Source organism: Rhodanobacter sp. B04 (assembly GCF_002001125.1).
GTDB lineage: Bacteria > Pseudomonadota > Gammaproteobacteria > Xanthomonadales > Rhodanobacteraceae > Rhodanobacter.
In genome coordinates this window covers 171,005-400,520 of sequence record NZ_MUNV01000007.1, presented here as the reverse complement: position 1 = coordinate 400,520, position 229,516 = coordinate 171,005, and the positions used below count along the sequence as shown (strand labels likewise).

Annotated in this window: 201 protein-coding genes and 3 tRNA genes (2 of these 204 cut by a window edge); 116 read left to right on the top strand and 88 right to left on the bottom strand. The window is 65.5% G+C overall.

All coding sequences use genetic code 11. The annotated features are described in order from the left end of the window. A protein-coding gene (locus B0E46_RS06510) for an ATP-binding protein (RefSeq protein WP_077554954.1) crosses the window boundary here: on the top strand, positions 1-117 show its 3' end. 1,281 nt of this gene lie to the left of the window's left edge; the window shows 117 of its 1,398 coding nt (coding positions 1,282-1,398); its start codon lies off the left edge, out of view; its stop codon occupies positions 115-117. Positions 118-160: 43 nt separating this feature from the next. Here B0E46_RS06510 and B0E46_RS06505 read toward each other — a convergent pair whose 3' ends face one another. Next, positions 161-1,195 carry a PQQ-binding-like beta-propeller repeat protein gene (locus B0E46_RS06505; protein ID WP_077554953.1) on the bottom strand — a complete coding sequence of 345 codons (1,035 nt, stop codon included), beginning with the start codon at positions 1,193-1,195 and terminating at the stop codon, positions 161-163. Positions 1,196-1,454: 259 nt separating this feature from the next. Here B0E46_RS06505 and B0E46_RS06500 point away from each other — a divergent pair, with 259 nt between their 5' ends. The 5 genes from B0E46_RS06500 to B0E46_RS06480 all read left to right on the top strand — a co-directional run bounded on the left by B0E46_RS06500 (position 1,455) and on the right by B0E46_RS06480 (position 9,246). Then, the gene (locus B0E46_RS06500; protein WP_168171146.1) at positions 1,455-2,840 is read left to right on the top strand and encodes a TolC family protein; all 1,386 of its coding nucleotides are present in this window, start codon (positions 1,455-1,457) and stop codon (positions 2,838-2,840) included. Further along, positions 2,837-3,892, top strand: coding sequence for an efflux RND transporter periplasmic adaptor subunit (locus B0E46_RS06495; protein ID WP_077554951.1), 1,056 nt, complete (start codon positions 2,837-2,839; stop codon positions 3,890-3,892). The genes B0E46_RS06500 and B0E46_RS06495 overlap by 4 nt, the downstream gene beginning before the upstream one ends. Then, entirely contained in the window at positions 3,889-6,939 is a 3,051-nt protein-coding gene (locus B0E46_RS06490) for an efflux RND transporter permease subunit (protein WP_077554950.1), read from the top strand. The genes B0E46_RS06495 and B0E46_RS06490 overlap by 4 nt, the downstream gene beginning before the upstream one ends. 148 nt (positions 6,940-7,087) lie before the next feature. After that, positions 7,088-7,789, top strand: a complete 702-nt coding sequence (locus B0E46_RS06485) for an MtnX-like HAD-IB family phosphatase (protein ID WP_077554949.1) — start codon at positions 7,088-7,090, stop codon at positions 7,787-7,789. Between the two features lie 56 nt (positions 7,790-7,845). After that, a complete protein-coding gene (locus B0E46_RS06480; protein ID WP_077554948.1) occupies positions 7,846-9,246 on the top strand; it encodes an aminotransferase class III-fold pyridoxal phosphate-dependent enzyme in 1,401 nt (466 codons plus the stop codon). Positions 9,247-9,332: 86 nt separating this feature from the next. On the opposite strand, the gene B0E46_RS06475 is transcribed toward B0E46_RS06480, so the two are convergent. Further along, positions 9,333-10,565 carry a beta-ketoacyl-[acyl-carrier-protein] synthase family protein gene (locus B0E46_RS06475; RefSeq protein ID WP_077554947.1) on the bottom strand — a complete coding sequence of 411 codons (1,233 nt, stop codon included), beginning with the start codon at positions 10,563-10,565 and terminating at the stop codon, positions 9,333-9,335. After that, positions 10,565-10,837, bottom strand: a complete 273-nt coding sequence (locus B0E46_RS06470) for a phosphopantetheine-binding protein (protein WP_077444582.1) — start codon at positions 10,835-10,837, stop codon at positions 10,565-10,567. The genes B0E46_RS06475 and B0E46_RS06470 overlap by 1 nt, the downstream gene beginning before the upstream one ends. Before the next feature lie 65 nt (positions 10,838-10,902). On the opposite strand from B0E46_RS06470, the gene B0E46_RS06465 reads away from it, so the two are divergent. Together B0E46_RS06465 and B0E46_RS06460 are read left to right on the top strand one after the other, a co-directional pair. Further along, the gene (locus B0E46_RS06465; protein ID WP_077554946.1) at positions 10,903-11,973 is read left to right on the top strand and encodes a GNAT family N-acetyltransferase; all 1,071 of its coding nucleotides are present in this window, start codon (positions 10,903-10,905) and stop codon (positions 11,971-11,973) included. Then, positions 11,966-12,847, top strand: coding sequence for an arginase family protein (locus tag B0E46_RS06460; RefSeq protein ID WP_077554945.1), 882 nt, complete (start codon positions 11,966-11,968; stop codon positions 12,845-12,847). The genes B0E46_RS06465 and B0E46_RS06460 overlap by 8 nt, the downstream gene beginning before the upstream one ends. A 1-nt stretch (position 12,848) precedes the next feature. Here the strand turns inward: B0E46_RS06460 and B0E46_RS06455 are convergent, their stop codons facing one another. The 13 genes from B0E46_RS06455 to B0E46_RS06395 all read right to left on the bottom strand — a co-directional run bounded on the left by B0E46_RS06455 (position 12,849) and on the right by B0E46_RS06395 (position 24,061). Next, positions 12,849-14,057: a DegT/DnrJ/EryC1/StrS family aminotransferase gene (locus B0E46_RS06455; protein WP_077554944.1), complete on the bottom strand. Its 1,209-nt coding sequence runs from the start codon at positions 14,055-14,057 to the stop codon at positions 12,849-12,851. Between the two features lie 20 nt (positions 14,058-14,077). Beyond that, positions 14,078-14,473 (bottom strand): EamA family transporter, encoded by a 396-nt coding sequence (locus tag B0E46_RS06450; RefSeq protein ID WP_077554943.1) that lies wholly within the window; start codon positions 14,471-14,473, stop codon positions 14,078-14,080. After that, positions 14,470-14,850 (bottom strand): EamA family transporter, encoded by a 381-nt coding sequence (locus B0E46_RS06445; protein WP_077554942.1) that lies wholly within the window; start codon positions 14,848-14,850, stop codon positions 14,470-14,472. Before B0E46_RS06445 ends, B0E46_RS06450 begins: the two co-directional genes overlap by 4 nt. Then, positions 14,850-15,686, bottom strand: a complete 837-nt coding sequence (locus tag B0E46_RS06440) for an alpha/beta fold hydrolase (protein ID WP_077554941.1) — start codon at positions 15,684-15,686, stop codon at positions 14,850-14,852. Before B0E46_RS06440 ends, B0E46_RS06445 begins: the two co-directional genes overlap by 1 nt. Before the next feature lie 84 nt (positions 15,687-15,770). Further along, a complete protein-coding gene (locus tag B0E46_RS06435) occupies positions 15,771-16,694 on the bottom strand; it encodes a biotin/lipoyl-binding protein (RefSeq protein WP_254425064.1) in 924 nt (307 codons plus the stop codon). 74 nt (positions 16,695-16,768) lie between these two features. Beyond that, positions 16,769-17,521 carry an ABC transporter ATP-binding protein gene (locus tag B0E46_RS06430; RefSeq protein ID WP_077554939.1) on the bottom strand — a complete coding sequence of 251 codons (753 nt, stop codon included), beginning with the start codon at positions 17,519-17,521 and terminating at the stop codon, positions 16,769-16,771. Between the two features lie 5 nt (positions 17,522-17,526). After that, positions 17,527-18,657, bottom strand: a complete 1,131-nt coding sequence (locus B0E46_RS06425; RefSeq protein WP_077554938.1) for an ABC transporter permease — start codon at positions 18,655-18,657, stop codon at positions 17,527-17,529. Further along, complete coding sequence (locus B0E46_RS06420; protein WP_077554937.1) at positions 18,657-20,132, bottom strand: efflux transporter outer membrane subunit; 1,476 nt, start codon at positions 20,130-20,132, stop codon at positions 18,657-18,659. The genes B0E46_RS06425 and B0E46_RS06420 overlap by 1 nt, the downstream gene beginning before the upstream one ends. A 172-nt stretch (positions 20,133-20,304) precedes the next feature. After that, entirely contained in the window at positions 20,305-21,705 is a 1,401-nt protein-coding gene (locus B0E46_RS06415) for a sensor histidine kinase (protein ID WP_077554936.1), read from the bottom strand. After that, positions 21,702-22,391 (bottom strand): response regulator, encoded by a 690-nt coding sequence (locus tag B0E46_RS06410; protein WP_077554935.1) that lies wholly within the window; start codon positions 22,389-22,391, stop codon positions 21,702-21,704. Before B0E46_RS06410 ends, B0E46_RS06415 begins: the two co-directional genes overlap by 4 nt. Positions 22,392-22,576: 185 nt before the next feature. Next, a complete protein-coding gene (locus tag B0E46_RS06405; RefSeq protein WP_077554934.1) occupies positions 22,577-23,116 on the bottom strand; it encodes a GNAT family N-acetyltransferase in 540 nt (179 codons plus the stop codon). 5 nt (positions 23,117-23,121) lie between these two features. Next, the gene (locus tag B0E46_RS06400) at positions 23,122-23,595 is read right to left on the bottom strand and encodes an SET domain-containing protein (RefSeq protein ID WP_077554933.1); all 474 of its coding nucleotides are present in this window, start codon (positions 23,593-23,595) and stop codon (positions 23,122-23,124) included. Positions 23,596-23,695: 100 nt separating this feature from the next. Further along, the gene (locus B0E46_RS06395) at positions 23,696-24,061 is read right to left on the bottom strand and encodes a helix-hairpin-helix domain-containing protein (protein ID WP_077554932.1); all 366 of its coding nucleotides are present in this window, start codon (positions 24,059-24,061) and stop codon (positions 23,696-23,698) included. Between the two features lie 213 nt (positions 24,062-24,274). Here B0E46_RS06395 and B0E46_RS06390 point away from each other — a divergent pair, with 213 nt between their 5' ends. The 5 genes from B0E46_RS06390 to B0E46_RS06370 all read left to right on the top strand — a co-directional run bounded on the left by B0E46_RS06390 (position 24,275) and on the right by B0E46_RS06370 (position 29,795). Further along, complete coding sequence (locus B0E46_RS06390) at positions 24,275-25,699, top strand: M20 family metallopeptidase (protein WP_077554931.1); 1,425 nt, start codon at positions 24,275-24,277, stop codon at positions 25,697-25,699. A gap of 16 nt (positions 25,700-25,715) precedes the next feature. Beyond that, positions 25,716-26,426, top strand: a complete 711-nt coding sequence (locus B0E46_RS06385) for a YggS family pyridoxal phosphate-dependent enzyme (protein ID WP_077554930.1) — start codon at positions 25,716-25,718, stop codon at positions 26,424-26,426. 485 nt (positions 26,427-26,911) lie between these two features. Further along, positions 26,912-27,598 (top strand): C40 family peptidase, encoded by a 687-nt coding sequence (locus B0E46_RS06380; protein ID WP_139350451.1) that lies wholly within the window; start codon positions 26,912-26,914, stop codon positions 27,596-27,598. A gap of 185 nt (positions 27,599-27,783) precedes the next feature. After that, entirely contained in the window at positions 27,784-28,401 is a 618-nt protein-coding gene (locus B0E46_RS06375) for a rhomboid family intramembrane serine protease (protein WP_077554928.1), read from the top strand. A gap of 26 nt (positions 28,402-28,427) precedes the next feature. Further along, the gene (locus tag B0E46_RS06370; RefSeq protein WP_077554927.1) at positions 28,428-29,795 is read left to right on the top strand and encodes an amino acid permease; all 1,368 of its coding nucleotides are present in this window, start codon (positions 28,428-28,430) and stop codon (positions 29,793-29,795) included. A 53-nt stretch (positions 29,796-29,848) separates the two neighbouring features. On the opposite strand, the gene rapA is transcribed toward B0E46_RS06370, so the two are convergent. The 6 genes from rapA to B0E46_RS06340 all read right to left on the bottom strand — a co-directional run bounded on the left by rapA (position 29,849) and on the right by B0E46_RS06340 (position 41,170). After that, positions 29,849-32,704, bottom strand: coding sequence for an RNA polymerase-associated protein RapA (gene rapA, locus B0E46_RS06365; protein ID WP_077554926.1), 2,856 nt, complete (start codon positions 32,702-32,704; stop codon positions 29,849-29,851). 122 nt (positions 32,705-32,826) lie between these two features. Beyond that, the gene (locus tag B0E46_RS06360; RefSeq protein WP_077554925.1) at positions 32,827-33,507 is read right to left on the bottom strand and encodes a Fe2+-dependent dioxygenase; all 681 of its coding nucleotides are present in this window, start codon (positions 33,505-33,507) and stop codon (positions 32,827-32,829) included. Positions 33,508-33,660: 153 nt separating this feature from the next. After that, positions 33,661-36,000 (bottom strand): catecholate siderophore receptor Fiu, encoded by a 2,340-nt coding sequence (locus tag B0E46_RS06355; protein WP_077554924.1) that lies wholly within the window; start codon positions 35,998-36,000, stop codon positions 33,661-33,663. A 382-nt stretch (positions 36,001-36,382) separates the two neighbouring features. Beyond that, positions 36,383-38,527: a M13 family metallopeptidase gene (locus B0E46_RS06350; RefSeq protein ID WP_077554923.1), complete on the bottom strand. Its 2,145-nt coding sequence runs from the start codon at positions 38,525-38,527 to the stop codon at positions 36,383-36,385. A 142-nt stretch (positions 38,528-38,669) separates the two neighbouring features. Continuing rightward, positions 38,670-40,490 (bottom strand): M14 family metallopeptidase, encoded by a 1,821-nt coding sequence (locus B0E46_RS06345; protein ID WP_077554922.1) that lies wholly within the window; start codon positions 40,488-40,490, stop codon positions 38,670-38,672. Between the two features lie 2 nt (positions 40,491-40,492). Next, a complete protein-coding gene (locus tag B0E46_RS06340) occupies positions 40,493-41,170 on the bottom strand; it encodes a DUF502 domain-containing protein (RefSeq protein ID WP_077554921.1) in 678 nt (225 codons plus the stop codon). A gap of 267 nt (positions 41,171-41,437) precedes the next feature. Between B0E46_RS06340 and B0E46_RS06335 the strand changes: the two genes are divergently transcribed. Next, positions 41,438-41,965 carry a sigma-70 family RNA polymerase sigma factor gene (locus tag B0E46_RS06335; RefSeq protein ID WP_077554920.1) on the top strand — a complete coding sequence of 176 codons (528 nt, stop codon included), beginning with the start codon at positions 41,438-41,440 and terminating at the stop codon, positions 41,963-41,965. Continuing rightward, positions 41,962-42,633 (top strand): hypothetical protein, encoded by a 672-nt coding sequence (locus B0E46_RS06330; RefSeq protein WP_077554919.1) that lies wholly within the window; start codon positions 41,962-41,964, stop codon positions 42,631-42,633. Before B0E46_RS06335 ends, B0E46_RS06330 begins: the two co-directional genes overlap by 4 nt. A 6-nt stretch (positions 42,634-42,639) precedes the next feature. Here B0E46_RS06330 and B0E46_RS06325 read toward each other — a convergent pair whose 3' ends face one another. Further along, positions 42,640-43,092, bottom strand: a complete 453-nt coding sequence (locus tag B0E46_RS06325) for a DUF4442 domain-containing protein (protein ID WP_077554918.1) — start codon at positions 43,090-43,092, stop codon at positions 42,640-42,642. A gap of 13 nt (positions 43,093-43,105) precedes the next feature. Further along, the gene (gene trxA, locus B0E46_RS06320; RefSeq protein WP_077554917.1) at positions 43,106-43,972 is read right to left on the bottom strand and encodes a thioredoxin; all 867 of its coding nucleotides are present in this window, start codon (positions 43,970-43,972) and stop codon (positions 43,106-43,108) included. A gap of 123 nt (positions 43,973-44,095) precedes the next feature. On the opposite strand from trxA, the gene B0E46_RS06315 reads away from it, so the two are divergent. The 8 genes from B0E46_RS06315 to nadD all read left to right on the top strand — a co-directional run bounded on the left by B0E46_RS06315 (position 44,096) and on the right by nadD (position 52,633). Next, complete coding sequence (locus B0E46_RS06315; RefSeq protein WP_077554916.1) at positions 44,096-44,713, top strand: paraquat-inducible protein A; 618 nt, start codon at positions 44,096-44,098, stop codon at positions 44,711-44,713. Further along, complete coding sequence (locus B0E46_RS06310) at positions 44,710-45,348, top strand: paraquat-inducible protein A (RefSeq protein WP_077554915.1); 639 nt, start codon at positions 44,710-44,712, stop codon at positions 45,346-45,348. The genes B0E46_RS06315 and B0E46_RS06310 overlap by 4 nt, the downstream gene beginning before the upstream one ends. Beyond that, the gene (locus B0E46_RS06305; RefSeq protein ID WP_077554914.1) at positions 45,341-47,047 is read left to right on the top strand and encodes an MlaD family protein; all 1,707 of its coding nucleotides are present in this window, start codon (positions 45,341-45,343) and stop codon (positions 47,045-47,047) included. Before B0E46_RS06310 ends, B0E46_RS06305 begins: the two co-directional genes overlap by 8 nt. Then, the gene (locus tag B0E46_RS06300) at positions 47,044-47,670 is read left to right on the top strand and encodes a PqiC family protein (RefSeq protein WP_077554913.1); all 627 of its coding nucleotides are present in this window, start codon (positions 47,044-47,046) and stop codon (positions 47,668-47,670) included. The genes B0E46_RS06305 and B0E46_RS06300 overlap by 4 nt, the downstream gene beginning before the upstream one ends. A gap of 103 nt (positions 47,671-47,773) precedes the next feature. After that, the gene (leuS, locus tag B0E46_RS06295) at positions 47,774-50,428 is read left to right on the top strand and encodes a leucine--tRNA ligase (RefSeq protein WP_077554912.1); all 2,655 of its coding nucleotides are present in this window, start codon (positions 47,774-47,776) and stop codon (positions 50,426-50,428) included. A 5-nt stretch (positions 50,429-50,433) separates the two neighbouring features. Then, on the top strand, positions 50,434-50,988 hold the full coding sequence (lptE, locus tag B0E46_RS06290; RefSeq protein WP_077554911.1) for an LPS assembly lipoprotein LptE: 555 nt from the start codon (positions 50,434-50,436) through the stop codon (positions 50,986-50,988). Beyond that, on the top strand, positions 50,988-51,998 hold the full coding sequence (gene holA, locus B0E46_RS06285) for a DNA polymerase III subunit delta (RefSeq protein WP_084776525.1): 1,011 nt from the start codon (positions 50,988-50,990) through the stop codon (positions 51,996-51,998). Before lptE ends, holA begins: the two co-directional genes overlap by 1 nt. Continuing rightward, positions 51,995-52,633 (top strand): nicotinate-nucleotide adenylyltransferase, encoded by a 639-nt coding sequence (nadD, locus tag B0E46_RS06280; RefSeq protein ID WP_084776524.1) that lies wholly within the window; start codon positions 51,995-51,997, stop codon positions 52,631-52,633. Before holA ends, nadD begins: the two co-directional genes overlap by 4 nt. On the opposite strand, the gene B0E46_RS06275 is transcribed toward nadD, so the two are convergent. From B0E46_RS06275 to B0E46_RS06265, 3 genes are all read right to left on the bottom strand, one after another. After that, positions 52,567-54,144: an FAD-dependent monooxygenase gene (locus B0E46_RS06275; RefSeq protein WP_077555000.1), complete on the bottom strand. Its 1,578-nt coding sequence runs from the start codon at positions 54,142-54,144 to the stop codon at positions 52,567-52,569. The two genes, nadD and B0E46_RS06275, sit on opposite strands and share 67 nt — an antisense overlap. Positions 54,145-54,199: 55 nt before the next feature. Then, a complete protein-coding gene (locus B0E46_RS06270; RefSeq protein WP_217316321.1) occupies positions 54,200-56,071 on the bottom strand; it encodes a 3'-5' exonuclease in 1,872 nt (623 codons plus the stop codon). A 112-nt stretch (positions 56,072-56,183) separates the two neighbouring features. After that, on the bottom strand, positions 56,184-57,128 hold the full coding sequence (locus tag B0E46_RS06265; protein ID WP_077554908.1) for an oxygenase MpaB family protein: 945 nt from the start codon (positions 57,126-57,128) through the stop codon (positions 56,184-56,186). A gap of 148 nt (positions 57,129-57,276) precedes the next feature. Here B0E46_RS06265 and B0E46_RS06260 point away from each other — a divergent pair, with 148 nt between their 5' ends. From B0E46_RS06260 to B0E46_RS06225, 8 genes are all read left to right on the top strand, one after another. After that, positions 57,277-57,552, top strand: a complete 276-nt coding sequence (locus tag B0E46_RS06260) for a GNAT family N-acetyltransferase (protein ID WP_077554907.1) — start codon at positions 57,277-57,279, stop codon at positions 57,550-57,552. Between the two features lie 130 nt (positions 57,553-57,682). Beyond that, positions 57,683-58,393, top strand: a complete 711-nt coding sequence (locus tag B0E46_RS06255) for a DUF1345 domain-containing protein (RefSeq protein ID WP_077554906.1) — start codon at positions 57,683-57,685, stop codon at positions 58,391-58,393. A 118-nt stretch (positions 58,394-58,511) separates the two neighbouring features. Further along, on the top strand, positions 58,512-59,597 hold the full coding sequence (locus B0E46_RS06250; RefSeq protein WP_077554905.1) for a nitronate monooxygenase: 1,086 nt from the start codon (positions 58,512-58,514) through the stop codon (positions 59,595-59,597). 112 nt (positions 59,598-59,709) lie between these two features. Beyond that, positions 59,710-62,022: an LTA synthase family protein gene (locus B0E46_RS06245; RefSeq protein ID WP_168171145.1), complete on the top strand. Its 2,313-nt coding sequence runs from the start codon at positions 59,710-59,712 to the stop codon at positions 62,020-62,022. A 101-nt stretch (positions 62,023-62,123) separates the two neighbouring features. Further along, positions 62,124-62,510: a ribosome silencing factor gene (rsfS, locus tag B0E46_RS06240; RefSeq protein WP_077554903.1), complete on the top strand. Its 387-nt coding sequence runs from the start codon at positions 62,124-62,126 to the stop codon at positions 62,508-62,510. 14 nt (positions 62,511-62,524) lie between these two features. Beyond that, positions 62,525-62,995: a 23S rRNA (pseudouridine(1915)-N(3))-methyltransferase RlmH gene (gene rlmH / locus B0E46_RS06235; protein ID WP_077554902.1), complete on the top strand. Its 471-nt coding sequence runs from the start codon at positions 62,525-62,527 to the stop codon at positions 62,993-62,995. A 30-nt stretch (positions 62,996-63,025) separates the two neighbouring features. Continuing rightward, positions 63,026-63,475: a GNAT family N-acetyltransferase gene (locus B0E46_RS06230; RefSeq protein WP_077554901.1), complete on the top strand. Its 450-nt coding sequence runs from the start codon at positions 63,026-63,028 to the stop codon at positions 63,473-63,475. 42 nt (positions 63,476-63,517) lie between these two features. Beyond that, positions 63,518-64,105 (top strand): Maf family protein, encoded by a 588-nt coding sequence (locus B0E46_RS06225; RefSeq protein WP_077554900.1) that lies wholly within the window; start codon positions 63,518-63,520, stop codon positions 64,103-64,105. Here the strand turns inward: B0E46_RS06225 and B0E46_RS06220 are convergent. Then, positions 64,094-64,876 (bottom strand): CPBP family intramembrane glutamic endopeptidase, encoded by a 783-nt coding sequence (locus tag B0E46_RS06220; RefSeq protein WP_254425063.1) that lies wholly within the window; start codon positions 64,874-64,876, stop codon positions 64,094-64,096. The genes B0E46_RS06225 and B0E46_RS06220 overlap by 12 nt on opposite strands. Before the next feature lie 786 nt (positions 64,877-65,662). Beyond that, positions 65,663-66,055, bottom strand: a complete 393-nt coding sequence (locus tag B0E46_RS06215; RefSeq protein ID WP_077554899.1) for an MAPEG family protein — start codon at positions 66,053-66,055, stop codon at positions 65,663-65,665. Positions 66,056-66,173: 118 nt separating this feature from the next. Between B0E46_RS06215 and B0E46_RS06210 the strand changes: the two genes are divergently transcribed. Both B0E46_RS06210 and B0E46_RS06205 read left to right on the top strand, forming a co-directional pair. Further along, the gene (locus tag B0E46_RS06210) at positions 66,174-67,037 is read left to right on the top strand and encodes a neutral zinc metallopeptidase (protein ID WP_077554898.1); all 864 of its coding nucleotides are present in this window, start codon (positions 66,174-66,176) and stop codon (positions 67,035-67,037) included. Between the two features lie 99 nt (positions 67,038-67,136). Next, positions 67,137-67,520, top strand: coding sequence for a YkgJ family cysteine cluster protein (locus B0E46_RS06205; protein ID WP_077554897.1), 384 nt, complete (start codon positions 67,137-67,139; stop codon positions 67,518-67,520). A 32-nt stretch (positions 67,521-67,552) separates the two neighbouring features. On the opposite strand, the gene B0E46_RS06200 is transcribed toward B0E46_RS06205, so the two are convergent. From B0E46_RS06200 to B0E46_RS06190, 3 genes are all read right to left on the bottom strand, one after another. Beyond that, positions 67,553-68,335: a class III extradiol ring-cleavage dioxygenase gene (locus B0E46_RS06200; RefSeq protein ID WP_077554998.1), complete on the bottom strand. Its 783-nt coding sequence runs from the start codon at positions 68,333-68,335 to the stop codon at positions 67,553-67,555. A 109-nt stretch (positions 68,336-68,444) separates the two neighbouring features. Next, on the bottom strand, positions 68,445-70,058 hold the full coding sequence (locus B0E46_RS06195) for a sulfotransferase (RefSeq protein WP_077554896.1): 1,614 nt from the start codon (positions 70,056-70,058) through the stop codon (positions 68,445-68,447). Positions 70,059-70,195: 137 nt separating this feature from the next. After that, positions 70,196-72,127 (bottom strand): DEAD/DEAH box helicase, encoded by a 1,932-nt coding sequence (locus tag B0E46_RS06190; protein WP_077554895.1) that lies wholly within the window; start codon positions 72,125-72,127, stop codon positions 70,196-70,198. A 136-nt stretch (positions 72,128-72,263) separates the two neighbouring features. Here B0E46_RS06190 and fghA point away from each other — a divergent pair, with 136 nt between their 5' ends. Then, positions 72,264-73,112 (top strand): S-formylglutathione hydrolase, encoded by an 849-nt coding sequence (gene fghA, locus B0E46_RS06185; protein WP_077554894.1) that lies wholly within the window; start codon positions 72,264-72,266, stop codon positions 73,110-73,112. A 57-nt stretch (positions 73,113-73,169) separates the two neighbouring features. Here the strand turns inward: fghA and B0E46_RS06180 are convergent, their stop codons facing one another. Both B0E46_RS06180 and B0E46_RS06175 read right to left on the bottom strand, forming a co-directional pair. Then, positions 73,170-74,504 carry a DEAD/DEAH box helicase gene (locus B0E46_RS06180; RefSeq protein WP_077554893.1) on the bottom strand — a complete coding sequence of 445 codons (1,335 nt, stop codon included), beginning with the start codon at positions 74,502-74,504 and terminating at the stop codon, positions 73,170-73,172. A 178-nt stretch (positions 74,505-74,682) separates the two neighbouring features. Continuing rightward, on the bottom strand, positions 74,683-75,339 hold the full coding sequence (locus B0E46_RS06175; protein ID WP_077554892.1) for a class I SAM-dependent methyltransferase: 657 nt from the start codon (positions 75,337-75,339) through the stop codon (positions 74,683-74,685). Positions 75,340-75,471: 132 nt separating this feature from the next. Here B0E46_RS06175 and B0E46_RS06170 point away from each other — a divergent pair, with 132 nt between their 5' ends. Both B0E46_RS06170 and B0E46_RS06165 read left to right on the top strand, forming a co-directional pair. Beyond that, positions 75,472-76,704, top strand: coding sequence for an MFS transporter (locus B0E46_RS06170; RefSeq protein ID WP_077554891.1), 1,233 nt, complete (start codon positions 75,472-75,474; stop codon positions 76,702-76,704). 50 nt (positions 76,705-76,754) lie between these two features. Continuing rightward, positions 76,755-77,240, top strand: a complete 486-nt coding sequence (locus tag B0E46_RS06165) for a peptidylprolyl isomerase (RefSeq protein ID WP_077554890.1) — start codon at positions 76,755-76,757, stop codon at positions 77,238-77,240. A gap of 152 nt (positions 77,241-77,392) precedes the next feature. On the opposite strand, the gene B0E46_RS06160 is transcribed toward B0E46_RS06165, so the two are convergent. The 3 genes from B0E46_RS06160 to B0E46_RS06150 form a co-directional block, all read right to left on the bottom strand. Continuing rightward, positions 77,393-77,905, bottom strand: coding sequence for a C40 family peptidase (locus B0E46_RS06160; RefSeq protein WP_139350441.1), 513 nt, complete (start codon positions 77,903-77,905; stop codon positions 77,393-77,395). A gap of 141 nt (positions 77,906-78,046) precedes the next feature. Next, a complete protein-coding gene (locus B0E46_RS06155; RefSeq protein ID WP_077554888.1) occupies positions 78,047-79,279 on the bottom strand; it encodes a M56 family metallopeptidase in 1,233 nt (410 codons plus the stop codon). Positions 79,280-79,281: 2 nt separating this feature from the next. After that, positions 79,282-79,668 carry a BlaI/MecI/CopY family transcriptional regulator gene (locus tag B0E46_RS06150; RefSeq protein ID WP_077554887.1) on the bottom strand — a complete coding sequence of 129 codons (387 nt, stop codon included), beginning with the start codon at positions 79,666-79,668 and terminating at the stop codon, positions 79,282-79,284. Positions 79,669-79,777: 109 nt separating this feature from the next. Between B0E46_RS06150 and B0E46_RS06145 the strand changes: the two genes are divergently transcribed. From B0E46_RS06145 to B0E46_RS06135, 3 genes are all read left to right on the top strand, one after another. Then, on the top strand, positions 79,778-81,037 hold the full coding sequence (locus tag B0E46_RS06145) for an FAD-dependent oxidoreductase (RefSeq protein ID WP_077554886.1): 1,260 nt from the start codon (positions 79,778-79,780) through the stop codon (positions 81,035-81,037). A gap of 11 nt (positions 81,038-81,048) precedes the next feature. Next, positions 81,049-81,834 (top strand): N-formylglutamate deformylase, encoded by a 786-nt coding sequence (hutG, locus tag B0E46_RS06140; protein WP_077554885.1) that lies wholly within the window; start codon positions 81,049-81,051, stop codon positions 81,832-81,834. A gap of 188 nt (positions 81,835-82,022) precedes the next feature. Next, positions 82,023-82,244, top strand: a complete 222-nt coding sequence (locus B0E46_RS06135; RefSeq protein ID WP_217316320.1) for a hypothetical protein — start codon at positions 82,023-82,025, stop codon at positions 82,242-82,244. A gap of 95 nt (positions 82,245-82,339) precedes the next feature. On the opposite strand, the gene B0E46_RS06130 is transcribed toward B0E46_RS06135, so the two are convergent. From B0E46_RS06130 to asnS, 7 genes are all read right to left on the bottom strand, one after another. Further along, positions 82,340-82,759: a Rid family hydrolase gene (locus B0E46_RS06130; RefSeq protein ID WP_077554884.1), complete on the bottom strand. Its 420-nt coding sequence runs from the start codon at positions 82,757-82,759 to the stop codon at positions 82,340-82,342. Continuing rightward, entirely contained in the window at positions 82,756-83,427 is a 672-nt protein-coding gene (gene can / locus B0E46_RS06125; protein WP_077554883.1) for a carbonate dehydratase, read from the bottom strand. Before can ends, B0E46_RS06130 begins: the two co-directional genes overlap by 4 nt. Before the next feature lie 42 nt (positions 83,428-83,469). Further along, positions 83,470-84,936, bottom strand: coding sequence for an aldehyde dehydrogenase (locus B0E46_RS06120; protein ID WP_077554882.1), 1,467 nt, complete (start codon positions 84,934-84,936; stop codon positions 83,470-83,472). 78 nt (positions 84,937-85,014) lie between these two features. Beyond that, the gene (locus tag B0E46_RS06115; RefSeq protein ID WP_077554881.1) at positions 85,015-85,806 is read right to left on the bottom strand and encodes an SDR family oxidoreductase; all 792 of its coding nucleotides are present in this window, start codon (positions 85,804-85,806) and stop codon (positions 85,015-85,017) included. A gap of 19 nt (positions 85,807-85,825) precedes the next feature. Beyond that, entirely contained in the window at positions 85,826-86,140 is a 315-nt protein-coding gene (locus tag B0E46_RS06110) for a hypothetical protein (protein WP_077554880.1), read from the bottom strand. Further along, positions 86,140-87,009 (bottom strand): MalM family protein, encoded by an 870-nt coding sequence (locus B0E46_RS06105; protein WP_077554879.1) that lies wholly within the window; start codon positions 87,007-87,009, stop codon positions 86,140-86,142. Before B0E46_RS06105 ends, B0E46_RS06110 begins: the two co-directional genes overlap by 1 nt. Positions 87,010-87,023: 14 nt before the next feature. Continuing rightward, positions 87,024-88,424: an asparagine--tRNA ligase gene (asnS, locus tag B0E46_RS06100; RefSeq protein WP_077554878.1), complete on the bottom strand. Its 1,401-nt coding sequence runs from the start codon at positions 88,422-88,424 to the stop codon at positions 87,024-87,026. A 157-nt stretch (positions 88,425-88,581) separates the two neighbouring features. On the opposite strand from asnS, the gene B0E46_RS06095 reads away from it, so the two are divergent. The 7 genes from B0E46_RS06095 (at position 88,582) to radA (ending at position 94,688) form a co-directional block, all read left to right on the top strand. After that, complete coding sequence (locus B0E46_RS06095; protein ID WP_077554877.1) at positions 88,582-88,908, top strand: iron-sulfur cluster assembly accessory protein; 327 nt, start codon at positions 88,582-88,584, stop codon at positions 88,906-88,908. A 153-nt stretch (positions 88,909-89,061) separates the two neighbouring features. After that, on the top strand, positions 89,062-89,493 hold the full coding sequence (gene rpsF / locus B0E46_RS06090; protein ID WP_077554876.1) for a 30S ribosomal protein S6: 432 nt from the start codon (positions 89,062-89,064) through the stop codon (positions 89,491-89,493). 14 nt (positions 89,494-89,507) lie between these two features. Beyond that, complete coding sequence (rpsR, locus tag B0E46_RS06085; protein ID WP_007081973.1) at positions 89,508-89,738, top strand: 30S ribosomal protein S18; 231 nt, start codon at positions 89,508-89,510, stop codon at positions 89,736-89,738. Between the two features lie 133 nt (positions 89,739-89,871). After that, on the top strand, positions 89,872-90,321 hold the full coding sequence (gene rplI / locus B0E46_RS06080) for a 50S ribosomal protein L9 (RefSeq protein WP_077554875.1): 450 nt from the start codon (positions 89,872-89,874) through the stop codon (positions 90,319-90,321). Between the two features lie 258 nt (positions 90,322-90,579). Beyond that, positions 90,580-91,974, top strand: coding sequence for a replicative DNA helicase (locus B0E46_RS06075; RefSeq protein ID WP_077554874.1), 1,395 nt, complete (start codon positions 90,580-90,582; stop codon positions 91,972-91,974). Between the two features lie 154 nt (positions 91,975-92,128). After that, entirely contained in the window at positions 92,129-93,217 is a 1,089-nt protein-coding gene (alr, locus tag B0E46_RS06070) for an alanine racemase (protein ID WP_077554873.1), read from the top strand. A gap of 85 nt (positions 93,218-93,302) precedes the next feature. Further along, the gene (gene radA / locus B0E46_RS06065; RefSeq protein WP_077554872.1) at positions 93,303-94,688 is read left to right on the top strand and encodes a DNA repair protein RadA; all 1,386 of its coding nucleotides are present in this window, start codon (positions 93,303-93,305) and stop codon (positions 94,686-94,688) included. Between the two features lie 14 nt (positions 94,689-94,702). Here radA and ccsA read toward each other — a convergent pair whose 3' ends face one another. Then, positions 94,703-95,503, bottom strand: coding sequence for a cytochrome c biogenesis protein CcsA (gene ccsA / locus B0E46_RS06060; RefSeq protein WP_077554871.1), 801 nt, complete (start codon positions 95,501-95,503; stop codon positions 94,703-94,705). Positions 95,504-95,599: 96 nt separating this feature from the next. On the opposite strand from ccsA, the gene ffh reads away from it, so the two are divergent. From ffh to rplS, 5 genes are all read left to right on the top strand, one after another. After that, entirely contained in the window at positions 95,600-96,979 is a 1,380-nt protein-coding gene (gene ffh / locus B0E46_RS06055) for a signal recognition particle protein (RefSeq protein WP_077554870.1), read from the top strand. A 184-nt stretch (positions 96,980-97,163) separates the two neighbouring features. Beyond that, complete coding sequence (gene rpsP / locus B0E46_RS06050; protein ID WP_077554996.1) at positions 97,164-97,418, top strand: 30S ribosomal protein S16; 255 nt, start codon at positions 97,164-97,166, stop codon at positions 97,416-97,418. Positions 97,419-97,420: 2 nt separating this feature from the next. Next, positions 97,421-97,936 (top strand): ribosome maturation factor RimM, encoded by a 516-nt coding sequence (rimM, locus tag B0E46_RS06045; protein ID WP_077554869.1) that lies wholly within the window; start codon positions 97,421-97,423, stop codon positions 97,934-97,936. Between the two features lie 35 nt (positions 97,937-97,971). Beyond that, on the top strand, positions 97,972-98,745 hold the full coding sequence (trmD, locus tag B0E46_RS06040) for a tRNA (guanosine(37)-N1)-methyltransferase TrmD (protein ID WP_077554868.1): 774 nt from the start codon (positions 97,972-97,974) through the stop codon (positions 98,743-98,745). Positions 98,746-98,796: 51 nt separating this feature from the next. Next, positions 98,797-99,192: a 50S ribosomal protein L19 gene (gene rplS / locus B0E46_RS06035; protein WP_077554867.1), complete on the top strand. Its 396-nt coding sequence runs from the start codon at positions 98,797-98,799 to the stop codon at positions 99,190-99,192. Positions 99,193-99,291: 99 nt separating this feature from the next. On the opposite strand, the gene B0E46_RS06030 is transcribed toward rplS, so the two are convergent. Next, a complete protein-coding gene (locus tag B0E46_RS06030) occupies positions 99,292-101,334 on the bottom strand; it encodes a GGDEF domain-containing phosphodiesterase (protein ID WP_077554866.1) in 2,043 nt (680 codons plus the stop codon). Positions 101,335-101,466: 132 nt separating this feature from the next. After that, complete coding sequence (epmB, locus tag B0E46_RS06025; RefSeq protein WP_077554865.1) at positions 101,467-102,477, bottom strand: EF-P beta-lysylation protein EpmB; 1,011 nt, start codon at positions 102,475-102,477, stop codon at positions 101,467-101,469. An 88-nt stretch (positions 102,478-102,565) separates the two neighbouring features. Between epmB and efp the strand changes: the two genes are divergently transcribed. The 7 genes from efp (at position 102,566) to folE2 (ending at position 108,215) form a co-directional block, all read left to right on the top strand. Then, positions 102,566-103,144, top strand: a complete 579-nt coding sequence (efp, locus tag B0E46_RS06020; RefSeq protein WP_077554864.1) for an elongation factor P — start codon at positions 102,566-102,568, stop codon at positions 103,142-103,144. 152 nt (positions 103,145-103,296) lie between these two features. Next, positions 103,297-104,628, top strand: a complete 1,332-nt coding sequence (locus B0E46_RS06015; RefSeq protein ID WP_077554863.1) for a TRZ/ATZ family hydrolase — start codon at positions 103,297-103,299, stop codon at positions 104,626-104,628. 12 nt (positions 104,629-104,640) lie between these two features. Continuing rightward, positions 104,641-104,895 carry a YciI family protein gene (locus B0E46_RS06010; RefSeq protein ID WP_077554862.1) on the top strand — a complete coding sequence of 85 codons (255 nt, stop codon included), beginning with the start codon at positions 104,641-104,643 and terminating at the stop codon, positions 104,893-104,895. A gap of 28 nt (positions 104,896-104,923) precedes the next feature. Continuing rightward, a complete protein-coding gene (gene ubiG, locus B0E46_RS06005) occupies positions 104,924-105,631 on the top strand; it encodes a bifunctional 2-polyprenyl-6-hydroxyphenol methylase/3-demethylubiquinol 3-O-methyltransferase UbiG (protein WP_077554861.1) in 708 nt (235 codons plus the stop codon). Further along, a complete protein-coding gene (gph, locus tag B0E46_RS06000) occupies positions 105,628-106,308 on the top strand; it encodes a phosphoglycolate phosphatase (RefSeq protein ID WP_077554995.1) in 681 nt (226 codons plus the stop codon). Before ubiG ends, gph begins: the two co-directional genes overlap by 4 nt. Continuing rightward, positions 106,305-107,159 carry a phytoene synthase gene (locus B0E46_RS05995; RefSeq protein WP_077554860.1) on the top strand — a complete coding sequence of 285 codons (855 nt, stop codon included), beginning with the start codon at positions 106,305-106,307 and terminating at the stop codon, positions 107,157-107,159. The genes gph and B0E46_RS05995 overlap by 4 nt, the downstream gene beginning before the upstream one ends. A gap of 108 nt (positions 107,160-107,267) precedes the next feature. Next, positions 107,268-108,215, top strand: coding sequence for a GTP cyclohydrolase FolE2 (gene folE2 / locus B0E46_RS05990; protein ID WP_077554859.1), 948 nt, complete (start codon positions 107,268-107,270; stop codon positions 108,213-108,215). Between the two features lie 288 nt (positions 108,216-108,503). On the opposite strand, the gene yidD is transcribed toward folE2, so the two are convergent. Next, complete coding sequence (yidD, locus tag B0E46_RS05985) at positions 108,504-108,776, bottom strand: membrane protein insertion efficiency factor YidD (protein ID WP_254425070.1); 273 nt, start codon at positions 108,774-108,776, stop codon at positions 108,504-108,506. A gap of 115 nt (positions 108,777-108,891) precedes the next feature. Between yidD and dksA the strand changes: the two genes are divergently transcribed. Continuing rightward, the gene (gene dksA, locus B0E46_RS17960; protein WP_254425062.1) at positions 108,892-110,046 is read left to right on the top strand and encodes an RNA polymerase-binding protein DksA; all 1,155 of its coding nucleotides are present in this window, start codon (positions 108,892-108,894) and stop codon (positions 110,044-110,046) included. 95 nt (positions 110,047-110,141) lie between these two features. On the opposite strand, the gene B0E46_RS05975 is transcribed toward dksA, so the two are convergent. After that, the gene (locus B0E46_RS05975) at positions 110,142-110,573 is read right to left on the bottom strand and encodes a SufE family protein (protein ID WP_077554993.1); all 432 of its coding nucleotides are present in this window, start codon (positions 110,571-110,573) and stop codon (positions 110,142-110,144) included. A 56-nt stretch (positions 110,574-110,629) separates the two neighbouring features. Continuing rightward, a complete protein-coding gene (cysS, locus tag B0E46_RS05970; RefSeq protein ID WP_077554857.1) occupies positions 110,630-112,003 on the bottom strand; it encodes a cysteine--tRNA ligase in 1,374 nt (457 codons plus the stop codon). Between the two features lie 178 nt (positions 112,004-112,181). Between cysS and B0E46_RS05965 the strand changes: the two genes are divergently transcribed. The 14 genes from B0E46_RS05965 to B0E46_RS05905 all read left to right on the top strand — a co-directional run bounded on the left by B0E46_RS05965 (position 112,182) and on the right by B0E46_RS05905 (position 126,051). Beyond that, positions 112,182-112,715, top strand: coding sequence for a glycine zipper 2TM domain-containing protein (locus B0E46_RS05965; RefSeq protein WP_077554856.1), 534 nt, complete (start codon positions 112,182-112,184; stop codon positions 112,713-112,715). 374 nt (positions 112,716-113,089) lie between these two features. Next, positions 113,090-114,097, top strand: coding sequence for an N-acetylornithine carbamoyltransferase (locus B0E46_RS05960; RefSeq protein ID WP_077554855.1), 1,008 nt, complete (start codon positions 113,090-113,092; stop codon positions 114,095-114,097). An 18-nt stretch (positions 114,098-114,115) separates the two neighbouring features. After that, a complete protein-coding gene (locus B0E46_RS05955) occupies positions 114,116-114,742 on the top strand; it encodes an FMN-binding negative transcriptional regulator (RefSeq protein ID WP_077554854.1) in 627 nt (208 codons plus the stop codon). After that, positions 114,739-115,218 carry an OsmC family protein gene (locus B0E46_RS05950; protein ID WP_254425061.1) on the top strand — a complete coding sequence of 160 codons (480 nt, stop codon included), beginning with the start codon at positions 114,739-114,741 and terminating at the stop codon, positions 115,216-115,218. Before B0E46_RS05955 ends, B0E46_RS05950 begins: the two co-directional genes overlap by 4 nt. 27 nt (positions 115,219-115,245) lie before the next feature. After that, positions 115,246-116,439 carry an argininosuccinate synthase gene (locus B0E46_RS05945; protein WP_077554852.1) on the top strand — a complete coding sequence of 398 codons (1,194 nt, stop codon included), beginning with the start codon at positions 115,246-115,248 and terminating at the stop codon, positions 116,437-116,439. After that, positions 116,436-117,536: an acetylornithine deacetylase gene (locus tag B0E46_RS05940; RefSeq protein WP_077554851.1), complete on the top strand. Its 1,101-nt coding sequence runs from the start codon at positions 116,436-116,438 to the stop codon at positions 117,534-117,536. Before B0E46_RS05945 ends, B0E46_RS05940 begins: the two co-directional genes overlap by 4 nt. After that, entirely contained in the window at positions 117,523-118,839 is a 1,317-nt protein-coding gene (locus B0E46_RS05935) for an acetylglutamate kinase (RefSeq protein ID WP_077554850.1), read from the top strand. Before B0E46_RS05940 ends, B0E46_RS05935 begins: the two co-directional genes overlap by 14 nt. 3 nt (positions 118,840-118,842) lie before the next feature. Next, complete coding sequence (argC, locus tag B0E46_RS05930) at positions 118,843-119,805, top strand: N-acetyl-gamma-glutamyl-phosphate reductase (protein ID WP_077554849.1); 963 nt, start codon at positions 118,843-118,845, stop codon at positions 119,803-119,805. Between the two features lie 96 nt (positions 119,806-119,901). Next, complete coding sequence (argH, locus tag B0E46_RS05925; RefSeq protein ID WP_077554848.1) at positions 119,902-121,206, top strand: argininosuccinate lyase; 1,305 nt, start codon at positions 119,902-119,904, stop codon at positions 121,204-121,206. A gap of 280 nt (positions 121,207-121,486) precedes the next feature. Continuing rightward, entirely contained in the window at positions 121,487-122,629 is a 1,143-nt protein-coding gene (locus B0E46_RS05920; protein WP_077554847.1) for an acyltransferase, read from the top strand. 5 nt (positions 122,630-122,634) lie between these two features. Then, positions 122,635-122,778, top strand: coding sequence for a hypothetical protein (locus tag B0E46_RS17685; RefSeq protein WP_168171144.1), 144 nt, complete (start codon positions 122,635-122,637; stop codon positions 122,776-122,778). A 20-nt stretch (positions 122,779-122,798) separates the two neighbouring features. Then, positions 122,799-123,524 (top strand): SGNH/GDSL hydrolase family protein, encoded by a 726-nt coding sequence (locus tag B0E46_RS05915; protein ID WP_254425060.1) that lies wholly within the window; start codon positions 122,799-122,801, stop codon positions 123,522-123,524. 92 nt (positions 123,525-123,616) lie between these two features. Beyond that, positions 123,617-124,786, top strand: coding sequence for a glutamate 5-kinase (proB, locus tag B0E46_RS05910; protein WP_077554845.1), 1,170 nt, complete (start codon positions 123,617-123,619; stop codon positions 124,784-124,786). Then, positions 124,783-126,051: a glutamate-5-semialdehyde dehydrogenase gene (locus B0E46_RS05905; protein ID WP_077554844.1), complete on the top strand. Its 1,269-nt coding sequence runs from the start codon at positions 124,783-124,785 to the stop codon at positions 126,049-126,051. Before proB ends, B0E46_RS05905 begins: the two co-directional genes overlap by 4 nt. Before the next feature lie 39 nt (positions 126,052-126,090). On the opposite strand, the gene B0E46_RS05900 is transcribed toward B0E46_RS05905, so the two are convergent. The 7 genes from B0E46_RS05900 to B0E46_RS05870 form a co-directional block, all read right to left on the bottom strand. After that, on the bottom strand, positions 126,091-126,438 hold the full coding sequence (locus B0E46_RS05900; protein ID WP_077554843.1) for a VOC family protein: 348 nt from the start codon (positions 126,436-126,438) through the stop codon (positions 126,091-126,093). Further along, positions 126,383-127,663 carry a kynureninase gene (kynU, locus tag B0E46_RS05895; protein ID WP_077554842.1) on the bottom strand — a complete coding sequence of 427 codons (1,281 nt, stop codon included), beginning with the start codon at positions 127,661-127,663 and terminating at the stop codon, positions 126,383-126,385. The genes B0E46_RS05900 and kynU overlap by 56 nt, the downstream gene beginning before the upstream one ends. Positions 127,664-127,775: 112 nt before the next feature. Beyond that, on the bottom strand, positions 127,776-128,300 hold the full coding sequence (locus tag B0E46_RS05890; RefSeq protein ID WP_077554841.1) for a hypothetical protein: 525 nt from the start codon (positions 128,298-128,300) through the stop codon (positions 127,776-127,778). Next, the gene (locus B0E46_RS05885) at positions 128,297-129,331 is read right to left on the bottom strand and encodes an amidohydrolase family protein (protein ID WP_077554840.1); all 1,035 of its coding nucleotides are present in this window, start codon (positions 129,329-129,331) and stop codon (positions 128,297-128,299) included. Before B0E46_RS05885 ends, B0E46_RS05890 begins: the two co-directional genes overlap by 4 nt. Positions 129,332-129,395: 64 nt before the next feature. Continuing rightward, positions 129,396-131,486, bottom strand: a complete 2,091-nt coding sequence (locus tag B0E46_RS05880; RefSeq protein ID WP_077554839.1) for an FUSC family protein — start codon at positions 131,484-131,486, stop codon at positions 129,396-129,398. Positions 131,487-131,579: 93 nt separating this feature from the next. After that, complete coding sequence (gene yeiP / locus B0E46_RS05875) at positions 131,580-132,143, bottom strand: elongation factor P-like protein YeiP (RefSeq protein WP_077554838.1); 564 nt, start codon at positions 132,141-132,143, stop codon at positions 131,580-131,582. Between the two features lie 112 nt (positions 132,144-132,255). Next, complete coding sequence (locus B0E46_RS05870) at positions 132,256-133,023, bottom strand: SDR family NAD(P)-dependent oxidoreductase (RefSeq protein WP_077554837.1); 768 nt, start codon at positions 133,021-133,023, stop codon at positions 132,256-132,258. Between the two features lie 253 nt (positions 133,024-133,276). On the opposite strand from B0E46_RS05870, the gene B0E46_RS05865 reads away from it, so the two are divergent. Together B0E46_RS05865 and B0E46_RS05860 are read left to right on the top strand one after the other, a co-directional pair. Beyond that, the gene (locus tag B0E46_RS05865; protein ID WP_077554836.1) at positions 133,277-133,606 is read left to right on the top strand and encodes an RcnB family protein; all 330 of its coding nucleotides are present in this window, start codon (positions 133,277-133,279) and stop codon (positions 133,604-133,606) included. Between the two features lie 253 nt (positions 133,607-133,859). Further along, the gene (locus tag B0E46_RS05860) at positions 133,860-134,285 is read left to right on the top strand and encodes an RcnB family protein (protein ID WP_077554835.1); all 426 of its coding nucleotides are present in this window, start codon (positions 133,860-133,862) and stop codon (positions 134,283-134,285) included. A 69-nt stretch (positions 134,286-134,354) separates the two neighbouring features. Here the strand turns inward: B0E46_RS05860 and B0E46_RS05855 are convergent, their stop codons facing one another. From B0E46_RS05855 to B0E46_RS05825, 7 genes are all read right to left on the bottom strand, one after another. Then, the gene (locus B0E46_RS05855) at positions 134,355-134,924 is read right to left on the bottom strand and encodes a GNAT family N-acetyltransferase (protein ID WP_077554834.1); all 570 of its coding nucleotides are present in this window, start codon (positions 134,922-134,924) and stop codon (positions 134,355-134,357) included. Positions 134,925-134,937: 13 nt separating this feature from the next. Next, on the bottom strand, positions 134,938-135,540 hold the full coding sequence (locus B0E46_RS05850; protein ID WP_077554833.1) for a YdeI/OmpD-associated family protein: 603 nt from the start codon (positions 135,538-135,540) through the stop codon (positions 134,938-134,940). 7 nt (positions 135,541-135,547) lie between these two features. Further along, the gene (locus B0E46_RS05845; RefSeq protein WP_077554832.1) at positions 135,548-136,036 is read right to left on the bottom strand and encodes a GNAT family N-acetyltransferase; all 489 of its coding nucleotides are present in this window, start codon (positions 136,034-136,036) and stop codon (positions 135,548-135,550) included. Beyond that, positions 136,033-137,352 carry an amidohydrolase family protein gene (locus B0E46_RS05840; RefSeq protein WP_077554831.1) on the bottom strand — a complete coding sequence of 440 codons (1,320 nt, stop codon included), beginning with the start codon at positions 137,350-137,352 and terminating at the stop codon, positions 136,033-136,035. Before B0E46_RS05840 ends, B0E46_RS05845 begins: the two co-directional genes overlap by 4 nt. 60 nt (positions 137,353-137,412) lie before the next feature. After that, entirely contained in the window at positions 137,413-138,312 is a 900-nt protein-coding gene (locus B0E46_RS05835; RefSeq protein WP_077554830.1) for a hydroxymethylglutaryl-CoA lyase, read from the bottom strand. 110 nt (positions 138,313-138,422) lie between these two features. Next, a complete protein-coding gene (locus B0E46_RS05830) occupies positions 138,423-140,414 on the bottom strand; it encodes a biotin carboxylase N-terminal domain-containing protein (protein WP_077554829.1) in 1,992 nt (663 codons plus the stop codon). 220 nt (positions 140,415-140,634) lie between these two features. After that, the gene (locus B0E46_RS05825) at positions 140,635-141,435 is read right to left on the bottom strand and encodes an enoyl-CoA hydratase/isomerase family protein (protein ID WP_077554828.1); all 801 of its coding nucleotides are present in this window, start codon (positions 141,433-141,435) and stop codon (positions 140,635-140,637) included. A gap of 117 nt (positions 141,436-141,552) precedes the next feature. On the opposite strand from B0E46_RS05825, the gene B0E46_RS05820 reads away from it, so the two are divergent. The 3 genes from B0E46_RS05820 to B0E46_RS05810 are packed head-to-tail and all read left to right on the top strand — an operon-like array spanning position 141,553 to position 143,929. Beyond that, positions 141,553-141,798, top strand: a complete 246-nt coding sequence (locus tag B0E46_RS05820) for a FeoA family protein (RefSeq protein ID WP_077554992.1) — start codon at positions 141,553-141,555, stop codon at positions 141,796-141,798. Next, on the top strand, positions 141,795-143,633 hold the full coding sequence (locus B0E46_RS05815; RefSeq protein WP_077554827.1) for a ferrous iron transporter B: 1,839 nt from the start codon (positions 141,795-141,797) through the stop codon (positions 143,631-143,633). The genes B0E46_RS05820 and B0E46_RS05815 overlap by 4 nt, the downstream gene beginning before the upstream one ends. Beyond that, a complete protein-coding gene (locus B0E46_RS05810) occupies positions 143,630-143,929 on the top strand; it encodes a DUF6587 family protein (protein ID WP_077554826.1) in 300 nt (99 codons plus the stop codon). Before B0E46_RS05815 ends, B0E46_RS05810 begins: the two co-directional genes overlap by 4 nt. A 249-nt stretch (positions 143,930-144,178) precedes the next feature. Here the strand turns inward: B0E46_RS05810 and rpsT are convergent, their stop codons facing one another. Next, on the bottom strand, positions 144,179-144,442 hold the full coding sequence (gene rpsT / locus B0E46_RS05805) for a 30S ribosomal protein S20 (RefSeq protein WP_072760571.1): 264 nt from the start codon (positions 144,440-144,442) through the stop codon (positions 144,179-144,181). Between the two features lie 455 nt (positions 144,443-144,897). On the opposite strand from rpsT, the gene B0E46_RS05800 reads away from it, so the two are divergent. From B0E46_RS05800 to B0E46_RS05720, 17 genes are all read left to right on the top strand, one after another. Beyond that, a complete protein-coding gene (locus tag B0E46_RS05800; protein ID WP_077554825.1) occupies positions 144,898-145,851 on the top strand; it encodes a bifunctional riboflavin kinase/FAD synthetase in 954 nt (317 codons plus the stop codon). A 103-nt stretch (positions 145,852-145,954) separates the two neighbouring features. Further along, positions 145,955-148,816, top strand: coding sequence for an isoleucine--tRNA ligase (gene ileS, locus B0E46_RS05795; RefSeq protein WP_077554824.1), 2,862 nt, complete (start codon positions 145,955-145,957; stop codon positions 148,814-148,816). Between the two features lie 139 nt (positions 148,817-148,955). Beyond that, entirely contained in the window at positions 148,956-149,456 is a 501-nt protein-coding gene (gene lspA / locus B0E46_RS05790) for a signal peptidase II (RefSeq protein WP_077554823.1), read from the top strand. A gap of 89 nt (positions 149,457-149,545) precedes the next feature. Beyond that, the gene (gene ispH, locus B0E46_RS05785) at positions 149,546-150,508 is read left to right on the top strand and encodes a 4-hydroxy-3-methylbut-2-enyl diphosphate reductase (protein WP_077554822.1); all 963 of its coding nucleotides are present in this window, start codon (positions 149,546-149,548) and stop codon (positions 150,506-150,508) included. Between the two features lie 146 nt (positions 150,509-150,654). Continuing rightward, positions 150,655-150,730: transfer RNA gene (locus B0E46_RS05780), tRNA-Thr, on the top strand. A gap of 369 nt (positions 150,731-151,099) precedes the next feature. Then, positions 151,100-151,636, top strand: coding sequence for a type IV pilus modification protein PilV (gene pilV / locus B0E46_RS05775; protein ID WP_168171143.1), 537 nt, complete (start codon positions 151,100-151,102; stop codon positions 151,634-151,636). Then, positions 151,633-153,006, top strand: a complete 1,374-nt coding sequence (locus tag B0E46_RS05770) for a PilW family protein (RefSeq protein WP_077554820.1) — start codon at positions 151,633-151,635, stop codon at positions 153,004-153,006. Before pilV (B0E46_RS05775) ends, B0E46_RS05770 begins: the two co-directional genes overlap by 4 nt. Before the next feature lie 56 nt (positions 153,007-153,062). Next, the gene (locus tag B0E46_RS05765) at positions 153,063-153,710 is read left to right on the top strand and encodes a PilX N-terminal domain-containing pilus assembly protein (protein ID WP_168171142.1); all 648 of its coding nucleotides are present in this window, start codon (positions 153,063-153,065) and stop codon (positions 153,708-153,710) included. A gap of 17 nt (positions 153,711-153,727) precedes the next feature. After that, positions 153,728-158,359, top strand: a complete 4,632-nt coding sequence (locus B0E46_RS05760) for a PilC/PilY family type IV pilus protein (protein WP_077554818.1) — start codon at positions 153,728-153,730, stop codon at positions 158,357-158,359. Between the two features lie 22 nt (positions 158,360-158,381). Continuing rightward, the gene (locus B0E46_RS17875) at positions 158,382-158,804 is read left to right on the top strand and encodes a type IV pilin protein (RefSeq protein ID WP_168171141.1); all 423 of its coding nucleotides are present in this window, start codon (positions 158,382-158,384) and stop codon (positions 158,802-158,804) included. 5 nt (positions 158,805-158,809) lie between these two features. Continuing rightward, positions 158,810-159,391 (top strand): GspH/FimT family pseudopilin, encoded by a 582-nt coding sequence (locus B0E46_RS05750; protein ID WP_168171140.1) that lies wholly within the window; start codon positions 158,810-158,812, stop codon positions 159,389-159,391. A 357-nt stretch (positions 159,392-159,748) separates the two neighbouring features. After that, positions 159,749-160,327 (top strand): type IV pilus modification protein PilV, encoded by a 579-nt coding sequence (pilV, locus tag B0E46_RS05745; protein ID WP_077554815.1) that lies wholly within the window; start codon positions 159,749-159,751, stop codon positions 160,325-160,327. 5 nt (positions 160,328-160,332) lie between these two features. Next, positions 160,333-161,688 carry a PilW family protein gene (locus B0E46_RS05740; RefSeq protein ID WP_254425068.1) on the top strand — a complete coding sequence of 452 codons (1,356 nt, stop codon included), beginning with the start codon at positions 160,333-160,335 and terminating at the stop codon, positions 161,686-161,688. A 46-nt stretch (positions 161,689-161,734) separates the two neighbouring features. Next, positions 161,735-162,394, top strand: coding sequence for a pilus assembly protein (locus B0E46_RS05735; RefSeq protein WP_168171139.1), 660 nt, complete (start codon positions 161,735-161,737; stop codon positions 162,392-162,394). Between the two features lie 17 nt (positions 162,395-162,411). Beyond that, entirely contained in the window at positions 162,412-166,740 is a 4,329-nt protein-coding gene (locus B0E46_RS05730; RefSeq protein ID WP_077554812.1) for a PilC/PilY family type IV pilus protein, read from the top strand. Then, positions 166,733-167,185, top strand: coding sequence for a type IV pilin protein (locus tag B0E46_RS05725; RefSeq protein ID WP_077554811.1), 453 nt, complete (start codon positions 166,733-166,735; stop codon positions 167,183-167,185). Before B0E46_RS05730 ends, B0E46_RS05725 begins: the two co-directional genes overlap by 8 nt. 5 nt (positions 167,186-167,190) lie before the next feature. Continuing rightward, positions 167,191-167,778 (top strand): GspH/FimT family pseudopilin, encoded by a 588-nt coding sequence (locus tag B0E46_RS05720; protein WP_139350440.1) that lies wholly within the window; start codon positions 167,191-167,193, stop codon positions 167,776-167,778. A gap of 119 nt (positions 167,779-167,897) precedes the next feature. Here the strand turns inward: B0E46_RS05720 and recD are convergent, their stop codons facing one another. From recD to recC, 3 genes are read right to left on the bottom strand one after another with little or no spacing between them, the layout of a single operon-like run. After that, positions 167,898-169,886 (bottom strand): exodeoxyribonuclease V subunit alpha, encoded by a 1,989-nt coding sequence (recD, locus tag B0E46_RS05715; RefSeq protein WP_077554809.1) that lies wholly within the window; start codon positions 169,884-169,886, stop codon positions 167,898-167,900. Next, a complete protein-coding gene (gene recB / locus B0E46_RS05710; protein WP_077554808.1) occupies positions 169,876-173,556 on the bottom strand; it encodes an exodeoxyribonuclease V subunit beta in 3,681 nt (1,226 codons plus the stop codon). Before recB ends, recD begins: the two co-directional genes overlap by 11 nt. Next, positions 173,553-177,047, bottom strand: coding sequence for an exodeoxyribonuclease V subunit gamma (gene recC, locus B0E46_RS05705; protein ID WP_254425058.1), 3,495 nt, complete (start codon positions 177,045-177,047; stop codon positions 173,553-173,555). Before recC ends, recB begins: the two co-directional genes overlap by 4 nt. 214 nt (positions 177,048-177,261) lie before the next feature. Here recC and B0E46_RS05700 point away from each other — a divergent pair, with 214 nt between their 5' ends. The 6 genes from B0E46_RS05700 (at position 177,262) to B0E46_RS05675 (ending at position 185,367) form a co-directional block, all read left to right on the top strand. Continuing rightward, positions 177,262-177,687 (top strand): YciI family protein, encoded by a 426-nt coding sequence (locus tag B0E46_RS05700; protein ID WP_077554807.1) that lies wholly within the window; start codon positions 177,262-177,264, stop codon positions 177,685-177,687. 46 nt (positions 177,688-177,733) lie between these two features. Continuing rightward, positions 177,734-178,147: a VOC family protein gene (locus B0E46_RS05695; protein ID WP_077554806.1), complete on the top strand. Its 414-nt coding sequence runs from the start codon at positions 177,734-177,736 to the stop codon at positions 178,145-178,147. 61 nt (positions 178,148-178,208) lie between these two features. Next, entirely contained in the window at positions 178,209-178,736 is a 528-nt protein-coding gene (locus tag B0E46_RS05690; protein ID WP_077554805.1) for an SRPBCC family protein, read from the top strand. A gap of 44 nt (positions 178,737-178,780) precedes the next feature. After that, positions 178,781-180,085, top strand: a complete 1,305-nt coding sequence (locus B0E46_RS05685) for an RNA polymerase sigma factor (RefSeq protein ID WP_077554804.1) — start codon at positions 178,781-178,783, stop codon at positions 180,083-180,085. Positions 180,086-180,415: 330 nt separating this feature from the next. Further along, positions 180,416-182,278: a tetratricopeptide repeat-containing diguanylate cyclase gene (locus tag B0E46_RS05680; protein ID WP_077554803.1), complete on the top strand. Its 1,863-nt coding sequence runs from the start codon at positions 180,416-180,418 to the stop codon at positions 182,276-182,278. Positions 182,279-182,430: 152 nt separating this feature from the next. After that, a complete protein-coding gene (locus B0E46_RS05675) occupies positions 182,431-185,367 on the top strand; it encodes a GGDEF domain-containing protein (protein WP_077554802.1) in 2,937 nt (978 codons plus the stop codon). A gap of 143 nt (positions 185,368-185,510) precedes the next feature. On the opposite strand, the gene B0E46_RS05670 is transcribed toward B0E46_RS05675, so the two are convergent. Further along, positions 185,511-185,585: transfer RNA gene (locus B0E46_RS05670), tRNA-Val, on the bottom strand. Positions 185,586-185,748: 163 nt separating this feature from the next. On the opposite strand from B0E46_RS05670, the gene B0E46_RS05665 reads away from it, so the two are divergent. Next, positions 185,749-186,090, top strand: coding sequence for a lipid-A-disaccharide synthase N-terminal domain-containing protein (locus B0E46_RS05665; protein ID WP_077554801.1), 342 nt, complete (start codon positions 185,749-185,751; stop codon positions 186,088-186,090). A 60-nt stretch (positions 186,091-186,150) separates the two neighbouring features. On the opposite strand, the gene metH is transcribed toward B0E46_RS05665, so the two are convergent. The 3 genes from metH to B0E46_RS05650 are packed head-to-tail and all read right to left on the bottom strand — an operon-like array spanning position 186,151 to position 190,913. Next, positions 186,151-188,862 carry a methionine synthase gene (gene metH / locus B0E46_RS05660; RefSeq protein WP_077554800.1) on the bottom strand — a complete coding sequence of 904 codons (2,712 nt, stop codon included), beginning with the start codon at positions 188,860-188,862 and terminating at the stop codon, positions 186,151-186,153. Between the two features lies 1 nt (position 188,863). Further along, positions 188,864-189,949: a homocysteine S-methyltransferase family protein gene (locus B0E46_RS05655; protein WP_077554799.1), complete on the bottom strand. Its 1,086-nt coding sequence runs from the start codon at positions 189,947-189,949 to the stop codon at positions 188,864-188,866. A 34-nt stretch (positions 189,950-189,983) separates the two neighbouring features. Then, positions 189,984-190,913, bottom strand: coding sequence for a metalloregulator ArsR/SmtB family transcription factor (locus B0E46_RS05650; RefSeq protein ID WP_077554798.1), 930 nt, complete (start codon positions 190,911-190,913; stop codon positions 189,984-189,986). 227 nt (positions 190,914-191,140) lie between these two features. On the opposite strand from B0E46_RS05650, the gene B0E46_RS05645 reads away from it, so the two are divergent. Next, a complete protein-coding gene (locus B0E46_RS05645) occupies positions 191,141-192,301 on the top strand; it encodes an acyl-CoA dehydrogenase family protein (protein ID WP_077554797.1) in 1,161 nt (386 codons plus the stop codon). 199 nt (positions 192,302-192,500) lie between these two features. Here B0E46_RS05645 and B0E46_RS05640 read toward each other — a convergent pair whose 3' ends face one another. Beyond that, complete coding sequence (locus B0E46_RS05640) at positions 192,501-195,680, bottom strand: multidrug efflux RND transporter permease subunit (protein WP_077554796.1); 3,180 nt, start codon at positions 195,678-195,680, stop codon at positions 192,501-192,503. A 13-nt stretch (positions 195,681-195,693) separates the two neighbouring features. Continuing rightward, positions 195,694-196,878 (bottom strand): efflux RND transporter periplasmic adaptor subunit, encoded by a 1,185-nt coding sequence (locus tag B0E46_RS05635; RefSeq protein ID WP_077554795.1) that lies wholly within the window; start codon positions 196,876-196,878, stop codon positions 195,694-195,696. Positions 196,879-197,440: 562 nt separating this feature from the next. Between B0E46_RS05635 and B0E46_RS05630 the strand changes: the two genes are divergently transcribed. The 3 genes from B0E46_RS05630 to B0E46_RS05620 all read left to right on the top strand — a co-directional run bounded on the left by B0E46_RS05630 (position 197,441) and on the right by B0E46_RS05620 (position 204,335). Beyond that, a complete protein-coding gene (locus B0E46_RS05630; RefSeq protein WP_077554794.1) occupies positions 197,441-202,372 on the top strand; it encodes an NAD-glutamate dehydrogenase domain-containing protein in 4,932 nt (1,643 codons plus the stop codon). A gap of 105 nt (positions 202,373-202,477) precedes the next feature. Next, entirely contained in the window at positions 202,478-203,239 is a 762-nt protein-coding gene (locus B0E46_RS05625) for an NAD kinase (protein WP_077554793.1), read from the top strand. 172 nt (positions 203,240-203,411) lie between these two features. Beyond that, positions 203,412-204,335, top strand: coding sequence for a 5'-nucleotidase (locus B0E46_RS05620; protein WP_077554792.1), 924 nt, complete (start codon positions 203,412-203,414; stop codon positions 204,333-204,335). Between the two features lie 51 nt (positions 204,336-204,386). Here the strand turns inward: B0E46_RS05620 and B0E46_RS05615 are convergent, their stop codons facing one another. The 4 genes from B0E46_RS05615 to B0E46_RS05600 form a co-directional block, all read right to left on the bottom strand. Continuing rightward, positions 204,387-205,691: a hypothetical protein gene (locus tag B0E46_RS05615; protein WP_139350438.1), complete on the bottom strand. Its 1,305-nt coding sequence runs from the start codon at positions 205,689-205,691 to the stop codon at positions 204,387-204,389. Between the two features lie 56 nt (positions 205,692-205,747). After that, positions 205,748-205,999, bottom strand: a complete 252-nt coding sequence (locus B0E46_RS05610) for a hypothetical protein (protein ID WP_139350437.1) — start codon at positions 205,997-205,999, stop codon at positions 205,748-205,750. A gap of 117 nt (positions 206,000-206,116) precedes the next feature. Next, complete coding sequence (locus tag B0E46_RS05605; RefSeq protein WP_077554789.1) at positions 206,117-207,061, bottom strand: hypothetical protein; 945 nt, start codon at positions 207,059-207,061, stop codon at positions 206,117-206,119. Positions 207,062-207,371: 310 nt separating this feature from the next. After that, positions 207,372-208,247, bottom strand: coding sequence for a DMT family transporter (locus tag B0E46_RS05600; RefSeq protein ID WP_077554788.1), 876 nt, complete (start codon positions 208,245-208,247; stop codon positions 207,372-207,374). A gap of 134 nt (positions 208,248-208,381) precedes the next feature. Between B0E46_RS05600 and B0E46_RS05595 the strand changes: the two genes are divergently transcribed. The 5 genes from B0E46_RS05595 to B0E46_RS05575 all read left to right on the top strand — a co-directional run bounded on the left by B0E46_RS05595 (position 208,382) and on the right by B0E46_RS05575 (position 213,388). After that, positions 208,382-209,551 (top strand): acyl-CoA dehydrogenase family protein, encoded by a 1,170-nt coding sequence (locus B0E46_RS05595; RefSeq protein ID WP_077554787.1) that lies wholly within the window; start codon positions 208,382-208,384, stop codon positions 209,549-209,551. Between the two features lie 27 nt (positions 209,552-209,578). Further along, a complete protein-coding gene (locus B0E46_RS05590; protein WP_077554786.1) occupies positions 209,579-210,124 on the top strand; it encodes a GNAT family N-acetyltransferase in 546 nt (181 codons plus the stop codon). After that, complete coding sequence (locus B0E46_RS05585; RefSeq protein WP_077554990.1) at positions 210,121-210,426, top strand: hypothetical protein; 306 nt, start codon at positions 210,121-210,123, stop codon at positions 210,424-210,426. The genes B0E46_RS05590 and B0E46_RS05585 overlap by 4 nt, the downstream gene beginning before the upstream one ends. Before the next feature lie 14 nt (positions 210,427-210,440). Further along, the gene (locus tag B0E46_RS05580; protein ID WP_254425066.1) at positions 210,441-211,025 is read left to right on the top strand and encodes a glutathione S-transferase family protein; all 585 of its coding nucleotides are present in this window, start codon (positions 210,441-210,443) and stop codon (positions 211,023-211,025) included. 68 nt (positions 211,026-211,093) lie between these two features. Continuing rightward, entirely contained in the window at positions 211,094-213,388 is a 2,295-nt protein-coding gene (locus B0E46_RS05575; RefSeq protein WP_077554785.1) for a thiamine pyrophosphate-dependent enzyme, read from the top strand. Here the strand turns inward: B0E46_RS05575 and B0E46_RS05570 are convergent. The 4 genes from B0E46_RS05570 to ompR all read right to left on the bottom strand — a co-directional run bounded on the left by B0E46_RS05570 (position 213,385) and on the right by ompR (position 218,369). After that, entirely contained in the window at positions 213,385-215,139 is a 1,755-nt protein-coding gene (locus tag B0E46_RS05570) for a diguanylate cyclase (RefSeq protein ID WP_077554784.1), read from the bottom strand. The genes B0E46_RS05575 and B0E46_RS05570 overlap by 4 nt on opposite strands. 359 nt (positions 215,140-215,498) lie before the next feature. Beyond that, positions 215,499-216,347, bottom strand: a complete 849-nt coding sequence (locus B0E46_RS05565) for a hypothetical protein (RefSeq protein WP_077554783.1) — start codon at positions 216,345-216,347, stop codon at positions 215,499-215,501. A 16-nt stretch (positions 216,348-216,363) separates the two neighbouring features. Next, positions 216,364-217,656, bottom strand: coding sequence for a HAMP domain-containing histidine kinase (locus tag B0E46_RS05560; RefSeq protein WP_077554782.1), 1,293 nt, complete (start codon positions 217,654-217,656; stop codon positions 216,364-216,366). Further along, the gene (gene ompR, locus B0E46_RS05555) at positions 217,653-218,369 is read right to left on the bottom strand and encodes a two-component system response regulator OmpR (RefSeq protein ID WP_077554988.1); all 717 of its coding nucleotides are present in this window, start codon (positions 218,367-218,369) and stop codon (positions 217,653-217,655) included. The genes B0E46_RS05560 and ompR overlap by 4 nt, the downstream gene beginning before the upstream one ends. A gap of 211 nt (positions 218,370-218,580) precedes the next feature. Here ompR and B0E46_RS05550 point away from each other — a divergent pair, with 211 nt between their 5' ends. Genes B0E46_RS05550 through B0E46_RS05540 form a run of 3 tightly spaced genes read left to right on the top strand, consistent with a single transcriptional unit; the run spans position 218,581 to position 221,048 of the window. Next, positions 218,581-219,228 (top strand): hypothetical protein, encoded by a 648-nt coding sequence (locus B0E46_RS05550; RefSeq protein WP_077554781.1) that lies wholly within the window; start codon positions 218,581-218,583, stop codon positions 219,226-219,228. A 24-nt stretch (positions 219,229-219,252) separates the two neighbouring features. Then, the gene (locus tag B0E46_RS05545) at positions 219,253-220,068 is read left to right on the top strand and encodes a sterol desaturase family protein (protein WP_077554780.1); all 816 of its coding nucleotides are present in this window, start codon (positions 219,253-219,255) and stop codon (positions 220,066-220,068) included. Continuing rightward, on the top strand, positions 220,068-221,048 hold the full coding sequence (locus B0E46_RS05540; RefSeq protein ID WP_077554779.1) for an alpha/beta hydrolase: 981 nt from the start codon (positions 220,068-220,070) through the stop codon (positions 221,046-221,048). Before B0E46_RS05545 ends, B0E46_RS05540 begins: the two co-directional genes overlap by 1 nt. A 66-nt stretch (positions 221,049-221,114) precedes the next feature. Here B0E46_RS05540 and B0E46_RS05535 read toward each other — a convergent pair whose 3' ends face one another. Next, positions 221,115-223,103: a S9 family peptidase gene (locus B0E46_RS05535; RefSeq protein WP_168171138.1), complete on the bottom strand. Its 1,989-nt coding sequence runs from the start codon at positions 223,101-223,103 to the stop codon at positions 221,115-221,117. Positions 223,104-223,237: 134 nt separating this feature from the next. Between B0E46_RS05535 and B0E46_RS05530 the strand changes: the two genes are divergently transcribed. Further along, positions 223,238-223,522, top strand: coding sequence for a hypothetical protein (locus tag B0E46_RS05530; protein ID WP_254425057.1), 285 nt, complete (start codon positions 223,238-223,240; stop codon positions 223,520-223,522). A 26-nt stretch (positions 223,523-223,548) separates the two neighbouring features. Here the strand turns inward: B0E46_RS05530 and B0E46_RS05525 are convergent, their stop codons facing one another. The 3 genes from B0E46_RS05525 to rnd all read right to left on the bottom strand — a co-directional run bounded on the left by B0E46_RS05525 (position 223,549) and on the right by rnd (position 226,035). Continuing rightward, positions 223,549-223,809: a DUF302 domain-containing protein gene (locus B0E46_RS05525; RefSeq protein WP_256364039.1), complete on the bottom strand. Its 261-nt coding sequence runs from the start codon at positions 223,807-223,809 to the stop codon at positions 223,549-223,551. A gap of 979 nt (positions 223,810-224,788) precedes the next feature. Continuing rightward, positions 224,789-224,864, bottom strand: a tRNA-Ala gene (locus B0E46_RS05515). Between the two features lie 55 nt (positions 224,865-224,919). Then, positions 224,920-226,035: a ribonuclease D gene (gene rnd, locus B0E46_RS05510; protein WP_077554775.1), complete on the bottom strand. Its 1,116-nt coding sequence runs from the start codon at positions 226,033-226,035 to the stop codon at positions 224,920-224,922. Positions 226,036-226,132: 97 nt separating this feature from the next. Between rnd and B0E46_RS05505 the strand changes: the two genes are divergently transcribed. Continuing rightward, positions 226,133-228,070, top strand: coding sequence for a formylglycine-generating enzyme family protein (locus B0E46_RS05505; protein WP_077554774.1), 1,938 nt, complete (start codon positions 226,133-226,135; stop codon positions 228,068-228,070). A 16-nt stretch (positions 228,071-228,086) separates the two neighbouring features. On the opposite strand, the gene B0E46_RS05500 is transcribed toward B0E46_RS05505, so the two are convergent. Further along, positions 228,087-228,932 (bottom strand): sulfotransferase, encoded by an 846-nt coding sequence (locus B0E46_RS05500; RefSeq protein ID WP_077554773.1) that lies wholly within the window; start codon positions 228,930-228,932, stop codon positions 228,087-228,089. Positions 228,933-228,983: 51 nt separating this feature from the next. After that, positions 228,984-229,516, bottom strand: the 3' portion of a protein-coding gene (locus tag B0E46_RS05495; protein WP_077554772.1) for a LacI family DNA-binding transcriptional regulator. 475 nt of this gene lie beyond the right edge of the window; 533 of the gene's 1,008 nt are visible here — the last part of the coding sequence; its start codon lies beyond the right edge, outside the window; its stop codon occupies positions 228,984-228,986.

Below are 229,516 nucleotides of genomic sequence, written 5' to 3'. Positions count from 1 at the left end.
GGGCTTTCCATCGTGCAACGCGCGGCGCAATTGCACGGGGCGACGATCCAGTTGCTCGATTCCCCGTTTGGCAACGGTTTGCGAGTGCGTGTCGCGATTCCGTTGCCCAAGGCATGAGCACGCCCCGGCGGATGCGCCGGGGCAGTGCGGTCGTGCGATTTCAGGGTTGCCCGACGGTGAGGATGGCAAAGCTGCCTGGCACCAGGTTTGGACGTCCGTTCGCCTGTTTGGTCTTGTCCCATTGCGCGGCAGAGAGGTACAGCCGATGTGAGCGCGGATCAAGCGCGAGCGTGCGTGCGCTGGGTTGGGTGGGGATGGTGGCTGTCACGCGGAAATGGGTGGGATCGTCTTCGTGCACGGCGGTGATCGTGCCGCTTTCGCCATTGGAGCTGTAGGCCGTCGCGGTGGCGTCATCGAAGACCACCGCATCCGGTCCGTCGCCGATCGGCATGGTGGCGACGAGCTGGCCGTTGTCGGCATCGAGCACCGCCATCTTCTGGTTGTCGCATACCGAGAACAGCCGGTGGTGGGTGCGGTCGATGGCCAGTCCGCTGGGCGATTCGCAGGGTGCCAGCGACCAGGTGTGCAGCACCTTGTTGCTGGCCGAATCGATCTGGGCCAGTTCGGCCTTGTCCTCGATGTTCACGTAGACGTGGCCGGCGCCATCGGCTACCGCGAACTCGGGTTTGCCGGGCAGGGCGATGCTGGCGATGACTGCATTCTTCGCCGGGTCGATCACGCTGGCGGTGCCGCTCTTGCCGTTGAAAGTCAGTACATGGTGCGAGGCTGGGTCGTAGACGATCGCATCGGGCTTCTCGCCGGTACCGCTGACGGTGGCGACGGTCTGCAGCGTATCCAGGTCGAACACCGTCACCGAGGCGCTCTTGCCGTCGCTGGTGAAGCCGCGCTTGAGATCCTGCGCGATCGCGATGCCGTGCACGCCCTGGGTATCGGCGATGCTGCCGACCTGCTTGTGCCGATCGACGTCGATCACCAGCACATGATCACCGCGGCTGACGAAGAGATGGTGCCGCTGCGCGTCGAAACTCAGGTAGTCCCAGCCGCCCGGTCCACCCAGCGCCAGCTTCGAGAGCACCTTGTAGTCGGTGTGTGGCGTCGTCGCCTGGATAGTCAGCGGCAAGAGCGCCGCAGCCAGTAACGTGACGGGCAGCATGGCGCGCAGTAGCGGTTGCATGGGTGGCTCCTTGGGGTTGGGGATGGACGGATGCCTTGCTCCAGCCAGCATGCAGCCGGTGGCTTATGCGTGCCTTAGGGATGGTTTGAATAAGTCTTGCCCGTCATCCCAGCTTTTGCTGGTAATGACGGGCAATTCAGGCCATTCATGGATCCGGGGCTCGGCCCGGGTGCTTCGCGCAAGCTTTCGGCAAAGTAGCTGCTAAGGCAGGCTTGTTAGTCTCTGTCACTGTCCTGCGAGACATCTTATGGAGTCCGGTTTGTCGCTATCCGCACGTTCAATGGCCTGTGGCCTGGAGCAGGCCGGTGCCGTGGCGCGAAAACTCGCGACGCGCCTTGGCCTGTGGTCGGTCGGTGCGCTGCTCGGCGGTTGTGCCACATACCATGCGCTGCCCTTGCCTGAGCCCGGCAAATTGCCGGCGCAACTGGCCGAGTTGCGCGGCGCACCGGCAGCCGGAACGACACTGGATGTCGCGACGATCGAGCGCCTGGTGCTGCTCAACAATCCCGATCTGCGCCGCGCCCGCGCGGAGCACAAGGTGGCGCAGGCGCAGATGCTCCAGGCCGGGCTGCTGCCCAACCCGGCGCTCAATGGCAGCCTGGGTTACCTGATCTCCGGGGCAGGAGATTCCACGGCATGGACGGCAGGCATCAGCGAGGACATCAGGGCATTGGTGACCCTGGCGCCGCGCCGTGCCGCGGCGCAGGCGGCCGCGGCGCAGGTCGATGCCAGCCTGTTGTGGCAGGAATGGCTGACGGTGGGCCAGGCGCGGCTGCTGGTGGTCGATCTGGTCGAGGGTGAGCGGTTGGCCGCGGCGCAGCAACACAGCCTCGGCCTGCTGCAGCAGCGCAGCGAACGCATGCGCCAGAGCATGGCCGATGGCAATCACGACCTGGCCACCGCCGCGCCCGATCTGGCGGCCGCGGCTGACGCGCAGGCAGCCGCGGACGATTTGCAGCGTCGCCTGCTGGGTCAGCGACATGCGCTGAACGCGCTGCTCGGCCTGGCGCCCGATGCGGTCGTGCCGATGCCGACGCGGCTTGATCTGCCCGCGCCCGATACGACGCAAATGCACCAGCAGATCGACACCCTGCCGCGCCGGCGCCCCGATCTGGTGGCGCTGCAGCTTGGCTACCAGGCGCAGGAGGCGACCCTGCGTGCGGCGGTGCTGGCGCAGTTCCCGGCCTTGTCGTTCGGCTACAGCGCCTCGCAGGACAACAGCCGGGTGCGCAATGGCGGCCCGGCGATCAGCTTCGAGCTGCCGATCTTCGACCGCAACCAGGGCAATATCGCGATCGCCAAGGCCACGCGCCAGCAACTGCACGATGAATACCGCGACCGCCTGAACTCGGCGCATGGCGAGATCGACGCACTGCTGGCCGAGCAGGTGCAGGCGCGTGCGCAACTGGCGGCATTGCAGCAGCCATTGCATGAGGCTGCGAATGAAGCGACGCACGCCGAGCATGCCTGGCAAGCCGGTCTGATCGACCTGCGCAGCTATGTCGATCTCGTGGCGGCGGCACAGGCCCGGCAGTCTGGAGCCATCGCGCTGGAACAGGCCGTGCTCGAACAACAGGTGGCCATCGACACCCTGGTCGGTGCCGGCATGCCCGCCTCCCTTCCCCAGGAAGTCATCGCACCATGAGCATGTATCTGCGCTTCTTCGCGCCTGTGACACTGGCCTGCCTGCTCGCGGCATGCGCAGCCGGGCAGGGCGATGCCGACGGGCAGGGCGACAAGGTCAGTGCGCTGGTCACCACCCAGCCGACCCGCCACGGCAACCTGCCCGAGATCGTGAGCGCGTACGGCACGGCGGCGCCGGCGCTCGACGCGGCCACCACCCTCAACGTGCAGGCGGAAGGATCGGTGGCGCACTTCGAGGTCACCGCCGGTGTCGCCGTCAAGCGTGGCCAGCCGCTGCTGAGTTTTGCCCTGGCACCTGCTGCCGTGGCGACCTACCGGCAGGCGCAGACGGCATGGGAACTGGCCCGCACCCAGCGCGCCCACACCGGGCAATTGCTGGGCCAGCAACTGGCCACGCGCGACCAGTTGGCGCAGGCCGACAAGGCGCTGAGCGATGCGCGTTCAACGCTCGATGCCTTGCGCAAGCAGCAGGGCGACGCAGCGGTGTTCACGCTGCGGGCGCCTTGCGACGGCATCGTCAGCGCGATCATGGCGAACCAGGGGGGCGTGCTGCAGGCCGGCGCGCCGCTGCTCGCGATGGCGCGCGGTGATGGGGTCGTGGTCAGCGTCGGGATCGAGCCGGATGCCGCCCATCCGGTCAGCGTGGGCGATCGCGTGAACCTGGTCCCCCTGGGCTCCGGGACTGCGGTGCACGGCGTGGTCAAGCGCGTCGCCGGCATGCTCGATGCGCATACCCACCTGCTCGACGCCGACATCGTGCCGACCGGTACGGTCGTCGTGGGCGCGGGTTATCGCGCGGACATCATCATCGGGCAATGGCAGGGCTGGCTGGTACCGCGTGATGCGCTGGTCGGCGACGGTGACGCCTGGCAGGTATTCCAGGTCGCCGATGGCAAGGCGGTGCGGGTGCCAGTGCATATCCTCGGCGAATCCGACACGGCCACGGTGGTGTCCGGCCAGCTCGATCCGCAGCGCCCGCTGGTGGTGGTGGGCAACACCCAGCTGGACGATGGGATGGCGGTGCGCAGCGCCACGGCGGAGCCGGCGAAGTGAGTTATTCGACATGGCTGGCACGGCACGCGCGCACCATGGCCGTGGTGGCGCTGGCGCTCACCATCGCCGGCCTGATCAGCGCGATCTCGTTGCCGGTGGGCCTGTTTCCGCAGGTCTCGTTCCCGCGCGTGGTGGTCGATCTCGATGCCGGCGACCGTCCGGCCGACCAGACCGCGCTGATGGTGACGCGGCCGGTGGAGGAGGCGATCCGCACGGTGCCCGGCGTGGTCGGGCTGCGCTCGGAGACCACGCGCGGCTCGGCGCAGATCTCGATCGATTTCGGCTGGGGGCGCGACATGACCGCGTCCACCCTGCTGGTCGATTCGGCGATTGCGCGCGTGCTGCCCAGCCTGCCGGCCGGCAGTATCTACGACGTGCGGCGGATGGACCCGACCGTGTTCCCGATCATCTCGTATGCGCTGCAGTCCGACACGCTGTCGCCGGTCGCCCTGCGCGATGTCGCGCAGTACCAGATCGTGCCGCTGCTGGCCTCGGTGCCGGGGCTGGCACGGGTCGACGTGCAAGGTGGCGAAACCGCCGAATTGCAGGTCGAGGCCGATCCGCAGCGGCTGGCCCAGCATGGCCTGGCGCTCGGCGATCTGGCGACGGCCCTGGCCGGCGCCAATACGCTGCAGGCGGTCGGCCGCGTGCAGGATCACAACAAGCTCTACCTGGTGGTGGCCGATCATTCGCTGCATGGCATCGACGCGATCGGCAACGTGGTGGTCAAGAGCGATGCGAAGGGCTGGCTGAAGCTGTCGGATGTCGCGACCGTGCACGCCGGCTACGTGCCGCAGTGGATCAAGGTCTCCGAGGATGGCAGGCCGGCCGTGCTGTTCAATGTCTACGAACAGCCCGACGGCAATGCGGTGCAGATCGCGCAGCAGGTGCGCGCCCGGCTGGCCGGTTTCCGTTTGCCGGCCGGGGTGAAGATCCGGAACTGGTACGACCAGAGCGAGCTGGTCACGCAATCCGCCGCCAGCGTGCGCGACGCGGTGATCATCGGCCTGCTGCTGGCGGCGGCGGTGATGCTGCTGTTCCTGCGCAGCCTGCGCGTGACCTTCATCACCATGCTGGTGGTGCCGGCCACGCTCGCCGTGACCGTGCTGCTGCTGCGCGTGATGGGGATGAGCTTCAACATCATGACGCTGGGCGGCATCGCCGCGGCGGTGGGGCTGGTGATCGACGATGTCATCGTGATGGTCGAGCACATCGCGCGCCGTGCCGGCGCCGTGCGTGCGGATGTTCGTGGTGCGACGGGAGCGGACGCGGTGCTGCCGGCGGCGCGCGAGTTCATGTTGCCGCTGTCCGGTTCCAGCCTGGCCACGCTGATCGTGTTCATCCCGCTGGGTTTCCTCGACGGCGTCACCGGCGCCTTCTCCAAGGCGCTGTCGGTGACCATGGCCTGCGCGCTGGTGGTGTCGTGGCTGATGACCGCGCTGATCGTGCCGTTGATGGCGCGGCAATTGGTCGACTTCACGCGCTGGCATGATCCCGAATCGGATCGCGGCAGCCTGCTGCGTCGTGTCCATGCGCCGCTTTACGATGGCCTGTCGCGTCGGCCGCTGTGGCTGGTCGTGGTGCTGCTGCCCTTGCTGGTGCTCGGCTACGTGGCCTATCAGCGCGTGGCGACCGGGTTCATGCCGGCGGTCGACGAAAGCGGCTTCGTGATGGACTACTACACCGCGCCGGGCACCTCGCTGCCGGAAACCTCGCGCCAGGTGGGCGAGATCGAACAGATCCTGCGCGCCACGCCGGAGGTGGATACCTTCTCGCGCCGGCTGGGCACGGGCCTGGGTGGCGACCTGGGGCAGTCCTACCACGGCGACTTCTTCGTGCGCCTGAAACCGGATCACGCCCGCGCCACCGACGAGGTGATGAGCGATGTACGCAGCCGGATCGAAAGCGGCGTGCCCGGCGTGGACATCGAGCTGGCGCAGCTGATGGAGGATCTGATCGGCGACCTCACCGCGGTGCCGGAACCGATCGAGATCAAGCTCTACGGCGCCGACCCGGATCAGCTCGATGCACAGGCCCGCAAGGTGGCCAAGGCGATCGCGGACATCCCGGGCGTGGTCGACATCAAGGATGGCGTGCAGCTGGCGGGTGACGCACTGGACGTGCGGATCGACGCGGACAAGGCAGCGTTCGAGGGAGTGACCGCCGATGCGGTGACCCAGGCGGTCGATCAGGCCATGTCGGGCATCGTCGCCACCCAGCTGCCGCAGCTCAGCAAGAGCATCGGTGTGCGCGTGTGGATGCCTGGCGCGACGCAGTGGCGGATTCCACAGCTGGAACGCCTGCCGATCCGTGCCCCCGATGGGCATGTATTCCCGCTGCAGCGGGTGGCGAACATCGTGCCGGTGAGCGGCCAGCCGCAGATCGCGCGCGAGGACCTGCAACCGATGGTGGCGGTGACGGCACGCATCGACGGACGCGGCATCGGCGCCGGCATCGCCGACGTGAGGAAGCGGCTGGCGCAACCGGGCATGCTCGCTCCTGGCGTGCGTTACGAACTGGGCGGCCTGTACCAGCAGCAGCAGATCGCCTTTGTCGGCCTGGGCAAGGTGTTTGCCGCGGCGCTGGTGGCCGAATTCATCCTGCTGATGTTCCTTTATCGCCGCCTGTGGCTGGCGACCATCGTGATCGGCTGTTCGCTGTTTTCCTCGACGGCCGTATTCATCGCGCTGTGGCTGAGTGGGGTGGACCTGAACATCACGGCGATGATGGGCATGACCATGGTCATCGGCATCGCCACCGAGATGGCGATCTTCTATGTGTCCGAGTACGTGGCCGTGGCCGAGACCATGGAGCCGCGCGCGGCGCTGCGCGTGGCCAGCCAGAATCGCCTGCGCCCGATCACCATGACCGCGCTGGCGGCGATCCTGACCTTGCTGCCGCTGGCACTGGCGATCGGCCAGGGTTCGGGCATCCAGCAGCCGCTGGCGATCGCCATCATCGCCGGGCTGGTGCTGCAGTATCCGGTGGTGCTGCTGGTGATGCCGATATTGATTGGCTTGACCCTGAGGCGCCCGGGCGCGGCCTGACGCCATCCGTTCACGCTGGGGTGAATCTGCAGCGGGTCGCATGCGGTGGGCGATGAATCCGGTTTGGCCGGGGTCGGGCAGGGGAAAGGGCGCCGAAAGGCAGCGTTTCTACCCTATCCAGTATCGTTATTAGCGCGAGCTTCCCCTGATGTCCGTGTCTGGCTGGACCATCCTCTGTGATTTCGACGGCACCATCTCCGTCGAGGACGTGATCGACTCCCTGCTCGACCGTTTCGGCCGTCCCGGCTGGGAAGTACTTGAGCAGGACTGGCGTGCCGGCCGCATCGGTTCGCGCGAGTGCATGTCCGGGCAGGTCGACCTGCTGCAGATGACCCGCACCGAACTCGATACGCACCTGGCCGGGTTGTGGATCGACCACGCGTTCCCGGGTTTCGTGGCGAAGGCGCGTGAGCTGAATGTGCCGATCCGCATCGTCAGCGACGGCCTCGACTACGCGATCCACCAGATCCTCGGTCGTTATGGCCTGGACAACCTGCCGCTGGCGGCGAACCACCTGTCGCCGGCACAGCCGCCGAAGCAGTGGCAGCTCACCTCGCCGTTCCAGGCGGACGGTTGCCGCAGCGGTACCTGCAAGTGCGCCTGCGTGGCGCAGGCCCGCACGACCGGTGCGAAGACCTTGCTGATCGGCGATGGCGCCTCGGATTTCTGCGCCGCCGACCGCGTCGATTTCGTGTTCGCCAAGCATCGCCTGATCGAGCATTGCCGCGCCACCGGCATCGACTACGTGCCGATCACCGGCTTCGAGGATGCGCTGGAGTTCCTGCCCAAGCTGCTCGACGGCAGCCTGGCCAGCCATTGGCATCACGAGCCGGCGCACGCTGTTTCTTGATCACGCTGCACGCCGCGACAATTTCCGACACCCCGAATCATTCCGGATCATTCCCCATGAAAATCGACAAGACCGCCGCCGGCTTCATCGACGACGCGCAGCTGCTCGCCGACGAGGCGAAGTACAGCTCCTTCGGCGACACCGTGCATTACGTGGACCCGCCGAAGATCTTCCGCCACGGCGAAGGCAGCTACATGTTCGACACCGCCGGCACGCCGTTCCTCGATCTGCAGATGTGGTACTCGGCGGTCAACTTCGGTTACGGCAACAAGCGCCTCAACGACGCGCTGAAGAAGCAGATCGACGTGCTGCCGCAGGTCGCCAGCCAGTACCTGCACCAGACCCGCATCGAGCTGGCCAAGACCATCGCGCTGGATGCGAAGAAGAAGTTCGGCCTCGACGGTCGCGTGCACTTCAACGTCGGTGGCGCGCAGGCGATCGAGGATTCGCTGAAGATCGTGCGCAACGCCTGCAACGGCAAGAGCCTGATGTTCGCGTTCGAGGGTGGTTACCACGGCCGCACGCTGGGCGCTTCGTCGATCACCTCGAGCTACCGCTACCGCCGCCGCTTCGGCCACTTCGGCGAGCGCGCGATGTTCCTGCCGTTCCCGTACCCGTTCCGTCGTCCGAAGGGCATGACGGCGGAAGAGTATTCCGACAGCTGCGTGCGCCAGTTCGAGCGCCTGTTCGAGACCGAATACAACGGCGTGTGGGACCCGAAGACGAACCAGTGCGAATACGCCGCGTTTTACGTCGAGCCGATCCAGGGCACCGGCGGTTACGTGATCCCCCCGCCGGGCTTCTTCCAGGGCCTGAAGAAGGTGCTCGACAAGTACGGCATCCTGATGGTGTCCGACGAAATCCAGATGGGTTTCTGGCGCACCGGCAAGCTGTGGTCGATCGAGAATTTCGGCGTGACGCCGGACATCGTGGTGTTCGGCAAGGCGCTGACCAACGGCCTGAATCCGCTGTCCGGCCTGTGGGCGCGCGAAGAGCTGATCAACCCGACCGTGTTCCCGCCGGGCTCGACCCATTCCACCTTCAATTCCAACCCGCTCGGCACCTCGCTGGGTCTGGAAGTGATCAAGATGGGTTACGAGCTGGACTACGAGACCACGGTGCCGAAGAAGGGCGCACATTTCCTCGAAGGCCTGCGCGACCTGCAGAAGAAGCACAAGGAAATCGGCGACGTCGACGGCCTCGGTCTCGCGCTGCGCGCCGAGATCTGCACCGACGACGGCTTCACGCCGAACAAGGCGCTGCTCGACAAGATGGTTGACATCGGCCTGGCCGGCGACCTCGAGCACAACGGCAAGAAGATCGGCCTCGTGCTGGACGTGGGCGGCTGGTACAAGAACGTGATCACGTTCGCGCCGTCGCTGGACATCACGCACGAGGAGATCGATCTGGCGATGTCGTTGCTGGACCAGCTGCTGACCAAAGCCAAGAAGGGCTGAGCTTGGTCGCGCGTGGATCATCACGCGCAAAAAGAACCCGGCGACAAGTCGCCGGGTTCTTTTGTTTGTTGCGGAGTGAAACCGCGTTACGGAGCGCGTTTGAGCGCCAATACGGCGTTCAGCCCACCGAACGCGAACGAGTTGCTCAGCGCAGCGCGCACGGGCATCTCGCGGGCGACATTCGGCACGTAATCCAGGTCGCAGGCCGGATCGACCTGATCCAGGTTCGCGGTGGGCGGCACCACGCTGTCGCGCAAGGCGCCGACGACGGCGACCAGTTCCAGCGCGCCGGACGCGCCCAGCGCATGGCCGTGCATCGACTTGGTCGAGGACACCGCGAGGCGGTCGGCGTGCGCGCCGAACGCGAGGCGGATCGCCTTGGTCTCGGTGGCGTCGTTGGCGAGCGTGCCGGTGCCGTGGGCGTTGATGTAGTCGACGTCCTGCGGGGCGAGGCCGGCGTCGGCCAGCGCCTGGCTCATCGCCGCGGAGGAGCCTTCCGCGCTGGGCATCACGATGTCGGTGGCATCGGCGGTCATGCCGCTACCGGCCAGCTCGGCCAGGATGGTGGCGCCACGCGCCTGCGCGTGTTCCAGCGATTCCAGCACGAAGATGCCGGCGCCCTCGCCGAGCACCAGGCCGCGCCGGTTGATGCTGAACGGGCGGCAGGTGTCGTCGGCCAGCACGCGCATCGCTTCCCACGCGCGCAGCGCGCCGTAGGTGAGGCAGGCTTCGGTGCCGCCGGTGATGGCGACGTCGGCCATGCCGTAGCGGATCATCTGCGCGGCCTGGATGATCGCGTGGTTGGCCGAGGCGCAGGCACTGGCCACTGCATAGGTAGGGCCGCGCAGGCCCCAGGCGATGCTGATCTGGCTGGCCGAGGCGTTCGTCATCAGGCGCACGATGGTGAGCGGATGCGCGCGCGGGGAATTCTCCGCGTACAGTCGCTTGCTCTGTTCGTCCTGGGTGGTCTCGCCGCCGACGCCGGTGCCGACCACCACCGCCGTACGCACGCCGAGTCCGTCCTGGCGGAAGTCCAGACCGGATTGCGTGATCGCCTCACGCGCGGCATGCAGTGCGAATTCCGAGGTGCGGTCGAGCATCGGCAAGGTACGTTCGTCGATATTCGCCGCCGGATCGAAACTCGCCGGCACCTGCGCGGCGATCTTCACGCGCAGGCGTTCGGCATCCGGATGACGCAGCGGGCCGATCGCACTACGCCCTTCGCGCAGGCCTTGCCACAGCGCTTCGGCGCCGACGCCGAGCGGGCTGATCGCGCCCATGCCGGTGATCACCACGCGACGCATCGAAACGGTCGGCATTACTTCGATCCTTCGCCCGCGGCGGCTTTCTCATCCAGTGCCTTCTGCACCGCATCGACCAGGCTCTGTGCCGTGTCGCTGTCGAAGTTGGCGCCCTGCTGGTCGGGGAAGGTGATGTTGAAGTGTTCCTCGATGTCGAAGATCAGCTCGATCGCCTCCAGCGAGGCGATGCCCAGGTCCTTGAGGGTGGATTCCGGCTTGATGATCGCCACATCGATCTTGGCCTGCTTGGCGATGATGTCGAAAAGCTGTTGCTGGGTCGTATCGGTCATGAGCGGGTTCCTGGCTGTACACGACAATCTTACATACTCACCAGTCTAGGCAAATTGGCTTACCTATGCCTTTCATCTCCCAACTGGAGCCGGACGCACTGCTCGCGCACTTCATGGCGCAGCCGCCGATCGGGTTCGCCGTCGAGCTGTCGCCGCAGGGCATGCCGGCTTTTGTGGCGCCGTTCGACCTGCTGACCACGGCGGACGATGTGCTGCGCCGCCGTGTGACGCGGCTGCCGCTCTATGGCCGGTGGGGGCGCCTGCTGCGCTGGCGCACGCGTTTCGCCGGCACCACCGTGTCGGAATACGCGCCATTGCCGTCGGACGTGGCGCCGGCCGCGCTGGCGCAAGGGCTGAAGGCGGCCTACGGACGTGAATGCAAGCTGATGATCGTGAAGGACATCGCGCAGGATTCGCCGTTGCTCAGCGACGCCGACAATGCGTACGCGCGCGAATTCGCCGCAGCCTGCGAACGTGAAGGCTATGTGTTGCTGGAGGGCCAGGCGCTGGCGTGGGTGCCGATCGACTTCGCTTCGGGCGACGAATACCTCGCGCGGCTGTCGTCCGGGCGGCGGAAGAATATCCGGCGCAAGCTGCGCTCGCGTGCCGGTCTCGATGTCGAAGCGGTACGCACGGGCGACGCACGCTTCCTCGACGCGGCGACGCTGGCCGAGTTCCATGCGCTGTTCGACAACGTGTACGCGCAGAGCGAGATCCATTTCGACCGGTTGAGCGCGGCGTTCTTCCGCGAGGTGCTGCAGGATGCCGGCAGCCACGGCGTGGTGTTCGTCTATCGCCATGCCGGGCAGATGATCGGCTGGAACCTCTGCTACGAGCATGGCGGCAAGCTGATCGACAAGTACGTCGGCTTTGCCTATCCACAGGCCCGCGAGCACAACCTGTATTTCGTCAGCTGGATGCATAACCTCGACTACGCGCGCGAGCGCGGCCTCAGCCATTACGTGGCCGGCTGGACCGATCCCGAGGTGAAATCCTTCCTCGGCGCCAGCATGACCTTCACGCGACATGCGGTATATGCCCGCAATCCACTGCTGCGTGCGCTGCTGCGCCGGCTCGGCAGTCATTTCGAAAGCGACCGCAACTGGCAGGCGGCCACGGAGGCCACCGATGAATAACCTCGCGAACCGACCTGTCGTACTCGACATCGACCGTTCGGTCGGCCCGTTGCCCGATCGTCTGGTATTGCCGCTGGAGCACTGGCAGGAGTCGATCCGCTTCGGCTGTTCACTGCAAACGATGCGGCGCTTCCGCGCAATGCTCGACGAGCTGCTGCCGGCCGAGTACGGCACCGTGTTCATGGGCAGCGGCGACTTCCATCACCTGAGCTGGCCGCTGATTGCACGTCTGCAGCCGCCTGCGCCGATGCAGGTCGTGGTGTTCGACAACCATCCGGACAACATGCGCTTCCCGTTCGGCGTGCACTGCGGTTCGTGGGTGCGCCGTGTGGCGATGCTGCCCACGGTCAGCCACGTGCATGTGCTGGGCATCACCTCGGCCGATATCGGCGGTGGCCATGCCTGGGAGAACTACCTGACGCCCCTGCTGCGCGGAAAGCTCACCTACTGGAACATGGGGGTGGACACGCGCTGGGCGCGCCGACTCGGCCTGGCGCACGCGTTCCGCGGCTTCGATACGCCCGAGGCGATGGTCGACGCGTTCGTCGAATCGCAACGCACGCAGGCCGCGCCGAGCTACCTGTCGATCGACAAGGATGCGTTCGCGCCGGAAGTGGCGCATACCAACTGGGACCAGGGCCGGCTGTTGACCAGTCATGCGCTGGCGATGATCGACAGCTTGCGCAACGGCCTGGTCGGCAGCGACATCAACGGCGAGGTCTCGCATTACCGCTACCGGAGCTGGTGGAAGCGTCGGCTCTCGGCGATGGACGAGCAACCCGAGATCGATCCGGCACAGCTGGCCGGCTGGCAGGCGCAGCAGCATGCATTGAACCTGCAGTTGCTGACGGCGATTGCAGCCAGGTCCGCTTGACTCAGGCCAGCGCGGCTTCCAGCGTCCGGCAGATCGTCTCGAAATCATCGTCAGTCACCCAGGGACTGTTGCTGATGCTCAGGCTGCGCGCAGCGAAGTCGCGCGCATGCGGCACGTCTTGCGCGGGCACGATATCGGCCAGATAGGTGTAGTCGGGCAGGGCGTGGATGAACAGCCGGCTGACCCCCAGGCCGACTTGCCATAGCTGCGCCAGCGCCGCATCGCGCCGCCCTTGATCAGGCAGCAGCAACAACAGGAATGGCCAGCTGCCTTGTGCGCCGGCTGGATCATCGAGCACCTCGACGCCATCGATCCGGCGCAGCCGCGGCAGGCGGCGTTGCGCCTGCGCAGACACTTCATCGAGAAATGCCGGCAGGCGCGTGGCGGCATGTGCGCCGACGCCCTGGCGCCAGCGGCCGACGCGATGCAGCGGTATCGTGAGCGGGAAATCGTCGCCCACGGCGGCCACCGGATCGCCGCGGCGCAGGGCGCGGCGCAACGGATTGCCATACGCCAGCCGCAAGCCGCGCGGTCGGTACAGCGCGGCGTAGCCGAGCAGTTCGAGGCTGCGTTTCCACTCCCAACCGACACGGCGGGGCACGATGCGCGCGGCGGTTCGCGCCAGGTGCGCTTGCAGCTCAGGGTCGCGCGCCAGCAGCAGGCCGCCTTCGTAGATCGACAACCCCTTGCCGGCGGCCAGGCTGAAGAAACCGATATCGCCGGCCAGGCCCACGCTGCTGCCATCGCGGCGCGCACCCAGCGCCTGCGCGGCATCCTCGATCACATAGGCGCCGACATTGTTGGCGACGGCCAGCGCATCGTCGACATCGGCGACGCGGCCGGCGAGATGGGTGGGAATGATCGCCAGCGTGCGTTCATCGCAGGCGGCTCGCAGCGCAGAGGGATCCATGTCGTAGTGACCGGGGCGCAGATCGCACAGCTGCAGTTCGAGCCCGGCCTGCCGCACGGCGATCGCGACCAGCGGGCAGGTGAAGGCGGGCACCACGACACGCCGACGTTGCGGCTGCAGTTCGTGCAGTGCCGTCAAGGCGATCAGCAACGACGCGGTGCCGGAGCACTCCAGTTGCAGCGGTGGCGTGCCCAGTTGTGCGGCGATGCCGGTCGCCAGTGTTGCCGCGCCGGGGCGCAGGTCGGCGAACCTGAGCGGCAGGCCCGCGGTGGGCGGCAGTTCGCGGCGACGGGGCTGCATGCGCACAGATTAGCCGGTGCTCAGGTTACGTCAGGTTCCGCTACGTGCTCGCGGCTTTCGGCCATGCCCAGGCAGACGATGCCGGCAATGATCGCGACGGCCCCCAGCACGCGGGCGGCGTTGAGGCGTTCGTCGAACAGCCATACCGACAGCAGCATCACCGAGACCACTTCCAGATGCGAGGCGGCGAAGGCGGGGCCGATCGGCGCGTGCTTGAGCAGGGCCATCCAGGTGAAGAACGCGCCGATGTAGCCGATCACGGCGCCGTAAACCCACGGCTGGCCGAACACGCGCAATACCCATTCGAGGCTGGCAGCAACGGGCAGCGCCTGTGTGCCGGCGTATTTGAAGCTGATCTGCGCCAGGGTGTCGAAACCCATCAGCAGCAGGAAACCGATCAGGTAGAAACGCTTCATCCGCCGACTCCCACGATCACCACGCCCAGCGTCACCAGCAGGATGCCGGCGACGCGCAGCCGGGTGAGTTTCTCGCCGAACAGGAAGCGCCCGGCGACCATGATCGCGACGATGTTGATCGAACCCAGCAGCACGCCCTCGGACAGCGGGATCAGCGACAGGAAGGCGATCCACACCAGGAACTCGATGGCGTAGCTGGCGACGCCGAGCCACAGCCATGGCCGTGACGCCATGTGCTTCCAGCGTGCCAGGCCATCACCGGCCGCCTCGTCTCCCGCCGCGGCCTTGAACGCGAGTTGGCCGCCGGTGTCGAGCACGATATTGAGCAACCACAGGCCGGCGACCAGGGGTGAGATGGATCCCGCCACCGACATCATCAGGCAGCGACACGCTGCGTGCCGTGCGACGCGGCAATGCTGTCGAAGAACGCGGCCGAGCGATCGATCAGGATGCGGCGTTCCTTGTCGATGGTGATCATGTGGTAGCTGTCCTTGAGCAGCAGCAGTTCGGCCGGCGCGCTGACTTCGCGCATCACCAGTTCGGCATTCTTCAGGCTGGCGACGTCGTCCTCGCTGGCGTGGGCGACCAGGCACGGTGCGGTCACCTGCGGCAGCTGGCTGCGCACCTCGGCGGCCAGGCCATACATTTCGGCCAGCGAATACCACGGGTTGCCGGGCAGCCCGGCGGCGGCGCTGTCGCCGCTGAGCATGGCGGTGCTGACCTGCGCACGCAGGCGTTCGTCGCGGATGCCGTACGGCGGTTGCTCCATGAAGCTGCGGTTGCGGCCGATGCCGAGTTTCTTCAGCAGCGGCAGCAGGAACGACAGCCGCGCCAGCCACGGGATGCTCCAGCCGTCATAGCGGAAGGTGGCGCCGTAGACGCCGACGCCGGCGACCTGCTGCGGCCGATCCGCGGCCAGTTTCAGCGCCAGCAGCGCGCCCATCGAGAGGCCGCCGACGAACAGGTGATCGACCTTGCCGAGCATCTCGTCGGCGGCCTTTTCCACGCTGGCGTACCAGTCGCGCCAGCCGGTGGCGAGCAGGTCCTCGGCGTTGCCGCAGTGGCCGGCCAGCTGCATGCCGTGCACGGTGAAGCCGGCACGGTTCAGGCCCTTGCCGAGCAGCCGCATTTCCATCGGCGTGCCGGTCAGGCCATGGATCAGCAGCACGCCGCTGCGTCCGCCCTCGAAGAAGAAATCAGTTTGCTGGATCACGCGATTGCCCTGTACGGATAGGCCGCCATCGTGTCGATCGACGGCGGTCCTTGCTACCGTAAAGGGTCGCAGATGGCGGTTTCCTCAGTCTTTCGAGGCGGTTGGGGCTGCTGTCGAAGGGGCGCCGAAGCGCACGATCACACGCTGCCCGATGCGCAGGTCCCGGGTTTGGTCGGGGTGGCTCTGATCGGAGCCGGGCTGGTCGAACGCCAGCACGCATTCCACGGTGCGCGCGTTGGCGCGCACCTGCGGATCGTTCTCCAGCGTGGCCGGTCCGTAGACATTGCCGATGCGCAGCACATGCGCGCTCCACTGGGCGTTGCCGCGACCGCTGTCGGCGGTGACCTCGGCGTGCATGCCGGGCTGGATCACGCCGACGAAGCTCTCGTTGAGTTCCGCACGCACGATCCGCGGCTTCTGCGGCAGCAGGGTGAACAGCGCGCCGGACGATGGCGACACGCTGGCGCCGGGCTGGGCCAGCACGCGTACCACCTCGGCGTCGAACGGCGCGAGCAGGCTGCGCTGCTTCAACTCGTAGCGGGCTTCGTCCAGTTTCTGGCTGGCCATGTCCTGTGCGGCGCGGTCGGCCTGCTGTTCGGCCTCGAGCTGGGCAGCGGCTTCGCGCGCGTCGTCGGCGCTCTGGCCATCGCCGGCTCCGGCGGCGGCCGCGGCGGCGAGTCGTTTGGCGCGTTGTTCGGCAGCTGCCTGCTTGATGGCCAGCAGTTTCAGCTGTGCCTGCGCCTGTTCCAGTTGCGCCTGCGCCGCATCCACCGCGAGCTTGGCTGGCTGGGTATCCAGCATGGCCAGCAACTGCCCCTGCTTGACGTGGTCGCCTTCATGCACGGCGACCGTGGCGAGGGTGCCTTCGCGCGGCATCGACAGGCTCAGCAGGCCGCCTTCGATATCGATCCTGCCGCGGGCCACGGCGGCATATGCCGCGACGGGTTTGGCGTTGGCGCCGGTTGGCGCATCGGCGGGTTTCGAGCAGGCGGCCAGCAGGCATGGCATCGCAACTGCCAGGCAGCCGAGACGGAGCAGCCACAAGACTGGCGGGCGCCTTGACGGGAGGGGAGCGGGCGACTTCATGATGGGATTTCCTGGTCTGACGCGGCCGGCGCAGCGGGGCGCCGGTCACTGAGTATGCGGCCGTCTTCCATCGCCAGGACGCGGTCGGCGTGGACGACCAGACGTGGATCATGGCTGACACACAGCACCGTGGTGCCATGGGTGCGCGCGATCCGGTGCAGGATGTCGATGATCATCTGGCCGTTGGCGGCGTCCAGTGCGCTGGTCGGTTCGTCGGCGAACAGCAGCTCCGGCTCCTTGGCCAGTGCGCGGGCGATCGCCACGCGTTGCTTCTCGCCACCGGACAGTTCGGATGGCCGCAGGCGCATGCGGTGCGCCAGGCCGACTTCTTCCAGCGATTGCTGCGCGCGGCGGCGTGCCTCGTTGCGCGACAGGCCCATGTGGTTCAGCGGCAGCTCGACCTGCTCGAACGCGCTCAGCGCGGGGAACAGGTTGAAGCCCTGGAACACGAAGCCGGTGTGCTGCAGGCGGAAGCGTTCCAGTGCACGCAAGTCGAGCTGGCCCAGCTCGCTGCCGAGCGCCTGCACGCGACCGCTGTCGACCTTCTGCAGGCCGCTGAGGATCGCCAGCAGGGTGCTCTTGCCGCAACCGGAAGGGCCGGAGATCAGGGTCAGCTCGCCGGCATCGAGGCTCAGCGTGAGGCCGTCCAGCACCTGCGTGCGCTGATCGCCGGACATGAAGGCTTTGCTGATGCCCTCGGCCAGCAGGGCCGGTGCGTGTATCTGTGCAGCTGCAGTGGCAGTTGGCATCACGGCTACCTCAGCAAGGTGGCTGGATCGGCGCGGCGTAGGGCGCGCATGGCAGCCAGGCCGGAAACGGCGGCGAGGCCCATCACCAGGAGAATGCAGGCCACCGCCGCCGGTACCGTCAGTACCACCGGTACATCCTGGCTGCGCGCCAGCAGCATCAGCACGAGGCCAAGCAGCCCGGCGCCAAGCAGGCCCAACGCGCCGACCCAGAAGGCCTGTTCCAGCACCACCTTGCGCAAGGCGCCGACGCCGACGCCGAGCGCGTTGAGCGTGGCGTACTCGCGCACCGAGCCGTTGACGGCGGCAATCAGGGTCTGGCTGGTGATCACCGCACCGACCAGGAACACGATGCCGGCCAGGAACAGCACGCCGGCACCTGCGCCGGTATCGAACAGCCAGTAGCGCACCGAGATCTTCGCGAAATCCTTGGCGCTCCAGGTCGTGTAGGGGCCGAACGCGGTGTCGCCCCGCAGGCGTGCGGCCACGGCGTCGGCCTGGCCCGGATCACGCAGCTTGGCGACCAGGTAGGTCGGACCGGCATCGGCCGGATCGTCGTCCAGCCGCCGTGCGGTATCCAGCGAGCACAGCACGTTGACGCCACCCAGCGCGCGCAGGCCACTGCTGATGCCGACCACGCGCACCTGGTGACCGTTGATGGTCGCGGTCTCACCGATGCTGACGCCGAGCTGATCGAGCACGGAACGATCGACCACGACCGCATCCGGTTCCGCCAGTCGTGCACGCAGGTCGGCTGGCAGCGCCTTGGAGAACATCAGGCCGTCCGCGCTGGGATCGATGCCGGAAACGAAGACCGAGACGCCGCCGGTCTCGGCCGGGCCACGCCAGTCGCCGTCGACCCAGATATAGGGTTCGACCCGTTGCACCGCCGGATCCATCAGCACATGGGATTCCACGTCGGCATCGATCGTGCGGCCCGAACCCACGCTCTGGGTGCCGGGATAACCGATCCATATATCGGCCGACGAGCCGGTGATGTAGAGGCTGGTGCTGCCGAAGATGCCAAGCACCAGGGCGATCTGCAGCAGCTGCAGCAGGCCGGCGAAACCCACCGCCAGCATCGCCGGTAGAAAGCGCCGCCACTCGTAGATCAACGTCTTGCGGGCGAGGGCCACCATCAGTGCTGTCCCCCGCCCGAGCTGGTTCCGGAGGACGCCTCGGGCGACGATGCATCCATCTGGTCCGCCGACGGCAATGGCGCACCGCCGAGTGCCTTGAACAAAGCCACATAGGCGAGGTTGTGGCCGGCACGGGCATCGGCCAGTTCGATCGCGGCCTGAGCGGCGGCGACCCGGCTCTCGGCGAGGTCGAGCGGGCTGCCCAGGCGCAGGCCGACCCGGGTCTGCACGGTCTGGTCGACGCGCTGCAGCGCCTGCCATGCAAGCAGGCTCTGCTGCTCGCGCTGCTGCTGCTGCTGCACGCTGCCGAGCGCGGTTTCCACTTCAGCCACGCCTTGCAGCACGGCCTGTCGGTAAGCCAGCACGCTGGCCTTCAACTCATGATCCTTGGCTTGCTTGGCGGCCAGCCGGATGCCCCAGTCGAACAGCGGGATATTGATCACCGGGCCGATTGAGTCGATCGCATTGGGTGTGGTGGGATGCTTCTTGTTGTTATTGATGTCGGTTGACCAGTCGATCGAACCACCGATACCGATACTCGGAAACAGGTCGGCATGGGCCAGCGCCTGGGCGCCGGCGGCTTGCAGCACATCGGCTTCGGCACGGGCAATTTCGGGACGCGTGCGCAGCAGGTCGGCCGGAGCACTGTCGAGCTGCCATGCCCCGAGTTCCGGTGGCGCGCCGGGTTTCAGCCATGCGGGATCGGGGTGGTTCTGGCCGAGCAGTACGGCCAGTCGCTGCACGCTGGCGCCGATGGCCTGGCGTGGCGCGGCCAAGGCTGCGGCGGATTGCGCGAATGCTGCCTGGGCCTGATCCACCGCGCCAGGGGCCGCCAGCTGCAGGCGCTGGCGTACCTGCAGCGACTGCCACTCTTGCTGACGCGCCTGGTTGATCTGCGACAATAGTTGTTCCTGCTGCTGCGCCGTGCGCAGTTCGATCCACTCGCGTACGACCTCGGCGACCAGCGACACTTGTGCACTGCGCAGGTCGGCAATGCTGGCATCCAGCGCACCCTTTGCTTCGCGCCGGGTACCTTCGGATCGCCCGAATAGCCCGAACTCCCAGCTGGCGTCGAAGCCGACCAGGAAATAGGAGGCGTTTGCATCCGGGTCGATCACGTCATTGGTGCTTGCGGTCAGCGATGGCAGGTAGCGCGCCTGGGAACGATCATGCAGCACGCGCACCGCACGCAGGCGTTCGACGGCTTGCGCCACATCGAGATTGTTGTTCAGCGCACGGTCGACCAGTGCGTCGAGTTGCGGATCGGCAAATGCGTGCCACCAGCCATGCAGATCGGTCGACTTGGCCGGATCCGAAGCGACGGCGTGCTGCCATTGCGCAGGTACTGGCGGGGTCAGCTTGGGCAGCGATGCGGCGCAGCCGGCGAGTCCGCCAAGCAGTGCGCCGAACACGCAGCCGCGCAGCACGCTGCCTGTGGTGGCCCTGCTGTTGAGTCGGAATGGCACGGTAGGCATGGTTCCATGGCAATGGTTCGGTGCTGGCGCGCCGGGTCGGAATCCGTGGTGGTCGTCATTGATCGCCACGGTGGTTTCAACGCCTATTGTGAAGGTGAAGCAGGGGATCGCAATAGGGGAATGCGTTCAAACGTACAGGACCGGTGCAGTGAGTCCGCGATCCGGGTGCATGTCACGTCATTGGCGGAAAGCGCACTTCGACGCACAGCCCACGCACTTCGCCCGACCGGTAGATCACTTCGGCGTTGTGCCGTTCGGCAATACGCTGGACGATCGCCAGGCCCAGTCCGGTGCCTTCTTCACCGTTGGGTGAAGCGCGGAAAAAGCGCTCGCTCAGGCGCGGCAGCAGTTCGGGCGGTACACCGGGGCCGTCGTCCTCGACGCTGAGGCTGACACCACCATCCGCCTGCACGTGTAAAGCGACGGTGACGGTGCAGCCGCGGCCGCCATAGCGCACGCTGTTGTCGATCAGGTTGTCGAGCAGATCCTGCACGTTGGCAGCATCGCCGAGTATGCATAGCGTTTGCTTAGTAGCAGGACCCTGATAGCCCAGGTCCACGCCGGCGACCAGGGCATCATGCACGCGCAGCGCCACGGCTTCGGGAATCAGGCGGCCCAGATCGAGCTGCGTGCATTCCTCGCTGTCCGGCGGCGAGGCTTGTGCACGGGCCAGCGACAGCAGCTGCGAGGAAGTCCGCGCGGCGCGCTGGGTCAGCCGCTGGATGTGCATCAGCGCATCGGCCACGGTCGCCGGCTGCGGGTCGGCCAGGGCACGGTCGACATGCAGGCTCAATCCGGCCAGTGGCGTGCGCAGCTGGTGCGCCGCATCGGCGATGAAGCGATCATGCAAGGCCAGCATGCCGCGCAGGCGACCGAACAGTGCGTCGATGGTGCGCGTCAGCGGCTGGATTTCCTGCGGCACATCGGGACCGTTGATCGGCGTCAGCTCATGCGTGCGGGCGGCCAGCCTGGCGGTCAGCGGGTCGAGCACGCGCAGGCCGCGGCTGACGCCGAACCAGACCAGCGACAGCACGCTCACCAGCAGCAGGGTCTGCATCACGGTGGCCAGAAAAAGGATTTCCCGGGCCTGGTCGTGGCGGTCGCGCAGGGTTTCGGCGACGGTGATGATCAGGCTGTCGCTGGGGTCGTGGCTGGCGGCGGTGTGCACGCTGGCGGCACGCAGCGCATGTTTGTCCAGCTGCGTGTTGTACAGCGTGGGTGCGATGCCCAGTGCCGGCATCTGCGACAGTTGCGGCAGGCGTCCGTTGCCGGCGAGCAGGCCGTGCTTGGTGCTGATGACGCTGAAGTAGCTGTGGCCGGCCGGATCGTACTCGAGCAGGAAGCGCGCCTGCGGCGTCAGCGTGCCGCCGAGCTGGTCGTTGCCCAGCATCTTCGCCAGCGTCAACGCATCGTCGCTGAGGTCGTGGTCATGCACCTGGTTGGCATAGCCCAGGGCGACCCCGTAGGTCAGCATGGCATCCAGCAGCAGCAGGGCGGCCATCGGAATCAGCAGGAAGATCAGCAGGCGCCGACGCAGGCTGGGGCGACGGCGAGGCTTGGTGGGTGGGTTCATGCCGGATCGCTCGCGGGCGCTTCGGCTTCTTCCAGCAGATAGCCCAGGCCGCGGATGGTGCGTACGCCCGTGCCGCTGCCCTGCAGCTTGCGGCGCAGGCGATGGATCGCGATATCCAGGCCGTTGTCGGTCAGTTCCTGATCCCAGTCGCATAGGGCCTCGATCAGTTGCGCGCGGCTGGTAACGCGGTCGGCACGCAGGGCGAGAGCCTCCAGCAGGCCAAACTCGCGTGCGGTCAGTTCCAGCGGGGTCTGGTCGATCCAGGCGCGATGTCCGGGCAGGTCCAGCCGCAGGCGGCCCAGTTGCAATTCCGGCTTGCCCTGGCTGCTGGCGCGGCGCAGCAGCGCCCGCACGCGTGCCTCGAATTCGGACAGTGCGAAGGGTTTCACCAGGTAGTCGTCGGCACCCAGGTCGAGAACGCGGATGCGTTCGGACAGGCCGTCGCGTGCGGTCACCACCAGTACCGGCAGCCCGGTGCCACGGCTGCGCAGGCGTCGCAGCACTTCGCTGCCATCGAGCAGGGGCAGGCCCAGATCCAGCACCAGCAGGTCATATTCGTGATCACGCAACGCCGCATCGGCGAGGTTGCCGCTGGCCACGTGATCCACGGCGTGACCACCGTGCCGCAGCGACCCGCAGATGCCTTCAGCGATCGAGGGATCATCCTCGGCCAGCAGGATGCGCATGGGAAAACTCCTGGGAACGTGGGCCGCGTGACAGCAAGTATGGCGTGTGCGGTGTGGCCGGAGGCAGGACGTTGCCCGGAGCGGGCAGTGGATGCCTGCGGATTCTCCGGGGTTGTGCAGTTGCAGACAAGTTTGCGTACGCGCTAGTTCCGGCAGCGCGCAGGTGCTGTTTATGTGCCGGCAGCTCAGGCGTATGCGCGGCGGTGCTCGCGATGCGGCGGATAGTAAGCGAACACGTGGCTGTGGCTGCCGTAGAAATCCATGTCCTCGATATGTTCGCCGCCAAGGCGTTCGGCCACGCGGTCGGAGGCTTCGTTGCCGATCCGCACCAGGCTGATCACGCGCTGGGCGTGCAACTGGTGCCAGGCGAAATCGAGCACGGCATCGCCTGCCTCGGTGGCATAGCCGTGGTGGCGGTGTTCCGGCTTGAGCATCCAGCCGAGCTCCAGATCGGGCCAGCCATCGGGATACATCAGGCCGGCGCGGCCGATGAACTCGCCGGTGGACTTCAGTTCCAGCGCCCACATGCCGCAGCCGCGCAGTTGCCAGTGGCCCAGCAGCATGGCCAGCGAACGCCAGGCGTTGGTGCGGTCCAGTGGCTGGCCATCGCCGATCCAGCGCGTGCTTTCCGGATCGGCCAGCATGGCGGCGTAATCGTTGAAGTGCTTTTCGGTCAGCGCGGTCAGGCGCAGGCGCGCTGTTTCTAGAGTTGGAATATCAAACATCACAATCAGCGGTGAGTGGCACCCAGCAATTCGGCCAGTGCGTGAGTACTGCTGGCGAGACTCTCTTGCCAGGACAATCCGGTGATTATCTCACCTGTGACCGAATCGACAAAATCCTCGGCCTGGCCGGGCGGCAGCAGGTGCCGGTAGTCCACGGTGATCTCGGTGCCGGGTGGCAGATCGGCCAGTGCGAACACGAAACCCAGATGCCACAGCCCGTTCGGCGTGAAACTGTGGTTGATGTAGCACTCGTCCGGCCAGTCGGGAGACAGCGTGTAGCGGTCCTCGAACCAGCGCGCGCTGGCGTGGAACTGTGCGTTGAGCTCCGGCGATGCCGTGATGTCGGCATGGCGGAAGGTCTGGTTGATGCCGTCCGGCGCGGTGATGATGCGCCCGGCCGCGACGGTTTCGTCGAGAAACAGGCCCTTGCCGGCGCCATGGATGGCAGAGGCGGCAACGTGATAGCGCGGCAGGATCATGGCGGACGTGGCGGCAGGAGGGGCGCGCGAGTGTAACCCAAGCGGCGCGACCCGCCATGGATCGCGCCGCCCGGTCTTCCATCCTTGGAAGTTCTGCGGATTAGTCCGCGGCTGTCGCCGTTTCCGCAGCGGCCTTCTTGCTCTTGCGCCGGCTCTTGGCCGGCTTGTCTGCCTTGGCTGCCGGAGCATCCGCTACGGTGTCGGTGAGCAGGATGGCGGCGCGATTGCGTTCCAGCGTTGCCGCGCCGATACCTTTGACCTGGGCCAGGTCGTCCGTGCTCTTGAAGGGACCGTGGGCATCGCGCCAGGCGACGATCGCCTGGGCCTTCGACAGGCCGATGCCATCCAGTGAAGTGGCAATGGTGGGCGCGTCGGCCTTGTTGATGTTGACCGGCGTCGCGGCGAATGACGCGAGCGGCCAGGCGAGGATCAATGCAAGCGCGAACATGGCAAGTTTGTGGAACATGGCCTTTCTCCCTGGGTGTGATGGCGGCATCCCGGTGCCGCAGCAGCACAGTGCCCGGTGCCGGGCCAGGGCACAGTCGGACATGCCAAGGCAAGGCTGTGCGCAAGCGTTGCGATCCGCTGTGGGCGTCGCCTGATGGTGTGTCGGCGTCGATGCCGGTGTGATTGGAGTGCACTGTTACAATGGCGGTCTGATCGCCCCCGGAGCTTGACCATGGATACCGCCCGCCTTTCCCGTTTTGTCAGTGGCCTGTGGGACGACGAAATCGTGCCGCAGCTGGTCGAGTACATCCGCATTCCCAACAAGTCGCCGATGTTCGACGCCAAGTGGGTCGAGCACGGCTACATGGATGCTGCAGTCAGGCTGATGGAGACCTGGGCGCGCTCCAAGCTGGCGGCGCTGCCGGGCGCCACGCTGGAAGTGGTGCGGCTGGAAGGGCGCACCCCGCTCATCTATATCGAGGTGCCTGGCGAGGGCGACGACACCGTGATGCTATACGGTCATCTGGACAAACAGCCGGAGATGACCGGCTGGGCCGAAGGCCTCGGTCCGTGGACGCCGGTGATCAGGGGCGACAAGCTGTACGGTCGCGGCGGTGCCGACGATGGCTATGCGATCTTCGGTTCGCTGGCCGCGCTGCTGGCGCTGGACGAGCAGGGCATTCCGCACGCGCGGTGTGTGGTGATGATCGAGGCCTGCGAGGAGTCGGGCAGCTACGACCTTCCTTATTACGTCGACCACCTGGCCGCGCGCATCGGCAGCCCCTCGCTGGTGGTGTGCCTCGATTCCGGCTGCGGCAACTACGACCAGCTGTGGCTGACCACCTCGCTGCGCGGCATGACCGGCGGCAACCTCACCGTGCAGGTGCTGGAAGAGGGCGTGCATTCGGGTGACGCTTCCGGCGTGGTGCCGTCGAGCTTCCGCATCCTGCGCGAACTGCTGTCGCGGCTGGAGGATCCGGTCACCGGCCAGATCAAGCCGAAGGAGCTCTACGTCGAGATTCCCGCGCAGCGGGTCGAGCAGGCCAAGCTTTCCGCCGGGGTGCTGGGTGAGGAGATCTACGACAAGTTCCCATGGGTCGAGGGCATGCAGCCGGTCACCCACGACTTGGCCGAGCTGGTACTCAACCGCACCTGGCGTCCGCAGCTGGCAGTGACCGGCATCGGCGGCATGCCGCCACTGGACAGTGCCGGCAACGTATTGCGTCCGCAGACCTCGGTGAAGCTCAGTCTGCGCGTACCGCCGACACTCAACGGCGCCAAGGCCGGCGAGTTCCTCAAGCAGCTGCTGGAAAAGGACCCGCCGTACGGCGCCAAGGTCACCTTCGCGCTGGAAAAGGATGGCAGCGGCTGGAACGCGCCGCAGCTGTCGCCGTGGCTGGAGCAGGCGGTGGCCGATGCCTCGCAGCATTATTTCGGTGCGCCAGCGACCTACATGGGCGAGGGTGGCAGCATCCCGTTCATGGGCATGCTCGGCGAAAAATTCCCCCAGGCGCAGTTCCTGATCACCGGTGTGCTCGGCCCGCATTCCAATGCGCACGGGCCGAACGAATTCCTGCACATCCCCACCGGCAAGAAGGTCAGCATGGTGGTGGCCGAAGTCGTGGCGCGACACCACCAGCAGGGCGCCAGGGCCTGAGGCCGGCGCCCTGCTGATGAGTGCCGATACCGCCTATCTGGCCGAGAACTGGGCGCAGACCCGCCGGCGGGTCGATGACGCCTGTCGTGCGGCCGGCCGCGATCCGGCCGCGGTAGACATCCTGCCAGTGAGCAAGACGTTCGGTGCCGACGTGATTAGGGCCGCGACTGCGCTGGGCCTGCACCGCTTTGGCGAGAACAAGGTGCAGGAGATCCGGGGCAAGTCGGCCGCCTTGGCCGATGCCGGCATCGGCTGGGTGATGATCGGGCACCTGCAGACCAACAAGGCCAAAGATGTGGCGCGGCTGGCCAGCGAACTGCAGTCGCTGGACCGGATCGAGCTGGCGGCTGCGCTGCATCGGCAGTTGCAGCAGGCCGGACGGACGATTGACGTGCTGGTCCAGGTCAAGACCTCGCCCGAACCCAGCAAGTACGGACTGGCGCCTGGGCAGTTGCCGGCTTTTCTCGATGCTTTGCGTGCTTACGACAGCTTGTGCGTGCGCGGCCTGATGACGTTGGCGGTCCACTCGGGCGAGCCGGCCGAAGTGCGTGGATGCTTCCGGCAGCTGCGCGAATTGCGTGACCAAGCGATTTCACAAGGACATGATTTGCCAAGGCTTTCCATGGGCATGAGCGGGGACTTTCCTCTCGCGATCGCGGAAGGCGCCACTGAGGTGCGTATTGGCACGGCGATCTTTGGCCGCCGGGCCGGACAGGGTGTTAATTAATGACTAATTTTCTTAATTCAGTTCAGTAAGTGCCAAAATTCGACCGAAACACACCTATTAAATCATTTAAATCAATATCTTATAAATAATGTGACGTCTATCACGCTTTTTTGGAACGATGGGGTTCAGTTAACCCCGATCCAACAAACAGCCGGGGCGTTCTTGCTAATTTCACTCCCTAGTCACGTCGTCAGCTTTGCAGGCGGCTAATCCTGTGTACTTCAAGGGATTTTTCCCGCATGCCAATCAAACGATTGACTGTCTGTTCTGTGCTCGCAGCTGCCATGTTCGTGGTTGCACCCACGCAGGCAGCGACCAGCAAGACCCACGGCAAGCCAGTCCATGCGAAGCATGCGCAGCACAAGCCGACCCACAGCAAGCCGACGCAGCACAAGTCGACCCACCGCACGCACGGCAAGCTGGCTGCTACCACCCAGCGGGACACGCACTCCGATGCAGCGGAATCCAGTGCCGATTTCGCACAGTTGGCCGACGCTCCCGTGCAGTTGAAGTCGGAGCTGCCGATACCTGCTTCACTTCAGGCTAGTTCGTTCACGCTGAGCGGTTCGCCGTCGGCCACGAATGCCACGCCGGCATGGCTGACACAGTCTCCGTTGTTCAATCCGGCTGGAATGCTGGTCCAGTCGAGCAAGCCCATCCATGCCGGCTCGCCTGCCACGGCCAACGAGAATGTCGCAGGCGGCGCATCCGACCAGATCGCCGCCGGCACGCAGACAGCAGACGCGAATGGCACCGAGAATGTCACCGACCTGCGCAAGGCGCTGATCTCGCTGGCGATGAACCTGCGTGATATCCGCTATGTGCGCGGCGGCCGCGATCCCTCTACCGGCTTCGACTGCAGCGGCTTCGTGCGCTACGTGTTCGCCCATGCGGTGGGCCTGCAATTGCCGACCAACTCCGCTTCACAGTTCCTGGCTGGCCTGAAGGTCAATCGCGCCGACATGAAGCCGGGCGACCTGGTGTTTTTCCACACCCATGGCAAGAGCCGCATTTCGCACGTGGGCATCTACATTTCCGATGGTCGTTTCATCCATTCGCCGGCCAGCGGCAAGTCGGTGGAGATTTCCAGCCTCAACGAGGCCTATTGGGCCAAGCGCTTCGCCGGCGCCAAGCGTCCCGAGGGGATCGCGCAGGTGGCGAGCAAGGGTTGATCATTGCCGTTGCAATCGTTTCGAGAAGCCGCCGAAAGGCGGCTTTTCATTGGCCGCCACCCACTCCTGATGCAAGTGGCAGATGAACGATCCGGCATCGTATGGGTCAGCGTATGCGTGCCGTGATGGCATCCATGCCTGCATGATGCGTACCCTGCCGCCGTCGACTCTCCGGAAATAGCCTGATGCCTTTTGATCTGCCGCCCGTCACGCGCAACCTGCTCATCGCCAATATCGCCGTGTTCCTGCTGCAACAGGTGATGGGCGATGCCATCCTGCAGTACTTCGCGCTATGGCCGTTGGGCAGCGGCCTGTTCGGGGTATGGCAGATCGTCACCAGTGCATTCCTGCACGGCGGAGTGCCCCACATCCTGTTCAACATGATCGCGTTGTACATGTTCGGTGGCGCGATCGAGCGCACCCTCGGCGCGCGCAATTTCACCATCTACTACTTCGTCTGCGCGATCGTGGCATCGCTGCTGCAACTGGCGGTGCTGTGGTTTTTCCCACCGGCGGAGTACGGCCCCACGCTGGGTGCGTCCGGCGCGATCTTCGGTTTGCTGCTGGCTTTCGGCATGATGTATCCGCACGAGAAAGTGATGCTGATGTTCCTGCCGATCCCGATGCCGGCATGGCTGTTCGTGACCGGTTATGCAGTCGTCGAGCTGACCATGGGTGTGACCGGCTTCGAGCCTGGCGTAGCGCATTTCGCCCACCTTGGTGGCATGCTGGGCGGCATTGTGCTGATCGAATACTGGCGCGGGCGCTTGCCGCTCAAACCGAAACGGCGCCTGATGCGCTGACCCACCTCCATTCATGAGCGGAAACCATGTCTGAAACCCTGCAACGCCGACTGAGCCCGCGCCACATCACCTTCATGGCGCTGGGCATGTGCATCGGCGCCGGCCTGTTCCTCGGTTCGGCCAGCACGATCAAGCTGGCTGGGCCGTCGGTGCTGTTTGCCTACCTGTTCGGCGGCGCGATGATCTTCATCATCATGCGCGCGCTGGGCGAGATGGCGGTGCACGATCCGGTGGCCGGTTCGTTCAGCACGTATGCGCACAAGTATCTCGGTCCGTTCGCCGGCTATCTCACCGGCTGGAACTACTGGATCCTGATGATGGGCGTGGGCATCGCCGAGAGCACGGCGGTCGGCATCTACATGAAGCAGTGGTATCCCGACCTGCCGCAGTGGATCTGGACCTTCGGCAGCGTGGCGATGATCGGCGGCCTGAACCTGATGGCGGTGAAGGTCTACGGCGAGCTGGAGTTCTGGTTCGCGCTGGTCAAGGTGCTGACCGTGGTACTGATGATCCTCGGCGGCGCCGCCATCATCTGGCTGGGCTGGGGCAATGGCGGCCATCCGGTGGGCGTGTCCAACCTGTGGACTCATGGTGGCTGGTTCCCCAACGGCGTGACCGGCATGGTGCTGGCGCTGCCGGTGCTGGTGTTCTCGTTCGGCGGCATCGAGACGATCGGCATGGCGGCGGCCGAGGCATCCAATCCGGAGCGCACGATTCCACGCGCGGTGAACTCGGTGATCTGGCGCATCCTGATCTTCTACATCGGCGCGTTGTTCGTGATCATGGCGATCTACCCGTGGAACGAATTGGGCACGCAGGGCAGCCCTTTCGTCACCACGTTCGCCAAGCTCGGCATTCCGCAGGCGGCCGGGCTGATCAATTTCGTGGTGATCACGGCGGCGCTGTCGAGCTTCAACTCCACCACCTTCAGCGGCAGCCGCATGCTGTACAGCCTGTCGACCAAGCGGCAGGCGCCGGCCGGACTGCAGCAGCTGAGCAGGCACGGTGTGCCGGTGCGCGGCGTGCTGGTGACCATGGCCTGCCTGATGCTGGGCGTGCTGCTGAACTACCTGGTGCCCGAGCGCATCTTCGGCATGATGATGTCGATCCTTGCCTTCAACACGGTGTGGACCTGGGGCATGGTGCTGATCGCGCACTGGCGCTTCCGCCGGCGGCAGACGACGGCGCTGCCTTTCCAGCTGCGCTGGTGGCCGCTGAGCAGCGTGGTGTGCCTGGCCTTTCTCGCGTTCGTGCTGGTGATGCTCGGTTACAGCGCCGATACCAGGGTGGCGCTGTACGTGGGCGTGGCGTGGGTGTTGTTGCTGACGGTGGCGTACAAGCTGTTTGGTGTCGACCGCCGCCTGCGGGAGGCGGATTACGCCCCTGCCGGTTGATCGCGAAGCGGATCAACCGGCAGGCTTGCGGTGGTCGTGGCGGCGGCGTCGCCTCAGCGCAGCGCGAGGAAATCCGGACTGACCACGAAGCGCACCGCATCCAGCCGCAGGCGCGATTGCGGCAGCGCTGCCAGCAGGGCAGAGCGTTCGTCCGCGACGGCGGCGATTTCCGCCTCGCTAACCGACGGGTTCACCGCGCGCAAGGCGAGCAGGCGCGACAGTTCGGCATCCAGCGTGGCGGTGGCGAGGGCCAGCGCCTCGTCGATGCTGCCCTGTCCACGTGCGGCGGCGAGAGTCTCGGCGCGTTCCAGCATCGGCGGCACCAGCTTGCCGAGGAATTTGCGGTAGCGCATCACCTCGATGTTGCGGTCGCCGGCCTTGCGCAGAGCGATCTCGCTCGGCGAAAAGTCGACGCGTTCGGCCAGCCGGGTGTCGATGGTCACCACGATCGGCATGGTCGGCAGGAAGCGTTCGGCATCCAGCCGGCGGTCGGCGACGCATTCGAGCACGAACACGCTCTGCAGCAGGGCGGTGCGTGGCGACAGCTCATCGTCGACCATGAAGGCGGCATTGCCCTGTTCGCCGGACAGGGCCAAGTCCAGCGCACCGGCCACCAGCGGGTGGTCCAGCCGCAACAGCGGCAGCTCCTCGCGCGCCAGCGCCACGTCGCGGGCGAAGGTGACCGCTTGCGGGCCGTCGGCAAAGCCCGGCAGGGCATCGGTGGACAGGTATTGCGGGTCGAGCAGCAGCACCTGGCCGCCAAGTTCCTCGGCATGGATGCCGAACGCTTCCAGCAGGCGCTGCACGAAAGCGTCGCGATCGGGTGCGCGATCCTCGCGGGCAAACGCCTGCTGCAGCTCGTCGGCGTGCAGGTCGCGGCTGGCGGCCAGTTCCAGCAGGTGATCGCGGCCGGCGCGGATCAGTTCGGCCATCTGCTCGTGGCTGGCGCGGGTCTCGGCGAGCAGCACGTCCAGTTCCTGGTCGCGGTTGTCGTCGCCGCGCGCATGCTCTTCGGCCAGGCGCGCCAGCGGTTCGCCGTAGCGGCGCAGCAGCTCGCGTCCATCGGCCGGACTCATGCGGAACGCGTCGATGCCTTCGTCGTACCAGCGCGCCAGCACGTGCTGCGCGCTGTCGGCCACGGCCAGGATATGGATGACGATGTCGTGCTTCTGGCCAATGCGGTCGAGGCGGCCGATGCGCTGCTCGAGCAGGTCGGGGTCGAGCGGCAGGTCCCACAGGATCAGCCGGTGCGCGAACTGGAAATTGCGTCCTTCCGAGCCGATCTCCGAGCACAGCAGCAGACGGGCGCCGTCGGGCTGGGCGAAGTACGCCGCATTGCGGTCCCGCTGCACGATGCCGAGGCCTTCGTGGAAACGCGCGATGCCGGTGCCGGTGCGCGTGCGCAGCGCTTCCTCCAGCGCGAGCACCTTGGCCTGGCTGCGGCAGATCAGCAGGAACTTGTCCTGCGGGTGCTGATCCAGCAGGGCAGTCAACGTGTCGATGCGCGGGTCGGCGCTGTAGTCGACTTCGATCAGGCTCGCAGGCTGCTGGATGTCGGCATGGAATTCGGCGAGCAGCGACTGCCTGGCGTTCTCGTCGAGCGTATCGGCATCCAGCAGATGCCACTCGGGCAGGCGTTTGGGAAAACCGCCGACACCGGCGCGGTTGTTGCGGAACATCACGCGGCCGGTGCCATGGCGATCGATCAGGGCGGCGAGCAGGGCGCGCGCATTGTCCGGCTTGGTCGAGTCGGCCAGCTGCGCAGTGAGCGCCGCATCGCCGCGGAAGGCCTTGGCAAGGGCGGCGCGCTGGCCATCGTCCAGCGCCGCGCCGTCGAGCAGGCGATCGGCGATCCGCGACAATGCCTGGAAGCTGTCGGCTTCGGCCAGGTAACCGTCGAGATCCTGATAACGCTGCGGATCGAGCAGGCGCAGGCGGGCGAAGTGGCCGCTGCGGCCGAGCTGTTCCGGTGTCGCGGTAAGCAGGATCACGCCGGGGATGGCCGCGGCGAGCCGCTCCACCATCGTGTAGCGCGGGCTGGCCGCGTCCGGCGACCAGGCCAGGTGGTGCGCCTCGTCGACCACCAGCAGGTCCCACGGTGCATCCAGCAGCTGCTGCGCGTGTTTCGGCGAGTTCTCGAGAAAGCCGAAATCGGCGATCACCAGCTGCTCGTCCTCGAACGGGTTGCTGTCGTTGCCGGATTGCTGCTCGTCGGATTGAGTCAGCGCCTCGCAGCGCTCCTCGTCATAGATCGCGAAGCTGAGGTTGAAGCGACGCAGCAGCTCGACGAACCACTGGTACACCAGCGTGTCGGGCAGCAGCAGCAGCACGCGCGAGGCGCGGCCGGTGGCGAGCTGGCGCGCGATGATCATGCCCGCCTCGATGGTCTTGCCCAGGCCGACCTCATCGGCCAGCAGCACGCGCGGCGGCCGGCGAGCGGCGGCGATGCCGGCGACGCGCAGCTGGTGCGGCACCAGTCCGATCCGTGCCGCGCCGAGGCCCCACATCGGCGAACGGCGTGCTTCGGCCCGCCGCCTGAGACCTTCCAGACGCAATTCGAACTGCGCGACCGGATCGGTGCGCCCGCCGATCAGGCGGTCGTCGGCCTGGCTGACGCTCTGTTCGTCGTCGAGCTGGCCTTCGTGCAGCTCGCGGCCTTCGCCGCGATAGATCAGCAGCTCGTCGCGGATCTCGACGCGCTCCACCAGGAACGCGATGCCCTTGCCGGCGACGCGCTGTCCGGCACGAAACTCGGCGCGCAGCAGCGGCGCAGAATCGACCGCGTACGGACGCAGCACGCCGGCCTTGGCAAACAGCACCTGCACGCCGCGTCCTTCGACGCGCAATACGGTGCCGAGACCGAGCTCGGGTTCGGCGGAGGAGATCCAGCGTTGACCAGGTACGAACATTGCTCAGCCGTGTTGCATCAAGGGCCGACAATTATCCGCTCAGCAGCACGCGCTGGGAACAGTTGGTTGCGGCCGGGCAATGCGAAGTCAGCCGGGATCGCTGCAATTGCGGCTGGCCGGGTTCAGGTCTCGGCCCACTGGCGTAGCAGGTTGTGATAGACGCCGGTCAGTCGTAGCAGCGCAGCAGCATCGGCACCGGACTGGGTCAGGCTCTGGATCGAGGCATCCAGTTCGAACAGGAGCTGACGCCGTCCGTCGTCGCGGATCAGGCTCTGTACCCAGAAGAACGAGGCGACGCGCGCGCCACGAGTGACCGGTGCGACGCGGTGCAGGCTGCTGGACGGATAGACGACCAGGTCGCCGGCAGGCAGTTTCACTTCATGCTCGCCGTAGGTGTCGTTGACGATCAGCTCGCCGCCGTCGTACTCGTCCGGTTCGCTCAGGAACAGGGTGCAGGAGATGTCGCTGCGCAATTGGCCGCTCTCGGCGGGGAGCAGCATGACCGCGCCGTCGATGTGGAATCCATACTGGCCACCGTCTTCGTAGCGGTTGAAGCGCGGAGGCAGCGTGCGCAGCGGCAGCGTCGCTGCGTGGTAGACCGGATGTCGCGCCAGGGCGTGCAGCACCACCTGGCCCAGCTGTTGCCGCAATGGCGAGGTGTCCGGCAGTTGCCGGTTGCGCTTCACCTTCGCACCCTGCGCGCCGACGGTTTCACGGCCATCCGTCCAGTCGGCGGCATCCAGTGCGCTGCGCAAGTGCGTGACCTGGTCGTGGCTGAGAACTTCGGGAATATGCAGCAGCATGACGGGTTCCAGCTGTGGGTTTCCCTTCCCCGATTCGGGAGAAGCTGGCCGAAGGGACGGATAAGCGTGTGTTCGGAGTGCTGCCGCCAGTTTCCGCACTGAACCTTCACGCCAGCCCTTCTCCCAAGCGAAGAAGGGCTGGCTCGGCAAATGTCAGAAGCGGAAGTTGGCGGTGAGCATGGCCGAGCGGGCGACCCCTGGAATATAGCGGTAACCGCTCTTGTTGATCGCCGCGACGTAATCCTTGTTGAACAGGTTGTACACGTTCAATTGCAGGTCGAGGTGCTGGTTGACCGGATAGCTGGCCACCGCGTCGAACACCCAGTAGGCCTGTGTATAGGCTGGCGTGCCGATCGCACTGTCGGTGCCGCGCTGCAGCTCGCCGGAATAACGCGCGCCACCGCCGAGGGTCAGGTTGAACGGCAGGCGGTAGTTGGTCCACGCGGTGAAGGCGCTCTTCGGGGTATAGGCCAGCACGCTGGAGCCGTCGGAGGTCACCGAGCTGCCATTGACCACCTTGGTGTCCATGATCGTGTAGCCGGTGCTGAGCGACCAGTTGTCGGTGAGCTTGCCGACGGCGTTGATCTCGATGCCCTGCACGCGTTGCTTGCCGATCTGGTCGTACTGGGTGGGGTCGGTCGGGTCCTGCACCAGCTGGTTGGTGACCGTGGTGCGGTAAAGCGCGCCGGTCAGCAGCAAACGGTCGTCGAGCAGGTTCCACTTCGTGCCGATCTCGGCCGTGTGCGACTTCTGCGGTTCGAGGTCGGGCTTGTCCAGGCTGTTGGCCGAACTGCTGAAGGTGAGCGTATTGCCGCCCGGCGGTTCCTGCGACATGGCGAAATTGACGTAGATGCTGCCGTTGGCGGCCGGCTTGTACAGCACCCCGAGCTTGTAGTTGGGCAGGTTGCCGGAGACGCGGGCGTCGATGCCCGGCACGACGCTGCCGGCCGGCAGCGGACCGCACGCGGGGGTGCTCTTGCCGCCACAGACCACGGTACTGGTGAAGTCGGTGCTGTAGTGATCCAGCCGTGCACCGGCGTTGATCTGCCACTGTTCGCCGAACTTCATGGTGTCGAACAGGTAGGCCGCTTCGGTCGTGGTCTGGCCGCTGGTGTAGGTGCCGTTCGGGCCGTAGCGCAGTCCGCCGACATCGGCGTCGGGATCGTAGAGGTTGGCCGCCGGCCAGGTGCTGCCGTTCAACGCGGCGATACCCAGCGCGGTGGCCTTTTCCTGGGTCAGCTCGATGCCGGTGCTGAGGTTGTGCACGACCGCACCCGTTTCGAAGTTGACCGTGAGATTGGTCTGGTTGGTGGCGATGCGGTTGTTCTGGTGCTTGAAGTTCGGATTGCTGCGCGCCACGGTCCAGGTCGACGGGTCGGCCGGATCCGGCGTCAGCAGGTTGGCCGCGGTTGCCATGAACGAGGTCAGCAGGTAGTCCTGCCGCGTGCGGCCCCAGCGCAGCGTGTCGTGCAACGCGATGTTGTCCGAGAAGTCGTGCTCGATGATCGCGGTGAACATGTCCTGCTGGTCGCGGTCATGGTCCTGGCTGGTGCCGTAGAAATTGTCCGGGTTCACCTTCGGCGCATCGGCAAGGAAGGGGCGCAACGGATCGGGACTGCTGTAGCCGGGCAGGCCGATGGTCGAGACGCCGCCATCGGGGATGTTGTTCTGCTTGACGTGCAGGAAATCCAGGTACACGCGGGTCGGCGTGCCCAGCCCGAAAGCCAGGGACGGCGCCACGCCCCAGCGGTTGTTCTCCACGTCGTTGCGCCCGGGTACGCCGCTGTTCTGGCCCATCACGTTGAGCCGGAACGCTGCGTTGGCGCCGATCGCCTGGTTCCAGTCGGCGGTGCCGCGCTTCTGGTCGGCGCTGCCGTAGCTGACCGAACCGGACACGCTGTTGCCAGGCTGCGGCTGTTTGCTGACCATGTTGATCGCGCCGGTGGGTGCGGTGCGACCGTACTCGGTGCCGTCCGGGCCCTTGGTCACCTCGATCTGCTCGATGTTGAACACGTCGCGCGAGATCGTGCCGAGGTCGCGCACGCCATCGACGAAGATGCTGCCGGAGGTATCGAAACCGCGCATGTAGATGGCGTCGCCGGTGCTGGTCGAGCCGTTCTCGCCGGCGTAGAAGGTGCCCACGCCCGGGCTGTTGCGCAGCGCTTCGGTCAGCGTGGTGGCGCCCTGTTGCTGGAACAGCTCCTTGCTGATCACGCTGATCGTCTGCGGGGTGTCGAGGATCGGCTGGGTGAATTTGGGCGAGGAGACCTTGTCGATCTTGTAGTCGTTGGGGGTGGCTTCCACCTTGATGCTCGGCAAGGTCTTTGCGTTGGCGACCTGTGCATCGCTGTCGAGGCTGCTGGCCGGCATGTCGGCAGCTGCCGCGGGCAGCGCCAGTGCCAGGCCGGTGAGCAAGGTGGCGGCCACCATGCCGGAGGCCGGGGACGGTTTGCGCCGTGCTACAGGATGTTTGCGGCTGTTGATGAAAGGCATGGGGATTCCGTGGATTGATAGGGCGTCGCATGTCGACAGGGCCTGGCGGGTCTGGCGAATGCGGATGTCTCGCAATGGCTGGATGCAGGAATTCGGGTCAGCAGGCGGCTCGCGCGGGGAGTGGCCGCGTAGCCATGCAAACCCGGTGATTGGTGGTCTGGCATGGGGCGCCGTGGTTCATGTGCGCCGTGCGCCAGGCCGGGCAGATGCATAAGATATTTTTAATGAGAATGATTTGCAATACAGTTATCGAGCGGATGCCTGTCGCTGTGATGGAAAGAGCAGCCCATCTGGCGTGGCGACCAACGAAAAGGGCCCCGCACTTGCGTGCGGGGCCCTGGTCTTCATGCCGCAGTGTGCTGCGGCAATCCGCCGTGGCGATTTACCAGATCTTCACCTGCTTGTCGTCCGGACGCACCATGGCGTCACCGGGCTTGCACTGGAACGCGCTGGCAAATGCCGGCATGTTCGACGGTGCAGCCATGGCACGCAGCGAGGCCGGGGCATGCGGGTCGGTGTTGAGCGACAGCACCGCCTGCTTCTCGCGCACGTTGCCACGCCACACGCGCGCCCAGTTCAGGAAAAAGCGCTGGTCTTCGGTGTAACCGTCGATCTTCTTGCCGGCTTCCTCGGGGTGTGCCTTCAGCGCCGCCTGCAGGGCGTCATACGCCACGTTCATGCCGCCCAGGTCGGCGATGTTCTCGCCCAGGGTCAGCTTGCCGTTGACGTGCAGGTCCGGCTTGTCCTTGATCGGCGAGTAGGCGTCGAACTGGTCCACCAGCTTCTGCGTGCGGGCGTCGAACTTGGCGCGGTCGTCCTTGGTCCACCAGTTCTTGTTGTTGCCGGCGCCGTCGAACTGGCTGCCCTGGTCGTCGAAGCCGTGGCTGGCCTCGTGGCCGATCACCGCACCGATGCCGCCGTAGTTGATCGCGTCGTCTGCCTTGGCATTGAAGAACGGCGGCTGCAGGATCGCGGCCGGGAAGTTGATCGTGTTGTCGGTCGGGTTGTAGTACGCGTTGACCGTCTGCGGGGTCATGCCCCACTCCTTGCGGTCGGTCGGCTTGCCGATCTTGGCGATGTCGTAGTCGTAGTTGAACTTGCCGGCCGCCTCGATGTTCGCGTAGTAGTTGTCGGGGGTGATGTTCAGGCCCGACCAGTCACGCCACTTGTCCGGGTAACCGATCTTCGGCAGGAAGGTATTCCACTTGTCGATCGCCTTGGCCTTGGTCTCGGCGCTCATCCAGTCGAGGTTCTCGATGCGGGCCTTCAGCGCGTTGCGCACGTTGTCGACCAGTTCCTGCGCACGCTCTTTCGCCTCGGGCGTGAACACCTTGGCCACGTACAGTTGGCCCAGCGCCTCGCCCATCGAGCCGTTGACCGCGCCCAGTACGCGCTTCCAGCGCGGCTTCTGCTGCGGCTGGCCGGCCAGGGTCTTGCCGTAGAAGTCGAACTTGTTGTCCTGGAAATTCTTGCTCAGGTACGGCGAGGCGTCGTCGATGGTGTGGAAGCGCAGGTAGGCCTGCCACTGGCTGATCGGCGCGCTGGCCAGCTGCTTGTCGAACTCGGCGAAGAACTTCGGCTGCGACAGCGAGAAGCCCTTGTCGATGGTCACGCCCTGGGCGGCGAAGAATTTGTCCCAGCTGAAGTGCGGGGTGACCTTGTCGGCGTCCTTGACGCTGACGAAGTGGTATTCGTTCTTCGGATCGCGTTCCTCGACCGGCGACAGCGAGGCGGCAGCCAGCTTGGTCTCGAACGCCAGCACCTCATCGGCCTGCTTCTTGGCGTCGGCCTCGGCCACGCCGGTCAGCTCGAACGACTTCGCGATATGCGCGACGTAGGCGTCGCGGATGTCCTTGTACTTCGCGTCGCTGTAGTAGTCCTTGGTCGGCAGGCCCAGGCCGGCTTCGTTGGCGTAGGCGATCTGCATGTCGGCGTGCTGGAAGTCCGCGCCGGCACCGAACTCGAACACCTGGCCGTCACCCTCGGCGTAGCTCTTGGTGATGTAGTTGGCGATGTCGCCGGGGCTCTTCAGGCCGGCGATGGCATCGAGCTTCGGCTTGATCGGGTCGAAGCCGGCCTTCTCGATGGCGGCATCGTCCATGCCTGACTGGTACAGGTAGCCGATCTTCTGTTCGATCGAACCGGCCTGGGCCTGCGCTGCATTCTTGGCGGCGGCGTCGGCGATGTCGTGCTGCGTGTTCAGGCTGGCATCGGCCAGTTGGTCGAAGGCGCCCCAACGGGTGCGGTCTTCGGGGATCGGATTGGCGGCGACCCACTTGGCGTTGACGAAGCCGTTGAAGTCCTGGCAGGCGTTGATGGTCGGGTCCAGCTCGCTGACGTCGAAGATGCTCTTGCCGGTGTCGACGGCCGCGCTGGTGCTGGCAGCTGCCGGGGCAGTGCTGGCGGCAGCGGCGGTGCTGGCAGGGGCCGGCGCCGGGGTGGCGGCCTGTTCGCTCTTGCCGCAGGCGGTCAAGGTCAGAGCCAGGCTTACCGCCAGGGCCAGGGGCTTCAGATACTGCTTGGTCATGGATGTCCCTCTGTGAGTAAGGTCGCCCGTTGGGCGGATAGGTTGGTCGTCACGGGCCGAATCCTGCTGGTTTCTCCCCCCAAAACCCGGCCATGCCTCTGCCACGCTAGGTCAAACGTCATGACCCAGACAGTGTCAAAGGTCAGGGGGTACCTGTCGAGGCATGCGCAGCCTGCAGGTGCCGCCACTGGGCGGCATCCAGCCGCAGCACCGGGTAGGCGCCGACGTGCTGGGCGGCATACCACGGCGAATGTTCGAAGAAGAAGGCGAGCCGCGCATCGCCATCGGCCGCAAAAGCCGGGTTATCGTGCAGTTTGCGGTCGAACTCGGCCTTGAGCGACGGGTCCTTCGCCAGCAGCACGCGCGCCAGTTTTTCCAGCACGCGCGGCTCGCCGTATTCCTTGGCCTCGAACACCGCATCGAGGAAGCCCCAGCGCAGCAGCGAGTCGGGCGCCTGCGGTTCGAGCAGGTTGATCGCCACGTTGGCGGCGCGCTGGTCCAGCGGCACGATCACCGAACCGGCCGGCAGCGTCACCTCGCGCGGTGCGGCATGCAGGTCGAAGTGGCGCAGCATCAAATGGCCCTCGAATGGCTTGCCGGCCCATTGCGGATGATCGAGCTGGTAGCCCTCCGCATGGATCGTCAACGGATGCTCGATGCGCTGGTAGTGGATACCGTGCGCGTCGAGCTTGTCGATGATCGCCGTCCACTGCACCGGCACCACGTACGCCGCCGGCGGCGTGATCGACAGGTCCGGCAGCAAGCCGTTCCAGTTGTCGATGCTGTAGGTCTTAGGCTGACTCGGGTCGTACTGGATCCATGCGCTGTCGGAGATGTCGCTGTGGCTGAGCGTGAACGCATAGCCTTTCAGTTCGAACTTCGTCGATTGCGGATCGGCCTTGAAGGTCAGCGGCACACGCGCCTGCGCATCGCGGGCGCGGGCTACGGTGTCGGCATCGGCCTTGGCCGTGGCGGCGAGCAGCGCCGCCGGATGCCGGTCGATCTGTTCCAGCATCAGTTCGACCAGGTCGTAGACGGCATGCACCCGTTTCGCGTACGGCTTCAGCATATGCGTTTCGATCAGCAGCGCGGGCCGGTTCTGCAGCGCCGCGTAGCCGGTCGAGAAACGCTGGCCGGAGCCGAAGTTCTCGATGCCCTTGCGTGGATCGCGGCCGTCCTTGAATTCCAGGTAGATCGAGGCGAGGTGGCCGCGCTTTTCATACGCAGGCATCGCGTGGTTGACGATCATGTCCTGCTGCCATGCGCTCACCGCCGGGTCGAGCTTGTGCGGATCCTCGGTGTACCAGGTCAGGTCGTACTGGTAGTCGGCACCATCGGTGGTATGCACGTCGATCAGGAAATCCGGCAGCCACTGCTGCCACAACTTCAGCCACGCCAGCATCTCCGGCGCGTCGGCCTTGACGTAGTCGCGGTTGAGGTTGAGGTATTGCGACTGGCCGCGGAAGCCCATGCTGTCCGGGCCGTTCTGGTTGATGCGGTGGTACGGCGACGAGTTCTCGTGGCCATCCACGCTGAACACCGGGATATAGACCAGCACCAGGCGATCGAGCGCATGCGGGTATTTGCCGGTGACCGCGATATCGCGCAGCAGCATCAACCCGGCATCCTTGCCCTCGATCTCGCCCGGATGGATGCCGGCCTGCAGCAGCACGACGGGTTTGTGTGCGGCACGTGCCGCTTCGGGCGTGAACGCGCCATCGCTGCTGGCGATCACCACCGTCATCGGCCGGCCTTCCGGCGTGGTGCCGAAGGTTTCCAGGTGGATGATCCCCGGGGCGGCCTTCTGCAGGCGCTCCAGATAAGCCCGCGTCTCGGCATAGCTTGGCGTGGTGCGGAACTGCGCCGCCTCGGCCGGTGTAATCCACGCCGTGCTGCTTGAACCGGTGGCATGAGCGGTCATGGCGACCATGCCCAGCAGAGTGGACAGGAGGATACGGCGCATGCTCATGCATGATCCTCGGCATCGTCGTGGCGCAGCGTGGCGGGCGAGGCGGGCAGGGAATCGGGTGCCACCGCGCCGCCGGAAATGATGAAGGCCATCGCCTGATCCATCGTCCAGTCGGTTGGAGTCAGCTCATCCAGCGGCACCACGACGAGGTAGCCGCCGGTGGGGTTCGGCGTGGTCGGGATGAATACCGCCGCCATCTCGCGGCCGCTGCCGTCCTCGGTCATCACCCGCGTGACGAAGCCGGCCACCTTCATGCCGCGGCGCGGGAACTCCACCAGTACCACGCGCTGCACGCCGGACGGCTTGTTCTGCAACACCGTCATCAGCTTCTTGGTGCCGCCGTAGATCGTCTGCACCACCGGAATGCGTGCCAGCAGACCATCGAACGCATTGATGAAGCGCTGGCCGATGACCCGGTTGGCCAGCCAGCCAAGCAGGTACAGCGCGACCAGGGTGATCAGCAGCGCAATGATGAACACCAGCCATTGCGTGTTGAGCGCGTCGGCCGCATGCGGCGCCACCAGTGCCAGCGCATGCAGCAGGGCGCCGACCAGCGGCGCACCGATGCCGGCCAGCATGCCCAGCACGAACTTGAACACCAGCCAGGTCACCCACAGCGGGATGAAGGTAAGCAGGCCGGTCAGCAGGTAGCGTTTGAGGCGCAGGGGGCGCATGGGTCGATCCGCGGTGGGTTTGGGGATTTCGCATTGTAGGCGAGGGTGGTGGCTCTGCTGTGGCTTGGGTTTCTCGCACCGGTCTCATTCGACGAATGCAGGAATCGCTTCTGCATCCTTGCACTCCGGCATCAGGCGTGGAGCTTTCGTCTGCCTGTGGCAGTCGAGTCATTTTCTCTTGCGTGGCCGGTCGGTTATGTGGACGCCCCCTGTGATTTTTTTCCGTACCCTGCGAATCATGGGTGGAACGGAGGGGAAGCAACGTCCATGACTGCCAGGCAATACCAGCAACGCTTCGAATCGCTGCTGCACGAACATCGCCGGATCGTGTTCAAGGTGGCAGGCCTGTACAGCCGCAGCGCGGCCGATCGCGACGATCTGGTGCAGGAGATCAGCACCCAGCTATGGCGTTCGTTCGGCAGCTATGACCCGGCACGGGCGAAGTTTTCCACCTGGATGTATCGCATCGCGCTGAACGTGGCGATCTCGCAGGCGCGGCGCGAGCGCTGGTCCGATGCCGACCGCTTCGAGCCGCTGGAGGCGCACCACCTGGAAACCGTCGGCGGCGGCGAGCCGATAGCCGAGCAGGACGAGCGGCTGCAGGCGCTATACGCGTTCATCGGCCAGCTCGACCCGCTCAATCGTGCGCTGATCCTGCTGTACCTGGAAGACCGCGGCTACACCGAGATGGCCGAGATCCTCGGTATCAGCGAAACCAACGTGGCGACCAAGATCGGTCGCATCAAGCAGAAATTGCGCGGGCAGATGACGGCCGCGGCAACCACCGGAGCATGAGCATGGAACTGGACGAGATGAAACTGGCCTGGCAGGCGCTCGATCGGCGGCTGGAGCAGCAGCATGCGTTGAACGTGCGGATGTTCAAGGACGGTCGGCTGGATCGGCTGCGCCGCGGCTTGCGGCCGCTGGTGTGGGGACAGGCGGCGCAGATCGCCCTCGGCATCGGCGTGATGCTGTGGGGCGTGGCGTTCTGGAGCACGCATACGCACATTTGGCAGGCGTTGGCCTGCGGCATAACGGTGCAGGCGTTCGGCATCCTGACGATCGTATTCTCGGCACGGGTGCTGTCGCTGGTGCAGGGCATCGACTATGCGGCGCCGGTGCTTGAGATCCAGCGTCGACTGGCCACGCTGCGCGCATGGCGGATCAGGGTGGAGGCGCCGGTATTCGCCGTACTGGGCAGCCTGATCTGGATTCCGGTCATGCTCATGCTGATCCAGTACGACTGGGATCGGATGGGTGCCGCCGACTGGTGGGCCAGATTTCCGGGGCTGGTGCCGTGGATGACGTTCTGCGGCGTCGTCTCGCTGGCGGTGGTCGGATCGGCGTATGGCCTGATCCGCTGGGCGGGCCATCGGCGCTGGCTGGAGAACAATTTTGCCGGCCGCAGCGTGCAGAAGGCCGAGTCCGTACTGGCCGAACTCAAGCGTTTCGAGAGCGAATGAGCGCGCTCAGCGCGCCTTCGGTTTCAGCCGCACGTAGATCTGCTTGCGCACGCGGGCGACCACTTCGCCGCTTGCGGTGACCACTTCGGTTTCGAACCAGCGCAACACTTTCTCGCCGCCCGCGGCGGCCGTGCGCAGTTCCTCGACCACGGCGGAGTCCAGCCTGAAGTGCGCGTAGACGTCCTCACGGCCCGGTGCAACAAAGTCGATCGCACCGGCCTTGTCCCACACGTAGTAGTCGTCGCCTAGCTGATGCATCACCAACAGCATCCAGAACGGGTCGACCATCGCGAACAGGTTGCCGCCGAACTGGGTGCGCACATAGTTGCGGTTCCACGGACGCAGCCGCAGCACCACGCTCGCTTCGGTCCAGTCCTCCGACACCTGTCGCACGCGGATGCCGTTGCACAGGAAGGGTGGCCACAGATTGAGCAGGCGACGGAAGGTGGAGGCTTTCATCCATGCACTTCCATCAGAACAGCAACGAGGCCATCTTGCGGCGGTAACGGCCGACCAGTTCGGCATCGTCGAGCGTGGCGAAGGCGGCCAGCAGGCGCTTCTTCGCCTGGCCGTCGTTCCAGTCGCGGGCTTTCTGCAGGATGGTCAGGAACTGCTCGAGTCCGGCTTCGGCGTCGCCTTCCAGCAACAAGCGTACGCCGAGCTGGTCGCGGGCGATCCAGTCGCTGGCGTCGGCTTGCACGCGTTGCTGCAATTCGCCGGTGCGGGGAGCGTCTTTCAGCGCATGGGTCAGATCCAGCTCGCTGCGCAGGCGCACCGCGCGCGTATCGGTGGCGAGATTGGCCGGCAGCGCAGCCAGCTCCGCAGCGGCGGAATCGACCTGGCCGGCGCGCATCAGTGCCAGCGCCAGGTCGAGTTTCAAGTCGGGCTTGCCCGGTTCGGCGGCGATCGCCTGCTGCAGGCGGTCGATCGCCTGTGCCGGCGTTTCCGGCACGACCTCGGCTGCGGCCGGCTCGGCGGCAGCTTCCAGCGGCTGCACATGGCGCGACAGGAATTCGCGCAACTGGCCTTCCGGCAGCGCCCCGGCGAAACCGTCGAGCACCTGGCCATCCTTCACCAGCATCACGGTGGGGATGCTGCGGATGCCGAACATGCCGGCCAGCTCCCGCTGCGTGTCGACATCGACCTTGCCCAGCCGGAACGCGCCGTTGTACTCGGCGGCGAGTTTTTCCAGCATCGGGCCCAGCGTCTTGCACGGCTCGCACCAGGTCGCCCAGAAATCCACCAGTACCGGGGTGGTCAGCGAGGCCTGCAGCACATCGGCTTCGAAGCTTTGCTGATCCACGTCGAAGACATGGGCGGGGGCGGCGGCATCGGTCACGGGAAACTCCAGTTCGGCGGATGCCGGTTCAGATCAGGGCGCGGCCCAGCATATCAAGCGGCGCGTTCACGATAGATTTGCGAGAATCCGCCAATCTTCACGCTGGGACCAGGCATCGAGCGCATGGGCACGACCGCACCCGAAACCCTGCTGATCTGCGAGCACTGCGATACGGTCTATCGCCGTCGCCCGCTGGCGCGTGGCGACGTGGCGCGCTGCGCGTGCTGTCACGCGGAACTGGAGCGGCATCAAAGGCTGAGTGTGAGCGCCCTGCTGGCGTTGGTGCTGACGGCGATGATCGTGTTCGTGCAGGCGAACATGTGGCCGATCGTCACGCTGGGCCTGAACGGCCAGCTCAGCGGCGCCACCCTGTGGGGCACCATCATCGTGATGTGGCAGCAGCAGGCCCAGGTGGTCGCCGTGCTGGCGGCCGGCACGCTGTTCTTTTTTCCGCTGGTCAAGATGCTGCTGCTCGGATGGCTGCTGTGGTTCGCGCGCCTTGGCCGGCGCGCGCCGGGTTTCGTGCCGATGATGGTGACGCTGCACTACCTGCAGCCGTGGACGATGAGCGAGGTGTTCGTGCTGGGCGCGCTGGTGGCCATCGTCAAGGCGCATCTCTACTTCGACGTGGTGGCGGACCCGGGCATCTATGCCTACGCGGCGCTGACCTTGCTGATCACCATCTTCGCCGGCGTCGACCTGCGCCAGCTGTGGGAACTCACGCCGGAGGACCAGGCGTGAGTGCGCTTCCGCGCGCCGCCGAACTCGGCCTGATCGGCTGCCATGTGTGCGGGCTGGTTTGCGCGGACGCGCCCGGTCATGCGGAGGCGGGCGATGCACTGGCCTGCCCGCGCTGCGGCTCCGCGCTGCACCGGCGCAAGCCGGACAGCTACGTGCGGACGTGGGCCTTGATGATCGCCGCGTTCCTGCTGTACATCCCGGCCAATGTGCTGCCGATCATGCGCACGGCCAGCTTGAATGACATCGACGACAACACCATCATCAGCGGCGTGGTGGAGTTGTGGGTCAAGGGATCGCCGGACCTGGCGATCATCGTGTTCACCGCCAGCATCGTGGTGCCGATGCTGAAATTCCTCTCGCTGGGTACGCTGCTGGTAAGCAGCCAGCGCGGTAGCGGCTGGGCACGGCCGCAGCGTGCCAAGCTCTATCGGCTGGTCGAGTTCATCGGCTACTGGTCGATGTTGGATGTCTTCGTGGTGGCGTTGCTGACCGCCTTGGTGCGCTTCGGCCTGCTGAGCCTGGTCGAGCCGCTGCCTGGCGTGATCTTTTTCGGCCTGACCGTGGTGCTGACCATGCTGGCCTCGATGAGTTTTGACCCCCGGTTGATCTGGGATGGCAGGGATTTCGATGACTGACGACAGTCGTACTGAGCAGGATGGCCCAAGCCGCGGGGAGTTGCCTCGACCGATAGTGAAGCATCGTCGTTTCAATGCCTCGCTGATCTGGCTGGTGCCGGCGCTGGCGGCGCTGGTCGGGCTTTCGCTGGTGATCAACAACCGGCTGCAGGCCGGCCCGCAGATCACCATCAGCTTCCAGAGCGCCGAGGGGCTGGATGCCGGCAAGACGCCGGTGAAATACAAGAATGTGGTGATCGGCCGGGTCAGCAAGATCCATCTCAGCAGCGATCGCAGCCATGTGCTGGTCAGGGTGGCGCTGGAGAAAAGCGCCGAGAGTTTCGCCACCGAGGGCACCCGCTACTGGGTGGTGCGGCCGCGGATCGGGCTGGGCGGCGTGTCGGGCATCGATACCCTGCTTTCCGGTGCGTTCATCGGCGTCGACGCGGGGGCTTCAAGCACGCCCCAGGACGAGTTCAAGGGGCTGGAGACGCCGCCGGCGGTGAACCATGGCGCGCCCGGCCGCAGTTTTGTGCTGCACAGCGATGACCTCGGCTCGCTGGATATCGGCTCGCCGGTGTACTACCGGCGCATCCAGGTGGGGCGCGTGGTGTCCTACCAGCTGGACAGCGACGGCAAGGGTGTTTCGCTGCAGATCTTCGTGGACGGCCCCAACGACAAGTTCGTCACCACCGCCACGCGTTTCTGGAACGCCAGTGGCGTGGATCTGTCGATCGGCGCGAGCGGGCTGAAGCTCAATACGGAGTCGCTGGCCACCGTGCTGGCTGGCGGCGTGGCGTTCCAGGATCCCGCCGGCCCGCATGACAGCACGCCGGCGCCGGAAGAGACCGAGTACACGCTGTTCGGCGACCAGACCACCGCGATGGCCCCGCCGGACGGCGAGCCGCATTACATCCGCATGCGCTTCGAGCAGTCCGTGCGCGGGCTGGCGGTGGACGCCCCGGTGGAGTTCCTCGGCATCAACATCGGCAAGGTGGTATCGGTCAAGCTTGATTACGACGAGAAGGCACAGCGCTTCCCGGTTCTCGTGGGCGCGGTGGTCTATCCGCAGCGCCTGGGCAGCGCCTATGACAAGCTGGTGGCGCTGGCCAAGGCGCATGGCGAGAATGCCGACCTGTCACAACTGATGGGGCGTCTGGTCACGCACGGACTGCGTGCGCAGGCACGCAGCGGCAACCTGCTGACCGGCCAGCTGTATGTGGCGCTGGACTTCGTGCCGCACGCGCCGCCGGTGGCGTTCGATCCGAACGCCAAGCCCTTGATGATCCCCACCGTGGCCGGCAGCTTCGACAAACTGCAGGAGCAACTGGCCGAGATCGTCGACAAGGTCGACAAGATTCCGTTCGACAGCATCGGCAAGAACCTGGATCAGACCCTGGCCGGGCTCAACGCCACGCTGAAGCAGGTCAACGGCCAGACCCTGCCGGAGGTCAAGAGCACCCTGCGAGGCGTGCAGAAAACCATGCACACCGCCAACGACGCGCTGTCCGGCGATTCGCCGCTGCAGCAGAACCTTGGCGCCACGCTGGAGCAGGTGCAGCGCATGGCGCGTTCGCTGCGCGTGTTGACCGACTATCTGGGCGGTCATCCGGAAGCCTTGTTGCGCGGCCGTCGGCCCGACGCCAAACCGGTCGATGTTCCACCGGCGGCAATCGCGGCGCCACCGGCCACCTCACCGACGCAAGGAAGTCAGCCATGATCCGTACCGCAATGCGTCTGCTTGGCTTCGGCGCGGCGCTGGCCTTGGCGGCCTGCGCTTCGGCACCGTTGCATTACTACACACTGGTCCCGCCGGCTGGCGAGTCAGGCAGTGGGCCGGTTGCGCAGCCTGCAACACCTTCGTTGCCGTTCGAATTGTTGCCGGTCGGCATCCCGGCCCAGGTCGATCAGCCACAGCTGGTGGTGCGCGAGGGCGGCCAGGCGGTGGCCATGCTCGACGGCGAGCGCTGGATCGCGCCGCTCGGTGACGAGGTGCGCGGCGCGCTGTCGGCTGATCTTGCGCGCGAACTGCGCAGCCAGGATGTCAGCGGCCTGCCCGGCAACGGCAAGCCGCTGCTGCGGATCAAGCTGGATCTGCGCCGCTTCGACTCGCAGCCCGCCAGCTATGCCCTGATCGAGGGCAACTGGAGCGTGCGCGTGCTGCATGGCGGTGCCCATGCCGGTGCGCTGGCCTGCAGCAGCCGCATCAGCGAAGCCGTGGGGCCGGGTTATGCGGCGCTGGTGCAGGGGCATCAGCGCGCGCTCGGGCAGCTGGCGGCGCAGATCGCCAGCGCGGCGCGTGCGCTCGGCGCCGGCCGCGCCGCCGTGTGCCCGGCGGGATAAGCCGCTTCAGGCTTGGCGTCCGGCCCGTGCTGGGCTAGGCTGACCAGTTCACTGCGCCCGGCTGTCGCCGGGCAGCAACCACCGCATCATGGCGCCAGAAATCATGCAGGACATTCAAGACGCAAGCTCTCCCGCACAGGCCGGCGCGCCCGAGCAAGGCTATTCGCCGCAGGCGGTGGAAACCGCCGCGCAGAGCTACTGGACGGCACGGCACGCCTACGCGGTGAAGGAGGACGCCTCCCGGCCGAAGTTCTTCTGCCTATCGATGCTGCCGTACCCGTCCGGCGCGCTGCACATGGGCCACGTGCGCAACTACACCATCGGCGACGTGATCAGCCGCTACCAGCGCATGCAGGGCAGGAACGTGCTGCAGCCGATGGGATGGGATGCGTTCGGCCTGCCGGCCGAGAACGCCGCGATCAAGAACAACACCGCGCCGGCGAAGTGGACCTACGCCAACATCGACCACATGCGCAGCCAGCTGAAGTCGCTGGGCTATGCGATCGACTGGTCGCGCGAGTTCGCCACCTGCAAGCCGGACTATTACCGCTGGGAACAGCTGATGTTCACCCGGCTGCTGAAGAAGGGCATGGCCTACCGCAAGAACGCGGTGGTGAACTGGGACCCGATCGACCAGACCGTGCTGGCCAACGAGCAGGTGGTCGATGGCCGCGGCTGGCGCTCCGGCGCCGTGGTCGAAAAGCGCGAGATCCCGCAGTGGTTCCTGAAGATCACCGACTACGCGCAGGAATTGCTGGACGGCCTGGACACGCTGCCGGGCTGGCCCGATGCGGTCAAGACCATGCAGCGCAACTGGCTGGGCCGCAGCGAGGGTCTGGAGATCCACTTCGCGGTGGAAGGCGAGGCCGAGCCGCTGACGGTGTTCACCACCCGTCCCGATACATTGATGGGCGTGACCTTCGTCTCGATCGCCGGCGAACATCCGCTGGCGCTGAAGGCTGCGCAGGGCAATCCGAAGCTTGCCGCCTTCCTCGACGAGCTGAAGCACGGCGGCGTCTCCGAGGCAGAACTGGAAACCCAGGAAAAGCGCGGCATGGCCACTGGCCTGCTCGCCGTGCATCCGGTCACTGGCGAGAAGCTGCCGGTGTGGGTCGCCAACTTCGTGCTGATGGGCTACGGCACCGGTGCGGTGATGGCGGTGCCCGGGCATGACCAGCGCGACTTCGAGTTCGCCCACAAGTACCAGCTGCCGATCAAGCAGGTGATCGCGGTCGGCGGTGCGGATGCCGAATACGATCCGGGCCAGTGGAAGGACTGGTACGCCGACAAGACCCGCACCGACATGCGGGTGGTCAATTCCGGTGAACTTGATGGCAAGAACTACCGCGAGGCGTTCGATTTTCTCGCCGGCAGGCTCGAAGCCGAAGGCAACGGCCTGCGTCGGGTCAACTGGCGCCTGCGCGACTGGGGCGTGAGCCGCCAGCGCTACTGGGGCTGCCCGATCCCGGTGATCTATTGCCCCAAGTGCGATGCGGTGCCGGTGCCGGAAGACCAACTGCCGGTGGTGCTGCCCGAGGACGTCGCGTTCTCCGGCGTGCAGTCGCCGATCAAGGCCGATCCGGAGTGGCGCAAGTGCGCGTGCCCGCAATGCGGCGGTCCGGCCGAGCGCGAGACCGACACCTTCGACACCTTCATGGAGTCGAGCTGGTACTACGCCCGCTACACCAGCCCCGGCGCGGACGCGCAGATCGATGAGCGCGCCAACTACTGGCTGCCGGTCGACCAGTACATCGGCGGCATCGAACACGCGATCATGCACCTGCTGTACTTCCGCTTCTATCACAAGCTGTTGCGCGACGCGGGCATGGTGCATTCGGACGAGCCGGCGCAGAACCTGCTGTGCCAGGGCATGGTGATCGCCGAGACGTTCTACCGCGACAACGCGGATGGTTCGAAGGACTGGATCAACCCCGCCGGAGTCGACGTGCAGCGCGACGAGCGCGGCCGCGTCACCGGCGCGGTGCTGCGCGAGGACGGCCAGCCGGTGCAGATCGGCGGCACCGAAAAGATGTCCAAGTCGAAGAACAACGGCATCGACCCGCAGACCATGGTCGGCAAGTACGGCGCCGACACCGTGCGGCTGTTCTCGATGTTCGCCGCGCCGCCGGAGCAGTCGCTGGAATGGAGCGAGGCCGGCGTCGAAGGCATGTCGCGCTTCCTCAAGCGGCTGTGGCGCGAAGTGACCACGCATGCGGCGAATCCCGATCATCCCGAAACCGATCCTGCCGCATTGGACGCCGGTCAGAAGACGCTGCGTCGCCAGTTGCACGAGACGATCCAGAAGGTCGGCGACGACTTCGGCCGCCGCCATTCCTTCAATACCGCGATTGCGGCACTGATGGAGTTGCTCAATGCGCTGAACAAGTTCGGCGACCAGAGCGAGCAGGGCCGCGCGGTACGTCATGAGGCGCTGGAGGCGATGGTGCTGCTGCTCAATCCGGTGGTGCCGCACATCAGCCACGCGCTGTGGCAGGTGCTGGGCCACGCCGAGACCGTGCTGGAGGATCAGCCCTGGCCCAAGGCCGACCCGGCCGCGCTGGTGCGCGACACGGTTACCCTGGCGGTGCAGATCAACGGCAAGTTGCGCGCTACCATCGAGCTGGCCGCGACTGCCTCCAAGGAAGAGGCTGAGGCTGCGGCGCGTGCGCAGCCGCAGGTGGTGCATTTCCTGGAAGGCATGAGCGTGCGCAAGGTCATCGTGGTTCCCGGCAAGATCGTCAACATCGTCGCAGGATGAAATCCATGAGCTTCATGAAAGCGGGACGCCTGTTTCAAGCCACGCTGCTGTTGATCTCGGCACTGGCTGTGACTGCCTGCGGTTTCCATTTGCGCCAGAGCGCGGCGCTGCCGCCTGCGATGCAGCGCATCCATCTCACCGTCAGCGGCGGCGGCGAATTCCCGCGCATGCTTTCGCGTGCGCTGGAGCTCTCCGGTGTCACCGTCGAGGACAATGCCGGCCCGGGGATTGCCGAGCTGCGCGTGCCGACGGCTTCGTTCGGCACCGACTCGTTGACCAACGGCGGATACGTGCGCATCACCGAATATTCGGTGCACTACCAGGTGCAGTTCGAGGTGATCGATGCGAATGGCCACATGCTGATACCGCCGCAGCACATCAACATGTCGCGCGAATACAGCTACGACGCCACCAACACGGTCGGCAATGCCTCGCAGGTACAGCAGATCCAGCACAGCCTCAACCAGGACATGGTGCAGGCGATCCTGTTCCGCCTGCAGGCTGCAGGCAAGCATGATGGTGGGCTGGCCGTCCCGGCGAGCGCCGCCAGCACGCACTGATGCCGCTTAGTCCCGGTCAGTGGCAGAAGGCGCTGGCGGCTGACCGCCTGGCGCCGGTATACCTGCTTGCCGGCGAGGAGTTGCTGGTGCTGGAAGCGGCCGACGCACTGCGCGCACAGGCCAAGAAGCTGGGTTACAGCGAACGCGAGGTACTCGATGTCGGCCAGCATTTCGACTGGGACGAGTTGGCGCGATCCGCTGCGGGCATGTCGCTGTTCGCCAGCCGCCGGCTGATTGACCTGCGTCTGCCCACTGGCCGTCCCGGCACCGAAGGCGCCAAGGCGATCAACGCGTTCTGCGCCGATCCGCCACCGGACGTCACCCTGCTGATCACCGCGATGGAGTGGAGCAGCAAGCATGACGGCGCCTGGAGCAAGAAGCTCGACGCCAGCGGCACGATGGTGGTGTTCAATGCGCCACGACCGAACGAGTGGGGCGCATGGATCGGTGCACGGCTGGCCTCGCGTGGCTTGTCCGCGACGCCCGATGCCAGCGCACTGCTGGCGCAGCGCGTCGAGGGCAACCTGCTCGCCGCCGCGCAGGAAGTCGACAAGCTCGCCATCTTGCACGGGCAGGGCCGCATCGATGCCGTCGAAATGGAAGGCCTGGTCGCCGACAGTGCCCGTTACGACGTGTTCAAGCTCACCGATGCCGCCTTCGTCGGCGACGGCGCGCGTGCGCTGCGCATCCTTGCCGGGCTGCGTTCCGAAGGCGACGAACTGCTGGCGCTGATGGGTTGGCTGGTCAACCAGCTGCAGCTGGCCTTGCGCCTGGCCAACGCGCATGATCTCGCCGCCCAGTTCCGCGCCGAGCATCTGTGGCAGGCACGCGAAACCCTGTTCCGCCAGGCGCTGCGCCGCGCGCCGCGCGAGCACTGGCTGCAATGCCTCGCGCGCGCCTCGCGCATCGACCGCATGGTCAAGGGCCGCGAAGCCGGCAATCCGTGGCAGGAAGCCGAGCGGCTGATCGCCGCGATCGCCGAACCGCGTGCGGCCAAGGCGCTGGCGTGAAGCCGCTGGCCATTTTCGGCGGCACCTTCGACCCGGTGCACCTGGGTCATTTGAGCGTGGCGTGGGAGGCTTCCGAACTGCTCGATGCCGAGGTGCGCCTGATGCCGGCCAGCGTGCCACCGCATCGCCCGCCGCCGACCGCTTCGGCGCCACAGCGCGTGGCGATGCTGCGCGCCGCTTTGCAGGGCCAGTCACGCCTCGCGCTGGATACCCGCGAGTTGGAGCGCGCCGGCCCGTCATACACCATCGACACCCTGATCGAGCTTCGTGCGGAACAGGGGGGGCGCCCGCTGGTACTGCTGATCGGTGCCGATGCATTCGCCGGTTTGCCCGGCTGGCATCGCTGGCGCGAACTGTTCGACCTGGCGCATGTCGGGGTGTTGAGCCGTCCAGGCATGGACGCCGTGCTGCCTGATGAGCTGCAGCGGGAGATCTCCGGTCGTCGCGTCGGCGAAGCGGCAGCATGGCGTCACGCCAGCGCGGGCAAGGTGATCGAGCTGGCCGTCACTCCGCTGGAGATTTCCGCCACCCGCATCCGCGAGCTGCTCGCCAGCGGACGTGAGCCGCGCTATTTGTTGCCGGCCGGGTTGTTCGACACCGCCGGGTTGTTGTCGCCGTATCGCGCCAGCAGATAGTCGCGCAGGCGCCGCGTGGCGCCGTCAGCGGCGGCAAGCGCGACGTAGCCATCGGGCCGGATCAGATAGAGCGCATGCCGCCCGAAGCCGGCGCGTGCCATATCGGCATTCCAGGCGAAGACATGCAGCTGAAGCCGGTGCTCGGCGCAGGTAGCCGTGAGCTCCGCGCTTGCCTCGCCGTAGACGTGTACTTGCCAAGCCAGCGACGTGAGCGGATCGAAATTGTCGTGTCCCGTTGCCGTGCGCACCCAGGGCAGGCGATCGCCACCGTGCACCGCGCCAGCGTTGCCGGCACTCAGCGTGCTGTGCCGATAGTCGATACCGATCTGCGACATCGTGCGGAACAGGAACCGGCGCAACGGCGGCCAGCGGAACAGCCATGGCGCGATCAACGGGATCAACCGGGTGCGCACCTGTCGCGCGATGGCACCTTCGCTGGTGGCCAGGGTGAATCCGCGGTCCGTGGTGGCGACCAGCCGGCGGGCAAAGCGGATGCGTTCGATTTCGTAGGTGTCGAGCAGGCTGTCGGCAGCCTGCTGGTTCAGTGCGGCAGCGAGTTTCCATGCCAGGTTCACCGCATCGCCGATGCCGGTGTTCATGCCCTGGCCGCCGGCCGGGCTGTGGATATGCGCGGCGTCGCCCAGCAGAAACGTGCGCCCGTGCCGGAAGGATGGCGCGACCCGGTGGTGCACGTGATAGGTCGAGAACCAGTTCACCTTGGCGATGCCGAGCCGGAGCTGGGCGATCGCGCGCGGGCTGACGTCGTCGAAGCTCAGCTCGCCGTTCTCGTCGGCGGGTTCGCGCACGGTGCCGACCAGGCGCACACGGCCGTGGCCCTTGAGCGGGAAGACCGCGAGGAAATCGGCATCGTCGAGATCGATATGCAATTCATGATCGGCGGCCGGGCCCGTCGCATCCACGTCGGCAACATAGAACCGTTGCGTGTAGGTGCCGCCGGGAAAGGTGAAGCCCAGAACCTCGCGCACGACCGAGCGCGCGCCGTCGCAACCAGCAAGGTAGGCAGCGCGGCAGCTCACTTCCGTGCCATCGGATTGCCGCAGCGTGGCGTGTACGCCGTCGCTGACTTGCTCGAAGCTCAGCAGTTCGGTTCGGCGCTCCACGGTCACGCCCAGTGCCTGCAGTCGTTCGATCAGCAATCGCTCGTGGGCATCCTGTGGAAATACCAGCGCCGACGGAAACGGGCTCAAGCCTTCGCCGATCTGCTGGAACGGTATCCGTGCGGCCTTGCGCCCGCGGACCCACAGGTTGATGCCGGCAATCGTGGCGCCGCCATCGACGACCGCATCGGCCACGCCGATCTGCCGGTAGAACTCCAGCGTGCGCGACTGCACGGCCAGTGCGCGCGAGGTGGTTCCCGCTTCGGCGGTCTTGTCGATGATGCGCAGGCTGACGCCGAGCCGGGTCAGCCACAGCGCCAGTACCAGCCCGGTGGGGCCGGCGCCCGCGATCAGCACCTGCGTGTCGGGGATGTTCGTCGAAGGGGATGGCATGGCGCAAATCTGCTCCCGGATCGGGCCGATCACTGCATGCCGGGAAATCGCGCGGTCATGCGCCACGCTCCAGTTGCCCCTGCACTTCATTGATCGAATCGCGGATGCGCTTGCTGAACACCGAATCGTCGTGGTGGATCAGCAGCAGGTGCTCGGTGGCGCGGGTCATGGCGACGTAGAGCAGACGCGCCTCGTCGGCCTCGCTCTGGCCGGGTTTGGGTAGCGAGCCGAGGCCGGGGATGATCACGAACGGAAACTCCAGGCCCTTGCTGGAATGCATGCTGACCAGCTTGACGCTGTCTTCGACCACGAACAGGGTCTGTTTGCCAACGCCTTCGGCGAGCCGGCTCGGAATGCCGATGCGTTGCAATGCCTCGTGCAGCTTTTCGCCTTCCCATTGGTTGCGGAACAGCACCGCCATGTCGGAATACGGGCGGCCATGCGCGTGCTCGTCGCGCAGCCGCGCGATCAGCACGTCGAGCTGGGCGCCGGCGGTGTCGGTGCGCACCAGTTCGGGCAGGGCGCCGCGGCGGCCGGCGCTTTCCGGTGCGATCAGCGGCACGCCGTCACCGTCGTCGTCGCGCGAGTCCAGCAATTCATTGGCGAATACGCGCGCCACCGAGAGGATTTCCAGCGTATTGCGGTAGTTGAGCTTGAGGATGGTGGTGCGGCCCTGCGCCTGCACGCCCAGGCTCTTCCAGCTGATCTTGCGGCGGTCGGCGCTGCCGTAGATGTTCTGCGCGTCGTCGTACAGCACCAGCAGCGAATTGGTGGCCGGGTCGATCATCTGCACGATCAGCTTGTACCAGTCCGGCTCGAAGTCGTGGCCTTCGTCGATCAGCACGGCGCCGTACTGGAAACGCGGAATCTGGCCGCGATCCACGCCGGCGATCACCGCAGGCGGCAACGCCTCGAAGAAAGCCTTGTCCTTTCCGGGCGGCAACGGCACATGGTAGGCCACCAGCATCTTGCGGCACCACTTGTGGAAGTTGTAGACCTGCACCTTCTCGCTGAGGCCGCGCTCGCCGATCAGCTGTTCGAGCCGTGCGGCCAGCGTCTTGTTGTAGCACAGCACCAGAATGGGTTTTCCCAGTTCGCGCGCCAGCTGCATCGCGCGGAAGCCGAGGATCATCGTCTTGCCGGAGCCGGCGACGCCGTGGATGACCCGGTGCTCGCCGCCGAGCGAGCGCGCCAGCTGCTCCTGCTGCGAGTCCATCACCTTGACCAGGTCGGGAATCTCCAGCGGACGCACCGCCGCGTCGGTCGGGCCGAACAGGCCGAATTGGCCGCTGCCGGGTTCGACCCGCAACTCGGGAAACAGGTGCCAGCGCACGCGGTCGATCTGCGGCAGGGTCAGCGTCACCGGGAAGACCTGCGGGAACATCGCCCACAACCGTTCCTGGAACGCTTCGGCGTCGACCGTCTCGTACAGCTCGTCGCGGCAGATCACCAGATGCTCGGGCAGCACTTCGCCCAGCGCGCCTTCGTCGAATTGCTTGCGGGTGATGTTGGCCAGCACGACGCCCCAGGCCCACGGCATGATCAGCTTGCCGGCATGGCGCGAGCCCTGTGGCTGGCGCAGCGCAGGATCGCGCTCCAGCACCACGCCGATTTCCAGTGCATAGGCGCGCGCCTGCAGCAGCGGGTTGGCCTCCTTGACCAGGCCGCGATCGGTGATCAGGGTGAACTGGGTGTTGTCGGCATGCTGGATGGTGTCGGCTTTCCAGTCCTTCACTTCCAGCACCAGCAGGCCGCGGCGCGGGTGGAACACCACGAAGTCCGGATGGCGCTGTTTCAGCCCGACCGGCACGTCGTACCACAGCAGGTAGTCCTCCTCGAGCTTCTGCTCCAGCCGTTCGGAAACGCGTTTCTCGCCGCCGGTCATGCGCGGCAGGCAGCTGTTGCGGGTCGGAATGAGTGTTGCCACAGGCGCCCCTGACTGACGTGTCCGCCCGACGTTAGCCGATAGGGCGAAGCTGTCAATGCCGGGCGAAATGCAGCGATGCCCCGGCACGCCGAGGGAAGGCCCTGAAACGGATCTACGCCCAGTGCTGCAACCGCTCCACTGGCGCATCCATGCGCCGGCACGCGCGGCTGGCGATGCCGTCCTTCAGCGCGGCGCGAAAGACCGGCGCGATGGTCCATAACGCGTGGGCCGCCAGTCGTGCCTGGCGCTGCTGCCGCGGCGTGCGGCCGAGCAGCTCCGTCGCCCAGTCCGGCAGCAGGGCGCCGCCGGCGTGCAGGAACAGGTCGCGCGACAGTCCCGCTGCAGGCACCGGCAGGCGCACCTGCGCCAGCAGTCCGAGCACCACGCGCGAGCGTTCGGTACAGGCCAGTTCGGGCCGGATGCGGCGGAAGTAGTCGTCGACGGCCTGTTCCGAGGCGGGCACCGCGCGAGCGCCCAATGCCTCGGCGATGCGCCGCACCTCGTCGTAGTAGCGATCGGCGGCATCCGGCGGAAGGTTTACATGGCTGTAGCGCCGATAACCCTGCAGGAAACTGTATGCCTCGGTGACATGCACCCAGGTCAGCAGCGCGGGATCGTCGGCGGCATACGGACGTCCATCCTCGCCATGTCCGGTGACATGCGTGTGGATCTGCCGCACGCGCTCGATCAGCGCTTCGGCCTGCGCGCGCGGTGCGAAGGTGGTACCACCGACAAACGCGGTGGTGCGGCGCAAGCGCCCGAGCAGGTCGCCACGGAAGTTGGAGTGGTCCCATACGCCGGCCAGCGCCAGCGGATGCAGCGTCTGCAAGGTCAGTGCGGCCAGGCCACCGGCCAGCATGCCGGGGAAATCCGCGTGCACGCGCCAGGTCGCGCTGTCCGGCCCGAACAGGCCCGGGTCGCCGTGCGGATGGTCGTAATCGATGCTGCCGGTCCGCGCGCGCGGGAATGCACTGAGCACCCAGTGCCGGATCGCGGCACGCAGCGGACGGAGCGGTTCGCGGGCGATACGGGTGAGGAAGTCTGGCGGCAACGGCATGCGGCAAGTCTAGCGTGGCGCCTTGAGGTATCCAGCGTGGTGGCTGGCTCATGCAGGGCGCGCGAAGGGACCGATGAGCCGGCTTCACCTCCGATTACCGTCGCCAGGCCGTATGCTTGGCGCTGGTCACATCCGGATTGGAGGTTGCATGTCGTTTGCCATTCAACACGATCGTGCCGCGCATCGCTTCGAAACGCAGGTGGACGGCGTGGATTGCGAACTCGATTACACCCTGGCTGCCGGCGTGCTGACGATCACCCATACGGGCGTGCCAGGCGAAGTGGGCGGGCGCGGCATCGCATCGGCCCTGGTACAGGCGGCCATGGACGCGGCGCGTGCCGAGGGCTGGAAGGTGGTGCCGGCCTGTTCGTATGCCTCGGCGTGGATCACGCGGCACCCGGAGTATCAGGATTTGTGCCGATGAAACTCCCGCTATCATCGCCGCGTCGCCGGCTGTCGCGCCGGACATCCGGAGGTTGCGTGCTGCATTGTGAGGCTCCATCCATGGCCACCATGAAGGTTTTGTCCATCGCCGCGTCGGCGTGGTGGCGTGCATGAACAACGCCTCGCCACCCGATGATGCCAGCGTGGCCGCGCAAGCCCAGCCGAGGAGGCGCCGCTGGCGGCCATTCCATTTCATCAAAGTCCGGCCGCGAATGGTCGTGTCGCTGGTGATCTTCATCATCACCTCCGCCGCGTTGGTGGCGAGCGGACTGCGGCCAACCATCGCGGTGCTGCTCGGGTTCGATCTGGGCGCCCTGGTGTTTCTGGCCATTCTGGCGAGGATGTTCAATCAGGCTTCGCCGACGAGTATGCGCACCCAGGCGCAGGAGCAGGACACCGGGCGCTGGGGCATCCTGTGGAGTGGCGTGGTGCTGTCGACCGTGGTGCTGGTGGCGCTGAGCAACGAGCTGCATGCGGCCAAGGCCGGCGGTGCGCTGGCGATCGGGGTCGGTGCGCTGAGCGTGGTGCTGAGCTGGCTGTTCCTCAACACCATGTTCGCGATCCACTACGCGCACGGCTTCTACGGCGATTTCGGCGACAAGCACTCCGGGCTGGATTTTCCCGACACGGCCGAGCCGGATTACTGGGATTTCGCCTATTTCGCGATCGTGATCGGCATGACGTTCCAGGTCTCCGACGTGCAGATCACCAGCCGTTACCTGCGCCGCGTGGCCTTGCTGCACAGCGTGATCGCGTTCTTCTTCAACGTGTTCATCATCGCGATCACGGTGAACATCGTGGCCGGGCTGGGCGGCAGTTAGGCCGCTAGATGGCGCAAGGGCATTGGACGATGCAGCCGCCGCAGGGCAGCCGCACTTCACTTCTCCAGTACGCGACAACAGCGGATACTGGGTAGCCATCGCTTGCAGGCCAGCACGCATGAACTCGTCCTTCGCCAGTCGGCTCGGCATCGAGCATCCGCTGATCCAGGCACCGATGTCCGGCTCGACGCCACCGGCGCTGGTGGCAGCCGTGTCCGATGCGGGCGGACTGGGTTCGTTGGGCGCCGGTTACCTGGAACCGCAGGGGATCCTCGAACAGGCGGCGCAGGTCTGCGCGCTCGGCGATCGGCCGTATGCGATCAACCTGTTCGTGCTCCCGGATGAATTCGAGGCCGACATGGCGGCAGTAGCGGAGGCGCGCGCGCAACTCGATGCGTTGATGGTGCGCGAGGGGCTCGATGTGCGCACCCATCTGCCGGCTCGCTGGGCGCCGCGCTTCTCCGAGCAGTTCGCCGCGCTGTGCGAGGCGCGTCCGGCGGCGGCGAGTTTCGCGTTCGGCGTGATCAGCCCGGCGCAGTTGCGCGAGCTGCGCCAGCGCGACATCTACGTGATCGGTACCGCCACCACGGTGGCCGAAGCGCGCGCCTGGGCCGAAGCCGGGGCGGATGCCGTCTGCGTGCAGGGCGCCGAGGCCGGTGGCCATCGCGGCACCTTCCTGCATGCGGCCGAGGACGCGATGATCGGCCTGTTTGCGCTGCTGCCGCTCACCGTGCGCGCACTGGCGGGGAGTATCCCGGTGATCGCCGCCGGCGGCATCATGGATGGCCGCGGCATGCTGGCGGCGGAAATCCTCGGTGCAGCGGCCAGCCAGTTGGGCACCGCTTTTCTCACCTGCCCGGAATCTTCGGCGGCCGAGGCGTGGAAACAGGATCTGCCGCGGGTCGAGGAGCACCAGGTCACCACCATCCGGGGTTTCTCCGGGCGCGCTGCCCGGGGCTTGCGCAACCGCTTCGTCGAGGCCATGCCGGACGCGGTGCAGGGGTTGCCGTATCCGGTGCTGAATGCGCTCACGGCGCCGTTGCGCCGCGCTGCCGCGGCCGCCGGGCGTGGCGACCTGTTGTCCGAATGGTGCGGGCAGGCTGCCGGTTTGGTGCGGCCACAGCCGGCGGCCGAGCTGGTGGCGCGCCTGATGCACGAATACCGGCTGGCCAGACGCGCGCTGGCCCATTCGCAAACCGGGTGAGCTGGCTGAAACACGGCTGGCCTGGATGCTGGCGTTTGGTTAGTCTCGTCATCTTTGCGTCATGGACGATGCGATCTTGATAAACCTGCGAAACGAAGGTTCATCCGGCAGCTTGCGTCCGGTTTGGATTTACGCCGGGCTGCTGCTTGCTGCCTATGCCATCGCACTGGCGATCTACTTCGGTCGCGCCCCTGGCCTGCTGAACGCACGGCTGCTGGCTGGCGTGCTAGTGCCCGCCCTGCTGGAGGTAGTGGCTTTTCTGTGTGCGTCGAGATGGGTGCTTGGCTCGGATGCATCCAGGCCTGGCTGGTGGCGCCTGGGTCTGCATGCCCTGGTCGCGCTGGCCTTCGGGGCGGCTTATCTGGCGCAAAGCTACGCACTGACGATCTCCAACGCGTTCATCAGTCCGCTTGCTCTCGAAAATGCCCAGGACGCCACACTTACGGTCAGCTGTGGCCAGGGCGGCTTGCTGGCGGCTGGCATCATCGCCTGGCTGGCCATGCTGGCCGGGACATCGCGCCGCGCCGTACCACGAGTGCCGCGCGGCCGTGGCTGGCTGCTGGCCGTGGCTGGGCTGGCCGCCGTGGCGGGTGTCGTCACATTCAATCACCCGGTGCCGCCTGCTGGCGATATGGCTCGGCTGGAGGCGGGGCAATCGCCCGTGACGGCCTTGCTGCGTTCGGCGGTTTCGAAGTGGCGGTCCGCGGGAAGCGTGGCTTTGATACCGCCATCGACCGTCAGGAAACAATTGTGCGATGTGCAACTGGGCGGAGGGCGTTGGCCGTTTCTCAAGGATGTTGTGAATGCACGGCCACTGCCATTTGCAGTCACGCATTCGCCGGCACGGCCGAATGTGGTGGTGATCTTCATGGAGGGCGAGTCGGCCAGGCTGTTCGAGACCTACGGCGGCCGCTATCCCGGCCTGACGCCGAACATCTCGCGCATCGCGGGTCAGTCGATGGTGGTCGACAACTACTTCAACCATACCGCCGCGACGTACCGCGGGCTGCAGGGCCAGCTTACTTCGGGCTATCCCTTCCGCGGCGGTGCCGAAAACGGTGCCGGCTGGACGGCTGGGGATGCGTCGGGCCTGGCCACGCACGCGTATGCGTCGGTGCCTGGAATCTTGCGGCAACAGGGTTACCGGACCGTGTTCTTTTCGCCGCACCAGCGCGCCGAGGCATTGACGCCTTTCGTGCGGATGCTTGGCTTCGATGACGTCTATACGGCCGCGCGCAGCCGCAGCGGGCTGCTGGAGCATCCCGATCCGCTGTTCAACGATGCCCTCACGGATCGGGATCAATTCAGCGCGCTGGCCGCCTACCTGCAGCGCTACCGGGGCGACGCACCGTTGTTTATCGGGATGTATACGCTGGACACGCACGCTTTCCTGGATATTCCAGCGGGCGGCATTCCCTATGGCGACGGCAGCAATCCGAGCTTGAACACGCTGCACACGCTGGATGCCCGGATCGGCGTTTTCTACGATTATCTGCGCTCCTCGAAGTACGCCGCCGACACGTTGTTCGTGCTCACGACGGATCACGCGCATTACCCCGAACCGCCGTTCGTGAAGGTGGCCGGCAGCGGCTACAAGCCGTACTTCGTCGACCGTATCCCGTTGCTGATCCACGCATCGTGGCTGCCACTGCCGCCCCGTCTGGATGTGCACGGGCGGACGTCGCTGGATCTGGCGCCGACCATCCTGCAATTGCTGGGCGTCGACCAGCTGCCGAACAGCTTCCTCGGGCATTCGCTGTTCGAGCGCGGCTACGACCGGAATTTTTCGATCGCGGCGATCGGTCAGGCCATCTATGCGATCTATCGGGGAGAGGTCTATGCACCCGACGAAATTCCCGCGCAGCTCGGCGAGGGCTATGCCGGTTGCAAGGCGCTGGTGCAGACCTACTACGCCTACGAGAACGCCGATGCGATCTTTCCGGCGTCTGATGCGTCTGATGCGGCGGGTCTCGATGCGGGGCGTGCTCACGATAGGAACCGACCCGGAACAGCCGTGGAACGCCAGTCCGCGAATATTCTGGCGAAGGCCCAACCCGTGGGCAGCTGCGCCCTCGATACCGTGGATGGCCGTGCGTTGATGCAGGATGTGCCCGTATCGATCAGGCAGGGACAGCCGTTTGTCGCCGCGGGCTGGGTGGTCGGCGCCGACCTGCAGCCGCCCGCACGGTTCATGTTCCTTCTGCGAGACGGCGGGATTTACGGATTCGAAGGGGCGACCGGCATGCCGCGCCCGGATGTCGCCGATGCCCTCAAGGCCGGGAGCGCCGGCAATGCCGGCTTCAACATGGTCGTCGTCACCGAGGGCCTGCCTGCGGGCAGCTACCAGGTCACCGCCCTGCTGAAGGGGAGTCATGGCGACCAGGCATGCGACATGCATAGGCAGCTCGATATCCGCCCACCTTGAACTGCCCGCACCGCCAGGCACCTTGACGTGTCGCAGCGGCAGGGCGGTTATACTGCAGCCGCGCCATTTTGCGCTGCGATCCCGTATCGAGGCCAACCCTCTTGAGTACTGCCCGTACGAACAAGTCCGTCACCACGGCAATCCTGCGCAAGTCCGTCATCGACGCGCTGGAAGAATTGAAAGCCAAGGACGTTCGCGAGATCGACGTTCGCGGCAAGACCTCCATCGCCGACCTGCTCGTCATCGCTTCCGGCACCTCCGCACGTCACGTCAAATCCATCGCCGACGAAGTCAGCAAGTTCGCCAAGAAGGCGGGCGTGATGCCGCTGGGTGTGGAAGGCGAGGTGGAAGGCGAATGGGTGCTGGTCGACCTGGGCGACGTGATCGTCCATGTCATGCTGCCACGCATCCGCGAGTTCTACGGCCTGGAACGGTTGTGGACGGTGGGCGATAGCGGGCACGAAGCCGACGTCGTGCAAGCCGGTTGAGCTGAACCTGCGGCATGCGCGCACGTCTGATCGCCGTCGGCGAACGCATGCCTGGCTGGGTCGCCGAAGGTTTTGCCGAATATCGCAAGCGGCTTTCGCACGAGCTGCCGCTGGAACTGATCGAACTGAAACCCGGCATTCGCGGCAAGGGCCGAGACGACGCGCGGGCGATCCAGGACGAAGGCGCAGCGATACTCGCCGCGCTGCCACATGACATCCATGTGATCGCGCTCGATGGTCGCGGCAAGACCTGGTCCAGCGAGGAGCTGGCCGAACAACTGGCGCGCTGGCGGATGGCCGGACGTGACCTGGCGTTCCTGATCGGCGGTCCGGACGGTCATGCACCCGAGGTGCTGGCGCGTGCCGACCAGCGCTGGTCGCTTGGCCCGCTGACGTTGCCGCACATGCTGGTGCGGCTGGTGCTGGCCGAACAGCTGTATCGTGCCACCACGATCATGGCCGGGCATCCCTACCATCGGGCTTGATCGCCGTACGGCCCAAGGAGCTCCATCATCATGTCCTTCCAGATCCGGCAAGCCACGATCCTCGATCTCGATACGCTGGCGCCGTTGTTCGACGGCTATCGCCAGTTCTATGGCCAGTCGGCCGATCTGGCGCGGGCGCACGACTTCCTGGCGGAACGCTTCCGCCATCATGAGTCGCTGATCCTGCTGGCGCGCGACGAACACGGCGCCGGGCTCGGCTTCACCCAGCTCTATCCGCTGTTTTCCTCGGTGCGCACCGTGCGCACCTGGCTGCTCAACGACCTGTTTGTGGCGCCATCGGCACGCCGGCAAGGTGTGGCCGCCGCATTGCTTGCCGCGGCGGCGGAACATGCGCGGGCGCTGGGCGCCGCCAGCCTGTCGCTGTCGACCGCGCTGGACAATGCGCCGGCGCAGGCCTTGTACGAATCGCTCGGCTGGCAGCGTGACCGGCAGTTCTGCGAGTACGGCCTCGCGCTTTGATCGCCGCTATGCTTGCGCCTGGTTGCTGATCCGGTATCCCGAATGCTTTATCTCGCCTCGCAGTCGCCGCGTCGTCGTCAGTTGCTGGAACAGATCGGCGTGGCTTTCAGCGTGCTCGATGTCGATGTGCCCGAGCAACGCATGCGCGGCGAGCTGCCGCAGGACTATGTGAGCCGGGTGGCGCGCGACAAGGCGCGCGCCGGGCATGCCCGCCTGGATCACGCCAGCGATGCGATCGTGCTCGGCGCCGATACCGAAGTGGTGCTGGACGACGAGGTGTTCGGCAAACCTCTGGACGCCGACGATGCCGCCGCGATGCTGCGTCGCCTATCCGGGCGCACGCATGCGGTGATCTCGGTCGTGTGGCTGGTCAGTGCCACGTGCGAGCAATGCGCGGTGTGCGTATCGCAGGTGCGTTTTGCATCGCTGGATGAAGCAGCGATTGCTGCCTACGTCGCCACCGGCGAGCCGTTCGGCAAGGCCGGTGCCTATGCGATCCAGGGGTATGGCGCGATGCTGGTCGAGCACCTGCAGGGCAGCCATTCCGGCGTGATGGGGTTGCCGGTATTCGAGACCGCGCGGTTGCTGCGTGATTTCAATGCAGCGGCGGCGCAAGCCTCAGCCGGATAGGTGAGCCACCACAAACCACGCCGCCACCGCCAGCAGGTTGTTGATGCCGTGAGCCAACACACCTGGCCAGATCGATCCCGAGCGCAGTCGCAGCCACGCCAGCAGCAAGGCCAGCAAGAGCAGGTCCGGCAGCGCGAACCATTGCCATTGCAGGCCCGGCAGGTGCACCAGCGCGAACACTAGCGAACTGGCCGCCATGGCCCAGCCCGTCTGCCAGCGCTGCATCAGCGCCGACATCAGCACGCCGCGGAACAATAGCTCCTCGACCACGGGGCCGAGGCTCACCACCACCAGCACCAGCGGCATGCGCCATGCCAGCGGGGTATCGGCGCCAAGTTGCTGGATGTCCTGGCTCACGGTTTGTCCGTGTGCGAACCACTGGGTCAGTTGCCCGCCAAGCAAGGGGGCGGCCACGCCAACCGCGATGGCGAGCGCGAGGTACAGCGGCCGCGACGGCCTCGCGAAACCCAATCCCGGTGGCTGTGCAAGCGACCACAGATGTGGCCAGCGATGCCGGGTCAGCAGCAGGGTCGATGATGCGGCCAGGCCTAGCGTGAGCATCACCAGCACCGCCTGCATGCCGGGTTGTTCCAGCATGGTGTGAATGCTGTTGTCGACCTGGGTCACGCCCTGGTCCAGACGAACAAAGCCCAAGGCCACGGCGAGGATCAGCGCGATCACGGTGCTGCCAACGGCCTGCAGGACGAAATACAGCGCGATCAATCCCAGCGCGGTCCACAGGCTGGGCGCACGCATGGTGGAGGCCGACACGTGTGGTGCGGGTGGTATCGCAGGCGGCCGCAGGGAAGTATCGGTATGCATGGCATCCATGGTGAAGCTGATCCTGTGCGGGCGCGGGAAACCATTTGACCGTATGGCATGCACGGCGTTCAGCATCTCCACGCTAGCTGCCTGCCAGCGGCGGCCGCAATCGGCCGATCGGCACGGTGGCCAGGATGATCTTTGCTCCCGTGCAGCGATTTGCAGCGGCAGGCCATCCCGGTAGCTGTCGGGGCGTCGGCTGGAGCAGGGGGCAGCGATGACGATCGATTTTGACAGGGCTGCCAGTGGCCACGCGCGCCATCGTGCAGGTTTTCCGGGCACTTTTTCGAGCGCTTGTTTGCCGACGGCATGGTGCAGAAGGGCAACCTCGTGCTGGATCCGGGCACCGAAAAAGTCGCCCGCCGACTGGCGGCGCGCGGCTGCGAGGCGACCGCACTGGATCACTCGGCTCTGCTGCCGGCAGGAGCTGCCGAACTCGATCGCGCGGCAGTGGCCTGTATCCGGCTTGGCCGAAGGACGTCGCCGAAGCCGGCTTCACCGACCTGGGCAGGTACTCGCTCGATCTCGACCCGACTTGCAGCCGCATCGACCGGCGCGGACGCATCCGCGCCAGAGCCGGTATCGGTGCGGTCCCGGACAAGGCCAAGCTACAGCGCTTCGAGAACGGGCTGGCCGTGATGCTGGTTGCCCATCATGCGGGACGCTACCGCATCGTCGCCTGTGGGCACTCGGCGCCCTGGCTCCCGGCCTGCCTGAGCGTGGAATGACAGCGCTTCAGCCAAGCGCCATCACGCGAAAGACCCCGATGCCGGCCATCACCAGTGTCGCCGCCCAGCCGATCATGCCGAGCGCGAAACCAGGCCCACGCTTGCCCGCGTCCTGCAGGTAGGCCAGCGCATACCACACGCGCCCGACGATCCAGACCAGCCCGGCGATGCCGGCCCAGCCGCTGAAGCCGTAACTGGCGGCCAGCCACAACGTGGGCAGGAACATGACGGTATTTTCCAGCGTATTCATCTGCACCCGGTAGGCGCGCTCGAACGCCGGGTCGCCGCTGATCGCCGGCGCCTTGATGTTGTACTTGCCACGGGCATGGCCCACGGCCCAGAGGGTGCCGAACAGCAGCAGGACGGTGAGCAGGGTGACCAGGGCGGGCAGATGGGTCATGGCGGATCCTCGGGAAAGATCGCCTACTGTAGCCGCAGCGCATGCTTGGCGTGGTGCGGAGGGAAGGACTATCGTCAGCGGGTGGCACCGGCACGGTGCGTCAATCGGCGAGGGGCGTATGGATTGGCAGAAGGGTGGCAGCAGCGACAACGTCGAAGTCGACAGTGGCACTGGCGGCGGTGGTGGGGGTGGAGGCTTCGGTGGCGGTCGCATGGGGCTGGGCGGGCTGATCGTGCTGGCCATCCTCGGCTGGGTCTTCTTCAAGAATCCACTGGCCCTGCTGGATCAGGGTGGGGTGCAGTCGAACGTGCCCGCGCAGAGTGCGCCGGTGCAGATCGATCCGCAGCAGAAGGCGTTTGTCAGCGCGATCCTGCATTCGACCGAGCAGACCTGGGGCGAGATCTTCCAGGCCAAGGGCATGACCTATGTCGATCCGAAACTGCACCTGTTCACCGGTGGCGTGAGGACGGCCTGCGGCGGCGCCACCACCGCGGTGGGACCGTTCTACTGTCCGGGCGACCAGAAGGTCTATCTCGACGTGGCGTTCTTCCAGCAATTGCAGGACCAGCTGCATTCCTCCGGCGATTTCGCCCGTGCCTACGTGATCGGGCACGAGGTGGGTCATCACGTGCAGAAACTGACCGGCGTGTTCGACAAGGTGCAGCAGATGCAGCGGCAGGGTCAGCCGATGGACGGTGCGGACGGCCTGTCCGTGCGGCAGGAGCTGCAGGCCGACTGCTATGCCGGCGTATGGGCGAACCACAGCCAGAAGGATCTGAACTGGCTGCAGCCGGGCGACATCGAGTCGGCGCTCAACGCGGCCAGCCATATCGGCGACGACACCTTGCAACAGCAGGCGCAGGGGCGCGTGCGGCCGGACACCTTCACCCACGGCACCTCGGCGCAGCGGGTGAAGTGGTTCAAGACCGGCTTCAGCAGCGGCGACATGGACCAGTGCGACACGTTTGCCGGCGAACCGTAGAAAGCTCGGCGCTGGTGAAGAAAGGCCTGCCGCACGGCAGGCCTTTCGCGTTCTAGAATCTGCAGGCTGCGCGCCTCGGGGTGCGCCATGGTCAGCTTGATGGAACATCCCTGTCTGCGTTGCGGTGCCTGCTGCGCCTTCTTCCGCGTGGCATTCCACTGGTCGGAGGCGGATGCCTCGCTCGGTGGCTGCGTGCCGCCCGAGTTCACCGAGAAACTCGATCCGCACCGGCTGGCGATGCGCGGCACCGACGCCGCGCAGCCACGCTGCGTGGCCTTGCAGGGCACGGTGGGCAAGGCTGCGCACTGCGGCATCTATGCGCGGCGACCGTCGGTGTGCCGCGAGGTGCAGCCATCGTGGGAGTCCGGCGCGATCAGCCCGCAATGCGACAAGGCGCGCCTGGCGCATGGACTGTCGGTGCTGACACCGCAGGACTGGCTTGAGCCGTTCGATGCCGCGGCATCGCTGCCACAGATCGCCTGAAAGCAACCCGCCCCGGTTGCGATGCCGTCCGCTCAGTCGAACCGGTAGATGTCCATCGCCAGCAGGCCCATGTCGATGCCGGCGTCGATCCGTTGCGCGCGGGCGTTTGCTCCCGCCGCGCCCAAGGCCACGAACAGCGGCAGCAGGTGTTCGTCGGTGGGATGTGCGCGTTCGGCAAACGGCGCCTGCCGGCGATAGTCGAGCAAGGCGTCGATGTCGCCGGTAGCGAGCTTCTGCTCGATCCAGTCGATGAACGGTTTCACGTACGGTGCCTGTCGCTCGTCGCTGTAGCCGGCGCGCAGGTCGTGCAGGTTGTGCGTGATGCTGCCCGAACCGATCACCAGCACGCCCTCGTCGCGCAAGGGCGCCAGCGCCTGGCCCAATGCATACTGGTGCATGGGGCCGAGTTCGGGCTGGATCGACACCGGTACCACCGGGATGTCCGCCGCCGGATACAGCAGGCGCAGCGGCACCCAGGCGCCATGATCGAGCCCGCGCCCGGGATCTGCAGCCGGCGCCAGCCCAGCGCGGTCCAGCAACTGCATCACGCGATCGGCCAACGCGGGCGCACCAGGCGCCGGATAGCGCAGCTGGTACAGCGCCGCGGGGAAGCCGCCGAAGTCGTGGATGGTCCCGGGCATGGCCGCGCTGCCGACCTGCGGACGTCGCGACAGCCAGTGCGCACTGGCCATCACGATCGCCTGCGGTCGCGGCAGTACGGCGGCCAGTTCGGCCAGCCGCTCGCCGGTGAGGCCGGGTTGCAGCGCGGTCATCGGTGAACCGTGCGAGATGTACAGGCTGGGCAGGGTGGTCATGTCGGGCATCGCTCGGTGAAATCCATGCAGCCATAGTGGGGGCGAATCGGGCTCGTGCGGCGACCGCCGCAGGAAACGATGCGTTGCCAACGACGCACAATCGCCCGTACTAGCCGAGTGTCGGGATGCCCAGGCCGAAACGCAGCGGATCGAGCAGCGCGCCGTAGCGGGCGGCGCGCGCCGTGTCGCGTTGCAGCGGCTGCCTGACCTGCGCTGCGCTGGCCGTGCGCACGCTGCGCGCCGCTAGATGGTAGTCCAGGCAGGCCGGGTCGAAGGCCAGTCCGCAGAATGCCAGCAGCGCGCGGATCTCGTGTTCCGGATCGGCCAGCAACGCCTCGTAAGGCTGGACGCGGATGCGCCGCGGATCGGCGGCCTGCCAGCGCGCCATCGTCCGCTCGTGGTCGCGGATATAGGCGGCGATGTCGCTCAGCGTGCAGGCGAAATGCGGCAGCCGGTAGAACTGCTGCTTGTAGCAGGACCAGCCGGTTTCCAGGGCGTCGCGTCGTGCGTCCACGATGCGAGCGCCAGGCAGCATTGCGCCCAGCACGCCGGCGAGCAGCCAGTTGGAAGGCAGCTTGTCGACGTGTCGCGGTTTGCGGCTGCGCCAGCGTGCGGTACGTTCGAGATAGCGCCGCCCCAGCCGCGCCCAGTCGTCGGCCGTCGCCACAGCGAGCCATTGCAGCAGTGGCTGGCGACGGCGTGCGGACTCTTCACTCAGCACATCCTCCAGATCCGGCAGTTCGCTGGCGCCCTCGACCTCGGGGTGGGCGGCAAGGATCTGCTCGAACAGGGTGGAGCCGGAACGGGGCAACCCGACGATGAAGATCACTGGGTGGCCAAGCCCCGTGTCGTGCGGCGACGGAAGTCGGGCCGCGATGGCGAGCATCGCGTCGACGTGCGTGCGAAACGCGGCGGCATTCCACATCGCCAGATCGCGCTGCTGTGCGTTGGCTGCATTCAGTGTGGCAAATGCCTGTTCGTAGTCGCCGTGGTCCTCATGCACCTTGCCCAGTGCAAAGCCCATCGCGATGCGGTCGCTGGCGGCAAGGTTGGGACGGCGCAGGGCGGCGCGCAGCTGCTCGCGGTCGGCATCGCCCAGCGGGCGTGTCTTCATGTTTGCCAGTCCGCGCCAGGCATCGCCGCAGCCAGGGTGCCGGGCCAAGGCGGCACGGTAGCGCAGGTCGGCTTCTTCGAAACGGCCTGCGTGTACCAGCGCATCGCCCAGCAGGATCAGCGCGGGCAGGAAATCGGGAGCCAACGATTGCGCGCGCGCCAGCGCGTCGATCGCAGCGGCGGTGTCGCCGTGCAGTTGCAGGTGGCGGCCGAGGTTGAACCATGGCATGGCCGCTTGCGGCGCCAATGCGCAGGCCTGGCGCCAGCTGGCGAATGCCGCATCCAGTTCGCCGGCGGCCTGCAGCACGTTGCCGAGGTCGGAATGCGCCAGCGCATAGTCCGGCCATTGCGCAATGGCCCGTCGCAGCGATCCCTGCGCCTCGGCATGACGGTGCGCCCGCAGATGCAGGATGCCGTACAGGCGCAGTGCTTCGGGATGTTCCGGTGCCATGTCCAGCACGCTGCCCAGCGCCCGCCGTGCCGGCGCTTCGGCACCATCGCGAATGGCGCAGGCGGCCAGTTGCAGTTGCGCCAAAGCGGCCGGCGCAAGGCCGTCCAGCCGCGGTTCGGCGCGGTGATGCGGAGCTTGCTCGGCAGCAGGGCTGGACATACGGCGGGCTCGCAGTGTCGACGATTCGCCCGATGGTACGTGGCCACACAGGCGCTTATCGAGCGAACCGGTCGCCATTCCGCGATGGCGTGGTCAGCGCGCCACCGGCGAAAGGCCGCTGGCGTTCTTGCTGCAGGTTACTTGCGACGCGGGGGCTTGCCGCCGCCGGGACGCGGCTTGAACCCGCCGGGCTTCTTGAAGCCACCCGGCTTGTGCGCCGGCGCGGCATGACCGGCGTCGGTGTCGGTGCCGTCCCACTCGTGGATGCGCAGCTGCTGCTGCACCACCCAGACTTTCTTCAGGTGCTCGAACACTTCCTTCGGCATGCCGTCGGGGAGGTCGATCAGGCTGTAATGGTCGCGGATGCTGAGCCGGCCGATGAACTGGCTTTCCAGGCCGGCCTCGTTGGCGATCGCGCCGACGATGTTGCCCGGTTTCACGCCATGCTCGTGGCCGACCTCGATGCGGTAGGTGCGCTTGCCTTCCTCGGTGGCGTGCGCGCGCGCCGGGCGGTGCCCGAATTCGCGCGGTGGTGCCTGCTCGTGCGCGGCACGCTCATGCGCACCGTGTTCGCGCGGCCGGTGTTCATGGGACTTGGCCTCGCGCGCAGGACGGCTCGCCGCACCCTCGCGCTCGAACGACGGGCGCCGCTCGTTGCTGCTGCGTTCGCGCCGTGCCGCGCGCTCGACGCGCTCACGTGAGGCGGGCTCGTACTTCTCGCGCTTCGGCGGCGGCGCCAGCAGCAGCGGCTGGTCGCCCTGCGCAATGCGCGCCAGTGCTGCGGCAATTTCGATCGCCGGCACGTTGTGCTCCTGCTCGTACTGCTCGATCAGTTTCTGGAACTGGCCCAGGTCGCCCTGCGCCAGCATGTCGCTGATGCGCTGCTTGAACTTGCCGATGCGCACGTCGTTGACCACGTCGACCGACGGCAGCTGCATCTGCTCGATCGGCTGGCGGGTGGCGCGCTCGATCGCGTTCAGCATGCCGCGCTCGCGCGGGCTGACGAACAGGATGGCGTCACCGCTGCGACCGGCGCGGCCGGTGCGGCCGATGCGGTGCACGTAGCTCTCGGTGTCGTACGGGATGTCGTAGTTCATCACGTGGCTGATGCGTTCCACGTCGAGGCCACGCGCGGCGACGTCGGTGGCGACCAGGATGTCGAGCTTGCCGTCCTTCAGCTGCTGGATCACCCGCTCGCGCTGCGGCTGCGCGATGTCGCCGTTGATCGCCGCAGCCGCGAGCCCACGCGCCTGCAGCTTGCCGGCCAGTTCCTCGGTGGCCTGCTTGGTGCGCGCGAAGATGATCATCGCGTCGAACGGCTCGGCTTCGAGGATGCGCGTCATCGCGTCGAGCTTGTGCATGCCGCTGACGAACCAGTAGCGCTGGCGGATGTTCGCCGCGGTGGTGGTGGAGGACTTGATCGTGACTTCGACCGGATCCTTCAGGTGGCGCTGCGCGATCTTGCGGATGACGCTGGGCATGGTCGCCGAAAACAGCGCGACCTGGCGTTCGGGCGGCGTCGCCTGCAGCACCTTCTCGACGTCGTCGATGAAGCCCATGCGCAGCATCTCGTCGGCTTCGTCGAGCACCAGGTATTTCAGCTCGGACAGGTCCAGCGTGCCCTTGTCCATGTGATCGATCACGCGACCGGGCGTGCCGACCACGACGTGCACGCCGCGCTTGAGCGAATGCAGCTGCGGGCCGTAGCTCTGGCCGCCGTAGATCGGCAGCACCTGGAAACCGGGGATGTGCGCGGCGTAGCGCTGGAACGCCTCGGCCACCTGGATCGCCAGTTCACGCGTGGGCGCCAACACCAGCGCCTGCGGCTTGCCGGCGCGCGGGCTGATGCGCGACAGGATCGGCAGCGCGAAGGCCGCGGTCTTGCCGGTGCCGGTCTGCGCCTGGCCGAGTACGTCGCGACCTTCGAGCAGCGGCGGTATCGTGGCGGCCTGGATCGGCGAGGGTGATTCGTAGCCGACGTCGGCCAGGACGCGCAAAACGTCGGGGTGCAGAGCGAGTGCGCCGAAGCCGGACGGAACCGGGGCGTTGTCGGAAGCGGGGGATGACATGGGGACCTCGAAACTGGAAGCGGCACCGGGAATGCGGGGCGCAAGTCGTGCATTCTATCAGTCTGCGGACTTGCGCGTTGCGGTATTGGCTGAACGTCTGGCCGGTGCGTGGTTATGTTTGGATGGGCGAAGGAAGATGGACATGCTTGAAACGATTTCCGAACAGCGGCTGCATGGCGGCATCCAGGGCAGTTACCGGCACCTTTCGGCGGCCTGCGGCGGTGCGATGCGCTTCGCCGTGTACCAGCCGCCACAGGCCACACGGCAGCCGTGCCCGGTGCTGTATTTCCTGGCCGGACTGACCTGCACCGAGGAAACCGCCACGATCAAGGCCGGTGCGCAGCGGTTGGCCGCCGAACTGGGCCTCGTACTTGTGATGCCCGATACCAGCCCGCGCGGCACCGGCATCGACGGCGCCACCGGCGACTGGGAATTCGGTGAGGGCGCCGGCTTCTATGTCGATGCCACCATGGCACCGTGGTCGTCACGCTTTCGCATGCACAGTTACGTGGTGGACGAGTTGCCGGCCTTGATCGCCGCCCACTTTCCGGTGGATGTTTCACGCAGTGGCATCTGCGGCCATTCGATGGGTGGCCATGGCGCGTTGACGATCGCCCTGAAACATCCCTCGCGTTACCGCTCGGCGTCGGCGTTCGCGCCCATCGTGGCGCCCAGCGAGGTGCCGTGGGGACGCAAGGCGCTGCCACGCTATCTCGGCGCCGACCCGAATGCCTGGGGCGACTACGATGCCTGCACGCTGGTGCGGCGGCAGACCTTTCCCGGCACGATCCTGATCGACCAAGGTGAGGCGGATCAGTTTCTGGAGGTCCAGCTGAAGCCCGAACTGTTCGACCAGGCCTGCGCCGAAGCGGGACAGCCGCTGCTGCTGCGCCGGCATGCCGGCTACGACCACAGCTACTGGTTCATCGCCAGTTTCATTGACGATCACCTGCGCCATCACGCCGCGGCACTCGGGCCGGGCTGAGCCATTCAGTCTTGCGCACGACATGACGGCCTTAAGGCCGCCATGTCGCCAATCCACTCAGGCCTTGGCAGCCGGACGCGAATTCGTGCGGCGACGCTGGTTGCCGGCAGCGTGATCGCCACGGCCCTGCGGGGCATAGCCGCTTGGCCGAGCCGAACCGGCGGGCTTGCCCTGGCGCGGCGCGCGCGATTGACGTTGACCGCCGCCACCGCCACCACCCTGCTTTGGACGCGGCGCACCGGCGTCCAGCCGCAGCGGTGCGGAAGGCTCGTAACCGGCGATCGGCGTGATCGCGATGTCCTGCTTGAGCAGTTTGCGAATGTCGAACAGCAGGCCGGACTCGTCGTGGCTGACCAGCGACACGGCCAGGCCTTCCATGCCGGCGCGGCCGGTGCGGCCGATACGATGCACATAATCTTCGGCGACCGACGGCAGGTCGAAGTTGATCACGATCGGCAGCTGCTCGATGTCGATGCCGCGGGCGGCGATATCGGTGGCCACCAGCACGGTGATGCGACCGCTCTTGAAGTCGCTCAATGCACGGGTGCGCGCGTTCTGGCTCTTGTTGCCGTGGATCGCGGCGCTGCGCAGGCCGGAGGCATTCAGGAAGGTCACCAGCTTGTCGGCGCCGTGCTTGGTGCGGCTGAACACCAGCGACTGGCGGCGACTGTCGGCCGACAGCAGATGCAGCAGCAGGTCGCGCTTGCGCGAGGTATCGACCGGGTGCACCTGATGGCTGACCAGGGTGGTGACGGTGTTCGGCGCCGAAACCGAGATCTCTTTCGGGTTGTGCATGAACTCCATCGCCAGCGTCTTGATCGCCGGCGCAAACGTGGCGGAGAACAGCAGCGTCTGGCGCTTCTTCGGCACCGACTGCAGGATGCGCTTCAGCGCGGGCAGGAAACCCATGTCGAGCATGCGGTCCGCTTCATCCAGGATCAGCGTTTCCACCGCCGACAGATCCAGCGTGCGCTGCTGCATGTGATCGATCAGCCGGCCCGGGGTGGCGATGACGATATCCACGCCGCGACGCAGCACGTTGATCTGCGGGCCCATGCCGACGCCGCCGAAGATGGTGGTGGCGCTGACCTGCATGTGCTTGCTGTAGTCGCGCAGGTTCTCATGCACCTGGGCGGCCAGCTCGCGGGTCGGGGTCAGCACCAGCGCACGCGGGCGGCGCGTCATGGTCTGGCCACTGGTGGACAGTTTCTGCAGCAGCGGCAGCGCGAACGCGGCGGTCTTGCCGGTGCCGGTCTGGGCGGCGGCGAGCAGGTCGTGACCTGCCAACGCCGGCGGAATCGCGGCGGCCTGGATCGGGGTGGGCTGGGTGTAACCGTAATCGGCAAGCGCACGCAGCAACGCGGGCGCAAGGCCCAGCGAATCGAAGGACATGTAACACTCCTGAGCAACCCGGAGTGTTCATACCGTGTTGCAGACTTGGGGAAGGGGGCGGCGTGTGCCGCAGCAGTCAGAGCGACTGCGCCGGCAAGTATAGCCGATTGAAGAGGCGGCGTCTGCCTTGTGCAACGACAAGTCTGAATGGATGCATGGTAGATCGGCTTGAATCGGCTCAGCGATGGGGCTGCGCCACGATCAGATAGCTGTTGAACGGCGTGAGTCCGCGCAAGGGTTCGACGCGCACATCCAGTCCGGCGTTTTCCAGCGTGCCGCGCAATTCGTCGGCGCTCGGATAGTGTTGTACGCCAGCGCGAATCCAGCCGGACGCGTGCAGCAAGAATTCCTCCAGCCGGGTGGCCTGGAAACGCCAGTTGGGCTCACGCAGCACATTGCGGATGATCAGGATGCCTTGAGGCGCCAGGTGTCGGGCCGCCATCAGCAGCAGCGTCTGCTGTCGCTCTCGTGGCAGGTAGTGCAGCACATCGAGCAAGGTGACATGGCCGAGCAGGGCGGGAAGTTCGGTGGCATCGCCATCCCGAAGACTCATCGCGGTGTCGAGTCCTGCGCGGTGCGCCGCATGCCGCGCGGCGCTGATCTTGCGTGCATCGTGGTCCAGCCCGAGGTACGGCTGCCGATGACCTTCTGCATGCAGATAGTGCCCGAGCAGGCCAAGTCCGCAGCCGATATCGAGCAAGGGCAACTGTGTGCCGGCAAGCAGTGCGGCGGTCGCCGCATAGACAGGGTCGCTGGCCAGCTTGCCCCTGACGTAGCAGCGCTGAAGGTGGGTGTCATACAGGCTGGTGATGCCGGCGCGCGTGGTTCGGTTCATCCGTGCTCCGCATCTTGATGACACTTGGCCGAGCCTAGGCCATCGGACGGTTGCCTGTCATGCGCCGGTGTTGCGTGTTTCGCCGGCATCGGGCATACGATGGCGGCCGTCTGCCGATCCGAGGAGTGCCTGATGTCGCTGCTTGCGCCACTGCGTGAACTGGATGCCGCCCAGCGGCATACCGTGCTGGCAAGTTTCCTCGGCTGGACGCTGGATGCGTTCGATTACTTTCTGCTCACCTTCGTCATCGTCGCGGTGTCGAAGGAGTTCGGCGTGGATCACGCCAAGGTCACCTACGGCCTGTTCCTGACCCTGGCGGCGCGGCCGCTCGGCGCGTTGCTGTTCGGGCGGCTGGCCGATCGCTACGGCCGGCGTCCGATCCTGATGCTGGACGTGATCCTGTTTTCGCTGTTCGAATTGGCTACCGCGTTCTCGACCTCGATCACGATGCTGCTGGTGCTGCGCTTCCTGTTCGGCATCGCGATGGGGGGCGAGTGGGGCATCGGCGCGTCGCTGGCGATGGAGTCGATACCGGCCAAGTCGCGCGGGCTGATTTCCGGGCTGCTGCAGAGTGGTTATCCGTGCGGGTTCTTCCTCGCGGCGCTGGCGAACTGGCTGCTGTTCGATCACATCGGCTGGCGCGGGCTGTTTGTCGTTGGCGCGTTGCCCGCCTTGCTGGTGTTGTACATCCGCCGCAGCGTGCCGGAGTCGCCGGTATGGCGGGGCGGCCAGGCGCAGCACCGGAAAATCGGCGTGCTTGAATCCATGCGCGGCCACTGGAAACTGGCGATCTACCTGATGCTGCTGATGGCGGCGTTCAACATGTTCAGCCATGGCTCGCAGGACATGTACCACACCTTCGAAGAGGTGAACCTGCACTTGGATTCCAGCTCGGGTGCGGCGTTCATGCTGGTCGCGCTGCTCAATCTCGGTGCGCTGGCCGGCGGCCTGTTCTTCGGCACGTTGTCCGAGCGCATCGGTCGGCGCAAGGCGATGATCATTGCCGCGCTGCTCGCGATCCCGGTGATCCCGTTATGGACGCACGGCGGCTCGTTGCTGCTGCTCGGCCTGGGTGCGTTCCTGATCCAGGTGATGGTTCAGGGCGCATGGGGTGTGGTGCCGACGCATCTCAACGAGCTCTCGCCTGGCAGCGTACGAGCCACCCTGCCGGGCTTTGCCTATCAGATGGGCAACCTGCTGGCGGCCGGCACGGCTACCGCGCAGAACTGGATCGCCGACTGGCGCGGTGGCGACTATGCCTTCGCCATGTCGCTGTGGATCGCCGTGGTCGCCGTGGTCCTGGCCCTGCTGGTGTGGCTGGGACCGGAAGCGCGCGGGCTGGATTTCGGCAGGGCACAGTCATGATCGGGATGCGCTGATAGAATTGCTCCCTTTACTTCTTCGAGAGACAGGCAATGAAGGCTGGCAAGGACAAGGTCATCGCGATCCACTACACCCTGACGGTGGACGGCGAGAAGGTGGAAAGTTCGCACGATCGCGACGAGCAACTGTGGGTGCTGCTCGGCCATGGCCAGCTGATTCCGGGTCTGGAGACGGCGCTCGAAGGTCACGAGGCCGGCGAGTCGCTGAGCGTGGACGTGGCAGCGACGGATGCCTATGGCGAGTACCAGGAAGGCCAGATCCAGCGCATGTCGAAAAAGTATTTCCCGCAGGCGAACCGGCTCAAGGCTGGCATGGTCACGGTGCTGAAGCTGAAGGATGGCGGCCAGCGTGCGGTGACCGTGCACAAGGTCGGCATGAGCGCGATCGACGTGGACATGAACCACCCGATGGCCGGCAAGGCGTTGCACTTCGACGTGGCGATCGGCGACGTGCGCGACGCCACCGAGGAAGAGATCGCGCATGGCCACGCGCATCCGCCGGGCAGTGCGGAGCACTGACCGGCGGATCAAAAGCCAAACCAGAACGGCGCTGCTGGCGCCGTTTTTCGTTCGCCCCTTCTCCCTCAGGGAGAAGGTTGGGATGAGGGACTCGACGCTGCCTCAAATCTGCAATTGAGTGGCTTCCTCAGCTTGCCTGATGCCTGCCCATCTCAATCCAGCAATCGTTTGCCATAGGCGAAGTGGTCGCCCCAGTACGGCCCATCGATATCGTCCAGCCGCACCGTGCCGCCGCTGTTCGGTGCGTGCACGAAGCGGCCCTTGCCCACGTATACCCCGACATGATCGATGCCGCCGCGGTTGCCGAAGAACACCAGGTCGCCGCTGGCCAGCTCGGTCATCCGCGACACTTTGCGTCCACTCATCGTCGCCATCTCGCGCGAACTGTGCGGCAACAGAATGTCGGCGGCGTGGCGGTAGATGTAGTCGACCAGTCCGCTGCAATCGAAGCCGCTTTCCGGCGTGTTGCCGCCCCACTTGTAAGGCGTGCCGACCAGTGCCATGGCGCGGAACAGCACGTCATTGGCCGTGCCGGCACTGGTCGCCGATGGCGCGCGGGCCGGCAGATCGGCCAACGATGAATGCGATGACTTGTAGGTGGCTTCGCGCGGACGCGGGCTGCTCGCGCAGGCGGCCAGCAGCAGGATCGTGGCCACCGGCAACATCAGTCGTGTGGCGCGCCGAAGGCATGGCCTCGAGCTGATGGGGGGCACCGGATCCGGGAGCATGGCATAACCTCGGCGTGAGTCGCGCCGAGGTTATCAAATCAATTACTTGGAAGGAAGTTCTCAGAAATCAGGTGAGCCTTATGGCGCTGCTGACGGCGTATGCGGCACAGACGGCACGGGTGGTGCCGGAGGCGGCGTATCCATCTCGAAATTGACCGGAACACGGGCATAGCTTTGGATTCGCTTGCCGTTCTTCGTCGCCGGGTTGAAACGCCACTGCATGGCTACATCGCTGGCTGCCTTGACCAGACTGGGTGCCGCCTGGGTCGCGGGGTTCACCTTGACTTCGCGCGGCTTGCCATCGGCGCCCACCAGCACATCAAGGATGACGGTGCCCTGTTGATGATTCTTGAGGGCGTCGGCCGGATAGCGTGGATTGATCTTTGCGTTGAAGCTCAGATTGCTGGATGCCGGTTGGTCGGGCGTGGTGTGCACCGCGGCCTGCGTCACGAAGGCGCAAGCTGCCATCACTGCAGTCAAGCCGATGAAGCCTATGCGGCGGCGCAGGGCGCCGGGTCGATGACGCTGGATCATGCTTAGTCGCTCCTTCAGTTGTGGCCGGTTGAGCCAGGGGATGAGCGCCGGCATGGCATCCACGCCGGTGCTGTGCAGCAAGGTGTGTGCGTATCTGGTTTCATCCAGCGGCGACTGGCGCAGCAGGTGTTCGTCGCAGGCGAGTTCCTGATCCAGCCGCAGTCGCGGCAGCGCAAGCCACGCCAGCGGGTGGAACCACAGCAACGCCGTCCCGAGTTCGGCGAGCAGGCTCCACAGCGCATCGCCACGGCGCAGGTGCGTATATTCGTGCTGCAGTACCAGGCGTCGCTCGCCCGCATCGAAGCGCTCGAGGAAATCCGCCGGCAGCAGCACCAGGCTGCGCGGTGCCCACAGCACGGCCGGGCCTGCCGGGTGCAGTCGCAGGCGGCATGGATCCATGCCGTCGAGATCCCGTTTCAGGGTGTGGTACATCGCATCGGGCAGTCGGTGGCTATGCTGCCGTAGTCGGCCGTAATGGATCACCAGCCGCAGCAGACAACAAAGTGTGCCGGCTAGCCACAACAGCAATGGCCAGGGCAGTATCGAGACGGTTGGTCCTGCTGATGCGACGAAGATCGGTGCCGTGGGCAGCACCAGCAGGGTCGGAGTGACAGCCCACGCCGGTGGCAGGACTGGTAGCCACGGCAGCATGGCCAGCAGTGGTGGCAGCAACCACAACGTGAAAGCCGGCCCTGCGCCGAACAACTGTCGTGCCGGCCTGCGGGATACCAGTACCAGAGCCAGCCCCAGCGTGACGTACAGCAGCATGGCGAGCATGGTCAGTGCCCCTTCCTGTCGATGGCATCGATCAGTTTGCGCAGTTCCGCGATGTCTTTCGCGCTCAGCTTTTCGTGCTGGCTGAAGTGCGTCAGCAAGGGTGTCAACTTGCCGCCGAACACGCGATCGAGCAGGCTGCGGCTTTCCTGCCATTGCCAGTCTTCGCGTCGCAGTCGCGGTGAATACAAGTAACGACGGCCATCCTTTTCGGCACTGACCGCACCTTTGCCGAGCAGGCGGTTGAGCAGGGTCTTTATGGTTTTCTCGTGCCAGCCCGTGGGCTCCAACAGGGCGGCGACGATGTCTTCGGAGGTCTGCGGCGCTTGCTGCCAGAGCACTTCCATGACTCGGCTTTCGGCATCGCTGATCGTGACCGGCGGATTTGGCATGACTGTCTCCTCGACGGATTACATTCGTAGTCAAATAAAGATTACGCGCGTAATTCATTCGGTGCAAGCGATTTGGAAAGGTGGCAAATCAGCCGGCTACAATGGATGGATGAATGCTTCGCGCAGTGATGTCTTGATACTCGGCGGCGGTGTCATCGGCCTGGCATGTGCGCTGTACCTGCTGAAGGCGGGTGCAAGTGTGCGGGTGCTTGAGCAGGGCACGCCGGGCTGTGGCAGCTCGCACGGCAACTGCGGCACGATCACCCCCAGCCATGCGCCACCGCTGGCGATGCCGGGCATGATCGGTGTCGCGCTGCGCTCGATGCTGACGGCGGATGCACCGCTGTATCTCAATCCGCGTTTCGACGGGCCGCGGCTGCGCTGGCTGCTGGGTTTCGCGCGGCACTGCAACTGGCGCGACTTTGCCCGCGCCACCCGCGCGCGCGCGGCGATCCTGCGGCGCGCGCGCCAGCTGCTGGCCGAGCTGGTGCGTGACGAGCCGCTGGATTGCGAATTCGTCGAAGAGGGCGATCTGTATGTCTATCGCACGGCGCAGAAGCAGGCGGCGGATGCGCGCGACCACGTCGCCGTGCTGGAGGGGCTGGGTATCGAGGTGCAGCGCCTGAGTGGCGAGCAGGTCGAGGCCATGGAGCCGGCGTTGAAACCTGGCGTGGTCGGCGGCCTGCGGCATCCCGGCGATGCGCGGCTGCGACCGGATCGCTACGCGGCCGAACTGGCGCGACGGGTGGTCGAGTTGGGCGGCGTGATCGAGACCGGTGCACGGGTCGAGCGTTTCGAGACGGCCAATGGCTGCATCACCGATGTGCACAGCAGCCGCGGTGCCTTCCAGGGCGATCGGGTGGTCATGGCGCTCGGCGCCTGGTCGCCGCTGTTGGCAAAAACATTGGATCTGCGCCTGCCGATGCAGCCAGGCAAGGGTTATTCGCTTACCTATTCGCGCCCGGCGCGCGCGCCTCGCCATGCGCTGGTGCTGCGCGAGGCATCGGTCTGCGTCACGACCTGGGCCAGCGGTTACCGGCTGGGTAGCACGATGGAATTTTCGGGATACTCCGAAGGCCTCAACCGCACGCGGCTCGACGCGCTGCGGCGCGGCGCGGCCAGTGGCCTGCGCGAGCCGGAAGGTCCCGAGTTGCAGGAGGAATGGTGGGGCTGGCGACCGATGAGCGTCGACGAGGTGCCGATCATCGGCCCCAGCGCGCGCTGGTCCAACCTGCTGCTGGCGACCGCGCACGGCATGCTCGGTGTCAGCATGTCGGCAGCCACCGGCGAGCTGGTGGCGGCGATGCTCGGCGGCACCATGCCGGCCATCGACCCGGCCCCTTATGCGCCAGCGCGGTTCGGACTATAGGCAGGATGACGATGAGCACCAGCAGCTTCTCCTTGCAGCGCGGGCGTGTGCCGCTGCTGATCAGCCTGCCGCACGATGGCAGCTTCATTCCCGCGAGCATCGCTGCACGCATGCATCCGGTGGCGCGCCGTTCGCCGGATACCGACTGGCATGTTGCACGGTTGTACGAGCCGCTGGCGCAGGTGCTGGGCGCCAGCGTGCTGAAGCCGCTGGCCTCACGCTACGTGGTTGATTTGAACCGCCCTGCCGATGGCCATGCGCTGTATCCCGGGCAGCGCGAAACCGGCCTGGTATCGACCATCGGCTTCGATGGCGAACCCTTGTATCTGGATGGCCAATTGCCCGATGCCACCGAAGTTCAACAGCGGATAAACGAATACTGGCAGCCCTATCACCAGGCGCTTTCGCAAGAAATTGCCAGGTTGCATGCCGAGCATGGCCGGGTGGTGCTGTGGGAAGGCCACTCCATTCGCAGCCAGGTGCCGATGCTGTTCGATGGCCAACTGCCGGACTTCAACCTCGGCACGGCATCGGGAGCCAGTTGTGGTGCGGCGCTGCAGGCACGGCTGCAGTCCTGCCTGGAATCCCAGTCCCGATTCAGTTTTGCCGTCAACGGCCGCTTCAAGGGCGGTCACATCACGCGCCATTACGGCAATCCCGCCGCGGGCGTGCAGGCGGTGCAGCTGGAGCTTGCACAACTCAATTACATGGATGAAACGAGTTTCGATTACGACGAAGGGCGGGCGGTCGTCGTGCAGGAATTGATCAGTCGGTTGCTGCAGATCAGCCTGCAGTGATCGCAAGTTGTTGCGTCGCGGATCGGCGCAAGTAAAAGTCAAGAACCGGCTATCCGTGCGCTGTGAAAATCCCGTGTCCTGTTCAGTCGTCGTACCTGCTTGCTGCTGCTATTGTGGACTCGTCGCGCCACCCGAGTTGCCGGGTTCCGGCCGGGTTCGCGATACCCAATGATCCGAGGCTTAACATCATGATGCGTAAACTTGCGATCGCTTCCCTGCTCGTTGCGGGCGTGGCTCTTTCCGGTTCCGTGCTGGCTCAGGCCGCTGCTCCGCAGGCTGCGAGCGCTCCGGCTGCTGCTTCGACTGCTGCGGCTCCCAAGGCCGCCACGACCAAGTCTCACAAGCACCACACCAAGCATCAAAAGGCTGCTGCTCCGGCTGCTGCCAGCACTGCCGCTTCCGGCGGCTGATCATCGGTTCGGATGTCATAAATCGAAACCCCGCCGGTACGAACGGCGGGGTTTTTTTGTGGGCGATGCACGGAGCCTGTTGAAACGGTCCGTGGTCAACGCGGCAGGGCAGCAACGCATTTGAGCTCGATCGCGATCGGCGTCGGCAGCGCGTTGATGCCAAGCGTGGTGCGGCAGGCATCGACGCCGGCGAAATATTCCGTGTAGAGCCGGTTGTAGGCTGCAAAGTCGCGGGCCATGTCGGTGAGGAAGACGGTGACATCGACCAGATCCTCCCAATGCGCGCCGCTGGCTTCCAGCACCGCGCGCACGTTGGCGAACACCTGGCGGCATTGCGCCTCGATGTCGTAGCCGGCCAGCCGGCCTTCGCCATCGTAGGCGTTGCCGGGAATCGCGTTGCTGCCGGGCATGCGCGGGCCGACACCGGAGAGGAACAGCAGCTCGCCGACACGTCGCGCGTGCGGATAGGCGCCTACCGGCACCGGGGCGGCATCGGTGCGGATGATCCCGCTCATGGCCGATGCGCCACCGGCAGCCGCGTCAATCGTTGCAGCGCGCTTGCGTAGGCTGGCTCCAGCGCCGTGCGCGAATCGACGTGCATGTCCAGATCGTGCATATGGCCATTGTCGAGGCTGTAGCACCATGCATGCACCGCCAGCTTCTGGCCGCGTTCCCAGGCATCCATCACCACCGTGGTACGGCAGGTATTGGTCACCTGCTCGATCGCGTTGAGCTCGCACAGGCGGGTGTTGCGCAGCGACATCAGGTCCAGCGAGGCGAGCAGCGGGGAATGCTTTTCCGCCACGTCGCCGACATGCCGCAGCCAGTTGTCGACCAGGCCGAGCCGGCGCTCGTCCAGCACCGCCTGGATGCCGCCGCAGCCGTAATGGCCGACGACGATGATGTGCTCGACCTTGAGGATATCCACCGCAAACTGGATGGCGCTGAGGCAGTTGAGGTCGCTGTGCGAGACCACGTTGGCCACGTTGCGCTGCACGAAGATCTCGCCCGGCGGCAGGTCGACGATCTGGGTGGCCGGCACGCGTGAGTCGGAGCAGCCGATCCACAGGTATTTCGGCGATTGCTGCTTGGCCAGGTATTCAAAGAAATGCGGGTCTTCCGCATGCCTGGCGGCAGACCAGCGGCGGTTGCCATCAAGCAGTTCTTGCAGGGGACTGGTCACGGTTGGGTACTCATCGATGCGGGTTGGATCAAGGACGCCTGATCAATAGCGGATGCAGATGTTTTTCGGTTCGGTGAAGAAATGCAGCGCATCAGTGCCGCCTTCGCGACCAAGCCCGGATTGCTTGGTGCCGCCGAACGGCGTGCGCAGATCGCGCAGCAGCCAGCAGTTGATCCAGACGATGCCGAATTCCAGCTGGGCGGCGAATCGGTGCGCACGCGAGAGATCCTGCGTCCACAGCGAGGCGGCGAGGCCGTAGCGGCTGTCGTTGGCGATCGCCAGGGCCTCGCCTTCATCCTCGAACGGAATCAGGCTGACCACCGGGCCGAAGATTTCCTGCTGGTTGGTCTGCGCTGAGGACGGCAAACCCTCGATCACCGTGGGTGCGATGAACCAGCCATCGGTGCAGCGACCGGGTACGCCGAGCGCGTGGCCGCCACAAAGCACTTGGCCACCTTCGGCGCGGGCTTGCTCGATGCAGCCGAGAACCTTGTCAAGGTGCACTTGCGAGACGATTGCCCCCAGATCGTTGCCGGCATCCTGCGGATCGCCGATGCGCAGCGCACGCACCCGCGCGAGATAACGTTCGCGGAAGGTGTCGTAGATCGAGCGCTGCACCAGCAGGCGCGAGCCGCACAGGCAGATCTGGCCCTGGTTGGCGAAGCCCGAGCGCACGATGGTGTCCAGGTTCGCGTCGCAGAGATCGGCATCGGCGAACACGATCGCCGGGTTCTTGCCGCCCATCTCCAGCGAGACTTTCTTGAACTGCGGTGCAGCAACGGCAGCGATCTGCGCACCGGTGGCCGTGCTGCCGGTGAAGGAAACAGCCTTCACCTGCGGGTGCGCCACGATGGATTGCCCCACCGTCGGGCCGCGACCCTGCACGATGTTGAGCACGCCAGGCGGAAAGCCGGCCTCGATGCTCAGTTCACCGAGTCGTGCCGCCGTGCACGGCGTGACTTCCGACGGCTTAGCCACCACGGTGTTGCCGGCCGCCAGCGCCGGTGCAATCTTCCAGGTGAACAGGTACAGCGGCAGGTTCCACGGACTGATGCAGCCGACCACACCGAGCGGCTGGCGCAAGGTGTAATTGATCGCGCCGGTGCCGGGGGCAGCGGTGGCCATCGCGTGCGATTCGCTGCCCCAGCCCATGATGGCGGCGGCGAAGTGGCGCAGGTTGCTGATGGCGCGCGGGATGTCGAGCGAGTGGGCGAGGGCCAGCGGCTTGCCGCTGTCGCGCGATTCCAGTGCGGCAAATTCCTCCAGCCGCGCCTCGATCAGGTCGGCCAGCCGTTGCAGACATTGCGCACGCCGTTCGGCGGGTGCGTTGGCCCAGCTGGCTGCAGCGCGGCTCGCCGCGGCAATGGCGGCATCGACATCGGCGGCGGAGGAATCGGCGCAGTGCGCGAACACCGCGCCGGTGGCCGGCTCATGCACGTCCAGCCAGGCATCGTGCCGGGGAGGTTGCAGGTGACCGTCGATCAGATTGGCTAGGCGGTGGATGGGCATCTGCTCAAGCTTAAAACCAGCGTGCCGCAAATGCACCGGACGCTGGCGTATGCGCGGCGCCCGGGCGCGATGTCCGGATCAACTCAGGGCCCGCGTGCGTCCGCCATCCACGGCAATGCTGACACCGTTGACGTAGGCTGCCGCCGGCGTGCACAGGAAGGCGATCACCGCCGCGATCTCGCCGGCTTCGCCGAAGCGGCGAGCGGGAACTGTGGCCAGCATGTTCTGGGCGACCTCATCCTCGCTGCGGCCACTGGCGGTAGCCTGTGCCGCCAGCAGGCCGTCGAGGCGTGCCGTGCGGGTATAGCCGGGCAGCACGTTGTTGACCGTGATGCCGTCGGCGGCGAGTTCGGCGGAGAGCGTCTTGGCCCAGCCGGCGACGGCGGCGCGGACGGTGTTGGATACGCCCAGTCCGGCGATAGGCTCTTTCACCGAGGTGGAAATCACGTTGACGATGCGGCCGTAGCCGCTGGCGCGCATGCCGGGCAGCAAGGCCTGCAGCAGGATCTGGCCAGCCAGCAGATGCTGGCGGAATGCGGTTTCGAACGCGTCCGGCGTTGCCGTGTTCGCCGGGCCGCCCGGCGGGCCGCCGGTGTTGTTGATCAGGATGTGCACGGGCTGGCGGCTGGCGATCTCCGTCGCCGCGGCCTGCAGGCCTGCGCCATCCAGCATGTCCACGCTGCGCCAGTCATGTTGCTGACCGGCCTGGGGGCGTGGCAGATTTTCCGCGATGGCTTTCAGCGTGTCGGCCGAGCGTGCCAGCAGGGTGACATTGGCGCCCAGTTCGGCCAGTTCGATCGCGCTGGCGCGGCCGATGCCTTGCGAGGCGCCGCAGACCAGCGCGCGGCGCCCACTCAGATCCAGTTGCATGGGATTCTCCGGTCGGATTTCAACGCAGCAGCAGACGCATGGCCAGTGCGGCGAGCCAGCATAGCCAGCCCAGCCACGGACTGCAGCGCCATACCCGTTGCCAGCGGTCGATGGCGGCATCGCCCAGCGCGGGCAAGGCGGGTGAACGCAGCGCATGCTGCATGCGGATCCAGATGCGAAAGGCCGTGGCCTGGCCATGCTCGGGCTCGGCGATGATCTTCCATTGCTGCGGATGGCGCTGCCGCAGCATCGACGCGAGGCGGAACTGCGCGATGTAGGACAGCACGAACAGGCCTATGCCGGCGGTCAGCAGGGTCAGATACAGGGCGATCATCAGGGACTGCCGCTGGTGCTGTTGCCGCCATCACTCGTTTTGCCGGCGTTGCCTGTCGTGCCATTGCTGCTGGCATTGCTGGCATTCCAGGGCAGCGGCAGTGCGGTGCGCAAGGTGTTGAGCACGCCGTCGCCGGGCTTGGCCTTCTTGCAGATCGCGTTGTCGACAGCCTTGGCGTAGGTCTTGTTCATCATGCCGACCCACAGCGTGCCGTCCGGTCCGTGCGGAATGCTGAAGCTGCCCTTGGAGTTCATCTGCAGCGTCGCCGCGGTCGTGTTGGAGACCGAGGCCGGCGACTGCTCCCAATAGGTCTTGCCCGTTTGCTGCGCAGCCGAGCTGTAGACGAGCAGGTAGCGCGCCTTGTCGTCATCGATCTTGAGGTTGCCGAATGCGCCGGTGGTTTCGTCGCTCCAGCCCATGTGCTCGCACAGCTCGATGTCCTCGGTGTGGATCGGCTGGAAGCCTTCATCCAGCAGCACGACGGTAGGGGCGAACAGGTAGCTGCTGTGCAGCCAGCGACCGATCAGCTCCGATTTCACGGCCACGCGGTAGGGCAGCTTGACGCCGGTAGGCAGCCGGAATGCGAGGAAATAGCTGTGCACGCCGTTGAGGTTGGCGACCATGCTGCCGCTGCCCAGCGTGAACTTCTGCGGCTGCCACGGCAGCATGCTGCCGTAGGAGAAGTCCGCGAAGCTGCTGCAGCACGGCGTGGCCTGCTGCAACTGCTGCTTGGCGGTCTTCAGCACGTCGGCGGAATCCTCGGACGGCGGGCGCAGGTTCGGCGGGATCAATACCTTCGCGCTGTGGCAGCCGCCCAGCAGCACAGTGGCGATCAGGGCGGCGGCAATGGTGGGGAAACGATGCGGCATGGCAGGGACGTTGCTCAGAATTCGGCCGTTCCGGCGGCGCGTGGGTAGGGAATGGCATCGCGGATGTTGGACAGGCCGCAGACGTAGACCAGCAGGCGCTCGAAACCGAGGCCGAAACCGGCATGCGGCACCGTGCCGTAGCGGCGCAGGTCGCGGTACCAGCCATAGGACGCGGGGTCGAGGCCGAACTGGATCATGCGGCGATCGAGATAGTCCAGCCGTTCCTCGCGCTGGCTGCCGCCGATGATCTCGCCGATGCCTGGCGCCAGCACGTCCATCGCGGCAACGGTCCTTTCATCATCGTTCAAGCGCATGTAGAAGGCCTTGATCGCCTCGGGGTAGTTCATTACGACCACGGGACGGCCAATATGTTTCTCGGCCAGGTAGCGTTCGTGCTCGGTCTGCAGGTCGATGCCCCAGGCGACCGGGTACTCGAACTTCTGGCCCGACTTCTTCAGGATCTCGATCGCGTCGGTGTAGTCGATGCGCTCGAACGGCTGCGCGATGAAAGCCTCCATCCGGCTGATCGCATCCGGCTGCACGCGCTCGGCGAAGAACGCCATGTCGTCGGCACGCTCGTCCAGCACCGCCTTGAAGATCGCCTTCAGGAAACCTTCGGCGCAATCGGCGTCGGCGGTGAGGTCCGCGAACGCGATCTCCGGTTCGACCATCCAGAACTCGGCCAGGTGGCGCGGCGTGTTGGAATTCTCCGCACGGAAGGTGGGGCCGAAGGTATAGACCTTGCTCATCGCCAGGCAGTACGCCTCGACGTTGAGCTGGCCGGACACGGTGAGGAAGGCCTCGCGGCCGAAGAAATCCTTGCGGAAGTCGACCTTGCCCTTGTCGTCGCGCGGCAGGTTGGCCAGGTCCAGGGTCGACAGGCGGAACATGTCGCCGGCGCCCTCGGCGTCCGAGGTGGTGATGATCGGGGTGTTGATCCAGAAGAAGCCCTGCTCGGTGAGGTGGCGGTGGATCGCCGTCATCATCGTGTGGCGCACGCGGGTCACCGCGCCGAACAGGTTGGTGCGCGGACGCAGGTGGGCGACTTCGCGCAGGAACTCCATCGAGTGCTGCTTGGGCTGGATCGGATAGGTTTCCGGATCGTCGACCAGGCCGGTGACGATCACCTCGTCCGCCTGCAGCTCGAAGCTCTGGCCCTTGCCCTGCGATGGCACCAGGGTGCCCGAGACGATCACGCCGGCGCCGGCGGTGAGATGCTTCACCTCGCTCTCGTAGTTGCCCAGCGTGGCGGGCACCACCGCCTGGATCGGGTCGAAGCAGGAGCCGTCGGTGACATTGACGAAGGACAGGCCGGCCTTGGAGTCGCGGCGCGTGCGCACCCAGCCGCGCACGGTCACCTTGCTGCCGGCTTCGATCTTGCCGGATAAAGCCTGCTTGACGCTTGCCACTGCCATGAATTGAAACTCCTGCTATAGCGCCGCATATCGGCGCATGAGTCGTTGATGAAGGACGCGTGCCGCACAGACACGCACGCAAGACCTCCATGATAATGTAGCTGTTGCCCAGGCCGCGACTTTCCGGGCTTCTTCAATGAGGTTGGGTCCACCCGTCATGAGCATCAGCATTACCCCCGCCGCCAACGACCGCATGCGCCATTTTCTGGCGGCCACCCCGGCGGCGGCCGGCGTGCGTTTCGGCGTCAAGCGCACCGGCTGCTCCGGGTTCGCCTATGTGGTGGATCTGGCAGATGCCCTCGGCGAGGGCGACCGGCTGGTCGACGTGGACGGCGTGCCGCTGATCGTCAACGACAAGAGCCTGGCCCTGGTCGAGGGTACCGTGATCGACTTCCAGCGCCAGGGCCTCAATGCCAGCTTCGTGTTCCACAATCCGAATGCCACCGGCGAATGCGGCTGCGGCGAGAGTTTCACGGTCGGCTGAGCCTTTGCTTTCAGTCACTTGCGCGAAGCCCCCGCGACATCCTACAATTCCGCTTCTGTCTGTGCCTTCCAGGTGCCGACAGAACACTTGCCTCACCGCATCGGCGGGAGGCTGCGAGGCCGCAAGGCCGCATCCACAAGGAGTCAAACCACAATGACCCTGCGTCATTACGAAGTTGTGTTCATGGTCCACCCTGACCAGAGCGAGCAAGTCCCGGCGATGCTCGAGCGCTACAAGGCGCTGATCGAGACCGACGGTGGCAAGATCCACCGTCTGGAAGACTGGGGCCGTCGTCAGCTGGCCTATCCGATCGTGAACCTGGCCAAGGCACATTACGTGCTGCTCAATATCGAAGTGAGCCAGAACGCGCTGAACGAGCTGGAGTCGGGTTTCCGCTTCAACGATGCCGTGCTGCGCCATCTGGTCGTGCGCCGTGACGAAGCCGACACCGAGCCATCCTTCATCCTGAAGTCGAAGGAAAAGGATGATGCCAAGTCCTCGCGTCGCCGCGACGACGAGGGTGAAGGCGAGGGCCGCGGCCGTGACCGCGATGACCGCGACAACGATCGCGACAGCGACGACTGATAGGAATCCAGACCATGTCCAAGTTTTTCCGCCGCCGCAAGTTCTGCCGCTTCACTGCCGAAGACGTGAAGGAGATCGACTACAAGGATCTCAACACCCTGCGTCAGTACGTCACCGAGAACGGCAAGATCGTGCCGAGCCGCATCACCGGCACCAAGGCGCGCTACCAGCGCCAGCTGGCCACCGCGATCAAGCGCGCCCGGTTCCTGTCGCTGCTGCCGTACACCGACAACCACGACGTCTGATCGTGACCGGCCGCAGCCTCGCGCTGCGGCCGGTAGTTTCGCCCGGCCTGGTCGGGCGTCACTTCAGGCACCCTTCGGACAACCGTCCTCTGGCTGCGTCGGGCCACACCGGCGCTAACGAAAAGGAAGCATCATGGAACTCATTCTTCTGCAGAAAGTCCGCAACCTCGGCACGCTTGGCGACAAGGTCAACGTGAAGCCGGGCTACGGCCGCAATTTCCTCCTGCCGCAGGGCAAGGCCGTGCGCGTCAATGCCGCCAACCTGGCTGCGTTCGAACAGCGTCGCGCCGAATACGAAGCCAAGGCCAACACCCTGCTGGCCGATGCCGAGGCCCGCAAGGCCAAGCTGGCCGATGCGTCGGTGACGATCTCCGCGCACGCCAGTGCCGAAGGCAAGCTGTTCGGTTCGGTCGGTCCGCGCGACATCGCCGAAGCGCTGGCCGCCGCCGGCCACACCGTCCACAAGGGCGAGGTGATCCTGGGCGAAGGCCCGCTGCGCAACACCGGTGAGTTCGAGGTGGCCGTCCACCTGCACGCCGACGTGCACACCAGCGTCAAGGTGATCGTGGTCGGCGACAAGTAAGCCATACACCATCCCCGCGATGGAAGCCGACGGGCGCCGCAAGGCGCCCGTTTGTTTTGGGGCGGAGTGTGAGGAGAGTGCGGTGTTTGCGGCTGCGCTGGCGTAGCTGGTTTATACCCGGCAACGCACAGCTTATCCACAGAGTTATTGTCTCGGCGGGTGAGAAGCCGCCGCGTATGATGATTGTCAGTGCGGCCGTCCGGCGGATGTCGGTGTGCTGCCCGTTTTTCGTGAGGTTATCCTCCGTGAGGTAAGTCCATGTCCTTCGTGCCCGAACGCAAATCCTCGTCCTCTGCCATCGAGGCGCTCCGGGTACCGCCGCATTCCATCGACGCCGAACAAGCCGTTCTCGGTGGCCTGATGCTGGCACCGGATGCGCTGGACAAGGTGGCCGACCGGCTGGCCGAGGACGACTTCTACCGCAAGGATCACCGCCTGATCTGGCGCGCGATCAACGAGCTGGCCAACAAGGGCATGCCGTGCGACGCGGTGACCCTGGGTGACTGGTTCGAGACCAACGGTCTGGCCGAGATGGTCGGTGGCGCCGGGTACCTGATCGAACTGGCCAACAGCACGCCGAGCGCCGCGAACATCGCGGCGTACGCCGAAATCGTGCGCGAGAAGTCGGTGCTGCGCCAGCTGATCGACGCCGGCACCTCGATCACCGAGGACGGCTACCGGCCCGAGGGCAAGAGCGTGCAGGAGGTGCTGGAAAGCGCCGAGCAGCGTGTGTTCCACATCGCCGAATCCGGTGCCCGCGGCAAGAAGGACTCCGTCTCGATGCGCGAGGCAGTGAAGGACGCCTTCCGCCTGCTGCACGAGCGCTACCAGAACCGCGGCCAGCTCACCGGCATCACCACCGGCTTCACCGACCTGGACAACCTCACTTCCGGCCTGCAGCCGTCGGATCTGATCATCGTGGCGGCGCGCCCGTCGATGGGCAAGACCGCGTTCGCGCTGAACATCGCCGAGACCGCCGCGATCCGCAGCAAGAAGGCGGTGGTGGTGTTCTCGATGGAAATGTCCGCCTCGCAGCTGGCGTTCCGCCTGATTTCCTCGGTCGGGCGCATCCACCAGCAGCACCTGCGCAACGGCGACCTGCAGGAAGAGGACTGGCCGCGCGTCTCCAACGCCATCTCGATCCTGTCCGAGGCGAAGATCTTCATCGACGACACGCCCAGCCTGTCGCCGGTCGAGATGCGTTCGCGCGCACGCCGGCTGCACCGCGAGCATGGCGGCCTGGGCCTGATCGTGATCGATTACCTGCAGCTGATGCAGGTGCCCGGCAACAAGGAGAATCGCGCCACCGAAATTTCAGAAATTTCGCGTTCACTCAAGGGCCTTGCCAAGGAGTTGAACGTGCCGGTGATCGCCCTCTCGCAGTTGAACCGCTCGTTGGAACAGCGCGCCGACAAGCGTCCGATGATGTCCGACCTGCGCGAGTCGGGCGCGATCGAGCAGGACGCCGACGTGATCATGTTCATCTACCGCGACGACTACTACAACAAGGAATCGCCGGACAAGGGCATGGCCGAAATCATCATCGGCAAGCAGCGCAACGGTCCCACCGATACCTGCAAGCTGACCTTCCTCGGCCACTACACCAAGTTCGAGAATTACGCGGCGGATTCCTTCGTCGGGTCGTTCGATTGAAGGCGGCGAACGGGAAACGGGGAGCGGGGAGCAAAGGTTTCATGCAAGCCTGCCGCCCTTCGCTTTTTCGACCCTCTTTTTTGCCCTGGCGCGTACATGTGCGCTCACAGTCCGCTCCCGTTTCCCCGTTTTCCGTTTCCTGCCAATCACACCCATGAGCCGTACCACCGTCGCCACCATCCATCTCGGCGCATTGCGCCACAACCTGGCGCGGCTGAAGGCGCTGGCCGCGCCGGCGAAGGTGATGGCCGTGGTCAAGGCGGACGCCTACGGACACGGACTGGAACGGGTCGCCCGTGCGCTGGATGGCGAGGCCGAGGCGTTTGCGGTGGCTGCGCTCGGCGACGGCCTGCGCCTGCGCGCGGCGGGACACCGGCAACGCATCGTGGTGCTGTCCGGCCCGGACAATCCCAGCGACCTGGCCGAGATGCAGCGGCTGCAGCTGGATGCGGCGATTCATCACGAGGCGCAGCTGCAGTGGCTGGCACAGGTATCGTCGTCGCGTGGCCGCCTGCGCGTATGGCTGAAGGTCGACAGCGGCATGCATCGGCTTGGCTTCGCGCCGGAGCGTGTGGCCGAGGTGCATGCGCGGCTCGCCGCAATGCCCGGCATCGATCCCGAGATCGGTCTTCTCACGCATTTTTCCGAATCCGAAGTGTTCGAAGGTGCGCAGACCGCGTCGCAGATCGCCCGTTTCATCGAGGTGACCAAGGCATTGAACGGCCCGCGTTCGCTGTCCAACTCGGCTGCCGTGCTCGGCTGGCCGGATGCGCGGGGTGACTGGGTGCGCACCGGCGGCCTGCTGTATGGCCTGTCGGTGGTCGAGGGCAAGACCGGTGCGGACTTCGGCTTCCGCCCGGCGATGACGCTGGGCACGCGCCTGATCGCGATCAATCGCATCGGCAAGGGCGAACGCATCGGCTACAACGGTACCTGGACCTGTCCCGAGGACATGCCCGTCGGCGTCGCCGCCGTCGGCTATGGCGATGGCTATCCACGCAGCGCCGTGGCGGGTACGCCGGTACTGGTTGGCGACCTCCGTGTGCCGCTGATCGGCCGCGTCTCGATGGACCTGATCACGCTGGACCTGCGTGAGGCATCCCGGGCGACAGTGGGCGACAGTGTCACCCTGTGGGGGCCGCAATTGCCGGTGGAGATCGTTGCGGCGCAGGCTGGCACGATCTCGTACGACCTCACCTGCGGCATGACCCGTCGCGTACTGTTCGTGGAAGATGAAGGCTGACAACGTCTGGGATCGCCGCGTCTCGCCGTATGCGATGGTCGCGGGCTAAGCTCAGCGCCATCATCGTATCCAGCCGGAAATCCACATGGCCAAAGCCAAGACCGCCTACGTCTGCACCGAGTGCGGCGCCGAGCACAACAAGTGGCAGGGCCAGTGCGTCGAGTGCGGAGTGTGGAACACGCTCAGCGCGATCGTGCTGACGCCGGCGTCGGCGGCCGTATCGTCCGTCGGCGCGCAACGTTCCAGCTATGCCGGCAACGCGGCTGGTGCAGCGCGCATCACGCCGCTGACCGAGGTGGCGTCGACCACCGAGGCGCGCACGCTGACCGGCATTGGCGAGCTGGATCGGGTGTTGGGTGGCGGCCTGGTGCAAGGCTCGGTGGTGCTGATCGGCGGTGACCCAGGCATCGGCAAGTCGACCCTGTTGCTGCAGATGCTGGGTACGCTGGGTGCGCATCTGCCCAGCGTGTATGTCACCGGCGAGGAATCGCTGTCGCAGGTGGCATCGCGAGCGCAGCGGCTGGGCCTGCCGCTGGAGCCGCTGCAGGCGTTGGCCGAAACCTGCATCGAACGCATCCTGGAGCAGGCGATGGCATCGCGGCCGCGCGTGCTGGTGATCGACTCGATCCAGACGATCTGGACCGAGTTGCTTACTGCCGCGCCCGGTTCGGTGAGCCAGGTGCGCGAGTCCGCCGCCAAGCTCACCCGTTTCGCGAAGGAAACCGGCACGTCGGTGTTCCTGGTCGGTCATGTCACCAAGGAAGGCGGCATCGCCGGTCCGCGCGTGCTCGAGCACATGGTCGATGCGGTGCTGTATTTCGAGGGCGAATCCGGCAGCCGCTTCCGCATCCTGCGTGCGTTCAAGAACCGCTTCGGCGCGGTGAACGAACTGGGCGTGTTCGCGATGTCCGACAAGGGCCTGCGCGAAGTGCCGAATCCGTCGGCGATCTTCCTGTCCTCGCACAGCGGCCCGACCTCGGGCAGCGCCGTGATGGTGACGCGCGAAGGCACACGCCCGCTGCTGGTCGAAGTGCAGGCGCTGGTGGATCAGTCCTCGCTGGGCAATCCGCGTCGCGTCGCCCTCGGACTGGAACAGAACCGATTGGCCATGTTGCTGGCCGTGCTGCATCGGCATGGCGGCGTGGCGGCGTACGACCAGGACGTGTTCGTCAACGTGGTCGGCGGCATCCGCGTGCAGGAGACGGCAGTGGATCTGCCGGTGCTGCTGGCGGTGCTGTCGTCTTTGCGCGACCGGCCGTTGCCGGAACACACCGTCGCCTTCGGCGAGGTCGGCCTGTCCGGCGAGATCCGCCCGGTGCCGAATGGCGAGGAGCGCCTGAAGGAAGCCGCGCATCATGGCTTCCGCCGCGCGATCGTGCCGAAGGCGAATGCGCCGAAGAAGGGCCGGGTCGGCGAGATGGAAGTGATCGGTGTGGAGCGGTTGGCGGAGGCGATCGACGCCTGTCGTTGAGTGCTTCGGAGGACTCAACCCACCGGGCGGTGCAGGATCAGTTCCAGCACGAACTTCGAGCCGAAGAAGGCCAGTACCAGGGCGACCATCCCGATCAGCGTGAGGTTCACCGCGCGCTGGCCGCGCCAGCCGTGACGCCAGCGGCCGTACAGCAGAACCCCGAACACCAGCCATGCCACGATCGACAGGATCGTCTTGTGCGCCAGGTGCTGGCCGAACAGGTTGTCGACGAACAACGCACCGGTGAGCAAGGTCAGCGTCAGCAGCAGGAAGCCTGCGCCGATCAGGCGGAACAGCAGGGTTTCGGTCAACGTCAACGGCGGCAGCGCGCGCAGCCACGGTCCGAACTGACGATGGCGCAGGGCGCGTTCCTGCAACGCCAGCAAGATCGCCAGCACGGTCGCAATCGACAGCACGCTGAACGCGATCAGTGCCACCGTGACATGCAGTTTGATCTGCCAGTCCATCGTCAGTGGCACCGTCGGTGGTGCCAGGAAGCTGTCAACGGCAATCAGCATCGCCGTCAGCGGAAACACGATCACGCCGAGGGCGGCGACCGGGCGTGAGAGGTTCACCAGCAGGGTCAGCGCCGAGACCCCGAACGCCACCAGCGAGAGCGCGGCGAAGAAGTGCAGATCCAGCGCGCCGCGGTGCAGGCCGAGCAGGATGCCGGCGTGGATCAGCACGGCGCCTCCGGCCAGGCTAAGCGCAAGTCGATTCAGCGGCTGGCCGCCGCTCAGCAGGGGACGCGCCAGCCCACCGGCTGCGGCAAGATAAAGCGCGATGGCGAGCAAGGCGAAGGCGTGGATGACCATAGCCTTGAAGTGTCGCACACGCCTCGCCGGCCGTGCATGCGGAGCAGGGCGATCCGTCCGCTATAATCCGGGACTTTCCTGTTTGCCGGTTCCGCCATGTTCGAGTCGCTCAGCCAACGCCTTTCCACTACCGTCAATCGCCTGCGCGGCCGCGGCCGGCTGACCGAGGAGAACATCCGTGAGTCGCTGCGCGAAGTGCGCATCGCGCTGCTGGAAGCCGATGTGGCGTTGCCGGTGGTGCAGGCGCTGATCCAGCGGATCAAGGTGCGCGCGGTCGGCCAGGATGTGATGAAGAGCCTGTCGCCGGGCCAGGCGCTGGTCAAGGTGGTCAGCGACGAGTTGACCGTGGTGATGGGTACGGCCAACACCGAACTTAACCTGGCCCAGACACCGCCGGCGGTGGTGCTGATGGCGGGCCTGCAGGGCGCCGGCAAGACCACCACGGTGGCCAAGCTGGCGCGGCTGCTGACCGAGCGCAAGAAGAAAAAGGTGATGGTGGTCAGCTGCGACGTCTACCGTCCGGCGGCGATCGAGCAGTTGCGCACGCTGGCCGAACAGGTCGGGGTGAAGTTCTTCCCGTCCGAGGCGGGCCAGGATCCGGTCGCCATCGCCAAGGCGGCGGTGGCTGCGGCGCGTCGCGAAGTGGTCGATGTGCTGCTCGTCGATACCGCCGGCCGCCTGCATGTGGACGAGGCGATGATGGCCGAGATCAAGGCGCTGCATGCCGCGATCACGCCGGTCGAGACGCTGTTCGTGGTCGACTCGATGACCGGCCAGGACGCCGCCAACACCGCCAAGGCATTCAATGAAGCGTTGCCGCTGACCGGCGTGATCCTGACCAAGACCGACGGCGATGCCCGTGGCGGTGCCGCGCTGTCGGTGCGCTATGTCACGGGAAAGCCGATCAAGTTCCTCGGTGCCGGCGAGAAGACCGACGCGCTGGAGCCGTTCCATCCGGATCGCCTGGCCCAGCGCATCCTCGGCATGGGCGACGTGTTGTCGCTGGTCGAGGAAGTCGAGCGCAAGGTCGATCAGGAAAAAGCGCAGAAGCTGGCCCAGAAGGTGATGAAGGGCAAGCGCTTCGACCTGAACGACATGAAGGACCAGCTCGAGCAGATGGGCAATATGGGCGGTCTGGCCGGCCTGATGGACAAGCTGCCGGGCGTTTCCAGCCTGCCGGATAGCGTCAAGTCCAAGGTCAACGACGGCGAGATGAACCGGATGATCGCGATCATCAACTCGATGACCAAGAAGGAACGCCGTCACCCGGACCTGCTGAACGGCTCGCGCCGCGCCCGCGTGGCGCGCGGCTCGGGCACCCAGCCGGCCGACGTCAACCGCCTGCTGAAGCAGTACATGCAGATGGAAAAGATGATGTCCAAGCTGTCCAAGGGCGGCAGCAAGGGCCTGCTGCGGCAGATGCGCGGCGCCATGAAGGGCATGGGTGGGATGGGCGGTTTGCCGCCGCCGCGCTGAAAGAAGGAGAGTGAGGGCAGAGGAGTGAGGAGATAGAGAAAAAGCAAAACGTCTTCTCTCACTCCTCTGCCCTCACTTCTCGCCGTCAGGCCTTCCCTTTTCCCGAAAAACCGTTAAAATGCCCCGTTTACCGCGCACGTCTCTCGTGTGCCTGCCGCTGATTCGGCAATTCTGGAGTTTTACCATGGTCAAGATTCGTCTTTCGCGCGGTGGCGCCAAGGGCCGTCCGTTCTACCACGTCGTTGTGACCGATCAGCGCAGCAAGCGCGACGGCCGCAACATCGAGAACGTCGGTTATTACAACCCGGTGGCTTCGGGCAAGGACAAGCGCCTTGAGCTGAATGTCGATCGCGTCAAGGAGTGGGTAGGCAAGGGCGCCCAGCTGACCGACAAGGTCGCCGCGCTGGTGAAGGAAGCCGGCAAGCAGCAGGCTGCCTGAGCATGACGGCAGCCAGTCGGCGCGTCCTGATCGGGCGCATCGTCGGGCTGTACGGTGTGCAGGGTTGGCTCAAGATCGAATCCTGGGCTGAGCCGCGGATGCGGATCTTCGACTACCAGCCGTGGCTGCTCACTGCAGCGCCCGGCGTGGAGACGCAGATCTCGGGAGTGAAGGGTCGTACGCAGGGCAAGGGCATGGTGGCCCAACTGCCCGGAGTGGACGACCGGGAGCAGGCGGCAGCGCTGATCGGCCAAGACATTTATGTCACCCGTGAGCAGTTGCCCCCTCCCGCGAAGGATGAGTATTACTGGGTCGATCTCGAAGGACTCGAGGTCGTCACCACGGAAGACGTGAAGCTGGGGCGGGTCAGTCACCTGTTCGCCACCGGTGCCAACGACGTCGTGGTAGTGAGGGACGGCGAGCGCGAGCGGCTGATTCCCTTCGTCCAGGGTTCGTACGTGCGGTCGGTGGACTTGTCCGCAGGGCGCATGGTGGTGGACTGGGATCCCGAATTCTGACGTTGCATCGCATCGCGACAAAGGGTTGAGGTTCCATGCGCATCGACGTGGTCACCTTGTTCCCCGACTTCGTGCGCCAGTGCGCCGCCGTCGGTGTGGTGGGACGCGCGCAGCAACGCGAGTTGCTGCAAGTGGAAACCTGGAATCCGCGAGACTACGCCACCGACAGGCACCGCACCGTGGACGCCGGCTCGTATGGCGGCGGTCCCGGCATGGTGATGATGATTGAACCGTTGCGCACGACCCTGGCGGCCATGCGTGACGCCGTACCGGAACCGGTGCATCTGATTTATCTCAGTCCGCAGGGAGCGCGGCTGACGCAGGGCAGGGTGAAGACGCTGGCGAAACAGCCGCGCATCGCCTTGCTCTGTGGACGTTACGAAGGTGTGGACGAGCGTCTGCTGGCGCACGAGGTCGACGAGGAGCTGTCGATCGGCGATTATGTGCTGTCCGGCGGCGAGCTGGCTGCCGCGGTGATCATCGACGCGGTGGGTCGCTTGCAGGACGGCGCGTTGAACGACGCGCAGTCGGCCGAGCAGGATTCATTCTCGGATGGCCTGCTGGATTGTCCGCACTATGCGAAACCGGTGCACGACGCACTGGGTAGCGTACCGGAGGTGTTGCTGTCCGGTGACCATGCGGCGATCGCCCGCTGGCGCCTGAAGCAATCGCTGGGACGAACCTGGTTGCGGCGGCCCGAGCTGTTGTCACAGCGTGTACTGGATGCCGGATCCCGTGCGCTGCTGGATGAATTCCGCCGCGAACATGCTTCGAAAGGGCTGGTGCGGCAAAACGATGCGGCCGAGTGACGGTCGCAGCTCTTGATTGATATCGATTTACGTGAACCGAACAGGTGCGCCATGAACAAGATCATTGAACAGTTCGAAGCCGAGCAGATCACCCGCCAGTTGCCGGAGTTCGGCCCCGGCGACACCGTGGTGGTCAACGTGAAGGTGAAGGAAGGCAATCGCGAGCGCGTGCAGGCGTTCGAGGGCATCGTCATCGCCCGTCGCAGCCGCGGCCTGCATTCGGCCTTCACCGTGCGCAAGATTTCGCATGGCACCGGCGTGGAGCGCGTGTTCCAGTCGCACAGCCAGGCGATCGATTCGGTGACCGTCAAGCGCAAGGGCAAGGTGCGCGGCGCCAAGCTGTATTACCTGCGTGGTCTGGAAGGCAAGGCTGCCCGCATCAAGGAAGACGTCGCCGCCGCCGCCGCTGCCAAGGCCAGCGCGAAGGCCGCTGCCGCCGCCGAGTAACCCGCGCTGCCGTAGTTAGTTGCCATACAAAGAAGCCCGCGGAGCGATCCGCGGGCTTCTTGTTGCGTGTGCTTCAGCCGCTCACGAGGACGGGTGGCTTCACTCCAGCCGCATCGGCTGTTGCAGGAAATTGCCCTGCACGAAGTCCACGCCGCAGGCGAACAGCAGCGAGGTGCTGGTGGCGTCCTCGACCCATTCGGCGATCGTCTGGCGCTTCAGTTCGCGCGCCTGCTGGCAGATCTCGGCAACCTTCTTCTGGCTTTCCGGATGTTGCGGCAGGTCGGCCATGTAGCTGCGGTCGATCTTCAGGTAGTCGGCATCGACGTGGTTGAGCATCTGGAACGAGTTCAGGCCCGAGCCGAACTGCTCCAGGGCGAAACGCCCACCCAGTTTCTTCCAGGCCTTGACGAACTCCTGCGCCGGGCGCAGCAGGGTCATCACCTTGCTTTCGGTCATCTCCAGCACGAGCTGGCCACGCTTGAGGGCGGCTTGCTTGAGCCGTCCCTCCAGCCAGGGAAGCAGCGACTCGTCCTGCAGCGAGGCAGCCGTGAGCTTGATGAAGAAGGTGGTCTGCTGCCCCTGGCTCTCGCGCGCCTGCAGGGTGCTGATGGCGCGATCGAGTACCCAGCGGTCGATCGCGCTGGTGAGGTTGTGCTTTTCGGCAATCGGCATGAAGAAGCCGGGCAGCACCTCTCCCTGCGGGCCATTCATGCGCAGCAGGATTTCCGAGTAGTCGCCCTCGGCGTCCTGCAGGCTGATGGTCTGCTGGTGATAGAGCACCAGATCGTTCTGGGTGAGTGCCTTCTGCAGCAGGTCCAGCCAGTAGCGGTCGCGCTCCTCGTCGGCCTTCTCGCGCGCGGCGGGGTCATGCAGCTCGACCTTGCTGCCACCCAGGCTCTGCGCGGTACGCAGGGCCTGGCTGGCCTGGTTGAGCAGCAGCTCGGTGTTGGCATTCTTCTCGCCGACCAGGCTGCCGCCGATGCTGGCGGTGACCGTGATGGAGCGGGTGCCCGCATCGAAAATCTCGTTGCTGACGCTGTGCTGCAGCTTGCTGATCCATTCCCTGATCGCCTCATCGGAGCGGGAATCCAGCACCACGCCCAGCGTGTGTTCGGCGAGCATGCCGGCGACATCCTCGCTGCCCAGCAGCATGCGGATGCGATCGGCAAAGCCGGACAACAGCTCATCGGCCTTGCCCAGGCCAATGCCGGCCACGATCGAGGCCCAGTTGTCCGGCTCGATCAGCAACAGCGCCTGCCCCTTCTTGCCCTTGGCCGCGGCGGTAACGGCATCGTCGACACTGGTCAGCATGCGCGCACGGTTGAACAGGCCGGTGACCGGATCGCGGTGCAGCTGTTCCAGTACGGCCGGATCAACCAGTTGCCGGCGGAACACGATCTGCAGGCAGGGCTCGCCCTCGAACGTGGCAGGCGCAAACTCCACCGTGGCATCGAATGCGCTGCCGTCGGCGCGGCGCGCCCGCAGGGCAAGCTGGGAGGGCTGCTTCTCCTGCCGCGCATGACCCTTGAGCAGGGTCTTGAACTCATCGGAGCTGGACGAGTCGATCATGTCCAGCACGGGCAGCCCGAGCAGGTCGTCGAAGTCGTCGTAGCCGAAGGTTTCCAGGTAGGCATGGTTCGCACGGACGTGCATGCCTTCGTGCACGTAGGCAATCGCGTCGGTGGACGAGTCGAGCAGTGCATCGCAGCGTCGTTCCGATTCGCGCAGGGCGGTTTCCAGCCGGCGTACCTGGCGGCGTGTCTGCAACGACTCGAACTCGCGCTGCACCACGGCGATCAGCTGTTTCGGCTGGCTGCGTGCCGCGACCCCGCGGGCGCCATGCACGAACAGGTCCGCCACGATCTGGTTATCGATGCTGTGAACCAGGCCCAGCAACGAATAGTCGCGGCCGTACGCGTCGAGCACCCTGACCGTTTCGTCGAGGGTGATGGTGGTAACCGCCGGGTCGAACATCACCACGTCCGGCTCCAGCTCATTCACTGCGGCCTGCAACTGCTCGACATGGGTGGCCCGGGCCGGTCGTACCGCGATGCCGGTGTTGCGCAGCAGGCTGATGATCTGTTCCGCCTCTTCGAGCGAGCTTTCGACGAAGAGAATCTTGATGACGTAATCTTTTTTCATGGGGCGCTGAGCTGTCCTTTGTTACCGCAGGCTGGGCAGGGCGGCATGCAGGGTCGTTCACCTTGGGTGTTTGTAACGGATTCCGCCAGCGGCCGCCAGCGAAAAACCGCACAACGGTGACCATGGCCCTGATTAAAGCGGCCGCTTGGAGGCATCGCCACCCACTTCGCGTACCAGTCGGGGTACCAGATAGCCCGGCAGCCGTGCACGCAGCGTGTCGGCCAGCGCCAGTGCGCGGGCGTCGTCCACCTCGAAATGGGCGGCGCCCTGCACGCGGTCGAGCTGGTGCAGGTAGTACGGCAGCACGCCGGCTGCGAACAGCCGCTCGGACAGGTCAACCAAGGCGCCGGCATCGTCATTGATACCGCGCAGCAGCACCGACTGGTTCAGCAGGGTGGCGCCGGCATCGCGCAAGCGGGCACAGGCGGCGTCGACACTGGCGTCCAGCTCGTTGGCGTGGTTCGTATGCAGCACGACTACCTTCTGCAGCGGCAAGGCACCCAGCCACGCCATGAAGGCCTCGTCGATCCGTTCGGGCAGCACCACCGGCAGGCGGGTATGGATGCGCAGGCGGATCACGTGGGGCAGATCGGCCAGACCGCGGGTCAATTCATCGAGTTTGTGCGTGGCCAGCGCCAGCGGATCGCCGCCGGACAGGATCAGCTCGCGGATCGACGGGTCGGCCTTCACATGGGCCAGGGCATCGCGCCACTGCGACGCGGCAGCGATCTCCTCGCCATAGGGAAAGTGCCGGCGGAAGCAATAGCGGCAGTTCACCGCACAGCTGCCGCTGGCAATCAGCAGCGCACGGCCATCGTACTTGTGCAGGAGGCCGTGGCCGGCCTTGGACGCCATGTCGCCCACGGCATCCGTCGTGAAGCCCTCGACCCGGTCATGTTCGGCCCGTTGCGGAAGCACCTGCAGCAGCAGCGGATCGGTCGGGTCGTGGCGGCGCATCCGCGCCACGAATCCACGCGGAACCCGCACGGCGAAGCCGGCATCGTCGCGCGGCAGCAGGTCGGTGCGGTCGTCCAGGCCCACCGCCTGGAGCAGCTCCCTGGCATCGGTGATGGCGTCGCGCCACAGCTGGCGCCAGCCTGGCGCAGGCGACGATAGGCGGGAATGGGGGCTTGCGGTTATCATGTCGGGCCTTGATGCGGGCGCAGAAGCCCGTGACAGATAACCATTTTAGCCGCCCCTTGGGCGAAATTGACTCCGGAGCAGACAGCGCATGGCGACCCTTGGCCTCAATGACGTCAAAACGGGTAAGAAGATCCTCCATAACGGCGATCCCTGGATCATCACCGAGGCGGACTTCATCAAGCCGGGCAAGGGCCAGGCGTTCACCCGCATCCGCATCCGCAACCTGAAGGACGGCCGCACCACCGAGCAGACGCTGAAGTCCAGCGACTCCTTCGAAGAGGCGGATGCCAGCGATACCGACATGCAGCTTTCGTTCATCGATGGCATCGGCAAGGATCGCGTCTGGCACTTCATGAACATGGAGTCCTTCGAGATGGTGCCGGCCTCGCTGGCCGCGATGGGCGACGCCTGGAAGTGGCTCAAGGGCGAGGAAGAATGCGTCGTCACGCTGTTCAATGGCGGCATCGTCGCCGTGCAGCCGCCGAAGTTCGTCGAGCTGAAGATCGTCGAAACCGATCCGGGCGTGCGCGGCGATACCTCGGGCGGCGGCGGCAAGCCGGCCACGCTGGAGACCGGTGCGGTGGTGCGCGTGCCGCTGTTCGTCAATCAGGACGAAATCATCAAGGTCGACACCCGCACCGGCGAATACGACAGCCGCGTGAAATAACGCGCTGGTGCGCGAGCGAGGGTTCGCGCCTTTGCCCGTCGTCATCCCGACGAGACCGCATTGACGATCCAAACCATGGGGCGGCCACCGCAAGGTACCGCCCCATGTCGTATACAAACTGGTCGTATCCAAACTGACAGAGCGAATTGATGATGAGCCCGACGACACCACAGCCCGTCGACCTGATGATCGAGGCCCGCTGGGTGGTGCCCGTCGAGCCACATGCGGTGGTGCTGGAGGACCATGCGGTGGTGGTGCGGGGCGAGCGCATCGTCGCGCTGCTCCCGATCGCCGAGGCGCGCGCTGCCTACGCGCCGCGCGAGCGCGTCGAACTGCACGCGCACGCGCTGATCCCCGGCATGGTCAACGCGCATACGCACAACCCGATGACCCTGCTGCGCGGGCTGGCCGATGACCTGCCGCTGATGGTGTGGCTGCAGCAGCACATCTGGCCGGCCGAGGCGAAGGTGATCGGGCCGGAGTTCGTGCGTGACGGCGTCGAGCTGGCGGTGGCCGAGATGCTGCGCGGCGGCACCACCTGCGCCAACGAGAACTACTTCTTCCCCGATGTGATCGGCGCCACCTACCGCAAGCTCGGTTTTCGTGCGGTGGTGGGTCTGCCGGTGATCGAATTCCCGACCGCATGGGCGAAGAGCCAGGACGAATACTTCGAGCGCGCCTGCGAAGTGCACGACAGCTTCCGCAGCGATGCGCTGATCAGCACCGCATTCGCGCCACATGCGCCGTACACGGTGTCCGACGAGAGCTTCGAGCGTATCCGCGTGCTGGCCGACCAGCTCGACATCCCGGTGCACCTGCATACGCACGAGACCGCGCACGAGGTCGAGGAAGAAAAGAAGAAGAGCGGCCTGCGTCCGTTCCAGCGCCTGCAGAAACTCGGCCTGGTCAACGATCGCCTGATCGCGGTGCACATGACCCAGTTGACCGACGGCGAGATCGCCGTCTGCGCCGAAGCCGGCGTCTCCGTGGTGCATTGCCCGGAATCGAACCTCAAGCTGGCCTCCGGCTTCTGCCCGGCGGAAAAGCTGCGCCAGGCCGGCGTCAACGTGGCCCTGGGTACCGACGGCTGCGCGTCGAACAACGATCTGGACATGTTCGGCGAGATGCGTACCGCCGCGCTGCTGGCCAAGGCCGTTGCCGGGGATGCGTCGGCGTTCGATGCGGCCTACGCGCTGCGCGCCGCCACGCTCAACAGCGCCAAGGCGATCGGGCTGGAGGCGAAGATCGGCTCGATCGAGCCCGGCAAACAGGCCGACCTCACCGCCGTGCGCCTGTCGGATCTGGAGACCCAGCCGCTGTTCAACGTGGCCTCGCAACTGGTCTATGCCACCGGCCGGCACCAGGTCAGCGACGTGTGGATCGCCGGCAGGCGCAAGTTGGCCGACCGCGTGTTGATCGACATGGACACTGACGCCATCCTCGCCCGTACCCGCGCCTGGCGCGAACGCATCGTTGCTGGTTGAGCTGGAAGACCCGTGAACCGCTATCTCGTCATCCTGCTGCGCAAGCCGCTTGTCGATCCGGCCGTGGTATCGGCGCACCGCGATTTTCTCGCCGAGCTGCGCGTCCAGGGCCGCAATGAAATGAACGGTCCGTTCGGTGACGGGTCCGGCGGTGCGTACGTGCTGCGCGCGAACGATCTGGACGAGGCCATGGCCATCGTGCAGCGCGATCCGGCGCACATCAGCGGCGGCTGGGAGATCACCGTCCATGCATGGCAGGCCAGTTAGGCTGCCGGTACTTCTTGAGCACACCAACATGTCACACACCGCCAACGTAAGCCCCGAGGAAATCGCCCGTTTCGACCAGCTGGCTGCACGCTGGTGGGATCCGGACGGCGAATCGCGTCCGCTGCACGACCTCAACCCGGTGCGCGCGTCCTATATCGCAGCCCGTGTCGATTTGCGCGGCGCCCGGGTGGCTGATGTGGGGTGCGGCGGTGGCCTGCTGAGCGAGGCGCTGGCCCACGCCGGCGCGAAGGTCACCGGCATCGACCTTGGCGAAAAGGTGATTGAGGTAGCCAAGCTGCATCTGCACGAATCGAATCTCGAGGTCGATTACCGCGTGCAATCCTCGGCCGAGCTGGCCGCGGCGGAACCGGCCGGTTTCGACGCGGTATGTTGCATGGAGCTGATCGAGCACGTGCCTGATCCGGCCGCGCTGGTGCATGATCTGGCGACGATGCTGAAGCCCGGCGGTCGGCTGTTCATGTCCACCCTTAATCGCACACCGGCCGCGTTCGGTGCAGCGATTCTCGGTGCCGAATACATCATGCGCATGCTGCCGCGTGGCACCCATCACTACGCGCAATTCCTGAAGCCGTCCGAACTCGCCCGGTTGCTGCGGCAGGCCGGGCTGGAGCTGGAGGACGTCTCGGGGCTGGGCTACAACCCGTTGCAGCGCAAGGCCTGGCTCAGCCGCTTCACCGCAGTCAACTACCTCCTCAGTGGGTGCAGGCCGGCATGAAGTCATTGCCGGAAAATATCCAGGGCGTGCTGTTCGATCTGGATGGCACCTTGCTCGACAGCGCGCCCGATCTGTACGCGGCGTTGGTCGCGCAGTGCGTGGAAGAGGGCGTGCTGCCACCGCCCTATGCGCCGGTGCGCGAGGTGGTTTCGCGCGGTGCGCGGGCGGTCCTGCGCTGCGCCTTCGCCGACCGTGGCGAACCTGCGCTGGAACTGCTGACCCCGCGTTATCTCGAGCTGTACCAGCAGGTGATGGCACAGCAGACCAGCGCGTTCGATGGCATCGACGACCTGCTCGCACGCATCGAGGCACGGGGCTTGCGCTGGGGCATCGTCACCAACAAGGCGGCGTTTCTCACCGACGAACTGGTCAACCGCATCGGCTGGGCCAGCCGTACCAGCGCGGTGGTATCCGGCGATACGCTGCCGGTGAAGAAGCCCGATCCCGCACCGGTGCTGCTGGCCTGCGCGCGCGCCGGCGTGGAACCGTCGCGTTGCCTGTTCGTCGGCGACGACCGCCGCGACATACAGGCCGGCGCAGCCGCCGGCCTGTACACAGTCGCGGTGAGCTGGGGTTACCTCGATGGTGGTGATCCGCATACCTGGGATGCCGACGCGGTGCTCGATCATCCGGCCGAGCTGGCCGGTCTGCTGCAACTGCAACCGGTCGCGGCATGATCGAGCTGGTCGAACAAGGCGCCGTGCTGCAGGGCTTCATCGACAAGTGGCTGGCGGTGCAGCCGCAGCAGCGCGTGGCGCTGGCGTTCGTCGATGGCCGGCGCTATCCCGGGCACGTCGCGCTGGCCGCACTGGAGCAGGAACTGCTCGGTGCGGCCTACGGTATCCGCGAACCCCAGGTGGCCGTGGCCAAACTCAACTGGTGGGCCGAGGAACTGGCTGGCGCCGCCGCCAGTGGTGGCCGGCATCCGCTGACCCAGGTGCTGTTCGACGACGAACGTGCGCACGCCATCGCCAGCGACCTCTGGCTGGCGCCGGTGTTGGCCGCGATGGCCCAGCTGGAGCAGGGCTCCGCTGCGGATTTTGCCGTCCAGTTCGATGCCGCGATGCCGCTGCATGGTGCACTGGCTGCGCTGGAAACTGCCTGGTGGTACGGCAGCGCGGCGTCGCCGGCGCGCGCGGCACGGGTCGCCACGCTCAATCACCTGCTGTACGCGCTGCTGCGGCTGGAGCAGGACGCCGAGCGCGACCGTCTGCCGCTGCCGATGGCTCGGCTGGCGCGGCATGGCCTGAGCCGCACACAGCTGCGCGCACCCAGCGAAGCGCGGCAGCAGGCAGTCAAGGCGCAGCTGGATGATCTGCTGGCCAGCTGGCGCGGATCAGCCACTCTGGCCGGGCCACTCAGCGTGTTTCGTGCCCTGGAGTCGCGCCACGGCAGCAAGCTGGCACAGCGTGCCGCCCGTACGGACGATGCCCTGGCGACCTTGCAGGCCGGCCAGCCGCATGCCGGTTTGGCGACGGCATTGCAGGCATGGCATGCCGCGCGGGCGTGGCAGCGGCAGCTGTCCTGACACATGCCAGACTCAGTGTTTCCACTGCGCCACTATTGCGCAGCGGGCTGCCTGCCCCAAACTTGATGGACTTCACGGCGGCCCGCTCGCCGATGCCAGGATTTCCCCATGCCGAACCAGGAAAACACCGCCCGTCTGCTCCCCGACGTTGCCGTCCACGCGCAGCCGCATCTCGCCGGCGCGCTGGACTGGGTCGGCATGGCCGACATCCAGGTGCCGGTACGATTCGATGCCGGTGACGGCGATGTGCAGCGCGCCAGCGCCAAGGTCGGTGCCTTCGTCAATCTGAAGCGGCCGGACAAGCGTGGCATCCACATGTCGCGGTTGTACCTGCAGGTCGAGCAGGCGCTCAGCACCCAGACGCTCACCGCCGATTCGTTGCATGCGCTGTTGCGTGGCTTCCTGGATTCGCACAAGGATCTGTCCGATCGTGCCTGCCTCAGCATCCATTTCGAGCAGCTGGTGCGTCGTCCGGCCCTGCGCAGTGCCCATAGCGGCTGGCGCGCGTACCCGGTCTGCATCGAAGCCAGCCTGACCGGCGACGACTTCCTGCTCGAATTCGGCACCGAAGTGGTCTATTCCTCCACTTGCCCGGCTTCGGCCGCGTTGTCGCGCCAGCTGATCCAGGATCAGTTCGCCAGTGACTTCGATGCCGCCAAGCCGGTCGATCACGCGGCCGTGCTGGCCTGGCTCGGCAGCGAGCATGGCATCGTCGCCACGCCGCACGCACAGCGCAGCGTGGCGCGCCTGCGCATTCGTCCCGTGGCCGGCGCCGGCTTCCATCTGATCGACCTGGTCGACCGCGTCGAACACGCCCTCGGCACGCCGGTGCAGACCGCGGTGAAGCGCGAGGACGAACAGGCTTTCGCGCTGGCCAACGGTGGCAACCTGATGTTCTGCGAGGACGCCGCCCGACGCATCCAGAAGGCACTCGATGGCGACGCCGCGGTCAGCGACTTCCATATCCGCGTCGAGCATCAGGAAAGCCTGCACCCGCATGATGCGGTGGCGTATGCGAGCAAGGGTCTCGATGGGGGCTACGGCTCGACGCCGTGATCCAGCTTTTCCTCCATCGGGGAGAAGCTGCGTAAGGCGGACGTCACGCCCTGTGCAGACACGCTTTCAGCGCCGCTTATCGGGCGTCAGCGCATGGCCATGCACGCTGTTGTCGATCTTCGTGCAAGTCCACGCTCACAGTCGTCGACGAAGATGCTGACGATCGAGAATGTCGCCCATTCAAACGGCGATCCACTTCGCCATGTGTCACGGTATGCAGCTTGCCTGCACGTGCAGTTGGGCATGCAGGCAGTGTGCTTTCTTGACGAGTCCAGCGCTCTTGATCAGTCAGTGGACGTCCGGGGCATCTCCCTGGCAGCGGCAGCGGGGGAGATGAAAGCGCTCGGGTACCGGGTCTTCGCCGCCGGCGCACAAGGGCTGGCAACGCAGCAAACGCCAGGTCGCCAGCAGGCTGCCGCGCCACGGGCCGAAGCGCGTAACGGCAATCCGTGCATAATCAGAGCAACTGGGGTGGAATCGGCAGCGTTGCCCGAGCAATGGGCTGAGCCAGCGCTTGTACAAATGCAGCAACCACAGTATCAATCGGGTCAGGACAGTCACGTTGCCGGAACGGCTTGCAGCATGTAGTGGTACAAGTATTCCAGAAGCAGGCTTGCTGGTGTAGAACACTTGGGCTATAACACCCGGCCGCCACGGCCAAAAATGGTGAAGGGATATGGCGAAAACGACGCGTAGTTCGACCGCCGCGATGGCGCACAAGAAAGCTCCAGCCAAGGCACAGGCAGCCAAGGCCGGCAAGTCGAAGGCAGCTGCCGCAAAGGGATCGGTCGTGAAAAGCACCAGCAAGAAGCCTGCAAAGGCAGTTCGCCCCGTCGCCAAGCCAGCCGGCAAGGCCAAAAAAGCCGTAGCCAAGCCGGCGGTCAAGAAAGCTGCAGCCAAAGCGCAGCCGAAAAAGCCCAGTCCAGCCAAGAAGCCCGCGGCCAAACCGGCAGTCAAGGCCGTGAAGAAAGCGGCCGCCAAGAAACCGGCGCCCAAGAAAGTAGTTGTCAAGAACACCAAGACCAAAGGCAGTGCGGTCGGCAAGACGATCGCAAAACCCGCAGTCAAGCCGGCGGCCAAGAAAGTGGTCGCTCCGGTCAAGCCCGCAGCGAAGCCTGCCACGAAAGCGGCGGCCAAGCCGGTCAGCAGTCCAATCAAGGTGACTCCACCGGCTGCCAAGCCGGCACCGACTCATGTTGTGAAAAGCACATCACCGACACCCGCCAGCACCCTCTTCCAGGGCAAGGTGGCGAGTGCCACCGCCATGGTGACGCCACGCGCAGCTCCGGCTGCCGCGCGTCACGCCTCTCCCCAGAAAAATCAGAAAAACTCGTCGTCCTCAATGAATAAACTGGCTGCAAAAAATATCGATAATGGCATCACCCGGGAGGACGGCCGCTATGCGCTGCCGTCCACCAGTACCATCGCGTTGCCGAAGGGTTATCACCCCTCCAACAACGAGGAGTACATGAACCCGATGCATCTGGCCTACTTCCGCAACAAGCTGCGCGATTGGCGCGATCAGCTGGTGGAGGAGTCACGCCAGACCATGGAAAACCTGCGCGACGAAGTGCGTGATGTCGGTGACGAAGCCGAGCGTGCCACCCGCGAGACCGAGAACTCGCTGGAGCTGCGTACCCGCGACCGTTACCGCAAGCTGATCTCCAAGATCGACAAGGCGCTGCGCCGGATCGAGGACGGCAGCTACGGTTTCTGCGAGGAGACCGACGAGGAGATCGGCGTTGACCGTCTGGATGCGCGTCCGATCGCCACGCTGTCGCTGGATGCGCAGGAACGCCGTGAGCACTTGCAGAAGCAGATGGGCGACTGAGCCGCATCAGGCTTGCCCAGAAAAACGAAACCCCGCCTGGTGCGGGGTTTCGTTTTTCGTGTCCTGGATACTGCCGACCAGGTCGTTCTGCCGGGTCAGGCCAATGCCTGCGCTGCATACCCTTTCAGTTTCGCCAACATGGCTGCGAGGCCATTGGAGCGGGTTGGCGAGAGATGCTTGGCCAGCCCGATGGTGGCGATGAACTGCGGCTCGGTGGCGACGATCTCCTTCGCGCTGCGGTTCGAGTAGACGCGCAACACCAGCGCAATCAGGCCGGAGACGATCGCCGAATCGCTAATGGCGTCGAAATGCATGTTCGAGGCGTCGCCGCTGGGCACCAGCCACACCAACGATTGGCAGCCATGCACGCGATATTCCTCGGTCTTCCATGCTTCGGGAAACGCCGGCAACTGCTTGCCGAGGTCGATCAGGTACTGGTAGCGCTCGGTCCAGTCGCCGAAGAAGGCGAACTCCTCGGCGATGTCCGATTGCGCCTGGGCGGCGCTCGATGTGGTGGTGTCGTTCATCGCGCCATTATCGCGCAGCATGCATGAACCCGCGAAATGGCCACGGTTGGCGATGGCTAGTTCTTGATCACGCTCCAGCGGGTTCCCTGGGCGCCGTCTTCGATCTCGATATTCATCGCGGCCAGTTCGTCGCGGATGGCATCGGCGCGCTTGAAGTCGCGGGCGGCGCGGGCATGGCGGCGTTCTTCCAGCAGCGCGTCGACGCGCACCGCATCGACGGCCTGTTCACCGCCGCGCTTGAACCATGCTTCGGCATCCTGTTGCAGCAGGCCGAGCAGGGCGCCGCCACCGAGCAACGCAGCCTTGGCTTCGGCCGTGCCGGCCTGGCGCGCGGCATCGGCGAGCACGGCCAGCTCAGCCAGTGCTTGCGGTGTGTTGAGGTCGTCGCACAACGCCGCCTCCACCCGGGGAGGCGCGGGTAACGTTCCGGCCGGCAAGGAGACATCGCCCAGGTCGCGCAGCACGCGATACCAGCCGTCGAGCGTGCTGATCGCCTGCGCGATGGCGTTGTCGGACCAGTCCAGCGGCTGGCGGTAATGGCCGCGCAGCAGCAGCAGGCGCAGCGCTTCCGGCGGATGCAGCTTCAGCAGTTCGTGCACCAGCAACACATTGCCCAGCGACTTGGACATCTTGCGGCCGTCGAAGGTAAGCATGCCGTTGTGCATCCACCAGCGCGCAAACACCTTGCCGCCGTGGGCGCAGGTGGACTGGGCGACCTCGTTCTCGTGATGCGGAAACAGCAGGTCGACGCCGCCGGCATGGATGTCGATGGTTTCGCCAAGATGTGCCGCGCTCATGGCCGAGCATTCGATATGCCAGCCAGGACGGCCGATGCCCCACGGGCTGTTCCAGCCAGGCAGCTCCGGCGTGGAGGGTTTCCACAGCACGAAATCGGCGGGATTCTTCTTGTACGGGGCGACCTCGACGCGGGCGCCGGCGATCAGTTCCTCGGTATCGCGGCCGGAGAGCGCGCCGTAGGCCGGGTAGGAGCTGACGTCGAACAGCACATGGCCTTCCGCGGCATAGGCATGGCCGCCGGCGATCAGCTCCTCGATCATCGAGACGATCTGGCCGATATGCGCGGTGGCGTGGGGCTCGATATCCGGTGGCGCAATGCCCAGGCCTGCCATGTCTTCACGATAGGCTTGGGCAAACTTGCCGGTGATCGTACTGATCTCGACACCCTGGGCCTGGGCAGCGGCGTTGATCTTGTCGTCGACATCCGTGATGTTGCGTGCATAGACCACGCGCGGGTAATGCCGGCGCAGCAGCCGGGTCAGCACGTCGAACACCACCGGGCCGCGCGCGTTGCCGATATGCACGTAGTTGTAGACCGTAGGGCCACACAGGTACATCGTCACGCGTTGCGGATCGAGCGGTTCGAATATCTCGGTGCGACGAGTCAGGCTGTTGTAGAGCGAAATCGGCATGTAGGGGGAAATCCGCAGCGTGGGCCGCGCCGGGCATGGCGCGATCGCCCCGGCATATTAACAAGGTGTAAGCAGGATGGTTGCGAAAGGTTAATTCTAAGCCTGTATTCAGCGTGAATTTGCTGGAATGCAGTCAGTACGTGCACAGCACGCTTGTTGCTTTTGATGGGAGGTCGCAATGACCAAGTTATGGCTCTCCGCGCTGGTCCTGGCCCTGGTGGCCTCCGGTGCTTATGCGCAGGATGCGCGCACTCCGCCCAATGGCGGTGACGACAATGCCCACTATGGCTGGGCTGACGTGCTGCGTGCGGATCCGGTGCAGGGCGTGACGCGCACGAATGTGCCGCAGCAGCAGTGCTACGACCAGCAGGTTGTGCAGCACGACCCCGGCAACAGCGCCGCCAGTACCGTGCTCGGTGCCGTGATCGGCGGCGTGCTGGGGCACACGATCGGCAAGGGCGATGGCCGCACGGCGGCGACCGTGGGTGGTGCGGTGGTCGGTGGCGCCGTAGGCAACAGCGTGTCGAACAAGGGTGGCAACTACCAGACCACCCAGACGACGTGTAACCAGGTCAACACGGTCACCGAGCAGCGTCGGATCATCGGCTACGACGTGGAATACCGCTATCGCGGCGAGGTATACATGTCGCGCCTGAACTACGATCCGGGCGAGCGCCTGCGCGTGCGCGTGAGTGTCGAGCCGGCGGACTGATCCTTGGCTCCAACCGCCTGTACTGTCGCCGCCTTCGGGCGGCGATATCGTTCGACCGGCAAATTTTTTGTTGCATGGCAGCGAAATTGTCGCCATCATGCACGGCAACCGTCTGGAATCTGCATGTCCGCAGCCGTCTATACCGCCACCGTACTCACCAGCGCCCGCGCGGCTGCTGGCATGACGTCGCGTGCGCGCCGACCGTTGTATCGACATTCGGCCGGGTAGGCTGTCGCACGCGTTTCATGTGTATCGACGATAAAACCCGGCCCTGTGCCGGGTTTTTTTGTTTTGATCAAAGGCTGCCGGCCCTGTGCCAGGTTCTTGTTTTGGGATTTTGACTTCACGCGGCGGGAGCCGCAGGGAAACGATCGATGACCATTCGCCACTTCCTCACCACCCAGGACTACAGCCGTGCCGAGATCGATGCGCTGCTGGAGCAGGCCGCCGCGTTCAAGCGCTCGCCGCGCGGGCAGCAGCTGGCCGGCAAATCCGTCGCGCTGATGTTCTTCAATCCGTCGATGCGCACGCGCACCAGCTTCGAGCTGGGCGCGTTCCACCTGGGCGGCCATGCGATCGTGCTGGCGCCGGGCAAGGATGCGTGGCCGATCGAGTTCGAGGTGGGCAGCGTGATGGACGGCGATACCGAGGAACACATCGCCGAAGTCGCGCGCGTACTGTCGCGCTACGTCGACCTGATCGCGGTGCGTGCGTTCCCGAAGTTCCAGGACTGGGCGGTGGATCGCCAGGACAAGGTGATCAAGGCGTTCGCGCAGTACGCCACGGTGCCGGTGATCAACATGGAGACGATCACCCATCCCTGCCAGGAGCTGGCCCACGCGCTGGCGATGAAGGAGCACCTGGGCAGCCTGCAGAACAAGAAGTACGTGCTGACCTGGACCTACCATCCGAAACCGCTGAACACCGCGGTGGCGAACTCGGCGCTGCTGATCGCGACCAAGATGGGCATGGACGTGACCCTGCTGTGCCCGACGCCGGACTATGTGCTGGACGAGCGCTACATGGCGTTCGGCGAGCAGAACGCGAGGGAGAACGGCGGCTCGCTCAAGGTCAGCCACAACATCGAGGAAGCCTATGCCGGCGCCGACGTGGTCTACGCCAAGAGCTGGGGCGCGCTGCCGTTCTTCGGCAGCTGGGAGCAGGAGAAGCCGATCCGCGAGGCGCACAAGCACTTCATCGTCGACGAGGCGAAGATGGCCTTGACCAACCACGGCCTGTTCAGCCATTGCCTGCCGCTGCGCCGGAACATCAAGGCCACCGACGCGGTGATGGATTCGCCCGCCTGCATCGCCATCGACGAGGCCGAGAACCGCCTGCACGTGCAGAAGGCGGTGATGGCTTCGTTGATGGCAGGTCGCTGAGATTCTTTGGGAAGCTCCATGTACACACCCAGCTACTTCAAGGAATCGCGGATCGAAGCCCTGCACGGGTTGATCCATGACTTTCCGTTCGCGACCGTGGTGACCCACGGCGATGCCGGACTGGTGGCCAATCACCTGCCGTTCGAGCTGGTGGGCGAAAACCTGCTGCATGGGCATGTCGCGCGCGGCAACGAACTGCGGCACGCGGACGGTGCCGAGGTACTGCTGATCTTCCGCGGACCGGACGGCTATATCAGCCCGAACTGGTATCCGAGCAAACACGAGACCGGCCGCGAAGTGCCGACCTGGAACTACGCGGTGGTGCATGTGCATGGCCGGCTGCGCGTGGTCGAGGATGCGGTCTGGCTGCGCAAGTTGCTGGAGACGTTGACCGATCGGCATGAAGCAGGGCTGCCCGCGCCGTGGAAGGTGTCGGACGCACCGGCCGATCACATCGAGAAGTCGCTGCACGGCATCGTCGGCCTGGAGATCACGATCGAGCGCATCGAGGGCAAGTTCAAGCTGAGCCAGAACCATCCCGAGGCCAATCGCCTCGGCGTGGTCCAAGGTCTGCGGCAATGCGATGGCGATGGCGACGCGGAACTGGCCGACCTGATGGCCCAACAAGAGGAATCTCGATCGTGAGCAGCGGACATCAGCACCACTATCGCGTGGACGTGGAGTGGACCGGCAACCTCGGCAGCGGCACGGACGGCTATCGCAATTACAGCCGTGACCACTCGATCTGTATCGCGGGCAAGCCGACCCTGGCCGGCTCGTCCGATCCCACGTTCCGCGGTGACGCCACCAGGCACAATCCCGAAGACATGCTGGTCACCGCGCTGTCCACCTGCCACATGCTGTCGTACCTGCACATGGCCACGGTGGCGGGTGTGGTGGTGACTGCTTACAGCGACGCCGCCGAAGGCACCATGGCGACCGAAGGCAATGGCGGCCGCTTCGTCGACGTGGTGCTGCATCCCACGGTAACCATCCGTGCCGGCAGCGACCCGGCCAAGGCTGCTGCTGCGCACGACGATGCGCACCACGCCTGCTTCATCGCCAATTCCGTGAATTTTCCGGTGCGCTGCGAGCCGCGCATCGTCGTTGAATCCGTCTGACCGTTTTCATTTCAGGATCTGCAAGCCATGAGCAAAGACATCGTTCTCGCGTTTTCCGGTGGCCTCGACACCAGTTTCTGCGTGCCTTACCTGCAGGAGCGCGGCTGGGCCGTGCATACCGTGTTTGCTGACACCGGCGGTGTCGATGCACAGGAGCGTGCGTTCATCGAGCAGCGCGCGGCTGAGCTGGGCGTCGCTTCGCATGTCACCGTGGATGGCGGTCCGGCGATCTGGGAGGGTTTCGTGAAACCCTTCGTGCGGGCGGGCGAGGGCTACCAGGGCCAGTATCCGCTGCTGGTCTCCGATCGCTACCTGATCGTCGAGGCTGCGCTGAAGCGCGCCGCCGAGCTGGGTACCAAGGCGATCGCGCACGGCTGCACCGGCATGGGCAACGACCAGGTGCGCTTCGACCTCACGGTGAAGGCGCTCGGCGACTTCGAGATCGTGGCGCCGATCCGCGAGATCCAGAAAGAGCATACCCAGACGCGCGCCTATGAGCAGAAATATCTCGAAGAGCGTGGCTTCGGCGTGCGTGCCAAGCAGCAGGCCTACACGATCAACGAGAACCTGCTCGGCCTGACCATGTCCGGTGGCGAGATCGACCGCTGGCAGGCGCCGGGCGAGGGCGCGGTGGGCTGGTGCAAGCCGCGCGCCGAATGGCCGTCCAAACCGCTGCGTGTGAAGATCGGCTTCGCCAAGGGCGAGGCGGTGACGCTGGATGGCGAGAAGATCGCCGGTCACCTCATGCTGGCCAAGTTGAATGGCTTGTTCGCCCAGTACGGCGTCGGCCGCGGCATCTACACCGGTGACACCACGATCGGCCTGAAGGGCCGCATCATCTTCGAGGCGCCCGGCCTGACTGCACTGCTCGCCGCGCATCGCGCGCTGGAAGAGGCGGTGCTGTCCAAGCAGCAGAACCGCTTCAAGCCCGAGGTGGCGCGCAAGTGGGTGGAAATCGTGTACGAGGGCTTCTTCCACGATCCGCTGAAGACCGACCTGGAAGCTTTCCTGGCCTCCAGCCAGGCCACCGTCAACGGCGAAGTCACGCTGGAAACCAACGGTGGCGTCGTCAACGCCGTCGCGATCGAGTCCAAGCACATCCTCAATGCCAAGGGCGCCACCTACGCGCAGTCGGCCGACTGGGGCGTGGAGGAGGCCGAGGGCTTCATCAAGCTGTTCGGCATGAGCAGCACGCTGTGGGCCGAGGTCAACCGCGGATGAGCGCGCTGCTCGATGCCACGCTGGAGCATCTGAAGGCGCTGGTCGGTTTCGACACGCGCAACCCGCCGCGTGCGATCGGTACCGACGGCATCTTCGATTATCTGCGTGCGCAATTGCCCGGCTTCGACGTCAAGCTGACCGACTATGGCGCCGGTGCGGTGACCCTGCATGCGGTGCGCGGCCAGCCGAAATACCTGTTCAACGTGCATATGGACACGGTACCCGATTCGCCGCACTGGAGCGCGAGCCCGCACGAACTGCGGGTCACTGCGGATCGTGCGATCGGCCTCGGTGCCTGCGACATCAAAGGTGCGGCGGCCGCGTTGCTGGCGGTGGCGAATGCCACCGACGGTCCGCTGGCGTTGCTGCTGTCCACCGACGAGGAGGCGAACGATCCTCGCTGCATCGCCGGTTTCCTCAGCGAATCGCACGACTACCAGGCGGTGATCGTGGCCGAGCCGACCAGGGCCGAAGCGGTGTTGGCGCATCGCGGCATCCAGTCGGTGCTGATGCGTTTCGCCGGCCACGCCGGCCACGCCTCGGGCGAGCAGAAGCCCAGCGACAGCGCCTTGCACCAGACCGTGCGCTGGGGCGATGCGGCGCTGGATTTCGTCACCGCGCAATCGCATGAGCGCTTCGGCGGACTCACCGGGTTGCGCTTCAACATCGGCCGCATCGAAGGCGGCATCAAGGCGAACATGATCGCGCCGACAGCGGAAGTGCGCTTCGGCTTCCGCCCGCTGCCGACGATGGATCCGGACCAGTTGTTGCGGCGGTTCTCCACATTGGTGGAGCCCGCGCCGGTCGAGTTCACCGAGACGTTCCGTGGCGCATCCCTGCCGGCCGGCGATACCGCGCGGGCCGAGGAGCGCCGACTGGCCGCCCGCGACATCGCCGACGAACTGGAGCTGCCGATCGGCAACGCGGTGGACTTCTGGACCGAGGCCGCGCTGTTCTCGGCCGCCGGCTATACCGCCTTCGTCTACGGCCCCGGCGACATCGCCCAGGCACATAGCGCCGACGAGTGGGTCGCGCTCGATCAATTGCAGCAGTACGCAGAATCTATTTATCGGATCATCAACAGTGGAAACGCATAAGCACACCCGCAAGACCATCGTGCGCCTGCTTTCGAGCATGGGCAGCGCGAAGGAAATCCAGCAGTACCTCAGGCGCTTCTCCGAAGTCGACGCCAAGCGCTTCGCCGTGGTGAAGGTGGGCGGCGCGGTGTTGCGCGACGAGCTGGCCGATCTCGCTTCGTCGCTGACCTTCCTGCAGCAGGTCGGGCTCACCCCGATCGTGCTGCATGGCGCCGGCCCGCAGCTGGACGAGGAGCTGTCGGCGGCCGGCATCGAAAAGCAGACCCTGGCCGGCCTGCGCGTCACCTCGCCGAAGGCGCTGGGCATCGTGCGACGCGTGTTCCAGCAGCAGAACCTGAAGCTGGTCGAGGCACTGCAGTCGATGGACACGCGTGCCACTTCGGTGGCGACGGGCGTGTTCATGGCCAGCTATCTCGATCGCGATACCTACGGTCTGGTCGGCAAGGTGGACAGCATCAACCTGGCGCCGATCGAGGCCAGCCTGCGTGCTGGTTCCATTCCGGTGATCGCCAGCCTCGGCGAGACCGACGAAGGGCAGATCCTCAACATCAACGCCGACTTCGCCGCCAACGAGCTGGTGCGCGTGCTGCAGCCGTACAAGATCGTGTTCCTCACCGGCACCGGCGGCCTGCTCGACGAGCGGGGCAAGCTGATCGACTCGATCAACTTGTCCACCGAGTACGCGCATCTGATGGCGCAGCCGTGGATCAACGGCGGCATGCGTTTGAAGCTGGAACAGATCGCCGACCTGCTGGCCGACCTGCCGCTGACCTCGTCGGTGTCGATCACCCGGCCGGCGGAACTGGCCAAGGAACTGTTCACCCACAAGGGCTCGGGCACGCTGGTGCGGCGCGGCGAGAAAGTGCTGACGTTCGACTCGTGGAAAGGTATCGACCTGGAGCGGATGCGTACACTGATCGAATCGAGTTTCGGGCGCACCCTGGTGCCGGACTATTTCGAACGCACCCGGCCACTGCGCGTCTACGTGAGCGAGAACTATCGCACCGCGATGATCCTCACCGAAGAAGATGGCTTGCCGTATCTGGACAAGTTCGCCGTGCTTGACGACGCGCAGGGCGAAGGCCTCGGACGCGCCGTATGGCAGGTGATGCGCGAGGAGAATCCGCAGCTGTTCTGGCGTTCGCGTCACGGCAACCCGGTCAATCCTTTCTATTACGCCGAGTCCGATGGTTGCCTGAAGCAACCGCACTGGAAGGTGTTCTGGTACGGCATCCACGACTTCGACACCATCGCCCGCTGCGTGACGCATTGCGCACAGCGACAACCGACCTTGACGGACTGAAGCATGAGCACGAACAGGAAACGCATCGGCATCGTCGGCGCACGAGGACATACCGGCGCGGAGCTGATCCGCTTGATTGCGGCGCATCCGGTGCTGGAACTGGCCTTCGTCTCCTCGCGCGAGCTGGACGGTCAGCGCGTCGACGCGCACGTGTCCGAATACCGCGGCGAGTTGTGTTACAGCGCACCGGCGCACGAGGACCTGCCGAAGCTGGGAGCGGACGTGGTGGTGCTGGCGTTGCCCAACGGCAAGGCCGAGGTCTGCGTGGCGGCGTTCGATGCGGCGGGTGTCGATCCGCTGATCGTGGATCTCTCCGCCGATTACCGCTTCGACGCGCACTGGTATTACGGCCTGCCTGAGTTGACGCGCGACAAGTGGCGCGGTGAGAAGCGCATCAGCAATCCCGGTTGCTATGCCACCGCGATGCAGTTGTCGATCGCGCCGCTGAAGGATCTGCTTGCGGCGCCGCCGGTGTGCTTCGGTGTGTCCGGCTACTCCGGTGCCGGTACCACGCCGTCGGACAAGAACGACCCGGACAAGCTGCGCGACAACCTGATGCCGTACGCGCTGACCGGCCACATGCATGAGAAGGAAGCCTCGTTCCGGCTTGGCGTGCCGGTGGAGTTCATGCCGCATGTCGCACCGCATTTTCGCGGACTCACGGTCACCACCAATCTGTATCTCACCCGGCCGTTGAAGCGCGAGGACGTGCTGGCGCGTTTTCATGCAGCCTATGACCACGAGAAGCTGGTGGCGGTAACGGACGAGGCACCATGGGTCAGCCGCATCGCCCATCGCCATCATGCCGAGATTGGTGGCTTTTCCCTGTCGACCGATGGCAAGCGCGTGGTGATCGTGGCGACGCTGGACAACCTGCTTAAGGGTGCAGCCACCCAGGCCATGCAGAACATCAATCGTGCGATCGGCGTCGACGAATACACGGCTATCCCGGTGGGGCAGGAGTGAGGGAAGAGGAGTGAGAGAAAGCTTGCACTCCCCGCCCTCCCCGCAAACCCTTGCTCTTGGTCTCTCTCACTCCTCACTCCTCACTCCTCGACTCCCATGACCCAACCTCTCTGGCAAAAAGATGGCATCCGGATCGACGCCAAGATCATGAAATTCCTCGCCGGTGACGACGTGCTGCTGGATCGCGAGTTCTTCCTGCATGACATCACCGCCAGCAAGGCGCATGTGGAAGGGCTGGCGAATATCGGTGTGGTCAGTGCCGACGAAGCAGTGGCCTTGAAGCGCGAGCTGGATGTGCTGGCGACGGATTTCCGCGCCGGCAGCTTCGTGCTGGACGAGCGCTACGAGGACGGCCATTCGGCGATCGAGGCACGGTTGACCGAGCGACTGGGTGACGCGGGTCGCCGCGTGCATACCGGACGCAGCCGCAACGACCAGATCCTGGTGGCCACCCGACTGTGGCTGAAGGATCAACTGGCCGCACTGCAGGCGCATTGCCGCGCGATCGCGCAGGTCTGTCTCGACCGCGCGGCGCAGCCGGCGCTGCCGTTGCCGGGCTACACCCACCTGCAGCGCGCCGTGGTGTCGTCCACCGCGATGTGGTTTGCCGGTTTCGCCGAAGGCTTCATCGACAACGCGCTGCGCGCGCAACAGACCTCGACGTGGATCGATGCGAACCCGCTCGGCACCGCTGCCGGCTATGGCGTGAATCTCAAGCTGGACCGCGGGCACACCACGCAGGCGCTGGGCTTCGCGCGCATGCAGGTCTCGCCGATCTACGCGCAGCTCTCGCGCGGCAAGTTCGAGATGGCGGTGCTGGAGGCGATCGCCAGCGCACTGCTCGACCTGCGCCGGCTGGCGTGGGATCTGTCGCTGTTCACCACCGCCGAGTTCAACTTCGTGAAGCTTCCATCGGAGTACACCACCGGCAGCTCGATCATGCCGAACAAGCGCAATCCCGACGTGGTGGAACTGCTGCGCGCCAGCTACGCCAGTGTCGCCGCCGCGCGCACCGAGATCGAACAGCTGCTGTCGCTGCCGTCCGGTTACCAGCGCGACCTGCAGTTCTCCAAGGGCTCGCTGTTCCATGGTTGCCGTCATGGTCTGGCTGCACTGGAACTGGTGCCTGATCTGCTGGCGCGCATGCAATGGAACGAGGATGCCATGCGTGCGGCGATCGAGCCGGCGATGTATGCCACCGATGTGGCGATCGAACAGGCCGTCGCCGGCGTCCCGTTTCGCGATGCTTATCGCGCGGCCGCTGAAACCGCGAGTTCGGCAGGGCAGGGACGTACGCCGGAGAGCAGCCTCTCCGCGCGCTTGTCACCCGGGTCGGGTCATGATCTGCGGCTGGATGAACTTGCCGCGCGGCTGGAAGAGATGTCTGCACGTCAAAGTTGATTCGCGCAACGACTTTACGGTACTCGCGTCGTGGCAAGACATCGCTGCGACCATGAAGCAAGTTCCTGATCATGAGGGGGTGGGCGATGTTGGAACTGGATGGCACGACATGTCGGCTGGCAACGGGTGGTTGGATGCACGCTCATGCAGAGGCCCGCATGGATGCCGTGACGAGCTGCGGTGAAGATCCGTTCGATCGCGGTGTCATCAGCAGTGACTGTGAGCGTGGCTGATGAATGCATCGGGCGATCGGTAGTTCGCTTGTGTCAGGCGGCAAGTGATGCCGCTTCCGCGCTTTGCCCGGTGGGCGGCGGACGGACATAATCAAATGATGCAGCCATCTCGATCGAACAATTTCGACTTTGTGCGCCTGCTGGCGGCTGGCGTAGTGCTGTGCGGGCATCAATTTGCAGTGTGCCTGCGTCCGGAGCCGTCGCCTTTCGGATTGATCACGCTGGGCACGTTGGGCGTGCTGATATTCTTTTCGATAAGCGGCTATCTGGTGGCACAAAGCTGGGTCCGTGATCCCCACGTATTGCGTTTTGCCAGCAAGCGCTTTTTACGCATCTGGCCAGGGTTGGCCGTGGTGACGTTTGTGGCGGCATTTGTCATCGGGCCGGCCGTCACTTCCCTGTCGTTGCCTGGTTATTTCGGTTCACCTGCAACATGGGGTTATTTGACGCAACTGTACTTGAATATCAAGTATGTCTTGCCGGGTGTGTTTGAGCATAATCCCGTGTCTGTCGTGAACGGGTCGTTATGGACCATTCCCATTGAAGTTCGCTGGTATGGTGTTTTGCTGGTGGCCGGAATTTTCGGTCTGCTCCATAAAAAGATGCGCTTTGCATTGTTGCTTGGAGTTGTGCTTTACGCGATTTACATCTACGGCATCTTTGACGTGCAGCACAATCCGCGGGCGGCATTTCTGAGGCCCGATTTCGGTTGCGAATACGGCAGCTATTTCTGTTACGGAGTGTTGATGAACAGCTTTCGTGAGGAATGGCATAGATACCGGTTGCTGTTGGCCGGCTTGTTAAGCGGGCTGGCGGTGCTGCTTGCCGCCGCGCACCATGGATATGCCGCCATCTACGCATTATTGCCGTTCCTGGTGATCTGGTTTGGTACGTCTTCGACGCCGGTGTTGCGGGATTTTGGCCGTTATGGTGACTTTTCGTACGGGATCTATATTTATGCCTTCATGGTCCAGCAGTTTCTCATTTCGATCCTGGGAATTGACCATTCATACTGGGCGGCTGTGTCGGCTTCGGCAGTCTGTACGCTGGGGCTTGCCGTGGTGTCATGGCATTTTGTCGAGGCGCCGGCCATGACACTTAAACGCCATCTCGGTCGCGGTGATGCAGGGCGGCTCGGCATGGCGAATACTCCAGTCTCGCCGGCGAGCCTGCCTCCCGCGGTCGATTGAATGTCATGTTCATTTTCCGGTATCCGGGATGGCGACTGGTCCTTTTTGCTGAAGTAACCGTCAGCGCCATCGAGGCGATCAAGGCCGCCCGCAGTTCACCACGCATGATGCATTCGAATATCTTTCGCCATCAGGTTGCCGGCACATGAAAAGAAACTTATGGATATGCGTGGTCCTGCTGTTTGCCAGCATGGCTTTGGCACGGGCTGCGGTACCGGCTCAGCCTGCCTCGAACCCTTTCGTGTTGAGCGCTGCGCAGAAAGACAAGTTGTTGGCTGACTGGCCGCAACTGGAAAGATACCGTGACGAAAACGCGGCATTTTCGCCACCCGGGAAGGGCGACAAGCGTGTCGTCTTCATGGGTGATTCAATCACCGACATCTGGCGTGGCCGGGATTTCTTTCCAGGAAAGCGCTACATCAATCGCGGCATCAGTGGACAGACCACCGGGCAGATGCTGGTCCGGTTTCGTGCCGACGTCATTGCGTTGAAGCCTCGCGTAGTCGTGATTCTTGCCGGTACCAACGATATTGCGGACAACAAGGGGCCGTATTCCCTGCAGATGATCGAGGACAACCTCACATCCATGGCGGAGCTCGCACGCGTCAATGGCATCAAGGTCGTGCTGGCATCGATCACGCCGGTCAATGACGTCTATTTCCCTCTGACGGCGGGCCGACCGCCGCAAAAGATCCGCGCGCTGAATGCATGGATCAAGGCCTATGCCCGTCGCCAGCACTTCATTTATCTCGATTATTACGATGCGCTGCTAGGCCCGCATGACATGCTGAAAAAGGATTTCTCGGTCGATGGCATACACCCCAATCCGCAGGGCTATGCCGTGATGTCGCCGCTGGCGCAACGTGCAATCGACAAGGCTCTGGCGGATCCATGATCGGCCATCGCGGGCGCGTGCTAATCGGGGCGCTGACGCCATGGATGCACGCAGGGCGTTGTCTCAGGGCGTAATAATTGAGGGGATATGGCATGAGTTTGCATGTGGGCTTGCCCGAACAGGCGTTGCCGCGCTGGCGTCGTGCCGTGCTGAAGGTGGGCAGCAACCTGCTCGCCGCCGATGGTGGCGGCCTCACGCCACGCTACGCCGAAAAGCTTGCCGGCTTCATTGCCGCCAGTCATGCAGCCGGCCGGCAAGTGGTGCTGGTGTCTTCCGGTGCCGTGGCTGCCGGGCGTGTGCTGCTGCGTCAGCATGCAGCTGATGGGGCTGGCCTCGCGGCACGCCAGGCGCTGGCTGCGCTGGGCCAGGCGCCGATGATTGCGCTTTGGCAGTCGCTGTCCGCGCGTCCGGTGGCACAGGTGCTGCTGACCCACGACGATCTGCGCAGCCGCCGGCGCTACCTCAACGCCCGCGCCACGCTGCGCGAGTTATTGGTACTCGACGTGCTGCCGGTGGTGAACGAGAACGACACCGTGGCGGTGGACGAGCTGAAGCTGGGCGACAACGACAATCTCGCGGCGATCGTCGCCGCACTGGTCGATGCCGACCTGTTGCTGATCGCGTCCGATGTCGATGCGCTGTACAGCGCCGATCCGCGCCGCGATCCGGCAGCCACGGCGATCACGCATGTACCCGCGTTGACGCCGGCGATCCTGGCGATGGCCGGCGGCAGCGGCAGCGCGGCGGGTACCGGTGGCATGCGCACCAAGCTGGAGGCAGCGGCGAAGGCCGCCGCCGCGGGCATTGCCACCGCACTGTTCAGCGGCCGTGACGCGGCGACCGTGCAGGCGCTGCAGCATGACCGGTTGCACGGCACGCTGTTCGCCGCCGCCGGCACACGCATGCAGGCCCGCAAATACTGGTTGCGGCATGCGCCGGCCGCGCCGGGGCGCATCCGCATCGATGCGGGCGCTGCCGATGCGCTGGCCGGCGGGCGTGTCTCGCTGCTGCCGGGCGGCGTGCTTGGTGCGGAGGGCGAATTTCACCGCGGCGATCTGGTGGAGATTGTCGATACGGGCGAGCGACCCCTCGCGCGCGGTCTCAGCCAGTACGGCGCCGCCGAGGTGCGCCGGCTGGCCGGGCGGCATAGCCGTGAGATCGACGGCGTGCTTGGCTACAGCTACGGCGCCGAAGTGGTGCATCGTGACGATCTCGTCACCGTGGGCGAGATCGTCATGCCCGGCAAGGAGCTCACCGCATGAGCACGATCCGCGAACTGGCGCTGGCCTGCCGTGACGCCGCACAGGTCGTCGCCGCGCTCGACAGCACCGCCAAGCGCGCGCTTCTGCGCGACATGGCAGCAGCACTGGAAACCCAGGCCGCTGCGGTGCTGGATGCAAACGCGTGCGACATGCAAGAGGCTGCGGCGAAAGGCGTGCAGGGCGCGATGCTCGATCGCCTGCGGCTGGACGAGACACGCGTGGCGGGCATCGCGAACGCATTGCGCGAGGTGGTCGAGCTGCCTGATCCGGTCGGTGTAGTGACGCGCCGCGAGACGCGACCGAATGGCTTGTCGATCGAACGCGTGCGGATTCCGCTCGGCGTGATCGCGATGATCTACGAGGCACGCCCCAACGTCACCGCCGACGCTGCCGCGTTGTGCCTGATGGCCGGCAACGGCGTGATCCTGCGCGGAGGCTCTGAGGCGATCCACTCCAACACGGCGATTGCGGCGGCGTTGAAGTCGGCACTGCAAGCGCACGGCGTGCCTGCCGCCGCGCTGACCCTGGTCGAGGATCTGCGCCGCGAGACGATGGTCGAGCTGCTGCAGCTAAGGGATATCGTTGACCTCGCCATCCCGCGTGGCGGCGAAGGCCTGATCCGCTTCGTCGCCGAGCATGCGCGCGTGCCGGTGATCAAGCACTACAAGGGTGTCTGTCACCTCTATGTGGATCGCGCCGCTGATCTGGCGCTGGCGCTGAACTTGCTGATCGACGGCAAGACCACACGCCCCGGCGTGTGCAATGCGTTGGAGACCCTGCTGGTGCATCGGGATATCGCCGATGCATTCCTGCCGCAGGCGGCACGGGCCTTGCGCGAGCGCGGCGTCGAGTTGCGTGGCGACGAGCGCAGCTGCGCGCTGGTACCCGACATGCATGCAGCCAGCGACGACGACTACGCCGCCGAATTCCTGGACCTCATCCTCGCCGTGCGTGTGGTCGACGACCTCGATGCAGCCATCGCGCACATCCACCGCCACGGCTCCGACCACACCGAAGTCATCGCCACCGCCGACGAGGCCGCCGCGAAACGCTTCGTGCAGGCGATCCGCTCGGCCGTGGTGATGGTCAACGCCTCGTCGCGCTTCAGCGATGGCGGCGAGCTGGGCCTCGGCGCCGAGATCGGGATATCCACCACCCGCCTGCACGCCTACGGCCCGATGGGTGCGGAATCGCTCACGGTGGAGCGCTTTGTCGTGCATGGAGAAGGGCAGGTGCGGCATCCGCAGGGCGTGGCGGATGCCTGAATAGTCGTTGGGTGCGACTGCACTTGCCGGTGCAATCACTCAATCCCATCGATTCGCGTTCTTCGGGAAGCCGGGACGTTGTACGCGTAGGACGCAAAACCTCTGCCCGGTCGTGGGCTGCATCACAAACCAGCGCTCCAGACGATCCGCCACGCGGGCCCCCAATGCTTCCAGGCGCGCCACTTCGGCGGGGATATCGTCAGTTTCAATGTCGGGGTGAATTCGACTCTCATGTTCGACGCGCTGGATCTGCACGACAGGTTCGTCGGGTGGCGTATCGAGCATGCGATAGTTGCCGCGCGTACGCGGGTGAGCGAAATCTGGTGATCCCTTATCGGTTGTCGTGCCAGTGACGCACCGCTTCGGCAAACGCCAGGCAGTCCACATGGCGGTTGTACAGCGGCGTGGGCGAGATGCGGATGACGTCGGGTTCGCGCCAGTCGCCGATGATGCCGTGCGCCATCAGGTACTCGAACAGTGCACGGCCACGTTCGCGGCCGCCGACCACCCGGATCGACAGTTGTGCGCCCCGACGTTCGGGATCGGCGGGTGTCACCACTTGCAGCAGATCCGCAAGCTGCGTCTGCACCAACCACTCCAGATATCCGGTGAGCTGCAATGACTTCGCGCGCAGCGCTGCCATGCCGGCGCGGCGGAAGATCTGCAGCGAAACGCGCAGCGGCGCCAGCGCGAGGATCGGCGGGTTGGACAGCTGCCAGCCATCGGCACCTGCGGTCGGCACGAATTCGGGGCCCATCTGGAAGCGGGTGGTCTTGTCGTGGCCCCACCAGCCAGCGAAGCGTGGCAAGTGGCTGCGTGCATGGCGCTCGTGCACGAAGGCGCCGCCGACCGCGCCGGGGCCGCTGTTGAGGTATTTGTAGCTGCACCAGATCGCGAAATCCGCACCGCTGTCGTGCAGTTGCAGCGGCAGGTTGCCGACGGCGTGGGCGAGGTCGAAGCCCACCGCGCAGCCATGCTGGTGCGCGAGTTCGGTGATCGCCTTGAGGTCGAGCGCCTGGCCGGTGCGGTATTGCACGCCGGGCAGCATCACCAGCGCGATGCGCGAACCGTGTTCGGCCAGCGCGCGTGCGATCGCCGCCAGCGAGAGGGTGCCGTTCGGCTCGTCGCCGTGCAGTTCGATCAGCGAGAGTGCGGGGCTGAAACCGTGGAAGCGGATCTGCGATTCCACCGCGTAGCGGTCGGTGGGGAAGGCGCCGGCCTCGATCAGGATCGCGTGCCGCTCGGGCGTGGGGCGGTAGAAACTCACCATCATCAGGTGCAGGTTCACGCCCAGCGTATTCATCGCCACCACTTCGGACGGCCGCGCGCCGACCACGGCGGCAAGGTCGTCGCGCACGAATTCGTGGTAATCCATCCATGGCAGGCGCCCCTTGAAGTGGCCTTCCACCGCCAGCTCGCCCCAGTAGTCCAGCTCGGCGCTGATCGCCTCGCGCACCGCGCGCGGCTGCAGGCCCAGCGAGTTGCCGCAGAAGTACACGCTGTCGCGCCCTTCATGCGGCGGGATCAGGAACTCGTCGCGGAATGCGCGCAGTGGATCGGTGGCGTCCTGGGCGCGGGCCCAGTCGAGGTTGGCTTCAAAATGGGTGGGCATATCAGTCCATGGAAGGCGGCCGCTCCGCCTGCGAGCAGGGGAGGGGCAAGAGAGGCTGAACTGGCGAGGAGTGGCGCCTCCCGGGAGTCGCGGAAAGGCGCCTGTGGCCGATTTACTTCAGTCGCGCCGCGACGGCGTCGCAGCCCTTGTCGAATTCGTTCTTCCAGCTGACACCGGCCTGGCTCTGCGAAGGGCGCACGCAGCGCAGCTGGATGGCATGGCCGTTCTTGAACCAGTAATGCTCGACGTAGCTGAACTCGGCGCCGTTTTCCTGCGCGGTGTAGAAGTTGCTGTTCGGCTGCGGAGGGACGGCGGCAGCCTTGTAGCCGGGCAGCGACATGGCTTTCGCGGTGGCATTGCTCTTGTACTGGTTGAAGCCATTGACGTCGGCGGCCTGGGTCACGGTCACCGTAATGCGTGCCAGGCTGGTCTTGCCGGTGGGCGACGGATCAGGCACCTGGAACACGCGCGTTTCCGGGTCGCCCTGGGTTTCCATGATGTCCTGCCAGCTGTCCGGCGTGCTGAAGGTGACGCTGCCGTCGGCCATGCTGACATCGGTGGCGTGGAGGCGACCGGCGAGCAGTATGGTGCTGGCCAAGGCAAGGGCGACGGTAGAGGTGCGGCGCAAGAAACTCATGCTGACTCCAGGAAAGTGTTGTCGGGGACAAACCGGTGTTTTGGCAGGCCCAGCCATTCGAGTGCGGTGCCGTGAAACAGTCGGGCGCGGTCGGTGTCGTCCAGGCCCAGCGCTTCGATGCCACTGCCGGGTTCCTGCTCGCCCAGCGGGAAAGGATAGTCGGTGCCAAGCATCACCTGCTCGACGCCCGTCACATCCAGCAGATAGCGCAACGCCAGATCGTCGTGCACGCAGGAGTCGAAATAGAAGCGCTTGAGGTATTCGCGCGGGTTGCGCGGATTGTCGGTGGCGACCAGGTCCGGGCGCATCTTGAAACCGTGCTCGATGCGGCCGATCGTCGACGGGAAGCTGCCGCCGCCGTGCGCCAGCATCACGCGCAGCTTCGGCAGCCGCTCCAGCACGCCGCCGAAGGCGAGGCAGCAGGCCGCGCGTGCCTGCTCGGCCGGCATGCCGACCAGCCACGGCATCCAGTACTTCGGCATCGTCGACGCGCCCATCATGTCCCAGGGATGCACCAGCACCGCGGCACCGAGATCGGCGGCCGCCTCGAAGAACGGGAACAGTTCCGGCGCATCCAGGTTCCACTCGCCGCAATGCGAGCCGACCTGTACGCCCTGCAGGCCGAGCTCGTCGATGCAGCGCTCCAGTTCGCGGATCGCCAGTTCAGGCGCCTGCAGCGGCACGGTGCCGATACCGGCGTAATGGCGTGGATAGTCGCGGCAGATGCCGGCCATGTGGTTGTTCAGATGGCGGTGCAGCTCCAGCGCCTGGTGGCCCGGCGCCCAGTACGAGAACAGCACCGGTACGGTGGAGATCACCTGCACGTCGACGCCGAAGCGGGCGTAGTCGTCGATGCGTGTCTGCGGGTCGAACGCCGAATCCCACACTTCGCGGAAGAAGCGGCTGTCCTTGTAGATGCGGTGGCGCCCGTCGGTATGCGTCATTACCGGAAAGCGGTCGTCGCCGTACTTGGCCGCGAGATTCGGCCAGTCGCGGGGCAGGATGTGTGCGTGGGTATCGATCTTGAGCATCCGCGCAGTGTAAAACCTCTGCGCCCCGGCGTCGTGTTGCGATCCAGCAGGGATCAAGGCCGCACTAGCTGTGCGAAGGCTCGGCAACGGCCTCCTGGCGGGCGCGGTTCACCACATGGGCCAGCGTGTTGACGTTGTCGACCAGGCGGTCGCTGAGTCGCGTCAGCAAGTCTGCGGCTGTGCGGTCATCGGCGCCCTGGAGCAAGGTCATCAACGAGCGCTGGCGGGCGCGCAGGTCAGGCAGGGCATCCGTGCTGCGTTGTTCGCGCAAGGCCGTGGCGATGGCTTGCACGACGTCGGCGCACTGTTCCAGGAAATGGCCGATCCCGGCCTGTTCGGGCAGGCTGGCGAGATCGTCGAGGGTGGCTTCCAATGTCATCGCCGTGCGCGCCAGTCGGTTGCCGTTGGCGAACAGCGCACGCGCCAGCGCCAGCAGTGCCGGTGGCGTGGCCGGTTCGGCGCGCATGCGGTCGATCGAAGCCTGCGCATTGGTGCGCGCGGTACGCGCCGCACTGCGTGCCTCGCGATGGGCGTTGCGCTGGTCGGGCGTGGCCAGTGCATGCAGGTAGTTGGCGTAGGCATCCAGCATCACCGCCAATGCGGCACGTGCGCGACCGCGTTCCCAGGTCGGCCATGCAACGTAGGCGAGCAGCGCCATGCCGCAGCCCAAAGCCGTGTTGATTACCCGGTCCATCACCGCGGCGCCGGAGTTGACGCCTTCGAACGACAGCAGGATCACCACGGTGCCGGTCAGCGCAGCCACCGCGATGCCGTAGTGGGCGGTGGCCAGGTAACGGAACGCCATGCACAGCACGGCCATCAGCGCGAGATGCGCCCATGGCTGGCTCGGCGTGATGTGCAGCAGCACCGTGGTGATCACCAGGCCAAGCACGGTGCCGAGTACGCGCAGCAGGCCGAAGTTGAAGGTGGCGGCGAAGTCGGGCCGCAGCACGATCGCGGCGGTCATCGGCAGCCAATAGCCATGTGGCAGTTGCAGTTGCCGCGAAAGCCACCATGCCGCGCTTAGGCAGACCGCCATGCGCATGGCGTGCCGGAATGCCACCGAGCGCGGGGTGAGGCTGGCGCGCAGGGTGGCCCAGGTGGAACTGCTGCGCAGTGCCTTGGGCAGCCGTGTTTCCGCCGCGCTGGCGCGCAGCTCGCCACCGCTGCCGGCCCAGTCGGCATTGCGCACGGCGGCGGCCAGCTGGCCGGAAAGGGCATGGATATGCGCGGTCAGGCTGCGGTTGTTACTGCGGTCGAGCAGGGCGTGTTCGCTGGCCTGCATGGTACGCAGTACGCGGGCAGCCTGTTCGGGCGACTCGCCCTGTTCCAGCGCCGTGGAGATGGCGCTCAGCACGCGGGCGGCATCCGCACGGAACATCGCATGGATGGCCGGGTCGGCATGCAGCGAGCCCAGTGCGGTGAGCTCCAGCCGGATGCGTTCGGCCAGTTCCAGCAGCACGCTGAACGCCTCCATCGCACGGCCATGCGCACGGTACTGGCCCAGCAGGGTCTGCTGCAGGTTGGTCATGGCCTCGGTCAGCGCCGGCACGTCGGCCTCGTCATGCGCCTGCTGCCTGGCCAGTGCGGCCAGGCCCGCGTAGACATGGGCCAGCGCGTGGCGCTCCGGCAGATAGCGTTGCCACGGCCATGCCGCCAGCGAGAACAGGGTAAGCAGCAGGCCGCCGCAGAAGATCAGCGTCCCACCGCTCAGCGCGCCGGCCAGCGAGGTCGGGGTCGATGCGGTGACCACCAGCAGGATCATGCTGGTCATGCCGACCCGTGCGGTATCGGTGCCGAACACCACCAGCAGGCCGCCGAAGAAGCCGCAGGCAGCGGTGGCCAGCAGCATCGGCAGCAACTGGCCACCGATCAGCAGGCCGCACAGCGAGGCCAGCCCGGCCGCCAGCGAGGCCAGCAGCAGCTGGCGCATGCGTTGGCGATACGGCCCGGGTTGATCGGAGAACATCGTATCCAGCGCGCCGGCGCCGATGGCCAGTCCCGCCTCCGTGTGCCCCGTGGCCAGTCCGATGCCGAGCGGCAGTACCACCGCCGCGGTATTGCGCAATACCACCTGCCACGGCACGTCCGGCCGCTTGATCTGGGTCAGGCTTTCGATCGCATGGGCGCGTAGCGAGTAACCGCTGGAGGGCATGGGGCTGGAAGTGAGTGGAGAGGAGTGAGAAACGAGTATGACAAAAACCACCCGCTACTCACGCCTTCACTCGCACTCCACTTGCTCCTGCTCTCAGGCCCTGCCCGCGAACTCGCCGGTGAGCGTGTTCACCCATACCTTCTCATCGTTGCTGATGTACTCGGGCACCTGCACCTCGATGCCGGTGTTGAGCCTGGCCGGCTTGGTGCGCTTGGTGGCGCTGGAGCCCTTCATTTCCGGCGCGGTGTCGACCACGGTCAGGATCACGCTGCTCGGCACCTGCAGGCCGACCGGCGCCTCGTCGATCACCTGCACGTAATAGCCCTCGATGCCTTCGACGATGTAGCCGGCGTTGTCGCCGACCAGCTCCGGCGAGAGCAGGTACTGGGTGTAATCCTCGGCGTCCATGAAAACGAATGCGCCGTCGTCCATGTACGAGAAGTTCGCGGCGCGGCGCACCAGGTCCATTTCGCGCAACTCATCGTCGGCGCGCAGGCTCAGGTCGAACTTGCGCCCGCCCGGGATCGAATACAGGGTGAAGCGGAACGTGACGTTGCCGCCACGTGCGCTCGGCGAGCTGCGCTCGATGTCGCGCACCTGGTAGACGGTACCGTCGTGCTCGACCACGTTGCCTTTCTTGACGTCGGAAGCTTTCATAAGTTCAGGAGTGAGAAATGAGTAGTGAGGAGTGAGAGAAGGACAGCGAAGAGCGGCGGAGCGGGGAGGGCGAGCTTTCTCTTACTCCTCACTCCTCTCCACTCACTCCTCGTTACTTGGGTTGCAACCGCACGGCGCCATCGAGGCGGATCGTCTCGCCGTTGATGTAACGGTTGCCGAGGATGAAGGCCACGGTCGAGGCGAACTCGTCCGGCTTGCCCAGGCGCGACGGGAACGGGATCGAGGCGGACAGCGACTCCTGCACCTGCGGCGGCATGCCGTCGACCATCGGGGTCCAGAAGATGCCCGGCGCGATCGTCGCCACGCGGATGCCGAAACGTGAAAGCTCGCGCGCCATCGGCAGGGTCATGCCGACCACGCCACCCTTGGAGGCGGAGTACGCGGCCTGGCCGATCTGGCCTTCGTAGGCGGCGACGCTGGCGGTGTTGATGATCACGCCGCGCTCGCCGTCTTCGCCAGCCTCGTTGTTCTGCATCAGCGCCGCGCCGGCCTTGGCCACGTTGAAACTGCCGACCAGGTTCACCATCACGGTGCTGGCGAAGGTGTTCAGCGGCATCGCGCCGTCCTTGCCCAGCACGCGGCCGGCGCCGAGGATGCCGGCGCAGTTCATCACCACGTTGAGACCACCCATCGCCGTGTGTGCAGCGGCGACGTTGGCGACCACGCCGTCCTCGGAGGTGACGTCGGTACGGAAGAAGCGGGCGGCGTCGCCCAGTTCCTTCGCGGCAGCCTGGCCCTTCTCCTCGTTGACGTCGAACAGCGCGACCCTGCCGCCTTGCGCGACGAGGTGCTGCGCCACCGCGTGGCCGAGACCGGAGGCGCCGCCGGTGATGATCGCCTTGACCTGATTGAGCTGCATGGGAGTCCCTCTGGATACCTGAAACACGAATGGTAACCGAGAGGCATGGCGACCACGAAGGGCCGAGGACCAAACGTGAAGGCCATTCACCGGAACGTTCACGCGGTCTTGGGGGGCGAGCGGCGATGTTGCAGGCAGGGCAGCGATGCCTCGGATGCCTCCTGCTCAGGCGACAACGCCGCACGGTTCGCGGAAATCCCGGAGCAGCACGGTTCCTCAAGGCTTTACGCCATCACCGAACGGAGTGTTTTTAATGAAGAAGCAATTGGGTACGTGGTTGATCTGCGGCGCATTGATGATGTCGGCCTCGGCCGTGGCGGTGGCTCAACCCGTGGGGCAGGATCATCAGGAACAGAGCCATCGCAGCATGTCCGAGCGCGGTCATAATGAAGGCTGGTACAAGAAGGGTGGCCATATGCCGACCGAGTACCGTGGCGGCTCTTATGCCGTGACCGACTGGCACAGCGAGCACCTGCGTGCGCCGCCGCGCGGTTATCACTACGTGCGCAGTGACAACGGCGATTTCATCCTGGTCGCCATCACGACCGGCGTGATCGCCAGCATCATCGCCGCGCAGCATTGATCCGTTACCTGCATCTGCCCATGTGGCGAATGCAATAAATGGCAGGCCCATCGAGAGATGGGCCTGTTCTGCGTATGCAGGCACGATGCCGAGCCATGTCGACGCAGTGCCCCTGCAACCGCCTTGGGGTAGCGTTCAGTCTGGGAGAGGGCTCGATTGTTCGCGTTCAGCAATGAGAAGTCAGGCTCTGATCGTGGCAGCCCTTGGGGTGTCCAGCGCAGCAGCGCCTCTTTAACTACATGGGGAGAAATGAATGAAAAAACATCTGACCTTACTTGCTGGCGGCCTGATGCTGATCGGGCTGGCTGCCGTCGCGGCACCGGCTCCCCAGCGCGGTGACCAGGGCCAGCAGGACAACCAGGATTGGCATGACCATCATGACAAGCACGATGATCAGGGGGACCACGGCCATGACAGAGGCCGCGATGATCATCGCGGCTATGACGACCGTCGCGGCTATTACGTGAGCCACGACCGTGGCCGGCACGAGGGTTGGTACAAGAGGGGCGGCTATGTACCGGTCGAGTATCGCGACCGTCGCTATGTGGTCGACGACTGGCGCGTGTATCACCTGCGCCAGCCGCCCTATGGCTATCACTACGTACGTGGCGATGATGGCCAGTTCCTGCTGGTGGCGGTCGCCACGGGCGTCATCGCGGACATCCTGTTGTCCCATTGAGTCAGGGTGACGCGGTCGATCCGGCTGGCCGTGACCGGCCGGATCGACCGTCTGCTTGCACGGTGGCAGCTACGTTACGCACCCCAGCAATGACTGCAGATGTGGCCCTGCCAGTCGTGCGAACGGTGTCACTGTCGGCGGCGGGTTCGACGGTGCCTGCAACTCCTTCTGCCACACGCCCACGTCCCACCATTGCCCCAGCTTGTAGCCGCACTGCCGCCACACGCCCACGGCAGAGAAACCCATCGCTTCGTGCATCGCCACGCTGACGGTGCCGGGCAGGGTGATCACCCCAACAGCCTGGGTGATGCCCTGCAGTTGCATCACGTCCAGCAGCGTGCCGTAGAGCCGGCGCGCGATGCCACGGCGATGCGCATCGGCGCGCACGTAGATCGAGGTTTCGGCAATCCAGTCGTAGGCTGCCCGCTCGCGGAAGCGGCCAGCGTAGGCGTAGGCCAGCACGTCGCCGTCCTCTTCCCATACCAGCCACGGGTAATGCAGCAGACGGGCGCGGATGCGCTCGCGCATCGCCGCCACGCCGGGAAGTTCGGTCTCGAACGTGGCTACGCCGTCGGTGATCGAGGGCGCGTAGATCGCGTGGATGGCGGCAGCATCTTCGTCGCGGGCGATGCGGATCATCTGAATTCAGCCTTCAGCATTTCAGGTATTTCCAGTTGCGTGGTTTGCCTTCGGCCAGCCATTCCAGGGTGGTGGCGATGCGCTTCTGGCGAGTGGCGTCGGTCTTCGCCTCGCCGATCCAGTCGACGTATTCGCGCTGTGCGCCGGGGCTGAAGCGGGCATAGGTCGTGCGCGCGGCGGCATGTTGCTTTTGTGCGAGCAGGGCGGCGAGATCGTCCGGCAAGGACGGCGCGGGCTTCGCGGCGGCTTTCGGGCGCGCTAGCTTCACGCCGGCCTCGTTCAACGCCATCGCCTTCCGGATGTGCGCGGCGAGTTCCTTTTTGGACGGCAGATCCTTCAGTGTGGTGAGCTTGCCGAACTGGCCCATGCCGTCGTCAGCCGCACCGCCGACGACTTGCCTGGACAACCAGAAGCCGAAGCCGCAGTGCTGCTTGAACGCCGCCATCATGCACATCGGCGCGTTGCGATAGCTGAAGAACGGCATGCTCCATTTCAGGCTTTCCTCGACCTCGGGACAGGCGGCATGCACCACCGCGCGCAGGTGTTCGAGGATCGGTCGGGCGAACTCGGCCGATTTGGCGATATAGGCGTCGATGCGTGGGTCGTGACTGCTCATGGCTTGCTCACAGGTCACGGATGAAGAAACGGTCGCAACTGAAATGGCCGGTACCGCCCATCGGCGCGCACAGAGCAGTGAAGCCGCTGCGCTTGTACAGAGCCTGCGCGGCATCCATGCCGGTCAGCGTTTCCAGATAGCAACGGGCGAAGCCGAACGTTCGCGCTGCATCGAGGCAGCGCAACATCATCGCGGCGCCTGCACCGATGCCGCGAGCCTGCGGCAGGAAATACATCTTGCGCAGTTCGCACAAGTCCGGCTCGGCGTTCTCCAGCGGTGCGATGCCGCCGCCACCGACCACCACGCCATCTCGCTCGACCACGAAGTAGCTTGATCGCGGTTGCGCATAGGCTTCGTACATGCTGTCCACCTCGGCATCGTGGATCGCGAAGCCGGGGCCGTCGGCACCGAACTCGGGCATCACGCTGCGGATGATCGCAGCCATCGCCGTGTTGTCACGTGACTCGATCGGGCGGATATGGAACGTGTCGTTCATGGCGAGGCTGCGGGGCTGCGGTAGGAGATGCCGTCCTTCATCACGAAGACGGGATGGGCGAGGGCGTCGATCTGCATGCTGGGGTCGCCGGTGAACGCGGCGAGGTCGGCAGCCAGGCCCGGTGCGATGCGGCCGAAATGTTGCGACTGGCGCAGGATCTTCGCGGCCACGTCGGTGGCCGCATGCAGTGCCTGCGCCGGCGTCATGCCATTGGCTACCATCGCGGCGGGTTCGCGCCAGTTCTCGCCATGCGCGAACACACCGACGTCGCTGCCGTTGCCGATCGTCACGCCGAGCTTCAGCGCCGTGCGGAACGCGCGCTCCGCGTCGCGCATGCGTGCCGTCGGCTCGCTCTTGCCCGGCACGTAATGCTCGAAATATTCGGCGGTGGACTCGACCGCAGTCAACGTCGGCTCGTACGCGGCGCCGTGTTGCTTGAGCAGCTTGAAGGTGGCCTCGCTGGCGCCGTAGCCGTGCTCCACGCTGTCCACGCCGGCCTCGACCGCCATCCGCACGCCGGCATCGCTGGCCGCATGCACGGCCACGGGCCGGCCGATCTGGTGCGCGGTATCGACCAGCGCCTTCAGTTCCGCAGGCGTGAAGGTGGGCACGGTGGTGCCATCCGGGCCGACGCGATAGTCGCCGTAGATCTTGATCCAGTCGGCACCGCGCGCGGCCTGCTCGCGCACCGCCGCCATCGCGGCATCGACGCCGCTGACTTCCTGCGCGCCGCCGGGCAGGTCGAGATCCGGACGGAAGCCGCGCGGACCCGGTCCGTAACTGGCGGTGGCGACGATCGCGCGGGTGGCGACGAACAGGCGCGGCCCGGGAATCAATCCTTCCGCGATCGCGCGTTTGACCGACACGTCGGCATAGCCGGCACCTTCGGTGCCCAGGTCGCGCAGCGTGGTGAAGCCGGCCAGCAGGGTGGCCTTCGCATGCGCGGCCGCTTCCAGCGTGCGGTAGTCCTGCGCTTCGGTCAGCACCTGATCGTTCCACAGTGTCTCGTTGTACGGATGCAGGAACAGGTGCGAATGGAGATCGATCAGGCCAGGGGTCAGCGTGGTTCCCGGCAGTGCGACGTGCTGGGCGCCGGCTGGCGCGCCGATCGATGCCGCCGGGCCTGCCGCGACGATCACGCCGTCGTGCACCAGCACCGCCCAGCCGGTATGCGCGGCATCGCCATCGCCGGTCCACACGCGATCGGGCAGCAGCAGCCAGTCACCTTTCGGCGCCAGCGCGGACGCGGGCAGGGCGCACAGCAGGAGCCACAGCACGGCTGCGTGTCGCCACCAGGCCATCCATCCAGTACGCATCGTCCACCTCGTCAAATCGAGGTTCGATGATAGCGACGCGGCCCGGCTTTTCGCGAGCGTTTACGCCGCCGTGCGGGCACGGGTGACGCGGCTGGCGGTATCCTTGTGCAGCTGCGCGGCCAGCCACGCGCCGGTGGCGACCAGCAGGTCGAGGTCGATGCCGGTACTCATGCCCATGCCATGCAGCATGTAGACCACGTCCTCGCTGGCGACATTGCCGGTGGCGCCCTTCGCATACGGGCAGCCGCCGGTGCCGGAGACCGAGCTGTCGAGCACGCGCGCGCCTTCCTCCAGGCAGGCGAGGATGTTCGCCAGCGCCTGGCCGTAGGTGTCGTGGAAGTGCACCGCCAGCGCGCCGATCGGCACCTCCTGCGCGACCGCATGCAGCATCGCGCGCGCCTTCGCCGGCGTGCCGACGCCGATGGTGTCGCCCAGCGAGATTTCGTAGCAGCCCAGCTCGTACATCCGGCGTGCCACGCGTACCACCTCGCCGACCGGTACTTCGCCCTGGTATGGACAGCCGAGTACGGTGGAGACATAGCCGCGGACTTTTACTTCGTCGGCCTGGGCCTGTTCGATTACCGGAATGAAGCGCTCGATCGACTCGTCGATCGTGGCGTTGATGTTCTTGCGGTTGAATGCCTCGGAGGCGGCAGTGAAGATCGCGATCTCGGTGGCGCCGACTTCGCGCGCGCGCTGATAGCCCTGCAGGTTCGGCACCAGCACCGGATAACTCACGCCGGGCACTTTGCGGATGCCCGCGAAGACTTCGGCGGCATCGGCCAGCTGTGGCACCCACTTCGGACTGACGAAGCTGGTGGCCTCGATGGTGGTGAGGCCGGTGGAGGAGAGGCGGTCGATCAGCGCGATCTTCACGTCAGCCGGCAGCTGTGTCTTCTCGTTCTGCAGGCCATCGCGGGCACCGACTTCGACGATACGGACGTGGTTGGAAGCGTTCATGCGTGACTCCGGGGGAAGTGTCGTCATCCCGGCGAAAGCCGGGATCCAGCGCCTTTGTGCCCTTGCGGAGTCACTGGATTCCGGCTTTCGCCGGAATGACGGCGGTTAAATCAGGCGTCGGCGAAACGCACCAGCACGGCATCCGCCTCGACGAACTCGCCCTGGGCAGCGCTCACGCTCTCGATGGTGCCGGCACGTGGCGCCTTCAAGGCCAGCTCCATCTTCATCGCTTCCATCACCAGCAGTTCCTGGCCTTGTTCGACGATGTCGCCCGCCTTGGCCTTGACCAGCACGATGCGGCCGGGCATCGGCGCAATGACCTGGTTGCCGCCGGCGGCGTCCTTCGACTCCCAGGCGAACGCAGCGGCGCGTGCAAAGCTGTAGCGCTGGCCATGCGCGTCGTGCAGCAGCACATGTGCTGCGTCGGTGCGCAGCGGCACACGCAACGATTCGCCATCGAAACGGGCACTCAGGCTGTCCTCGAGAAGGCGCGCGCCGCGTACCTCGCAGCTCGTTTCGCCATGGCGCAGTTGATAGCTGCCATCGTGGCCATGCGCCTCGATGTCGTGGCGCTGCTCGCGCAGGGTCAACGCGACGATGCGCTTGCCGGCATGGCCGATGCGCCACGCGTCGGTGCTGGCCCACGGTGAATGTGGATCGGTTCTGGAGGTGCTGACGTTGCGCTCGTCGTGGAGCAGGGCGGCGGTGGCGGCGGCGAACAGGACCTGGTCCGCAGGCAGCACGTCGCCGACCAGAAACTCTTCCAGGTGGCGATCGAGATAGCCGGTGTCGATGCGGCCTTCGACCACGGCAGGATGGCGCGCGAGCCGCTCGAGAAAGCCGATGTTCGATTTCGGCCCGACGATCTCGCTCGCGGCCAGTGCCTCGCGCAGCCGTTGCAGTGCCTGCGTGCGGTCGACGTCGAACACGATCAGCTTGGCGATCATGGGGTCGTAGAAGATCGTCACCGTGTCGCCTTCGATCACGCCACCGTCGAGGCGCACATGTTTCGATGGTGCAGGCAGGCGCAGCGTCTGCAGCTTGCCGGAACCGGGCAGGAAGTTCTGGTCCGGGTCTTCCGCGTACAGGCGCACTTCGATCGCGTGGCCGTGCGCATGGACCTGCTCCTGGCGCAACGGCAAGGATTCGCCGGCGGCGACGCGCAGCTGCCATTCGACCAGGTCCAGCCCCAGGGTCAGCTCGGTGACCGGATGCTCGACCTGCAGGCGCGTGTTCATTTCCATGAAGAAGAACTCGCCGCTCTGCGCGACGATGAATTCCACCGTGCCGGCACCGACATAGTCGACCGCCTTTGCCGCGGCGACGGCCGCTTCGCCCATGGCCTTGCGGCGAGTGTCGTCGAGGAACGGCGAGGGCGTTTCCTCCAATACCTTCTGGTAGCGACGCTGCGCCGAGCATTCGCGCTCGTTGAGGTGGATCACGTTGCCGTGGGTGTCGCCGAACACCTGGAATTCGATATGCCGCGGATGCTCGACGTAGCGCTCGAGGATCACCCGCGTATCGCCGAACGAGCTGGCAGCCTCGCGCTGCGCGGAAGCGAGCGCGTCGGCAAACCCGGCCTCGTTGCGCACGATGCGCATGCCCTTGCCGCCGCCGCCGGCCGCGGCCTTGATCATCAGCGGGAAACCGGTCTTGCCGGCCTGCTCGGCGAGGAAGCCGGCGTCCTGGTTCTCGCCGTGGTAGCCGGGCACCAGCGGTACGGCGTGCTGTTCCATCAGCGCCTTGGCGGCGGCCTTGGAACCCATTGCGTCGATGCTTTCCGGGCGCGGGCCGATGAAGGCGATGCCGGCGTCGGCACAGGCGCGGGCGAAGCCGGTGTTCTCGGAGAGGAAGCCGTAACCGGGGTGGATCGCCTGTGCGCCGGACTTTTTCGCCACCTCGAGAATGACGTCGCCGCGCAGATAGGAATCGGCCGGTCGGGGGCCGCCGATCGGCCACGCCTCGTCGGCCAGCCGCACGTGCTGCGCATCGCGATCGGCTTCCGAATACACCGCGATGGTGTGGACGCCGAGCCGGCGGCAGGTGCGGATCACGCGGCAGGCGATCTCGCCGCGGTTGGCTATCAGTACGCGTTCGAACATGCGAAATCCTTGGAGCCGTTCGTGTCGATGCAAAGCCACTAAAACTAGCAGATTGCGGTGCCGCCGCCGATGCGCGGCGCAGCATGGAGGCGCCGTGCGCGGTGGGTAGCAGCGGCTATCGGAGCACCCGCCATCCCGGCCATGCGGCGATGTCGATGACGGGACGGTTCATGCGTATCTCGTGCAGGGAAGGCAGCCACCGATGAGCATCTTGAAGCACTCATTGTGCCGCGTTGCCGACCCATGCCGGCGCGCGCTTGTCGAGGAAGGCGCCGAGGCCGTGCTGGCCTTCCGCCGACACGCGCAGGCGGGCGATCAGTTCGGCATTGGCCGTGTCGATGCGTTCGGCTTGCGCCAGATCGGCGCCGCCGATGCGCAAGGCCAGTTGTTTCGCTTCGCGCTGCGCCTGCGGGCCGGCCTTGGCCAGCAGATACAGCTGGCGCTCGATCGCCTCGTCCAGTTCGCTAGCCGACACCACGGCATGCAGCAGGCCGATCCGCGCGGCGACGTCGGCCTCGAACACCTCGCCGGTGATGAACAGCCGGCGCGCCTCGCGCAGGCCGATCGCGGCGATCACGTACGGTGAGATCACCGCCGGCACCAGACCCAGCTTCACTTCCGACAGCGCGAATTTCGCGGTATCCACACCGATCGCGATGTCGCAGCAGGCGACCAGGCCCACGCCGCCGCCATAGGCGGCGCCGTTGACCCGTGCGATGGCCGGCTTGGACAGGAACTGCAGGTTGCGCATCAGCCGCGCCAGGCGCAGCGAGTCCTCGCGGTTTTCCTGCTCGCTGGCGCCGGCCATGCCGCGCATCCAGTTGAGGTCGGCACCGGCGGAGAAGCAGCTGCCGTTGCCGCTCAGCACCACCGTGCGCACGGCCGGATCGGCGTCGGCCTGCGCCAGCGCCTCGGTGAGGGCGGCGATCAGCGCGTCGTCGAAGGCATTGTGGACCTGCGGGCGGTTCAGGGTGAGCCAGGCCACGGCGCCGCGGCGTTCGCTCAGGATGGAATCGGTCATCGGTCGTCCCCGCAAAGAGCCCCATGATAAACGCTGCCCATTGCCGGGACGCAGCCCTGCTGCAGTAATGCGACCAAAGAGTTACAATGCGAACAATTCTTATTTGTGAAGCCGCCCGTGCGTCTGTCCGAATTGCCCAAAGGTGCTCCCGCCGTGGTCGACCGCGTGCACGATGCGCATGCGGCGGATCCGATTGCGCAGCGCCTGCGTGACCTGGGTTTCGTCGATGGCGAACCGGTGCGGGTGGTGGCGGTGGGGCCGATGGGCGGCGATCCGGTGCTGATCCAGATCGGCTACACGCGCTTTGCCTTGCGCCGTGCCGAGGCGGCCCGGGTCAGCGTGCGCAGCGAGGTGGCGGCATGAGTGCGTCGACCCTGCGCATCGCCCTGGTCGGCAACCCGAACTGTGGCAAGACCGCGCTGTTCAACCAGCTCACCGGCGGCCGGCAGAAGGTGGCGAACTACGCCGGCGTCACCGTGGAGCGCAAGGAAGGCCGTTTCACCGCGCCATCCGGTCGGGTGCTGCAGATACTCGATCTGCCGGGTACCTACAGTTTCGAGGCGAACAGCCCGGACGAGCAGATCACCCGCGACGTCTGCGCCGGCAACTACCCGGGTGAGGCGGCGCCGGATCTGATCATCTGCGTGGCCGACGCCACCAACCTGCGCCTGCACCTGCGTTTCGTGCTGGAGGTGAAACGCCTCGGCCGGCCGGTGGTGCTGGCGCTGAACATGATGGATACGGCACGCCAGCGCGGCATCGTCATCGACGTGCCGGAGCTGCAGCGCCGGCTCGGTCTGCCGGTGGTGGAGACCATCGCGGTGAAGCGTGGCGGCGCCAAGGCGCTGATCGAACGGGTTGACGGCGAAGTGCCGACGGCGGCGCCGGCACAGCCGGACGATGCAGCCAGCCGTGCCGACCTGCATGCCCAGGTCCGCGACATCCTGGCCGCGACGGTGGCGATGCCGCGTGCCACGGCGGAGCTCGACGATGCGCTCGATCGCTGGGCGCTGCATCCGGTGTTCGGGCTGCTGATCCTTGCCGTGGTGATGTTCGTGGTGTTCCAGGCGGTGTACTCGATCGGCAAGCCGATGACCGACGCGATCGGCGACGGCTTCGGCTGGATGGGCGTGCATGTCGCCACGCTGCTGCCGGCCGGGCCGCTGCAGAGCCTGGTCACCGACGGCCTGTTCGGCGGCCTCGGCACCGTGCTCGGCTTCCTGCCGGAAATCCTGGTGCTGTTCCTGTTCATCCTGACCCTGGAAGAGTCCGGCTACCTGCCGCGCGCGGCGTTCCTGCTCGATCGCCTGATGCTGTCGGTGGGGCTGACCGGGCGCTCGTTCATCCCGTTGCTGTCGAGTTTCGCCTGCGCGATCCCCGGCATCATGGGCACGCGCAGCATCCAGGACCCGCGCGACCGCCTGGCGACGATCCTGATCGCGCCGCTGATGACCTGTTCCGCGCGCCTGCCGGTGTATGCCCTGCTGATCGGCGCCTTCATCCCGATCCGTCATGTGTTCGGCGTGTTCAACCTGCAGGGCATCGTGCTGTTCTCGCTGTACCTGGCGGGCATCCTCGGCGCGATGGCGGTGGGTTGGGTGATGAAGCGGATCCGCGGCGACAAGAGCGAACATGCGCTGCTGATGGAACTGCCGTCGTACCGGATGCCCAAGCTGCGCGACGTGGCGATCGGGCTGTACGAGCGTGGCGGGATTTTCCTGAAGCGCCTGACCGGCGTGATCCTCGGACTGACCGTGCTGATGTGGTTCCTGTCCACCTTCCCGTCGGCGCCGGAAGGCGCCACCCTGCCGGCCATCGATTACAGCTTCGCCGGCTACATCGGGCGCGGCCTGCAATACATTTTTGCGCCGATCGGCTTCAACTGGCAGATCAGCCTGGCGCTGATCCCGGCGTTCGCCGCGCGCGAGACCGCGGTGGCCGCGCTGGCGACCGTCTATCTGGTCGGCGGTGAGGCGGCCGGTGGACTGGGTCATGCCCTGGCCGGGCAGATATCGCTGGCCAGCGCGCTGTCGCTGCTGGTGTGGTTCGCCTATGCTCCGCAGTGCATGTCCACGCTGGCGGTGATCCGTCGCGAAACCAATTCCTGGCGCAACGTGGCGATCTCGTTCAGCTACATGTTCGGCATGGCCTACGCCGCATCGTTCATCGTCTACCAGGTGGCGAGGATGCTGACATGAGCACGAGCCTGCTGGTGCAATACGTGGTGATCGGGCTGGTCGTGCTGGCCAGTGCGCTGATCGTGTTCCGCAAGCTGGCGCCTCAGCTCACCAACCGCTGGCTGGCGGCAGCCTCGATCCGCTTCAGCCGGCCGGGGCATGCCGCCTGGCTGCGCGCCTTCGGGCAACGCCTGCAGCCGAAGCAGGCGACCGGCAATTGCAGCGACGGCTGCAGCACCTGCGGTGCCTGCGGGCCGAAGCCGCCGGCTGCTGCCAGAGCCGACGCGATGCCGTTGGAATTTCGTACGCGGCAGTGAAGCGGCGACCCTGCAGGGAGCCTCGAAAAACCCTCGAACGTCCGTCACTCCAACGAAAGCCTGAGGCGCTTTTCAACGGCGGATGCCGGTCATCCGTGCATTGGCTATTGGAGGTCTTGGAGTCGCTGGATCCCGGCCTTCGCTGGGATGGCGCAAAAAAATGGAGTCATTCGCGGCTACTGCACAGAAACACGAACGAAAAAGCCGGCTTGCGCCGGCTTTTTGGTGCAACTCGAATCGCGCCCCGGCTTACGCCAGTTCGCGGATCTTCGCGTTGAGGCGGCTCTTGTGACGGGCAGCCTTGTTCTTGTGGATCAGGCCGCGGGCGGCGTAACGATCCATCACCGGCTGGGCGACGGTGAACGCGGCGATTGCGCCGGCCTTGTCCTTGGCCTCGATGGCCTTGACGACCTTTTTCAGGGCGGTGCGGACCATGGAGCGGGCGCTGATGTTGCGCAGGCGGCGCTGCTCGGACTGGCGCGCGCGCTTCTTCGCGGACTTGATGTTGGCCAAGGTAGAACTCCGGAATGCAGTGTTGAGGTTGGAAAAAGACGCCAATTATGCGGTCGATTTGCCGCTGCGTCAATCATTTAGGCGCCCGATTGACGCCTGTGCCCGGCTGGCGGGTGATCGTGGCAGCCGTGACGCCCGCATTCTCGCATATCCTCAGGGATGGCCTGGATAACTCGTCATCCCGGCGAAGGCTGGGATCCGGCGTCTCTCGCACCCTGCAACCGCACTGGATTCCAGCTCTTGCCCCTGTTCGGGGTTCGCTGGAATGACGACGAAGATTTATTCAGATCCATACCGAAGGCCTGCCGCGCCGGCGGTTTTTCTTCAACAGTGATGAGGTGAACTGGGATATGGAGGGCAGCTTCGCGGCATATCGATGCGCGGCATGTCGGTCGGCACGATGTCCGTCGCCCATGCGTCCTTAACGCCACCGTTGCGCCCGTTATACTCACGCAATGATGAGACTTTCCAGGGATATCGCGGGTGCTTGCCTGACGCCACGCGGTAGCGTGATTGCGGTCGGCGCATTCGATGGCCTGCACCGCGGACATCAGGCCTTGCTGACGCAGGTGTGCGAGCGCGCCCATGTGCTGGATGGCAGCCCGGTCGTGGTGAGTTTCGAGCCGCTGCCACGGGCCTTCTTTTCCGTCGAACCGCTGCCGCGCCTGTCCAGCGTGCGCGAGAAACTGCGCGGTTTCGCGGCGGCGGGTATCGAGCACAGTCTGCTGCTGCGCTTCAACCGGGCGCTGACGACGATGTCGGCCGAGGATTTCGTCCACCGCGTGCTGGTCGAGCGACTGGCGGCGCGCGAGGTGTGGGTGGGCGGCGATTTCCGCTTCGGGCACAAGCGCTCCGGTGATGTCGCGTTGCTGGAGCGCATGGGGGCGAAGCTCGGCTTCGCCGCGTGCACGATGCCGCCGGTACAGATGGACGGCGCGCGGGTCTCGGCCAGCCGGATACGCGCGCTGCTGGCTGCCGGCGAATTTTCCGGCGCCGAGCCGCTGCTGGGCCGGCCGTTCGTGATCGACGGCAAGGTGGAATACGGCAATCAGCTGGGTCGCACGCTGGGCTATCCGACCGCCAACATCCACCTGCAGCAGCGGGTCAGCCCGGTGCACGGCATCTTTGCGGTGCGCGTCGGCTTGGGTGAGGGCGAGTGTAGCTGGCCGGGCGTGGCCAGCCTGGGCGTCCGGCCCACCGTGAACCAGGTCAGCGAGCCGCTGCTGGAAGTGCATCTGTTCGATTTCGACGGCGACCTGTACGGCCAGCGCATGGCCGTGGAGTTCGTCGCCAAGCTGCGCGACGAGCTGAAGTTCGACGGGCTGGAGCCGCTCAAGGCGCAAATGGCACTGGACTCCCGCCTGGCGCGCGAGCTGCTGGGCATGAATCCGCGGCTGGTCGAGGCGTAGTCGACGCCGAACCAGTGTTTCGGTAAACGCGCCAATCCATTAAGTTTGAACTCTTTGTCCGCCGGCTGGCGGACGGCAACACTTCAGTGACGGCATCCAGGCAATGACCCACGATTACAAGAGCACGATCAACCTGCCGCAGACGGATTTCCCGATGCGCGGCGACCTGCCCAAGCGCGAGCCGGCGTGGCTGGCCGAGTGGGAGCGGATCGACCGCTATGCGCAGATCCAGCAGAACACCGCCGGTCGCGACAGCGTCTTCGTGCTGCACGACGGGCCGCCGTATGCGAACGGTTCGATCCACATCGGCCACGCGGTCAACAAGATCCTCAAGGACATCACGGTCAAGTCCAAGCTGCTGGCCGGCCATCGCGCGCCGTACGTGCCGGGCTGGGATTGCCACGGCCTGCCGATCGAGATCGCGGTGGAGAAGAAGTTCGGCAAGCCGGGCGACAAGCTCGATGCCGCCGCGTTCCGGCAGAAGTGCCGCGAATACGCGGCCGAGCAGGTCGATGCCCAGCGCACCGACTTCAAGCGGCTTGGCGTGCTCGGCGACTGGCAGCGGCCGTACCGCACGATGGATTTCAAATACGAGGCGGACATGCTGCGCGCGCTGGCGCGCATCGTGTCGAACGGTCACGTGGTGCGCGGCGCCAAGCCGGTGTACTGGTGCTTCGACTGCGGCTCGGCGCTGGCCGAGGCGGAGATCGAGTACGGCGACAAGGTGTCGCCCGCGGTCGACGTGGCTTACGACGCGGTCGATCCGAAAGCGCTGGCATCGAAGTTCGGCGTGGATGCGGGCGACGCGATCGCCGCCATCCCGATCTGGACCACCACGCCATGGACGCTGCCGGAAAGCCAGGCGGTGTCGCTCGGCGGCGGGCTCGAATACGCGCTGATCGAAGGGCCGTCGCGCGACGGCAAGCGCGTGCTGCTGGTGATCGCCAGCGCGCTGGTCGACAAGGTGGCGCAGCGTTACGGTCTCGAGTCCGTGGCGGTGCTCGGCCATGTGGCCGGCCAGGCGCTGGAAGGCCTGAAACTGCACCATCCGTTCTACCCGCGCGAAGTGCCGGTGATCCTCGGCGAGCATGTCAGCGCCGAGGACGGCACCGGCGCCGTGCATACCTCGCCCGACCACGGCGTCGAGGATTTCGTGGTGGCGCGCGAATACGGCATCGGCCTGCTCAACTACATCGAGTCGCGCGGCACCTATCGCGCCGACACGCCCGCGGCCGACGGGCTCGAGCTGGCCGGCATGCACATCTGGAAGGCCAACGACGCGATCGTCGAGCTGCTGCGCCGCCGCGGCGTGCTGCTCGCGTTCGCGAAGATCGAGCACAGCTACCCGAACTGCTGGCGCCACAAGACGCCGGTGATCTACCGCACCACGCCGCAGTGGTTCGTCTCGATGGAACAGGCGGATCTGCGCAAGACCGCGCTGGCCTCGATCAAGGACGTGCGCTGGGTGCCGGGCTGGGGCGAGGAACGCATTGCCGGCATGGTCGCCGGGCGCCCGGACTGGTGCATCTCGCGCCAGCGCACCTGGGGCGTGCCGATCGCGCTGTTCGTGCACAAGGCCACGCAGGAGCCGCATCCGGATTCCGTGGCACTGCTGGAACAGGTCGCGAAGAAGGTGGAGCAGGGCGGCGTCGATGCGTGGTTCACGCTGGATGCGGCCGAGCTGCTCGGCGAGCAGGCGGACGACTACGAGAAAGTCACCGACGTGCTGGACGTCTGGTTCGACTCGGGCGTCACGCACTTCGCCGTGATCGGCCAGCGCCCGGAACTGCAGCAGGGCAGCGCGTCGCAGTACAAGGTGATGTACCTGGAGGGTTCCGACCAGCATCGCGGCTGGTTCCAGTCGTCCTTGCTGACTTCGTCGGCGATCCACGGCCGCGCGCCCTACGACGACGTGCTCACCCATGGCTTCGCGGTGGATGCGAACGGCCGCAAGATGTCCAAGTCGCTCGGCAACGTGGTCGCGCCGCAGAAGGTGATGGACACGCTTGGTGCCGACATCCTGCGCCTGTGGGTGGCCTCGGCCGACTACCGTAACGAGATGACCGTCTCCGACGAGATCCTCAAGCGCGTGTCGGACAGCTACCGGCGCATCCGCAACACCGCGCGCTTCCTGCTCGGCAACCTCGACGGCTTCGATCCGGCGAAGCACCTGCTGCCGGTGGAAGACAGCGTGCTGCTCGACCAGTGGGCGGTGCAGCAGGCGCATGACGTGCAGCAGACCGTGCTGGCTGCCTACGAGCGCTACGACTTCCCGGAGATCGTGGCCCGCGTGCAGAACTTCTGCACCAACGAGCTGGGCGCGCTGTACCTCGACATCACCAAGGACCGGCTGTACACCATGCCGACCGACAGCCGCGGCCGGCGCAGCGCGCAGAGCGCGATGTACCGCATCGCCGAGGCGCTGGTGCGCTGGCTGGCGCCGGTATTGAGCTTCACCGCCGAGGAAATCTGGCAGCAGCTGCCGGGCGAGCGTGGCGACAGCGTGCTGTTCGAAACCTGGTACGACGGGTTGGCGGCGACGCAAGCTTCGCCCGCGCAGCGTCGCTACTGGTCCGATCTGCTGGCGATCCGCGATGCCGCTTCGCGTGTGCTGGAAGGCATGCGCAAGGGCGAGCAGATCGGCGCGGCGCTGGAAGCGAAACTGGCGATCCATGCCGACGAGGCCACCGTGGCGCGCTATGCCGCGGCGGCCGAGGAACTGCGCTTCTTCTTCATCACCTCCGACGTGCGCCTTGATCTGGCGGGTGGCCAGCCGGACAGCGCCGTGCTGACCGAACTGGAAGGCGCCGATGCATGGGTGTCGGCCACGGTCAGCGATGCGGCCAAGTGCGTGCGCTGCTGGCATCGTCGCGACGATGTCGGCAGCCATGCCGCGCATCCCGAGCTGTGCGGCCGCTGCGTCGGCAATGTCGAAGGCCCCGGCGAAACGCGTCGCTGGTTCTGAGTCGCCGAAGCCCCTCTCCCGTCGGGAGAGGGGCTGGGGGTTCGGCTGTACCCCAGCCTCGGCTTCGCCCGAACCCTCATTTGCCCCTTTGGGGCACCTTCTCCCAGAGGGAGAAGGAAGCATGTACATGAGACCTCTTATGACCACCAAACCCAATGCACTCATCTGGCTGTGGCTGTCCGCGGCGGTCATCGCGCTCGACCAGCTCAGCAAATGGTGGGCGGTGCAGGCGTTGCAACCGATGGGCGTGCCGCATGCGGTCATTCCCGGATTCCTGAACTGGACGCTGGCATTCAACCGTGGCGCCGCATTCAGTTTCCTGGACGATGGCAGCGGCTGGCAGCGCTGGTTCTTCGTGCTGCTGGCGCTGGTGATCAGCGCGGTGCTGGTGGTGTGGCTGGCACGCACGCCGCGCCGGGACTGGCGCACCGGCATGCCGCTGGCCATGATCGTCGGCGGCGCGATCGGCAACGTGATCGACCGCCTGCATGCCGCACAGGTCACCGACTTCATCCAGGTGTATTTCCGCCAGTGGAGCTATCCGGTGTTCAACCTGGCCGACTGCGGCATCACGGTCGGTGCCGTGCTGCTGATCGCGTTCGGGCTCTTCGCCGGCAAGCCGGCGGGCAGCGTGCGATAATCAAGGAACGAGAAAAGTCGTGAGCGAGAAACGAGTGGCGGTGACGACCTCTCGTTTCTCACTCCTCATTGCTCACTCCCGAGAACTGAATGGACATCCTGCTCGCCAATCCCCGCGGCTTTTGCGCCGGCGTCGATCGCGCCATCGCCATCGTCGAGCGTGCGCTGGAATCGTGGGGCGCGCCGATCTACGTGCGGCACGAGGTCGTGCACAACCGCTACGTGGTCGACAAGCTGCGCGCCGACGGCGCGGTGTTCGTCGAGGAGCTGCATGAGGTGCCTGATGGCGCCACGGTGATCTTCAGCGCGCACGGCGTGTCACAGGCGGTGCGCGAGGAGGCCGAGCAGCGCCACCTCAAGGTATTCGATGCCACCTGTCCGCTGGTCACCAAGGTGCACATGGAGGTGGCGCGTCTGGGGCGCATCGGCCGCAGCGTGGTGTTGATCGGCCATGCCGGCCACCCGGAAGTCGAAGGCACCATGGGCCAGTGGAATACGGCCAACACCGGCGAGATCCTGCTGGTCGAATCGCTGGAATGCGTGGACACCCTCGCGCCGAAATTCCCGCATCAGTTGTCGTACGTCACCCAGACCACGCTGTCGGTGGACGACACCAAGGCGATCATCGAAGCCTTGCGCAACAAGTTTTCCGACATCGAGGGCCCGCGCAAGGACGACATCTGCTACGCCACGCAGAACCGCCAGGATGCGGTACGCCGGCTCGCCGATGCCGTCGACCTGATGCTGGTGGTCGGCTCGGTCAACAGCTCCAACTCCAACCGCCTGCGCGAGCTGGCCGAAAAGCAGGGCGTGCGCTCGTTCCTGATCGATGGCGCCGAACACATCGAACGCAGCTGGCTCGACGGCGTCAAGCGCATCGGCCTCACCGCCGGTGCCTCGGCTCCGGAAAAGCTGGTGCGCGACGTGATCGCCCGGCTGCAGTCATGGGGTGCCGGTGAAGTGCACGAGCTGGATGGCGAGCCGGAGAACATCACGTTCGCGTTGCCCAAGGAACTGCGTGTGGTCGGCGGCAACAGCGCAGCCAGCCTCTGATGCAGCCCTCTACATTTGCATTGATGGCGACCGAGGTCTGGCCTTGGCGAACGCCATCAAACACCACAAGAGGCAACGCGGCCAGGCAAGACCGAGCTTCGTGCTTGCGTTGAACATGCGCCGCACCGTAAAATCCGCGGCTCTTTGCCGGAATAGCTCAGTTGGTAGAGCGGCGCATTCGTAATGCGTAGGTCGTAGGTTCGATTCCTATTTCCGGCACCAGACTTCAAAGGCCCGCGCAAGCGGGCCTTTGTTTTTCCGGGCGTGCCTGCAATGACGGCGTGAATGACTCGTCATTCCAGCGAACGCTGGAATCCAGCGTCTCAAGCGCCTTGCAGAGGCACTGGATCCCGGCTTTCGCCGGGATGACGGGCTAAAGGCTTATTCAGACCATCCTCAGTCGATCACGCCACCAGGGCGACATGGGGCTGGCGCTGCGCCGGCGCGCGCCCTTCCGCGGCGTGACTGCAATCACCTTCCACGAGCCGCCAGCCGCCGCTTGTCGGGCAATTCCTACCGCCGGTCGGCTCGGGTCTGGTCAGGGTCGGGTGGATGGTTACAGTGCGCACGAGGGGTATCAGGGAGAATTCCATGCAAGTCTTGTCGCGTCAGCGGGGCGTCTCGTTGATCGAGGTGATGATGGCCGTGCTGATCTTCAGCATCGGCCTGCTCGGACTGGCCAGCCTTATGGTGATGGCCACACGCTCCAACCATGCGGCCTACCTGCGCACGCAGGTGGTTTTTCTCGCCAACAACATGGCCAGCCGCATGAGCGCCAACCCTGCCGGCGTCTGGAACGGGAGCTACAACAGCAATGCTTACCCGGTTGCCGCGGCCAGTGCGGGCTGCGGCTCGGGCAGTGCCTGTGGCTCAGCGGCATTGGCGACGCATGACCAGCAGATGTGGAGCAGCCAGTTGCGAGTATTCCTGCCCAGTCCCAAAGCCGCAATTTCATGTACCGGTGTCGGTGCCGTTGGCTATAACCCCACGTCGCAGATCAACTATCGCCCCCCTTATGGCGGCACCTGCCAGATGACTATCGAGTGGACCGAGACGGCCACCGGCAATCAAGCCACCCAGACCGCGGGCGCGATCACGCAGAACTTCACCTGGAGCTTCCAGCCATGACGGTGCTTGCCATGGGACATGCGGTTTTGCGTCGCCAGCGCGGCGTCACCCTGATCGAATTGATGGTGGCGATGGTGCTGGGCCTGTTGGTCGCGGCGGGCATCGTGACGGTGTTTTCCTCCACTTCGAGCAGCAACAAGTCGCAGACACAGCTGGCACGACTACAGGAGGAGGGGCGTTTTGCGATCAGCCGCCTCGGCAGCGATCTGCGCATGGCCAATGGCCAGTACTGCACCAATTCCGGCGGCACCGCCCTGGCGGCTTCGGGTGGCCTTTATCTGGATCACCTGCGTACGCCTTATGTGTATGCCAAGAGCCTGCTGGGCACGGCGGCGGGCGCCGACAGTGGCGCACTGCACGACCTCACCACGCTCTGGGCGGCCACCAGTGGCGGGGTCACCTATCCGGCTGCGCCCACGGCGCCGTACAGCATGCCGTCGTTCCTGTATATGCGTGGCTACGACTGCGGGCTCACCAGTGCCAGTTGCACCCCAATTGATCCCACCACGGCTGGCCTGCCGGCGATGGGCAAGGCGATAGGCGATCGTGTCATAGGCTCCTCGGTCATCACGGTGCGTTATGTCAATCCTTCCAGCGGCTGGTCGATTGGCAGCTCCGGAGGCAGTTCGATTGCAGCCTCTTCCAGCACGGGGGCGATCACTTCGATCACCCTGAAGCCTCTCAGCTCGGAATTGCCGGCCAGCCATTTTGCGGCAGGTGATCTTGCCATGCTGGCCGATTGCTCCAGTGCGGAGATCTTTGCGGTAACCAATGCGGCCGGCGTACTGACGCCCGATAGCACGAAGAATTTCACGGGCAGCACCCCGGCCGCGCAGCAACCCGAAGCAGCGCCCACGTTGTTCGATGTCAATCAAGACCTGCAGTCGGTCACCTATTACCTCAAGGTGGTTGATGCGGGTAACGGTTTCACGACAGGGGCACTGATACGCCGGGTCAACGGTGGCGATACGGCGTACGGTGTCGGCGAAGAAGAATTGGTGCGTGGCATCGAGCGAATGGATTTTCTGTACGGTGTGCAGGATGCCACCGGCAACACCAGTTTTCTCACGGCCAGCCAGATCGAGGCCTCCACCAGTTGCCCGCCGTCCGAGCTCAACGCGGTAACGACGACCGGCTGCCTGTGGCGCGCGGTCACCAGCATCGAGGTCAGTGTGCTGATGGATGGGCAGGTGCCGTTGTACACGCTCGACAGCAACGACCTGAACTACGTCTACACCATCGACAGCACCACATCGGCGCCACCTAGTTCGGCTACTCATACAGTCAAACCCAGTGACCAGGGTTTTGTCGATCAGCTGCTACGACGCCAGTTCACCGCGCTGGTGGCGGTACGCAATTACAACCCGTAATGCATCGCAGACCATCGCGAGAATAGCCGGTGGAAAGCGAGTCAATGGAGCAAACCATGTCGATCCCGAGCCAACAGCTTTCCTTGCACCGATCGCCGCGAACGCAGCGCGGCGCAGTGATGGTCGTCGCGCTGATCTTTCTGCTGCTGCTGACCATCCTGGCGATCAGCGCTTCGGGTCGTTCACTGCTGCAGGAGCGCATGGCCGGCGGCCTGCGCAACGCCCAGCAGGCGGAAATGAGTGCACAGACCGCGCTGCGCGGCGCCGAATGGAAGTTGTGGACCGCCACCAGCAACATCGGCGCGCACCTCAGCTGCGGCACGGGCATCTTCACGGATTGCTATATCTACAACCCGGCCAGCCCGATCACCAATGTGACCAACTTCCGCACCTCGCAAGGCTGGGTGACCGCCGGCGCCACCACGTACAAGGGTTACGGCGGCAGCACCGATTACACCGCGATCGCAGCGGCAGGCCAGACCGGCAATCTTTCCAAGAACCCGCTGTACATGATCGAGGACCTGGGCGTGGAACTGCCGCCAGGGGTCAGCGGCAGCCTGCATGAATCGGGCGCCACGGGTTCGGGCGGCAGCGGTTACACAAGCACGACCCGGCACATCTACCGCATCACCGCCCGTGGCGCCGGCGCCAATGACAACACCGTGCGCGTGCTTGAAAGCACGTTTGCCGCCAAGAGCAATTGAGTCGGAGTATCCAGGCCATGTCCATCCGTCGCCTCATCTTCAAGCGTCTGCCGAATGCCGGTGCAGGCATGCTGTTGACCCTGACCGCCGGCTTGTCCGTGCCGGTGCCGGTGCCCACCACACTGACTGTGGTGACGGCCGCGGTGGCCGCCAGCGCCTTTCTCTCCGAACCGGCCTCGGCGGCTACCGCAGCGGCTACCGGCAGCGTGGAACTCAGTCCGGCGCCGCCGAACCTGACCCAGGCAGTGCCGCCGAACATCGTGCTGACCTTCGATGACTCGGGCTCGATGTCGTCCACCCGCGTGAACGATGCTCCGCCATTCACCACGGATCTTGCCGGTAATGTCACCAACTCTGCTTACGACTGGAGTGGTGGTCCCTGGCGTTGCGCCAATGTGATCGATTCCGATCACCCGTCGGCGACCGACGCCACCTTGCGCGCGCTCGTCATGAACGGCGTCTATTACAACCCCAATGTCACCTATACCCCGCCGACCTACCCGAATGGCAACACTTTTGCCGCTGCAGACGCGACCCTGGCGGCTGTGCTGGTGGACGGTATCGCGGCCAACCGCAAGCTGAGCCCGGCCACCACGGTCGCTGCAGCCTATAACAACAATCCGGAGTTGGATCAGCCAGCCGCTGGCAGCCAGACCAACATCATGGGGCAGGTGCCCATCACCTACGCCACTTCGAGCACGGTCACCTATTACGCGACCTTCGGTACGACCTGCCCATCCAGTTCCGGCAACTCCGTGGTCAGTGCGTGCTCAAGTAACAACTCGTCAGCGGGTAGTTCGAGCGCGGGCTATTACTTTTATACCAAGGGTGCCACCACCACGACTGGCAGCGGCGTCAGTACGGTGTATTCCGGAGCCAACCTCCTGGCTAGAAACACCAGCTCCAGCGGGTACACCAAGACCGTTGTCGTTACAGGCAGCGCAGCCGCGAAGTACTCCACCTGGACGGTCACGGTCACCACGACCTCGACGACTCCCACGTACGGCACCCCCGACAACCGCTGGAAGTGCGGCACAGGCCAAGCGGGCGGGTCTGACACCGCAGATTTTTGGAGCGGCGCCAGTCCGATGGATGGCCAGGCGCATACGTTGAGCGATGGCACCGCGGTCACATATCCGAATGGCGGACCGTACTACTACCGCCTGAAGACCGGGGTGACGGTCAACCTCAACGCGAACAACCAGCCGAGCACGGCGACCGATCTCGCCACCCTCTATACCCCCGGCAACTGGGAGGCGGTGCCGGTGCCGACGACGCAGTACCAGAACTTCGCCAACTGGTACGCGTATTACCGCACGCGCAACCAGATGGCACGTTCCGCGCTGTCGCGGGTGTTTGGGTCGCTGGGCGCAAACATCACGAACGGCACCACCACGACGGGTTATGGCAACAGCATTCGGGTGGCCTGGCAGAACCTCAATACGAGTGCGTACAACCTGCCGTCCAGTTCGATCATCAGCAGCCTTATCGATACCTCGGCCTGTACGTCTGCCTTGTCGAATGCGGCCAGCCCTTCCACGATCCAGCAATCGGGAGCGGTAACCACGGCGCCGGCCTGTTATCGCAGCGCCTTCTACAACTGGCTTTTCCAGGTGCCCGCCAGTGGCGGTACGCCGACGCGAAGTACCGTGGCTGCCGCTGGTGCCTTCTTCCAGCGTGGCAAGAACAATACCGCGGCCACGGGCAATCTGAAGGATCCGTACTGGCAGCCGGCAACGTATGCCGCTGATGGAACTACCGTGGTGAATTCCGCCGCCGAGCTGTATTGCCGGCAGAACTACCACATGCTGGTGACCGACGGCCTGTGGAACGGCAATGGCGATGGTCCGAAGACATCCACGTTGACGGCGGCGGCGTTGGCACCTACCACGGGCACGCTTACATTGCCCGATGGCACGGTGATGCCAGCGACGGGCACAGCGGGTATCAGCTCCATCTATGCACCGGTGCACGACAGCGGGGACAGCGGTTATGCATCACTGTCCGATATTGCTTTCTACTATTGGTCGCAGGACCTGCGCCCGGATCTCTACATTCCGCTGAGCCAGCAGTATGTGACACCGTATATCGCCGACACGACGACCGGTGTGGTTACTTCGACAACCAATTCGGGCTCGAGCGTGGCGGCAGCAAACGTCAACAGCGAGATCTACTTCAATCCCAACAACGATCCGGCCACCTGGCCGCACATGTCCGAATACCTGGTGGGCCTGGGTGTCAATGGTGCACTGAACTATTCGACGGATGTCGATTGCACCGGCGGCACGTCGGATACCTCCGATGCCTGCAATCTGCGCAAAGGCCTGAAAAACTCCTCCGGCTCGATTGGATGGCCGACGCCCAATGGTAATGGCAGCGGCATTCCCGCGAACGTCGACGACACCTGGCACGCGGCACTCGCCGGTCGCGGTCAGTTCTTCAGCGCAGGCAACCCGGCCGACCTGGTGAGCAAGCTGTCGGCGATCCTTGCCAACATCGCCGCCCGCAATGTGCCGGCCGCGACCAGTGCGATCAGTGCCACGGTGCTGACCGGCAGCACGCTGGGCTTCAACACCGGCTACAGCTCGGCTGACTGGAGCGGCGTGCTGCAGGCTTTCATCGTGAACCTGGACGGCTCGATCGGCGCCCTGGCCTGGGATGCGGGTACCCAGCTGAATGCCGCGACGCCGGCCAACCGGGTGATCCTGTCATCCAAATTTACCAGCGCGGGCGCTTTCAACGGTGGCGTGGAGTTCAAGACATATACCAACCTGGACAGCCCCGGGCAGACCCTGATCATGACCCCGGCCAGCACCGGCGCCAACGATACCGGACAGGCCCGCGTCGACTGGCTGCGTGGCGTCAAGACCTCGGAAACCAACGGCACGATGCGCCAGCGTACCAAGCTGCTTGGCGCCATCATCCGTTCGCAGGCGGTGTACGTGGCCTATCCAGCCAGTGGTTACAGCAACACCTGGCCGGCTCTGGCCGATGGCACGGCGGCGCCGGAAACTACGGCGACGACATCGCCGGTGGCCGGTACCGCCGACGTGAGTTACGAGCAGTTCTCCAGCGACCAGAGTGCGCGCAAGCCGGTGGTCTACGTGGGCGCCAACGATGGCATGCTGCACGCCTTCGATGCGTCGCAGAATGCCGATGGCAGCGATACCGCGACGTCGGGCAACGAGTTGTGGGCCTACGTGCCGCGTTCGGTCTACTCCAACCTCGGCAACATGACCCTGCTGAACGGCTTCACGTTTACGCCGACCGTGGATGCCACGCCGGTGACGCGCGACGTGTTCTTCGATGCGGCCACTACCTCGCCTGCGACTACCTCGATCGGCTGGCACACCATCCTGGTCGGTGGTCTGGGTCAGGGCGGTCGGGGCATCTATGCCTTGGACGTGACCGACCCCAATCCTGCGGATACGGCAGGTGTGAATGCGTCGAATGTCGGCAGCAAGGTGCTGTGGGAGTTCAATGCCGGCATGGCGGCGGTGGCTTCGGCCTCGAACGGCTCGGGTGGCACCAACCCAGGCGGCAATCCTGCAGACTTGGGCTATACCTACGGCCAGCCGAACATCGGTCGCCTGGCGAACGGCAAGTGGGTGGTGCTGGTGCCGGGTGGCTATTTCCCCGACTGTACCAAGGGCACCGGTGACCAGCCGGCCAACTGCAGCTCCAACAACACGGTTCCCAGCAGCGGCTCGCCAGCCGTGAACTTCAGCTCCCTGTTTGTGCTGGATGCCCAGACCGGGGCCCTGATCAATGAGATCAAGACGCCGACCAACATCTCCGGCGTGAGCAGCTATGGCCTGTCGTCGCCGGTGCTGGGCGACTACAACAACGACCAGATCGACGATGTGGCGTTTGCCGGCGACCTGGCAGGCAACCTGTGGCGCTATGACCTTACCAATCCTGATCCCAGCAAGTGGTCGGTCAGCCTGGCCTATAAACCCGCGACCCAGGGCGCACAGCCGATCACCGTGATGCCACGGTTGTTCCCTGATCCGGCAACCAACCGCTTCATCGTGGTTTTCGGCACCGGCAAATATCTTGGTGCATCCGACAACACCGCTTCCGGCCTGACCCAGTCGGTGTATGGCATCCGCGACACGCTCACCACCGTCTCCGGTACCACCAACCTGGTGCAGCAGACGTTGAACGAGGTGGCGGGTACCGGTGCGAATGCCGGCAATACGATCGTCGGCATCACCAGCAATGCGGTACCGGTGAGTTATAACGGGTGGTATTTCAATCTGGTGGCGAACGGTGAGCGAGTAGTGGTGACGCCGGGTGCGTTGTTCGATACCAACCGGGCGGTGATCACGACGCTGATTCCGAACAACAGCAACGGTTGCGCATCCAACAACACCGGTGCGTTGCTCATAGTCGATGCGACGACCGGCGGTGCGGGTGATGGTGTGCCGGTGGGGCCGTCCAGCTGGACCAGCGGAGGGGTGACCTTCAAAGCGGTCGGTGGCCTTGTCAACAATCCACCTACCGGTGGTACTGTGCCGGTCGCTACATCGATTGGTGGTGGCCAGCTGCTGTTCCCGGGCACGACCTTGACCGGCGGCGGCACGCTCACCGGCGACGACTCGATCTGGCGCCGTCGTTCATGGCGGGAGTTGAACAATGACCAGTAAGGCCGGCAAGGGGATACGGGCTATGGCAGCTGCACGCGGGTTTACCTTGCTAGAGCTGATGATCGTGGTGGCGATCATCGCGATACTGGCGGCGATCGCGATTCCGGCTTACGGGCGCTATGGCTACCGCGCCCGCCGGCCGGATGGCCAGCAACTGCTGCTGCAGGTCGCCAATGCGGAGGAGCGTTACTACGCCACCAACAATCAGTATGGCGCCCTCACCTCGATGGGTTATACCGACCCGGCGCCTACCGAAAAGGGCTATTACAGCGTGACTGTGACCGTCACGGCGGATCCTGCAGGCAACAGTTCGGCCGCGTTTACCGCGACGGCGGCGCCAGTGGCAGGCGGTTCGCAAGCCAAGGATGACTGCGGAGCGCTCAGCATCACCAATGCCGACGTGAAATCCTCCGTGGGCACCACCACCAACGGCAGCTGCTGGTGATGCCCATGACCCACAAGCCAACCGGTCAGCATGGTTTCAGCCTGCTTGAGCTGATGATCACGATCACCGTCGCGGCGATCCTGCTGGCGATTGCCGTACCCAGCTTCCGCGATGCGATCCACCGCAACGAAGTCAGCGCAGCCAGCAACAACTTGCTGGCGAGTTTGGCCTATGCCCGTACCGAGGCGATTGATCGCGGCCAGCTGGTGTCGATGTGCCCCAGTACTGACGGCTCCTCCTGTACACCAAGTGGGCAGGCATTCGACCCTGGCTGGATCGTCTATACCTACCCGGCAGGTGCAGTATCGGCAAACCAGGCCCCCACAGCGACATCGATCGTGCTGCGTGCCACCGGTGCCCAGACCGGTGTGTCAGTTCAATCCCTTGGCACCAAGATCATCACGTTCGGCCAGCAAGGCCAGCTCGATCCCGCCGGCACCACGCTGACTTTCATCACCTGCTATCGCGACAGTGGTACAGGTGCGGGCACCAGCAGTAGCACGGTGCCCGGTGTCCAACTGGCAGCGGGGGCCGCTGGCAGTGTGACGTCCTCGACCATTTCGGCTGGCGCCTCCTGCACGCCTTGACCCACATGGTCCTTGCCGAATTTCCCTGTGGCACGGAACGTCAGGTCCTGAGGTTGGCGGTTTCCGCAGGACGAGTGTAAAGGCGTTGCCTGACGTGCCGATTCTTTGACCTGATTCACAGGCTGCATGAATGCGCGGCCTGCCATCAGCATGCGTGGATGGTCGTGCGTCCAGCAGTCTTATCAGGGATGGGTGCATGTTCATGCGCCAACTGCCAGACAAAGCATGACTGACCAGAGTCGGATCGTTGAAGATGCGCGCTACCGCTCGTCGGCTTTTTGCTACCGCTCATCCGCAAGTTATTGACGTAATAATTTACGATGTTACGTTGCAGAGAATCTCAACGAGGGACTCTGCATGCATCGTCGGTCGGGTCAGCGCGGCGTTTCATTGATCGAAGTGATGATGGCCGTGCTGATCTTCAGCATCGGCCTGCTCGGACTGGCCGGCCTGCTGGTGATGGCCACCCGATCCAATCATGCGGCTTATCTGCGCACGCAGGTGACCTTCCTGGCCGGCAGCATGGCCGACCGCATGAGCGCCAATCCGGTCGGCGTATGGAGCGGCAGCTACAACTCGTCCAGCTATCCGGTCAGTGCCGGTACGGCAGCCAATGCCGACTGCAGTGCGGGCTGCACGCCTGCTGCGCTGGCAAAGTCCGACCAGGGCAGCTGGAGCCGACAGCTCACGACCTTCCTGCCCAACGCCAAGGCCAAGGTCAATTGCGATGCCAGCAATGCCGGCTATGCGCCGGCGGCATGGATTCCACCCTCGGCAAGCACCTCGGCTCCGGCGGCCACGCCAGGCCAGATCGGCATGCGCCCGCCTTACGGGGGCACCTGCAAGATGCGCATCCAGTGGAGCGAGCAGGGCACAGGTGACAAGGATCATCGCGTCGCACAGGTGCAGACGTTCGACTGGGAGTTCCAGCCGTGATCGCGATGACAGGTTTCCAACGGCGCCGACAGGCCGGCGTCACCTTGATTGAGCTGATGGTGGCGATGGTGCTGGGGCTGATCGTGGCGGCCGGCATCGTCACGGTGTTCACGTCGACCTCCAAAAGCAACCGTGCGCAGAACCAGCTGGCGCGCCTGCAGGAAGAGGGGCGTTTCGCCGTCACCCGACTCAAGGCTGACCTGCGCATGGCCAACGGCCAGTACTGCACCAATTCCGGCGGTGTCGCCAAGGCTGCTGCTGCATCGCAGGTGTACCTGGATGGCCTGCGGGCGCCGAAGGTGTATGCCAAGAACCTGACCACGGCGATGGCCGACGTGACCACCGGCTGGAGCACCAGCAGCGGCGGCAATACCTATCCGGCAGCCCCGTCGTCGCCTTATTCGTTCCCGTCCTATCTGTCCATGCGTGGCTACGAGTGCGGCCTCACCAGCAGCACCTGCAAGCCGCTCGATCCCTCCAGCATTCTCAGTCCCGGCATTCCCGCCATGGGCCAGGCCGTGGGCAATCGCGTCATCGGCACGGCCGTGCTCACGGTGCGCTACGTGAATGCCGCGCGCGGCTGGGCGGTGGTCGACAGCGGTGTCGCCGGCACTCACCTGGTGGTGGACGCCGCCAGCCCCAATGCGATCCAGAGCATCACGCTGGGGCAGGCCACTTCCAGCGAGCCATCGACAGCGGATTTCGTGGCAGGTGATCTTGCCATGCTGGCCGATTGCTCCAATGCCCAGGTGTTTGCCGTTGCCAAGGCCGGCAACACACTGACGCCCGATCCAGCCGCCAACCTTGCCATCCCCGCGCCGCAGCAGCCGCTGTCGGCGCCGAAGGTGTTCGATTTCAACCGCGACTACCAGACGGTCACCTATTACGCGAAGGTGGTCGACGACGGCAACGGCCAGAGGACCGGCGCGCTGATCCGCCGCGTCAACGGTGGCGCCGGCAAGCCAGGCGGTTCCGAGGACGAACTGGTGCGCGGTATCGAGCGGCTGGATTTCCGCTATGGCGTGCAGGACGCCGACGGCAAGATCCGCTACCTGTCCGCCGGCGATGTCGACAAGGCCACCGGCATCAATTGCCCGCCCACGGAACCCAATGCCATTACCTCCACGGGATGCCTTTGGCGTGCGGTCAGCAGCATCGAGGTGAGCATGGTCATGGATGGCCAAGTTCCGCTGTACACGCTTACCGCCGCCGAACTGGCCTACAGCTACGGCATCGACAAGCTGCCCAAGCCGGTGGCGCCGTCGGCACACCCGATCAAGCCGACCGACCAGGGTTTCGTGGATCAGCTGATCCGTCGCGAATTCACCGCTGTCGTGTCGGTGCGCAACTTCAACCCGTGATACCGCGGCTGGCGGCATGCCGCCCTGTCGTGAACCGGAGTACTCCATGATGCAGGTACGTTTCCTTCGACCTCGGCGACACACGCAGCACGGCGCGGTGCTGGTGGTCGCGCTGATCTTCCTGCTGTTGCTGACCATCCTGGCGATGAGCGCCTCGGGGCGATCGCTGCTGCAGGAGCGCATGGCCGGCGGCCTGCGCAATGCGCAGATGGCCGAGATCAGTGCAGACACCGCCTTGCGTGGCGCGGAATGGACGCTGTGGACCAGCACCTCGAAACTCACCGCGACGCCACTGTTGTGCGGCAGCGGCGTCCTTTCAGGCAGCTGCTATCGCTACGACCCGGCCAATGCCGCCGTCTACGGCAACGCCGGCACGGTAACCAAGTTCCGTACCAGCCCCACCTGGATAGCCACCGGGGCGCAAACCCACCGCGGCCCGGGCAACAGCGTCAACTACACCGTGCCAAGCAGCGGCTACGAGACCGCCAGACTTGCCAACAACCCGGTCTACCTGATCGAGGACATGGGCGTGGAATTGCCGCCCGGCGTGAGCAGTGCGCTGCACGAGTCGGGCTCCACCGGCACCGGCAGCGGCGGCGTCGGCAGCACCAGCCGCCATGTCTACCGCGTCACTGCCCGTGCCACGGGCGGCGACAAGAACACCATGCGCGTGCTGGAAAGCACGTTCGCCGCCAAGAGCAATTGAGCCGGAGCATCCGCACCATGCGTATCCGTCATTTCGTATCTGGTTCCAGGTGTGCCGCTGCGCTTGGTTTCACGCTGACCATGCTTGGCGGGCTGTCGGCTCCCTTTGCGCCGGAAGCCGAGGCGCAAGGCGCTCCCGTCCTGGTGCTTTCCGCCTTTGCGGCGGCACCTGCCGCAGCAAGCACGGCACCCATTGCCGCGGTGGAACTCAGCCCCACACCGCCGAACGACACCCAGGCCGTGGCGCCGAACATCGTGGTCACCTTCGACGATTCGGGGTCGATGGCCAGTAATTACATGGGCGATCTGCGCCCATTTGACGATGGCGGTTGGACGGGGCAATGGCGTTGTGCGGGCGTGATCGATCCGCGGGTCACCGACACCAACAACATTCTCGCGAGTGCGATGAATGGCGTGTACTACAACCCCAATGTTCTCTATACACCGCCTGTAAGGGCGGATGGCACGGTGTTTCCACAAGCCGACAGCGCCTTGAAGGTCGTGCCCCAGGACGGTATCGGGGTAAATCGGCCGTACAACCAGAAAACGCTGGATGCTTCGGGTGGTTACAACGACAACCCTGGTGGGTCGTTCGATACGACCGCGGCGACCGATCTGACCGGCACGAAGCAGACATTGACGCCTGGTACCGGTTGGTACTGGAACGGAGTGGGTACCTACACGACGTATGCCAACTGGGTCTACGGCACTTACCCCTCGGGAAGCGGGTGGTATTCCACCAATGCGAAGGGCACCAGGCCCAGCAAGACAAATGAGCTTACCAATGGCGCCTACCCCACGACCAATCTCGGTGACAAGCGCTGGAAATGCGGTTACGACTCCACATCGCCGATGGATAGCAGCAAGAAGGGGCCCGATGGCAACGCTTATCCGGATGGCGGCCCCTACTACTACCGCCTGAAGTCGGGCACCACGATCGCGGTGGATGGCTATGGACGTCCCACTACCGGCACGGGAGGCGGCCAGAAGACGCTCTATACCGCAGCGAATTGGGAGGCTGTGGCAGTCACCAATACGAATGTCACCATCAATGGCGTGACGGTGAACCAGTGGCAAAACTTCGCCAACTGGTACGCCTACTACCGCACGCGCAACCTGATGACGCGCACGGCGCTGTCGCGGGTCTTTGGCGGACTGGGCAGCTCAACACCTGCCGGTGGCTACGGCAACGCGTTCCGCGTGGCGTGGCAGAACCTGTATACGAGCGGCACGTTCAACCTGCAGGACAGCACGATCATCACCAGTCTGCTTGACCTGAACTCGCCGGCCTGCAATGCGGGTTCCACCAATCCTTCTGCCGTTTCGCTGCAGACCACGACACCATTCAGGACATCGCCAAACTGCTATCGCAGTGCATTCTTCAACTGGATCTTCGGAGTGAATGCGACCAGCGATACGCCGGCCCGTGCATCGGCGATCCGTGCCGGCAAGTTCTTCCAGCGCGGTTACAACAGCGCGACCAAGGTGGGCAATACCGGCGCCAGCGGCGATTTGCATGATCCATATTGGGACCCTCCGCAAAAAGCCGGTGCAGATGGCAGCGAACTGGTATGCCGGCAAAACTTCCACATGCTGGTGACGGATGGCTACTGGAACGAGAGCAATCCGGCACTCCCGGCGGGCTTTGCCGATGCACAGACAGCGCTGACCTTGCCGGATGGCACGAGGTATGGCGTGACCGCCGCCGAGTCGCGCGTGTTCTGGGATGTGCAGGGGACGAAACTTACTTCATCGCAGGCCAATATCGCCTTCAACTACTGGGCCACGAATCTTCGTCCGGATCTCTATGACCCGACCAACGGCAAGATCGTGCCGCCTTACATGCCCGACACCACGACCGGTGTGGTCACTGGGGCAACTTCGGCGGCGCTGGAGAAATATTTCAACCCGAACAACGACCCCGCCAACTGGCCACACATGGTGGAGTACATGGTCACCTTGGGTGTGCCTGGCAAGCTCACTTATTCCAGTGATGTCGATTGCACCAAGAGCTCGAGCAATGACATATGCGCACTGCGGCGTGGGCAAACCAACTCCACCAACAAGACCGGTTGGACGACGCCTGCCAACAACGCAGCAGAGGGCATCGACGACACCTGGCACGCCGCGATCAACAGCCGCGGTGCCTACTTCAATGCCGGTAATCCACAGAACCTGGTGGACCAGCTCAGTTCCATCCTGACCAATATCAGCGCACGCAGCGCGCCGGCCACCACCGGTGCCGTCAACACGTCGGTACTGGTGCCGGGTGCGCTTGGCTTCAGTACGGGTTACAGCTCGGCCGATTGGACCGGTACCTTGCAAGCTGTCGCGGTGGACACGGATGGCACGACCGGCACGGCCGCAGCGTGGGATGCCGGGGCAATTCTCGATGACGCCAGCAAGACGCCGCCGGCCACGCGATCCATCTTCACGGCGAAGGCGGCGGCCGATGGCAGCTTTGCCGGCGGTGTCGAATTCAAGACCTTCACGGCTCTGGATGCGGCCGGGCAGACCTTGCTGAGCGGCTCGCCGGCGAGCGTCGACAGCGGCAGCAACGATACCGGCCAGACACGCGTGGACTATCTGCGCGGCGATCGCTCCAAGGAGGGCACCACCTTCCGCCAGCGTTCGCACCTGCTGGGGGCCATCGTCGGCTCGCAGGCGCTCTACGTGACCTATCCGTCCAGCGGCTACCGCAACACATGGCCGGCTGGCTCACCCGAGCAGGCAGCCGTGGATGCGGACAACGCGGCTTGTGGTTCGTCCGTACCGTCGAGCTGTCACAGCTACGAGTATTTCGTGAAGGATCATCTGGCGCGCAAGCCGGCGGTCTACGTAGGTGCCAACGACGGCATGCTGCACGCCTTCGATGCATCGCTGTACGAGGACACGTCCATGTCGCCCAGCGTGATCAGGCCCGCGGCGGGTGCAGGCAAGGAGCTGTTTGCCTACGTGCCGCGCTCGGTCTACGCGAATCTCGGCAACCTGACGACGCGAAGCAATTTCAAGTTCATGCCGACCGTGGATGGCGCACCGGTGAGCCGTGACGTGTTCTTCAGCACGGATACCACCGCGCCGGTGGCAACGTCGAAGGGCTGGCACACCATTCTCGTGGGCGGACTGCGCCTGGGTGGACGTGGTGTCTATGCTTTGGACATTACCGATCCGGCGGCGATGGGTGCCGGCAAGGTATTGTGGGAATTCAATGCCGACCTGCCGGCCGTGGCCGGCGGCAAGCCATCCAACCTGGGCTATACCTATGGCCAGCCGAACATCGGCCGTCTGAACAACGGCAAGTGGGCGGTCTTGATACCGGGCGGCTATTTTCCGGATTGCAGCAAGGCGCCGTTCACCGCCGCCAACTGTGCTACCCCGGCCGCTGCCGCGAATGCCTTCAGCTCGCTGTTCGTGGTGGACGCGCAGACCGGCAAGCTGATCCGCGAGATCAAGACCTCCGATTCGACAGCGAGCGGCACGGTGGTCAGCCATGGCCTGGCGACACCGGTGCTGGGCGACTACAACGACGATCAGATCGATGACGTGGCGTTTGCGGGCGATCTGGACGGCAACTTGTGGCGCTTCGATCTCAACGACGCCAACCCGTCCAACTGGGCGGTCACGCTGGCCTATCAGCCAGGCACGGCGCTGGCCGGCAAGCAGCCGATCACCTCGATGCCGCGCCTGTTCGGCGATCCGGCCACCAACAAGTTCATGGTGGTGTTCGGTACCGGCAAATATCTGGGCGCCAGCGACAACACCAGCGGCAGTTCGGCGACGCAGGCGGTCTATGGCATCCGTGACATGGGCTCGATCGCCACGCCGTCGGGTCTTGTGCAGCAAACGCTGAGCGAGAAGACGGCGGCCGACGGCAAGACTGTTGCCCGCGGCCTCACCAACTACCCGGTGGGAACGGACAAGCAAGGCTGGTATTTCAACCTGGGTCCGAGCACATCCTCCGCGGGCGAGCGCGTGGTGGTCACGCCCGGTGCGCTGTTCGACACCGGACGCGTGGTTATCCAGACCCTGATCCCGGGTACCAACGATCCCTGCGATGCCAGCATCCAGGGCGCGATCATGGTGGTGAACGCGGCCACGGGTGGTTCGAGCGGTGGCCTGAGCGGCCCGGCCGTGGCGGGTTGGGACGGTACGGGAGCTGGCGATACGTCGGTGGTCGGCGGCCGCGTCAACAATCCGCGCACCACCGGTTCCGTCCCGCTGGTGACGACGATCGGCGGTGGCACGGTGCTGATCCCAGGATTGAAATTGTCCGGCAGCGGCTCGGTACTCAACATCAACGATGCCGTCTGGCGTCGCCGCTCATGGCGGGAGCTGAACAATGATTGACAAGCATGGAACACGACGGGGCAGGCAGTGCGGCTTCACCATGGTCGAACTGATGATCGTGGTGGTGATCATTGCGGTACTGGCGGCCATCGCGATTCCCGCCTACGGGCGTTATGCCTACCGCGCACGCCGCCCGGATGGCCAGCAGCTGCTGCTGCAGATTGCCAATGCGCAGGAGCGCTACTACGCCACCAACAATCAGTACGGTGCCCTGACCTCGATGGGCTACAACAATCAGGCCATCTCGGAAAAGGGCTATTACTCGGTGCAGGTGAACGTGGTGGCTGACCCGGCAGGCAACAGCTCGGCAGCGTTCGTCGCGACGGCGACACCGATAAGTTCACAGGCCAAGGATGTTTGCGGCGCGCTGTCGATCAGCAACACCGGCGTCAAATTGCCGGCGGCAAGCGACGCCGGCTTCAACGCCAACGGCAATTGCTGGTGAGTGCCATGAGCCACGTGCCGACGACCCGCCAGCAAGGTTTCAGCCTGCTCGAACTGATGATCACGATCACCGTCGCGGCGATCCTGCTGGCGGTCGCCGTGCCCAGTTTTCGCGACGTGATCCATCGCAACCAGGTCAGTTCGGCCAGCAATGCACTGCTGGCGAGTCTGGCGTATGCCCGTACCGAGGCGATTACCCGCGGGCAGCTGGTGTCGATGTGCCCCAGCAGCACCGGCAATTCATGCGCTGCAGGCGGCCAGGCATTCGATTCGGGCTGGCTCGTCTATACCTATCCGGCAGGTGCTGCCTCGGCGAACAAGGCGTATGACGCTTCAGCGACCTTGCTGCGCGCTACCGCGGTGCAGGCCGGTGTATCGACCCAATTCCTGGGCAGCGCCGTCATCACGTTCGGCCAGCAAGGCCAGCTCAAGCCCAGCGGATCCATGCTGAAATTCGTGACCTGCTATCGCGATAGCGCAAGCGGCGATGGCCTCAGTACCGCCGCGGTGCCCGGCAATGCGCTGGGCGTGACTGCATCGGGTAGCGTGCAGACCTCGATGGTCGCAGCAGGTGCGTCCTGCACGCCGAGCTGACGGCGTTGAATAACCTGCTTTCCGTGTGCTGCGTCCGCCAGCCTGAGGATGGCGTATGCCGTCATGCGGGCCTCTGCAGGATCACAAGAGGCTGCGGGCTTGAATTTCGTGGAACGAGCTCAATCGCGGGTTAGCCGTTCGGCCAGGCCCGAGTAACGGCGGGTTCGTTGCAAGGTGGCGAGATCGACGATGGCTTCGCTGCCGATCAGGCTGAACCAGCGACGGGCACGGGTGATGCCGGTGTAGAGCAGTTCGCGGGTCAGCACGTTGCCGGCTTCGGTGGGCAGCACCAGCGCGGTGTGCTCGAACTCCGAACCCTGCGATTTGTGCACGGTCATCGCGTAGACCGTGGCGACCTCGCCGAGGCGCGCAGGCACGACATGGCGGATGCGCGTGCTGCCGGTCGAGCCTGCCGAGGCGCTGGCGAGAAACGCCACGGACAGTCGCAAGTGGCCACGCTCGTCCGGCATGCGCAGGCAGATGCCGACATCGCCATTGGCCAGGCCGAGGCTGTAGTCGTTGCGGGTGAGCATGACCGGGCGCCCCTCGTACCAACCGTGGCTGCTCTCGATCAGTCCCTGCGCATGCAGCGCGTCGGCGATCAGCTGGTTGAGCCCCTCCACGCCTTGTGGCCCCTGGCGCAACGCGCACAACAGCTGGAAGCGGTTGAATGCCTGCAGTACGTCGCGTGCCCAGTGCTCGTGTGAGGCGGCATCGGCGGCGGAAGCAGGGCGTGCGCGTTGCAGCAGCTCCAGGTAGTGGCGATAGCCGACGGGCCGCTCGTGATGGATCGTGCTGCCGTCATTGAGCGATAGATGCGCGTTGCCGCCACCGATGGCCAGCTCGGCCAGCTGCATGCGCTGGCTGACGGGCAGCCAGGCGAGATCGGTCGACGGTGTGGCCAGCAACGCATGCACGCGGTCGGTGTCGCCGGCGTTCACGGCGCGCGCGAGCTGGCCGATGCCGCTGCTGTCGCCGAAGCGATGGCTGTGTCGCAGCATCGCCAGTTGCTGATCCAGCGGCTGCGCGTCAGCGCAGACGAAGGCACGGATGTCGGAGCCGGCGGTTTCGCGCAGCCAGTCGGCCGTGGCCGCACTGTAATGGCCGGTTTCGGCGCGGCGACACAGGTCGCCGAGTACGGCGCCGGCTTCCACCGAGGAGAGTTGATCCTTGTCGCCGAGCAGGATCAATCGCGCCGTGGGGGGCAGCGCGGTTAGCACGGCGGACATCATTTCCAGGTCGATCATGGAGGCCTCGTCGACCACCAGCAGGTCCAGATGCAGCGGGTTGCCGCGGTCGTGGCGGAAGCGCCGGGTATCCGGCCGCGCGCCGAGCAGGCGATGCAGGGTGACCACCTCGGCGGGAATCGCGGCGCGGGTCGCGTCGTCCACGTCGAGCTGGGCGATCTGCGCGGCGATCGAGGCGTTCAGTCGTGCTGCGGCCTTGCCGGTGGGTGCGGCCAGCCGGATCCGCAGGGGGCGTGCATGCTGGCGCAGTTGCAGCGTCTGCAGCAGGCCGAGCAGGCGCACCACGGTAGTGGTCTTGCCGGTGCCGGGGCCGCCGGTGATTACCGTCAATGCACCACGCGCCGCCAATGCGCAGGCGATCTTCGGCCAGTCAGGTGCGTTCCCGGCATGCGCGGGAAACAGTCGTGCGAGTTCGTCGGCGAGCCGCTCGGGCACGACTTGCGGTTGGGCCAGGCGTGCGCGGATGGCGGCGGCCACCTGACGTTCGTGATTCCAGTAGCGGCGCAGATACAGTCGCGTGCCATCGAGCACCAGCGGCGCGGCAGCCGGATCGCCGCGGTGGCCATCGGCGACCAGCGGCGAGCTGGCCAGTGCCGCGGGATTCTCGGTGATCGCGCGCAACAACGGCCGCCAGCCGGATGGCCAATCCTGCTCGTCGGCGAGTGCCGGCAACGCCTCAAGGTCGAGACAAAGATGACCGTCGGCGAGTTGGCGGCTGAGCAGGGCGGCCAGCCACAGCAGGCTCGGTGCGGCATCGCCATCGCGTTCGGCGAGGAAGCGCGCCAGCGCGATATCCAGCGGTCGCAGTCGCTGCGTTGCGACGGCCTGGTCGAGCAGTTCGAACAAGGCGTCATGCGGCATCGGGCGATCCTCCCTGGGCGAACAGCCGATCCATCGCGTGGATCAGCGCGTATGGCAGGCGCTCGCTGTGCACGCCGTGGCCGTCGCCATCGACGCCGCGCAGGTACAGATAGAGCACGCCGCCGATGTGCTGCTCATAGCGGTAATCCGGCAGGCGTGCGCGCAGTTGCCGGTGCAGCGCCAGCGTGTAGATCGCGTATTGCAGCTCGTAGCGGCTGTGCAGTACCGAGTCGCGCATCGCCTCGGTGCTGTAGGCGCAAGCTTCGCTGCCGAGCCCGTTGGATTTGTAGTCGACGATGAAATAGCGGCCGTCGTGCTCGAAGATCAGGTCGACGAAACCCTTGAGCATGCCGTTGAGGCGATCGGGCAACAGCGCTGGCCGCGGCCGCCCGTCCAGCGTGTGCGCTGTGACCAGCCGATCCAGCGCGAGGGTATCCACGCGATGCGCCTCGAACCAGAATTCCAGTTCGGCGCGATAGGCGTTCGTATCGGTCAGTGCAGCCAAAGCTAGGTGACTGCCGTCAGGCAAGCACAGTGGCGTGCCGAGGAAGGTCGGAAGCCATGCCGTCAATGGCTTGATCCATGCCTGCCAGCCGCGGCGCTGGCAGCGTCGGGCGATCAGGCTTTCCAGTTCGTCCAACGAGTGGGTGCAGGTGGCGAAGCCTTCATCGGCCGCCCATTCCAGCAGGCCGTGCAGGAAGGTGCCGGGCTCCGCGCCGCGCGGGAAATTGTGGATGCTCGGGGCGACGTTAAGGCTGGTTGGCGCGGAACGGTCCGGTTGTTCGATGCTGGCTTCGGCCAGCACATCCTGCTGCGCGGTTTCTGGCGCCTGCGGGCGTGTACTGGTTTCGGCCGCGGCCACTTTCAATGCGCTGTAGCTGGCGATCCACCACGGCTCGACCGGCTCGCCGTGGTAGTCGCGCGCCGGTCGTGCGGGGAGGACGGTGACGGGCGGCTGATAACGTCGAATGTCGGCGCTGGCTGGCAGCGATTCGATATGGATGTCTGGATGGCCATGCTGCAATAGATGGAGTCGTTCGAAAAATGCCGCTTCCTCGATGGGTTCGCCGCCGGACAGCACATAACCGAACGCGGACTTGTGCAATCCCGAGGCCTTTTTCTGGCCGTCCTTGAGGTTGGCGACACCCAGCCAGCAGGCATGCTGGGCACGGGTCAGCGCCACGTACAGCAGACGCAGGTCCTCCTGCAGGCGTTCGCGGTCGGCCTGCTCCAGGGCCGCGTGGGAGGGCCGCAGATCCAGCGCCGGCTGGGTGTCATCGCCATGCCAGACGAAGCTGTCGTCCTGCTTCAGCTCGCGCAGGCCGCACACGAACGGCAGCAGCACCAGCGGGTATTCCAGCCCCTTCGACTTGTGGATGGTCACCACCTTGATCAGGGCGGACTCGCTTTCCAGCCGCACGATCTTCTCGTCAGCGGTGTCGGCCTGGTGGTCATTGGCCAGGTCGATCTGCGCGGCGAGATGGCGGATCAAGGCATGTTCGCCGTCCAGCGTGGTGGCCGCCTGCTGCAGCAGTTCGGCCAGGTGCAGCAGGTTGGTCAGCGCCCGCTCGCCATCGGCACGGGCCAGCAACTGCGCCGGCAGCTCGAACAGGTGCAGCAGGTCGTGCAGCATCGCCAGCACGCCGTGACGCAGCCAGCCGTCGTGCAGTTGACGAAAGCGATCGCCGCAACGCTCCCAGTACGCTTCGTCCTGGTTGAGCCGGTCGAGCTCGGCATAGTCGCGGCCCAGCGTCGGTGTGGCCAGTGCGGCGCGCATCGCGCGGTCGGAGCCGGGTTCGGCGCAGGCGTGCAGCCACAGCAGCAGGTCGCGCGCCTCGGGCGAGGCATACACCGAGTCGCGATCGGACAGGTAGACGCTGGCCAGTCCGCGTGACTGCAGCGCATGGCGCATCTCGCTGGCCTCGGTGCCGGTGCGCACCAGGATCGCGATGTCGCCGGGCACCAGTGCGCTGAACTGGCCATCCGCAGCCACGAAACCGCAGTCGCCGTGGCCAGCCGCGTCGAGCCATTGCACCAGGGTCGCCGCGGCATGCTCGGCCATCAACTTGCGATAGGCGCTCTTGCTGATCGGCGTGGCGTCGGGAGATGCCGCCAACTGCAGCGCAGGCATGGATTGGCCATGCAGTTGCAGGTGTTCCTTGCGGCCTTTCGCGTGCACCGGCAGGAAGGGCAGTCCGTGTTCACCCTTGCCGAACAGGAAAGCCCCTTGCGGATGTTGCTCGGCAAACCCGAACACGCGATTGACCGCATCCACCATCGACTGGGCGGAACGATAATTGGTGTCGAGTGTCCAGGTCGGCTGGACGGCGCTGCTACGCGCACGCAGATAGGTGTGGATGTCGGCGCCACGGAAGCCGTAGATCGCCTGCTTGGGATCGCCGATCAGCAGCAGGCCGGTCCCGCTCCGCTCGCCATGGATGCGCTGGAAGATGCGCCACTGCAGCGGGTCGGTGTCCTGGAATTCGTCGATTAGCGCGACTGGATACTGGTTGGCGATGGTTTGTGCCAGTTGTGTGCCACGGCGGCCGTGCAGCGCCTGGTCGAGGCGCTTGAGCATGTCGTCGAAGCCGAGCTGGGCCAGTCGCTGCTTGGCGGCCTCCAGCCGGCCGGCGATCCACGGCACGGCATGCGCGAGAATCAGCGGCCCGAGTGTCTCGCGGGCACGCTGCGCGTCGAGCAGTCGGTCGATCGCCGTGAAGGCAGGATGCTCCGGCGTGGTCCGGTTCTTGTTGGTCGCTGTGCCGAGCTTGCGCTGTGCATAGCGCTGCAGGATCTTCTCGTCGCACGCGGTGCCGCTGGCTGCCCACTGGCGCAGCGCCACCATGTCGTCGGGAAACTGTGCCGCCTTGTAGGTGGCACCGCTGAGCGCCTTCGCCTGTATCGCAGTATCGAGCAGGGCCTCGATCGCTTCGGCATCGGCGAGCCACAGCGTGCGGGCATGCTGCTGAGCTTCGCGCAACGGTGTCAGCGTGGCCGCGATCGTCGCCGGAAGATCCGCGATCGCCGGCAAGGGATCGCCTCCCAGTCGCAGGTTTTCCAACGGCTGGCGCAGCAGGGGGCGTACGTCCTGCTGCAGTTCGCGTGGGTTTGCCCACAGCCGCGTGATCTGTTCGGCGTCGCTGCGGTCGAGCGCGAAGAATTGCCGGCGCCAGTAGTCACGCACGGCTTCGGCCAGCAACTCGCTTTCGTCGCTGGTGGCGTTCTGCACGAACGCATGCCCGCTGTCGAACGCATGCTGGCTGAGCATGCGCTGACACCAGCCGTGGATGGTGTGCACGGCGGCCTCGTCCATCCATTGCGCGGCCAGTTCCAGCTGGCGTGCGGCGCGGGCGCGGGCATCCGGCTCGGGATAGGTGGCGACCAGGGCAGCAAGAAAATCGTCGGCAGGGCCATGGCCACGGAACGCCTCCGCCGCCTCGCCCAGGCGGGTGCGGATGCGCTCGCGCAATTCGGCGGTGGCGGCCTTGGTGAAGGTCATCACCAGGATCTGCGGCGGCAACAGCGGGACGGCATTCTCGCCGTGGCCGAGCACCAGCCGCAGGTACAGCGCGGCGATCGTCCAGGTCTTGCCGGTGCCGGCGCTCGCTTCGATCAATCGGGTGCGCTGCAAGGGCAGCCGCAACGGGTCGAGCGTGGCGAGCGGATTCATGCCGCGCCCTCCATCGGCAACACGGCGTCGATCAGCGCCTGATACAGCGGCAGCCAGTGCTCGAAGCCACGCGCATGCATTGCCGCGAAATCCGGCCAGGCGCGGGCGAGACAGGGATCTTCCGCGCATTCGCCCGGCAGCGGAGAGAAAGCGCTGCCTTCGTAGCAAAGGGTCGCTGCCGCCATGGCGTCCTTGCCTGAGTTGACGGCCTGCAGCCACGCATACGCGCTCTTGCAGGCGATCGGCAACGGCGACTGCATGCCGGCGCGCAGGGCGGCCAGCAGCTGGTCGAGCAGCTGGGCCGCTGCCTCACGTGTCAGTACGCGCAGCGTGGGTTGAGCATCGACGCTGATCAGCTGGGTCTGCATCGCCAGCCCGCAGGCATTGGCCAGCAGATGGATGATCCATGCCGGTAGAAGTTTTTCATGGCGCAGGGTTCCGTCCCTGGCCAGCAGCGCGCCGCTGAGCAGTTCGAGCCGCCGCTGCTGGCCGGCACCGTCGTGGCGCAGGTCGGTCAACCAGTCCTCGATCAGCAAGCCATCGCTGATGTAGCGCAGCTCGTGCTTGTCTTGCGTCAACGGCCAGAGCAGGCAGGCGCCGCGCCAGGCAAGCGCGAGCGCATGTGCCTGTTCGGCGATCTCCAGCTGCAATGCGGCACCGAAGCCACCGGGCGGCAGCAGGCCTTCGTCATGCAGGCGCTGGGTGGCGCGGTTGATGGCGTAGTCCGGGTCAGTGATGACGGCTGGGTCGATCGCCGCGTGCAGCACCGCGCGGGTCGCACCGTAACGCTGCAGCCCATCGAGCGCGAACGGTTCGTCATCGAGTACGTCGTCGGCTGCCTCGGTGAAATACACCTTCAGCCGCTGGTTGAAGAAGTACGCCACCGGCTTGCGCAGGAAGCGCTGCAGCTGGTCGAGGTTCAGCGCGCTGTCGGGTTGCCACGGGGTGAGCGCCGACGAGGTTGCTGGTGCCGGTGCGACGCGATGGGCCTGTTGCCACTCGTGGGCATAGGTGAACAGGCGTGCATCGTCGTCGGCACCGAAATAGCGGCGGCTGAACGGTTGCAGCGGGTGCTCGGTGGTGAGTGCGGCGAGCAGTTGCGCGCCGGCCGCGTGGTCATCGGGCGCCGTGCCGTCGCGATACCAGCCGGCGGCCAGATAGTCACGCAACTGGCCGACCAGTACCGATGGCGGCAGCGCGCCGTTGTCGCGCGCGCTGCGGCCGACCCAGCTGATGTACAACGCATCGCGGGCGGACAACAGGGCTTCGAGGAACAGGTAGCGGTCGTCCTCGCGGCGCGAGCGGTCGCCGGGACGGCTGTGGCCGGTCTGCGCCATCAGGTCGAAATCGAGCGGCGTCTGCCGGCGCGGGTAGTCGCCGTCGTTCATGCCGAGCAGACAGACCACGCGGAACGGAATCGCGCGCATCGGCATCAGCGTGCCGAAGCTCACCGCGCCGCCCATGAAGCGTTGCGACAGCCGGCTTTCGTCGATCGCCTGCAGCCAGTGCTCGCGCACGATGGCGAGCGGAATCGCGCTGGCGAAGCCGGCTTCGGCACAGGCCTCCTGCCATGCGTCCAGCGCGTCGTGCAGACGGCTCAGCTGCATGCTGTCGTCGTCATCGCCGCTGTCGAAGAAGTCGTCCAGCAGCGCGCGCAGGTGTCCGCACCACGCCGCTGGCGTGGCGGTCGTGCGCAGCAGCTGCCAGTAATGCTCAAGTCGATCCAGCAGCATGCTCAGCGGGCCCAGCAGGGCCGCATCGAGACCGCCGACCTCGGCATAGGGCGCAATCCCGTCCAGCGATTCGCCGTCACCGACCGCGTAGCCGAGCAGCATCCGGCGCAGGCCGAAGCGCCAGCTGTTCTGTTCCAGCGGCGGCAGCTCGAGACTCTGCTTCTGCGCCGCATCCAGTCCCCAGCGGATGCCGACATCCTCGATCCAGTGGCGCAGCGTGGGCAGGCCGTTTTCGTCGAGGCCGAAGCGTGCGCGCAGCGCGGGCACGTCGAGCAGGTCGAGCATGTCGCTGACCGCGAAGCGCGATTCGGGCAGCGCCAGCAGATGCTCCAGCGCCACCAGCAGCGGCACGCTGGCGCGCGACGACTGGTCGGCTACGCTGTACGGCAGGCGACGCGGGTCGTCGGCGGGCAGCCGGCCGAAGACCGCCTGCACGTGCGGCGCATAGGTCTGGATATCCGGCACCATCACGATCACGTCGCGCGGCGCCAGCGGCGTGCCGGCGCGTGCGGCCTGTTCGAACATCGCCAGCAACTGGTCGTGCAGCACTTCCACTTCGCGCTGCGGATTGTGCGCGACGTGGAAGCGCAGCGAAGCGTCGGCCTCGTGCCATGGTTGTCGCTGGGCCGGCAGCGGCTGCAGGTCGAGGATGGCCTGTTGTAGCTGATGCAGCAGGCTGTCCTCGCCGACATCGTGGAACAGGTCGATGCTGCGGTCGATCGCGGCGAATTGCTGGCGATAGTCGTCGGCCTGATCGAAGGCATCGAGCAGGCGGATGTAGTCGCGCCCCTGCTTGCCCCAGGCGGCGAGCAGCGGGTTGGCGTGCAGGTGCAGATCCTCGTAGCGCGGCGTGGCCGGCAGGCCGGGCTTGCCAGCTTGTCGCTGCCGGCTGGCCTTGAGCAGCTCGCGGTCCTCGATGATGTCGGCCCAGTAATGCCGGCACGGATTGGCCACCACCAGCAGCACCTGTGAAAAACGCGCCAGCGCGGTGAGTGCTTCCAGCGTCTGTTGCGGCAAGGAGGAAATGCCGAACACCACGATGCGTCGCGGCAGGGCGGCCGGCCGTGCGCCCAACGCCGCCGCGCGGGCGAGGAAGGCGCGATGCACGCCGGCGCGGTGCTGGTCGCGCTGGGCAGCACCGACGTCGTCCAGCAGCAGGCGCCACAACCGTGGCTGCCAGCGCTGCTCATCGCTGATCGGCGCGCGGCCGCCGCGCAATTCGTCGCGCAGCACATCGTGGCCATGCTCCCAGTCGTCCAGCCAGTCGGCCCGGTAGACCTGGTATTGATCGAACAGGTCGGCCACGCGCACGGCCAGCTGATGGCGCTTGCGCCAGTCCGGGTCGTCGCCGAGGAAATCGCGCAGCGGCGCAAATTCCTCCTCATGCAGGTGTTGCGGAATCAGCCGCAGCAACCGCCAGGCCAGTCGCGACTTGTCGAACGGCGAGGTGGCCGCCACCGTGTCCCGGCCCAGTACGGCGCGATACGCCGCCCACAGGAAACGTCCCGGCAACTGCACCTCGATCGCGGCACTGATGCCCAGCCCGCCGGCTTCGGCCGGGCGCGCGAATGCCAGCTTCAGCCACTGCGCGATGCCGTTGCTCTGCACCAGCATCAGCTCGCTTTCCAGCGGCTTGAGCGGCGCGCGGGCGAGCCACGCGGTCAGCAGGTCGCGCAGGTCCTCCAGCCGGTTGCCGTGGAGCACCATCAGGCCGGGTTCGATCGGGGCCGCCGCGGGCGATGGCTGGGGCGCGGTCACGGCTGGCGGTGCTCGTATTCACTCATCGGGCGATTGTCTCCGAGTGTGCGGGGATTGTCGCCACGAATATGACGGGTCATCGTCTCAGCATTTGCGATGGATGGGACGCGTCGACCATGTCGATTTGGCGATGGCCCGTTCGTCGCATGGACAGAGCAGGGTTTCGTGGGACCTGGACCCTGGCTCCCATTCAGAACCCGAAGGAGATACGACAATGCGCTGCATGGTGATGGTCAAGGCGAATCAGGACTCGGAAGCCGGCGTGATGCCGAGCGAGCGGTTGCTGAGCGAGATGGGCCGGTTCAACGAGGAGCTGGTGAAGGCCGGCATCCTGCTGGCGGGCGAGGGATTGCAGCCGAGCTCGAAGGGGGCGCGGGTGAAATTCTCCGGCAGCTCGCGCAGCGTGACCGACGGGCCGTTTGCCGAAACCAAGGAACTGATCGCCGGCTTCTGGCTGTGGCAGGTGAAGTCGATGGACGAGGCGATCGAATGGGTCAAGCGCTGTCCGAATCCGTTTGACGGTGAATCGGAAATCGAGATCCGCCAGGTGTTCGAGGCGGATGACTTCGGTGCCGAGTTCACGCCCGAGCTGCGCGAGCAGGAAGCACGGCTGCGGGCACAGGTCGCCGCCAAATCATGAGCAGGGCCTCGATCTGGCCTCAACGGAAAACCGACGGAGCATTCCCATGCGACTGACCAACTACCTCATCTTCAACGGCAACGCCGAAGCGGCATTCAAGTTCTACGAGCAATGCCTGCGCGGCAAGATCACCACGATGATGCGCTTCGGCGAAGCGCCCGGCTGCGAGAACATGCCGGCGCAGACGCGCGACTGGCTCATCCACGTGCGGCTGGAAATCGGCGACCAGGTGCTGCTGGCTTCCGACTGCCCGCCCGATCGTCCCTACGACGGCATCAAGGGCTGTTCGGTGTCGATCCAGATTCACGACCAGGCGCAAGGGGAGCGCATCTTCAACGCGCTGAAAGAGAATGGCACGGTGCAGATGCCCTACGAGAAGACTTTCTGGGCCGAACGCTTCGGCATGCTGGTCGACCAGTTCGGCGTGCCGTGGATGATCAATTGCGAGAAAGACCGATAGCCTTGCCTTTCCGGCTTCCGATGGCACCGCTGCACTCAAATTGCACTGACCGGAGCGATCCATGTTCAAGATCATCCTCATCATCGTTGTCGTCCTGATCGTCGCGGTGCTTGCCTTCGCGGCGACGCGGCCTGCCTCGTTCAGGCTGGAGCGCGCGGCGACGATCAAGGCCCCACCCGAAAAAATCCTCGCGCTGATCAACGACTTCAGGCAATGGATCGTCTGGTCGCCGTGGGAGGAGCTCGATCCGGCGCTCAAGCGCAGCTACAGCGGCCCGGCCAGCGGCCCGGGCGCCATCTACGCGTGGCAGGGCAACAGCAAGGTCGGCCAGGGGCGCATGGAGATCCTCGCGTCGTCGCCATCTGCAACGACAATCAAGCTGGATTTCATCAAACCGTTCGAGGCCCACAACATCGCCGATTTCACGCTGTTGCCGCAGGGCGATTCGACCGTGGTCGGCTGGGCGATGCACGGACCGAACTCGTACCTGGCGAAGCTCATGCACCTGTTCTTCAACATGGACAAGCTGGTCGGCGGCGACTTCGAGCGCGGGCTTGCCAACCTGAAGGCGGCAGCCGAGGGGCGCTGAGCCGCGCTTGCGTTGACGGGAGGCAGATGGTGTGATCGGTCGTCATGACCACGACCGACACCCACCGCGCCATCGATGCCGTCTGGCGGATCGAATCGGCACGCCTGATTGCCAGTCTCACGCGCATGCTGCACGACGTGGGCCTGGCCGAAGAGCTGGCGCAGGATGCGCTGGTGATTGCACTGGAGCAATGGCCGCAGTCCGGTGTGCCGGACAATCCGGGCGCATGGTTGATGACCACCGCGAAGCATCGCGCGATCGACAGGCTGCGCCGTCACCAGTTGCTTGCGCGCAAGCATGTGCAGCTGATGCATGAGCTGGAGAGCGAACAGGAGCATGTCGTGCCACCTGTCGAAGCCGAGCTTGACGACCCCATCGGCGACGACCTGTTGCGATTGATCTTCATTGCCTGCCATCCCGTGTTGCCGGTTGAGTCGCGCGTGGCGCTGACCTTGCGCCTGCTCGGTGGGCTGAGCACGGAAGAGATCGCACGCGCGTTCCTGCTGCCGGAGCCGACCGTCGCACAGCGCATCGTGCGCGCCAAGCGCAGCCTGGCCAGGGCGGAGGTGCCGTTCGAGGTGCCGCGCGCCGAGGATCTCGCGACGCGGCTGTCGTCGGTGCTCGGGGTGATCTATCTGGTCTTCAACGAAGGCTATGCGGCTACTGCAGGCGATGACTGGATGCGGCCGGCGCTGTGCGAGGAGGCCTTGCGGTTGGGGCGTGTACTGGCCGGTTTGATGCCGCGCGAACCCGAGGTGCATGGCCTGCTCGCGCTGATGGAAATCCAGGCTTCACGTGCGCGGGCGCGCGTCGGTGCAGACGGCGAGCCGATCCTGCTGCTCGAACAGAACCGCGCGCGCTGGGACCGGTTGCTGATCCGCCGTGGCCTGGCCGCGCTCGATCGCGCGGAAAAGCTGGGTGGTACCGATGGCCCGTATGCGCTGCAGGCGGCGATCGCTGCCTGCCATGCGCGCGCACTCACTGCGGAGCAGACCGACTGGCCGCGTATCGCGGCACTGTATGCCTCGCTCGCGCAGGCCATGCCGTCACCGGTGGTCGAGTTGAACCGCGCGGTCGCCGTGAGCATGGCATCCGGTCCGCTCGCCGGCCTCGAACTTGTCGATACGCTGATCGACGAGCCGGCGTTGCAGCACTATCACCTGCTGCCTGCGGTGCGTGGCGATCTGCTGGCCAGGCTCGATCGTCCAGACGAAGCACGCGTGGAATTCGAGCGCGCCGCCGCGCTCACGCAAAACGCACGTGAACGCGAACTGCTGCTCAGCCGCGCACGGTCGTGCACGGCTGAGGCGATCACCGTCACGCTGCCTGGAGCACCATCGCCGCCCTAGGAAAATGCTGTATCGAGTCCGCTTTACGCGCTGCCGACGTCATGTACCGCCAAGCGATCGGCATGACTCGACCACTGCGATCATCGCGCAGAAGTTGGCGGGTGCCCGGGCCGCCGCCTAAGCATGCGACCAAAGTTCTTGCGTCCGTATCGGACAAAAAGCTGTCCGCAAGGCGCTGGATCAGCGAGTTCCTGCGATATGCCGCGCCGTCGATGCCATGCCGTGGTCCGAGTGGCTAGAGGTTTGACTGTGCGGTGTGCCACTGTATGGCCAAGTTGCTGATGACCTTGGGGGAGGGCTCTGAACTTGTTCCGGTGTCGGGTCTTGCTAATGTTGCTCGTGGCCTCGCTGACGCTGGCCAGCGTCACGGCTTGTGCCGAGTCAGCGCCCTCGGCAGCGGCATTTGACCGGCTCGCCGATCGGCTGGATGGCAACGAGCTGGTTCCCGCCGACATGGTGGAAACGAACCAGCTACTGGCTCAGCTGCATGCCTTGCTGCCGGCTGGCGACGCGCGGCGTGAACGTGTCTATCGTGCACTGTATTGTGAGATGGCATTCGCCAACGACGCTCGCGCAGGGCTGGCTTACGCCTCGTCGGCGCTTGCCGATGCCCGGCGCGCCGGCGACATCCATGCGCAGATCGATTTCCACTATTGCCAGGGCCAATATCAGGCGCTGGCCACCACCGGCGATGATGCCCTGGTCAATTACAACGCCGGCCTGGCACTGGCCCGGCAGGTCAACGACGCGGAGCGAATCGGCGATGGGCTTACCTTGCGTGGCACCGTGGAGTCACTGCAAGGCGATCAGGCTCGGGGACTGGTGGATTTCCTGGAAGCCAACCGCAGCTATGCCCGTGCCGGAAAGCACGTTCTCGCGGAGGGCAACCTGCTCGATATCGCCAGTGCTTACCGGCGCCTGGGTGAGTACGACGAGGCGCGCGCCTACCTGGAGCAGTCCAGGGTCTGGGCAGAACAACGGCACGATACCGGCAGCCAGATCCAGGTTCACCTGGATCTGGGTTATCTGGATGACGACAGCGGCAATTCCGGTGCGGCGATTCCGGAATTGAAGAAAGCACTCGCGCTGGCCAGGCAGATATCGGATCAGCAAAGCGCTGCGACGGCCCTGCTTGGGCTGGCCGAGGTCTACAACGGCCAACGCGAATATCAGCCGGCGATCGATGCGCTGAAGCGCGCTGGGGTGGCATTTGCAGCGGTGTCGGATCAGTCGTCGACGGCCATGTTGCACCTGCAATACGGCATCGCGCATGCGGGCATGGGGCAGCACAAGCTGGCGCTGACCGACTACGCCGCGGCCGAAGCCGGCATGACTGCGGATAAGAACGTCCGTTATCTGGCGCAACTCTACGCTGCCCGTGCCAGGAGCGACTATGCGCTGGGCCTGCTGCAGGCCGCCGTCGAGGATCTTCAGCGAACGATCAATGCCAATGCCGAGCTCGATCTGATGGCACGCCGGCAGCAAACGTTCCTGATGAGCTATCAGTTCGATACCGCGCGGCGCGACCTGGAAAACCGCCGCCTGGCTGCCGATGCGGCGCTGGGCAAGGAGCAGATCGACTCGCTGGAACAAGTGCGTCGCTGGCAGCGCCTGGCACTGCTGCTGGGCGGTGTGCTGACACTGCTGCTGGCCTGGCTCGCGCTGCGGCAGATCCAGCATCTGCGCCACTACAAGCGCATGGCGATGACCGATGTCCTCACCGGGGTGGCCAACCGCCGTGGCATCGAGAAGGTGCTGGCGCAGGAAGTTCAGCGTGCCCATGAGGCCGGGCATGAACTGAGCCTGTTGCATCTCGATGTCGATGATTTCAAGCAGATCAACGACAGCCATGGTCATCAGCTGGGCGACTGGGCGTTGCTGCGTATCGTGGCTGCCTGCAAGGAGGCGCTGCGGCAGTTCGACCAACTGGGACGCTGGGGCGGCGACGAATTCTATGTCGTGCTGCCGAATACCGGCGCGGATGCCAGTGTGCTGGTGGCGGAGCGGTTGCGTGGCAATGTCGAGGCACTGGACCTGGATGACATCTGTCCACAATTGCGCGTATCCGTGAGCGTGGGCATCTCGCGTATCCGGCCCGGTGAAACGAGTGCCGACGCAATGATCCGGCGCGCGGATGTGGCGCTCTACCGTGCCAAACATGGTGGCAACAACCGCGTGGAGTCGGAGCCGTAGCGGGACGGTGGACCGTGCGCACGTTCCTGCGAGCGGGCACTTCGGATCGCAGCTGGACAGGCAGTCACTGCTTGGTAACATGAGGTCGGGGCCGGGGGGCTTCGTGTCGAGCTGGATCCAGGGATCGGGTGTGTCGTCATGGAGCACCACCAATGAGCCACCTCCAACAGCAAGCTTCAGCATGCCAGGTGCCGATCGATGCGGCGTGGCTGGAAGGCCTGATCGATGCAATGACGGTGCAGGCGGTGAGCGAGCAGCTATTGGCGTTGGCCGGCAGACATTCCGCTTGCCAATCGGCCAGATTGATCTGGACGGACGAGTTGCCCGATGCGGCAACGGCCGTCCATGCCGATCAGAGGGTGTTTGCAAGAAGCTTCTTGAACAGCGGCGAAAATATGCAGGCCCGACCAGACGGCCTGCGCTGGGCGTTCCGTCTCTCGCATGAGCTTCCCGTCGCCTTGCTGGTCGACTTTCGCACGCGTCCGCTGGTGGACGAACTGCAGTCGACCCTGCTGCCCGGACTGCAGGTGGCCGGCCGTCATCTGGCCCACGTACTCGAGCTGGAGAAACTGCGCGATGCGCAGCAGCAGCTGGAGCGCTCGGAGCACCTGCAGAAGGCGCTGTTCGCCATATCCGAACTGGCCGGATCGGATCAGAACATGCCTGACCTGCTGTGCGGCATCCACGGGATCATCCGCCAGCTGATGTATGCCGAGAATTTCTACATCGTGCGATATGACAGCGTCCGCCAGACGGTGCACTTCCTGTACTTCGTCGACACGGTCGATCTGCACGGACCGGACACTGCGTGCGAGATGCCGCTGGAAAGTCGCCGCGGCAGTCTGACCTGGCACTTGTTGACCACCGGCAAGTCGTTGATGGGAAGTCCGCAGGAACTGGATGCGCAGGTCAATGGCACCTCGGCATCGTTCGGCCCGGAAAGCGTCGACTGGCTGGGCGTGCCGATGGTGCGCAACGGCGAGGTGCAGGGCGCACTGGTTGTGCAGAGTTACCGGCCGGGCATGGAGTACTCCGAGAATGACCGCACGCTGCTGATGTTCGTGGCCAATCACATCCTTGCCGTGCTCGAACGCAAGCGCACCATGGACGACCAGGAGCGTCGGGTGCGTCAGCGTACCCAGCAGCTGGACATGCTCAATCGCGAACTCAGGCAGAAAGTGATCGAACGCCAGCATGCCGTGCAGCTGCAGGTGACGCTGTTCCAGCTCGCGCAACTGGCCACATCGGATCTTGCCGAAGAGGACTTCTACGCGCACGTCCATGCGGCGGTCGGACAGCTCCTTGAATCCGAGAATTTCTTCATTGCCCTGGTCAGCGACGACTCGCAGCGACTGGAGTTTCCCTACTACGTCGATGGTGGCGTGCGGCGCGAGACCTCGCGGCCGCTCGGTCGCGGGATCAGCGAGTATGTGCTGCGGCGTGGCAGCTCCTGGCTGGGCAGCGCCAGCGATATCGAGGCGTTGTCGCGAGCCGGCGAGATGACGCCGGTGACCGCCGGCCGGCCACCGGCATGCTGGCTCGGGGTGCCGCTGCGGGTCGACGAGGTCGTGATCGGGCTGGTGGCGGTGCAGAGCTACAAGAGCGACAGCAGTTACGGGGAGGCGGACAGGGATCTGCTGGAATTCGTGGCCATGCAGATCGCTAACAGCATCTATCGTCGGCGCGCCGCGACGGCGTTGCAGCATGCCAATGCCAGGCTGGAGCAGCGCGTTGCGGAGCGTACGCGGGAGCTGCACGCCGAAGTGGCGCGCCGCGAGAAGACCCAGCAACAACTTCGCCACCAGGTGTTGCATGACACGCTGACCGGGCTGCCGAACCGGACCGCGATGCGCGAACAGCTGGAACGTCGTCTGGCGGTGATGCAGAACGAAATCGGGCGCCACTGCGTGCTGATGTACCTGGATGTCGATCGCTTCAAGCTGGTCAATGACACGCTGGGCCACCTCGCCGGGGATGCGTTCCTGCAGGTGATCGCGCAACGTCTGCGTTATTGCATCAATGAGCCGGATATCTCGGCCCGGCTCTCCGGCGACGAATTCGCCATCCTGATCGAGGACGTCGCGAACACCGCCCGGGTGGAGGAGATCGCCCAGCGGGTGATGAGCGTGCTGTGCGAGCCCACGCGCATCGCCGGCAAGGAGCTGGAGCCTTCCGTCAGCATGGGCATTGCCGTGGGCGACAGCAGCTACACCGACGCGGATGCGCTGCTGCACGACGCCGACATCGCGCTCTATCGCGCCAAGGAACTCGGACGCAAGCGCTACGCGATATTCGACAAGTCACTGACACAAGTGACGGTGGACATCTTCACGCTGGGACGCGAGATCCGCCACGCGCTCCAGCATGGCGAATTCGAGCCTTATTTCCAGCCGATCCTGAGCCTGGCGGATGGCCAGGTGGTGGGCTATGAAGCGTTGTTGCGCTGGAACCATCCCAGCCGCGGGCTGCTGGCGCCGAACGATTTCCTGCGCGTCGCGCAGGACTTCGGTTACCTCGAGGAGATCGACTGGTTCCTGTTCGGCCGTGCCTTCGAGTGTTTCCTGGCGCTCAACACGCAAGGAAGGTTCCTGACCATCAATGTCTCACCCTTGCACCTGCGCCATCCCGATTTCGACCAGCGGTTGCTGTCGCTGCTCGATCGGTCGGGAATCGAACGGGAGCAACTGGTCATCGAGGTGACCGAAGGTGCGTTGCTGGACGATACCGAGCGCGTACGCACCATGCTCGAACGGCTGGACGTGGCCGGTGTGCGTGCAGCACTGGACGATTTCGGCACCGGCTATTCCTCGCTCAGCTACCTGCACACATTGCCGCTGCACAAGTTGAAGATCGACCAGTCCTTCGTGCATTCGCTGAATCGAAGCGCCTACAACGGCAGCAATGCGGTCGTCGGTGCCATTCTGGCCCTGGGGCGCGCGCTGGACCTGTTCGTGGTCGCCGAGGGTATCGAGACGGTGGCACAGCGTGACCAGCTGCTGGCCATGGGCTGCCAGTACGGGCAGGGTTACCTGCTTGGCGCGCCGGCCCCGCTGGCGCATTGGCTGACGGGTGTGAGTTTCATGGCGTGATGCCGGACTGGCTTGCTTTGAGAGGGGCAACTACTTGGATAAGTTCGTGCACATTCCCGAGTGTACCGGGGGCATGTTGCGCGCTTTCCTCAAGCACCAATGAAAGAAGCCACCCTGGGGTGGCTTCAGACATGGTGCTCAAGTGGTGGGCGATGCAAGGATCGAACTTGCGACACCTGCCGTGTGAAGGCAGTGCTCTACCGCTGAGCTAATCGCCCGCCGAGAACGCGGCATTCTAGGGGGAGTCGCGGGACGGGTCAATGGTTGATGCCTGTTTTCGTTCGCGGACGGTGTGCGTCGCCGGGACGCGGGCCGACTGGGCGGCGGCACGGGTGGCGGGTTGTAAACTCGCCGTTCTTCCAAATGCCAAAGCGCCCGACCATGGACTTTCTCAGCACTCAACTTGCCCACATCCTGCACGCGCTGCAGCATTTCCAGCTGACGCCGTGGAAGATCGTCGGCCTGCTCGGCTCGGTGATGTTCACCAGTCGCTGGTTCGTGCAGTTGTACTACACGCGCAAGCACAAGCGGGTGGTGATGCCGCTGTCGTTCTGGTGGCTGTCGGTGCTGGGTAGCGCGCTGTTGCTGTCTTACTTCACCATCGGCAAGAACGACTCGGTGGGCATCATCTCGAACTTCTTCCCGGCTTTCGTCTCGGTCTACAACTTGATCGTGCACCTGCGCCATCACAAGAACAGCATTACCGGCGACACGATCGAGTGACCTGGACCGGGCGGGCGTGTCTGGCCGCCCGGCATCACGCTAGAAGTTGCCGGGGTTGATTCATTCGGGTTCGTAGTCGAGGTTGGAGGCCAGCCAGCGTTCGGCTTCGGCCACGGTCCAGCCTTTGCGCTTGGCGTAGTCCTCGACCTGTTCCTTGCCGAGCCGGCCAACCACGAAGTACTGGCTGTCGGGGTGCGAGTAGTACCAGCCGGAGACGGCGGCGGCGGGGTACATCGAGAAGCCTTCGGTCAGTTCGATGCCGGTGTTGCGGGTGACGTCGAGCAGGGCGAACAGGGCGGTTTTTTCGGTGTGGTCGGGGCACGCCGGATAGCCGGGCGCCGGACGGATGCCGCGGTATTTCTCGGCGATCAGTGCGTCGTTGTCGAGTGATTCGTCCGGCACGAAGCCCCAGAACTCGCGGCGCACGCGCTCGTGCATATGCTCGGCGAAGGCCTCGGCGAGACGGTCGGCCAGCGCCTTGAGGATGATCGCGGAATAGTCGTCGTAATCGGCCTGGAAGCGCGCCAGATGCGACTCGATGCCGATGCCGGCGGTGACCGCAAAGGCACCGAGCCAGTCGGGCTTGTCGAACTCTTTCGGTGCGATGAAATCGGCCAGGCACAGGTTCGGCCGTTCGATCGGCTTGTCGGCCTGCTGGCGCAGGCTGTGCAAGGTGGCGAGTGTTTTCCTTCCGCCTGCGGGAGAAGGGAGTTGGTATACCTCGACATCGTCGCCCACGTTGGCTGCAGGCCACAGGCCGATCACGGCGCGGGCGCTCAGCCATTTCTCGGCGACGATCCTGTCCAGCATCGCCTGCGCGTCACGGAACAGCTCGCTGGCCTGCTTGCCCACCACCTCGTCGGTGAGGATGGCCGGGTAGTGGCCGGCCAGCTCCCACGCTTGGAAGAACGGCGTCCAGTCGATGTACGGACGCAGCGCGGCCAGGTCGTAATCGTCGAATACGGTGATCCCGGGTTGGTTCGGTTGTGGCGGCTCGTACGCGGCCCAGTCGCAGCTGAAGCGCTGCGCGCGTGCCTTGGCCAGCGGCACCAGTTGCTTGCCGGGGCCGCGATTGCGATGGCGCTCACGCACGTCGGCGTAGTCGGCGCGCACCTTGGCGAGAAAGTCGTCGACCAGATCCTTGCTGACCAGCGACTGCGCCACGCCGACCGCGCGCGAGGCATCCTTCACCCACACCGTGCCGGCCTTGTAGTGCGGTTCGATCTTCAGCGCGGTATGCGCGCGCGAGGTGGTGGCGCCGCCGATCAGCAGCGGGATGTGGAAATCCTGCCGCTGCATCTCGCGCGCGACCTGGCTCATCTCTTCCAGCGACGGCGTGATCAGGCCCGACAGGCCGATCATGTCGGCGTTTTCGGCGATCGCGGTCTCCAGGATCTTTTGCGCCGGCACCATCACGCCGAGGTCGATCACCTCGAAGTTGTTGCAGCGGAGCACCACGCCGACGATGTTCTTGCCGATGTCGTGCACGTCGCCCTTGACCGTGGCCATGATGATCTTGCCGTTGTTCTTGCCGACGTCGCCGGTGCGCAGCTTTTCCGCCTCGATGAAGGGCAGCAGGTAGGCCACCGCCTTTTTCATCACGCGGGCGGATTTCACCACCTGCGGCAGGAACATCTTGCCGGCGCCGAACAGGTCGCCGACCACGTTCATGCCGTCCATCAGCGGCCCCTCGATCACGTCGAGCGGACGTGTGGAAAGCTGGCGCGCTTCTTCGGTGTCCTCCACCACGTACTGGTCGATGCCGTGCACCAGTGCGTGGCTGAGCCGTTCGCGCACGTGCTTCTCGCGCCAGGCGAGGGTTTCGACGACGACTTCGCCCTTCTTCTTGCGGTAGTTGTCGGCGATCTCCAGCAGGCGTTCGGTGGCGTCGTCGCGGCGGTTCAGCACCACGTCCTCGACGCGTTCGCGCAGTTCGGCGTCGAGGTCGTCGTAGATCGCCAGCGCGCCGGCGTTGACGATGCCCATGTCCATGCCGGCCTTGATGGCGTGGTACAGGAACACCGAGTGGATCGCCTCGCGCACGGTGTCGTTGCCACGGAAAGAGAACGACACGTTGGAGACGCCGCCGGAGATGTGGCAGTCCGGAAAGCGCTTCTTCAGCTCGCGGGTGGCTTCGATGAAATCCACCGCGTAATTGTTGTGCTCCTCGATGCCGGTGGCGATCGCGAAGATGTTCGGGTCGAAGATGATGTCTTCGGGCAGGAAGTCGAGTTCCTTCGTCAGCAATTCGTAGGCGCGCGAGCAGATCTCCACCTTGCGTGCGCAGGTGTCGGCCTGGCCTTGTTCGTCGAACGCCATCACCACCGCGGCGGCGCCGTATTGCTGCACCTTGCGCGCGTGTTCGAGGAAGGCCGCTTCGCCTTCCTTCATCGAGATGGAGTTGACGATGCCCTTGCCCTGCAGGCAGCGCAGGCCGGCCTCGATCACCGTCCACTTGGACGAGTCGATCATGAACGGCACGCGGGCGATGTCCGGCTCGGACGAAATCAGGTTGACGAAGCGGGTCATCGCCGCCTCGGAATCGATCAGGCCCTCGTCCATGTTGATGTCGATGACCTGCGCGCCGTTCTCGACCTGCTGGCGGGCTACTTCCACGGCCTCGTCGTAGCGCTCTTCCTTGATCAGTTTCTTGAACTGCGCCGAGCCGGTGACATTGGTGCGCTCGCCGACGTTGATGAACAGCAGGTCGGGCGTAATGACCAGCGGTTCGAGGCCCGACAAACGGGTGTGTCGGCGGGTGTGACGCGCCATCTTATGCGGCCTCCGCTTCGGCGTCGGACGGCAGGGCGCGCGGCGGATGGTTGCGTACCGCCTCGGCGATCGCCTTGATGTGCGCTGGCGTGGTGCCGCAGCAGCCGCCGACCAGGTTCAGCAGGCCGTCGCGGGCGAAGCCACCGATGATGCCGGCCATGTGTTCGGGCGATTCGTCGTATTCGCCGAATGCGTTCGGCAGGCCGGCGTTCGGGTGGGTGCTGACATGGCTCTCGGCGATGTTCGCCAGCGTCTGCACATGCGGGCGCAGATCCTCCGCACCCAGCGCGCAATTGAAGCCCACCGACAGCGGCCGCGCGTGGCGTACCGAGTAATAGAACGCCTCGGCGGTCTGGCCCGACAAGGTGCGGCCGGAGCGGTCGGTGATGGTGCCGGAGATCATCACCGGCATCCGTGCGCCGCGCCGGTGGAACAGCTCGCTCAGCGCGAACAGCGCGGCCTTCGCGTTCAAGGTATCGAAGATCGTCTCGACCATGATCACGTCGGCGCCGCCGTCGATCAGGCCGTTGGCGGATTCGGTGTAGTTCTCGGCCAGCTCCTCGAAGGTGACGTTGCGGAAGCCGGGGTCGTTGACGTCCGGCGACAACGACGCGGTGCGGCTGGTCGGACCGAGCACGCCGATCACGAAGCGCGGCTGGTGCGGCGTTTTCGCGGTCATCGCGTCGCACGCCGCACTGGCCAGCCGGGCGCCTTCGAGGTTCAATTCGTAGGCCAGATGCTGCAATTTGTAGTCGGCCTGGCTGATCCGGGTCGAGTTGAAGGTGTTGGTCTCGATCAGGTCGGCGCCGGCTTCCAGATAGGCCTCGTGCACGCCGCGGATGATCTCCGGCTTGGTCAGGGTGAGCAGGTCGTTGTTGCCCTTGAGGTCGCAGCCGCCGGGATGTTCATGGGCGGGCGCATGACCATCGTGGCCATGCTCGAAACGGTCGCCGCGGAAGCCATGTTCATCCAGCTCATGTGCCTGCAACATGGTGCCCATGCCGCCGTCGAGAATCAGGATGCGCCGGCGCAGCGCCTGCTCCAGCAGGGCGACACGTTCGGGATGGAGCCAGGGCAGGGTACTCATCGTTCGTCCTTCGGTTAAGCGGTGAAACGGCGGTTCAAGACGGCTTGCGTGCCAGCAGGCTGATCACTTCGAAGTGCGGCGCCTTGCGTTCGCGGCTCAGCCGGGTGCAGCTGAGCACGTCGAGGCCTGCGGTGCGCGCGTAGCCATCGAGCTGTTCGCTGCTGAAGCCGAGATTGCGGTGGTCGAACGGTTCGACCGCGGCACGATGGTCGTGCTGGCCCAGCGTCACCGCGAGCAGGCGTCCGCCGGGGCGCAGCAATCGTGCGGCTTCGGCTACGGCCTGTGCCGGATGCTCGGCATAGGTCAGCGCGTGCAGCATCAACACCAGGTCGAAACGTTGCTCGCCCACCTCCAGCGCGTGCATGTCGCCCAGGCGAACCTGCACGTTGGCAAAGGATTTCAGGCGCTTTGCCGCGGCCTCGACCACCCGTTCGCTCGAATCCACGCATACGATCGAGTGCGCATGCGGTGCCAGCAGCTCGGCGGTGATGCCGTCGCCGGAGGCGATGTCGAGTACATCGCCAGTACCCAGCAACTGCAGCAGCGACCGCGCCAGCGTCTCCCAGGTGCGGCCGGGCGAGTAGTGGCGTTCCATGTCCCCGGCGACGGTGTCGGCCCAGCCTTCCTCGCGGGCGCGGTTCGCCAGCACGCCGGGCAGGCGCGCGCTGTCCTCGCGCAACAAGGCGTCGTCGATGCTGTCGCGCAGCGAGACGAGCAGGCTGTGCTGGGCTTCGTCGCCCTCGTTGTTGGCGCGGTAATACGCGGACACGCCGGCGCGGCGGTCGCGCACCAGCCCGGCTTCCTTCAGCTTGGCCAGATGGGTGGATACGCGCGGTTGCGCCAGGTGCAGCACGGCAGCCAGCTCGGCCACGGTGAGTTCTTCATGTTCGAGCAGCGCCAGCAGGCGCACGCGGGTGGGGTCGGCCAGCAGGCGCAACACGCTGGAGGCGGTCGCCAGATCCATTGGTCATCCTTGTATCGCGATAAAGAGATAACAAGTCTGGCCTTGGTTTGCCGGAGCGTCAAGGGCGGCCAGGCAGGTGCAAGTGACGGCGCCATGGCGAGGACATTGAAAACGGGTGGCGCGGCTGGCCTCACCAGGCATTGGCGATGCGTCCCCGCCATTGGTCACCAACCCCGGCTCCCGGTTAAAATGGAAGGCTTACTTCAATCCGACCGCTGGAGCCCCCTATGGATTTCCGTTTTACTGAAGACCAGTTGTCGATCCAGTCGATCGCCCGCGATTTTGCGCAGAAGCGCATCGTGCCGGTGGCGGCCGAACTGGACGCCAAGGGCGAGTTTCCGCTGGACAACATCCGCGAGATGGGCCAGCTCGGGCTGATGGGCATCGAGGTGCCGCATGAGTACGGTGGCGCGGGCATGGACCCGATCGCCTACGTGCTGGCGATGATCGAGATCGCCGCGGCCGACGCAGCCACCTCGACCATCATGTCGGTGAACAATTCGCTGTTCTGCAACGGCATCCTCAAGCATGGCAACGAGGAGCAGAAGCAGAAGTACGTGCGTGCGATCGCCCAGGGCGAAGCGATCGGCGCGTACGCACTGACCGAGCCGCAATCGGGCTCCGACGCCTCGGCGATGCATACCCGCGCCAGCAAGAACGCCAACGGCGACTGGGTGATCAACGGCAAGAAGAGCTGGATCACCTCCGGCCCGGTGGCGCGCTACATCGTGCTGTTCGCGATCTCCACCCCGGGCATCGGTGCCAAGGGCGTGTCGGCTTTCATCATCGATACCCAGCTGCCGGGCTTCCACGCCGGCAAGAGCGAGCCGAAGCTCGGCATCCGCGCCTCGGCCACCTGCGAGATCGAGTTCACCGACTACGTCTGTCCGAAGGAAAACCTGCTGGGCGACGAAGGCAAGGGCTTCTCGATCGCGATGGGCGTGCTCGATGCCGGCCGCATCGGCATTGCTTCCCAGGCCGTGGGCATCGCCCGCGCCGCCTACGAGGCCACGCTGCAGTGGTCGCGCGACCGCAAGGCGTTCGGTGCACCGATCGGCACCTTCCAGATGACCCAGTCCAAGATCGCCGACATGAAGTGCAAGCTGGATGCGGCGACCCTGCTGACCTTGCGTGCGGCGTGGACCAAGGGCGAGACCGAAAAGCACGGCGGCCGCTTCGGCACCGAGGCGGCAGTGGCCAAGCTCACGGCATCCGAGGCGGCGATGTGGATCAGCCACCAGGCGGTGCAGATCCACGGCGGCATGGGCTATTCGAAGGAGATGCCGCTGGAGCGTTACTTCCGCGATGCCAAGATCACCGAGATCTACGAAGGCACCAGCGAGATCCAACGGATGGTGATCGCGCGGGCCGAGACGGGTCTGCGTTGAGCGAGGAGTGAGTGGAGAGGAGTGAGAGAAATCTCGTGCTCCCGGTATCCACGGCGGCTCCGAAGTAAGAAAGCAGCGAAGAGAAACTCGCGATCCGTTGTCTCGCGACGAACAAAAAGGCCCCGGCTTGCGCCGGGGCCTTTTACTTTGGTCTGGCGGTGGGCTGGAGGAGTGCAGCCCTTTCTCTCACTTCTCGTTTTTACGCTCCGCGACGCGGATCCGAATCGAACGATTGCATGCCGCTCGTGGTTTGCGGAGCCGCAGGCGTATCGCCGTCCAGCTTGTCGCCGAGCAGGCGTCGCACCACCACGTAGAACACCGGGATCAGCAGTACGCCGAGGAAGGTGGCGAACAGCATGCCGCCGATCACGCCGGTGCCGATCGCATGACGCGCATTGGCGCCGGCACCGCTGGAGATGAACAGCGGGAACACGCCGAGGATGAATGCCAGCGAGGTCATCAGGATCGGCCGCAGTCGCAGCCGGGCCGCAGTGACCACGGCATCGCGCAGGGTCTTGCCGTGCTGCTGCTGTTCCACCGCGAACTCGACGATCAGGATCGCGTTCTTCGCGGCCAGGCCGATCACCGTGATCAGGCCGATCTTGAAGTAGATGTCGTCGGGCAGTCCGCGCAGCAGGGTGAACACCACCGTGCCGAGCAGGCCCAGCGGCACCACCAGCAGCACCGAGACCGGGATCGACCAGCTTTCGTACAACGCGGCCAGGGCCAGGAACACGATCACGATCGACAGCACCATCAGCAGCGTGGCCGCATTGCCGGAGAGGATTTCCTGGTAGGACTGGCCGGTCCAGTCGTAGCCGTAGCCCTTGGGCAGGTCGTCGGTGACGATCTTCTGCATCTCGTTCATCGCCTCGCCCGAGGCATGCCCCGGTGCCGGCGAGCCGACGATCTCCACCGCCGAGTAGCCGTTGTAGCGGGTCAGCGACGGCGAGCCGACCTGCCAGGTCGGGTGGACCACGTTGGACAGCGGAATCATCGCCGGCGTGCCGTCGCTGTTCGTCTGCGAGCTGCTGGGCGTGAAGATGTGCTGCAGCGCCTCCGGGCCCATGCGGTAGGGTGCATCGGCCTGCATGATGACGCGCTTGACGCGGCCGCCGTAGGTGAAGTCGTTGACGTACACCGGCGCCAGCATCAGGCTGATCGCGTTGTAGACATCGCCCACCTGCAGGCCCATCGATTGCGCCTGCACGCGATCCACGCTCAGGTTCAACTGCGGCGAATCTTCCAGCGAATTGGGGCGTACGCCGGTCAGCAGCGCATCCTGGGCGGCCTTGCCGAGCAGGGTGTTGCGCGCCTGGGTGAGCGCGTCGCGACCGGCGCCGGCACGGTCCTGCAGGTACATGTCGAAGCCGCCGAACTGGCCCAGGCCCTGCACCGTGGGGATGTTGACCACGAAGATGCGTGCGTCGTGGATCTGGTACAGCGACTGGTTCGCACGCTGGATGAACTGTGCCGCCGTCACGTCGCGCTTGGCCCAGTCCTTCAGCTTGATGAAGGCCATGCCGGCGTTCTCGCCCGAGCCGATGAAGCTGAAGCCGGTGACTTGCAGCACGCCTTCGACCGCGTTGTCCTTGTCGAGGATGGCACGCATCTGCGCCATCACCTCGCTGGTGCGCTGCTTGGTGGCGCCCGGCGGCAGCTGGATCACCGACAGCGCATAGCCCTGGTCCTCTTCCGGCAGGAAGCTGCCGGGCAGGCGCGTGAACAGGAAGCCGCCCAGTATCGCGATCAGCACGAACACCAGCATCCAGCGCGGCGCATGGCGCACCGCACCGCCGATATGGCCGGTGTAGGTCTTGGTGGTCCAGGTGAACAGTTCGTTGAACTTGCGGAAGACGATGTTCTTCTTCTTGTCGTGCTCCGGCTGCAGGAAGCTGGCACACAGTGCAGGCGTGAACGACAGCGCAAGGAACGCGGAGAACCCCATCGAGACGGCGATGGTCAGCGCGAACTGCTTGTAGATCACGCCGGAGGCGCCGGGCTGCAGCGCCGAGGGTACGAACACGGCCGCCAGCACCACGGTGATCGCCACCACCGCGCCGGTGATCTGGCCCATCGCCTTGCGCGTGGCTTCCTTCGGCGACAGGTGTTCCTCGGTCATGATGCGTTCGACGTTCTCGATCACCACGATCGCGTCGTCCACCACGATGCCGATCGCCAGCACCATGCCGAACAGGGTCAGCTGGTTGATGGTGAAGCCGAGCGCCAGCATGCCGAGGAAGGTGCCGAGCAGGGCGACCGGAATCACCAGGGTCGGGATGATCGTGGCACGGATGTTCTGCAGGAACAGCAGCATCACCAGGAACACCAGGATGATCGCCTCGACCAGGGTGTGCACCACCTCGTTGATCGAGATCTTGACGAAGCTGGTGCTGTCGTACGGGCTGAACCAGCTCACGCCCTGCGGAAAGCTGGGGGCCAGTTCGTCCATCTTCGCGCGTACCGCAGTGGCCACGTCCAGCGCGTTGGCGCCGGGCAGCAGCTGGATCGCGAATGCGCCGATCGGCTTGCCGTCCCAGGTGGTGTCGAAGCCGTAGCCGTTCGGGCCGAAGCTGATGCGTGCCACGTCACCCAGGGTGACCGTGGTGCCATCCGGATTTGCGCGCAGGATGATCCCGGCGAACTGCTCCGGCGTGGTGAAGCGGCCTTCGGTCGAGACCGTGGCGGTGAAACCCTGGCTTGGGATGGCCGGATCGGCGCCGAGCGAGCCGGCGGCGAACTGCACGTTCTGCGCCTGGATCGCGGCGAGTACCTGGGTGGCCGACAGGTTGTAGCCCTGCAGCTTGTCCGGGTTCAGCCAGATCCGCATGGCGTACTCGGCACCGAACTGCTGGGTGCTGCCGACGCCGGGCACGCGCGAGATCTGGTCGAGCACCTGCGAGCCGACGATGTCGTTGAGGCGGTCGCGGTCGATGCTCGGGTTGTCCGATTTCAGCGCCACCACCATCAGGAAGCCGGCGTTGGCCTTGGCCACCACCACGCCCTGCTGGGTCACCTGGCTGGGCAGGCGCGGCGTGGCCAGGGCCACCTTGTTCTGCACCTGCACCTGAGCGATGTCCGGGTTGGTGCCGGTCTCGAAGGTCAGCGTGATGCTGGAGCTGCCGCTGGCGCTGGACGACGAGCTGAAGTACAGCAGGTGGTCGATGCCGGTGAGCTGCTGTTCGATCACCTGGGTGACGGTTTTTTCGGTGGTGTCGGCGCTGGCGCCCGGATAGGTGGCGTTGACCACCACCTGCGGCGGCGCGATCGATGGGTACGATTCCACGCCCATGTTGAGGATCGCCAGGACACCGCCCAGCGAAATCAGGATCGCCACCACCCAGGCGAAGATCGGGCGGTCGATGAAGAAACTCGGCATGATCGGCGCTCCGTTACTTGCCGCTCGGGGCTGGGCCCGGAGCGTTGGCGGATGCGCCACTGGCGGGTGCCTGCCATGGGCTGGCCTTGGCCGGTGCGCCGGCCTTCACGTTCTGCAGGCCGGACATCACGATCTGGTCGCCAGCGGCGAGGCCGTCGCTGACCACCCAGTTGCCACCGGACATGTCGGTGGTGGTGATGTTCTTGCGCACGACGTTGCCGTCGCTGCCGACAGTCATCACATAGGCACCGATGGTGTCGCGCTGCACCGCCTGTTGCGGGATGAGGAACACCTTGTGCTGCTGGCCGAGGGTGGCCTGCAGCGTCACGTACATGCCTGGCAGCAGGGTGTGCTTCGGGTTCGGAATGATCGCGCGCAGATTGACCGCGCCGGTGGCCGGATTGACCGTGGTATCGGAAAAATCCAGCACGCCCTGTTCGCCGTATACGCTGCCGTCGGGCATGGTGACCTGCACGTTGGCCTTGTCCGGATCGGCAAGCGTGACATTGCCGCTGCTCTGGGCGCGACGCATCTGCTCCATCGCGGCCACGCTCATGGTGAAGTTCACATACAACGGGTCGATCTGGTCGACCGTGGTCAGCAGGGTGGTATCGCCCTGGCCCACCAGCGCACCTTCGGTGACCTGTTGCTGGCCGGCGCGGCCGTCGATCGGCGAGACCACGTTGGCATAGCCCAGATTGAGGCGGGCCGCCTGCACATTGGCCTGTGCGGCCTGCAAGGCGCCTGCGGCGGTGCGCTCGGCGGCCAGTGCGTTGTCCAGGTCCGTCTGCGAGACGTAACCCTTCGGCGCCAGCGCCTGCAGACGTTGTGCGGTGGTCTTGTTGTTGGTGTAGGTGGCCTGGGCCTGGGCCTGCGCGGCCATGCTGGAATCCAGTGCCGCCTTCAGCGGAGCCGGGTCGATCTGGAACAGCAGCTGGCCCTTCTTGACGTCGGTGCCTTCGTCATAGTTGCGCTTGAACAGCACGCCGGGCACCCGCGCACGCACATCGGCGCTGCGGTACGGCGACAGTCGCCCGACCAGGTTCTGGGTCAGCGGCGAGCTCTGCGGCTGCGCCGTGATCACGCCTACTGCAGGTGGCGGCATCTGCGGCGGCCCCTGGGTCTTGCCCTGGCCGCAGGCGGCCAGCGTCAGCAGGCTCAGGCACAGCATAGGTGTGCGCAGTAGAGAGGACTTCATGAGAGCTCCAGGACTTGCGTAATCGGGGGAATGGGTGGCGTCGTGGTGCGCGCAGCAAATCCGTCAACCAGATACTGCATCGCGACCCGCCTGTCTTGTGTCATTGGTTGGCCTGGCCATGGCTGGTCGGGTCATCCTCAAGTCCATGATCGTGTCGCAGCAGTGCTGCGGCGTCGCCGTGAACCAAGACTATACCGATCAGTTTACATTTTATTCGTGCCGCGAATCCAGTCATTGACACGGTCGCGACGATCTGAGCAAACGAGCAGCGTTGCCGCTTGCATGTCACGTCGCTGCCGCGTCTAGCCCGGCATCATGCCGAACGGCAAGGCTGGTGCGCAGTGCGGCGTCGCGGTTTGCACGCTGAGTCTGCTCAGACGTTGCGTGCCTGAAGCGCCCGGCGCCCGATGATTGCAAGAGCTCATCGAGACACCGATGCCATGCGCGTGGGCATGGTGTGAATCGGGGCGCCGCGGGTGGATTCGCCCTGACGCGGGGGGTATCCTTCCAAGGCTTTATTACCCACATTCCCTATCCTCGTCTCCACTGACAAGTAGATGCCATGAATGCGACCCTCGCGGCGAACGATCTTCCCCTTCCGTCTGTTGTGCTTGATGAGCTGAAGAAAGGCGGCATGTCGCCGCAGCGATTGAACGAGGCCCAGGTGTTTTGCCAGGCGTTCTTCGCGCGCATCGCCAGCAGCGACACGGATCTGCACACGCCGACGCAGTGGGCGGCCGTGGTCGGCGGCCTGCTGGAATTCATGCAGCAGCGTCCTGCCGGACGCGCCTCGGTGCGCGTGCTCAATCCGGTGGGCACGCATGCCGGCCGCAGCCTGCTGCAGATCGTGACCGACGACATGCCGTTCCTGATCGATACGGTGAGCATGATCGCGTCGAACAGGCTGCAGATCCACGCGGTGATCCACCCGGTGTTGAAGGTGGTGCGCGATGCTTCCGGCCAGTTGCAGAGCCTCGGCGACGAGGCCGGCGTGCCCGAGTCGGTCATGCATTTCGAAATCGACCGCGTCGCCGACGATGCGGAACTCGCCCAGCTCAAGGCACAGGTCGAAACCGCGCTGGACGACGTGCGCGCCTCGGTGAACGACTGGGCGGCGATGCGCGACAAGGCGCTGGCGATCGCCGCCGACCTGCCGCAGCGCCAGCTGCCACTGGATGCTGCGTCGGTGCAGGAAGCCAGCGAATTCATGCGCTGGATCGCCGACGACAATTTCACCTTCCTCGGTTATCGCGAGTACGAGGTCTCCGAGGCCGACGGCGATCGCGTGCTGCGCTCGGTGGAGTCGTCCGGGCTGGGCATCCTGCGCAAGACCGACCGCTCGATGGCGCCGCGCTCGCTGCGCACCCTGGCGGCCAGCGAGCTGCCGCAGTCCGGTTCGACCGACGCGATCATCCTGACCAAGACCAATGCGCGCTCGCACGTGCACCGCGCCGGCTACATGGATTACATCGGCGTGCTGAAATTCGGCCCGAACGGCAGGGCGGTGGCCGAGCAGCGCTTCCTCGGCCTGTTCACTTCCAATGCCTACATGGTGCGTCCACAGGACGTGCCGCTGGTGCGCCACAAGGTCGAGGCCGTGCTGGCCCGCTCGGCGCTCAAGCGCGATTCGTATTCCGGCAAGTCGCTGCGCCACATCCTGGAGACGCTGCCGCGCGAGGAGCTGCTGCAGAGCAGCGAGGACGAGCTGTTCGCCACCGCGATGGGCATCCTCGAACTGCGCCAGCGCGTCCGCACGCGACTGTTCGTGCGGCGTGACCGCTACGGCCGTTTCTTCAGCTGCATGGTGTTCGTGCCGCGCGACCGCTTCAACACCGCGGTGCGCGAGCGCATCGAGGCGCTGCTGGGTACGGCGCTGCATGCCGAGCAGAGCGACTCCTCGGTGCAGATGGGCGAGGCCGCGCTGGCACGCCTGACCATCGTCGCGCGCCCGAAGATCGGCGATCAGCCTTCGTACGACCTGGCCGCGCTGGAGCAGGGCGTCGCCGCCATCGTGCGCAACTGGCACGACGACGTGCGCGATGCGCTGGTGCGTGCGCGCGGCGACCACGAGGGCGTGGTGCTGGCCAACCGCTATGCCCGTGCGCTGCCGGCCGGTTATGTCGAGGATGTCAGTCCGGCGGCCGCCGCCGAGGACGTGCACCAGCTGTCGCTGCTGAACGGCGACAACGCCCTGCGGATGTCGTTCTACCACCCGCCGAAGGCGCCCGAGACGCTGCGCTTCAAGGTGTACCGCTCGGGCGGCGACATCGCGCTTTCCGAAGTATTGCCGCAGCTGGAGAACCTCGGCCTGCGCGTGCTCACCGAGCATGTCTACGAGATCCCCGGCGAGAACAGGTCGCTGTCGATCCAGGATTTCGAGGTGCAGCCGGCGGGCAAGCTGACTTTCGGCGTCGAGCAGGTCGGTGCGTTGTTCGAGGATGCGTTCGAGCAGATCTGGCGCGGCAATGCCGAGAACGACGGCTTCAACCGGCTGGTGCTGGGCGCCAAGCTCAACTGGCGCCAGGTGTCGATGCTGCGCGGCTACTGCAAATACCTGCAGCAGGCCGGCGCGACGTTCTCGCAGTCCTACATGGAGGAGACCCTCAACCGCTATCCGGCGATCGCCGGCCTGCTGGTGGAGCTGTTCCTGGCGAAGTTCGACCCGCGTCGCGAATCGCTTTCCGCCGATGAGCTGAAGGCCGCCAGCGCGACCCTGGTGGCCGAGATGCAGGCGTTGATCCCGGCCAACGTGCAGAGCGCGCAGCCTGGGCTGATCGATGGCCTCGGCGCCGCGTTGTCCAAGCCGCGCGACGAGCAGATCCAGATCGTCGAGAGCGCGATCGGCGTGCTGCTGGAAAACGTCGCCAGCCTCGACGAGGACCGCATCCTGCGCAGTTTCGTCGCCATGATCCGCGCCACCTTGCGCACCAGCTTCTTCCAGCAATGGAACGGCGCCTATCGCGACTACATCAGCTACAAGCTCGACTCGCACCTGGTGCCCGAGCTGCCCAAGCCGGTGCCGTACCGCGAGATCTGGGTCTGCGCCCCGCGCGTCGAGGGCATTCACCTGCGCTTCGGCGCGGTGGCGCGCGGCGGCCTGCGCTGGTCCGACCGCCGCGAGGATTTCCGCACCGAAGTGCTGGGCCTGGTCAAGGCGCAGATGGTCAAGAACACGGTGATCGTGCCGGTCGGTTCCAAGGGCGGCTTCTTCGTCAAGAAGCCGCCGGTCGGTGGTGACCGCGATGCACAACTGGCGGAGGGCATCGCCTGCTACCGCCTGTTCATCAACGGCCTGCTCGACATCACCGACAACCTGGTCGAAGGCAAGGTGGTGAACCCGCACGACGTGGTACGCCACGACGCGGACGATCCCTATCTGGTGGTGGCCGCCGACAAGGGCACCGCCACGTTCTCCGACATCGCCAATGCGATCTCGATCGAACACGACTTCTGGCTGGGCGACGCGTTCGCCTCCGGCGGCTCCAACGGCTACGACCACAAGGGCATGGGCATCACCGCCAAGGGCGCGTGGGAGTCGGTCAAGCGCCACTTCCGCTCGCTCAACCGCGATTGCCAGACGCAGGACTTCACCTGCGTCGGCATCGGCGACATGTCCGGCGACGTGTTCGGCAACGGCATGCTGTTGTCCGAGCACACCCGCCTGCTGGCGGCGTTCGACCACCGCCACGTGTTCCTCGATCCGAACCCGGATACCGCGCGTTCGTTCGCCGAGCGCCAGCGCATGTTCAAGCTGCCGCGCTCGAGCTGGGACGACTACGACAAGTCGCTGATCTCGGCCGGCGGCGGCATCTATCCGCGCAGTGCGAAGTCGATCCCGATTTCGCCCGAAGTGCGCGCGGTATTGGGCCTCAAGCCCGAGGTGACGCAACTGGCGCCGAGCGACCTGCTCAGCGCGATCCTCAAGGCACCGGTCGACCTGCTGTGGAACGGCGGTATCGGCACCTACGTGAAGTCCTCCGCCGAAACGCATGCCGACGTGGGCGATCGCGCCAACAACGCGCTGCGCGTCAACGGCGCCGAGCTGCGCTGCAAGATCGTCGGCGAGGGCGGCAACCTGGGCATGACCCAGAAGGGCCGCATCGAGGCGGCCCAGCACGGCGTGCTGCTCAACACCGACTTCATCGACAACTCCGCCGGCGTGGACACCTCCGACCACGAGGTGAACATCAAGATCCTGCTGAACGATGCGGTGCAGCGCGGCGAGCTCACCGAGTCGGCGCGCAACACCCAGCTGGCCGCGATGACCGACGAGGTCGGCCAGCTGGTGCTGTGGGACAACTACCGGCAGAACCAGGCGATTACCCTGATGGAGCACCAGTCGGTGAGCCGCCTCGGCTCGATGGCGCACTTCATCCGCACGCTGGAGGCCGAGGGCACGCTGGACCGCCAGGTCGAGAACCTGCCGTCCGAGGCCGAGCTGACCGAGCGCAAGAGCCGCGGCCTGGGCCTGACCCGGCCGGAGCTGTCGGTGCTGCTGTCGTACGACAAGATGCGCCTGTTCCAGCAGCTGCTGGATTCCGACGTACCGGAAGACCCGTACCTGTCCAAGGAGTTGGTGCGCTACTTCCCGGCGCCGCTGCACGAAAAGTACGCCGAGCACATGCAGCGCCATCGCCTGAAGCGCGAGATCATCGCCACCGCGGTGACCAATTCGACGATCAACCGCATGGGCGCCACCTTCATGATGCGCATGCAGGAAGACACCGGCCAGGGCCCGGCGGCGATCGCCAAGGCGTACACCGCGGCACGCGAGATCATCGAGGCGCGCGAGCTGTGGTCGCAGATCGAGGCACTCGACAGCAAGGTGGCCGAGGACACCCAGATCGACGCGATCAAGCAGATCTGGTCGCTGCTGCGGCACATGACCCGCTGGCTGCTGAATCGTCCGGGCGGCACGCTGGACATCGCCGCCAATGTCGAGCGTTATCAGGCGGGCGTGTCGGCCCTGCGCAAGGCATTGCCGGAGGTGCTGACGCCGACCGGGAAGGGCGACTTCTCCTGCACCCAGGAGAAATGGGAAGGGCTCGACCTGCCCGCCGACCTGTCCCTGCGGCTGGCCCGCCTGCCGGAATTGCGTGCGGCGCTGGACATGGCCGAAGTGGCGCAACAGAGCGGGCAGCCGGTGGAGAAGGTGGCCTCGGTGTTCTTCGAGCTGGGCGAGGCGCTCGACCTGGAGTGGCTGCGCAGCCAGATCGAGGCGCTGCCGGTCGAAGGCCACTGGCACGCACAGGCGCGCGGCTCGCTGCTGGATGAGCTCAACCACCAGCATCGCGCACTGGCCCTGCAGGTGCTGAGCCTGACCGGCGAGCGCAAGGACGTTTCACCGGTGCAGGCATGGCTGCAGCGCGACGATGCCACGCTGCAGTACACCCGCAGCATGCTGGCGGAAATCCTCACCCAGAATGCCGACTACCCGATCGCCTCGGTGGCGGTACGCCGGCTGGCCCAGCTGGCGCAGGTGCCGGTGAACTGAGCCGGCGTAGGTTGAGGAAGTGAGCCATCAAGGCGCAGGATCAATCATGGTCTTGCGCCTTGATGCTGTGTAATCTCAGCTGACCTCATCGCCTGGTTGCCGTGCATGCGCTTTGCCTTCGTCGCCAGTGACACCAGCGTCGCCCAGCAGGCACGTCGCAAGCTGGTGGATCGCTATGGCGAGGTAGCACCCGAACAGGCCGAGCTGATCGTGGCGCTCGGCGGCGACGGCTTCATGCTGCGCACCCTGCACGCGCATCGTGCGCTGGAAGTGCCGGTCTACGGGATGAAGCTGGGCCGGGTCGGCTTCCTGATGAACAAGCACAAGCTCGATGGGCTGCCGGAGCGGATCGGGCGTGCCCATACTGCCTCGCTGTTCCCGCTGCAGATGCAGGTCACCGACGCGGGCGGCAACGAACACACGGCGCTGGCCTTCAACGAGGTCTCGCTGCTGCGCCAGAGCAACCAGGCCGCGCATCTGGAGGTGCAACTCAACGACACCGTGAAGCTGGCGAACCTGGTCTGCGACGGCATCATGGTCGCCACGCCGGCCGGCTCCACGGCCTACAACCTGTCCGCGCATGGTCCGATCCTGCCGCTGGACGCGAACGTGCTGGCGCTCACCCCGATCAGCCCGTTCCGCCCGCGCCGCTGGCGCGGCGCGATCCTGCCGCACCGCACCGAGGTGATCCTGCGTGTGCTCGATCCGGGCAAGCGCCCGGTCAGCGCCACCGCCGATTTCCATGAGGTGCGCGACGTACGCACGGTGGCGATCCGGCAATCCGGCGGCCAAGGTGTGCGCCTGCTGTTCGATCCGGAGCACAATCTCGAACAGCGCATCCTCGACGAGCAGTTCGCGGCGGAATGAGCTGACAGCGAGAAGTGAGGAGTGAGGAGTGAGGAGTGAGGAGTGAGGAGTGAGGAGTGAGGAGTGAGGAGTGAGGAGTGAGGAGTGAGGAGTGAGGGAGGGCAGGCTGCGCACCTGGGTCTCTCTCACACCTCACTCTGCATTCACTCACTCCTTGCGCTAGATTCACGCCATGACCTCCCCCATCGTCCACGATCCTGCCTCGCCCACCGACAATCGCCTGGTCGTCGCGATCTCCTCGCGTGCGTTGTTCGACCTCGGCGACAGCCACATGTTGTTCGAGCGCCATGGGCTCGATGCCTACCGTGCATTCCAGATCGATCACGAGAACGAAATACTGAAACCCGGCGTGGCGTTTCCGCTGGTGCAGAAACTGCTCGGCCTGAACAAGCTGGCCGGCGATGTGCCGCCGGTCGAGGTGATCCTGCTGTCGCGCAATTCCGGCGACACCGGCCTGCGCATCTTCAACGCGATCCAGCACTACGGGCTGGAGATCAGCCGTGCCGCGTTCACCAGCGGGGCACCGACCTCCGATTACATCGCGCCGTTCAAGGCCGACCTGTTCCTCTCCGCCAATGCCGAGGACGTCGGCCGTGCGTTGGCAGCTGGCGTGGCGGCGGCGACCATCCTGCCCAGCACCGCGCCGCCGCGCGCCAGCGAACAATTGCGTATCGCCTTCGACGGCGATGCGGTGATCTTCGGCGACGAAGGCGAGCGCGTGTCGCGCGAGGAAGGCCTCGAAGCCTTCCATCGCAGCGAAACCGAGCATGCCGCCGAGCCGTTGTCGGTCGGCCCGTTCCGCGGTTTCCTCACCGCCCTGCATCGGCTGCAGGCTGCATTCCCGGCCGAGAATTCACCGATCCGTACGGCGCTGGTTACGGCACGCTCGGCGCCCGCGCACAAGCGTGTGATCCTCACTCTGCGCAAGTGGGGCGTGCGCATCGACGAGGCGCTGTTCCTCGGCGGTCGCGACAAGGGGCCGTTCCTCGACGCGTTCGGCGCCGACATCTTTTTCGACGATTCGCCGGCGAACGTGGAGTCGGCACGCAAGCATGTGGCGACGGGGCATGTGCCGCATGGAGTGAGCAACCGGTAGCGCGGATGTCGAAGGCCCTGCAAGGGCTTGCCGGGCGGATGTTCCACTTCTTCAACAGGCCTGCGCCGCGGACTCCGTTGCCGCCGATTGCACAGGACGAACGCGATGGCAGGTCGCGACACGCCCCAGCATTTCCGCGACCTGGCTGGCAACCGGCGAGTCGGCCAGATGGGACGCGTAGCCGATCTGCAGCAGGGTGTGCAGGCCGGCAAAGTCGCGTTGCCTGACGGCCCTGTGCATGGCGATGTCCAGCAGCAGGCCTGCGATGGCGTCCTGCCGGGGGTGCTCCATCTTGTCGAACTCGTCGCGCCAATGCACGGCGGCGCCATGGGCATCCAACCGAGCCATGATCCGGGACGAGGCGCCACGCACGGCGCCGGTGGCTGAAATATGGATCGGTGGCGCGCGCCCCGGCAGCAGTGCGGCGGCACACAGCAGTCCCATCACATAAACGGTGTGGTACGAGGTTGCCAGCAGATAGTTCTGGCGTTCGCGACCCTGCAGGCGATGGAGCCGGTCAAGCCGGGTAATCGGGGCCGGCAGGAAACCTGCGGCATCCTCGACCTGCGCGAGAACACGGAAGCCGAATGTCGCGGCGGGGCTCCAGGATTTTCCGGTCAGCGGCCATGCAAGCAGCAGCTCGCCGGCAAGATCGTAGTCCTGGTCATCGAGACAGCGGGCAAGCGCGCCTTCGGCCTCCGCCAGTATCAGGTGCCGCGGGCGTGGCAGGCGCAGCGGCTGGAGATTGAATCGGCTGCAATAAATCAGCGCGTGCGTGAACGCGTAAATGTCCTCGCGATGGCCATTGAGCAGGTCCATCGGCAGGTTCAGTTGCGACCACCTCGCTAGCGCGCCAGCGGATCTGCGACAGGTGGTTCCAGGGCCGGACCACAGATCGGCGCTCCAGGACTGTTCGAGCATTCGGTGCGGTGGCCGCTCGCGTCCGGTGGCGGCCTGTGCCTGCACACTCTGCTGCAGCAAGATGTCGAAGTCCGTGTCCGGATAGCCCAGCCGTGCGAGACAGATGTGCGCGTGCGCATAGTCCAGTGCTAGCGCCGGCTCCATGCATAGAGCCAGCTTTATGCGCTCGCTGCGCGCATGCGGAATCAGTCGCTGCGCCACCCTTTCAACATGGGTGTGGACTTCCGGGTATTGGCCCGCCGCCGATTCTGCCGCCAGCAGGAGCAGGGCGGTTTCGGAGATGGCTTTTTCGGGGCGCAGGCTGTTGGATGGCTGCTCGGAATCCGCGTAGCCATCCGGTGCAAGCTGATCCACGACTTGTCTGGCAACAATCAGCGCGTGGCAGAGGCGACGCACCAGATCCCTGGCGTCCCAGCGGGCTCGTGAGGTGTTCATCCTGGTCCTTCCTGGGCTTTTCTGGATTCTCTGCCACGCACCTGGCTGTTAACGACTCAGCGTTCCAGCTCCTGCGCGACGTTGCGCAGGCCCCCGAGGTTTTCCACGCCGCCGCCGGGAATGCCGGGGTTGAGGATGTACAGGCGCAGGAAGGTGCGCATGGTTCCGCAAAACATGTCCCATGGTTCGTCGGCCAGTGCGACGGACGGCCCGATTTCGGCGACGGTCTTGCCGATGGCATTGAAATCGATCGATTTGGTTTCAAGCAGTTTCCTGACGATCTCCTGGTGACTCACTCGATTTGACATGGTGCTGGCCTCCTGGCTTCACGATGGATATGGGTATGGCAGCGGCATCTGCCCTGGAGCAATTTCCCTGGCCGTGCCCTGCATGGCCAAACTAGCAATGCCCGGCGTCGTGAAGCATCACCCGAATGGCGTAGGCGCATGCCCCTGCGATGGGCCCGCCCCGGGGCGTGACAGTGCGACCGAAAGTACCCGGAACAGGGCGCTTTGGCGGTGACAACCGGTTTTCTCCATCAGCATGCGCAGCTGGACGCGGCCGGTTGCCAGCGATTTGCCAAGGCGTTCGCAAGCCTCGGCAAGATCGCCGGTATCAAACAATGCAAGCGCGAGTCGGGCTTCGGCGATGGTGAAGCCGAACAGGTCCCTGAGGACGGCATCCGCCTCTCCCGGATGCGGGATCACCGGCTGTACGAAGACGACGGCACGAGCACGGTCGTCATCCTCTGCGGATGTCGCGTCATGGTCATGCAGGGCGCTGATGGTCAGGACCAAGGCCGGCCGGCCGTCAATGCCACGTACAAGCATCTGCGCATCGCAGGCGGCCGTACTGCCGACTGCAAGATCAATCAGCGCGCGCAGGCGCAGCTGGTCGGTGGCCACGCATGCGCGCAATCGGCCGTGCGCGAGCTGCATGCCGTCATGCCCGGTGAGCAGGAGTTGCGCGGACGGATTGGCGAACAGGCAGCGGCCCTGCGCATCCAGCATTGCAATGCCCACGGCCAGCCGGTCCAGCAGGCCGTGAAGGGTGCACAACTGGGCCTCAAGCCGGTTCAGGCGACGCTGGATTGCATAGGCAGTGTGCAGGTGTGGCTGCAGCAGCCGGGCGACCCCGGTCCCGTTGGAGGCAGCATGCCGGCGCTCCTTGCTCAAGGCCATCGCCGCCGAGCAGCTGGATGGATCGTGCCGGACGGGCGGCGAATGTCTGCGCCGTTCGAACTGAGGCCGGCCGTTTGCGAAGTCCATGCTGTCGTCCAGCTTGCCTACAAATGTATGCAGGCCGACAGGGTCGAGTACCGAGCTGTAGAGCTGCTCGAGCATGGGTTCGATCGAATGGGCTCCCATCATGGCTCAATCCCCTACCAGGATCGCGCAGCTGCATCTGTGCATCGTGTCCGGATCAGGACGAAGTGACCGGGCGCAAGACCTTCAAGCGGTGTTTCCGGCGGTACCGTGTTCCGTAGCCATCGAAACGTCGGCTAGGGCTGCATGGCCCCGATACAAGGGCAGCAGCTTGTTCCGCGCGCCATTCAATACCTTGCCGTTGTCACGGCTTTAAGCGGGCTGATCCCTCATGCTGTGTCAGGGATTGCCGTCGCGGCTGCGTGGCCTTCGTACGAACCTGCGGTCACGGCCTGATTGACGGCAGGCGTCGGGGTCAGACCATCCTGATCTTTTGCCACCAGCGGGTGACCTTCTCCTCGCGCACCAAGGTGAACAGGCCGGCGCCGAGGATGATCGCGATGCCGACGGCCATCGGCCAGTCCAGGCGGTCGTGGAACAGTACGTAGCCCAGGAATACCGCCCACAGCATCTGGCTGTACTGGGTCGGCGCAACATGGTTGGCCGGAGCTTTCTGCGTGGCCAGCATCAGCAGCACGCTGGCGAGTGCGGCGAGCAGGCCGTAGCCGAGCAGCAGGCCGGCCTGCGGCAGGCTGGGCCAGCGGAAATCCGCCAGCATCAGTGCACCGGTGAGCAGCATCGGACCGATCACGCCGGCGCTGTACAGGGTGATGCGTTTTTCATGCGGGCCGGCCACGCGCAGCGCGATCATCGAGACTGCGCCGGCGAGCGCACAGATGGCGGCGGCCAGATGGCCGATGCCGAGCGCGCGGAAACCCGGGCGCAGCACCACCAGCACGCCGATGAAGCCGGCTACCACGGCCGACCAGCGGCGCCAGCCGACGTGTTCCTTCAACAACACGACCGACAGGATGGTCACGAAGATCGGCAGCAGGAAGATCAGTGCGAACGCCTCGGCCATCGGCAGCGCGGTGAAGGCGATGACCGCGGCGATGCTGCCCACAGCGCCGGCCATGGCGCGTACCAGGTAAAGGCCTGGGCGCTGGGCGAGCAGTACTTCGCGCCAGCGGTCGCCTTCAGCCTTGATGAAGGGCAGCGCGGAAAGCCCCAGGGCGGCACCGAAAAACACGGCCTCATAAGCGGGCAGCGAGCCTCTGAGTGATTTCACGAAGGCGTCGCTGAGGGCGTACGCCGCAAATGCCATGAAACCGAGCAGTACACCTTTGAACATGGATTTCCGGTATTCGGGAGAGGGGTGGCTCGGCTTGCTGGATATCGGCGCGTCGGGGGCTGCGGCTGGGCGCCTGTGCGTGCCTGAGTCCCGCGCTACAATAGCGGTTTTACGCATCCGCTTCCGGAGCTTCCATGGCTGTCAGTCTGAATCCGCTCGACCTGTACGATGTCCGCTCGCTGCTCACCGATGAGGAGCGCATGGTGCAGGATACCGTTGGCCGCTTCGTCGACGAGCGCGTGCTGCCGATCATCGGCGACTGCTTCGACCAGGGCCGCTTCCCGAAGGAGCTGATATCGGAGATTGCCGCGCTTGGCCTGCTCGGTGCGACGATTCCCGAGGAGTACGGCGGCGCCGGCATGAACGGTGTCAGCTATGGCCTGATCTGCCAGGAGCTGGAGCGTGGCGATTCCGGCCTGCGCAGCTTCGCCTCGGTGCAAAGCTCACTGTGCATGTACCCGATCTACGCCTACGGCAACGAAGAGCAGAAGAAGCGCTATCTGCCGCAGATGGCCGCAGGCGAAGTCATCGGCTGTTTCGGCCTGACCGAACCGCACGGCGGTTCCGATCCGGCGAACATGAAGACCCACGCGAAGAAGGACGGCGGCGACTGGGTCATCAACGGCGCCAAGATGTGGATCACCAACGGCAACCTCGCGCACATCGCGATCGTGTGGGCGCAAACCGAGGATGGCATCCAGGGCTTCATCGTGCCGACCGACAGCGCCGGCTTCAAGGCGCAGGAAATCCACAAGAAGATGAGCCTGCGCGCCTCGGTCACCTCGGCGCTGTTCTTCGACAACGTGCGCGTGCCGGACAGTGCGCGGCTGCCGAACGTGAAGGGCCTGAAGGGGCCGCTGGGCTGCCTCACGCAGGCCCGCTACGGCATCACCTGGGGCCCGATCGGCGCGGCACAGGCATGTTTGAAGGAAGTGCTCGACTACACCAAGGAGCGCATCCTGTTCGATCGTCCGCTGGCCGCCAACCAGGCGGTGCAGCTGAAGATGGCCGACATGGCACGCCGCATCACCATGGCGCAGCTGCTGTCGTTGCAGCTCGGTCGCCTGAAGGATGCCGGCAAGATGCAGCCGACCCAGGTGTCGCTGGCGAAGTGGAACAACTGCCGCATGGCGATCGACATCGCGCGCGAGTGTCGCGACATCCTCGGCGGCGCCGGCATCACCACCGAGCACGGCGCGATCCGCCACGCCTTGAACCTGGAATCGGTGATCACCTACGAGGGCACCGAGACGGTGCACCAGCTGGTGGTCGGGCGTGAACTGACTGGCATCAACGCGTTCTGATACCCCTGTACCCACGTCGGGGCATCCATGGACCTTGCTTCGCTGCGCATTGAAACCGAGCGCCTGATCCTCCGCCCGCCCCGGGTGGAGGACTTCGATGCGTATGCCGCCAAGATGGCCGACGCAGAAGCCACCCGTTTCACCGGTGGCCAGCAGGTGCGCTCAGTGGCATGGCGTAGCTTTTTGGCTTCGGCAGGGGCGTGGATGATCCAGGGTTTCTCGATGTTTTCCGTGATCGAGAAAGCCAGTGGACGCTGGCTCGGCCGGCTGGGCCCCTGGTATCCGGAGGGCTGGCCCGGAACGGAAGTCGGCTGGGGTCTGGTGCGCGATGCATGGGGCAAGGGCTATGCCCATGAAGGCAGCGCAGCGGCGATCGACTGGGCGTTTGCGCATCTGGGCTGGAGCGAAGTGATCCACTCGATCCATCCGGACAACCATGCCTCGCAGGCGCTGGCGAAGCGGTTGGGCTCGACCTGCCGCGGGCCTGGCAAGCTGCCCGCACCGTACGAGGCGTCGCCCATCGAGATCTGGGGCCAGACCCGCGAGCAGTGGCAGCGGCGAGCGCGGCCATGAACGCAGCGTTCGATGTCGACCACGCGGCGATCCTGCACAAGACACTCGCTGCCGTCGTGCCTGAGCTGTATCGCCACTGCCGTGATTCGTGGGTGCTGATCGGCAGCGCTGCCGCGCGGCTGGCCGGCGCCGATGGGTGGGAGCCGGTGCGGGTTGGCAGGACCATGACGGTGGAGGTTGCCGGCCTGCACGTGCCCATCCCGGTCGTGGCGGAGCAAGTTCGCCTGCTGGAAAGCTTCGGCCGCCCGAAGGATCTGCAGCGCATCGCGTTGTTGAAGTCATTGAGCGAGGAGTGGGTGTGATCACCATCTACGGCATGCGTGCTTCCGGCAACTGCTACAAGCTGCAGCTGCTGCTCGATCAGCTCGATCGCGAATATCGCTGGGTCGAGGTCGACAGCGCGCACGGCGCCACGCGCACGCCTGAGTACCTCGCCAAGAATCCGAACGGCAAGGTGCCGCTGCTGCAACTGGAGGACGGTCGCCTGCTGGCCGAGTCCGACGCGATCCTCTGTTATCTCGCCGAAGGCACGCCGTTTCTGCCGGACGACCGCTGGCTGCGCGCGCAGGCGTTGCAGTGGCTGTTCTTCGAGCAGTACAGCCACGAGCCGTACATTGCCGTGGCCCGCTTCATCCGCGGCTGGCTACCGGCCGAACATCCACGCCAGGCCGATGTGCCGGGGTTGCTGCAGCGAGGCGCGCAGGCGCTGGCGGTGATGGAGCAGCACCTGCAGCAGCACGACTGGTTCGTCGGCGGCCACTACGGCATCGCCGATATCGCGCTATACGCCTATACCCATTGCGCCGGCGACGGCGGTTTCGATCTGGCCGCCTATCCGGCGATTTCTGCCTGGCTTGAGCGCGTGCGCCGGCAGCCGGGTCACACGCCCATGCAGCGTTGAGTGCCCGCTGTTTCATCTAGATTGGGCGCGGCTCCGCTCGCGCCTTCACCTGATCAGGAAGTGTTTCGATGACCGCGATTCCGTTTGCTCTCTCGGCCCGCCACAAGGGCTTCAACCGTGCCGAGATCGTCGACCAGAACTTCACCGAGTTCGTGCAGCTGTGGCAGGGCGACGTGCGCTCCGCGCCAGACGGCGACCGACGGGAGTCCCCACGGGACGGACAGCCGGTATTGCCGGGCAGCGCGCTCGACGCGCGCGGCTTCCGGGAGTTGCTGGAATCGCAGCTCATCTCGCGCCACCTCGACCTGATGGCGCGCGTGCTGCGTGTGCAGAACAAAGTGTTCTACACCATCGGCTCGTCCGGTCACGAGGGCAACGCGATGGTGGCGCGGCTGACCCGACACACCGACCCCGCCTTTCTGCACTACCGCAGCGGCGGCTTCATGGCCGAGCGTTTCCGCAAGTTGCCGGGCATGGATCCGGTGATGGATTCGACGCTGTCGTTTGCCGCCAGCAAGGACGACCCGGCCTCCGGCGGCCGTCACAAGGTATGGGGCTCCAAGCCGTTGTGGGTATTGCCGCAGACCTCGACCATCGCTTCGCACCTGCCCAAGGCGCTGGGCACGGCGGTGGCGATCGAGCAGGCGCGACGCATCGGCCATGCCTTGCCGATCCCGGACGATTCGATCGCGATCTGCTCGTTCGGCGATGCCTCCAGCAACCATGCCACTGCGCAGACGGCGTTCAACGCCGCCGCGTGGACCGCGTACCAGAAGCTGCCGGCGCCGGTGCTGTTCGTATGCGAGGACAACGGCATCGGCATCTCGGTAAAGACGCCGACCGGCTGGGTGGCCAGCAATTTCCAGCAGCGTTCCAACCTCGATTACTTCTACGCCGATGGCCTGGATCTGGCCGAAGGCTATGCTCAGGTGCAGCGCGCGGTGGAGCATTGCCGCACGACACGCCGGCCAACCTTCCTGCATCTGCGAACCACCCGCGTGATGGGGCATGCCGGCACCGATTTCGAGATCGAATGGCGCAGCATCGAGGAACTGTTCGCGGTGGAGGCGAGCGATCCGCTGCTGCGCTCGGCGGAGATCGCGCTGGAATTGGGTTTGTACTCGAAGGAAGAATTGCTTGAGCTGTACGAGGCCACCCGCAAGCGCTGCTTCGCCGGTGCCGAGGAGGCCGATCGCAGGCCCAAGCTTGAGCGCCTCGACGATGTGATGGCACCGCTGGCGCCGTACACGCCGGCCAAGGTGAAGGCCGAGGCCGAGCGCGCCGATTATGCCGAGCGCCGGCTTGCCGCATTCGGTGGCGAAGCGAAATTGCCGGAGAGCCAGCCGCCACGCCACCTGGCGATCCAGATCGGCCAGGCGCTGCACGACGTGATGGCGAAGTATCCCGAATCGCTGCTGTTCGGCGAAGACGTGGCGCAGAAGGGCGGCGTCTACACGGTCACCAAGGGGCTGCACAAGGCGTTCAGGAACACGCGCGTGTTCAACACCTTGCTGGACGAGACGATCATCCTCGGCCTGGCCCAGGGCTACGCCAACATGGGCATGCTGCCGATCCCGGAGATCCAGTATCTGGCGTATTTCCACAACGCCGGCGACCAGATCCGCGGCGAGGCATCGTCGCTGCAGTTCTTCTCCAACGACCAGTACCGCAACCCGATGGTGATGCGAATCGCCTCGCTGGGTTACCAGCGGGGTTTCGGCGGTCATTTCCACAACGACAACTCGATCACCGCGCTGCGCGACATCCCGGGTCTCGTCGTGGGTTGCGCCAGCCGCGGCGACGACGCGGCGACCATGCTGCGCACGCTGATGGCGCTGGCCAGGGTGGACGGTCGCGTGTGCGCCTTCCTCGAACCGATCGCGCTGTACATGACCAAGGATCTGTACGAGGCCGGCGATGGCCAATGGCAGTTCGCCTATCCGGCGCCCGGCGAAGCGATGACGCTGGGCGAAGGGCGCGTCTACAACGACGATGCCAATGATCTGGTGATCTTCACCTTCGGCAACGGCGTGCCGATGGCACTGCGTGCCGCGCGCACGATCGAGTCCGGGCAGGGCTGGAAGGTACGCGTGGTCGACCTGCGCTGGCTGGCGCCGCTCAATGACGCGTTCATCGCGGCGCAGGCGAAGAACGCCCGGCGCATCATCGTGCTGGACGAAGGCCGCAAGAGCGCAGGCGTTGGCGAGGGCGTGATCACCGCGATCGTCGAGGGCGGCTTCGGCAGCACGCCGCTGGCGCGCGTGGTGGGCGCCGATACCTTCACGCCACTGGCCGGCGCCGCCTTCCTGGTATTGCCGGGCGAGGCCGACGTGGTGGCGGCAGCGAAGAAGCTGGCCGGCTAACGATCGCGCTCGCGCGTTTCGACCACGCGCAGGAGGCGGCCGGGCGGCATCTTCATCGGCACGGTTTCGGCGTACAGGCAGACCCGGTTGCGGCCGTTGAGCTTGGCGTCGTACATGGCGTGGTCGGCGTGTTCGACCAGCGATGCCACGTCGTCGCCGTCCTGCCGCATGGCGATGCCGATGCTGATGCTGAGCAGTTGCGCGTCACTGCTCACCGGAATCTCCAGCCGGTGCACGCGCCGGCACAGCCGGGTCGCCACCTGCATCGCCTGCTGGGCGGATGCGCCGTCGAGCAGGGCCACAAATTCCTCGCCGCCATAGCGTCCGAGCAGGTCGTTCGGACGCAATTCGGCGGCCAGCGACTTGGCCACCGCGATCAGGGCACGGTCGCCGGTATGGTGGCCCTGGTAGTCGTTCAGCAGCTTGAAGTGATCGAGATCCAGGAACAGCACCGCGATCGGCCGCGGCGCTCCGCTGGACAGCAGCACGCTGGCGCGCTCGTTCCAGGCGCGGCGGTTGAGCACGTTGGTGAGCGCGTCGTGGTCGGCCAGCACCCGCACGATGTCGCGGTCGTGGCGCAGTCGCAGGGCGCGGTCGGCAAGGCCCAGCGACAGGATCACCGCCTCGAACGCGCCTCCGGCAAGGCTGGCGTCATTGAGCCAGTCGAGCTCGGGCAGGGCGCCGTTGACCTGCGCGCTGGTCATCGCGGTGAGCAGCAGCAGCGGCGTCCAGCCCGCGAGGAAGAACCATGCCTGGCGCGAACCGCGTGCGGCGGCGGCAACGGCAGCCGTCAGCAATAGTGCGGCACCGATCATCAGCAGGGGATTCAACAGGACCTGCGCCACCTCGACCAGCAGCGGAATCTGGCTGCAGCGCATCAGCACCAGCTGGAACATGCCGACCGAGAGCGCGACGATCGGCACCCGCAGCAACGGGGCATATCGCTGCAGTTCGCAGAACCGCATCATGAACAAGGCGGCGAACGATACCGAGAGAGCGACCGCAGTCGAACCGGCCGTCACGATCATGCCGGACAGCCAGGTCCACTCCAGCGGGTGGAATACGAAGCCGGTCTGGATGCCCTGGATCAGCGCATAGCAGACGATATAGCCGGCGTACCAGGCATAGGTGATGTCGCGCAGCATCATTGCAAAACATGCGGCCATCAGCACCATGGCCAGCATCACGGCGAAGCAGGCGCTGGCGAACACCAGCCATTGCGCATCCTGCTGCAGGTATTCGCTCCATGGCAGCAGGTGGAAGCGTACGGGTGCACTCAACGTTTCCGTCGGCTCGAACTTCAGCAGGATCGGTTCCGATGCCGCCTGGTCGGCGGGCACCAGCCAGGCCAGCCGGCCATGCCCATGCATGGATGCGCGGAAGTCGTCGAGCGCCAGCAGCTGTGCCGGTGCCTGCTGCTGGTTGTATACCGTGACCGCACCCAGCGTGGGCGGGTAGATCGTCAGTACGCGCGCGCTGTTGTCCCACGGTGGCTGCGGTGCGATGACCACCCAGCTGCCTTGCGCGCCGTGTGGAAAGCGCTCGAGCAGGGAGGGATTGAAGCTCTGCAGCATGCCGCCGCGATATTCGCGCAGCACAGCCTGCGGTGTGTCGCCGGTGCGCGCTTCGCGCCAGGCCCCATTCAGAGGCGTGGCGGCGTGGGCGAAACCCAGCCACAGCAGGCCAAGCACAAAACCGAACCATGACCGCCTATGGCGGCCTGATGGCAGTAGTGTGATCAGCCTCTCCATTTGCCTCCCCCCGCTCTGAGACACTCCTGCAGAACTGCGAGCACAAAATTCATGTTGCGGGCATCCATGTCGCCATGTTGGGCAAACCTGCTCAAGGCCAGGTCACTCGTCTGGCAGATATCCCATCGGCCACAACCATTATGGATCGAACCGGTTCCGTCGGTGCATCGCAATTTCCATCGAAATTCCAAGCACTGGTCATGCCATTGCCCGGCGATCCTCCCGCAACTGCGTTGTGATCGCATTCTTTAACGCAAGGCTGGATGCTCTTGACCAGATGCCGGGCATGCCCGGACCGGGTCGGATTGGACGTGTAGCGTCGCAGGGATGGGGTCGATCGCCCCCCCATGCGGCAGATCTTATTTGCGGGTAAGGCTTACCCCGGCGAGGCTTGGGGGTTGCCCGCAGCGACCCGCGCGCAAGGCATCCAGCCAGCTCACGGTCAGTGCAACGGTGGCCGCCCGGGTTGTGCCGGCGAGGCCGATCCCGGCGAAGTTCATGTGCGTGCTGCCGTCGATCACCGCCAGCCAGCTGCACGGGGTGGTCAGCGCGTCGAAGGCCTGCATGCGCCAGTGGTAATCGCCTTCCGTTCCGCTGTCGCGGGTGCCGGTGATCATCAGCATCGGCAGCTGGATGTTGCGTTCCGCGGCGACCGGAAACACCTCATCCGGGCCGGCCGGCGACAGCGCCACGTAGGCGTCGAAGCCGCCTTCGCCGCGTATGCCGATCTTGTTCAGCGCGCCCGCCTCGATCTGCACCGTGCGTGCGCCCATCGAGTGGCCGAGCAGCGCCTTGAACGGTGCCCGGCAACGCTGCTGCGACCATTGCAGTGCAGCGTCGATGTCCATCAGGCGGGCATGGTAGTCGGCCGGGGTCGACACCATCGCGGCCACGCCACGGCGGATGCCGCCGCTGCGGCGGATATCGGCACGCAAAGGCGCCATGCCACTCTCGCGATGGCCCAGCACGATCGTGCGCCAGCCATCCCGGCTCATCGCTTCGCCGAGATAGCGCATGCCTTTTTCGTCGCCACCGGCGCCGGGCGAAATCAGCAGCAGCGGCGGGCATGTCGCACTGCTTGCCTCGTAGACCATCAGCGGTGTCAGTGCGCCGTCGGCGCGCGGCGCGGATACGGCCTGCTGGGCGTGCACGCTGCCGGTCAGGATGGACAGGGCGAGGCAGGCAGAGAGGCGAGGCAGGATCGACATGCAAGATGACCTCGGGTCAGATGTTTGTGGGCGCGGCCGGAATCCGGATCGTGGCTGCCAGGCCGCCGTAGCTGCCATTGCCAAGTTCGAACGTGCCGCCGTGCAGCTCGGCGGCGCGCATCACGATGCTCAGACCGAGCCCGCTGCCGGCGCTGCTGCGCGCCTGATCGCCGCGCAGGAACGGCTGGCCGAGCCGGTCGAGCAAGCTTGCCGGTATGCCGGGGCCGTGGTCGGTCACGCACACGAAAAGCACGCCACCGTCGCAGCCAAGCGACACCTTGAACGGGGCGGCACCATGACGCTCGGCGTTGTCCATGAGATTGCCGATGGCCCGGCGCAGCAGGGTGGGCCGTATCCTGGCCGGCAGCAGTGATGGGCCCTCCAGCTGCCAAGCGTCGGGTTGCCCGCGCAAGGCCAGCAGCTGGCCGACCAGGGTGATGATGTCGACCTCGCGCAATGCCTCGTCACGACCATCGCGCACGAAGGCGAGGCATTGTTCGAGTGCGCTGTCGAGTTCCTGCAGGTCGCCCACCATCGCCTCGCGCCGCTGCGGATCATCGGCGTCGCCCAGTTCCAGCGCGAGGCGCAGCCGTGCCAGCGGGGTGCGCAAGTCGTGCGAGATGCCGGCCAGCATCAGCTCGCGTTCGCGAGCCACGCCGCGCAAGCGTGCGCCGGCTGTGCCGATGGCCTGGGCCAGCTGGCGCACCTCGCGCGGGCTGCCGTGCAACTGCTGGATCATCGGGTCGCCCGCCAACAAGGCCGTGGCATGCGCCGAGAGTCGCTCCAGCGGGCGCGTCAGCAGGCGTGCGGCGAAGCCTGCAATCGCCAGCGCGATCAGGCCGGCCAGCAGCGTCACCACCAGGGTCGAGTCGATCAGTTGCTGACGGTAGCTGACGGCATGCAGCACGATCCATCGGCGCGGATCGTGTTCGCTGCGCACCCAGATCTGCGAGGACTGCAGCGACTGGGTGACCACGACCCGCGAGGGATCGCCGAGCAGGTCGCCGGCGGTGCGGCCGATTTCCCGGATCACCGATGCCACCCGTACCGTGGGCGGCGGCGGCGCGGAGGTCGAGAAAGCCACGCCGGCCTGTTTCAGTGCATCGAGCGTACGCATCGAGGCGCCGTCCGAGCGAGTGGACAGCTCGTCGGCAGCCAAGGCGGTCGATACGACGAGCCGGCCATAGGTCTCGCCGGCGGCCTTAAGGCCGCCACGGGTCGACAGCAAGCCAGCGAGGGTCAGTGCCAGCAGCAAGGCCAGTGCGACCAGCGCCAGCACCAGTGAGAAGGTGGTCGGCGCACGTTTCATGGGCGGTCGCCGTCGGGCACGAACACATAGCCCTCGCCCCAGACCGTCTGCAGCCAGCGTGGTTGCCGGGGCTCGTCCTCCAGGCAGCGGCGCAGGCGCGAGACCATCACGTCGATGCTGCGATCGAAGGCTTCGTGATCGCGACCGCGCGCCAGCGCGATAAGCCGCTCGCGGCTGAGCGTCTCGAACGGACGCGTCACGAGGGCCGCCAGCACCGCGAATTCACCGCTTGTCAGCTTGATCGGGGTGCCTTCATCGAGCAGCTGGCGGGTGGCCGGTTCGAAGCTGAAGCGGCCGAACTGTACCGGCCCTTGCTCGGCCTGCGGCGCGCCGGCCGGTGCACGCGGCCGGCGGCGCATCACCGCGCGGATGCGCGCGACCAGTTCGCGCGGGTTGCACGGCTTGGCCAGGTAATCGTCGGCGCCGATTTCCAGGCCGACGATGCGATCCACCTCGTCGCCTTTCGCGGTGAGCATGATGATCGGCGTCTCGATGCCCTCCGCGCGCAGGCTACGGCACAGCTCCAGGCCATCGGCGTCCGGCAGCATCAGGTCGAGCACGATCAGGTCGACGTGATGTGCGGACAGTTCGCGGCGCATCGCGGCGGCGTGGGCGGCACCACGCACGTGGAAGCCCTGCTGGGTCAGATAGCGTTCCAGCAGGTCGCGCAGGCGCAGGTCGTCGTCGACGACAAGGATGTGGATCGATTCCATGGCGGCGACTATGTCGTGAGTCCGGGGCACCAGCAAGCCCGCCAGTTCGCCATTTGCAAGCAAATGTTTCTGCCGCGCATTCGGCAACACCTGCTCACATCCGGGCGTTTCCGGAAACACCTTGTCGATGGCTTTGGGGGAGAGTGGCTCCACGCCATCGGATCGTTCCGATGGGCGGTCACTTCCACTTCATTCGCGCAGGAGATTTGCCATGACCGTGTCTTCCCATGCCCGTCTTGCCTCACTGGCCATCGTCGGCGCCATCGCACTCGGCGCGACCCATCCGGCCCAGGCCCGCGTCCACGGTTCCCGCCTCCAGGCCAATGGCCAGCAGGTCGGCCACATCGGTGGCACGGTCGTCAATGGCCAGGGTGGCCTGACCCACTTTCGCGGTACCCGCGCATCCGGCCCGAACGGTACGGCGGCCCACGGCGCGTATACCTCGGTGAACCCGGATGGCAGCGTGAGCCATCAGGGCGGCACTCAGGTCACCGGTGCCAACGGTGGCAGCTTCAGCGGCCACAACAGCTATACGCGCAACACCGACGGCTCGGCCCAGGGCAGCTACCAGCAATCGGGCACCAGCGCTTCCGACGGCAGTTACAACAGCAGCGGCAACTACGCGCGCAATGCCAGCGGCAGCTGGAACGCCAGCAGCGAGACCACGGCCAGCGGTGCGCGCGGCAGCTATGAGGGAAGCACCACGGCGTCGAACGGCACCGCCACGCACGACAGCACCATCACCAATGCCAGCGGCGACACCTATACCGGGCAGACCAGCTACACCAAGGGCCAGGGTGTGACGCATACGGGAAGCTGCACCGATCCCAGCGGCAATGCGATTGCCTGCGGTCATTGATGGCATGCTCGACGGAGTCCGCTGATGGAACGTCTTGGTCGCTCGCCCGGCTTCCTGCTGGTGATGCTGGTCTGCGTGCTGCTGGAATGGCTGTGGCGCCGGCGCATCGCCAGGGTCGGCTATGACGGCCGCGGCGCGCTGGCGTCGCTGGCCGTGGGCATCGGCAATGTCCTTGCAGGCGCATTGAGCGGTCTGGCGCTGGCCAGCCTGTTTGCCGCGATCAGCCGACTGGCGCCGGTGCACTGGCCGGTGCGCGACTGGCGCGTGTGGCTGGCCGGTTTCGTCGCGGTGGAGTTCGCCTATTACGGCTACCACCGCTGCAGCCACACGATCCGCTGGATGTGGGCGAACCACGCGGTGCATCACACGCCGGAGCAGATGACGCTGTTGTCGGCGGTGCGGCTGGGCTGGACCCACCTGCTGTCGTTCGGCTGGGTGTTCTACGTGCCGCTGGTGCTGGCCGGCCTCGATCCGCGCATGGTGTTCGCCCTGCTGGCGTTCGACCTGCATTACCAGTTCTTCCTGCATACCGAAGCGGTGGGCAGGCTGGGCGTGCTGGAGTGGGTACTGAACACGCCGGCGCACCATCGCGTCCATCATGCGTCCAATGCCGAGTATCTGGATTGCAATTACGGCGGTGTGCTGATCGTGTTCGACCGCATGTTCGGCACGCTGCGCGAGGAGCGTGAAGAACAGCCGATCCGCTACGGCCTGGCGCACCCGCTGGATTCGCAGCGGCCGCTGGTGATCGCCTTTGGCGAATGGCGGCGTCTGGCCGCCGATCTGCTCGCTGCACCGGATCTGCGTGCGGCATGTCGTATCGCACTGGGGAGACCGTGATGTTCCGATGGCAAAGGAAGGTGAGCTGGGCACTCGCCGTGATCGCACTGGCATCCGCCCTGAGCTGGCAGCCTGTCTGCGCAGGCGCGTTGCGGGATGCCTTGATGCAACGCCGTGCGCAGGCTGGCAACCCGGGGGCGGCCGTGCTGCCTGCTGGCATCCGAGTGGTGCGCGATGTGGCCTACGGCAGCGATCCGAAGCAGCGCTTCGATGTCTATGCGCCGATGCAGGCCGATCGTGCGCCGGTGATCTTCATGGTGCACGGCGGCGCCTGGGCGATCGGCGACAAGGCGGCGAAGAATGTCATCCAGAACAAGGTGGCGCGTTGGGTGCCGCGCGGTTTCATCCTGATTTCAGTCAACTATCGACTGCTGCCCGATGCGGCTCCGCTGCAACAGGCACGCGACGTGGCGCAGGCGCTGGTACAGGCGCAGCGACAGGCGACGGAGTGGGGTGGCGATCGCCGGAAGTTCATCCTGATGGGGCATTCCGCAGGGGCGCATCTGGTCGATCTGCTGGCGGCTGAGCCGGCGATCGCATTGCAATTGGGTGCTACGCCCTGGCTCGGTACGGTGTCTTTGGACAGCGCGTCGCTGGATGTGGTGCAGACCATGCAGTCGCGCCACCTGCGTCTGTACGATCGCGCGTTCGGCAGCGATCCGGCAGTGTGGCAGGCCGCGTCGCCATTGCAGCAGTTGCATGCGCCCGGTGCGCCGTTTCTGGCCGTGTGCTCCAGCCGGCGTGCCGAGTCCTGTCCGCAGGCGCATCGCTTCGTCGACAAGGCGACCCGGCTCGGCATGCATGCGCAGGTGCTCGAACAGGACATGACCCACGAAGAGATCAACCAGCAGTTGGGCAGTGCCTCGAACTACACGACGCAGGTCGAGGCGTTCATGCGCAGCCTCGATCCGGTCGTGGCGCATCTGCTCGATGATCAGGCACGGCAGCTCTCGTCGCTTCCCGTGGTGATCAGTCGCTGAGTTTCGGCATGCGGGCAGCTCCGGGGCGATGGCTCCCCGGAGCTGCGGGCCATGGATGGCCCGCGATCACTTCAGATGCTGCGTCATCCAGCCCACCCAGCGCCGGTAGACGTCGGTGGTGCGCACGATGTCCTTGGGGAAATGCGTGTCCACCGGATAGGCGTAGAACTCCACCGGCACGCCGTTGTCGCGCAGCGCGTGGTACCACTCGTAGCTGTTCAGCAGCGGCACGTTGGGGTCGCCCACGTCGCCCATGATCAGGGTCGGCGCGGTGACGTTGTGGGCATAGGCGATCGGCGACTGTTCGCGCCAGATGTCCTTGTACTTCGCCATCCACGGCGAGCCGCCGAAGAAATAGGTGTCGCCGGTCTGGTAGTACGACACGGTGTAGTCCATGACCCAGTCGGTCAGCGCCGCGCCGGATACGGCGGCTTTCCAGATCGGGTAATGGCCGGTCAGCCATGTGGTCATGTAGCCACCGTAGGACCAGCCGGTGACGCCGATGCGCTGCGCATCGACGATGCCGAGCTTCTGCACGGCGGCCACGCCGGCCATCACGTCATTGCCCGGACCCACGCCGGTGTCGCGGAAGATCGCGTGCTGGTAGGCATCGCCGAGGTTGGTGCTGCCGCGGTAGTTCGGCTGGAACACCACGAAGCCCTGCGCGGCCAGCAACTGCGGCAGCGGCGAGAATCTCACGGTGGAGGCTGCTTCCGGACCGCCGTGGATCACCAGCACCAGCGGATAGGCCTGGCCGCGCTGGTAGCCGACCGGATAGGTCAGCGCGCCATCCTCGTGGAAACCGTCTGGTTCCTGCCACTCGACCGATTCGGTGCGGCCCAGCGCGAGGCTGTCGACGAAGGTGTTGAGATTGGTAAGCCGACGCGGCTTTGCGCTCACCGAATCCATCACGTACAGCTCGCCCGGATGCGCCGTGGTGCTGCCGATGAAGGCCAGTGCGCCGGTTTTCGAGACGCTCACGTCGGCACCCGCTTCCACCTCGCCGAGATCGAGCTTCTTCGCCGCCCCCGACAGCGGCTGCTCCCACAGCACCGAGTGAGTGCCGTCCTCGGCGGCCAGCAGCAGCGACTTGCCGCGCGGCAGCCAGGCATAGCCGTTGAGGTTGCGTGCCAGCGCCTGGGTGACGTCGCGGGTGTTGCCGCCGGTCGTCACGTAGACCGCATTGCCGTTGTTCTGGTCGCCGTTGCGCGGGCGCACGAAGGCGAATTGATCGCTGTCCAGCGCGTAGGTGACGTTGGCCGATCCTTCATCCGACACCAGGGTGTGTGGCTCGCCACCGTTGGCATCCACGGCAGCGATCACGGAGTGGAACGACGGTCCCCAGTACGGGCCGGGAAAACGGACGAATGCGATACTGCGGCCATCGCGGCTCCACGCCGGCTGCGGCGTGTCGTCCTGCTGGTCGGTCTGCAGGCTGTAGCTGCCCTGGGTAAGCCGTTTCGCCGCGCCGCCCGCGCTGGGCACCAGCCACAGATGCCACGGAGTGAGCGCCTCGCGGGTGAGAAAGTGGTTGTCGGTGACCTGGAACGCATCGTCGTGTTCCTTGATGGCCTTCGCATTGGCCGGCTCGTCTTCGCTGACGAAGGCGATCTGCTTGCCATCGGGGCTCCAGCTGAACGAGTCCACGCCGCGCTTGATGTCGGTGATGCGCTGCGCATCGCCGCCGTCCATCGGCATCACGAACAACTGTCCCTGCTTGGTCTCTGCATCATCGGCGATGAAGGCCAGTCGCGTGCCGTCCGGCGACCAGCGTGGCGACGAGATGCCTTCGCGCTTCCAGGTCAGCATGCGCCGCGCGCCGCTGGCGCTGTCCACCAGGTCGATTTCCTGCTTGCTCTTGTCGGCTTTCCAGTCCGGCGTCGAAACGACAACGGCAATGCGCTTGCCGTCCGGCGAAATCTGCGGCTCGCCCAGGTTCACGATCTTCTGCAAGTCGCTCAACTGGAACGTCGAAGCAGTCGCGTCGGCATGAGCCGACAGCGGCAGCGTGAGAGCGAAGCAGGTTGCAAAGGCGAAATATCCCGAAGACTTCATGAAAACTCCCGACTTGAATGCGCGATCTGCCTGACGGCATGTCGTCCATGCCATCAGGCAGTACAGAAGGTGGATATCCGTAAACAGACTCCCGGCGCAGAGATTGGCACGTTCTCCGGCTTCTGGAGAAGTGCGTGCCGACATATGCACTCGAGTCCACCAGTCCGGCGTTGGTGTACGATCCTGCCATCCAAGCCAAAGCCGGTCAGCTTGTCTTGAGCACAGCGACACTACTCTGGGGCGTACTGTTCGGGTCGATCGGGCTCGGCTTCTTCGTGTACGGCAAAAAGCAACGGGCGATCGTTCCGCTGGTATGCGGGCTGGCGCTGATGACGTTTCCGTATTTCGTGTCCGGCACTTTCCTGTTGATCTCCATCGGGGTTGCGCTGATGGCGATACCTTGGTTCGTCAGGGTGTAGCGCTCGGTTGTTCACTTGCCTGCTGGTCAGGCGCCGACGCTCTTTCCGATGACAGCTGCAATCAGGCGCTCAGCCGGAACCAGGCCGGCGGCCAATTCAGGCGAAAGGGAATGCCGTTCGACAAGCTCCGACGCGGCGGTAAAGAACACCGCGACCTGGCCTGGCTCAGGCTCGCACACCAGTACCTTCAGCGGCAGATCGACGCCCACTTGCGGATTGGCGAGCATGAGCGGTGTGCCCGCCTTCGGATTGCCGAAGACGATCAGCGTGGTCGCAGGCATCGCCAAACCGACGGCCGAGCCTCTGCTTGCTGATCAATGGTTGCGAAGACCTTGATGCTTTTCTCGGCGAAGGCGGCGAGCAGCCGCTGCACGGTATCAGCGAATGGATACGGACTCTCCAGTCTGACGATGCCGTGAGATGACATGGGATTTGTTGGCGCCTGACGCTGGAGTTAAGCGGCGGCGTAGCCGTCCGCCTTGAACGAAATGTTACGCATCACTCTGCTGAGTGCGCCACCGTTTACGAAAATAGTAAACACTGAGCCCGATGAAAATTACTAGCGATATCAGGAATAAATTGTTTTGCACAACTACCTTTGGACGCTCGGAATCTACCTGAGTAATTTGCACGACTTCCGGTAGTTGAGGCGCGGACGGGACAAGCAGATAGGATCGACGCGCATACGTTGTGTTGCCGCTGGACGAGTCCCCGCCACCCATGACTAGCGCAATTTGATGCGGATACTTACTCCGCAACGCGGCATCGAAGTCGGGTTTTGGAAAGAACGAGTAGACGATTGACGGAGCTGACAACAAGATCGCCCAGATCGCCAAATGGACCAGCACATCTTTCCATGGGGTCATCGGGGGAATCTGAAGCTTCATGTGATGCCTAACTACCTAATAAACGGACCCAAGGGTCCGGCTATACATCCGTGGTCACATTCGGGAGTTCCGACACAACGCCCTGATTCAACGGGAGCTTATCCGTGCTGGGTCCGGCCAACAACCGGACGCATACCGGATCCAGCGGACTGGTTCTCGCAGATCCGCGGGATGTGGGCGGCAATGGCGATTCCTTCGCAGTGGAAGGCTTCTCGCGATAAGTCAAAGCGCGCAGACGGAACATCAGCCTGCGTCAGGCGGATTGTCACGCGTTGCGTGATGATGCAGTCCGGATGAGCCTTGTGTTACGTCCGCCCAAAGAAAAACCGCGCCGTAGCGCGGTTTCCGGGGTATTGCGTGACACTGGTGAAACATTCCGTGGTGGAGCGGATGGGGATCGAACCCACGACCTCCACGATGCGAACGTGGCGCTCTCCCAGCTGAGCTACCGCCCCACGGAAGCGGGGGATCTTAGCAGCGTGCGAAGGGGTTCGCCAAGACCTGTGCGGGCTAGCCGGGCAGCAGGGCGCCGAGGCGGTCGTGCAGCACGTCGTGGCGCCAGCCTTCGAGCAGATCAGGCCATTCGGCGGTGACCACGTATTCCTCCAGTGCCTTGCGTGGACACAGCAGGCCCGGCGGCAGATCCAGTTCGCCGGCGAGACTGTCGACTACCTGCTTCATTTCGGTGAGCGCCTTCTTCGCCTCGCCCTGCGGATGGCCGGGGATCCGCGCGGTGGTGTCGATTTCATCGGCACTGACCGCTTCGGCGAGCAGGGCGAACAGCTCGCTGCGTTGTGCCGAACGCAGCGCACGCTGGCCGCGGCCGCGCTGTTCGAGTTCACTCAGGGAAGCCGGTGGTTGTTGCGCCAGGCTCAGTGCCAGGGTGTCGTCGATCAGCCAGGGCCGCGGCACATCGAGGCGGCGTGCGCTGCGATCGCGCCATGACAGCAGGCGGCGCAGCATGGCTTGTCGCGCAGCCGGCCAGTCGGCCGCGCCGCGCATGGCCCGCTGCGGCTGCGGGTCGCCGTCGCGGTGGCTGGCGCGGCGTTTCAGCCGCTCGCAGTCCTCCGCATGCCAGGCGCTGCGCCCACGCTGCCGCAGGCGCTCGACCAACTGCTCGTGGATGGTTTTCAGGTACACCACGTCCAGCGCGGCGTAGCTGCATTGCGAGGCGGTGAGCGGGCGCTGCATCCAGTCCGAGCGGGTCTCGCCCTTGTCCAGTTCGGCGCCGGCAAGTTCGGCGACCAGCGCGCGATAGCTGATGCCCAGGCCCATGCCGACGAAGGCCGCGGCGATCTGGGTATCGAACAGGATGTGGGGGCCGTCGGGCAGCAAGGGGGCGAGGGTTTCCAGGTCTTCGCTGGCGCTGTGCATCACGGTGACCGCCGGGCCGGCGCCCAGCAGTGGCTGCAATGCGTCGCCGATGTCGAATGCCAGCGGATCGATCAGCGCATGCCGTCCGTTCCAGCCAAGCTGCAGCAGTGCCAGTTGCGGGTAGAACGTGTTCCGGCGCATGAACTCGGTGTCGAGTGCGACGGCGGCGTCCGCCGGCACCGCGGCGAGCCATGCCTGCAGTGCGTCGCGGTTGTCGATCCAGTCGGCGCTGGCCGTCTCGGGCAATGCCATCGAAATTCCTTTGAGCGGCAGGACGCATTGCCCTGTCGGCGGTTTGTGCCTATGGTGAGCGGCGAACGATAACAGGCCACACCAAGGACGCCCATCCATGCCGAGCAACGCGACCCTGCACCGTCAGCGCACCTTGGGCGGGACGCTGGGCGTGATCGTGCTGGGCTGTGCGCTGGTCTATCACTTTTTCCCGCGGGTGTTCCATGTCAACCCGGCGGAAGCGCCACCGCGCTCGATGTCGCTGGGCACGGCGCTGCCGGGCAGCCCGCAGCAGCCGGAGCGGGCGGCGGTGATCGCCGAGATCAATGCCGGGCCGCCGTTGACGCTGGCGCCGGCAGCGGTGATCGCGGCGCGCAGTGGCCGCAATGCGCATCTGCCCGAGCAGCTCAGCGCCGATCCGCCAGCGGTGCGCGAATTGCTGTCGCGCGCCGCCAAGGCGCTGCACGCCGGCCAGCTGGTGGGCGACAAGGAAAGTGCCGCCGCACTGTACGAGCAGGCGCTGAAGGAGAAGCCGGACAGCCGCCGCGCCGCGCAGGGCCTGTTCGATGTGCGGGTGCGGCTGGTCGCGGAGATCGATCAGGACATTGCGGTGGGCGATGCCGATTCGGCGCAGGATCTGCTCGATGCACTGCGCACCCTGCCGAATGCGGCCGACGATGTGGCGCAACTCGAGGCGAGCCTGAAGACGCTGGCCAAGGTGCGGCCGATGCTGGCCAAGGCGGCCGGCCTGCTGCAGCAGGGCAAGGCCGATCAGCCGGATGGCGGGAGCGCGCTGGATCTTTACCGCCAGGTGCAGCTGCTGGATCCGCAGAATGCGGTGGCCGAGCAGGGCATCTTCGAAGTGCAGCGGGCGGTGCTCGATCGCGCCCTTGCGGCGGTGGCGCAGAATGATTTCACCGATGCGGACAAGGCCTTGGCGGAAGCGCAGGTGATCCGCCCCGGCTCCCAGCAGATGCAGGACGTCAGCAAGCGCGTCAGCGACATGCGCGAGCAGCGGGCCAATGGCGTGCTGGCCCAGGCGCATTCGGCGCTGGATGCCGGCAATATCGCGCTGGCCAACAAGCTGGCGGAGCAGGTGCGGGCGATTGCCCCTGACCTGCCGGCCCTGGCGGCTTTTGCCGAGCAGCTGACCAATGCACGCCTGTACGCCAGCTACAAGCCGGGCCAGGTGTTCACCGATCGCTATGTCGACCTGCCCGGCAAGACGCCGGCGATGGTGGTGATTCCCACCGGCAGCTTCCAGATGGGCGCGGCGGACAGCGACGGCGACCGCGTCGAGTCACAGTTGCCGCAGCATGCGGTCACCATCGACAAGGGCTTTGCGATGGCGCGCAGCGCGGTCAGCGTGGGCCAGTTCCGCGAGTTCGTGCGTGCCAGCGGCTATGTGCCCGATTCGGTGAAGCTGGGTGGCGCCAGCGTGTACGACGAGCGCAGTGGCGCGATGCGCGATGATTCAAGTGCGACCTGGCAGGACGACTACGCCGGGCGCAAGGCCGACGACGATCTGCCGGTGGTGAATATCTCGTGGAACGACGCCAAGGCCTATGCCGACTGGCTCAGCCAGCGCACGGGCAAGGTCTATCGGCTGCCGAGCGAGGCGGAGTTCGAATACGCCTTGCGTGGCGGCACCACCAGCCGCTACTGGTGGGGCGACGGTTCGCCCACGCACCTGGTGGAAAACCTCACCGGCTCCGGCGACCGTTCGCGCAGTGGCCGCCGCTGGAGCCATGCCTTCCGCGGCTACCGCGATGGTTACTGGGGCCCGGCACCGGTGATGACCTTCGCACCCAACCCGTTTGGCCTGTACGACATCAACGGCAACGTTTCCGAGTGGACGGCCGACTGCTGGCACGACAGTTACCTGCGCGCGCCTAACGACGGCAGCGCCTGGCTCAACCCCGGGTGCGTCGCCCATGTGGTGCGCGGTGGCTCGTGGGGCAGCTCGCCCGAACAGGTGATTTCCGCGTACCGGCAGGGCGCCAGCAGCGACGTGCGCAGCGGCCGTGTCGGCTTCCGCGTGGTGCGCGAGCTCTAGCGGGACATGAAAAACCCTACACGATGGGCACCTGGTTGACGTTGTTCTTCGGATCCAGCCAGAACGCCTCGTTCGCGAAGCGGCCGAAAATGTCGCGTGGGATGATCGGCAGGCGCTCGATGGACTCCACCTTCCGGCGCACACTGTGCAAGCCGGGCATGCCCACGCGGGCATCGAACTCGTCCGCGTGGTATTCGATGTTGTCGAAGTCGTGTTCGAACCAGGGTTCGCCGAGGAAGCTATAGACCGAGCGCATCGCGGCGGCCGGATCGCGTACGAGGCTGTCGTAGGTCAACAGCAGCAGGTGATCCTGCGCATGCGGGCCGTAGAACGCGTCCTTGGTGGCCTGGAAGGCGAAGCCCACCATGCCGCGTGGATCGGTCAGCGCCTCGATGCGCGAATACACCGTGGTGTTGGTGTCGAAGCGGAATACCTTGCTGACGCTGACCGGCTGCCTGCGCACCAGCCGCTCCATGCTGTCCAGCACCCACGCCAGCGGGCGCACGCAGGCGATGACCTTCACCTCCGCGAACAGCGTGCTCAGCAACTGCATCCTGCTGCACCACAGCCGGCTGGTGTCGAACACCGCATCGGCCCCTGTTTGCACCGAGTAGAAGTTCTCGACCAGGCCGCGCAACAGGGCGACCCGCTGCTCGTCGGAAACGTCGAACGAGAAATCGTTCTTGCTGCTCGCCTCCGCGATCACCACCCCCATGATGTCCGCAAGCGGGCTGGTCATGCCGGCGCGGAAGCGCGGGTTCTGGTTGAGGATGGCAGCCAGCAGGGTAGTGCCCGAGCGTGGCAGCCCGGAAATGAAGTGGAACTTCCGTGGCGGCTTGTGGGCTTCTGCTGCGGCAGGCATATGGGCACTCTCTCCAGGGGCGGTGGCGTGGTTGGCAGGATAGCGCCCGCTTCAGGGCGCGGGTGCGGTCGAGGCGCGGATGCGCATTTCGTAGCCGACCTCGACCATCCTGGCGTCTCCCTTGTCCTGCACGCGAAGCAGCAGTTCCTCGGTGGCGCGCCTGCCCATTTCACGCACGGGCTGGTGGATGGTGGTCAACAGCGGCCACACCTGCGTTGCGATCGTGGTGTCGTCGAACCCGCAGATGGAGATGTCCCCGGGAACCGATATCCCGGCCTCGCAGGCTGCCCAGATCGCGCCGACGGCCATGTCGTCGTCGGCCGCGAAGATGGCGGTTGGCCGTGACCGCAGCGCCAGCAGCTGGCGTGCGGCCGCCACGCCCGATTCGAAGGAGAACCGGCCCTGCACCATGTACGCGCTATTTTCCTTCAGCCCGGCGCGCTTCATGCCGTCGCGGAAACCGGCGAGGCGCCAGACGCCGGCGCCGTGCTTGGGGTCGCCAAGGATGTGGGCGATGCGGCGATGGCCCAGCGACACCAGATGCTCCACCATCGCCGCGGCGGCCTCGCGTTCGCGCAGCATCA

Bases quoted from the DNA above. Each gene is read 5' to 3' on its own strand.
- B0E46_RS06505 (WP_077554953.1), bottom strand. From the start codon at position 1,195: ATGCAACCGCTACTGCGCGCCATGCTGCCCGTCACGTTACTGGCTGCG.
- B0E46_RS06495 (WP_077554951.1), top strand. From the start codon at position 2,837: ATGAGCATGTATCTGCGCTTCTTCGCGCCTGTGACACTGGCCTGCCTG.
- B0E46_RS06485 (WP_077554949.1), top strand. From the start codon at position 7,088: ATGTCCGTGTCTGGCTGGACCATCCTCTGTGATTTCGACGGCACCATC.
- B0E46_RS06480 (WP_077554948.1), top strand. From the start codon at position 7,846: ATGAAAATCGACAAGACCGCCGCCGGCTTCATCGACGACGCGCAGCTG.
- B0E46_RS06475 (WP_077554947.1), bottom strand. From the start codon at position 10,565: ATGCCGACCGTTTCGATGCGTCGCGTGGTGATCACCGGCATGGGCGCG.
- B0E46_RS06470 (WP_077444582.1), bottom strand. From the start codon at position 10,837: ATGACCGATACGACCCAGCAACAGCTTTTCGACATCATCGCCAAGCAG.
- B0E46_RS06465 (WP_077554946.1), top strand. From the start codon at position 10,903: ATGCCTTTCATCTCCCAACTGGAGCCGGACGCACTGCTCGCGCACTTC.
- B0E46_RS06460 (WP_077554945.1), top strand. From the start codon at position 11,966: ATGAATAACCTCGCGAACCGACCTGTCGTACTCGACATCGACCGTTCG.
- B0E46_RS06455 (WP_077554944.1), bottom strand. From the start codon at position 14,057: ATGCAGCCCCGTCGCCGCGAACTGCCGCCCACCGCGGGCCTGCCGCTC.
- B0E46_RS06450 (WP_077554943.1), bottom strand. From the start codon at position 14,473: ATGAAGCGTTTCTACCTGATCGGTTTCCTGCTGCTGATGGGTTTCGAC.
- B0E46_RS06445 (WP_077554942.1), bottom strand. From the start codon at position 14,850: ATGATGTCGGTGGCGGGATCCATCTCACCCCTGGTCGCCGGCCTGTGG.
- B0E46_RS06435 (WP_254425064.1), bottom strand. From the start codon at position 16,694: ATGCCATGCCTGCTGGCCGCCTGCTCGAAACCCGCCGATGCGCCAACC.
- B0E46_RS06430 (WP_077554939.1), bottom strand. From the start codon at position 17,521: ATGCCAACTGCCACTGCAGCTGCACAGATACACGCACCGGCCCTGCTG.
- B0E46_RS06425 (WP_077554938.1), bottom strand. From the start codon at position 18,657: ATGGTGGCCCTCGCCCGCAAGACGTTGATCTACGAGTGGCGGCGCTTT.
- B0E46_RS06420 (WP_077554937.1), bottom strand. From the start codon at position 20,132: ATGCCTACCGTGCCATTCCGACTCAACAGCAGGGCCACCACAGGCAGC.
- B0E46_RS06415 (WP_077554936.1), bottom strand. From the start codon at position 21,705: ATGAACCCACCCACCAAGCCTCGCCGTCGCCCCAGCCTGCGTCGGCGC.
- B0E46_RS06410 (WP_077554935.1), bottom strand. From the start codon at position 22,391: ATGCGCATCCTGCTGGCCGAGGATGATCCCTCGATCGCTGAAGGCATC.
- B0E46_RS06405 (WP_077554934.1), bottom strand. From the start codon at position 23,116: ATGTTTGATATTCCAACTCTAGAAACAGCGCGCCTGCGCCTGACCGCG.
- B0E46_RS06400 (WP_077554933.1), bottom strand. From the start codon at position 23,595: ATGATCCTGCCGCGCTATCACGTTGCCGCCTCTGCCATCCATGGCGCC.
- B0E46_RS06395 (WP_077554932.1), bottom strand. From the start codon at position 24,061: ATGTTCCACAAACTTGCCATGTTCGCGCTTGCATTGATCCTCGCCTGG.
- B0E46_RS06390 (WP_077554931.1), top strand. From the start codon at position 24,275: ATGGATACCGCCCGCCTTTCCCGTTTTGTCAGTGGCCTGTGGGACGAC.
- B0E46_RS06385 (WP_077554930.1), top strand. From the start codon at position 25,716: ATGAGTGCCGATACCGCCTATCTGGCCGAGAACTGGGCGCAGACCCGC.
- B0E46_RS06375 (WP_077554928.1), top strand. From the start codon at position 27,784: ATGCCTTTTGATCTGCCGCCCGTCACGCGCAACCTGCTCATCGCCAAT.
- B0E46_RS06370 (WP_077554927.1), top strand. From the start codon at position 28,428: ATGTCTGAAACCCTGCAACGCCGACTGAGCCCGCGCCACATCACCTTC.
- rapA (WP_077554926.1), bottom strand. From the start codon at position 32,704: ATGTTCGTACCTGGTCAACGCTGGATCTCCTCCGCCGAACCCGAGCTC.
- B0E46_RS06360 (WP_077554925.1), bottom strand. From the start codon at position 33,507: ATGCTGCTGCATATTCCCGAAGTTCTCAGCCACGACCAGGTCACGCAC.
- B0E46_RS06355 (WP_077554924.1), bottom strand. From the start codon at position 36,000: ATGCCTTTCATCAACAGCCGCAAACATCCTGTAGCACGGCGCAAACCG.
- B0E46_RS06350 (WP_077554923.1), bottom strand. From the start codon at position 38,527: ATGACCAAGCAGTATCTGAAGCCCCTGGCCCTGGCGGTAAGCCTGGCT.
- B0E46_RS06345 (WP_077554922.1), bottom strand. From the start codon at position 40,490: ATGCGCCGTATCCTCCTGTCCACTCTGCTGGGCATGGTCGCCATGACC.
- B0E46_RS06340 (WP_077554921.1), bottom strand. From the start codon at position 41,170: ATGCGCCCCCTGCGCCTCAAACGCTACCTGCTGACCGGCCTGCTTACC.
- B0E46_RS06335 (WP_077554920.1), top strand. From the start codon at position 41,438: ATGACTGCCAGGCAATACCAGCAACGCTTCGAATCGCTGCTGCACGAA.
- B0E46_RS06330 (WP_077554919.1), top strand. From the start codon at position 41,962: ATGAGCATGGAACTGGACGAGATGAAACTGGCCTGGCAGGCGCTCGAT.
- B0E46_RS06325 (WP_077554918.1), bottom strand. From the start codon at position 43,092: ATGAAAGCCTCCACCTTCCGTCGCCTGCTCAATCTGTGGCCACCCTTC.
- B0E46_RS06315 (WP_077554916.1), top strand. From the start codon at position 44,096: ATGGGCACGACCGCACCCGAAACCCTGCTGATCTGCGAGCACTGCGAT.
- B0E46_RS06305 (WP_077554914.1), top strand. From the start codon at position 45,341: ATGACTGACGACAGTCGTACTGAGCAGGATGGCCCAAGCCGCGGGGAG.
- B0E46_RS06300 (WP_077554913.1), top strand. From the start codon at position 47,044: ATGATCCGTACCGCAATGCGTCTGCTTGGCTTCGGCGCGGCGCTGGCC.
- leuS (WP_077554912.1), top strand. From the start codon at position 47,774: ATGCAGGACATTCAAGACGCAAGCTCTCCCGCACAGGCCGGCGCGCCC.
- lptE (WP_077554911.1), top strand. From the start codon at position 50,434: ATGAGCTTCATGAAAGCGGGACGCCTGTTTCAAGCCACGCTGCTGTTG.
- holA (WP_084776525.1), top strand. From the start codon at position 50,988: ATGCCGCTTAGTCCCGGTCAGTGGCAGAAGGCGCTGGCGGCTGACCGC.
- B0E46_RS06275 (WP_077555000.1), bottom strand. From the start codon at position 54,144: ATGCCATCCCCTTCGACGAACATCCCCGACACGCAGGTGCTGATCGCG.
- B0E46_RS06265 (WP_077554908.1), bottom strand. From the start codon at position 57,128: ATGCCGTTGCCGCCAGACTTCCTCACCCGTATCGCCCGCGAACCGCTC.
- B0E46_RS06260 (WP_077554907.1), top strand. From the start codon at position 57,277: ATGTCGTTTGCCATTCAACACGATCGTGCCGCGCATCGCTTCGAAACG.
- B0E46_RS06255 (WP_077554906.1), top strand. From the start codon at position 57,683: ATGAACAACGCCTCGCCACCCGATGATGCCAGCGTGGCCGCGCAAGCC.
- B0E46_RS06250 (WP_077554905.1), top strand. From the start codon at position 58,512: ATGAACTCGTCCTTCGCCAGTCGGCTCGGCATCGAGCATCCGCTGATC.
- rlmH (WP_077554902.1), top strand. From the start codon at position 62,525: ATGCGCGCACGTCTGATCGCCGTCGGCGAACGCATGCCTGGCTGGGTC.
- B0E46_RS06230 (WP_077554901.1), top strand. From the start codon at position 63,026: ATGTCCTTCCAGATCCGGCAAGCCACGATCCTCGATCTCGATACGCTG.
- B0E46_RS06225 (WP_077554900.1), top strand. From the start codon at position 63,518: ATGCTTTATCTCGCCTCGCAGTCGCCGCGTCGTCGTCAGTTGCTGGAA.
- B0E46_RS06215 (WP_077554899.1), bottom strand. From the start codon at position 66,055: ATGACCCATCTGCCCGCCCTGGTCACCCTGCTCACCGTCCTGCTGCTG.
- B0E46_RS06210 (WP_077554898.1), top strand. From the start codon at position 66,174: ATGGATTGGCAGAAGGGTGGCAGCAGCGACAACGTCGAAGTCGACAGT.
- B0E46_RS06205 (WP_077554897.1), top strand. From the start codon at position 67,137: ATGGAACATCCCTGTCTGCGTTGCGGTGCCTGCTGCGCCTTCTTCCGC.
- B0E46_RS06200 (WP_077554998.1), bottom strand. From the start codon at position 68,335: ATGACCACCCTGCCCAGCCTGTACATCTCGCACGGTTCACCGATGACC.
- B0E46_RS06195 (WP_077554896.1), bottom strand. From the start codon at position 70,058: ATGTCCAGCCCTGCTGCCGAGCAAGCTCCGCATCACCGCGCCGAACCG.
- B0E46_RS06190 (WP_077554895.1), bottom strand. From the start codon at position 72,127: ATGTCATCCCCCGCTTCCGACAACGCCCCGGTTCCGTCCGGCTTCGGC.
- fghA (WP_077554894.1), top strand. From the start codon at position 72,264: ATGGACATGCTTGAAACGATTTCCGAACAGCGGCTGCATGGCGGCATC.
- B0E46_RS06180 (WP_077554893.1), bottom strand. From the start codon at position 74,504: ATGTCCTTCGATTCGCTGGGCCTTGCGCCCGCGTTGCTGCGTGCGCTT.
- B0E46_RS06175 (WP_077554892.1), bottom strand. From the start codon at position 75,339: ATGAACCGAACCACGCGCGCCGGCATCACCAGCCTGTATGACACCCAC.
- B0E46_RS06170 (WP_077554891.1), top strand. From the start codon at position 75,472: ATGTCGCTGCTTGCGCCACTGCGTGAACTGGATGCCGCCCAGCGGCAT.
- B0E46_RS06165 (WP_077554890.1), top strand. From the start codon at position 76,755: ATGAAGGCTGGCAAGGACAAGGTCATCGCGATCCACTACACCCTGACG.
- B0E46_RS06160 (WP_139350441.1), bottom strand. From the start codon at position 77,905: ATGTTGCCGGTGGCCACGATCCTGCTGCTGGCCGCCTGCGCGAGCAGC.
- B0E46_RS06155 (WP_077554888.1), bottom strand. From the start codon at position 79,279: ATGCTCGCCATGCTGCTGTACGTCACGCTGGGGCTGGCTCTGGTACTG.
- B0E46_RS06150 (WP_077554887.1), bottom strand. From the start codon at position 79,668: ATGCCAAATCCGCCGGTCACGATCAGCGATGCCGAAAGCCGAGTCATG.
- B0E46_RS06145 (WP_077554886.1), top strand. From the start codon at position 79,778: ATGAATGCTTCGCGCAGTGATGTCTTGATACTCGGCGGCGGTGTCATC.
- hutG (WP_077554885.1), top strand. From the start codon at position 81,049: ATGAGCACCAGCAGCTTCTCCTTGCAGCGCGGGCGTGTGCCGCTGCTG.
- B0E46_RS06135 (WP_217316320.1), top strand. From the start codon at position 82,023: ATGATGCGTAAACTTGCGATCGCTTCCCTGCTCGTTGCGGGCGTGGCT.
- B0E46_RS06130 (WP_077554884.1), bottom strand. From the start codon at position 82,759: ATGAGCGGGATCATCCGCACCGATGCCGCCCCGGTGCCGGTAGGCGCC.
- B0E46_RS06120 (WP_077554882.1), bottom strand. From the start codon at position 84,936: ATGCCCATCCACCGCCTAGCCAATCTGATCGACGGTCACCTGCAACCT.
- B0E46_RS06115 (WP_077554881.1), bottom strand. From the start codon at position 85,806: ATGCAACTGGATCTGAGTGGGCGCCGCGCGCTGGTCTGCGGCGCCTCG.
- B0E46_RS06110 (WP_077554880.1), bottom strand. From the start codon at position 86,140: ATGATCGCCCTGTATCTGACCCTGCTGACCGCCGGCATAGGCCTGTTC.
- B0E46_RS06105 (WP_077554879.1), bottom strand. From the start codon at position 87,009: ATGCCGCATCGTTTCCCCACCATTGCCGCCGCCCTGATCGCCACTGTG.
- asnS (WP_077554878.1), bottom strand. From the start codon at position 88,424: ATGGCAGTGGCAAGCGTCAAGCAGGCTTTATCCGGCAAGATCGAAGCC.
- B0E46_RS06095 (WP_077554877.1), top strand. From the start codon at position 88,582: ATGAGCATCAGCATTACCCCCGCCGCCAACGACCGCATGCGCCATTTT.
- rpsF (WP_077554876.1), top strand. From the start codon at position 89,062: ATGACCCTGCGTCATTACGAAGTTGTGTTCATGGTCCACCCTGACCAG.
- rpsR (WP_007081973.1), top strand. From the start codon at position 89,508: ATGTCCAAGTTTTTCCGCCGCCGCAAGTTCTGCCGCTTCACTGCCGAA.
- rplI (WP_077554875.1), top strand. From the start codon at position 89,872: ATGGAACTCATTCTTCTGCAGAAAGTCCGCAACCTCGGCACGCTTGGC.
- B0E46_RS06075 (WP_077554874.1), top strand. From the start codon at position 90,580: ATGTCCTTCGTGCCCGAACGCAAATCCTCGTCCTCTGCCATCGAGGCG.
- alr (WP_077554873.1), top strand. From the start codon at position 92,129: ATGAGCCGTACCACCGTCGCCACCATCCATCTCGGCGCATTGCGCCAC.
- radA (WP_077554872.1), top strand. From the start codon at position 93,303: ATGGCCAAAGCCAAGACCGCCTACGTCTGCACCGAGTGCGGCGCCGAG.
- ccsA (WP_077554871.1), bottom strand. From the start codon at position 95,503: ATGGTCATCCACGCCTTCGCCTTGCTCGCCATCGCGCTTTATCTTGCC.
- ffh (WP_077554870.1), top strand. From the start codon at position 95,600: ATGTTCGAGTCGCTCAGCCAACGCCTTTCCACTACCGTCAATCGCCTG.
- rpsP (WP_077554996.1), top strand. From the start codon at position 97,164: ATGGTCAAGATTCGTCTTTCGCGCGGTGGCGCCAAGGGCCGTCCGTTC.
- rimM (WP_077554869.1), top strand. From the start codon at position 97,421: ATGACGGCAGCCAGTCGGCGCGTCCTGATCGGGCGCATCGTCGGGCTG.
- trmD (WP_077554868.1), top strand. From the start codon at position 97,972: ATGCGCATCGACGTGGTCACCTTGTTCCCCGACTTCGTGCGCCAGTGC.
- rplS (WP_077554867.1), top strand. From the start codon at position 98,797: ATGAACAAGATCATTGAACAGTTCGAAGCCGAGCAGATCACCCGCCAG.
- B0E46_RS06030 (WP_077554866.1), bottom strand. From the start codon at position 101,334: ATGAAAAAAGATTACGTCATCAAGATTCTCTTCGTCGAAAGCTCGCTC.
- epmB (WP_077554865.1), bottom strand. From the start codon at position 102,477: ATGATAACCGCAAGCCCCCATTCCCGCCTATCGTCGCCTGCGCCAGGC.
- efp (WP_077554864.1), top strand. From the start codon at position 102,566: ATGGCGACCCTTGGCCTCAATGACGTCAAAACGGGTAAGAAGATCCTC.
- B0E46_RS06015 (WP_077554863.1), top strand. From the start codon at position 103,297: ATGAGCCCGACGACACCACAGCCCGTCGACCTGATGATCGAGGCCCGC.
- ubiG (WP_077554861.1), top strand. From the start codon at position 104,924: ATGTCACACACCGCCAACGTAAGCCCCGAGGAAATCGCCCGTTTCGAC.
- gph (WP_077554995.1), top strand. From the start codon at position 105,628: ATGAAGTCATTGCCGGAAAATATCCAGGGCGTGCTGTTCGATCTGGAT.
- B0E46_RS05995 (WP_077554860.1), top strand. From the start codon at position 106,305: ATGATCGAGCTGGTCGAACAAGGCGCCGTGCTGCAGGGCTTCATCGAC.
- folE2 (WP_077554859.1), top strand. From the start codon at position 107,268: ATGCCGAACCAGGAAAACACCGCCCGTCTGCTCCCCGACGTTGCCGTC.
- dksA (WP_254425062.1), top strand. From the start codon at position 108,892: ATGGCGAAAACGACGCGTAGTTCGACCGCCGCGATGGCGCACAAGAAA.
- B0E46_RS05975 (WP_077554993.1), bottom strand. From the start codon at position 110,573: ATGAACGACACCACCACATCGAGCGCCGCCCAGGCGCAATCGGACATC.
- cysS (WP_077554857.1), bottom strand. From the start codon at position 112,003: ATGCCGATTTCGCTCTACAACAGCCTGACTCGTCGCACCGAGATATTC.
- B0E46_RS05965 (WP_077554856.1), top strand. From the start codon at position 112,182: ATGACCAAGTTATGGCTCTCCGCGCTGGTCCTGGCCCTGGTGGCCTCC.
- B0E46_RS05960 (WP_077554855.1), top strand. From the start codon at position 113,090: ATGACCATTCGCCACTTCCTCACCACCCAGGACTACAGCCGTGCCGAG.
- B0E46_RS05955 (WP_077554854.1), top strand. From the start codon at position 114,116: ATGTACACACCCAGCTACTTCAAGGAATCGCGGATCGAAGCCCTGCAC.
- B0E46_RS05945 (WP_077554852.1), top strand. From the start codon at position 115,246: ATGAGCAAAGACATCGTTCTCGCGTTTTCCGGTGGCCTCGACACCAGT.
- B0E46_RS05940 (WP_077554851.1), top strand. From the start codon at position 116,436: ATGAGCGCGCTGCTCGATGCCACGCTGGAGCATCTGAAGGCGCTGGTC.
- argC (WP_077554849.1), top strand. From the start codon at position 118,843: ATGAGCACGAACAGGAAACGCATCGGCATCGTCGGCGCACGAGGACAT.
- argH (WP_077554848.1), top strand. From the start codon at position 119,902: ATGACCCAACCTCTCTGGCAAAAAGATGGCATCCGGATCGACGCCAAG.
- B0E46_RS05920 (WP_077554847.1), top strand. From the start codon at position 121,487: ATGCCGCTTCCGCGCTTTGCCCGGTGGGCGGCGGACGGACATAATCAA.
- B0E46_RS17685 (WP_168171144.1), top strand. From the start codon at position 122,635: ATGTTCATTTTCCGGTATCCGGGATGGCGACTGGTCCTTTTTGCTGAA.
- proB (WP_077554845.1), top strand. From the start codon at position 123,617: ATGAGTTTGCATGTGGGCTTGCCCGAACAGGCGTTGCCGCGCTGGCGT.
- B0E46_RS05905 (WP_077554844.1), top strand. From the start codon at position 124,783: ATGAGCACGATCCGCGAACTGGCGCTGGCCTGCCGTGACGCCGCACAG.
- B0E46_RS05900 (WP_077554843.1), bottom strand. From the start codon at position 126,438: ATGTGGACTGCCTGGCGTTTGCCGAAGCGGTGCGTCACTGGCACGACA.
- kynU (WP_077554842.1), bottom strand. From the start codon at position 127,663: ATGCCCACCCATTTTGAAGCCAACCTCGACTGGGCCCGCGCCCAGGAC.
- B0E46_RS05890 (WP_077554841.1), bottom strand. From the start codon at position 128,300: ATGAGTTTCTTGCGCCGCACCTCTACCGTCGCCCTTGCCTTGGCCAGC.
- B0E46_RS05885 (WP_077554840.1), bottom strand. From the start codon at position 129,331: ATGCTCAAGATCGATACCCACGCACACATCCTGCCCCGCGACTGGCCG.
- B0E46_RS05880 (WP_077554839.1), bottom strand. From the start codon at position 131,486: ATGCCCTCCAGCGGTTACTCGCTACGCGCCCATGCGATCGAAAGCCTG.
- yeiP (WP_077554838.1), bottom strand. From the start codon at position 132,143: ATGAAAGCTTCCGACGTCAAGAAAGGCAACGTGGTCGAGCACGACGGT.
- B0E46_RS05870 (WP_077554837.1), bottom strand. From the start codon at position 133,023: ATGCAGCTCAATCAGGTCAAGGCGATCATCACCGGCGGCGCCTCCGGT.
- B0E46_RS05865 (WP_077554836.1), top strand. From the start codon at position 133,277: ATGAAGAAGCAATTGGGTACGTGGTTGATCTGCGGCGCATTGATGATG.
- B0E46_RS05860 (WP_077554835.1), top strand. From the start codon at position 133,860: ATGAAAAAACATCTGACCTTACTTGCTGGCGGCCTGATGCTGATCGGG.
- B0E46_RS05855 (WP_077554834.1), bottom strand. From the start codon at position 134,924: ATGATCCGCATCGCCCGCGACGAAGATGCTGCCGCCATCCACGCGATC.
- B0E46_RS05850 (WP_077554833.1), bottom strand. From the start codon at position 135,540: ATGAGCAGTCACGACCCACGCATCGACGCCTATATCGCCAAATCGGCC.
- B0E46_RS05845 (WP_077554832.1), bottom strand. From the start codon at position 136,036: ATGAACGACACGTTCCATATCCGCCCGATCGAGTCACGTGACAACACG.
- B0E46_RS05840 (WP_077554831.1), bottom strand. From the start codon at position 137,352: ATGCGTACTGGATGGATGGCCTGGTGGCGACACGCAGCCGTGCTGTGG.
- B0E46_RS05835 (WP_077554830.1), bottom strand. From the start codon at position 138,312: ATGAACGCTTCCAACCACGTCCGTATCGTCGAAGTCGGTGCCCGCGAT.
- B0E46_RS05830 (WP_077554829.1), bottom strand. From the start codon at position 140,414: ATGTTCGAACGCGTACTGATAGCCAACCGCGGCGAGATCGCCTGCCGC.
- B0E46_RS05825 (WP_077554828.1), bottom strand. From the start codon at position 141,435: ATGACCGATTCCATCCTGAGCGAACGCCGCGGCGCCGTGGCCTGGCTC.
- B0E46_RS05815 (WP_077554827.1), top strand. From the start codon at position 141,795: ATGAGTGCGTCGACCCTGCGCATCGCCCTGGTCGGCAACCCGAACTGT.
- B0E46_RS05810 (WP_077554826.1), top strand. From the start codon at position 143,630: ATGAGCACGAGCCTGCTGGTGCAATACGTGGTGATCGGGCTGGTCGTG.
- B0E46_RS05800 (WP_077554825.1), top strand. From the start codon at position 144,898: ATGATGAGACTTTCCAGGGATATCGCGGGTGCTTGCCTGACGCCACGC.
- ileS (WP_077554824.1), top strand. From the start codon at position 145,955: ATGACCCACGATTACAAGAGCACGATCAACCTGCCGCAGACGGATTTC.
- lspA (WP_077554823.1), top strand. From the start codon at position 148,956: ATGACCACCAAACCCAATGCACTCATCTGGCTGTGGCTGTCCGCGGCG.
- ispH (WP_077554822.1), top strand. From the start codon at position 149,546: ATGGACATCCTGCTCGCCAATCCCCGCGGCTTTTGCGCCGGCGTCGAT.
- pilV (WP_168171143.1), top strand. From the start codon at position 151,100: ATGCAAGTCTTGTCGCGTCAGCGGGGCGTCTCGTTGATCGAGGTGATG.
- B0E46_RS05770 (WP_077554820.1), top strand. From the start codon at position 151,633: ATGACGGTGCTTGCCATGGGACATGCGGTTTTGCGTCGCCAGCGCGGC.
- B0E46_RS05765 (WP_168171142.1), top strand. From the start codon at position 153,063: ATGTCGATCCCGAGCCAACAGCTTTCCTTGCACCGATCGCCGCGAACG.
- B0E46_RS05760 (WP_077554818.1), top strand. From the start codon at position 153,728: ATGTCCATCCGTCGCCTCATCTTCAAGCGTCTGCCGAATGCCGGTGCA.
- B0E46_RS17875 (WP_168171141.1), top strand. From the start codon at position 158,382: ATGGCAGCTGCACGCGGGTTTACCTTGCTAGAGCTGATGATCGTGGTG.
- B0E46_RS05750 (WP_168171140.1), top strand. From the start codon at position 158,810: ATGACCCACAAGCCAACCGGTCAGCATGGTTTCAGCCTGCTTGAGCTG.
- pilV (WP_077554815.1), top strand. From the start codon at position 159,749: ATGCATCGTCGGTCGGGTCAGCGCGGCGTTTCATTGATCGAAGTGATG.
- B0E46_RS05740 (WP_254425068.1), top strand. From the start codon at position 160,333: ATGACAGGTTTCCAACGGCGCCGACAGGCCGGCGTCACCTTGATTGAG.
- B0E46_RS05735 (WP_168171139.1), top strand. From the start codon at position 161,735: ATGATGCAGGTACGTTTCCTTCGACCTCGGCGACACACGCAGCACGGC.
- B0E46_RS05730 (WP_077554812.1), top strand. From the start codon at position 162,412: ATGCGTATCCGTCATTTCGTATCTGGTTCCAGGTGTGCCGCTGCGCTT.
- B0E46_RS05725 (WP_077554811.1), top strand. From the start codon at position 166,733: ATGATTGACAAGCATGGAACACGACGGGGCAGGCAGTGCGGCTTCACC.
- B0E46_RS05720 (WP_139350440.1), top strand. From the start codon at position 167,191: ATGAGCCACGTGCCGACGACCCGCCAGCAAGGTTTCAGCCTGCTCGAA.
- recD (WP_077554809.1), bottom strand. From the start codon at position 169,886: ATGCCGCATGACGCCTTGTTCGAACTGCTCGACCAGGCCGTCGCAACG.
- recB (WP_077554808.1), bottom strand. From the start codon at position 173,556: ATGAATCCGCTCGCCACGCTCGACCCGTTGCGGCTGCCCTTGCAGCGC.
- B0E46_RS05700 (WP_077554807.1), top strand. From the start codon at position 177,262: ATGCGCTGCATGGTGATGGTCAAGGCGAATCAGGACTCGGAAGCCGGC.
- B0E46_RS05695 (WP_077554806.1), top strand. From the start codon at position 177,734: ATGCGACTGACCAACTACCTCATCTTCAACGGCAACGCCGAAGCGGCA.
- B0E46_RS05690 (WP_077554805.1), top strand. From the start codon at position 178,209: ATGTTCAAGATCATCCTCATCATCGTTGTCGTCCTGATCGTCGCGGTG.
- B0E46_RS05685 (WP_077554804.1), top strand. From the start codon at position 178,781: ATGACCACGACCGACACCCACCGCGCCATCGATGCCGTCTGGCGGATC.
- B0E46_RS05680 (WP_077554803.1), top strand. From the start codon at position 180,416: ATGTTGCTCGTGGCCTCGCTGACGCTGGCCAGCGTCACGGCTTGTGCC.
- B0E46_RS05675 (WP_077554802.1), top strand. From the start codon at position 182,431: ATGAGCCACCTCCAACAGCAAGCTTCAGCATGCCAGGTGCCGATCGAT.
- B0E46_RS05665 (WP_077554801.1), top strand. From the start codon at position 185,749: ATGGACTTTCTCAGCACTCAACTTGCCCACATCCTGCACGCGCTGCAG.
- metH (WP_077554800.1), bottom strand. From the start codon at position 188,862: ATGGCGCGTCACACCCGCCGACACACCCGTTTGTCGGGCCTCGAACCG.
- B0E46_RS05655 (WP_077554799.1), bottom strand. From the start codon at position 189,949: ATGAGTACCCTGCCCTGGCTCCATCCCGAACGTGTCGCCCTGCTGGAG.
- B0E46_RS05650 (WP_077554798.1), bottom strand. From the start codon at position 190,913: ATGGATCTGGCGACCGCCTCCAGCGTGTTGCGCCTGCTGGCCGACCCC.
- B0E46_RS05645 (WP_077554797.1), top strand. From the start codon at position 191,141: ATGGATTTCCGTTTTACTGAAGACCAGTTGTCGATCCAGTCGATCGCC.
- B0E46_RS05640 (WP_077554796.1), bottom strand. From the start codon at position 195,680: ATGCCGAGTTTCTTCATCGACCGCCCGATCTTCGCCTGGGTGGTGGCG.
- B0E46_RS05635 (WP_077554795.1), bottom strand. From the start codon at position 196,878: ATGAAGTCCTCTCTACTGCGCACACCTATGCTGTGCCTGAGCCTGCTG.
- B0E46_RS05630 (WP_077554794.1), top strand. From the start codon at position 197,441: ATGAATGCGACCCTCGCGGCGAACGATCTTCCCCTTCCGTCTGTTGTG.
- B0E46_RS05625 (WP_077554793.1), top strand. From the start codon at position 202,478: ATGCGCTTTGCCTTCGTCGCCAGTGACACCAGCGTCGCCCAGCAGGCA.
- B0E46_RS05620 (WP_077554792.1), top strand. From the start codon at position 203,412: ATGACCTCCCCCATCGTCCACGATCCTGCCTCGCCCACCGACAATCGC.
- B0E46_RS05615 (WP_139350438.1), bottom strand. From the start codon at position 205,691: ATGAACACCTCACGAGCCCGCTGGGACGCCAGGGATCTGGTGCGTCGC.
- B0E46_RS05610 (WP_139350437.1), bottom strand. From the start codon at position 205,999: ATGTCAAATCGAGTGAGTCACCAGGAGATCGTCAGGAAACTGCTTGAA.
- B0E46_RS05605 (WP_077554789.1), bottom strand. From the start codon at position 207,061: ATGATGGGAGCCCATTCGATCGAACCCATGCTCGAGCAGCTCTACAGC.
- B0E46_RS05600 (WP_077554788.1), bottom strand. From the start codon at position 208,247: ATGTTCAAAGGTGTACTGCTCGGTTTCATGGCATTTGCGGCGTACGCC.
- B0E46_RS05595 (WP_077554787.1), top strand. From the start codon at position 208,382: ATGGCTGTCAGTCTGAATCCGCTCGACCTGTACGATGTCCGCTCGCTG.
- B0E46_RS05590 (WP_077554786.1), top strand. From the start codon at position 209,579: ATGGACCTTGCTTCGCTGCGCATTGAAACCGAGCGCCTGATCCTCCGC.
- B0E46_RS05585 (WP_077554990.1), top strand. From the start codon at position 210,121: ATGAACGCAGCGTTCGATGTCGACCACGCGGCGATCCTGCACAAGACA.
- B0E46_RS05580 (WP_254425066.1), top strand. From the start codon at position 210,441: ATGCGTGCTTCCGGCAACTGCTACAAGCTGCAGCTGCTGCTCGATCAG.
- B0E46_RS05575 (WP_077554785.1), top strand. From the start codon at position 211,094: ATGACCGCGATTCCGTTTGCTCTCTCGGCCCGCCACAAGGGCTTCAAC.
- B0E46_RS05570 (WP_077554784.1), bottom strand. From the start codon at position 215,139: ATGGAGAGGCTGATCACACTACTGCCATCAGGCCGCCATAGGCGGTCA.
- B0E46_RS05565 (WP_077554783.1), bottom strand. From the start codon at position 216,347: ATGTCGATCCTGCCTCGCCTCTCTGCCTGCCTCGCCCTGTCCATCCTG.
- B0E46_RS05560 (WP_077554782.1), bottom strand. From the start codon at position 217,656: ATGAAACGTGCGCCGACCACCTTCTCACTGGTGCTGGCGCTGGTCGCA.
- ompR (WP_077554988.1), bottom strand. From the start codon at position 218,369: ATGGAATCGATCCACATCCTTGTCGTCGACGACGACCTGCGCCTGCGC.
- B0E46_RS05550 (WP_077554781.1), top strand. From the start codon at position 218,581: ATGACCGTGTCTTCCCATGCCCGTCTTGCCTCACTGGCCATCGTCGGC.
- B0E46_RS05545 (WP_077554780.1), top strand. From the start codon at position 219,253: ATGGAACGTCTTGGTCGCTCGCCCGGCTTCCTGCTGGTGATGCTGGTC.
- B0E46_RS05540 (WP_077554779.1), top strand. From the start codon at position 220,068: ATGTTCCGATGGCAAAGGAAGGTGAGCTGGGCACTCGCCGTGATCGCA.
- B0E46_RS05535 (WP_168171138.1), bottom strand. From the start codon at position 223,103: ATGAAGTCTTCGGGATATTTCGCCTTTGCAACCTGCTTCGCTCTCACG.
- rnd (WP_077554775.1), bottom strand. From the start codon at position 226,035: ATGGCATTGCCCGAGACGGCCAGCGCCGACTGGATCGACAACCGCGAC.
- B0E46_RS05505 (WP_077554774.1), top strand. From the start codon at position 226,133: ATGCCGAGCAACGCGACCCTGCACCGTCAGCGCACCTTGGGCGGGACG.
- B0E46_RS05500 (WP_077554773.1), bottom strand. From the start codon at position 228,932: ATGCCTGCCGCAGCAGAAGCCCACAAGCCGCCACGGAAGTTCCACTTC.